The sequence below is a fragment of the Sphingobium sp. B12D2B genome, assembly GCF_025961775.1.
Taxonomy (GTDB): domain Bacteria; phylum Pseudomonadota; class Alphaproteobacteria; order Sphingomonadales; family Sphingomonadaceae; genus Sphingobium.
This window is the reverse complement of sequence record NZ_JAOQOH010000001.1, coordinates 1482903-1713588: the sequence shown is the minus strand read 5'-3', so window position 1 is coordinate 1713588 and position 230686 is coordinate 1482903. Positions and strand designations below refer to the sequence as shown.

The following is a 230686-nucleotide window of genomic DNA, read 5'->3' as shown; positions in this document are numbered from 1 at the left end:
CCGACGGCGTGATACAGCGTGCCGCCGGCGACCTGCGCATAGAAGAACATCTGATCGTCCGTCTCGCCGAACGGATCGGGGCCGGCCAGATATTTGGCGATTGCCGGCTGCTGCCAGATTTCGCGAATGATCTTGAGCTGCGTGACGGCCATCTGCTGGTCGATCGGGTCCTGCAGATAATTTGGCGTGATCTTGGGAGCCTGCGTGCCATCGGGCGAGCGGGCGTGGATGTGCCCGCGCGATTCCGGGCGCAGCTGGCAGGGGTTGGAGGCCATGCCTGGCTCCTTCTCCAGCGCCAGCTGCTGCTTGGCGTTCAGCACTTCCAGATCCATGGACGCCGCCATGGTGTGAATCTGGATGTCCGGCGTCTCCAGCCCTTCGCGCGACCGCAGGAAGGTACAGCCATGCGCCACCGCGTAGGAAAGCAGGCCCTTGCGGGTCATGCCATATTTGAGCACCTGGCCGATCAGCGGCAGGCCGCTGGCCATGGAATTGACCGACGGCGTGCCCGGCTTCAGCCGCGCCTGGCAGCCGATCATATAGTGGTCCTGCAGGTTCTCGCCGACGCCGGGCAGCTCGTGCACCAGCTTCACGCCCAGCTCCCGGACGATCCCGCCCTGCCCGATGCCGGAGATTTCCAGCAGCTTGGGACTCTCGACCGCGCCGGCGGCAAGGATCACTTCCTTGCGCACCTTCACGCGGCGCAGGCGACCATGCTGGACGAACTCAACCCCCACCGCGCGCTTGCCTTCGAAGAGGATGCGCGTCGTCATGGCGCGCAGTTCGACCGTGAGATTGACCCGGTCCATGACCGGATGGAGGAAACCCACGGCCGTCGAGCAACGCTTGCCGTTGCGCGCGGTCATCTGGAACCAGCTGGTCCCCTCCTGATCGCCGTCGTTCAGATCATCCTTATAGGCATAGCCAGCCTCGACACAGGCATCGATGACGGCCTTGCTGATCGGGTGATGCTCGGGGAAGTCGGAGACAGCCAGCTCACCGCCCTGCGCATGACCTTCCATGGCGCCACGGGTCTGGTCCTCGCTCTTCTTGAAATAGGGCAGCACGTCGTCCCATGCCCAGCCCTCATTGCCCATCTGACGCCAGCCATCATAGTCGGCCGACTGGCCGCGCACATAGAGCATGCCGTTAAGCGACGACGAGCCGCCGAGCACCTTGCCCTTGGGCCATTTGTGGGGGCGGCCACCCGAGCCCTCATCGACCTCGGTCTCGTACAGCCAGTTGACCTTGGGATCGTTCAGCGTCTTGCCGAAACCGATCGGGATATGGATCATCATGTTGGAGCGGAACTGGCTCAATTCCCGCGTCGGGCGATCATCGCCGCCAGCCTCGAGCAGGACGACTTCCGTGCCCCGATCCGCCGAGAGCCGGTTGGCGAGAACGCATCCCGCGCTGCCCGCTCCGACGATCACGTAATCGACAGTTCTCTCGTCCGTCATGCTCTTGTCATCCTCTCATTGCACCGCGCACGTCCCCCGCGCGGCTCGACTCAGTTCTTATGACACAAAGCGCCATTTCGAACAAAGTCAACAATGAGAGGATGCTGAGCAGGTCAAAGCATCAGACAGGTTCCCCTGCATCCCGGGCGCGGACCAGAATGAGGCTCTCGTCCTTGCGGATGCGGGTGAGGAGAATGACCAGCAGGACGATGATGGGAATCGCCATCCAGTTGACGCTGAGGATCGCGGTGCGCAGATCACCCGTGGCATCCGAGATCATCCCGACCAGATAGGGCCCCATGCCGAGGCCGAAAATGGTGGAGATGATGAGATAGGTGCTTGCGGTGATGCCGCGCATGCGGGGCAGCACAAGTCCATAGATCAGCGAGTAGAGCGGCGGCATCCAGCAGGTCAGGATGACGCTGTAGAGCACGAAGCGGCTGTAGAAGCCGAACGCATCCGGCGCATGATAGGTCCAGACCCCGATGAGTGGCGAGACGCCGAGCGCGAACAGGGTGAGATACACGCGGCCGGTCGCCGGCATGGACTTGTCGAACCAGTCAGCCAGAGGCCCCGAAATCATCGGGCCGATCACGCCGATCACTAGCGAGAGCAGGCCGAAGGTGACGCCAGTCTCGGCAGGCGAAGTGCCATAGGTCTGCATGATGAAGGCGGGCGTGAAGCCCATGATGCCGTAATTGATCACCGTCTGCAGCGCGCCGACCGCAATCGCGATCATCAGCGCGGGCGAGCGCACCGTCACCTGATAGGTCGGCGGATCGGCAAGCGCCAGCCGCTGCAACAGGTTGAAGATCACGATGATGCCAAAGCCCATCACGCCCCATTGCAGGATGTGGGGATTGAGCGGCACGCCACCGAAACTGAGCGCCGGGCGCGGCGAGAAGGCCGAAGCCAGATGCACGAACAGCGTCATCAGGCCGACCACCAGCACCATGACGCCGATATTGGCGGTCCAGTGGCGGGCACTGGCCTTGCTGGCGGCGAGGCTCAGCAAATTGGTGCCGGGCGTCACCGCACCGAGCAGCGCGAGGCTGGAGCGGAACGGCGCCGGATCCGGCCGGGATGCGATGCCATCCATCGCGCCGCGCTGAGGCTCCTTGAGGTGCCACAGCAGCAATGCGAGCACAAATCCGGGCACCGAGGCGACCAGGAACGCGAACTGCCAGCCGGCAAGGCCCAGCGGCGCTGACTGAGCGGAAGGATAAAGCCCTTCCCACCAGCCCGCCGCGACCCCGCCGACCACGTTGGACATGCCAAGGCCGACGGCAATGGAGGCAGCAATCGTGCCCATCACGAGACCGCGCCGATGCTTAGGGAAATAATCGAACAGCAGCGATGTCCCCGCCGGCGACGTCGCTCCCTCGCCGATCCCGACCCCGAGGCGGGAAATGGCAAGCATCGCAAAGCCGCTGGCGAAGGCAGCGAGACCGGCGGAAAAGGACCAGAAGCCGATGGCGAGAGCCAGAATGCGCGTGCGAATCCAGCCATCCGACAGGCGACCGAGCGGCAGGGAAAACAACGCATAGAACAGCGCGAACACCGTTCCGTACAGCAGCCCCAGCTCGGCATCGCCAATCTGCAGGTCCGCCTTGATGCGCGGCGCGAGAATGGCGAGGATGTTGCGATCCAGCAGCGACATGGCGTTGGTGAGAGCCACCAACGCCAGCGCATACCAGGCGGTGCCGGTCACCCGGCCCGACACCGGCGGGGTCGTCACAGGTTGAAGACCCGCTCGGCATTGGTCTGCATCAGCTTCTTCTTGGCTTCTGCAGAAATGTCGAGATTGTCGTGCGTGCGCACCTCATCGGCGACATATTCATAGGGATAATCCATCGCGTACATCACCCGGTCCTCACCGAGCTGATCGATGCACAGCTTGATCGCCAGCGGACAGGCCATGCCGCTCGTCGTCACGCAGACATTGTTGCGCATGTAGTGGAACAGGTCGTGGTTGAGCGGCTTGAGGCGCTCATAGCGCTTCGAGCGGACGCCAGCCTGATGCATGTAGTTCATGCGGAACAGCCAGTAGGGGATCGCCTCGCCGCCATGGCCGACGCACACGGTCAGGTTGGGATAGCGGTCAAACACACCCGTCGTCAGGATACGCAGCAGATGGTAGCCGGTCTCGACACCGAAGCCGAAGATCGCGCCATCGAGGCCAGCCTCGACCATGCCGGCGATCATCGCATCCGGCGGTGACTGCGGGTGGATGTACAGCGGCAGATTATTGTCGGCGCAGGCCTTCAAGATCGGGTCGAACTGCTCTTCATCGAGATAGTGACCCTTGGTGTGGCTGTTGACCATCACGCCCTTGAAGCCCAGCTCGTTCTTGCCGCGTGCGATTTCCTCGACGGACCACTGCACGTCCTGCGGGACGATGGAGACCATACCGACATAGCGCGACGGGTGGCGCTCGCAGGCGGCCTTCAGAACGTCGTTGGCATTGCGGACCAGCGTCTTGGCTTCATCGGTCTCGAATGCCTGTCCACCGGGCGATGTCAGCGAGAGAATGGCGACGTCGATTCCGGTCTCGTCCATCGCCTGAATGCGCAGATCGTCCAGATCGAGCAGCCGATCGCGAATGAACTGGGTCCGCTCGGAAGGCGACGTGCCGTAGAAACCCCAGAGCGACGTGGTCGCCTTGTCGGCCCGCCCCTCTTTGACCAGCTTCAGAAAGGCGTCGAGCTGTTCGGCCGTCGCAAAAGCCTCTTCGGTCGCGATGCGAAGATAGCCGCGATCGCCGCCGGTGTTGAGCGCGTGAGTCATGTTACTCTCCTGGGAAAAGGGGGAAAGAAAGCCCCGGCACCTGCACGGGCACCGGGGCTTGTATTCTGGATCAGCCTTCGTGGACGACCTTGGTCACGAGGCAGGCGTGGAGGCCCTCGGGACCGTCCTCATGGCCGTGGCCCGACCACTTGACGCCGCCGAACGGCGAGTCCGCACCGCCGATGGCAACGCTGTTCACGCCGAGCATGCCGGTCTCGACTTCCCGCGCCACGCGGCGCTGCAGCTTGACGTCGTCCGTCCAGCTGTAAGCGGCGAGACCATAAGGCAGGCGATTAGCTTCCGCGATCATATCGTCGACCTTGCCGAACGGATTGATGAGCGCGACCGGGCCGAACGGCTCCTCGTTCATGATCTCGGCATCGAGCGGAATCTCGCTGAGCACGGACGGGGCATAGAAGAAGCCCTGATTGCCGATGCGCTCGCCACCCGCGCTGAGCTTGGCGCCGCTGCTGACAGCACCGCCGATGAGCCGCTCCATGGCGTCCGGGCGACGCTCATTGGCCATCGGCCCCATCTGGATGCCATCCTCAAGGCCATTGCCGACCTTGAGCGCCTTGGCACGGCTCGCGAACCCGTCGCGGAACCGCTCGTAGACATTTTCCTGCACGATGAAGCGCGTCGGCGAGACGCAGACCTGGCCGGCGTTGCGATATTTGTGGCCGACCATAACATCCAGCACGCGGTCGACGTCGACATCGTCGAACACCAGTACCGGGCCGTGACCACCGAGTTCCATGGTCGTGCGTTTCAGGTCTTCGGCCGCCAGCTTGGCGAGATGCTTGCCGATCACCGTCGAGCCGGTGAAGCTGAGCTTGCGGATGATCGGCGAGGCCAGCAGGTGGCGCGACACCTCATCGGGCACGCCGAACACGGCCTGCGCGACGTCCTTGGGCAGGCCGGCATCGAGCAGGCACTGCAGCACGCCGAGCGCGGACGCCGGGGTCTCTTCGGCAGACTTCATGATCACCGAGCAGCCCGCCGCAATCGGCGCGCCCAGCTTGCGGCCAGGATTGCCGAGCGGGAAGTTCCAGGGCGAGAAGGCCGCAACCGGGCCGACCGGCTCATAAGTCACCGTCGAGCGCATGCCGGCCGGGCGCACCAGCGCGCGGCCATAAAGGCGCGAGACCTCGCCCGCGTAGAAATTGAACAGGCCGGCGACCATCATCACTTCGATGCGGGATTCAGGCAGGGTCTTGCCCTGCTCCATCGTGGCGATGCGGGCCAGCGTCTCCTGCCGCTCCATGAGCAGACGCGCTGCGCCGGAGAGCACGGCAGCACGCTCCTGCGCCGTGGAGTTGCGCCAGCGGTTGAACCCGCGCTGCGCGGTTTCCAGCGCGCGGTCGAGATCCGCCGTGGTGGCCAGTGGCAGCTCGCCCAGGGTCTCGCCTGTCGCAGGATTGACGATGGTCTGCGTTCGGCGATCACCGCCGGTCACGGCCTCGCCATCGATGATCATGTGCAGGGCAGGATAATTGGTCATAGCCATCCTCTCGGGACTCTCAGCAAAACAGAGTGACGCCGGACCAAAGCCCGGCGTCGCGCAATATCCCCTGTGAGAACTCAATGATGAGTCGTCAACTCCCCGCAGGCATTGCTTTGCTCACAGCCGCAGCTTCTGCTGCCTCCAGGCGCTCGATTTCCTCACGATAGGGCTTGCAGGCGCGCCACATGCTGATCGTGGCGAGCGGAAGCAGTACGAGCGCGGTGATGAAGATCGCCTGCCACAGCCGTGCCTCATCCCGCACGACATATTGCGCCACCACACCGATCACGAGGCTGCCCATCGCGCCGAAGAAGGTGAACATAAACAGGTACAGCGCCGTCACCTGCCCGCGCATGGCTTGCGGCGCGACGCGCTGCACGGCGGCATTCTGCGCCGGCGCGCCCGCAAGGCCGAAGAGCGTCGCCACAGCCATCGCGCCCATGGCGAGGTGCCCGGTCGGCATCAGCGGCGCGGCCAGCGTGCAGATGGTGACCGCGGTGAAGCAGATCGCCGCCGTGCGAACGTTCGCATCCTTATACTTGCGGCCGAACCACGAGACCATCAGGCCACCGAGCACGAGGCCGGCAAGCTGCGCGACCAGAAGCATGGGCGCGAGCACCGCGCCAATCTGCGCCTCGTCCATGCCATAGGTCCGCACGAGGAAAGGCACGCGCCAGAAGCCGATGCCCTGGCTTTCCGTCGCGCTGAGCGCCAGCGCGATGAACAGCGGGTAATAGACCATGCCTTTCGCCTGAATGCCGCGAATGGCGTCGAAGCCCATGAACGTGGCGATCTTGCGGCCGAAGCTGGCTTTCTGAGGCACTGCGATCGGGTCGGCCACAGCCGCCCGCCGCGCCGGCTCCTTCACCAGTAGGAACAGCAGCGCCGCCGGGAAGGACAGCAGGCCGAGGCCGATCAAGATCCACTGCCAGTTGAAGATGCGCAGGCCCCACACATAGCTGGTATCCCAATGCGATACCGCGCCGATCATCATACCACCGAACAGCACGCCAAGCGTGGTGCCGCCGATGAAGCCGAACTGCAGCAGCGCGAAGGCAATCGGGATTTTCTTGGGCCGGAACATGTCCACAATGAGCGAATAAGAGCCGGGGCCATGCGCCGATCCACCAGCGCCCAACAGCATCCGCGCCGCGATGAACTGGCCGAAGCCCTGCGCCAGACCGCTGAGCATGGTGACGCCGCCCGTCACCGCCGCGCTGATCGCGAGGATCATCTTGCGTGGATAGATATCCACGAGCCGGGCCAGCGGAATGCCGACGAAGACGTAGAAGATGATGCTTGCCGGACCACCCAATATGCCAAGCTGCGTATCGGACAGGCCGAAATCGACCTTGATCCGCTCCGCCAGCATCCCAAACACGGTGGCATCGAAAAAGCTCAGGAAGGTGGCGATGATGATGACAGTCAGCGCAAAATAGGCACGCGGGCTGGAGGGCCATTGCTGCGACGCGGCCCCAGCATCGTCGCCCGGCACGGAGTGTGCCGCCTGAGGTGCCATTGCCATGTCGTGAATTCCTCTCTGCTCGCCCTGGCGCCGCACCGGTTCCATTTCCTGCGGCTCGTTATCCTGCCAGTTTCAACCGCTGAGATTGATTCTGTCCAGCTTTAATTGCACAGGCGAAGCCCCTCGTCTAACCTCTTGCGAGCCTGCGCCATGGCACAGGCAGAGGAGAGGACATCATTATGCCGAACGAAACCGGGCGCCCTACAGCGGCGCAGGAGGATTATGCCGCCGATCGCGCCGCGATCATGCAGCTTGAAGCCGAGTATCTCATGGCGCTCGATTGGGGCGATGCCGAAAGCTACGCCGCCCTGTTCGCGCCCGAAGGCGTGCTGGAATGGGCAGGCGGCACCGCCGTCGGGCCGGAGGAAATCTACAAGGAAATCGGCGTCTACAAGGAAGCCATCAAGCAATATTATGGCGACGATGGCTCAGGCCAGCCTGTCACCCTGCGCCACTTCATCACCAATCAGGCCATCTATGTGCATGGCGATACGGCCAAGGGCGTGATCTACTGGTTCGAGGTAGCCAATAACGGCACGGGACATACCCCGCATATCGGCAGCTACGGCCATTATGAGGATAAGATGCGCAAGGTGGATGGCGCCTGGAAGTTCGTTAGCCGCAAGATCTTCAACGAGCAATTGCCGGGCCGTCGCGCCGGTGCCGAAAATCCGGGACGCGCCGCGCGCCTTCCCTGAGTTAAGACAGAGAATGGAGGGACAAAGGCTGGTGCTCCTGCGAAGGCAGGAGCCCAGGGCAGCCAAGACCTCTCGCGCCATCAAAGGTCGCGGGGCGCCCATATGAGCGCCCCACCCTATCTCAATCCCGATAGCAGACCTTGCGGGCAGCCTTCACGACCCGCGCCGCATCGATCAGCGCCGCCTTTTCGAGATTGGCCGCATAAGGCAGCGGCACATCCTCATTGGTCACGCGCAGCACCGGCGCATCGAGATCGTCGAAGCCCTGCTCCATGCAGACCGCCGCAATCTCGCTGGCGATGGAGCAGACCGGCCAGCCCTCTTCGACCACCACGAGGCGGTTGGTCTTCTTGAGGCTTTCCAGCACCGTCGCGGTATCGAGCGGGCGTAACGTACGCAGATCGATCACCTCGGCATCGATGCCATCGGCGGCGAGCGTTTCGGCTGCCTCGAGCGCCACGCCGACGCCGATGGAATAGCTCACCAGCGTCACATCCTTGCCGGGGCGGACGATGCGTGCCTTGCCGATCGGCAGGACATGATCGTCAAGCTGCGGCACCTCGAAACTGCGCCCGTAGACCAGTTCGTTCTCAAGGAACACCACCGGATCTTCGCTGCGGATCGCGGCCTTCAGCAGGCCCTTGGCATCCGAGCTGTCATAGGGCGCGATCACGATCAGGCCCGGCACGGCCGCATACCACGGGCCGTAATTCTGGCTGTGCTGCGCGCCAACCCGGCTCGCCGCCCCATTGGGGCCACGGAACACGATTGGGCAGCGCATCTGCCCCCCGGACATGTAGTTGGTCTTGGCGGCCGAGTTGATGATCTGGTCCATCGCCTGCATGGCGAAGTTGAAGGTCATGAACTCGACAATCGGCTTGAGGCCGCCCATGGCAGCGCCCGCGCCGATGCCGGCAAAGCCATGCTCGGTGATCGGCGTGTCGATCACGCGCTTGGGGCCGAACTCTTCGAGCAGGCCTTGGGTGACCTTGTAGGCGCCCTGATATTCGGCGACTTCCTCGCCCATCAGGAACACGCGCGGATCGCGCCGCATTTCCTCGGCCATGGCATCGCGCAGCGCTTCGCGGACGGTCGTCTTGACCATCTGCGTGCCTTCCGGGATCGCCGGGTCCGTCACCGCGCTCGCCTTGCTGCCGGAGAGATTGGCGGTGCCGCTCTCGGCCTTCTTGGGCGCCTCAGCCTCGTCCGCAGCCTTGGGCGCGGCCTGCGCTTCGGCCTTGGGAGCTTGCGCGGCCGGTGCGGGCGCTTCTTCGCCTTCGCCGGAGAGCATGGCGATCACCGTGCCGACCTTCACATTGTCGGTGCCCTCGGCAATTAGGATCTTCTCGATGGTGCCTTCATCGACAGCCTCGAACTCCATCGTCGCCTTGTCGGTCTCGATCTCGGCCATGATGTCGCCGGCCTTGACCTCATCGCCTTCCTTGACGAGCCACTTGGCCAGCGTCCCCTCTTCCATCGTCGGCGAGAGGGCCGGCATCTTGATCTCGAGACCCATCAATACTGCTCCACCAGCACATCGGTATAAAGTTCGGCCATGTCAGGCTCGGGCGAGGTTTCCGCGAAGTCGGCCGCCTCGCTCACATCCTTGCGGATCTTCGTATCGATGGCCTTCAAATCCTCTTCCTTCACGCCGGCATCGGCGAGAATCTTCTTGAGGCCCTCGATCGGATCGGACGTGTCGCGCATGTGCTGCACTTCGTCGCGCGAGCGATACTTCGCCGGATCGGACATCGAGTGACCGCGATAGCGATAGGTCTTCATTTCCAGCAGGATCGGCCCCTTGCCGGAGCGGACATACTCCAGCGCCGCCTCGGTGGCGCCGCGCACGGCCAGCACGTCCATGCCATCGACCTGGATGCCCGGAATGCGGAAACTCTCGCCGCGACGATAGAGCTGATCCTCGGCGGAGGAACGCGCCACGGAGGTGCCCATGGCATATTGGTTGTTCTCGATCACATAGATGATCGGGAGCTTCCACAGCTCGGCCATGTTGAAGCTCTCATAGACCTGGCCCTGATTGGCCGCGCCGTCGCCGAAGTACGCGACGCACACGCCGCCATCCTCGTTATATTTGTGACCGAACGCCAGACCGGTGCCGAGGCTGACCTGCGCGCCGACGATGCCATGGCCGCCGAAGAACTTATGCTCGACGCTGAACATGTGCATCGAGCCGCCCTTGCCGCGCGAAATGCCGGCCTCCCGGCCCGTCAGCTCGGCCATGATGATCTTGGGATCGATGCCATAAGCAAGCATGTGGCCATGATCGCGATAACCGGTGATCACGCTGTCCTTGCCGGGCGTCAACGCCGACTGGATGCCGACCGCAACCGCTTCCTGACCGATATAGAGGTGGCAGAAGCCGCCAATCAGGCCGAGACCGTAAAGCTGCCCGGCCCGCTCCTCGAAGCGGCGGATGAGCAGCATCTGACGGTAGAATTCGAGCAGCTCTTCCTGGCTCGCGTCATAGGGATTGGGCTCACCGGGGCGCTCCCGGTTATGGTCCGCAGACGGCGCCGTGGCAGTGGATGCAGGGGCATTTTGCGCGCGTCTGGAAGCTGGCTTCGCCAATGTTTCAGGTCCTTCTCGCGTGGCTGTTACAGCCAGCTATAGGCACGGCACCGGCAGGAGCGCAATGTCCAGATAGGTTAAATGGGTGGCGAAATCTGGTTAGTCGACCGCACCCTTAGTCATTTCATTGGAACGACGACTTCATCGGGGTGCGTGACGCCGAGCTGCTTGCGGACCAGCTCGTCGACCATATCCGGATCGGCATGGCGCGGATCGAGCAGCTTCACCCGATTCTCCAGCGCGGCCTTCTGCTTGTGCAGCGCCGACAACTCGGCCTGCCGCTGCTTGAGCTGCCGGCTGTAATCGGACCAGGCGAGAATGCCGTTCGGGCCAATGATGGCATAGCCGATGAAGAGCAGGAGCAGGAAAATGGCAATGGCCGGCGTGAACGCCGAACCAAGAAGAAACCTCAATTTTGCCAGATGCGCCATGGGCCCTTGGAATCACGCCGACCGTTGCAATGCAAGCCCAAAATGAACGAATGCGACAAATTGCATTAACTTTGTAGACAAGCCGTCGGCCCGGGGGATGCGCAACGGATCGTTCGCCTCCACCCGGACCGTTAAAAACGCCTCAGCGGAAAATCGACGTTCCCGCATAATAAGCGCGGTCGCCCAGTTCTTCCTCGATACGGATGAGCTGGTTGTACTTGGCGAGCCGGTCGGAGCGCGCCAGCGAGCCGGTCTTGATCTGGCCGCAGTTCGTGGCGACCGCCAGGTCGGCAATGGTCGCGTCCTCAGTCTCACCCGAGCGGTGCGACATCACATTGGTGTAGCGCGCACGGTGGGCCATATCGACGGCGGCGAGCGTTTCGGTCAGCGAGCCGATCTGGTTGACCTTGACCAGCATGGAGTTGGCGAGTCCCTTCTCGATGCCCATGGCGAGGCGCTTGGGGTTGGTGACGAACAGATCATCGCCCACCAGCTGGCACTTGTCGCCGATCTTGTCGGTCAGGATTTTCCAGCCCTCGAAATCATCCTCGCTCATGCCGTCCTCGATCGACTTGATCGGGTAGCGCGCGACGAGGTCCGCGAGATAGTCGGCCATTTCGGCCGGGGAGAGCGTCTTGCCCTCGCCGGAGATCACATAGCTGCCATTCTTGAAAAACTCGGTCGCTGCGCAATCGAGCGCCAGCACGACATTCTCACCCGGCTTGTAACCGGCCTTCTCGATGCTCTGCATGATGAAGTCGAGCGCTTCGACCGTTGAAGCGATGTTGGGCGCAAACCCACCCTCGTCGCCCACGCCGGTCGCGAGACCCTTGTCGTGCAGGCCCTTCTTGAGCGTGTGGAAGATTTCCGAGCCGATCTGCACGGCGTGGGCGATGCTCTCCGCCCCCACCGGCATGATCATGAACTCCTGGAAGTCGATCGGATTGTCGGCATGTTCGCCGCCATTGATGATGTTCATCATCGGCACCGGCAGCACATGGGCGGAGACGCCACCGACATAGCGGTACAGCGGCAGGCCGCGCGCATCGGCAGCCGCCTTGGCCGTCGCGAGGCTTACGCCGAGAATGGCGTTGGCGCCGAGCCGCGCCTTGTTCTCCGTGCCGTCCAGCTCGATCATTGCGGCGTCGACATCGCCCTGATCCTCGGCATCCATGCCGGTGATCGCTTCGGCAATCTCGCCGTTCACTGCATCGACGGCCTGGAGAACGCCCTTGCCGAGATAGACGGACTTGTCGCCATCTCGCTTCTCGACCGCTTCATAAGCGCCGGTGGATGCGCCCGAGGGAACGGCGGCGCGACCGAAGCTGCCGTCTTCCAGCAACACGTCGACTTCCACCGTCGGGTTGCCGCGGCTGTCCAGGATCTGGCGGGCGTGAATGTCGAGAATTGCGGTCATGGCTGTGCCTTCCCCTTCCGTCTGGCAAATTATCGGCGCGGATTAGCGAGCGCACTCCCTCATGGCAATGGCGGGCGGCTCGGCTTATCTTGCTGTTTCTGTGCAATGGCGGGAACATTTGCCGCCGCAGGTCTGTTAAAGAGGGCGAGCCTTGCTATAACAGGCAAGCCTGTTCTGTATCAAAAGAGGAACCCGCCATGGCCGAGACCAATAGCACCGGAACGACCCGCAAGAGCACGTCGAAGGCGACGTCGGCGCGCAAGGCTGCATCTGATGCGACGAGCGCGAAGTCGGCTGCGCTGTCCACGGCAGCAGAGGCGCGGGGCGCGGAGACCGGATCGAGCACCGACTGGCGCGAGCAGGCCGGCGAATTTGCCGAGCAGGCTAAGGCCACCGCACGCGGTGCCGCCACGACGGCTAAGAACACGACGGGCGATGCCCTCCATGGCCTCTCGAAGCTGATCGCCGAGACCGCCGAAACCGTCGATTCCAAGCTCGGCCCGCAATATGGCGATTATGCCCGCAAGGCTGCGGAAACCGTCGCCGGCGCGGCGGACTCGCTGGACGCCAAGGATATCGACCAGCTCACCGAGGAAGCGCGCAACTTCGTGCGCAAAAGCCCTGCGGTGGCGATTGGTGCGGCGGCGGTGGTTGGCTTTGTGCTCATGCGCATGATGCGGGGCTCATCGAGTGACAGCTAAGGCTGGAAAGGCCGGCCGGCATTGATCGATGAGTGATCCCGACACCATGCACACTGCGGCGAGCACCCCGCCGGACCCTGAAGACGCGCTTGAAAAGGAGACCATTGGCGAGAGCTTTTCGCGGCTGATTGCATCGGGCCGCGAACTCGCCGAGGCGGAACTGACGTGGGCGAAGCTCAAAGCGGGACTGATTGCCGCGGCGGCCCGCCGCGCGGCGCTGTTAGGCGTCCTCGCCTTTCTGTTCGTCAGTCTGGCGCTTGTTGCGCTGGTCGCGGCGGCGGTGATTGCGCTCGCGCCCTCCGTGGGTTGGCTCGGCGCAGCTCTGATCGTGGCCGGCGTTCTCTTGCTGCTCGCTTTACTCTGCGGCCTAATGGTCAAGCGTGCCCTCTCTCCCCTCAGCAAGGCAGACCGGCCATGAGTAGTGCGCCCTCCCCTCTCGAACTGGCCGAGGCACGCCAGCGCGCGGATGGTGCGAGAGAGCGCTTCCGCTCTGCACTGGACGGGGTTCGCGAACGGTTGAGCCCGGCGCATCTGAAGGACGACGCCGTCGAAGCGGTTCAGCAGAAGGTGTCGCAGGCCAAACAGGCCGCGCGCGGAACGCTGCGTCGCCATCCCGTCCTGACGACGCTGGGCGCGACCGGTGCGGTCGGCCTTCTCTTCTGGCGCCCCGTGCGATTCATCTTGCTCTACGTGATGCGTGGTGCTTGGCTCGTCTGGTTGAATCGCGCTCTGTGGAGCCAGAAAGAGGACAGTTGATCAGACGATGACCGCCCCGAAGACGAAGAAAGGCCGCCCAACGGCTTCTACGCTTGACCAGGTGAAGGACAAGGTCGGGAGCACGCTTGCCACGGTGCGCGAGCGGGGCGAGGACGTGGTCGCTGACACGCGGGAAAAGGCCTATCGCGCGGCCAATGAAACCAACCGGATGTTTCAGGAACATCCCATCGCGGCAGTGGCCGCGGCGGCCGCAGCCGGGGCCGTCATCGCCATTTTCCTGCCCAAGCTGGCCATCGGATCAGCTGCGGGCAAGGCCGGGCGCGCCGCGCAGCGCGCTGTGCGCAACTCCGGGGCGCGTCAGGCCGCGCAGACCATGTTCGCCAATCTTGCAAAGACGGAAAAGGCCGCGCTTCAAACGGCGGCGGTCGAAGCCGCCCGCCTGATCGGCAAGCGCATCAAGAAGCCGCGTTCGGACAAGAAATCGGACGCCTAGGATCGCAAGGCCAGTGTCGCCATTCTTGGCAGAACCGGCCGAGGCTGCTAGCAATCGACAACGCCCAGGCGCCTCTTGCCGGGCATAAATCCGGAGCACTTTCTTGAGCCTCATGCACCTCGTGATGGGCGGTCGCGTCAAAGACCCGCAGAAACTCGAATTCGAAGATCTGAATGCCATCGACATCGTCGGCATCTTCCCGAACTATGCGAGTGCCGAAGCGGCCTGGCGCGGCGCGGCTCAGCGGACCGTGGACGATGCGGAAATGCGCTATGTGATCGTCCATCTGCATCGCTTGCTCGATCCGAGCGCGGATGATGCCGAGGATCACGCCCACTGACGGACTGGCTCGGCTGGCGGTGCTATACCAGCTTTAGCACGCTTCCGTCAGGACGCCCGGAACCGTCGGGCCAGCAGGGGGCGCGCGAGCATCAGACCGGCGATGAAACCGCCGATATGGGCGCCCACGGCGATCCCGCCGAAGAAACTGTCGAACCCGCCGGCCAGCGCGATCAGCAATTGCAGGATGGTCCACGCCGCGCCAAGCCAGACCATGCGGACGATATAGGCCGGCACGGGCCCGATCGCCTTCACGCCGCGCTGGCTGTAAATGAACGCATAGGTTCCGAGCACGGCGGAAATCGCGCCGCTTGCGCCGATCATCGGCACCCAGCCCTCCCCTTGCGCATAAAAGAAGCTCGAAAGCCACTGCCCGAGCGCTGCGGCATAGGCGCCGACGACATAGATCACCACGAGCCGGCCTGGACCGAGCAGATTTTCAACGAAGCGGCCGCAGAAGATCAGCATCAGCACATTGAAGGCCAGATGCATCCATCCTCCATGCAGCAGCGTGGCGGTGAGCGGCGTGATCCACAGCGGCAGCCATGGCACGTTGAAGGTCAGCGCTTCGGACGACGAGAGCAACGTGACGCGCTCGGAAATGAACCCGGCAATCAGCGCCGCTCGCCCCATCTCCCCGGTGAGATACAACGGCAGAAAGACGATAACGATGATCGCCGCCAGAATGTTGGTCGCCGGACCTTTGGGAAGCTGCATCGCGATGTCAGCCGGCTGCGGCGCGAACCGACAGCGTGAACGCTGCCGGTGCGGCAACCAGAAAAGACATAATCATGGCGCGACTGCGGATCAGATGAATTCGATCTTGTTGACCAGATAGAACTTGTCGCCGGACGGCACCGTCACCTCGACATCCTCGCCGACCTGACGGCCGATGAGGGCGCGGCCAAGCGGGCTGTTATAGCTGATCATGCCCAGCTTCGCGTCAGCCTCGGCCTGGCCGACGATCTGATAGCGCACCGGCTTGTCATCCTCGTCCAGCAAGGTGACCGTGGCGCCGAAGATGATCTTGTCGCCAGACAGCGTCGTGGGATCGATAACCTGCGCGCGGGAAAGCTTGTCTTCCAGATCGGCGATGGTCGCCTCGACCTGGCCCTGACGCTCTTTGGCGGCGTGATATTCGGCGTTTTCCGAAAGATCGCCATGGGCGCGTGCCTCCTCGATCGCATCCACGATCTTGGGACGCTCGGCCTTGAGCGCGCGGAGCTGGTCGGTCAGCTTGTCATAACCGACTTGCAGCATCGGCATCTTCTCAACGGTCGCCATCTCGACTCCCTATTTCCAGCGCAACAATGCGCGAACTCCCTAGTCCGCCGGGGATCCGGTCGGCCCGCAACTGATTTCTTGTGTTCTGGAAGATCAGTCGTGCGACGCCTGATAATAGGATTGCAGCGACTTCACTTCAAGAGGACGCGCACGCAAAGCCTCAATTGCGTCCACAGCAGCCAGACTTGCCGCCGCGGTCGTGAAGCTCGGCACCTTGCCGCGCAACGCGCTCGTGCGGATCGCCTTGCTGTCCTTGAGCGACTGCCAGCCTTCCGTGGTGTTGAAGATCAGGTCCACTTCGCCATCTGCAATGCGATCCACAATATGCGGACGGCCCTGCGCGACCTTGTTCACCTTCTCCACCGGCAGGCCGTTCTCCGCGAGGAAATCGGCCGTTCCACCGGTTGCGACGATCTTGAAACCGAGATCGGCAATCTTGCGGGCCCCGGGCAGGATCACGCTCTTGTCGCTATCCTTAACGGAGATGAAGACCGTCCCCTGCTTGGGCAGCACCGTGCCCGCGCCGATCTGCGCCTTGGCGAAAGCAGTCGCGAAATCGCTGTCGATGCCCATGACCTCGCCGGTCGACTTCATCTCCGGGGAAAGGACCGGATCGACGCCGGGGAAGCGATTGAACGGGAACACGGCTTCCTTGACCGCAATATGGCGGATCGCATTGCGGTCGATCTTCGGCAGGCTCGCGAGCTTCTCGCCGGCCATCACCCGCGCGGCGATCTTGGCGATCGGCGTGCCGATGGCCTTCGCCACGAACGGCACCGTGCGCGAGGCGCGCGGATTGACCTCGATGAGGTAGACCAGCCCATCCTTGACCGCGAACTGGATGTTCATGAGGCCCCGCACGGAGAGCGCGCGGGCCAGCACATCGGCCTGCCGCTCGATCTCGGCGATGAGATAATCGGGCAGGCTGTAAGGCGGCAGCGAGCAAGCGCTATCACCGGAGTGAACGCCGGCTTCCTCGATATGCTGGAGCACGCCGGCGACGACGACATCCTCACCATCGCACAGCGCATCGACGTCAACCTCAACGGCATCGCGCAGATACTGGTCGATCAGCACCGGCGAGTCGCCCGAGACCTGCACCGCCGTGGCGATATATTCCTCGAGCTGCGCCTGGCCATCGACGATCTCCATCGCCCGGCCACCCAGCACGTAGCTCGGGCGCATCAGCACCGGGTAGCCGATGCGATTGGCCACCGCGATGGCTTCTTCCCGGCTGCGGGCGATGCCATTGGCCGGCTGTAGCAGGCCCAGTTTCTCGATCAGCGCCGCGAACCGCTCGCGATCTTCGGCAAGGTCGATGGCATCCGGCGAGGTGCCGAGGATGGGAATGCCGGCCTCTTCCAGTGCCTGCGCCAGCTTGAGCGGGGTCTGCCCGCCGAACTGCACGATCACTCCAACAAGCTCGCCCTTCGACTTCTCGACATGCAGGATCTCCAGCACGTCTTCCGCCGTCAGCGGCTCGAAATATAGCCGGTCGGACGTATCATAATCGGTGCTCACCGTCTCCGGATTGCAGTTGATCATGATCGTCTCATAGCCCGCATCTTCCAGCGCGAAGCAGGCGTGGCAGCAGCAGTAATCGAACTCGATGCCCTGGCCGATGCGGTTGGGTCCGCCGCCCAGGATCACGACCTTGCGCCGGTCGCTCGGCTGGCTCTCGTCCTCCGGCTCGCCGAAGCTCGGCGCCTCATAGGTCGAGTACATATAAGGCGTCTTGGCCTCGAACTCGGCCGCGCAGGTGTCGATCCGCTTGAACACCGGACGCACGCCGAGCTTGTGGCGCAGCGCGCGCACCTCCTTCTCGGTGACGCCGCCAGTCATCGCCACCACCGCATCGCGGACGAGACCCGAGCCGCGCTTTATCGCGTTGTCCATGCCACCGGGGATGTTGGCCGACTGCAGCGCCAGCCAGGCAAGGCGCTTGTCCGAGAAGCCCATGGACTTGAGCTTGCGCATGGCCTCCGCATCGCGCGGCAGGCCATTGGCGAGCACGCCCTTCTCGGCCTCGACGATCTCGGCAAGGCGCTGCAGGAACCAGGGGTCGAACTTGGCGACGGCATGGATTTCATCCACGCTCAGCCCCTCACGCAGCGCCTGTGCTGCGATCAGCAGCCGGTCCGGGGTCGGCTGACCCAGCGCCGCAACGATCTGCTCCTTGGGCGCCCCGACCAGATGATCGACCTGATTGAAACCGGCGAGGCCTGTCTCGAGTCCGCGCAGAGCCTTCTGCATGGATTCGTGAATATTGCGGCCAATTGCCATCACTTCGCCGACGGACTTCATGGCGGTTCCGAGCAGCGGCTCGGCGCCCTTGAACTTCTCGAAGGCAAAGCGCGGGATCTTCGTCACCACATAATCGATGGTCGGTTCGAAGCTCGCCGGCGTCACGCCGGTGATGTCATTGGTGATCTCGTCCAGCGTGTAGCCCACCGCCAGCTTGGCCGCGACCTTGGCGATCGGGAAGCCGGTGGCCTTGGAAGCCAGCGCCGATGAGCGCGACACGCGCGGGTTCATCTCGATGACGATCAGCCGCCCATCCTTGGGATTGACTGCGAACTGTACGTTGGAACCACCTGTTTCCACGCCGATTTCGCGCAGCACCGCAATGCTGGCGTTGCGCATGATCTGATATTCCTTGTCGGTCAGCGTCAGCGCCGGCGCGACGGTGATGGAGTCGCCCGTGTGGACGCCCATCGGATCGACATTCTCGATCGAGCAGATGATGATGCAGTTGTCCGCGCGGTCGCGAACCACTTCCATCTCATATTCCTTCCAACCGAGCAGCGATTCCTCGATCAGCACTTCGGTGGTCGGCGACGCATCGAGACCGGTGGTCACGATGCGCACGAACTCTTCCTTGTTGTAGGCGACGCCGCCGCCGGTGCCGCCCATGGTGAAGCTGGGGCGGATGATCGCCGGCAGGCCGGTGAATTCCAGCGCGGCCATGGCTTCGTCCATGGTGTGCGCGATGCGCGACCGGGCGCTCTCAAGGCCGATCTTGTCCATCGCGTCGCGGAATTTGAGCCGGTCTTCGGCCTTGTCGATCGCCTCGGCATCGGCGCCGATCATCTGCACGCCGTATTTCTCCAGCGTGCCATCGTTGAACAGCGCCAGAGCCGTGTTCAGCGCAGTCTGCCCGCCCATCGTCGGCAGGATCGCGTCAGGGCGCTCCTTCTCGATGATCTTGGCGACGATCTCCGGCGTGATCGGCTCGATATAGGTCGCATCGGCCATTTCCGGATCGGTCATGATCGTCGCGGGATTGGAGTTGACCAGAATGATCCGGTAGCCCTCTTCCTTCAGCGCCTTGCAGGCCTGCGTGCCCGAATAATCGAACTCGCACGCCTGGCCGATGATGATCGGGCCAGCGCCGACGATGAGGATCGAGGAGATGTCTGTTCTTTTTGGCATTATTTGTTCCGAGCCTCGTTCCCGGTGGAACCGATTTGAAGATCCTTGCGCGATCGCACCTTGTCGAGCGCGCATTGAAGGGCATTGGTCTCGCTGACCGATGGCAGGGCCTCGCGTCGCAGCATGTCAAAGCTCACCCTATCCGTGCCATGAGCCACCAGCCGGACGACCTGATCGGCGCGGCAGGTGGCGACCATATGATCGAGCTGACGCTGCAACTGGCCCTGATCGCCCGCCGCGCCCGCCGCAAGGAGCGCGAGCGCAATCACGCCAGCCCCTCCACGAACCGCTGGAACAGGTAGAAGCTGTCCTGCGGTCCCGGCGAGGCTTCGGGGTGATACTGCACGGCGAAAGCCGGCTTGTCCGTAAAGGCGATGCCGCAGTTGGAGCCGTCGAACAGGCTCACATGGGTCTCGACGACATTGCCCGGCAGCGTGGCGGTATCGACCGCAAAGCCGTGGTTCATCGAGGTGATTTCCACCACGCCGTCTTCCAGCCGCTTGACCGGGTGATTGGCGCCGCGGTGGCCCTGATGCATCTTGGTGGTCTTCGCACCGGCGGCCAGCGCGAGCAGCTGATGACCAAGGCAGATGCCGAAGATCGGCACATTCTCGTCGAGCAGCTTGCGGATCACCGGCACGGCATAGTCCGCTGTCGCCGCCGGATCGCCGGGACCATTGGAGAGGAACACACCGGCGGGGTTGAGCGCCTTGATCTGATCGTAGGAAGCCGTGGCCGGAAGCACCGTGACCTTCGCACCGGCCTTAACGAGGTTGCGGAAAATATTGTCTTTCGCGCCGAAATCCATGGCGACGACATGGGGCCGCTCGCCCGCTTCCATCGCCTCATAGCCAAAGCCGAGGCGCCAGGCGCCGCCGGTCCACTCCCGCTGCGCGCCCGTCACCTCGATGGCGAGATCCATGCCTTCCAGGCCCGGCCAGGCCTTTGCCTTCTCATGAAGCGCTGCGAGATCGAACTGGCCCTGCGGATTATGGGCGATCACCGCATTGGGCGCGCCCTTCTCGCGGATCAGGCGGGTCAGGGCACGCGTATCAACACCGGCAAGACCGATCCGGCCATTCGCCTTCAGCCAGGCACCGAAGGGCTGGACGTTGCGGAAGTTGGATGGCGCAGTCACATCCTCACGCACAATGCACCCAAGCGCCCAGGGCTGCTGGCATTCGACGTCCTCAGCATTGGTACCGACATTGCCGATATGCGGGAAGGTGAAGGTGATGATCTGCCCGGCAAAGCTCGGGTCGGTCATGATTTCCTGATAGCCGGTCATCGCTGTGTGGAAGCACAGCTCGCCGACCGCTTCGCCCTCGGCACCGAATCCGCGCGCGAAGACGACGGTGCCATCGGCTAGAACCAATACCCCCGTCGCTCCTTTGGGCACGGTCGGGTATTTGGCATTCGCCATGGCTGTCTGGTCCTTCGCTTTTTGCTTTCTGGCAGGCGCCCCAAGCGCCCGGCTAAACGGCCGGCTCACTATGGGTTCGCATCTGCACGGTCAATCTATTAAAAAAACGGGAGCGCCGCTATATCTGTTCCTTTCCCGCAAGGTGACTCGGAGATTACGTGATGATTCGCGACGGCATCAAGGCTGCCCAGATCGAGGCGATGAAGGCCGGCGACAAGGCGCGGCTGGCCGCTGTGCGCCTGATCCTGGCCAAGCTGAAGGACCGCGACATCGAACTGCGCACCGCCGCCAGCACGCCCGATGACGACGTGATTGTGGTCGATGTGCTCCAGAAGATGGTCAAGCAGCGCCGCGAATCGATCACCATGTTCGAGCAAGGCGGTCGCACCGAACTGGCCGCGCAGGAGCAGGCCGAGCTGGAGGTGATCGAAGGCTTCCTGCCCAATCAGATGAGCGTGGACGAAACCCGCGCCGCGATCGAGGCGATCAAGGTTGAAGTGGGTGCGTCGTCGGTGAAGGACATGGGCAAGGTGATGGCCGTGCTCAAGGAGCGCCACGGGACGGTACTGGACATGAGCAAGGCCAGCGGCCTGGTAAAGGCAGCGCTGGGGTGATTGGGGGAGAATTCCCTCCTCCCTCTCTTTCATCGCTCGCCCTTCCTCCGTTCGTGTCGAGCGAAGTCGAGACACGGCCAGCCAAGCGCAAGGTGTCTCGACTTCGCTCGACACGAACGGGGAGTATTCGGCACGAACGGTTAGGGGATACGGATGGCCTTTTGGACATATATCCTGCGCTGCCGTGATGGCCGATATTACACGGGGCACACGGATGACCTTGAACGCCGCATGGGCGAGCATCAGACGGGCGGTTTCTGCGCGTTTACGACCGCACGCCGCCCTGTGACATTGATCTGGTCGGAGAGCTTCGGATCGCGTGGCGAAGCGTTGCAGGCGGAACTGATCGTGAAAAAATGGTCGCGCGCCAAGAAGGAGGCTTTGGCTAGCGGGGACTGGGAACGGCTCTCCCATTTTGCGCGTCCGCCTTCGGAACGTGTCTCGACTTCGCTCGACACGAACGGAGGTTTAGGGGCACGTGGAGGGGAGCAGCTCGGTACTCATGGGCCTATGCCATGAGCCTCACCCCGCAATGGCTGGACGAACTCCGCGCCCGCACCACCCTCTCCACGCTCATCGGCAAGACGATCAAGGTCCAGAAGGCCGGGCGCGAATACAAGGCGTGCTGTCCCTTCCACAATGAGAAGACGCCCAGCTTCACGATCAACGACGAGAAGGGCTTCTACCATTGCTTTGGCTGCGGGGCGCATGGCGATGCGATCCGCTGGATGACGGATCAGCGCGGCCTGCCCTTCCTGGATGCGGTCAAGGAGCTTGCTGCTGCAGCCGGCATGGAGGTACCCGCGCCCGATCCGCGTGCCGCCAAGCGGGCCGAGCAGGCGAAATCGCTGCATGACGTGACCGCCGCGGCGCAGAACTGGTTTGAGGATCAGCTTGGCGGCCTCGATGGCGCCGAGGCGCGCGCCTATCTGCATAAGCGCGCGCTGACGGACGCGACCCGCCGGGCCTTTGGGCTGGGTTTCGCGCCGGATAGTCGCGGCAAGCTCAAGACCGCGCTGCGAGACTTCCCCGAAGACATGCTGGTCGAGGCCGGCATGCTCATCCGGCCGGAAGACAGCGAACGAGACAGTTACGATCGTTTTCGCGGGCGGCTGATGATCCCGATCCGCGACCAGCGCGGGCGGGTGATCGCCTTTGGCGGGCGGATTCTGGGCCAGGGCGAGCCCAAATATCTCAACTCCCCCGAGACGCCGCTGTTCGACAAGGGTCGCACGCTCTTCAACCTCGACAAGGCGGCGCCTGCCGCGCGCAACGCGGGCCGGATCATCGTCGTCGAGGGCTATATGGACGTGATCGCCATTGCCCAGGCCGGCATTGCCGAGGCTGTGGCGCCGCTCGGCACGGCGCTGACGGAGGCGCAGATAGAGAAATTGTGGAGCATGGTCGACACGCCGATCCTCTGCTTCGATGGCGATAGTGCCGGGCAGCGTGCGGCGATCCGTGCCGCCCACCGCGCTTTGCCGCTGCTGCGCCCCGGTCACAGCCTTGCTTTTGCGACGCTGCCGGCCGGGCAGGATCCTGATGATCTGTTGCGGGCCGAGGGGCTTCAAGCCTTCGAGGCTGTGCTCGCAAGCTCGATCCCGCTGGCGGACCTCATGTGGAGCAGCGAGCATGATGCCGCGCCGCTGGCCACGCCGGAAGAACGCGCTGGCCTCAAGCAGCGTCTCAATGCGCTCGCCGCCACAATCGCCGATAGCGACATCCGGGCGCTCTATTCTCGCCTGTTCAAGGAGCGTTACGACGCGCTGTTCTTCGCGCCGCGCGCCGCGTCCAACGCCCGCTTCGAGGGGCGATCGGCCAGTCGCGGGGGCGGCACGATGAAGGGTGGCCGCTGGATCGCCCCGCCCCCACCGGCCACGCAGGACGCGAAGGCGATCCGCGAAACCGGCGGAGACATGCTGCTTTTACGCGCCGTTCTGGCCGGCCTCCTGCGCTTTCCGGGCGAGATCCTCGTCCACCGTGAGGCACTGGACAGCCTGTCGCCGCCCGACTCCGGGCTGGCAAAGTTGCTCGATGCTCTGCTCAAAGCGGCCGATCGCCAAGAAACTGTTGAAACCGAGGCGCTCCTTACCATATTGGGCAGCACTGAGCTGTATAATATGGCGAAGGGGTTGCTCCGCGCCGACGCGCTGCATTTCACCTTCACCCAGGCCGAAGCCGACGGATGGCGTGCACAGCGCGATCTGGCGGAAGCCATCGGGGTGCTGGTGGCGATGCCGCGAATCGAAGCGGAGCTGGCGGCGGCGACGAGAGCGATGGCGGAGAATCTGGACGAGGCGAGTTTCGCCCGCCAGCAAGCCCTGCGCAAGCTCAAGGAAGATCTGGCGGCACGAGCCGCCGAGCTGGCCCAACCCCTCGAAGAGTGAATAACTGGCCCGCGCGGCACCGCGCTTGGCCCGGAGCAAGGCAACGCATGGCGACGAAGATCAATGGAAACGCTGGAAACCCGGAGAGTGGCGAAGAAGGCGGCGATGCCCCCCTTCTCGATCTCAACGAAGCGTCCATCAAAAAGCTGATCGCCCGTGCCAAGAAGCGTGGCTACATCACCTATGACGAGCTGAACAGCGCCCTCCCGCAAGGCGAGATGTCCTCCGACCAGATCGAGGACATCACCTCGGCGCTTAGCGACATGGGCATCAACATCGTCGAGAACGAAGAACAGGGCGATGACGGCGAAGAGCAGCCCGAATCCGAAGTCGAGTCCATCGACAATAATTCGGACGAGGAAGATGGCTCCGGCAATGTCGCCGAGAAGAAGCAGACGACGACCGACCGCACCGACGACCCCGTGCGCATGTACCTGCGCGAAATGGGCGCGGTGGAACTGCTCAGCCGCGAGGGCGAGATTGCCATCGCCAAGCGCATCGAGGCCGGTCGCGACACCATGATCCTCGGCCTCTGCGAGAGCCCGACGACGTTCAACGCGATCATCGGCTGGTCGACCGCGCTCAACAATGGCGAGATGCAGTTGCGCGAGATCCTCGATCTCGACGCGATGCTTTCCAAAGACCCGGCGCCGGAAAGCCTGTCGGAAGACGGCGAAGACGACGATGGCGAGATTTCCGAAAAGACCGCCGGTCCCTCGTTCAAGGACGAGGACGAGGTGAAGGACGAGCCGGAAGCCGACGGCGACGACGATGATTCCATGGTCGAACGCCGCACGGCGCGCCAGGAAGAGGACGACGAGGAGGATAACACCCTCTCGCTCGCCGCGATGGAAGAGCTGCTCAAGCCCGCTGCGCTCGAAAAGTTCGCCAACATCACCGAGCTGTATGGCAAATTCGGCAAGATTCAGCAGGCCCGGCTGGTCGCGCTCGGCAATGGCATGGAATTCCCGGCCAAGGACGAAGCGACCTATCACAAGCTGCGCGAAGACCTGACGGCAGAAGTCGAGAGCGTCCAGTTCCACCAGCAAAAGATCGAATATCTCGTCGATCAGCTTTACGCCTTCAACCGGCGCCTGACGACGCTGGGCGGCCAGATGCTGCGCCTCGCCGAGCGCCACAAGGTGCCGCGCAAGGACTTCCTCGACCAGTATGTCGGCCAGGAGCTGGACGATGGCTGGCTGGAGAAGGTCAGCAAGCTCGACAAGAAGTGGGCGGCCTTTGCGGCCAATGAGGTTGATGCTGTCGAGCGCATTCGGGCGGAAGTCTCCGAGATCGCGCAGTCGACCGGCACGTCCCTGCCCGAGTTCCGTCGCATCGTGAACATGGTGCAAAAGGGCGAGCGCGAGGCGCGCATTGCGAAGAAGGAGATGGTCGAGGCCAATCTCCGCCTCGTGATTTCCATCGCCAAGAAGTACACCAATCGCGGCCTGCAGTTCCTGGATCTCATCCAGGAGGGCAATATCGGCCTGATGAAGGCGGTGGATAAGTTCGAATATCGCCGCGGCTACAAGTTCAGCACCTATGCGACTTGGTGGATCCGCCAGGCGATCACCCGTTCAATCGCCGATCAGGCGCGCACCATCCGTATTCCGGTGCACATGATCGAGACGATCAACAAGCTGGTCCGCACCAGCCGCCAGTTCCTCCACGAGCAGGGCCGCGAGCCCACGCCGGAGGAAATGGCCGAGCGCCTGAGCATGCCGCTCGAGAAGGTGCGCAAGGTGATGAAGATCGCCAAGGAGCCGATCTCGCTCGAAACGCCGATTGGCGACGAGGAAGATTCGCACCTCGGCGACTTCATCGAGGACAAGAACGCGATCATCCCGGTCGACGCCGCGATCCAGGCCAACCTCAAGGAAACGGTCACCCGCGTGCTGGCAAGCCTCACCCCGCGTGAGGAGCGCGTGCTGCGCATGCGCTTCGGCATCGGCATGAACACCGATCACACGCTGGAAGAAGTCGGCCAGCAATTCTCGGTGACGCGCGAACGTATCCGCCAGATCGAGGCCAAGGCGCTGCGCAAGCTCAAGCACCCGAGCCGCAGCCGCAAGATGCGCAGCTTCCTGGACCAGTAAGGTCCGAAATCAGATCAGGCGGCGGAGGCGTTGCGCGCTTCCGCCGCCTTTTTCGTGCGCGCATTACCTGCCAGCGCCAAGAACCTTAGCACGTCTGCGCGACCGAGCTAATACTCTGAAATAAAACAGGCTCGCGTTGCTTGGTTGGAGCGTTTTCAACATCTTGTTAACTTCCTGCGCGTTACATCGCGGCGGGGAAAATTGCCGGCCTGTCGGTTCGGCATTCTGAGGCTTGATATGGACCCGCGCCCGCTTGATTTCGTTGAGACCGGCCTTTCCGCCCGAGTGCTTGCGCTTGTGGAGAGCGAAGGGTCCGCGACACATTCTTACTGCGCGCCCGTGCTGGCCGGCGAGCGGATATCCTTTGCGCGGCACTCGGCGGACTTTGCGGACTTCATCCACCTTCTCGTCCTGCTCCACGGCCAGATCCCGGGCGTTGTCGATCACGCTGCCGTTCACACAGCAGAGCCGGTCGCCCGCGATTGGCTGATCCGCTCGACCAGCGCCTTCGCCGAAGAGCGCGACTATATGCATCGCCTCTGCGCCGCCGCAGGGCCAGTGCCGAGCACGCCGCGCCATAGTGAGGCGACTGCGGCCATCGCCCAGCAAAGCCACGCGATTGAGATGCTTGCCCAGTCGGAACGGCGCGGTTGCGCGCTCGGCACGGCGATTACGCTGGTGCTGGAATGGCAGGCCATCCGCAAGATTCTCGACGTCGGCGCGCTCAGCCTCGGCATTGAGCCGGCCGAAACCACCCTCCCCAGCCAGTCTGACACGGTGGCTCTGCTGGACGACCTTCCCCAGGTCGAGCGCTTCTCGCGTGCCGTGCAATTCGGCGCCGATCAGTTGCTCGTGCAGCATCGCGGCATGTGGAACCTGCTCAAGGCCAGGGCCGGCGCGCGACAGAGCAGCCAGTAAGATCGAGTGAACGCCGGGCTTATGCTGGCGTGGTCTTTCTCCTGCTCATCACCGAGCCCATGCTGGCGGCCACCACCATTGCGATCCCGGCGAGTTGGATGGCGCTGAGGCGTTCGCCCAGCATGAACAGCCCAGCCAGAACGGCGAAGGCCGGTTCGAGACTGGTCAGCACCGCAAAGTTACGGGCGGGCAACCTGGGCAACGCATAAAGCTCCAGCGACAAGGGAATGGCTGCGGACAGGATCGCCACCAGCAGCGCGAGCGGAAGCAAGGCGGGCGCGAAGAGCCCCACCCCGTTCTGCATCATGCCCACCGGTACGACGAGAAGCGCGGCCACGCAGAGCGACAAGGCCGCACCTCCAGCGCCGAATGATGTGGCCACCCTGCGGCCGCACAGGATGTAGCCTGCCCAGCAGGCAGCAGCGATGAGCGCGAACAACAGTCCCACCGGTTCCAGCGCGCCTTTTGCGCCATCGGCACCCACCAGGCACCAGATGCCGAGGCCCGCCAGCGCGACCCAGAACAAGTGGAGGGCACGCTTCGCCATGCAGGCGGCGAGCGTCAATGGCCCTAGAGACTGGATGGAGATTGCGATGCCCAGCGGCAGGTGCGCGATGGCGAGGTAGAAAAAGAGAATAGCCCCCGCAACGCAGGTACCTAGGCCAAGCAGCGCCAGCCAGTCCGGCCGCGCAGGCCACGCCCGCCACGGCCGGACCAACACCAGCAGAATCAGCGCCGCGAACAAGATGCGCAGGGCTGACGCGCCGATCGGCCCGACCGAGGGATACAGCCCCTTGGCGAAAGCCGCCCCGAATTGGAAACAAGCCGTCGAACCCACCACAGCCAGCACCGGCAACAGCGCCAGCCCCGCCGCCGGTTCTGGGCCACCCTTCATCCTCCCACCGCTCAGTAAAGCAGATGGGCCGCGCGGGTCTCCGCCCAGGCACGTTCGTCAGCCCCGGCAATATCATCCAAGTCCGCCGCCGTCGCGGCGCCGTCATCCACCCACTCGCGCAGCAAGGGCGATCCATTGATGACGTCTATGGGCAGCTTGCCAAGCTCATACTCATAGGGAAAATCGCGCCAGAGCGGATAGTCCGGGTACAGTGCCCGGATCGCCTTGAAGGCCAGTGCCTGCACCCGCCATGGGCGGAAGGCGTGGTGCACGTAAGCCGGCCCTTCGGCGTGGATATGGACGCCGGCGCACAAGGCGCCGACATGCTTGTGAAAGGTCGGCTCGAACCAGCAGTCGCGCAGGATGCATCCTGCCAGCCAGTGCGACGCCAGCGCCTGCATCTTGCCGATCACCTTGCGCGCGTCGATATCGGGCGCGCCGAACAGCTCCAGCGGGCGGGTGGTGCCGCGCCCTTCCGATAGCGTCGCGCCTTCCAGCATCACCGTCCCGGCATAACAGCGGGCCATGTTGAGATTGGGCGCGTTGGGACTGGGATTGACCCAGATGCGCTCAGTGGGCCAGCCGAAGCCCGGCGCCGCCTCGGGCGCGTAGCCCTGCATCGCGATTACGCGATAATCCACGTTCAGCCCGAAATGTGCGATGAACCAGTGCCCCAGCTCGCCCATGGTGAGGCCATGGCGCATGGGCATCGGCCCGGCACCGACAAAGCTCTCCCAGCCTGACCTCAGCGTCAGACCCTCGATGGGCCGCCCGGCGGGATTGGGCCGGTCCAGCACCCACACGCTCTTGCCGGCCTTTTCCGCCGCTTCGAGCAGATAGAGCAAAGTCGTCACGAAGGTGTAGATGCGACACCCCAGATCCTGCAGGTCGACGAGGAATATGTCGGCCGAGTCCATCATCTGCGCCGTCGGCCGGCGGACCTCGCCATAAAGGCTGAACACCGGGATGCCGTGAGCAGGATCGATGAAATCCGGCGATTCCATCATATTGTCCTGCTTGTCGCCCCGCAGGCCATGCTGCGGCCCCATGGCGGCGGTCAGCCGGATGTCGCCACAGGCCGCCAGTGCATCGAGCGCGTGGGTGAGGTCCGCGGTGACGGAAGCTGGATGCGCCAGCAGACAGATGCGCTGGCCGGCAAGCGGTGCACGCAGCGCGGGGTCGGCCAGCAAGCGATCGAGACCGGTGAGAAAGCTCATGCCCGGTCCACTGGCGGAAGCCGCAGCGCGAAGCAATCCCGGTGGTGAAAGTCTGGCCGTCCGGGTGGATGCGCCAGCGCCCAATAGCTCAGAGAGCCGTTCGCCTCCTCAATGACCGCGCTGGCGCCGATCGGCCCTGATCGATCCCACACCAGCGCGTCTTCGGGAAGGCGGATGGACAGCGACAGCCGCTCGGCATCTGCCGCCTGCAGGATACGCGGCGCGGGTATCTCGAAAGGCCTCATACCGGTGCGATAATGGTCGAAATGATAGGCCGCGAAGGCGCCGGAGGGCGAGAAATTATACTCGGCATAGGCATCATCGTCCTGCGCCACGAACAGCTCGAAGCAGGTGGTGCGCCATAGCTCATCGGTATGAATGCCTGGTGCGGCCTCGGGCAGACGCAGATCGGCAATCCGGCCCATGGCCACGAAGCCGATCTCCCAACCATGATCGTCGGTCAGCTCAATCTGCATGCCCAGCGCCGCCAGCGCATCGCAGGGCGTATCCGGATGGCAGACCAGAGCGGCGCGGGCCAAAATACTACTCATCCTTCCCATCCCATGCTAAGCGCCCCCGCGTTTCAATAACCCCGCGCTTCCCAAAGGGCGATCATGACAAGCTACAAGTCCGACCTGCTGAACCTGCTCGAAGAGCGGGGCTATATCCACCAGATTACTGACGCAAGCGCGCTGGATGCGCTCGCCGCCAGGCAGGTCGTTCCGGGTTATATCGGCTTTGATCCCACCGCGCCCTCGCTCCATGTCGGCTCGATGGTGCAGATCATGCTGCTGCGTCGCATGCAACAGACCGGCCACAAGCCCATCGTGCTGATGGGTGGTGGGACCGGCAAGGTTGGCGACCCCAGCTTCAAGGATGAAGCGCGCAAGCTGATGACCGTCGAGACGATCAACAGCAACATCGCTTCCATCAAGACGGTGTTCGAGAACTTCCTGACCTTCGGCGATGGTCCCACGGACGCGATCATGGCCGACAATGCCGAGTGGCTAGACGCGCTCGAATATCTGCCGTTCCTGCGGGATTACGGCCAGCACTTCTCGGTCAACCGGATGCTCAGCTTCGATTCGGTCAAGCTGCGGCTGGATCGCGAGCAGTCGCTGAGCTTCCTGGAGTTCAATTACATGATCCTCCAGGCCTATGACTTCCTCGAGCTTTCCCGTCGGGCAGGTTGCCGGCTGCAAATGGGCGGATCGGACCAGTGGGGCAATATCGTCAACGGCATCGAGCTTTCGCGCCGGGTGGATGGCACGGAAGTCTACGGCGTCACCACGCCGCTCATCACCACAGCCGACGGCGGCAAGATGGGCAAGACGATGGCGGGCGCCGTCTGGCTGAACGAGGCGATGCTGCCGCATTTCGACTATTGGCAGTTCTGGCGGAACACCGACGATCGCGATGTCGGGCGGTTCCTGCGCCTGTTCACCGATGTGCCGATGGACGAAATCCGGCGGCTCGAAGCGCTGCAAGGCGCGGAGATCAACGAAGCGAAGAAGATCCTCGCCAATGAGGCTACGGCGCTTTGCCGTGGCCGGGCCGCTGCGGATGGCGCTGCCGAAACCGCCCGCCTCACCTTCGAGCAAGGCGCGGCGGCGGCTGCGGATTTGCCGACCGTCCACGTCTCGGAAGGCAGCATCGCCCTGGTCACGGCCCTCACCCAGGCCGGGCTGGCCGCCTCCAATGGCGAGGCGCGCCGCAAGATTGCCGAAGGCGCCGTCCGCGTCGACGACGAGCCGGTACGCGACGAAAAGCATCTGATCGAGATTGGCGGGACGCCGGTGAAGCTCAGCCTCGGCAAGAAGCGGCACGCTCTGCTCAGCCGCTAAGCTGCCGGAGCGGGGCGTTCGCGCCTCGATTACGCCGAGTTTATCAGATGTTTACCGGTGACTGACAGGATCAGACTCCGACTGGGAGTCTGATCCATGACGTTTGCCTTCTCGATGGACGAGCCGCGCCGCTACGAACGGGACGCCGTGGAAAGCCCCGTGCAGATCTGGGGGGGCACCCTCCCGCCATCGCCGGCCGTGCTCATCAACATTTCGCCGAGCGGCTGCATGATCCGCTGCGATCAACTGGTGTCGATCGGCGAAAGCCTCACCATCGATGTGCCGCAGATCGGCATGTTGCGGGGGCGCGCGATCTGGGCGAACAGTGCGCGCCTCGGTGTCGAATTCGAGTCAGCGATCGCGGACAAGGAGTATGACATCATGCTCCTGCGGCTGAAGGGCCCCGATCATCCCGGCCGCTGACCCTCGCGCCAGCCGCGCTGGAGCCTGAACGATGGGCGACGAAGCATGGAGCCGGGCTGTCCGATCCGAGCTGAGTCACAGCCGGCGCCGCGTCGTTTCACGCGACGCCATCTCCTTCCAGACCCATGTATCCCGGCCGCGCGGCACGGACCCCATCGAGGTCGAGCTGATCGACTTTTCGGTCTGGGGATTTCAAGCCCGCTGCGGTTTCGCACGCTTCGAGCGCGGCGAACCGGTCGCCCTTCGCTTGCCGCTCATCACCACGCAGGATGCGCAAATCCGCTGGAGCCTGCGGGGATGCTTTGGCGCGCAATTCCTCCAGCCTATCGATGCGCGGGCCTATCTCGATATTCTGGCACGCATCACCCGGCCACAGACCGACGGCTGACGCTCAGCCGCTGGCGAGCAGACTGATCGCCGCATCGCGCTCGAACAGATAAAGGCACAGCCGCGCGGCCTGTCCGCGCGGGGAGGCCAGCCCGCCATCGCGGTCCATGAGCAGACGGGCATCGTCATGCGCGGCATCCAGCAGCGATTGGATCTGTTCCGGGCTGGCCAGCCGAAAGCGCTGCTCGCCCGATTGGCGCGTACCGAGGATTTCGCCAGCCCCGCGCAATTTCAGATCTTCCTCTGCGATGCGGAAGCCATCATTGGTCTCCCGCATCAGGGCGAGACGCGAGCGCGCTGTCTCGGAGAGGTTGCTCCCGTGCAGCAACATGCAGAAACTGCGCTGATCGCCGCGCCCCACGCGCCCGCGCAACTGGTGCAGCTGCGCAAGGCCGAAGCGCTCCGCCGCTTCCACGATCATCAGCGTGGCATTGGGCACGTCCACGCCGACCTCAATCACCGTCGTCGCCACCAGCAGCTTGAGCTGCCCGCGCGAGAAGGCCTCCATGACCGCATCCTTCTCCGGGCCGGGCATTTGCCCGTGGACCATGCCGACGACATCCGCGCCGAACCGCGCCTTGAGCATCGCAGTGCGCGCTTCCGCTGCCGCCTCGTCGCCATCCTCGCTCTGCTCCACCAGCGGGCACACCCAATAGGCCTGACGCCCCGCCGCAATATGGCGGCCGAGTGCGGAGACGATATCCTCCAGCCGATCGTCCCCGATGACCCGCGTGTCGATGCTCTGGCGGCCGGGCGGCATCTCATCGAGCCTTGAGACGTCCATATCGCCATATTGCGCGAGGCAGAGCGTGCGGGGAATGGGCGTGGCGGTCATCACCAGCAGATGCGGCGTCCGTTCCGCCTTGGCCGTCAGCATCAGCCGCTGCGAGACGCCGAAGCGATGCTGCTCGTCAATGACCGCAAGGCCGAGGTTGCGATAGGTGACGGCCTCCTGAAAGATCGCATGGGTGCCCACGAGGATGTGGATGCTGCCATCGGCCAGCCCCATCAGCGTCGATTCGCGCGCCTTACCCTTGTCCCGCCCGGTCAGGATCGCGACGTTCACCGGCAGGCCGGCCAGCATCGTCTGAAGGCTGGCGAAATGCTGGCGGGCGAGAATTTCCGTCGGCGCCAGAAAGGTCGCCTGCGCACCGGCTTCCACCGCATTGAGCAGTGCCATCAGCGCCACCAGCGTCTTACCCGAGCCCACATCGCCCTGCAGCAGCCGGAGCATCGGCACAGCCTGCGCCATGTCCCCCTCGATCTCGGCAAACGCACGGCGCTGGGCGCCGGTGGGGGCGAATGGCAGGCGCAAGGCGTCGCGCAAATGTCCGTCTCCGGCCAGCGGAAGCCCGCGCCGGCGGCGTGTCGAGGCCCGCAGCAGCATCAGCGCAAGCTGGCTTGCGAACACCTCGTCATAGGCCAGGCGCTCGCGCGCGGGCTTTGCGCCGGGCGTCTCGTGCGTGGCCTTGAGCGCTTCCTGCCAGCTCGGCCAGCCCTTGTGGGCGCGCAGCCCCGGTTCGATCCACTCATCCAGAGCCGGCCCGCGCTCGACCGATTGCGCGACAAGATCGCGCAGCCGGCCATTGGTGATGCCGTCCGAAAGACCGTAGACGGGCTCGCAATCGGCAATCTGACCCGCCTCTTCCACCGGCACGACATGATCGGGGTGGACGATCTGCAAGTCGTCCCCGAACTGATCGAGCCGACCGGAAACAAAGCGCGGCTCGCCGAGCGGGAAGAGCTTGCGCGGCCATCCGCTGTTCTTACCGAAATAGACGATGCTCACCGGGTCGCCGGCCATATCCACGGCGCGGATGCGAAACGGCGCCCGTGCCGTGCCCGAGGCGCGATAGTCCTGCGCCGTCAGCACAAGCGCAACCATCCGCCCCGTCTCGGCTTCCGCAAGCCGCCGCACGCGTTGCCGCTCGATCCAGCTCACCGGCAGATGGAAGGCAAGGTCGACCACACGCGTCAGCCCGAGGCGCTCCAGCGGCTTGGCCGAAGCTCTTCCCACGCCCTTAAGCGCCGTGCTTTCCGTGAACAGCGGATTGAGAATATCGGGCCGCATCGCTATCTGCCCTAGTCGAAGCTGGAGGGACGGAAAAGTGCCCGCCGGCCAATCATGATAAAACGCGCATCCGAGCGCCGCGCGAAAAGGACCGGACATGATCGACAAGACCCGCCTGCGCCGCCTCAAATTCCGCGCCTGGCACCGCGGCACGAAGGAAGCGGATCTGATGATCGGCGGTTTCTTCGATGCCCACGCCGCCAGCTTCACGCAGGCGCAGGCCGATCTGTTCGAGGCGCTGCTCGAGGAAGAGGATGTCGACATCATGGCCTGGGCCATCGGCACCCTTCCCTGCCCCGCGCGTTACGAAGGCCCGATGATGGAGGCGATGCGCAGGCTTGATTATGTTCCGATTGCGAAGTGAGCCCTCCCCTTTCTTGACCCTCCCAACCTCCGTTCGGTTCGAGCGTAGTCGAGAACCAGCGGGCCAACGCCAATCCCAAAGCGCTACCCGTGTCTCGACTTCAGCCTCTGGCTGAAGTTTATCCTGAGCGCCCGCCCTGCGGGCAGTCGAAGGGCTCGACACGAACGGAAGGCAGAGTCGAACACACTAATGACTGACATATCCCGCATCCTCTCGGCCAAGGCGCCGCTCACCCTATCCGGCGTGCCTGCGGGGTTCCTGCCGGTTCTGCTGGCGGACCTCGCCCGCGCGGCGAAGGAGCGCGCCTGCTTCATCGCCGCCGATGGCCAGATGGCCGATGCGATTGCCCAGACCGTTCGCTATTTCGCGCCGGAGCTGGAAGTGGTGAGCATTCCGGCCTGGGATTGCCTGCCTTACGACCGCGCTTCCCCTTCACTGCGCGCCGCGTCCGAGCGGCTGGCGGGCCTGCACGCCCTGCAGGGCACGCCCAAAGGGCCGCAGTTGGTCATCACAACCGTCAACGCGGTCACGCAGAAGACGCTGACGCCCTTCCGCATCCGCCAGATGGTCGCGCGCCTGGCTCCGAACGAGCGGATCGCCATCGACCGGTTGGTCAGCCTGCTCCAGTCCAACGGCTATGTCCGCACGGACACGGTGCATGATGCCGGCGAATATGCCGTGCGCGGCGGCATCGTCGACCTCTATCCCTCGGGCGAACCCGGCCCGCTGCGGCTCGATTTCTTCGGCGACGAGATCGAGACGCTGCGCCGGTTCGATCCCGCGACGCAGCGCACCACCGGTGCGGTCGATGGCTTCATGCTCCTGCCCGCCTCCGAAGCGCTGCTCGATGAGGAGAGCATCAAGCGCTTCCGCAGTCGCTATCGCGAGATGTTTGGCGCGACCGCCACGGGTGACCCGCTGTATCAGGCGGTGAGCGATGGCCGACGTCTGGCCGGCATGGAGCATTGGCTGCCGCTGTTCGAGGACCGGCTCGTCCCGCTCGCCGAACATCTGCCGGAGGGGACGCTGTGGATCCGCGAGGGCGGCACCGCTGGCGCGGCCGAAGCCCGCTTCGAGGCGATCCGTGACTATCACGCCAACCGCACGACCGCCGCAGCCGCCTCGCCGGGCAGCTATCGCCCGCTGGCGCCGGATCAGCTCTATCTGACTGCCGATCAATGGGCGCAAAGTATCGAGGCGCTGCCGATCCACCTCACCTCCAGCTTCCACGAGCCCGAGAGCGCCCATGTGCTCGATTTCGGCGTGGACAGCGCCCGCGACTTCGCGCCGGAGCGGGCGCAGGGCGGCAATGTCTATGAGGCAGTGGCCAAGCATCTGGAACAAAGCCAGCGCAAGGGCCGCAAGCGCATCATCGCCAGCTATTCCATCGGCGCGCGCGAGCGGCTGAAGGGCTTGCTGGAAGATCATAAAGTGCGCGGCGTCATGCTGGTGGATAGCTGGCAAGAGGCGCTTGGCGCGCCCGCAGGCCGCGTCGCGCTGGCCGTGCTGCCGCTCGACCACGGCTTCGCCAATGCCGAGCTGGAGGTGCTGACCGAGCAGGACATGCTCGGCGATCGTCTGGTGCGGCGCCAGAAGCGGCGCAAGAGCGCGGACGCTTTCCTTGCCGAACTTGCTACCCTCACGCCGGGCGATCTCGTCGTCCATGTCGATCATGGCATCGGGCGCTATGAGGGCCTGACCTCGATCCCGGTCGGCAAATCGCCGCATGATTGCGTGGCGCTGGCTTATGCCGGCGGCGACAAGCTCTACGTGCCGGTCGAGAATCTCGACGTGCTCTCGCGCTACGGTTCGGGTGAGGATGCGGTCGCGCTGGACAAGCTCGGCGGCGAGGCCTGGCAACGCCGCAAGGCGCGGATGAAGGAGCGCATCCGGGAGATCGCCGGAGAGCTGCTTGCCACTGCTGCGCAACGGGCCCTGCGGGCTGCGCCTGCCTATGAGGCGGAGAGCGCCGGCTATCCCGCCTTCGTCGACCGCTTCCCCTATGAGGAAACGGAAGATCAGGATCGCGCGATCAGCGATGTGCTTGACGATCTGGCCGCCGGCAAGCCGATGGACCGGCTGGTTTGCGGCGATGTCGGCTTCGGCAAGACGGAGGTCGCGCTGCGCGCCGCCTTCGTTGCGGCGATGGCCGGCGCGCAGGTTGCGTTGATCTGCCCCACGACCCTGCTCGCGCGCCAGCATCACCTCAATTTCGAGGAGCGGTTCCGCGGCTTCCCGCTCAAGGTCGGGCGCCTCTCCCGCCTTGTCGGCACCACCGAGACCAAGGCGACCAAGGACGGCCTGGCCGACGGCACCATCGACATCGTCATCGGCACCCATGCCCTGCTGACCAAGGGGCTGGAGTTCAAGCGGCTCGGGCTGGTGATCGTGGATGAAGAGCAGCGCTTTGGCGTGGTCCACAAGGAGCGCCTCAAGCAGCTCAAGGCGGACGTCCACGTCCTCACCCTCACCGCAACGCCGATTCCGCGCACCCTGCAAATGGCGATGAGCGGCCTGCGCGAGCTGTCCGTCATCCAGACGCCGCCCATGGATCGCCTCGCCGTGCGCACCTATGTCATGCCGTGGGACGATGTGGTGCTGCGCGAGGCGCTGCTGCGCGAGCATTATCGCGGCGGGCAGACCTATTTCGTCGTGCCGCGCATCTCGGACATGCCGGACATGGAGGATTTCCTCCGCGAGAAGGTGCCCGAAGTGCGCGCCATTTCCGCGCATGGCCAGATGTCGGCCAGCGAGGTGGAGGAGCGCATGTCGGCCTTCTACGAGCGCAAATATGATGTGCTGCTCTCGACGACCATCGTCGAATCCGGTCTCGATATCCCGAGCGCCAACACCATCATCATCCATCGCGCCGATCGCTTCGGCCTCGCGCAGCTCTACCAGCTGCGCGGCCGCGTGGGCCGATCCAAGACGCGCGCCTATGCCTATATGACGACCCCGGTCGACCGACTGACGACGGAGACGGCCGAAAAACGGCTGAAAGTCCTGTCCGATCTCGATACGCTGGGTGCCGGCTTCCAGCTCGCCAGCCATGATCTCGACATTCGCGGCGCGGGCAATCTCGTCGGCGACGAGCAGAGCGGCCACATCAAGGAGGTCGGCTTCGAGCTTTACCAGTCGATGCTGGAAGAGGCGATCATGGAAGCCAAGGCCGGCGGTGCCGCGCTCGCCCCGGCACCGGACAAGTCCTCGCCGCAGATCAATGTCGAGGCGCCGATCATGATCCCGGAGGATTATGTGCCGGATCTCGACCTGCGCATGGGCCTCTACCGCCGCATCAACGAGCTGGAAGACAAGGGTGCCATCGAGGCCTTCGCCGCCGAGCTGATCGACCGCTTCGGCCCGCTGCCCGACCCGACCCAGAATCTGCTGACGCTGATCGACGTGAAGCTCAATTGCCGCAAGGCGGGCATCGCCAAGATCGACATCGGCCCACGTGGCGCGCTGGTGAGCTTCCAGAACGACCAGTGCCGCAATCTTCCGGGCCTGATCGGCTACGTCCAGAAGCTCGGCGCCATCGCCAAGCTGCGGCCCGACAGCAAGCTGGTGATCCAGCGCGCCTGGGGTGATCCCAGGGCACGGTTGAATGGGGCGCTCAAGCTGAGCCAGGGGTTGGCGAAGAGTATTGGTTGAGGGGTGGATTACCGCGACAGCGCGCGATGTGGGTATGTGTTGGCACGACGCCGTAGGGTCGGAAGCAGAGAATCCGGATTGTCAGCTTTCCATCGCCCTGAAGAGCCATCATGGCTCATATCGATAGAAACTGCCCGCCTCCGAAAAGCTGTGGCAACCGGCCTTCTTCAACCTTCACCGTTCCTGCTGAGTAGGATCTGAGGTGCGCAGCAGGCGCGTATCGAAGGGCCGTCTCGAAGCATCCCAGTGCACGGGCCGGCCCTTCGATACGCCGCTTCGACAAGCTCAGCAGCGACTGAGGACGAACGGAGGGAGCGCCCACAATGGCGTCGCGCCTCATCAGTCCGCATTCAACACCATGGTCGGACCACAGCCGTAGCCGCTTTGAAGCGGTGACGAAGGATAGACGAGCGGCCAGTTTGGGCGTGGGAAGCAGACATTGACCATTTCAATCGATGCGTGGAAAATCGGTGTAAGATGAAGCGCTGGTCAGACCTATCACCAACCGCACGAACTGGCATGGGTATAGTAGCGCTGGTGGCGATACGCTTTGGATCGGGCAAGCATGGTTGATGGGCCTTTTTAGCTTGTCAACTGAGCGATCACTAGAAGGGGCACCGCCGGCTTTTGAGCAAACGACCAGCAGCGATGTCGAAAGCCTGAGCTTCTGTTTGGGAAAGAACTACAGTGGTCGATTGGCACTGGCCCATGTCCGTTCACCCTCCTCACCGGCTAAAGCTTTGCGGTACAGGAACAGGTCGCAGCATATCGTAGTGGATGTTTTTCCTTCGGGGGATCGAACGAGCGTTAGGTTATACAAGCTGAATGGTCGGGCGTTGGCTGCAATCCATCGCAAGGCTGTGCAGAGTTGCATTCCAGAAAACAATTTCCCTGCTGCGGGCGACCCTCGGAACCGGAATTTCTACGCAAAGTGAATGTCCGCAACGGCGCCGTATCCGGACAGGCAGGTATTTTTAAGCCGCACCGGATAGCTGACGTTCTCACCGTCAACCCAGCCTGATGACCGCCCCTGGAAGCGTCCCGCCCGAACCGTCCTACTCAATCCATAGCCCATGCGCCCGGTGCCAGTCTTCCAGCCCCTCGTCTGGATAGCCGTCGAAGCACTGGTCATCCGACCCGATCTGCGGCTCGACCCAATTCGCCTTTGATCCGAGCATCATGTGCACCAGCGACGGCGGCTTGGGCAAATCGCTGTCGATCGCGGAAGCGAAAGGGTGGAGCAGGTCGGGATACTCCGGGCTGAACACCCAGAGCGCGCTCGCACAGGCGGGGCAGAAGTGTCGCTCGCCGGTGCTGACGCGGCATCCGCCTTCGCCATCGTCCAGCGTAGCGTGATAGACGGCGGTCTCGCCTTCCACCTTGAGCGTGCGCTTGTCGGCGTGGAGATTGATGGCATAGCCGCCACCGCCGGCGGTCTTGCGGCAGATCGAGCAATAGCAACGCAGAAATGGCACCGGCGCGTGGCTGTCGACGGAAAAGCGCACGGCGCCGCATCGACAGGAACCTTCGAGCTTGAGGGGCATGGCACAGTCCTCCCTTGTGATCGTCTCTCAAGCTGAACCGCTGCCCTCCCCGCCGGTTCCCTCAGCGTCCATCGCGCGCTTCCCCTTGCGGCCACTTAATCCTTGATCTGCGCGCGCATCCTCCGCATGGCGAGCGCGCCCGGTGCCCGGCCCATGTCCGGTGGCCGCGTGCCCTGGCAGGAGATGTCCGCCCGTGATCGTTCGCAACCGCCTTGGCTTGCTCGAAGTGCTGTTCGCCTACCGCGGCACGATCATGCCGCATATCCAGCATCGGCTGGCGGGCATCGCCGTGGCCAGTGTCGCGGCCATTCTCGCGGCCCGCGCCTGGCCCGGGCTGTTCGCGCAGATCAGCGGCATTCCATTCGCGCTGATCGGCCTGTCGCTCTCTATCTTCATGAGCTTCCGCAACAGTGCCTGCTATGATCGCTGGTGGGAGGGCCGCAAACAGTGGGGTGCGCTGATCATCGCGAGCCGCTCCTTCGCACGGCTCACGTCCTCGCTGCCTGAGGAGGAGCGCGCCCCGCTGCTCCGCGGCGTCTGCGGCTTCACCAACGGTCTTGCAGCCCGCCTGCGTCAGCACGACGAGGCTGCCGCCATCGGCCGGTGGGTGAACGATGGACCATGGCGCACCTCCCCGAACCCGACCGACACGGTGCTTTATGAGATGGGCGCACATTGCCTACGCCTCGCAGCCGACGGGCAGATCAACCCCATCCACCACTCGCTCATCGAGGGCCAACTCAAGGCGCTCAGCGATGTGCAGGCGGCCTGTGAACGGATCGCCAGCACGCCGGTTCCGTTCACCTATTCGCTCATCCTCCACCGGACGACCTATGTCTTCTGCCTGTTGCTGCCCTTCGCCCTGGCTGGTTCGCTGGGCTGGTGGGCCCTCATTCCGGTGCTGGTGGCGAGCTACACCTTCTTCGGGCTGGATGCTTTGGGCGATCAGCTGGAAGACCCGTTCGGCTATGATCCCAACGATTTGCCGCTCGATGCGATGACGCGGACGGTGGAACGCGAAATGCTCGCCCGCCTCGGCGCGACCGACCTCCCCGCACCCATCGCGCCCGATCAGCACATCCTGACCTGATCGCTCGCTAGCGCAAGGCTAGAGCGCACCGAAACCTGAGATATTTGGCCGATCCGTGTTGACGCGGCTCGATTCGTTTCCTAAACGTTCTCCGTCCGTTCCATATTGGGGAACCACTCATGTTGACCGCCAAGCAACAGCAACTGCTCAGCTACATCAAGCAGCATCTCGATCAGGGTGGCGTCTCGCCCAGTTTCGAGGAGATGAAGGAGGCGCTGGACCTCAAATCGAAGTCCGGCATCCATCGGCTGATCAGCGCGCTGGAAGAGCGCGGCTTCATCCGCAGGCTGCCCAATCGTGCGCGGGCGCTTGAAATCCTCAAACTGCCCGATGGTATGCCCGTGGCGGAGCGGACGGAAGAGCCGGCGGCGGCCACCAACGTGACCCCGCTGCGCAAGGCGGCCACCGCGCCGGCGCGGACGATCTCCATCGCCGCCAATGACGTGATCGAAATTCCGCTGCATGGGCGCATCGCTGCCGGTCTTCCCATCGAGGCGATGGAGAGCGACACCATGTTGCCGGTCCCGGCCGCGTTGCTGGGCGCCGGCGATCATTACGCGCTAGAAGTCTCCGGTGACTCGATGATCGAAGCAGGGATTTTTGACGGTGACTTCGCGCTGATCCAGCGGACCGAAACGGCGCGCGATGGCCAGATCGTCGTGGCCCTCATCGACGAGAATGAAGCGACGCTCAAATATTTCCATCATGACGGCCGCAAGGTGCGGCTCGATCCTGCCAATCGCGACCATGAGCCCCAAACCTATGAGGCGCGGCAGGTGCGCATTCAGGGCCGGCTCGCAGGGCTCTTGCGGCGCTATAACTGAGGCGGGCGATATGGGACGCCGGCTCTAGCGCGAACTAGTGCTCACGATCCAGGGATGGCGGCTGCGCGGGTCGTGGCCCGGCACGATCTCCCGACTGTCGAGCAGGATCAGTGCACCGCCCATGGCATTCAGCGCAGGCCGATCCAGCTTTGCCCAGCGCGGCACACATCCCGGCGGCAGGCGCCGGTCAGCGATCACAAGATCGGCCTGCGCGCAGGCGGCCACCAACTCGGGATAGGGAACGAGCAGGCGCGAGCGACTGATCAGCAGGTGAACCGGCGGCTGGCCGGTACGGCCCGGCAATGTCATCGCGCACATGTCCCGCGTGCATCGCGTGTCCGGCGCCTGCGTCAGGGACGCAAACTCACCGTCATAGGCGCTGGCCTCGGCCAAAGTGGTACGAACATAATCCCCGCTTCGGTTCCGCAACAACGCCATGCGCCCATCGCCCAGGCGCACCGCCACATGATGACCATCGGCGGTGACCAGCACATCGGCGGACGGCGCTAGAAATGTCAGGAAAAAGCCGAGCGCCGCCAGAGGCAGGCCCCACCATCGCAGCGCCGTGTGCCAAAGCATCAGCCACAAGAGGCCGATCATGGCGAGCGCAAAGGCCAGTCCGCTGGAGACGGGCAGCGACAGCGTGGCAAAGGGCTGACTGGCGACAGTATGCGCAATCCAGAGCAGGAACTTGAGCGCCACGCCGACAACCCACCAGACCGGCGCCCCCAGCCCCACAGCGTCGAGTAGCAGCGCGAGCACTTCGGCCGGCATCACCACGAAACTGGTCAGCGGAATGGCAATCATATTGGCCGCAGCGCCCAGCAGGCCGGAGCGATGAAAATGAGCGAAGGCAATCGGCGTCAGCACCAGTTCCACCAGCAAACCTGTCGCCAGCAAGGCGCCGAGGCTGCGGGTCCAGCGCTTTATCCGCCCCTCGTCGCGTCGCTCGAACAGCCGCCGTGCAGGCGGATATTCGTAAAGCGCCACGATGGCGGTCACGGCCATGAAGCTCATCTGAAAGCTGGGGCCGATGACAGCCTCCGGCCAGAAGATCATCACGATCAGCGCGCCGGTCGCGATCAGTCGCAGCCCGATTGCCTCGCGGCCCAGAACCATGCCCGCGATCACCAGCAGAGCGGCAATGCAGGAGCGGATCGTCGGCACCTGCGCCCCGGTGAACACAGTGTATCCGATGCCCGCCGCGCCGCCCACGCAGGCGGCGATCATCAGCACCGGCCAGCGCAGCGCAAGGGTCGGCGACAGCGCAAGCAGACTGACCATGATGAGAATCACGCCGCCGATCAGCGCGGAAACGTGCAAGCCACTGATCGAGAGCAGATGGGCAAGCCCGCTGCGCCGCATCGCGTCCGCATCCGCCTCGCTGATCCAGTTCTGATTGCCCGTGGCGAGCGTGATCGCAATCGTCCCTTCCGGCCCCGGCAACCGCGCGGCGATGTGGTGGGCGAGTGTCGCGCGCGCATCCCCGCCAGCGGTTGCCGCATCGATGCGCTGCACTTTGCCGAGTGCCCGCCCGGTAGCGCCGAGGCCGGAAAAATAGGCCGCCCGCGCAAAATCATAAGCGCCCGGCAGGGCAGCCGGTGCAGGCGGCATCAGCCGCGCGCGTAGGGCAATGCGGTCGCCAGCGGCAATCTCTTCGCCCATCTGATCGGGCGCCGCGTTGATGCGGACCCGCGCCGGCAGGTCAGGGCGGGACAGCGGCGCGACCTCCAGCCGCACCAGTCCCCGGGCAGCCAAGGGCGTTGCCGAGAGGACTCGAGCCTCCATCTCCACCACCGCGGCGCGCGAAAGTGGCGGCTGCGCCACGAGCAGCGCTTTGGCCCAGATCAGCAGACAGCCCGCCGCCAACAGCACCGCCCCGATGGCCAGCGCAGCAGGCAATCGCCCTCCGCGCCCCACGGCGCCAAAGGCAGCGGCGGCGCCCAGCCAGAAGGCGATCCACGCCATCCACTGCGGTGGCGCAGGCAGCGTGAACCAGGCGATAATCCCGGCGCCCAGCAGGATCGGCACCCACAATGGCAGTTGCGCCCGCTCAGCCTCCAGCACCGATTCCGCTCGCGCATGAAGCCGTCCCAACCAGACACTGCTGCGGCGCAACAACGGTATTTGTCGAGCCGGAAAAGGCGTGCTAGGGGCATTCTCGTTCACTAGGAAACCCACCCGCGACATAAGGGAAAAGCAGGCATAGCGTGGCAGAAGGACGGAAACAAACAGGCACGGTCGTCACCCGCTTTGCCCCCTCGCCTACGGGATATCTCCACATTGGCGGCGCACGCACGGCGCTGTTCAACTATCTTTTCGCCCGTCACCATGGCGGCAAGTTCCTGCTGCGCGTCGAGGATACCGACCGCGCCCGCTCGACCGAATCCGCGATCGAGGCGATCTTCGACGGCTTGAGCTGGCTGGGCCTTGCAGGCGATAATGAACCGGTCTTCCAGTTCGCGCGTGCGGCACGCCATGCCGAAGTCGCCAACGCCCTGCTCGATGCCGGCCATGCCTATAAATGCTTCGCGAAGCCCGAGGAGCTGGCGGCCCTGCGCGAGCAGCAACGCGCCGAACGTCAGCCGATGCGCTACGACGGGCGCTGGCGCGACCGCGATCCAGCCGAGGGCGGCGATGCCCCCTATGTCATTCGCCTGAAGGCGGCCCGCGAGGGCGAAACCGTCATCGAGGATGCCGTGCAGGGCCGTGTGGTCGTGCAGAATGCCGAGTTGGACGACATGATCCTGCTCCGCTCGGACGGCACGCCCACCTATATGCTCGCCGTCGTTGTGGACGATCACGACATGGGGGTCACTCATGTGATCCGTGGCGATGACCATCTCAACAACGCCTTCCGCCAGCTCGGCATCATTCGCGCGATGGGCTGGCCCGAGCCGGTCTATGCGCACATCCCGCTGATTCACGGGCAGGATGGCGCCAAGCTCTCCAAGCGACATGGCGCCATGGGCGTCGATGCCTATCGTGACGAGCTGGGCATGCTGCCCGAGGCGGTGAACAACTATCTGCTGCGACTCGGCTGGGGCCATGGCGATGATGAGATCATCAGCCGCGAACAAGCCGTCGAATGGTTCGATCTGCCCGGCGTGGGTCGCTCGCCGTCTCGATTCGACCTCAAGAAGCTCGAAAATCTGAACGGCCATTACATTCGCGAGGCCGATGAGGGTCGCCTCGCTCTGCTCGTCGCCGAGCGGATGGATCCGCTGGACGACGATGCCGCGGCCCAGGCCCGGCTGCACCAACTTGCGGCGATCATGCCCGCGCTCAAGCCCCGCGCCAAGACGCTGCTGGAGCTGACCGACGGCGCCGCTTTCCTGTTCGCCAAACGGCCGCTCGCGGTCGAGGAGGCTGCCGCCAAGCTGCTCGACGAAAATGCCCGAGCTCTGCTCGGCACGGTGGTCGAGCAACTGCGGGCGCTGCCCGACTGGTCACTTGAGTCGCTTGAGGCGGCCATCCGCGCGATCGCGGAAGAGGCAGGCCTTGGCCTTGGAAAGATTGCACAGCCACTGCGCGTTGCTTTAACGGGACGGACAACGTCGCCCGGTATCTTCGACGTGCTACTCCATCTTGGTCGGGACGAAACCTTGGGCCGCCTGCAGGATCAGGCCGGACTCCTTCAGGCTTCCGGGTCCGGACCACAAATTTGAGCAATAAGGGGTGAAGGAATGAGCGACAGCACAGTCAAAATGACCGTCGAGGGCAAGGATCTCGAATGTAAGGTCGTCGAAGGTTCCGTCGGCCCCAAGGTCATCGACATTCGCAAGCTCTATGCCCAGACGGGCATGTTCACATATGATCCCGGCTTCACCTCAACGGCGAGCTGCGATTCGGCACTGACCTATATCGATGGCGATGAGGGCGTGCTCCTTCACCGCGGCTATCCCATCGATCAGCTCGCGGAGCAGTCGAGCTTCATGGAAGTGGCCTATCTGCTGCTGCGCGGCTCGCTCCCCTCCAAGGACGAGTTCGAGCTGTTCGAGCGGACGATCACGCGCCACACGATGGTGCACGAGCAGCTATCCACCTTCTTCCGCGGCTTCCGTCGCGATGCGCACCCCATGGCGATCATGTGCGGCGTGGTCGGCGCGCTGTCCGCCTTCTACCACGACTCCACGGACATCACCGATCCGCACCAGCGGATGATCGCGAGCCATCGCCTGATCGCCAAGATGCCGACGCTCGCGGCCATGGCCTACAAATATTCGGTCGGCCAGCCCTTCGTCTATCCGAGCAACGACCTGAGCTACACCGGCAACTTCCTGCGCATGACCTTTTCGGTCCCGGCTGAGGAGTATGTGGTCGACCCCGTCGTCGAAGCGGCGATGGACAAGATCTTCATCCTGCATGCCGATCACGAGCAGAACGCCTCCACCTCGACCGTGCGCCTCGCCGGTTCCTCGGGCGCCAATCCGTTTGCGTGCATCGCGGCGGGCATCGCCTGCCTATGGGGCCCGGCGCATGGCGGCGCCAACGAAGCGGCGCTCAACATGCTCCGCGAGATCGGCACCGTGGATCGCATCCCGTCCTACATCGCCCGCGCCAAGAACAAGGACGATCCGTTCCGCCTGATGGGCTTCGGCCACCGGGTGTACAAGAATTACGACCCCCGCGCTAAGGTGATGCAGGCGACCGCCAAGGAAGTGCTGGACAAGCTGGGCGTCAGCGACCCCATCTTCGACGTCGCCCGCGAGCTGGAGCAGATCGCGCTGCACGACGAATATTTCATCGAGAAGAAGCTCTACCCGAATGTGGACTTCTACTCGGGCGTGATCCTGTCGGCGATCGGCTTCCCGACGGACATGTTCACGGTGCTCTTCGCCCTCGCCCGCACCGTCGGCTGGGTCGCGCAGTGGAACGAGATGATCTCGGACCCAGAGCAGAAAATCGGCCGTCCCCGTCAGCTCTACACCGGCCCGACGCAGCGCGATTATGTCCCGATGGACAAACGCTGAGCCTCAGCTGGCTTATTCATGGATTAGAAAAAGGGGCGCCCGAAGCGCCCCTTTTTTCTTGCCGATCAAATTAGAAAACCAAGCCGCGCAGCAATGGGCGCGGAAGCTCAGGCCGCTTTGCGGGTCTTGGCGAGCTTCTTGAGCAGCATGTCCCGCTTGAGCCGCGACAAATGGTCGATAAAGAGAATGCCTTCGAGATGGTCCATCTCGTGCTGCAGGCAGGTCGCGAGCAGACCTTCCAGCTCTTCCTCATGAATCCGGCCCTGCCGATCCATCCAGCTGGCGCGGATGCGCGCGGGCCGCTCGACCTCGGCATATTGGTCCGGCACGGAGAGGCAGCCCTCATTGTAGACCGAGCTTTCCGGGGAACCGTCGAGAATCTGCGGATTGATGAACACCAGTGGATTCTTGACCGGCGGTGCGCCTTCCTCCTCAGACTCGGGCTCCTGCAGATCGATGACCAGCACCCGCTTGGGCACGCCGACCTGAATGGCCGCCAGCCCAATGCCCGGCGCATCGTACATGGTGTCGAACATGTCATCGATCAGCGTCTGCAAATCATCGTCGATCGCCTCGACGGGCGTCGAAATCGTCCGCAGAATCGGGTCCGGGGTCTCAAGGATCGGTCTAATGGCCATGGTGTCCAGATATGAAAGCCAAGGCGTGAGATCAAGCCGTTGTTAACGCTTTGTTCCGATCAGGCTGATCGAACGCGGCAGGATCTGCCCGCGTATCCGCCCCTCAACCGATCGGCCGCCGCGCCCGCAGCGCCTGCGCCAGCGTGCCCTCATCGAGATAATCGAGTTCGCCCCCGACGGGCACACCATGGGCCAATTGTGTCAGCCGTACCGGGTAGGACTCCAGCCGCTCGGCGATGTAATGGGCGGTCGTCTGCCCCTCCAGCGTGGCGTTCATCGCCAGCACCACTTCATCAATGCCGCCATCGGCGACGCGTTGGACAAGGCTGGCGATCGAAAGGTCTTCGGGCCGCACGCCATCCAGCGCGGAGAGCCGCCCGCCCAGCACATGGAACCGTCCCGGGAACAGGCGCGACTTTTCCAGCGCCCAGAGATCCGCCACATCCTCCACCACGCACAAAGCGCGGGCATCGCGGCGAGGATCGGCGCAGATGGCGCAGGGATCGATGGTATCGACATTGCCGCAGACCGAACAATGCACCATCCGCTCACTCACGCTTTCCAGCGCCCGCAGCAGCGGGACCATCGCCGCGTCGCGCCGCTGCAGCAGGTGCAGCACCGCCCGCCGCGCCGAACGGGGGCCAAGGCCGGGCAGCCGGGCAAGCGCCTGCGTGAGCGCGTCGATCTCTGGCGAGGACATGACTGCCAAATAAGGGCTTGCGCTGCGATGATACAAGCGTTTCAGAGGGCCACATGAAAGAGCCTTTGCGGATCGTCTTCATGGGAACGCCGGATTTCGCGGTGCCGACGCTCGATGCGCTGACCGCGGCCGGCCATTCCGTCGTGGCGGTGTATACGCAGCCACCCCGGCCGGCAGGTCGCGGCAAGGCGCCTCGCCCGAGCCCGGTGCAAGCCAGAGCGGAGGCGCTGGGCCTGCCGGTGCGAACGCCCCTCTCCCTGAATGACCCGGCGGAACAGGAGGTCTTCGACGCTTTCGAGGCGGACGTCGCCGTGGTCGCCGCCTACGGGCTGATCCTGCCGATCCCGGTCCTCCACGCCCCACGGCTCGGCAGCCTCAACGTCCACGCCTCTTTGCTCCCGCGCTGGCGCGGCGCGGCACCGATCCAGCGTGCCATCCTCGCAGGCGACGAGCGCACCGGCGTCACCATCATGGCGATGGCCAAGGGTCTCGATACCGGGCCGATGCTGGCAAAGGTCAGCACGCCCGTGGACGAGAAGACCGCTGGCGCGCTGACCGATGAACTGGCGCATGTCGGGGCCGCGTTGATGGTCCAGGTGCTCGATCAGATCGGAGCCTATCCGCCGATCGTCCAACCCGAGGATGGGGTGACCTATGCGGCCAAGATCGACAAGGCGGAGAGCCACCTCGATTTCACCGCCGGGCCGGTCGCGGCCGAACGGCAGGTTCGCGCCTTCAACCCCGCCCCGGGCGCATGGTTCGCGCACAAGGGCGAGCGCTACAAGGTTCTGGCTGCCTCAGTCGATGCTCGGCCCGGCCCCGCAGGAACCGTGCTCGACGCGGGCCTGCTGATCGGATGCGGCGAACAAGGCTCGCTGCGCCCCACCCTCATCCAGCGCGCCGGCAAGGGCGCCATGGCCACCGCCGATCTGTTGCGTGGCACTGCCATTCCGGCTGGCACCCTCTTGGAATGACCCGCTTCGCTTTCACGGTCGAATATGACGGGCGACCCTATATGGGCTGGCAGCGCCAGGCCCATGGCCCGAGCGTGCAGCAATGCATCGAGGAGGCGTTGGGCCGCATCGCCGGCGGCGCGCCGATCGTCCATTGCGCCGGGCGCACCGACGCGGGTGTTCATGCCCTCGGCATGCGAGCGCATGTCGATCTGGACAAGGCGATCACGCCTTTTCGCCTGATGGAAGCGCTCAATGCCCATCTGCGGCCCGAGCCGATCGCCATTCTGACCTGCGAAATCGTGCCGGAGGATTGGCACGCCCGCTTCTCCTGCGTCGCGCGCGCCTATGAGTATCGCATCCTTAACCGCCGCGCGCCGCTCACCTTCGAGAGCGGCCTTGTCTGGCGTGTGCCGCAGGTGCTGGACGCCGAGCGGATGCACGAGGCCGCGCAGGCACTGGTCGGCCGACATGATTTTACTACCTTCCGCTCCGCGCAATGTCAGGCGGACAGCCCCCACCGCACCCTCGCCCGCCTTGATGTCGTGCGCATCGGCGAGCGCATCACCGTTCACGCCAAGGCCCGCAGCTTCCTTCATCATCAGGTCCGCTCGATGGTGGGCTGCCTTGCCTTGGTCGGCACGGGCACATGGTCACCCGACGACCTCAAGGCGGCGCTGGACGCGCGCAATCGCGCCGCGCTGGGGCACAACGCCCCGCCGGACGGCCTTTATTTCATCTCGGCGGACTATCCCCTAACCGCCTGACAACACATTGTTAAAGCTCCCGGGCGCAGATTGGATGCTCAGATGGACATGCGAGCGGTGTCGCGAGGCAGGCTAAGACATGGAATTGGGGTATCTTCAGGCTGAACATATGGCGCTGCTCGATCTGTGCCAGCAAGTCACGAGCCCGGCGGCGCAGCGATCCGGCGCGGAGGTGGGCGAACTGATCGCGGTGCGCAGCAAGTTGAACCGCATCTTGATCCGCCATCTGGCCAAGGAGGATAAGCACGTCTATCCAGCCCTGCGCGCCAGCGGCAACGGCAGGATCGCCACGCTCGCCTCGCAATATCATGCGGAGACCGGCCATCTGGGGGATCTATGGGCCGATCTGATGAAGGCCTGGCCGGACTGTCGGATTTTCCAGGAACCCGAGGCGTTTCGCGCCGCCCTCCGGCCCGCGCTGGAGGCTTTGGTCGACCGCATCCAGAGGGAAGAGCAGATGCTTTATCCGGCCTATCTGGAGTCGCAGGGCCTGAGTGGGATCGGGATTGCGCCCGATCAGGCATCAGCCGCCTGACGGGCATCAATCCTCTTCGACCAGCAACTCGCGGGCCGGGGCATGGCCCAGGAAGGCCGCCGGACTGGCGCTCGCGCCATAGGCGCCGGCCATGAACAGCGCGACGAAATCGCCGACCGCGACAGGCGGGAGCACCACGGCATCGCCGAGCCGATCCAGCGGCGTGCAAAGGCAACCGACCACATGGACTGGCTCACTCACTGGCGACTCATCGAAGCGGTTGGCCAGGGCAATCGGGTAATTGCGGCGGACCACGGTGCCGAAATTGCCGCTGGCCGCGAGCTGATGGTGTAGGCCGCCATCCACCACGGCGAAAGTCTCTCCTCGGCTTTGCTTCACGTCGATCACGCGGCTGAGGTAAATGCCGGCTTCCGCCACCAGAAAGCGCCCCAGTTCAAGCGCGAACCGGCTCTCGCGCAGCATCGCGGGGCGGTCGGCCAGCAGACGATTCAGCCCGTCGCCGATGATGGAGAGGTCGAGTGGCACGTCACCGGGGAAATAGGGCACCCCGAAGCCACCGCCGAGATTGACCAGCGGCGGGCTTGCCCCCACCTCATCGGAAAGGCGCGCGACAAGCTCCATGGTGGCCGACTGGGCCGCAACGATGGCCTGCGCATCCAGCGACTGCGAGCCGGCAAAGACATGCCAGCCGCGCCATTCCGCTCCTGCGGCGATCAGGTGGCGGGTCATTGCGGCCGCACGATCGGCATCCAGGCCGAAGGGCCGCGCGCCGCCGCCCATCCGCATGCCCGAGCCTTTCAGCTCGAAATCGGGATTGACGCGCACCGCGAGCCGGGGCCGGACATTGGCGCGTGCAGCCAGCGCGAGTGCGCGCTCGGCCTCGCCTTCCGACTCCAGGTTGATCGTAACGCCCGCCGCAAGGGCGTCGTCCAGTTCCCGGTCGGTCTTGCCCGGTCCGGCAAAGCTGATCCGGCTGCCGTCCACCCCGGCTGCCCGCGCCATTTCCAGTTCTCCGGCGGAGGCAATGTCGAACCCGTCCACCAGCTCCCCCATGAGTGCGAGAAGCGGCGCGAAGGGATTGGCCTTCATCGCATAATGGAGATCGACCCCAGCCGGCATGGCCGCCCGCAGGGCCGCTACGCGCTGGCGGAGCTTGCCGGCGTCATAGAGAAAGGCCGGCGTTTCCCCGATCTGATCGATCAGCGCGGCCACGCCCTGTCCGCCGACCAGCAGCATGCCGCCCTCGCTCTCATAACCGGGCGGGATCGGCCCCATCGGCTTGGGCTTGAGGGGCGTCATGCGCCGCCCTCCCCGGCCAGCGCGGCGAGCGCCACGCGATCGATCTTGCCATTGGGGTTACGCGGCATCTGCGCCAAAATCCTGATCTCCGCCGGTTGCATGAAATTGGGCAGCGTCTGCCGCAACTGCGCGGATAGACGCTCGCCGAGCGAGCCGCGATCGGTCTCGCATAATGCCGCTTCCGCCCGCACGAACAGCACGATGACTTGGCCGAGGCGCTCATCCGCGCGACCAAGCGCACAGGCTTCGCCCACGCCAGCGACGGCCACCGCCGCCTCCTCCACCTCGCTGGGGCTGATGCGATTGCCGGCGCTCTTGATCATCGCGTCGTCCCGGCCGACGAAGCGCAGCAAGCCCTCGCCATCGCGCACCACGGTGTCGCCGGACCACACCGCCATGCCACCATAGGTAGACGCTGCCGGCGCCGGCCTGAATCGCTCCGACGTCCGTGCTGCATCCTGCCAATAGCCTTGCGCCACCAGCGGGCCGCTATGAACCAGTTCGCCTGGCTCATCATCGTCCGTCAAAGTGCCATCAGCCCGCACGACGAGCACTTCCGCGTCCGGTATCGCCTGGCCGATACTGTCCGGGTGGCGATCCAGCAGGTCGGGAGGGAGATAGGTGGAGCGAAACGCCTCGGTCAGCCCATACATGGCGAACACGTCCACACCGGGGAATGTCTCGCGCAAGCGGGCGATCAGCGGACGGGTGAGCGTCCCGCCGCTGTTGGTGAGGCGGCGCAAGGCAGCGCGCGCCTCTGGTGGCCAGTCGATCTCGGTCAATTGCACCCAGAGCGGCGGGACGCCGGCCAGCGTCGTGATGGCGTGCCGCGCTGCGACTTTCGCGACCTCCCGCGGCAGCAGATAATCGAGCGGCACCGCGCATCCGCCGGCCCACCATGTCGAGAGCAGCTGGTTTTGCCCATAGTCAAAGCTGAGCGGCAGGAGCGCGAGGGTACGGTCCGTCGCGTCGAGACCGAGGTAGCGGGCCACTGACCGCGCGCCAATCATCAGATTGGCGTGGCTGAGCATCACGCCCTTGGGTCGCCCGGTCGATCCCGATGTGTAGAGAATCTCGGCGAGATCGTCAGGGCGTCCCGTGCCGGGCGGCAACGTCGCGGCGTCCGCATCTTCAATCACACCGAGCAGCGCGGCCTCTTCCACGCGCGCCACAGCCTCAGCCAGATCGCCTGGCTCCAGCGTCCCCAGCCGCGCGGGCTGTGAGATCAGTATCGCCGCGCCACTATCCCGCACGATATGGGCAACCTGCGCCCGCTTGAGCAGCGGATTGATCGGCACATAGATATGCCCGGCCCGCACCACCGCCAGAGGCAGCAGCGCCGCGAGAAGGCCCTTGGGCAGCCACGCCGCCACCCGACTGCCGCCGGACGCGCCTGCCCCCTCGAGACGCGCGGCAAGATGGTGCGCGAGCCGCCCCACCAAATGCTCCATCGTCGCATAATCGATCGCGCCGAACTTGCCCGCCAGAGCAATGGCGGTCGGATCGCCCTGCTGCGTCAGATGGTCGAGGGGCGGTAGCATCCCCCGCCCATATCATGTTCTTTCAAGGCATGAATAGGCGCGCGCATTGAGAACGTGGATCGGCCGCAACAGTCGGACAAGATCGGCCCGGCCCCGCATCGCCATGCTTTCCAAAATGATATCGACCCGTTAGGGGCCCGATGATGCAGACCAGCCAGGATCGAGAGGGCAATGGCGCCTCCAACAGCGCGGCCAGCGATGCGTTGCGCGCATCGCTCGTGGATGTGCTCGGGCTCTCCCCGCAGCGTGTCGATCTGTTCGACGCCGACACGGGTCTGTTCGGGTCGCTGCCGGAACTGGATTCCATGGCTGTCGCCACCTTGCTGACCGATCTTGAGGATCGGCTCGATATCGTCATCGATGATGATGATGTGGATATGGACAGCTTCGAGACATTCGGCAGTCTGGCCGCCATGCTGAGCCGCAAACTGGACAGCCGCGCCGCCTGACAGGCGTACTCCGTATCCGCTTTTCGCACGTAGCGCTGCACCGAGTCATCGGTTTGCATCAAATGCAATCGCTCCGCCGCTTTTTGCGTTTGTGAGCCATGGTGCAGCGCAGCACTATGACCACGGAAGAACATGGGATGCCGAGCAAGGCTCTTTTGCAACTGACAAAGGAGACTGTTCGTGAAAAATGCTTTTTTTGCCGCCGCACTGCTTTCGTTTGCCGTCGTCACACCCGGCCACGCGAAAGAGGCTGAGAAGACCTTCACGCATGAAGGCGTCAGCTACACCTACACCGTCACCGAACTCGGCGACAGCCGCCGGGTGATCGAGGGCCGCGCAACGCCCGGCTCGACCTTCCGTCTCACCGTCGCCAAGGGCCGCGTGGTCGGCAGCGCCAACGGCATGCCGGTATCCTTCCGCGTGAAGGATGCGGTCCTGCTGAACGAGACGCCGCTGACCAAGGTTGCCTCGCGCTAATCGCGACACGTGACCCGTCTGGGCTCGCGCTCAGGCTCAAGACAAAGGAAAGCCGGGCAGACCTTCGCGGTCGCCCGGCTTTTCACATTCTAGTTCACCGTGATGCCGCGATCAGGCCGGCACATGCTCGCGCTGCGATTCAAAGTCGGCTTCCGCGAGGAACCGCTCGGCATCCAGCGCCGCCATGCAGCCCATGCCCGCAGCCGTCACGGCCTGACGATAGATTTTGTCCGTCACGTCGCCCGCCGCGAAAACGCCGGGAATGCTGGTGCGGCTCGTACCCTTCTCAACAACCAGATAGCCTTCATCGAGCGGCAGCTTGCCCTCGAACAGCTCGGTTGCCGGCTTGTGACCGATGGCGACGAATGCGCCATCCGTCTCGATATGGCTCTTCTCGCCCGTCTCGGTATCGACCAGATCGACGCCGACCAGACCTTCCGGATCCCCACCGCCGACAAAACGCTCGACGGCCTTGTTCCAAACCACCTTGATGTTGGGATGGGCAAACAGGCGATCCTGCAGGATCTTCTCCGCGCGCAGACTGTCGCGGCGGTGGATCAGCGTCACGTCATGGCTGTGATTGGTGAGGTACAGCGCCTCTTCGACTGCGGTGTTGCCGCCGCCGATCACCACCACCTTCTTGCCGCGATAGAAAAAGCCATCGCACGTGGCGCAGGCCGAGACGCCCTTGCCCTGCAGCAGATGCTCGCTCTCCAGCCCCAGCCACTTGGCCTGCGCGCCGGTCGCGATGACCAACGTGTCGCCATAATATTCGGTGCCGCCGTCGCCAGTCAGCTTGAACGGGCGCTTGCTGAGGTCGACGTCGACGATCTGGTCGTACATCATCTGCGTACCGACATGCTCGGCCTGCGCCTGCATCTCTTCCATCAGCCACGGGCCCTGAATGACCTCGCGGAAACCGGGATAATTCTCGACATCGGTGGTGATGGTCAACTGGCCGCCCGGCTGCATCCCCTGCACCACGATCGGCGCCATGCCGGCGCGCGCGGCGTAGATGGCGGCCGAAAGACCGGCCGGCCCGGAACCGAGAATGATCATGCGCGAGCTGTGCGTGGCGGTCATGGGTCGATGTCTTCCTTCGCGGACGGATAGGTCAAATCGTCGCCAGCGCTGCCTGGCGAACGTCATTCGCATTTAGGGTTTGTGGCGCGGAACTCAATGCTCGGCGGACGAGGTTGCCCTTCAAATCGCCCCTCCTCTGAAGATGAGGGGCTAAGATTAGGCACTATGATCCCGCGCCGATCATCGAGGGCAGCGAATCGAAGCCGGACTTCAGCACCTCGCCCCATTGCCGGGAAATGGTCGAGAATTCCGGGTCGTCTGCTTCGATTCGGCGACGGACGCTAAACTCATATTGATCGCGGGGGATGATGCTCAAATCGAGCGGCATCCCGACCGACAGGTTGGAGCGCAGCGTCGAATCCATGGAGACGCACACCGCCTTGGCGGCATCCGAGAGCGACGTGGTCGGCTTGATCATCCGGTCAAGGATCGGCTTGCCATATTTGTGTTCGCCGATCTGGAAGAAGGGCGTGTCCGCCGTCGCTTCGATGAAATTGCCCTGCGAGTAAACCAGGTACAGGCGAGGCTTGCCGCCCTTGCGCTGCCCGCACAGCAGGATGCTGGCGCTCAGCGATGGGCTGGTGCCGCTCATCCCCTCGCGCATTTCCTTCTGAACGGCCTTCATCGCCTCGCCGACCAGATGCGCGGCGCGGTGCATGGTGGCGCAGTTCAGCAGGGTCTCGACCTCGGGATTGTCGACCGCGTCCTTCATGGCGCGGGAGAGCTTGGTGCGCACTTCCTGCGTGACTGAGAGGCTTCCAGAACACAGCAGCGCAATCGCCCGCTCGCCGGGGCGCTCATAAGTGAAGGTCTTGCGGAACATGCCGATGTTATCGAGCCCGGCATTGGTCCGCGTGTCAGAGAGCATCACCAGGCCGGCCTCGACCCGCAATGCCACGCAATACGTCATTTTATGCCCCTTTTTCATGCCCGCATTGAGCCGCCCGCCCGACTCACTGTTGCGTCTGGGATTGTGCGGTATCCTCAGATGGCAGACTGGCAATCTGCACGTCGTGCGACAATGCGGTTTCGCCCCCTGCGATCATCACGCCCCGAATCGGCGCGGCATCTGCGGCATCAAGGCCACAGCACAGGCGCACATGCCCCTCCACCGGGCAGAGGCCCAGGGTAATATCGAACCCGATCCAGCCCAGCCCCTCTACCCAGGCTTCCGCCCAGGCATGGGGTTCATGATCGCTATCCGGGCGCTCATCATCTCGCAGATAGCCCACAACATAGCGGGCCGGAATCAACAGGCTGCGCGCTGCCGCAATGAAGACATGCGCCTGATCCTGGCACACCCCCGATTTCTGAGCAAAGGCCTGCGCGGCCGTGGTTTCCATGCTGGTGCTGCCGGATCGATATTCGATCTCCTCGTGCACCAGATCGGAGAGGGCGTGCAGGCTAGCGAGCACGCCCTCCTCCCGTCGCGCACGCTGGGCCAGATCGGCAATCGCCGCGTCGATCTCGGTCAGCAGCGTTGCGCGCAGGAACAGCTGGGGCCGTACCGCGCCGTCCGCGGGCTTGAGCACACCGGCGCAATCGACTGTCCGTACCGTCCCTTCTGAAAGGATCGTGACGCTGTCGACCCGTCCGGGCGCACGCCACACGGCCTCCGCATCGCCGTAACCGTTGATGATCCAGCGTTCGATGGGCTGGCCGTTCGCTGTCACCGTCCATTGCTCGACGGTTTGCGCGTTGCTGGTCGCGGGCAACAGGCGCAGGCGCATGACCACGCCGCCAGCCTCCTCCTCATACCGATAGACAGTCTCGTGACGGATCGTGATCCGCATGGCCCGGTCGCCTCCCGCTCAGCCGAAATGATAGGCTTGTGCGATTTCGTGCCCAAGCATGTTGCACTGGACAATCTTGCTCTGGACGGTTTCGTGCAAGCCCCGGCGGAAAATATCTCCGCTATTGGCCTGCGCGAGCGTCTCCACCATCTCCTCGCTGCGCAAATTGGCCGGCGTGCGCTGGCCATGCCAGCTGGCCAGCCGCTGCAGCCGATAGGCGATTTGGTCGAAGCAATAGAGCGTGCTGCGCGGAAACTGCCGATTGAGCATTAAGAAGTCCGTGATCTGCGCCGGCGTGTAGGAGCCGCCATAGACATGATGATAGGCGCGGCTGCCCGACAGCGCGTGCAGCACCGAAGTCCACTGATAATGGTCGCGGTGGCCGCCGACCACTTCGGTCTCCGGCAGCAGGACGTAATATTTGACGTCCAGCAACCGCAACGTCATCTGCGCCCGCTCCAGCGCGCCACCGACGCGCAGGAAATCGTGCCCCTCGTTGCGCAACTGGCCGCTCTCGGTGGCGCCCCGGAAGATCATCGCGCGGGTCTTCACCCAGTCGATGATCTCGGCGAACTCTCGGCGCGCATCGTTGACGCCATAGGTTTCCAGTTTGCGCCAGCCCTCGTTGAGCGCTTCCCACATCTCCTGGGTAAGCGCGGTGCGCACCGACTTGCCGTTCTGCCGTGCCCGCGCGAGACAGGCGCGGATGGAGGCCGGGTTATCGGCATTCAGGATGAGATGTTCGACGATGTCGCTCTCGCGGATAATGGCATCCTTGCCGAACACATCCTCGCACTCGGTGACCTGCACGACCGAGCGCCACTCGTCACGCATCGTCGCGCCGGGGAGGATGGTCATCCGCTGCCCCATGGTGAGCAGCCGCGCGGTCGCTTCGGCGCGCTCCATGTAGCGGGCCATCCAGAACAGATTTTCGGCGGTCCGGCTCAGCATGGGCGGCCTCCCTTTGGTTGGACCTGCATGTCGCAAACGGCCTCGCGCATCATGGCCGCCTCTCTCATCGCAGCCCCCCTCACCGGAGCACCCACGTGTCTTTGACGCCGCCGCCCTGGCTTGAATTCACCACCAGCGACCCTTCCGCCAGCGCAACCCGCGTCAAGCCTCCAGGCACCAGCCTGATCTCCTTGCCGACAAGGCAGAAGGGCCGGAAATCGACATGGCGCTGTACCAGCCCGACCGGCCCGAGTGTGGGCGCGGCCGAAAGGTCGAGCGTCGGCTGCGCAATGAACTCGGAGGGATTGGCGCGGATGCGCCCAGCATAAGCCTCGATCTCGCTCGCGCTGGCCTTGGGGCCGATCAGCATCCCATAACCGCCCGAGCCGTGAACTTCCTTCACAACCAACTCGGGGAGATGGTCCATCACATAAGCGAAATCGTCCGGCTTGGAACATTGCCAAGTCGGCACATTCTGCAGGATCGCCGTCTCGCCCAGATAGAAGCGGATCATCTCGGGCACATAGACGTAGATCGCCTTGTCGTCCGCGATGCCCGCACCGGGCGCGGAGCAGAGCGTTACGCCGCCCCCGCGATAGGCATTGAACAGCCCCGGCACGCCCAGCAGGCTATCGGGCCGGAAAGCGAGTGGATCGATGAAATCATCGTCGATGCGCCGGTAGATCACATCCACCCGGCGGGGGCCGCGCGTGGTCTGCATGAAGACCAGCCCGTCTTCCACGAAGAGATCGGCCGGCTCGACCAACTCGACGCCCATCAGGTCGGCCAGATAGCTGTGCTCATAATAAGCGCTGTTGAACGAACCGGGGGTAAGCACCACGACCTGCGGCACGCCCTTGCAGGCGGGCGGCGCAACCTCCTGCAGCGAGCGCAGAAGCTGGCTCGGATAATCGTCCACCGGCGCAACCCGCTGCCGGGCAAACAGCTCCGGGAACATCCGCGTCATAATCTCGCGATTTTCCAGCATGTAGGAGACGCCCGAGGGCGTGCGACAATTATCCTCCAGCACCATGAAATCATCGAGACCGGTGCGAACGATGTCGATGCCGACGATATGGCTGTAGACCCTGCCCGGCGGGGTGAAGCCGGCCATCTCCGGCTTGTACGCCTTGTTCTGATAGACGATGTCGCCCGGTACGATCCCGGCCCGGATGATTTCGCCGCGATTATAGACGTCGAGCAGGAAGGCATTGAGCGCCGCCGCGCGCTGGCGAATGCCGGCTTCCAGGCGCGCCCATTCCGCAGCGGTGAAGATGCGCGGCAGCAGATCGAAGGGAATAAGCCGCTCTGGGTCGCCGCCCTCCCCGTACACAGCAAAGGTGATGCCGATGCGCCGGAAGATCGCTTCCGCCTCGCTCAATCGTCGGTGCAACCCCTCGATGCCGGTCTCATCCACCCATTGCTGAACCACCGCGTAACAATCGCGAACGTCTCCAGCCTCACCCAGCATCTCGGAACATGTCATCAGCGTATGCGTTTCTCTATCTTATTGTGCATTGCAGCATAGTGAGCCGGGGAAATTCAAAATCAAGAGTAAAAATCGCGGGAGGGACGATCACGTTCCGCGCGGTTAAAAATATCTCGGCAAGGCGTCATAGCGGATTGACGCACCGCGAAAAATATGGCCGATTACCGCCGTTTTTCTACTTCATGCTGGACGGATGGTGATTTTCCGTGCATGGGAGCGCGCATGGACTTTTGGCTGGCCCTTCGCCTTACGCGACTTACGCGCCCTTAGGCGCGATACCCAAGCGGTTGCCGCAGGCGGCCCGCTGCGCCTAAGGGCCTTTTAGCCACAGAATCAGATCCTCATCAGTGCAAATGGATAGCGCCTGCGTGCATTTGGCTGTGAACAATGAAATGTCCGAACCATGATGCTGAGCGACCCGTCACAGAAATACCGTCCCTTCCCGCAAGTGGATCTGCCGGACCGGCAGTGGCCCTCGCGCACGATCACGCAGCCGCCCCGCTGGCTTTCGACCGATCTGCGCGATGGCAATCAGGCGCTGATCGACCCGATGGATACCGAGAAGAAGACCCGCTTCTTCGAGTTGCTGACCCGCGTGGGCCTCAAGGAGATTGAGGTCGGCTTCCCCTCGGCGGGCGCAACCGAGTTTGATTTCATTTCCGGCCTCGTCAAATCGGGCCGCATCCCGGATGATGTGATCATCCAGGTGCTCACGCAAGCCCGCCGCGACCTCATCGAGCGCACCTTCGAGAGCCTGCAGGGCGCGCGCCAGGCCATCGTCCACGTCTACAACGCCGTCTCTCCGGCGTGGCGGCGGATCGTGTTCAACATGGAGCGGCCGCAGATCAAGCAGATCGCTGTCGATGCCGCCAAGATCATTCGCGACGAGGCCGCCAAGCAGCCGAACACGGACTGGCATTTCGAGTATAGCCCCGAAACCTTCTCCACCGCTGAACTGGATTTCAGCCTGGAGTGCTGCGAGGCGGTGATGGACATTCTCCAGCCCACGCCGGAGAAGCCGCTGATCCTCAACCTGCCCGCCACGGTCGAGGCCGCGACGCCCAATATCTATGCCGACCAGATCGAATGGTTCTGCCGCCATATCCGGAACCGCGACAGCGTGGTCATCTCGCTGCACCCGCATAATGACCGGGGCACCGGCGTGGCCGCGGCGGAGCTGGGTCTGATGGCCGGCGCCGATCGCGTCGAGGGCTGTCTGTTCGGCAATGGCGAGCGCACCGGCAATTGCGATCTGGTGACCGTGGCACTCAATCTTTACACGCAGGGCGTCTCGCCGGGCCTCGACTTCTCCAACATGGAAGAGGTCGTGCAGACGGTGACCTACTGCAACCAGCTCCCCGTCCATCCCCGCCACCCTTATGCCGGCGATCTGGTTTTCACCGCCTTCTCCGGCAGCCATCAGGACGCGATCAAGAAGGGTTTCGCCGCGCAGGAACAGCGCAATGACGAGATCTGGGACGTGCCTTATCTGCCCATCGATCCGGCGGATATCGGCTGCTCCTATGAAGCGGTGATCCGCGTCAACTCGCAGTCCGGCAAGGGCGGCGTCGCCTGGGTGCTGCAGCAGGACAAGGGCCTCAAGCTGCCCAAGCGGATGCAGGGCGATTTTTCCAAGGTGGTGCAGGACTTGGCGGACAAGTCCAGCCGTGAGCTGCATGCCGCCGATATCTGGGAGGCGTTCGAGCAGCATTACTGCCTCGCCGGCGCGCAGCCCTATGCGCTGGTCGATTATGTCGAGAGCGGGCCCGCCGGGAACCGCGTGTTCACCGGCAAGATCGTCCATGATGGCACGGAGCGCAGCATTTCGGGCCGGGGCAATGGCCTGATTTCGTCGGTCCTCTCGGCCCTGCGCGATGAACTCGGCATCGGGCTGGACGTGGTCGACTATAATGAGCACGCCATCGGTACCGGCGGCAACGTCCGCGCGGCCGCTTATGTCGAATGCCGCACCGATGATGGCACCACATTCTTCGGGGTCGGCACGGATGAAGACGTGGCGACGGCATCGGTGAAGGCCGTGCTGTCGGTCGTGAACGCCTATCACCGCCGCCAGAATGCTGCAGCAAAGGCTGCCTGACCGGCCCAATCCTTCAGAGCATCGATAAACCCGGCCGGAGCAGCCCTCCGGCCGGGTTTTTCATATCCCGCACAGGTTAGGCCCGCAGCGTCACACCATCCGGATAATCAGACCATCCCGCCGGATGAACTGGTGCCATAGCGCCGCGCCGATATGGCCGATTACCAGTGCCCCGAAGATGAGCCCAAGCACCTCATGCGAACCGGCCACGGTCACGATGGCATCGCCCCGCGCCACCGCGAATTTGGGCACGTCGAAGACATTGAACCAGTTGAGCGGCCGCGGACCGGCGGAGGACATGATCCAGCCGGTGAGCGGCATGAGGATCATCAGCGCATAGAGCAAACGATGCATCAACGCCGCCGCGCGCTTGGTGCGTCTGGATATCGTCGTCGGCAGCGGCGGCGGGCTGTTCATCAGGCGCCAGAGCAGGGCGAGCACGGACAGGACCAGCACAGTCAGCCCGATCGACTTATGGATATTCATGACGCCGGGGATCACCGCACCCAGCGGATCGTGCCCGATGCCGATCGCGATATTGGCGATAATCAACAGCGCAATGACCCAGTGCAGCCAGATCGCCACCATCGAATAGCGCACCCCCGCGTAAGTCCCCATCACGTCCTCCAACATGCCCAACAATGGGCAGAATGCGGACAAGGGCCCCGCTGCGCAAGAGGCCGCTCAAATATGCGAGCGCGACGGAGGCGCTATCCCGCGATCTGGACGCCGATCCAGAAGGTCTGCGGCGTGCCCAGGTCTGTGCTCACGGCGCCGTTGGTCGAGGTGACCTGTCGGGTCACCACGCGCTCGTCGAACAGGTTCTCGACCCGGCCGACCAGCGCCATCCGGCCGGTCAGTGGCACGCGGGCATAGCCGTCGAGTGTCGTCGCGGGGGCCATCCGGTCGGCCTGCAGATCGTCCTCATATTGCGGGCCGACATGGCGGACGGTGAGCGCGAGCCGGGCATTGCCGGGCGCATGCCAGCCCAGCGTGGCGCTGGCGCCGTGGCGCGGGCTTTGTGCCGGTTGCAGGCCATCGAGCTGGGCCGCCGCGCCGCTCGCTTCCACGCGGCTGTCATTATAGGCATAGGATGCCGCGAGATCGAAATCCCCGAACGTCATCGTCCCGCTCACTTCGATGCCCTTCGCCACAATCGCATCGACATTGCGGCGCTGGCGCAGATTGGTGCCGATCGTCACGTTCGCGACGGCATCGGCCAGATGATTGTAGAAGGCGGTGGCGGAAAGCGTCACACCGGGAGCCGGCGCCAGATCGAACCCGGCCTCGACACCGCGCAGCCGCTCGGGGGCGAGATCGGCATTGGCCTGCGTCGTCACCGGGAATACCGTGAAGCCGCGATACAGCTCGTTGATCGTCGGCAGGCGGAAGCTGGTATAGCCTGCGCCGCGCAAGGCGACCCCCGGTGTGGCCTGCCAGATCAATCCGGCGCGGAAGCTGCCTTCCCAATCCTCACGGTCGGCATAGGTCACCGTCCTGACCGCGCCGGAGGCCGGCGTTCGCTCGGTGAAGAGGCCCCCACTGATCCGCCAATAGTCGAGGCGCGCACCGCCGGTCAGGACAAGGCGCCCGAGCGACCAGTCATCCTCCACATAAATGCCGCTCGTGACCTGCCGGCCGCTGGCTTCACGCCGCGCGGTCGCGGCGCCGGTCGTGGCGTTGAGCGCCTCCTCATACATGTCCGCGCTCGCGAACCGGCTATCGGCGCCGATCCGCAGCAGATGATCCTCACCCACCGGCGGGCGCACTTCCAGCTTGCCGCCGAGCCCTGTCGACGGGGTATTGCGCTGGTTGAGCGTCGGGCGAAAGCTCGTTGCGCTGACCACGATGTTGCTGAAGTTGCGCAGTTGCACATAACCCAGCGCCTCGACCTGCCAGTCGCCGCGCCCGACATAACGGAGGCTGGCGTCCTGCCCTTCCTGCGCGCTATCTGCCCCGGCGAAGCGCAAGGTCCGGTCATCGCGAAACAGGCCGATGCGTGCCTGAATCTCGCTCGACTCGCCCACGGCGGCGACACCGCGCGCGCTCACCGCCCATGTCTCGTAGCCCGCCGGCACGCTGGCCGCGACGCGCTGGTCCGCAGGCGTCGTCCAGAAGCCATCACCCCGGGCATAGCTGCCGGAGATGGAGACGAAGCCATTGCCGAGATCGGGACTAAGGCTCGCCTCGATCTGCTGCGCATTACGCGAGCCATAGAGCGCCCGCGCGCTATAGCGCGGCAATTGCGTGCGATCGGCGCTGAACAGCTCGATGCTGCCGGCGACCGTGCCGGCCCCGAAGCTTCCCGCACCACCGCCCCGGGTGATCCGCGCCGCGCCGATTCCGTCGAGCGGCAGGGCATTGAACGGAATGGAACCGAAGAAGGGATCGGCCAGCGGCACGCCATCCAGCAGCACGACCGCCCGGCTGGTCGCATTGCCGCCCAGCGCGCGCAGCGTGACGCCCTGCGCCGAAGGATTGGCCGAGCGGCTATCCGACCGGCGGAACTGCTGGAAGCCGGCGACATCGCCGAGCGCATGCTCGATCGTGCCGGAGGCGTCCTCCGCCAGCCGCATCTTCTCGAGCGTGACCGATCCATAAGCCGGCGTGCCTGGCGGCAGCGCAAGCCCCTGCCCCAGCACCACCACATCCGGGCCGGTTTCCTGCGCGTGAAGGGGCATGGAGAGGAGCAGACTGGTGCCGCTGAGCAGCGCGACGAAACGGAAATGGGTCATCATGGGGCCGGGCCATGCCGGATCGGCCCGGCCTTGGCAACGCCGCGATAAATAAGCGGGGATGTCTGACCATTTGCTTTGACAAGGCCCGGCACCTGTCTCAATACAGGATTGGAGTTGAGGAGATGGAAGCAGTCAATCTCGAGGGTCTATCCTCGGTTGTCGACCTGAGCGGCTTTGATCGGGCCAAGCGCGCGGACATATGGGCTGGCGCGGCGCCGAATGTTTTTCCCGGCCTATGCGTACAGGCGATCGAGGCCAATCCCACAATCGGGGCAATCCTGCATCGCCGTGTTGGCCCGGGCGCGCTGTTCGCCGTGTCCTCCGCCCCGGCCGAGGTGACATACACGCCCACCGGCAGCCCGGAATCCCACCAGTTTCTCACCATGATGCTGCAGGCTGAAGGCAGCTCTCTTGCCACCCAGCGGCAACGCCAGTGCGAGATGGCGCCGGGCGACATCTGCTTTATCGACGAGCGCTACCCGTTCCGCCTGTGCGGTCTGGATTACAGCCAGCTGTTGCTGCTGCGGATGCCGCGCGCGCTGGTCATGAGCCGCTTCCCCGACATGGAGCATCTCGTCGCGACGCTCATTCCCGGGCGCGATGCCGGCACCTCCCTGCTCGCTCACACCGTGCTGCACCTGCTGCGCGTGGCGGGCGACCTGCGAGAGGCGCAGCAGCACGCGGCGATGAATGCCGTCATCCAGCTCCTTGGCGCCACCTCCGGCCTTGCGGTGGAGCTGGAGAATGTCCACTGGCGCGTGCAGAAGGCGCTCGACTATATCGAGCTCAATCTCTCCATCCCCGGCCTGACCGCCGAACAGATCGCGCAGGCGCAGCATATCAGCCGCCGCCGGCTCGATCAGCTGATGCGCGATGCGCTCGGCGTCTCGATCACCGGGCAAATCTGGAACCGCCGCCTGCAGCGCGCTGCCGACGATCTGCGCGATGCACGCTGGGCGGGCGCCTCGATCTCGCAGATCGCTTTTGCCAACGGCTTCGAAGACCCGGCCCATTTCGCCCGCGCCTTCAAGCGCCGGTTCGAGACGACGCCCGGGCAATGGCGCGCCCTCGCCCGGCCTTTGACTCACTGACCAGTCAGGATTCGCCCGGTGCCGCCGCAATCGCGCGGCGCTCATAGGCGCGCGCCAGGAACGCGCCGGTCACCAACTGGACGATATGGAACATCATCACCGGCAGGACGACGGCGCCGGCCATGGCTGCGGGGAAAAGCACATTCGCCATCGGCACGCCCGTCGCCAGCGATTTTACCGATCCGCAGAACACCAGAGATGCCTCGTCAGGACGCGCCAGGCCGGTCAGCCGCGCCGCCAGTCGCAGCACGATGACGACCACGGCCAGAATGAGCAGGCAGAAGCCAAGCAGAATGGCGATGTCGATGCCGGAGATCGCCTGCCAAAGGCCGCCGGTCACCGCCTTGCCGAACGCCCCATAGACCATCACCAATATGGCGCTGCGGTCCACGAATGAGGTGAGCATCTTGTGGCGCAGCAGCCAGGTGCCGATCCAGCCGTGCAGCGCCTGACCGATGGCGAAGGGGATCAGGATCAGACCCACGATTGCCCAGACGGCATCCATGTTGATCGCCGCGCTGCTCGCCAGCAGCAGGCCCGTCAGCAGCGGTGTAAAGACCACGCCAGCCAGATTGGAAGCCGCCGCTGCGCATACTGCCGCCGGCACGTTCCCCCGCGCAATCGACGTCAGCGCGATGGACGACTGCACCGTCGAGGGCAGGCAGCACAGGAAGAGAATGCCGGTAAACAGCATCGGCTCAATGACCGGTCCGGAGAGCGGCTTGAGGGCGATACCGATCAGCGGAAACAATGCGAAGGTCGCCGCGAGGATGAGCAGTTGCAGCTTCCATTGGCCGATGGCGCCGACCACCGCCTCGCGCGGCAGACGCGCGCCGTGGATGAAGAACAGCGCAATCACCAGCACCTTGCCGAGCAGATCCACCGCCGGAACCAGACTCCCGCGCGCGGGCAAAAAGCTCGCCAGCAACAGCGTGCCCAGCAGCATCAGCGTGAAGCGGTCGATCTTCAGCCAGGCAAGGCGACCGGTCTTTTTCAATTGCTATCCCCCAATCGGATGAATGTCTGGCAGGCACCTTTAGGCCCATCCCGGCAAAGCCCATAGGCTCATGGCGCACAAATTCTAGTCGGCAAAACCCTCGGACGTCTGCCGCACGCCTTGGCCCGCCATCCATAAAGCCTCAGCCGGCTAGCCCGTCGCGGAACCATTCGATATGCTCGCGCTATTCCGAAACAGCCGGCTCCCCCTTCCCAACGGACGACCGGCCCATCGAGAGACATGCTTTATGAAGAGGCCGACCTGCGTGACGACATTTGCCCTTGGTTTCATGCTGGCTGCCGGCGGCGTGCCCGCGACGGCGAGCTTCGCGCAGGATGCGCCGATCATCGAGCGCGACCGCCTGTTCGGCAACCCGGACCGCGCTCAGCTGCGGGTGAGCCCGGATGGCAAATATCTCTCCTGGCTCGCCCCGCGCGATGGCGTGATGAACATCTGGGTCGCCCCGGCCGACCATCCCGATCAGGCCAAGCCGATGACGGCGGAGAAGGACCGGCCCATCGGCGTGCATTATTGGACCGCCGATTCCGCCATGCTGCTCTATGTGCAGGACAAGGGCGGGGACGAGAATTACCTGCTCTACGGGGTCGATGTCGCCACCGGCGCCGAGAAGCTGCTCACGCCCTTCGAGAAAACGCGCGTGATGATCGTCGGCACCTCCACCACGATCAGCGACCGCATTCTCGTCGGCATCAACAACCGCGACGAGCGCTGGCACGATGTCTATAGCCTCAACCTGAAGACCGGGGCGCTGACCGAGGTCATCCGGGGCGATGGCTATGCCGGCTTCCTCGCCGACAATAATCTCGTGCTGCGCATGGCACTGCGGCCCAATGCCGAGGGTGGCTATGATTTCTTCCGGGTCACGAACAACGTCGTGGAAGACAAGCCCCTCTCCCGCACGACGCTGGAAGATGCCCTGACCACCCAGCCCGCCGGCTTCACCACGGATGGCAAGACGCTCTACTGGCTGGATAGCCGGGGCCGCGACACCGCAGCTTTGATTGCGCAGGACGTCACCACGGGGAAGAGCAAGGTGCTCGCCGCCAATGACAAGGCCGATGTCGGTGGCGCCATGGCCGATCCCGTGACCGGTGAGATCGAGGCTTATTCGGTGGAGTATCTGACCACAGAGTGGACGGCGATCGACCCGGATGTCGGCCAGTCGCTGGCATGGCTGCGCGAGCGGCTGAAGGGCGATTTCCAGGTCACCTCCCGCACCCGCGACGATAGCGTCTGGACGATCTACAACGATCCGGTCACCGCGCCGGCCGCCGCCTGGCTGTACGACCGCAAGAAAGGCGCGCTCACCAAGCTCTATGTCAGCCGCCCCGATCTGGAAGGCGCGCCGCTGGTGCCCATGCATGCGCGGGAGATTCCCGCACGCGACGGTCTCACTCTGGTCTCCTACCTCACCCTGCCGCCGGGCAGCGATGCAGATGGCGACGGCGTGCCGGACAAGCCGGCGCCGATGGTCCTGCTCGTCCATGGTGGGCCGTGGGCGCGGGACAGCTTTGGCTATAACAGCTATCATCAGTGGCTGGCCAATCGCGGCTATGCCGTGCTGTCGGTCAATTTCCGCGGTTCGACAGGCTTTGGCAAAAGCTTCATCACGGCCGGCGATCTGCAATGGGGCCTCAAGATGCATGACGACCTGATCGACGCGGTCGATTGGGCGGTCAGCAAGGGCATCACCGCCAGGGACAAGGTTGCCATCATGGGCGGCAGCTATGGCGGCTATGCGACGCTCGCCGGCCTCGCCTTCACGCCGGATGCCTTCGCGTGCGGCGTCGATATCGTCGGCCCCTCCAATCTGGAGACGCTGCTGAACACCATCCCGCCCTATTGGACCGCCGGCATCGAGCAATTCCACCAGCGCATGGGCAATCCCAATACACCCGATGGGCTGGCGCTGCTCAAGGCGGCCTCCCCGCTGCACAAGGCGGGCCAGATCAGCAAGCCGCTGCTCATCGGCCAGGGCGCGAACGACCCGCGCGTGAAGCAGGCGGAGAGCGACCAGATCGTCGAGGCGATGAAAGCCAACGCCATTCCGGTGACTTACGTGCTCTACCCGGACGAAGGTCATGGCTTCGCCAAGCCGCAGAACAATATCGCCTTCAATGCGATCACCGAGAGCTTCCTCTCGGCCTGCCTCGGCGGGCGGGCAGAGCCAATCGGCGCCACGGTCAAGGAGTCGAGCGCCAAGGTGCTGGCCGGCGCAGACATGCTGCCGGGCCTGCGCGATGCGCTGAAATAACTCGAAACAAAGGCAGGCCGGTGCCGCCCGGCCTGCCGCGATCTAGGCGAATGTTCGAAAATGAGACAGTCTGGCGCATCCTTTAGGGAGGCGTTCCATGTTGAAGCCCATGCTCGCGGCCGCTCTGGCCGCCCTGTCTCTCCCCGCTCATGCCATCACCCCATTCGAGATCAGCGGCACCGCCGATGTATACCGTATCGATCAGATCGCGCAGACCACGACCTATCTGGGCAAGACGACGTTTTTCGCGAGTGGCGATCTCGCGGTGGGCGGCAATGGCGGCGGCACCATGCCCGGCGATTTCACCTATTCCGCCCTGTTCGGCCATGTGACGCGCTGGGACATCGGCTTTTCATTCGGGCCGGAGACGGCCGATCCCTTTGACGGGCTGTTTCACGCCACGCAGGGCGGCGGCCTCTTCATGTCCGGCTACGAGGTGTTTGACCGCGCCGACCTGACGATCACCAGCGCGCGCATGTGGCAGGATGAGAGCTGGCCGGCCGAACCCTTCCCCGATATCCGCTTCGGCTCCTTCGTCCCCGAACCCGCAAGCTGGGCGATGATGATGGGAGGCCTGGCGCTGGTTGGTGCGATGATCCGGCGGCGGGAGATGTCGTTGAGCTTGGCGCGGGCCTGAGGACCAAACCTCCCGACCGGTACCACCCGTGCTCCTGCGAAGGCAGGAGCCCAGGGCCCAACCGCAGCACACTATCGCCCTGGGCTCCTGCCTTCGCAGGAGCACGCGCTTTTCTTGCTTGGTAAGTCCCTGATGCCAACGCCCGCCCGCAACAATCGCGGGCGGGCGCCGGACCAGATCAGGCGAAGTAAACCGCCTTCGTCTCCGTGTAGTTCTCGAGACCTTCGATGCCACCATCCCGACCGAGGCCGGACTGCTTGAAGCCGCCGAAGGGCATGTGAATGTCCACCATCATGCCGTTGATCGTCACCGAACCGGCGCGATATTCGCGCGAGACGGCGAAGCCGCGCTCGGCATCCTGCGTGTAGATTGCGCCGTGCAGACCGTAGACGGTGTCATTGGCCTTGGCGATCATGTCCGCCTCATTGTCATAATCGACGAACGAGACGACCGGGCCGAAAATCTCCTCCTGGAAGATCGTCATGCTCGGGTCGACGTCGGTGAACACCGTCGGCTCGATGAAGAAGCCACGGTTGAGGTCGGCCGGGCGACCGCCGCCGAGCGTAAGCTTGGCGCCCTCGGCCTTGCCCTTGGCGATATAGCCCTGCACGCGCTCAAGCTGGCGCTGCATGGTGAGCGGACCCATGCCGGTATCGGCCTCGAACGGATCGCCGACCTTCACCTTGGAGACGGCGCTCGTATAGGCGTCGATGATCTCGCTCTTGCGACTCTTGGGCACCAGTACGCGGGTCAGCGAGAAACAGACCTGCCCGGTGATCGGCATGGAATAGGGCACGAGGCTCTTGAGCACATGGTCCATATCGGCATCGTCGAGGATCATCGCCGCCGACTTGCCGCCCAGTTCCAGGCTGACGCGGGCGAGACGCTCAGACGCGACGCCGGCAATGTGCTTGCCCGCCGCGGTCGAGCCGGTGAAGCTGATCTTGTCGATGCCCGGATGACGGATGAGGTGATCGCCCACCTCGCGCCCGGCCGGCAGCATGTTGAACACGCCGGCGGGGATGCCCGCTTCCTTGATCGCTTCAGCAAGGATGTGCGCGTCGATGGGCGTTTCCGGCGAAGGCTTGCAGACCATGGTGCAGCCTGCGGCCAGCGCGGCTGCGACCTTGTAGACCAGCAGCACCAGCGGCGCGTTCCACGGGGTGACCGCCGCGACGACGCCAACCGGCTCCTTCACAACGCGCACCTTGTTGCCGCCCATCGAGCCAATGCGCTCATCGACGAACTTGTAGCTGTCGCACAGCTCGCCATAGAATTTGAACAGGCCGGGCACCTGATAGCTGGCCTTGCTGGAGAAGCCGATCACGGCGCCGACCTGGCCCGTCCAAGCCTCGGCCAGCTCGGGCATGCGCGCCATCAGAATGTCGGAGACCTTCTTGAGGTACACGCCGCGCTCGGCGGGCGCCATACGCGGCCACGGGCCGGTGTCGAAAGCCTTGCGCGCGGCGGCGACAGCGATGTCCACGTCCGCCGTGGTCGGCTCGAAATAGGTTAGGACGGTTTCCTCGTCATGCGGGGTCACCACCGACAACTCGTTGGTGCCGCTGCTCTTGCGCCATTCACCATCGATGAACAGCTGCGCTGCGCCGCGATCCTTTATGCCTTTGATCGTCTTGTTGAAATTTTCCATGCCGAATCTCCTAAGATCGAACGTCCTCTTCGTGGCGCCTTAATTGGCGATTGGTACGCGAAGGCGCAAGCATGCGATGGCCACTTTCCGGATCGATCCCTGCCTCATGCTGCATTGACAGGGCGCCCGGCCGTGCCGAAGAAGGAGCGGAAAGGCATCGCGAACCGATGGGAAGGCGAACGCCTGCCGGCAAAGAGAGATCAGCCATCATGACCAGCGAAATGATCACCGTCGAAGCGCTTGTGGAGGCGCCCATCGATCATGTCTGGCGGTGCTACACGACGCCGCAGGACATCATGCAGTGGAATGCCGCATCCGATGACTGGCATACGACGGCAGCAAGCGTCGACCTTCGCGAAGGCGGCGCATTCTCTTCACGCATGGAAGCCAAGGATAGCGGCGTGGGCTTCGATTTTGCGGGCACCTACACCCGCATCGAGCCGGAGCGCCTGATTGAATATGCGTTCGGGGAGCGCACCGCCCGCGTGACGTTCGCGTCCGAAGCAAATGGCACCCATGTTCAGGTGCAGTTCGAGCCGGAGGACGAACATAGCCGCGACTTGCAGCGGGACGGCTGGCAAGCGATCCTCGACAATTTCGCGCGCCACGCCAAACAGGCGCATCAGGCGGGCTGACCCGCCCAATGGGCGGCGGTCAGTCGATCACGTCCATCGCCATGAGCCGCGCGACCGTCTCGTGCCGGAAGCGCTCGAAACTGCTGCGTGCGTCGGGCACCGGCAGACCGGTCACGAAGGCGGTTTCCAGATCCTGATGCATCGCGCGCATTTCCGGCAGGAATTCGCTGTGCGTAAGGATGTGGGGGCGGTTCTCGCGGATCGCCTCGACCACCAGTCGTCCCATTTCCAAAGGGTCCATGGCGGCGCGCATCGCGGCCCAGAAGCGCTTGACGAACACGCCCTCCTCGCCCGGCGGGGCACTGCTGTCATCTTCCGGCACCGGCATCAGCGCGCTCTGCACCGCGCCCGGATAGAGGCAGGACACGCCAATGCCATGCGGCGCCAGATCGAGCCGGAGTGTCTGGGTATAGCCGCGCACGGCATATTTGCTCGCGGCATAGGCGCCGGCACCGGGCAGCGGCACCATGCCGGCCATGGAGGCTGTGTTGATGACATGACCGCCCTCGCCCTGCGCCTTGATGATCGGCACGATGATCTTGCAGCCGTTGACCACCCCGCCCAGATTAATCCCGATGGTCCGGTCCCAATCCTCAAAGTCGGGATCATCCGCCGCACCGCCGCCGCCGACGCCGACATTGTTGGCCAGCAGATGGATCCTGCCGAACATGTCCAGCGCCTCCTGCGCCGCTGCGCGCAGGGCGGCCCGGTCGGTCACGTCCACCTTGATGAAGTGCGTGGCATTGTTGCCCGTCATGAGCTCGCGGGCGGCATCGAGATGGTCCTGATTGTAATCGGCGATAACGAGCTTCATGCCCTCGGCCAGAAACGTGCGCGCCATGCCGAGGCCAATGCCACTCGCTCCGCCCGTCACGAAGGCCACCTTGCCCGCAAAATTCTTCATGCCCGCCTCTCCTCATGGTCCGTGCGCCTTTGAACGTCACGCATTGCAAACAGGGTAACCCGCCGGAGGATCGGCGCCAAGCGGCTTGACCCATGCCGGACCGGACGCCATCAGGGCGGCGCGTGAAGGCTGCCGGGCAGCGATGGAATAAGGAGACGCAGGTGCAGTCCATTTTGGTGATCGGCGCGGGTTCGATGGGCTGCCTGTTCGCGGCACGTATTGCCGAGAGCGGCGCGGACGTCCTGCTCATCGATGTCGACAAGACCCGCATCGAAGCGATCGACCGCGACGGCATCCACCTCACCGACGACAATGGCACGCGCACCATCTCGCTGCGTGCCGGGCTTGCGGCCGATGCCCAGCCGCCCATCGACCTCGCTCTGCTCTTCACCAAGGGGATGCACAGCCGCTCGGCGATCCAGTCGATCGCGCATCTCGCGGCCAGCGGCACCTATGTGCTCACGCTCCAGAATGGTCTTGGCAATCCGGAGATTGTGGCGGAAAGTTTTCCTCAGGACCAGATCCTCAAGGGGATTGCCGCACTTCCGGCCGACCTCCATGGCCTCAATGGTGTGGAATCCCACGGCACCGGCCATGTCGAGTTGGGCGCGATGACGCCGGCCGGCGCGCAAGCGGCGCAGGCCGCGACCGCCCTGCTCGCCCGCGCCGGTTTCGACGCGCGCTACAGCACGGACATTGATGTCGCGATCTGGGAAAAGGTCGCCTTCAACGCCGCGCTCAACCCGCTCGGCGCCGTCACCGGCCAGCCCAATGCCGGCGTGGACAACGCACCCGGCCGCCGCATCATTGCAGCGATCGTCAACGAGGTGGTGGCCACGGCCAAGGCCCATGGGGTGACGGTCGACCATGCTCGCATCACCGCCAGCATCGACCATGCCCTGGCCGAACATCGCGGTCACAAGGCTTCCATGCTGCAGGACATGATTGCCGGCCGTGCCAGCGAGATCGACTTCATCAACGGCGCCATCTGCGACCGCGCCCAAGCGGTCGGCGTCCCCGCGCCCAGCAATCAGACGATGGCCGATCTCGTTCGGTTGATGGAGATGGCCCGGCGATAATCCGAGCTATAACATCTTTTATTGCAGCGCCTTGCACGCCGCATTGAAGACCATCTCTCGCAGCGCCGGAAAATCGTCGATCCCGTAGTCGGCAGCGTCATCGCTGCAGGCGATCTCGACGCGGCCTTTCCACAGGCGCAGGTCGATATCCTCCGGCTTGATCACCCGGCGCGCGGCGATGTCGTAGAAGCTCCAGACGCGCGGCGTGGTATATTCGCCGACATTCTGCTCCACCACCAGCGCCAAGCGTCCGTTGCTCAGGCGCACGACCGAGCCGATGGGGTAGACGCCCACGCTCTCGATAAAGTGATCGAGAATCTCGTCATCCAGCTCGCCTTCCATGCCCCGCATCAGGCCGAGCGCGGCATTGGGGTCGATCCGTGGCCGATGCGGCCGGTCGGACGTCATCGAGTCATAGACGTCGCATACCGCCGCCATGCGGCCGAACAGGCTGATATTCTCGCCAGTCAGTTGGTTGGGATAACCGGAGCCATCGCAGCGCTCATGATGCTCAAGGCAGACCAGTGCGACATCCTCGGCGATTTCGCCACCCATCTGGAGGAACTCATAGCCAAGCGTGGTATGCGTCTCGACGATCTTGCGCTCGCCCTCGCTCAAATCGTCGCTGATCGTCGCCACGTCGATGGGCAGATGGCCCATGCCCACGTCCATCAGCAGCCCGGCCAGCCCGGCTTCCTTCACCCGAGCATCATCGAGGCCCATCTGGCGGCCCAACGCGATCATCAGCGCGCTCACCGCCAGGCCGTGCGCATAGAGCGAACTATTCTCGCGGCGGATGCGCATCAGGCCGTTGAAGGCGTGCGGATTGCGCTGCACGGAGGCGAACAAATCCTCGATCACCGGCTCCACCTGCCCTCGCGAGATGGCTTTGCCCAGCCGCGCCTGCTCGAAGACGGCGCTCATCACGCGGTTGGACCGCGCCACCACCGCCTTCGCATGGCCCACCTCTGCACCGACGCTCAAGGCCGTCGTGGAGCGGGGATTGAACGGAACGACGTTCGATCCGCTCGCGTGCTCCGGCACTAGCTTGCGCAGCCGCTCCATGCGCACCCGCTCGGCAAGACCGACACCGCCCGAGGGGGCGGAGGAGCCCGCAGCCACGAGCGGTCGACGCAGCGTCGCCGCCGGCGGACGCGGACCGCCCGCACCCGCGACATCATCGCCCTTGTCGACGTCGATCATCACGCCCTCGACCTCGCTAGCGCGCAGGTCGGCAAGGATTTGGGGGTCGGTCAGCAGGAATTTCGTCCGCCAGAACGGGTGCTTGAGCCACGGCCCTTCAAGTTTGTGAATGAACATGCCGAGTTTCACGTCAGCAACATCGATTCTCTTGAGCATCTGGACTCCGCCGGTCAGGTACGAGCGACGACGATGGCGCCCGCACGATACTGAACGGCTAAGAGCCATGGTTATTTAATGGTTCGCCTTGTCCATGCACCATGATTGTCCGCCTTTTTGCGGCCAGGGAGGAAACGGCGTTGCATTGACATCGTGAACAGGACGCAGCACGCACCGCGCATGGCAAAGGAAACCCGCGCCACCCGGGCGCTGAGCAAGGCCGGCATCGCCTTCACCATCCATCTCTACGATTATGATCCGGCTGCCGCCCATATCGGCCTGCAGGCCGCCGAGGCATTGGGTGAGCCACCAGAGCGCGTCTTCAAGACACTCATGACGCTGGTGGATGGCAAGCCGGCCTGCGCCATCGTTCCGGCGAGCAGCGAAGTGGCGATGAAGAAGTTTGCAGCCGCCCTCTCCGCCAAGAGCGCTGCCATGATGAAGCCGGCCGATGCCGAGCGCCTGAGCGGCTACAAGGTGGGCGGCATCAGCCCTTTTGGACAGATGAAGCCGATCCGCGCGGTGATCGACGAGAGCGCTTTGGCCCAGCCGCACATCTATCTGAATGGCGGCCAGCGCGGCCTGCAACTGTGCATGGCGCCAGATCAGGCGATCGCCGCACTTGGCGCGACGGTTGCGGCCATCACCGCCTAACGCGCAGGATCAGGCGAGATCGCCTTGCGTGGGCACTGATGGGCCACGCGGCTTCCATCGCGACATGGTGAGGGTGAAGCAGGAGCCCCCATTGACCGTGCGGTAGGTCGCCGCGCCGCCATGCGCCTCGGCAATGCCCCGCACCACGGAGAGGCCAAGACCGCTGCCTTTCGCCGCTCCGCCCTGCTCCATATAGCGACGGAACGGATCGAAGGCATGGCGGGCGAACTCCTCCGTCATCCCGGGGCCCTCGTCGGTCACGCTCAGGAGCACGCTGGACGAGGAGATGCGCAGCGTCACGGCCAATTGACCGGGATCGGCATGGCGATGGGCATTCTCGAGCAGCGCCATCAGGGCCTGTCGAATACGTGCGGTATCGACATAGCATAGGCCGCGATCGAAGACGGTGACGATGCGGAAGCCCGCGGTCTCCAGCTCGGGCTGCATCAGCCGGACGACCGTCTCCATTTCTTCGGCGAGATCGACCTGCTGGAAGCGCATGTCCAGCCGGCCGCCTTCCATGAGACTCACCGTGCGTAGATCCTCGATCAAGCGGGTCAGGGCATTCACTTGCGTGACGAGCGAGCGCAGCAACGGGGGATCGGGCGCGAACACCCCGTCGGCGAGGCCCTGGAGACGCCCGGAGAGGATCGTCACCGGGGTGCGCAGTTCATGCGCGATGGTCGCGTTCCAACGGCGGACGGCCTCCCCCGCCTGCTCCAGCCGGTCGGCCAGCAGATTGAAGTCCTCCACCAGCATCGTTGCCTCGGTGGGCGCACGATCATCGCTGCGCGCACGGACCTTGATATTGCCATCCGCAATGATCCGGGCGGTCTGCGCAACCGAAACCAGTGGCTGAACGATCCGCCGGGCCAACCGGGTCGCCACCAGCACGGCGATGCCGGTGGAGACCACGCAAAACAGCCCGATGAGCAGCCATTCAATGCCGTGCGGGCGCCAGTCGTCCGTCAGCGGAAACAGCATATGCGGCGCCACCCGGATGATGACGCCATAAAAGATGTAGAGGCCGATGATCGTGATCAGCACCGATGCGACGGTAGAGATCACCGTGGACAACACGATCTGCCGCCCCAGACCGCCTGCCGGCTTCTTCATGAAATATCTGCCAGGCGAAAGCCGACGCCGCGTACATTGTTGATGAAGCCGTGGGCGCCGGCCTCCTCGAGCTTGCGCCGCAGCTTGCTCAAATGCGTATCCACCGTCCGGTCGAGAGCGTCGCCGCCCGGCAGGCAGGCATCGACCAGCTCGCCACGCGAGAACGCCCGCCGGGGCGCGCGGGCCATGTGCGCAAGAATGCGGAACTCGGTGAGGGTGAGGGACAGGCTCACGCGCTGCGGATCGTACCCGACGATCACGCTGGCCAGATGGCTGTCCATATCGATTTCGATTGGCCCGACCCGCAGGATGGAGCCCCGGCTGCCGCCGGACCGGCGCAGCACGGCGCGCGCCCTTGCGGCCACCTCCAGCGCGTTGAACGGTTTGACGACATAATCGTCCGCTCCGATGCGCAGCGCCTGCAGCTTGTCGATATCCTGATCGAGCGCAGTCAGCATGATAACCGGGGTCGAGCCACGACGCCGCAACTCGGCCAGCACGTCCCAACCATTGAGCCGCGGCATTTGCACATCGAGCATCACGAGGTCCGGCTTGAGGGCAAGGTGCAGCTCCAGCGCGGTCCGCCCATCTGCGGCACGGACCGTCCGGAAGCCTTCCCGCTCCAGATAGGCGGCGATGACATCGGCGATTTCCGGTTCGTCTTCCGCGACCAGCACGAGCGCGTTTTCGGCATCCATAGCATATCCTTCTGCCTGCAAGCCGTTACCGCAGTTCCAAACGGGGGACCACCGGCCTCCACAATTTCTCTACACTTGACCAACACTGCCTCGACAAGCCAGTCCCAAAGGGCCAGCGCGGACAAGCAAAAATCAAGAGTCGGACATGATGACAAAATGCCCCCCCAGGCGCTCCGGCGCCTATATCGTTATCGCGTCGATGGCGCTTGTATTGTCCGCCTGCTCAGGAGGTGAGACCCCATCCTCGCCTCCGCCGCCAGAGGTATCGGTCGTGAAGGTCTCCCCCTCGCGCGTCGACGTGGCGGACGAACTGCCGGGCCGGGTGATGGCCTTCCGTGTGGCGGAAATCCGCCCGCAGGTGAATGGCGTCATCCAGCGCCGGCTGTTCGAGCAGGGCTCCGAAGTGCGGGCCGGCCAGCCCCTGTTCCAGATCGATGCGACCCCGTTCCGCGCGGATACACAGAGCGCCGCAGCCGCCGTGCAGCGCGCGCAGGCCGCCCTCAACCGCGCCCGCATCCAGGCCGAGCGCCTGGCGCCGCTGGTGAAGGTCGATGCGATCAGCGGACAGGCCTATGACGATGCCGTGGCCGCGCGCGACCAGGCCGCTGCCGATCTTGCCCAGAGCCGCGCCACGCTGGCACGCCAGCAGGTCGATCTCGGCTTCGCCACGATCCGCTCGCCGATCAGTGGCCGGATCGACCAGTCCATGGTGACCGAGGGCGCCCTTGCCGCCGTCGGCGGCGCAGAACCGCTCGCCACCGTCCAACAGATTGACCGCGTCTATGTGGACGTGCGTCAGCCGGCCGCCCGCCTCGAAACGCTGCGCGAGGCGGCGCGTGCCGGCAATTCCGCCCAGGGCGCGCCCGTGGAGATCCTCTCATCCGAGGGCAAGCCCTATGCGGCGACCGGGCGCCTGCTCTTCTCCGGCATCAGCGTCGATCCAGGCACGGGCGAGGTGATCGCCCGGGTCGAGGTGCCCAATCCCACGCGGGCGCTGCTGCCCGGCATGTTCGTGCGTGCGCGCCTGCCCCGCATGGTTCTGCCCAGTGCGCTGACTCTGCCGCAGCAAGCCGTGCTGCGCGATCCCGCCGGTCAGGCCAGCGTCCGGATTGTTGGGAAAGACGGCAAGGTCGAGCTGCGGCCGGTGCAGACCGGGGATGTGCGCGACGGAAACGTCCTGATTACGCAAGGCATCAAGGCTGGTGAAGCCGTGATTGTCGAAGGGCAGGATCGGGTCCAGCCCGGCGCCACCGTTTCGGCCAAGCCATGGCGCCCTGCAGCCGCCGCCAAGCCCGCCGCGGCCGCGCGCTGAAGACGAAAGCGAACCCATGCCCCGTTTCTTCATCGATCGGCCCGTTTTCGCCTGGGTGGTCGCCATCGCGATCATCCTAGCGGGCGTCATCGCCATCCCGCGCCTGTCGCTGGAGCGCTATCCGAGCATCGCGCCGCCAAGCGTCGAGATCACCGCGACCTATCCCGGTGCCACGCCGCAGACGCTGAATGACAGCGTCGTCAGCCTGATCGAGCGCGAACTCTCAAGCGTGCGCAACCTGCTGTACTTCGAAAGCTCGACGGATACGTCCGGTCAGGCCACGATCACCGCCACCTTCCAGCCGGGGACCAACCCGGAACTGGCGCAGGTGGACGTGCAGAACCGGCTCAAGGCCGCCGAGCCGCGCTTGCCGCAGATCGTCCGCCAACTCGGCATCCAGGTCGATTCCGCCAATCGCAACTTCCTCAATCTGGTGAGCCTGGAATCGTCCAACGGCCAGCAGAACCTCGAGGAACTGTCGGATTATGCGGCGCGCTATGTTGTCGAGGAGCTCAAGCGTCTCCCCGGCGTCGGCCGTGTCCAGCTGTTCGGCGCCGAGCGCGCGATGCGCATCTGGGTCGATCCGGCAAAACTGGCGTCCTACGACATTGCGATGAGCGATATCACGGCGGCGATTGCTGCACAGAACACGCCGGTTTCGCCCGGCGTGCTGGGCGGCGAGCCGATTGCCGAAGGCCAGCGCGTCAAGGTTCCGATCACCGTCGAGGGCCAGCTGAAGACCCCCGAGCAATTCCGGGAGATCGTGCTGCGCGCCGGAACGGATGGCTCCGCCCTGAAGCTGGGCGATGTCGCCCGGGTCGATCTTGGTTCCGCGTCCTACTGGTTCCAGACGCGCCTCAACGGCAAGCCCGTGGCGTTGATGGCCGTCCAGCTCGCGCCCGGCGCCAATGCGGTCTCCACCTCCGCCCGCGTGCATGAGCGCATGGTCGAGTTGGCGCGGGCCATGCCCAGCGGCATGTCATACCGCATTCCGTTCGACACCGCGCCTTATGTGAAGATCTCGATCGAGAAGGTCATCGAGACCCTGGTCGAGGCGATGGTGCTCGTCTTCCTGGTGATGTTCGTCTTCCTCCAGAAATTCCGCTACACCATCATTCCCGCCGTCGTCGCGCCGATCGCCCTGCTCGGGACCTGCGCGGTGATGATGCTGGCCGGCTATTCCGTAAACGTGCTGACTATGTTCGGCATGGTCCTCGCCATCGGCATCATCGTCGACGACGCCATCGTGGTGGTCGAGAATGTCGAGCGCATCATGGCCGAGGAAGGGCTGCCGCCCAAGGAAGCCACACGCAAGGCCATGGGCGAGATTACGGGCGCGATCATCGGCATCAGCCTCGTCCTCACCGCCGTGTTCGTGCCAATGGCATTCTACAGCGGCTCGGTCGGCGCGATCTACCGGCAGTTCACCATCTCCATGGCGGTCTCCATCCTGTTCTCGGCCTTCCTTGCCCTGAGCCTGACGCCGGCGCTCTGTGCGACATTGCTCAAGCCGGTCACGGGCCATGAGACCAAGAAGGGCTTCTTCGGCTGGTTCGACCGCAAGTTCGACACGATGACGCACGGCTACCACAATTGGGTGACGCGCGCCCTGAAGCGCAGCGCGCGGATGATGGCGAGCTTCGCGGTCATCGTGGTGCTGATGATCGTCGGCTATACAAACCTGCCTTCCTCGTTCCTGCCCGATGAAGATCAGGGCTATTTCATGACCGTCTTCCAGCTCCCGTCGGACGCGACGTCCGGCCGAACGCTGGAAGCGCTGGAAGTCTTCGAAAAGCACACCGCGCAGCGCGCCGGCATTGCCGACACCATCTCGGTGCTGGGCTGGGGCTTCTCCGGCGCGGGCGCCAATGTCGGCCTCGGCTTCACGATGCTCAAGGACTGGAGCGAGCGTGACGGCGCGACCGCATTTGGCGAGGCCGGCGCGGCAAATCAGGCCACCGGCGCCGGCGTGCGCGAAGGGCTCGTGATGAGCCTCATCCCGCCATCCATCGATGGCCTTGGCACCACCGGCGGCTTCTCCGCGCGCCTTGAGGACCGCTCGGGCCGTGGGTTCGATGCCCTGATGGCCGCGCAGTTCCAACTGCTCGGCATGGCCGCGAAAAACCCGGCCCTTGCCGGCGTCTATCCGGAAGGCTTGATGCCCGGCACCAGCGTCGAGATGGTGATCGACCGCCAGAAGGCGCAGGCCATGGGCGTGCCCTTCGAGTCCATCACCTCCACGCTGAGCGGGGCCATGGGCTCGGCCTATGTCAACGACTTCCCCAATAATGGCCGTATGCAGCAGGTCATCGTGCAGGCTGATGCCCCCTTCCGCATGAACCTTGAGGACGTGCTCAAGCTGTATGTCCGCAACGCGGCCGGAAACACGGTCCCGCTCTCGGAGCTGGTCACGCCGCGCTGGGAGACAATGCCGCTGCAGCTGGTGCGCTATAATGGCTATCCCGCCATGCGCATTGCCGGCCAGCCCGCGCCCGGCCACTCCAGCGGCGAGGCCATGGCGGAGATGGAGCGGCTTGCGAGCCAGCTGCCGCCCGGCTTCGCCATCGAATGGACCGGTCAGTCGCTTCAGGAAAGGCTCGCTGGCAATCAGGCGATCCTTCTGCTGGGCCTCTCGATGCTGGTCGTCTTCCTGGTGCTGGCCGCGCTGTACGAAAGCTGGGCAATCCCGGCGGCGGTGATGCTGGTCGTGCCGCTCGGCGTGCTCGGCGCCGTGCTGGCGGTCACGCTGCGCAGCATGCCCAACGACGTGTTCTTCAACGTGGGCCTCATCACGATCATCGGCCTCAGCGCCAAGAACGCGATCCTGATCGTGGAATTTGCCAAGCATGCTTATGATAACGGCATGTCTGCGGTCGACGCCGCTTTGCACGCAGCGCGCCTGCGCTTGCGGCCGATCCTGATGACCAGCTTCGCCTTCACGCTCGGCGTCGTTCCGCTGATGCTCGCGGGCGGTGCGAGCAAGGAGACCCAGCGGGCCATCGGCACGGGCGTCTTCGGCGGCATGATCAGTGCCACCATTCTCGCGATCTTCTTCGTCCCGGTCTTCTTCGTGGTGGTGATGAAGCTGGTCGAGCGACAGAAGCGCAAGAAGCATGTCGATGGTTCATCGCAGACGCCCGCCGCCTACCCCGCATCGGAGAATTGAGATGCGTAAATTTGCCCTCGCGGCGCTGCTGCTGACCAGCGCCTGCTCGATGAACCCACGGCTGGAAACGCCGCCTGCCCCGGTTGCGCCGGTCTACCCGCTCGCCTCTCCCGAAGAGGCAGCCAGTGCCGCGGCGCTGGACTGGCACGAGATGTTTGGCGACCCGCGCCTGCAGCGGCTCATCGAGCTGGCGCTGGAGAATAATCGCGATCTGCGCGTCGCTACGCTCAAGGTCGAGGCTGCCCGCGCGCAGTTCCGCGTCGCAAGAGGTGCGCAACTGCCGACGCTGGATGCCAGCGCCGCTTATTCCCGGCAGCGCGTCTCGGCGGCCGCCTCACAAACCGGCGCTGGGGCGGAGTTCAGCCAGTTCTCCGCCAATGCTGCGCTGACCAGCTTTGAGATCGATCTGTTTGGTCGCCTCCGCTCGCAGAGCGAGGCCGCCTTCGAGCGCTATCTCGCCACTGACGAAGGCCGCCGTGCCGCGCGCATCGCGCTGATCGGGTCGATCGTCGATGCCTATCTGGCCGAACGGCTCGCCGAGGAGCAGCTTGCCCTCACCGACCGCACGCTGGGCGACTGGCAGGATTCGCTCGCGATCACTCGCCGTCTCCAGCAGGCGCGGCAGGTCAGCGGGCTCGATGTTGCGCAGGCAGAGGGACAGGTGAGTCAGGCCCAGGCCGATCAGGCGATGCGCACGCGGATGCTGGCCGAGGCGCGCAACGCGCTGCAATTGCTGGTCGGGGCGCCCCTGCCCGCCGACCTGCCCGCCCCCATCGCGCTCATGGACCAGCCGATCCGCACCCAGCTGCCGGTCGGCCTGCCCTCCGCCCTGCTCGCCAGCCGGCCGGACATCCGTCAGGCCGAGCATGAGCTGGTCGCCTCCAATGCCGATGTCGGCGCCGCCCGCGCCGCCTTCTTCCCGCGCATTTCGCTCACAGGTCTGTTCGGCTTCACCAGCATGGCGCTGGACAGCCTGTTCGATAGCGCAAACCGCAACTGGTCGTTCACGCCGCAGATCACCCAATCGATCTTCAACGGCGGCAGTTTGCAGGGCCAGCTCGATCTGGCGAAGGTTCGCAAGTCGATCGCCATCGCAAACTACGAAAAGGCCATTCAGTCTGCGTTCCGCGAGGTCGCAGACGGGTTGGCCGGGCGGGAGACCTATACCCGCCAGATCGAAGCCCAGCGGGGCGTGGCCCAGTCGGCCGCGCGGCGCGCCGAGCTTTCCCGCCTGCGCTATCAGGCCGGGGTCGATGCCCGGCTGGAACTGCTCGATGCGCAGCGCAGCGATTATGCTGCGCGGCTCGCGCTGCTGGAGTTGCGGCGTCAGGAGCTCTCCAGTGCCGCCGGGCTCTACCGGGCCCTGGGCGGGGGCGATGAGCCGACCGCGCCGACTGCTGGTCAGCCGACGCCGCCGAACTCCCAGTGACCATAGGCTTTCCCTCGCAGCAGTGAGGGCACCTGTGACGCCGGAACCGGCTTACTGAACAAGAAGCCCTGCCCCAGCGTGCAGCCCCGCGCGCGGAGATAGCGGGCCTGCGCGATGGTTTCGACGCCTTCCGCGACCGTCTGCATCCCCAGGCGCCGGGCCATCTGCAACACGGCGTCGATAACGGCCGTCGCGCCGGGGGTGCTGTCCTCGATACGGTCGATGAACGACTTGTCAATCTTGATCACGTCGACCGGAAATTGCTGGAGATGGCTGAGCGAAGCATAGCCCGTGCCGAAATCATCCAGTGCGACCATCACTCCAAGGCCGCGCAGCTCCTCGAGCATCCGCGCGACTTCTGGCCCCAATTGCCCGATGAGCACAGTCTCCGTCACTTCGATGTCGATCTGGGCCAGACCCTGCCGATGGGCCCGGGCGGCATCTTCCAGACGGGCCGGCAAACTCGGCGCGCGAAAGTCGCCCGCGGACACGTTGACCGCGATCCGCCCCGGCTCCAGCCCATCGGCCCGCCAGCGCGCAATGTCCGCAAAGATGCCGCAGATCATCCGGTCGGTCAGCCGCACCGACATTTCGGCATCCGAGAACGCCGCCTCGATGGCCGCAGGCGGCAGAACCTGGCTGTTCTCGGCCACCCGCAACAGCGCTTCCCAGCCGTCGATCTGCCCGGTCTGGAGGTTCACCTTGGGTTGGTAGAACGGCACGATGCGGTCCTCGTCCAACCCTGCGCGCGCCATGACCAGCATGCGGGTTCGCCTCTCGGATGCTACCTTGAGGGACGGGGAGAACTCCCGGACGGAGCCGGGCATGTCGGCCTTGGCTGCATAGAGAGCAAGGTCAGCCGCGATCAGGAGGTCCCCGGGCTCAAAGCCATCGCGCGGCCAGACAGCGACACCGACGGAAAAGCTGACCGGAATGCGCAGTTCTTCGATCTGCACCGGCACTTCAAAGCAGCGCTTCAAGGCGTCCGCTACCGGGCGATATTCGTCCGCCGCAGACAGGCCAGGCAAGATGATTGCAAACTCGTCGCCGCCCAGCCGAGCCGCTGTCGCCCCCTCGGGGATACAGGAGGACAGGCGCCGAGCGACCTCCACCAACACCCGGTCGCCTGCGGCATGGCCGAGCGAATCGTTCATTTCCTTGAATCCATTGAGATCCAGGATCATGAGCGCCACCGGATCACCGGAATCACATGCCGCGTCGATCGCGGCCTGAATACGAACGCCGAAGAGCGCCCGGTTCGGAAGCCTAGTGAGATGGTCGTGATACGCGGCCCAATTCAGTTCGGCCTGGGCCTGCTTCTGCTTGGTGATATCCAGTATCGATCCGACAAGCCGGACTGCTACGCCCTTGTCGCCGCGCACGATGACACTTCGCGCCTTGGTATCGATGAACGTCCCTTTGGCCGTGCGAAACCGAAACTCCTCGAGCCAGAACTTCTGGCCACTCTCCAGGGCCCGCCTCTGGTTGGCGAGGACCCGCTCCCGGTCATCGGGGTGAATACGCTCGATCCACCAATCGAAATGCGTGGCTTGATCCAGTTCCGGATAGCCCAGGACTTTTTTGTACGCCCCGCTCCAGGTCGTAATGCCGGTTGGCAGGGAGCAGTCCCATATGACGTCGTTCCCAGCTTCCGCCGCCAGGCGGTAACGCTCCTCGCTCTGCCTGAGCGCGGTTTCGGCGATCACATGGTCGTGGATGTCTTCCAGCGTGCCATACCAGGCGAGGACTTTGCCATCTTCACCCCGGTGAGGCCGCGCCCGCGCCCGGTACCAGCGGTACATCCCGTTCGCCATGCGGATGCGATAGCGGACATCGGCGGCATCCGACTGATTTTTGACAACGTCCGCCCATAAGGCCTGAACGGTCGGAAGGTCATCAGGATGAACGGCCTGCGTCCATCCATATCCTAGCCCGGCCTCTAGATCGAGGCCCACCTGTTCAGCCCAAAGCGGGCCAATTTCGGTGATGCGTCCCTCCGCATCGGCCATCCAGGCGATCTGGGGATTGAGCTCGACATAGGCGCGATGATGCGCTTGCACATGGGCAAGTTCATCGAGCGCCTCGGCAAGCTGGCCGTCATCCGCCGATGCCGCACTGCCACCCATCAATCCACGCCAGGCCAGAACAAGGGCGGTCATGAAGAGCAGACTCGCCACGCCTTCGACGATGATACGATCCATGTCAGGCCCAGTAGTCGTGCCGGCACGCGCACCCAAGGCCGCAACCCCTGTCAGCAGGATCGCTGAAAACGAAACGCCTGTCACCAGCCCGGCCATCACAAGCCAGGCCCGACGTACGCTCTGCGATTTCATGTTGAACGTATGACCGAGAATGGCCGTGGCTGTTAAAATGCCAGACCCGCAAATCGCCACAATGATCAGCATGCCCCGAATCTGCTGATCAACCACGACCAGATGGTAAAAGCTCTCCACGCCGTCCAATCGTCTCTGAGTTTAGGAGAGTGCTAAGCGTTCAAAGGTTAGTAAAACGTTGCCATAGGACGAAACGAACGGGCTAATCGTCAGATCGATCAAATGGTGCTCACAAACCAGGAAAGATGACGCAAAGAAAAATCGCAGTTTTCGGCTCGACCGACGAGCCGAATTCCGTAGCGTTTCTCGCTCAATCCCCCTGGAAGCGCGGCACCCGCTTCTCCAGAAAGGCCGCGACGCCCTCCTGAAAATCCGCGCTGTGGCCGGCCGCTGCCTGATTGGCGGCTTCGATGCCCATCGTCTCCGACAGGCTGTGATTGAGTGCGGCAGCGACCTGCTTACGGATCATGCCGATGGCGCGGGTCGGCCCCTGCGCGAGTTTGAGGGCAAGACCGCGTGCGGTTTCGCCGAGCCTCTCGTCGTCGGTCACGCGGGCGACCAGTCCGGCGTCCTGCGCCTCCTGAGCGCTCATCGGCTCACCAAGAAGCGCCAATTCCAGCGCCTTGGCGCGCCCGGCGCTCTTCGCGACCAGCCATGTCGCGCCAGCATCGGGCACGAGCCCGATATTCACGAAGCCAAGCTGCAGATAGGCAGAGCGCGCCATCACCACGATGTCGGCGGCCAGCGCCAAGGCGACGCCAGCGCCGACAGCCGGTCCGTTGATCGCGCTCACCACCGGGATATCGAGGCCGGCCAACCGGAGGAACAGAGGATGGTAATAGGTCGCCAGGGTCTCCCCGAGATCGGCGCCGATGCCTTCGCTATCGGCCAGATCCGCGCCGGAGCAGAACGCCCTGCCCGTCCCGGTGATCAACACGGCCCGCACACCTGCACGCACGCCCTCATCGAGCTTGCGGGTCAGGTCTGCCAGCAGGCCGGTGGAAAGGGCATTGAGCCGCTCGGGGCGGTTAAGGGCAAGGGTCAGCACCCCATCGTCCAGCGTGGACAGCACGATCTCGCTCAATCGATCCTCCCTTGCGGCGCGGTTGCCGACCGCTGTTCTGACTGGGCGCAGGCTAGCATCGTACCCGCGCGCGGCAAGCGTCGCGCCAGAGCGAGTATGGATCGGCAAACACGAGCAGCAATTTGCGGAATTGCGAAATGAGCTGGTTCCGCTACGGTGCGGGCGTCTTGAAGGACGTCCTGGTTTATCGGCACAGGCGCTAACCCGCGGATGAAAAATTTGCGGATCGTGCCCACTGTCCCGGCCAGTGCGGCGATCCCTCACCCCGACTCGTACCCCGGAGACAGTCCTTGCCACGCGGAAACAGATTGTTCGTTGGCCAGAAAGTGCGCGACCTGCGTCTGCAGAGCCGGCTCGATCAGGCGGACATGGCGCGGCTGCTGGGCATCTCCGTCTCCTATCTCTCGCAACTGGAGAATAACGACCGTCCCCTGACCGCACGGGTAAAGGCCGCGCTGGCGGCGGCCTTTCCGCTCGACTGGTCCGATTTCGATGCCCGGCCTGAGGAGCAGTTGCTCGGCGCCTTCAACTGGGCGCTCGCCAATCCCGGCCATCGCTCACCGCCTCCCGATCCCGAGCGGACCGAGCGGCTGCATGTTCAATACCCCGAATTTGCAGCGCGCTATGTCGAGTTGCATTACGCGCTCCGACAGACCGAAGGTCGGCTGGCCATGGCGGAACAGGCGCTTGGTAACGGCCTGCTGCCGGGCGCACGCGCGACTTTCGATCAGGTGAGCGATCGGCTGCGGCTGTTCGACAATTATTTCCACGATCTCGACACCGCCGCCGAGGATCTCGCCACCCAGCTCAGCATCGGCGCGCGCGCCAATCCCGAAGCCACCATTGCGACGCTCAGCGCGGCACTGCGTGACGAGCATGATTGCGCTGTCAGTCGCGAACCACTCAAGACCACGCTGTTGCGCGCGCCCTCCCCCGATGGCCGGACGTTGCACGTTAACGATCGCCTGCCCGCCGCGAGCATCGCCTTCCAGCTCGCCAGTCATATCGTGCATTTGCGCGGGCTGGCCGATTCCACGATGCGCGCCATCATTGCCCAGCACCCGGTCGGCGCGCCTGCCGATGCGCTGCTGCATCATGCGCTCGTCAATTATGGCGCTGCCGCCTTGCTCATGCCTTATGGCCTGTTCCGCGAGACGGCCCGGACGCTCCGCCATGATGTCGATGCGCTGGCGGCGCGGTTTGGCGTAAGCATCGAGCAGGTCGCGCATCGGCTTGCCACGCTGCAGCGAGCGGGGCAGCGCGGCATTCCCTTCTTCTTCTGTCGCATTGATCCCGCCGGCAACATCACCAAACGACACAGCGCCACGCGGCTGGACTTTGGCAGCTATGGCCCGCTCTGCCCCCGCCTGAGGCTGCACGAGGCGCCGACGCGGCCCGAGTACAGCGGAGCAGAGCGCGCGGAAATGCCCGATGGCGTGCACTATATCCTGCTCGCCCGCGCCATCGCGCGACCGGACCGCCGCCATGCCATCGTGCTCGCCTGCGAACGCGATTATGCCGCCCATCTCACTTGGGCGGACGGGCTGGACCTCGCCGATGATACCGCAGTCACCCCCATCGGGCCCGGGTGTCGCCTGTGCCCGCGCGAGGGCTGCCCGCAGCGCGCCTTCCCGCCCATCGACCGCCCCATCCATGTCGAGCGGGATGGCCGGCACGTCATTCCCTACAGCATCGGCTGAAGGGCGTGCCGGCCTGAACCTTCAGCGCATCAGCACCAGCTCTTCCGCCATGCTCGGATGCAGCGCGACGGTGGCGTCGAAATCGTCCTTGGTCAGCCCCGCCTTGACCGCGATGGCCGCCGCCTGCAAAATCTCGGGCGCATCCGGGCCGATCATATGGATGCCGACCACCCGCCCGGTCGTTTCCTCGCAAATCAGCTTGTAGAGGCTGCGCTCGTTGCGATTGGCCAGCGTGTTCTTCATCGGCCGGAAATCGGACGTGTAGACCTTGACCGCGCCCAGCGTGTTGCGTGCCTCGCCCTCGGTCATGCCGACCGCGCCGATCGGGGGGTGGCTGAACACGGCGGAAGGAATGCAGCCATAATCCACCGTCCGCGGATTGCCGCCGAACACGGTGTCGGCGAAGGCATGGCCTTCACGGATCGCCACCGGGGTGAGTTGCACGCGGTCGGTCACGTCGCCGACTGCGTAGATGCTCTCGACGTTGGTGCGACTATATTCGTCGACCTTGATCGCGCCCTTCGCCGTTTCCACGCCAACCTTGTCCAGGCCCAGCCCGTCGATCTTGGGATTGCGGCCGGTGGCGAACAGCACCAGATCGGTCTCGATCGGGTCGCCACCCTCGATAAACACCTTAAGGGAGCCATCCTCCTGCTTCTCGATCTTTTCGAGCGGCGCGTTGAAGCGGAAGTTGATGCCCTTGGCCATGCTGATCTGCAGCAGCCGGTCGCGAATCTGCTCGTCATAGCCGCGCAGGATCTGGTCGCCGCGCAGCACCACCGTCACCTGACAGGCGAACTCGTGGAAAATGCCGGCGAACTCGTTGGCGATATAGCCACCGCCGAAGATCGCGACGCGCTTGGGCATCTTTTCCAGATGGAAGACCTCGTTGGAGGTGATCCCCAGTTCCGCGCCGGGCACGTCAGGCACATTCGGCCAGGCGCCGACCGCGATGAGGATGACCTTGGCGGTCACCAGCTTGCCGCTGGCCAAGCGAACTTCATGAGGCCCCTCCACCGTCGCGCGCTCATGGAAGGTCGTCACCTTGTTATTGTCGAGCGTCTGCTGATAGAGCCCTTCGAGCCGGGAGACCTCCCCGATCACATTGTCGCGCAGGGTGGGCCAGTCGAAGCTGCAGTCCGAAATATCCCAGCCGAAACGGCGGGCATCCTTGATGTCCTCGGCGAAATGCGCGCCGTAAACGAGCAGCTTCTTGGGCACGCAGCCCCGGATCACGCATGTCCCGCCGACCTTGTGCTCCTCCGCCACGGCGACCTTGGCACCATGCGCCGCCGCAATGCGCGAAGCCCGCACGCCGCCTGATCCGGCGCCGATTACGAACAGGTCGAAGTCATAGTCGCTCATCAGGGGAGATCCTCGGAATGTCTTGATCATGTCCGCGCATATGGGCGTGAGTGCATCGCGCGCAAAGCAATTTTGCGAGGGGCGCCACCAGATTCGCTACGTCTTCCGGCGCCGCCCCACGCTGTGAGCGGGCCGAAAGCCGCCGCGCACGGGGCAATTGCGCCCGCTATCGCTAGCCTCTTGTCACGCCCCGCCCTAGGCTCTAGGGCATCTCCAGATTGAAGACCAAAGTAAAGCAAAGGACCTCTCATGAGTGAGACCGCGGATCGCGTGAAGAAGATCGTCGTCGAGCACCTCGGCGTCGAGGCGGACAAGGTGACCGAAGACGCGAGCTTCATCGACGATCTGGGCGCTGATAGCCTCGACATCGTCGAGCTCGTCATGGCTTTTGAGGAAGAGTTCGGCGTCGAAATCCCCGACGATGCTGCCGAGAAGATCGCCACCGTCAAGGACGCGATCGATTTCATCGACGGCAAGCAGTAAGATAGCGGGAGCCCGGTTCGCGGCCTCGTCGCGGACATGCACCGGCCAGTGAATACACATGGATACGGCTCTCCGGTTGCGGGTTTGACTCGCTATGGGAGGGCCGTTCGTGTTTGATCAGCGCCTGGCGTTCCGGGCAACTGGCCGGGTGACTGGATCAGGAGAGTGAAATGCGTCGTGTCGTCGTAACAGGTCTCGGCATGGTTTCGCCCCTTGGCGGCGACGTGGAGACAAGCTGGAAGAACATCATTGCCGGCCGGTCGGGCGCGGAAACGATCACCCGTTTCAACGCGACCGATTTCCACACCAATTACGCCTGCGAAGTGAAGGCCCCGGATCATGAATTCGGCTTCGACCCGAACAAGCGCGTGGATCACAAGGTCCAGCGTCAGGTCGATCCGTTCATCGTCTATGGCATCGACGCGGCCGGCCAGGCCATCGAGGATGCCGGCCTGACCGAGATGAGCGAGGCCGAGCGGCTGCGCACCGGCTGTTCGATCGGATCGGGTATTGGCGGTCTGCCGGGCATCGAGAGCGAATCGCTGGTGCTGGAGCATAAGGGGCCCAAGCGGGTCTCGCCGCACTTCGTCCACGGTCGCCTGATCAACCTGATCTCCGGTCAGGTCTCCATCAAATACGGCCTGATGGGGCCTAATCACGCCGTCGTCACGGCCTGCGCGACGGGCGTTCATTCGATTGGCGACGCGGCGCGGATGATCGCGCTCGACGATGCCGATGTGATGCTCGCCGGCGGCGCGGAAAGCGCCATCTGCCCGATCGGCATTGCCGGTTTCGGTCAGGCGCGCGCGCTGTCGACCGAATTTCGCGACGAACCCTGGCGCGCCAGCCGTCCGTGGGATCAGGCTCGCGATGGCTTCGTCATGGGCGAAGGGGCCGGCGTGGTTGTGCTGGAAGAATATGAGCACGCCAAGGCGCGCGGTGCGAAGATCTACGCAGAGATCCTCGGCTACGGTCTCTCGGGCGATGCCTATCATGTCACGGCACCCCATCCGGAAGGCTCGGGCGCCTATCGGGCGATGGAAATGGCCATGCGCAGGTCCGGGCTTTCGCTTGCCGATATCGACTATGTGAACGCCCACGGCACCTCCACCCCGCTCGGCGACGAGCTGGAGCTGGGTGCAGTGCGGCGGCTGTTCGGCCCGGCGCTGGAGACCATGTCGATGTCGTCCACCAAGTCGGCCATCGGGCATCTGCTCGGCGGTGCCGGTGCAGTCGAGACGATCTTCTGCATCCTTGCGATGCGTGACCAGATCGTGCCGCCCACGCTCAACCTGGATGATCCCAGCGACAGCTGCCAGGGTGTCGACCTCGTTCCGCACACGGCGAAGCAGCGGAAGGTCAAGGCCGTGCTCAACAACAGCTTCGGCTTTGGCGGCACCAACGCCAGCCTTGTGCTCAAGGCTCTCTGACGGCCGCAATGCGCCGCATCGTCCTCACGGTCGCTGCTCTGCTGCTGGCCGGACTGGCCGTTGCGGCGCTTCTCTTCGTCCATGGCTGGTCGAGGCCCGGCCCGCTTGAGGCCGATGCAACGATCATCGTTCCCGAGGGCGCGACGCTGCGCAAGGCGGCCGACGAGCTGGAAGCGCAAGGCGCCATCGGCTCCGCCACCGCCTTCCTTGCCCGCGCGCGGGTGCTGGGGCCGGATGGGTCGATCAAGGCGGGCGAATATCGCATCCCCCGACGAGCGAGCAGCGCCGACATTCTGGGCATCCTGCAGAGCGGCAAGACCCTCGTCCATCTCGTCACCATCCCAGAAGGCATGCCTTCCATCCTCGTGCATGAGCGGCTGATGGCCAATGCCGAGCTGACCGGAGACATTCCCGTGCCCGAGGAAGGCTCGGTGATGCCCGACAGCTATGGCTACCAGAAGGGCGAGACCCGCGCGGCGGTGCTTGGGCGGATGCAGGCCGCAATGACGAGCTTCATTGCCGCGCAGTGGCCCAAGCGCTCGGCTGCAACGCCAGTCAAGACGCCTGAGCAGGCCGTCACCCTCGCCAGCATCGTGGAGAAGGAAACCTCCATCCCCGCCGAGCGACCGACGGTGGCCGGTGTCTACGCCAATCGGCTGCGCGAGGGCATGATGCTGCAGGCCGACCCCACGATCATCTACCCGATCACCAGGGGCAAGCCGCTCGGACGCCGCATCCTCCAGTCGGAGATCCGCGCGGTGAACGACTACAACACCTATGCGATGACTGGCCTACCCAAGGGACCAATCGCCAACCCCGGACGCAGTTCTATCGAGGCCGTCCTGCGGCCGGCGGCAACGAAAGCGCGCTACTTCGTCGCGGATGGCAAGGGCGGGCATATCTTCGCGGAGACGCTGGCCGAGCATAATGCGAATGTGCGCAAATGGTATGACATCCGCCGTCAACGCGGCGAAATGTGAGCTTTGCTCAGCGGAGCAAACCCCTGCTCCGCAACCGCAGCGCATAGCCCAGTTGCAGCAGCGCAATCAGCACGATGAAGGCCGGGAACAGCGCCGCACTGGTGCCCTTGACCGCCAGCAGATCGGTGCCGATGAAGGAGTAGCTGAACTGGACCAATATGGCGATCAGCGCGATGACCGAGAACCAGACGGCGGCGGCACGCCGTGCCAGAAGGGCAACGGCGCCGGCAAACGCGGCGGCAACGGCCACGCCGTAGCTCAGCCAGGCCCAGCGCGGCATGTTGGCCCAGATTTCCGCCTGATAGGGATCGGCCATGGCCAGCTCTTCGAGATTGGCGGTCGATTGGACAAGGAAGGCGGCGATGCCGATCAGGGTCCATATCAGAAACAGAATAGCCGGAATCCGCGACATGCTCCGGCTGCGATGGTCCCCCACACCCGTCATCACACACCCCCTCCCCATGGCTTGTTGCACGGCCATTTTAGCCCGGTTCTGACATGACGCAAACTGTCCTCGAACTGCCCCGCGGCCCCCTCATCGTCACCGCTCAGTTGAGGAGCGCGGACCAAGCATGGGCCGACGGGCTGCGTCAGACCCATTATCCCGCCGCTCGCAATCAGGTGCCCGCCCACATCACCTTGTTCCACCACCTCCCGCCGTCCCTGCATGCCGAACTAAGGACGATGCTGAAGGGACTGGTCGATCGTCCCCCACCTCCGGCCAGTCTAGGCGAGCCGTTCGGGTCAGGCAGCCTTGTCGCGCTGGCGGTGGAGAGTGACGGGCTTCTCGATATTCGCGCCACGATCGCCGAGCGGTTTGAGCGGCACCTCATCCCGCAGGACCACGCACTCAAGCGCCTGCACATCACGGTCCAGAACAAGGTCGCTCCCTCCGTCGCGAAGGAGACGCTGGCGCTGTTGCGGACACAGATCCGCCCTGCCCCTCTCGTCATCGCCGGCCTTGCGGTATGGGTTTATGAAGGCGGCCCCTGGTCTGCCCTGAGCCAGCACCGCTTTCGTCGCTGATCGTCATCACAAACGAAACGGCCCGCTTCATCACGAAGCGGGCCGCTGCATCAGCCGGGCCTTGCCCGCCGTTTCGTCACAATCAGAACGAGATCGACGCCTGCACATACCAGCTGCGCGGACGTGCGTAGATCTTCTCGGCATAGCCGAGCGTGCCGAGCGACGCATTGCCCTGCACCAGATACAGCTCGTCGAACAGGTTCTGCACGCCACCGGTCAGCTTCCAACCGGTCGCCTTGTTAGCCAGCGTGACGGAGGCATTGCCGACGAAATAGCCGTCCTGCTCGATCTCCGGCACGCTGCCGGTGATGAACTTGAGGCTGGCGCTGTAATTGCCGTCGAAGCGAGGCGTCAGCGTCACGTCGTCGTTGAGCGGGATCTCATAGCCGATGCCGAAATTGCCCTGGAAGGAGGGCGTGAACGGCAGGTCATCGCCCGGCTGAACCGTCGCCGTCGCGCCCGGAACAGGCGTGATGCTCAGGATCTCATCGTTGAGCGTGCTCGCCGCGATGTCGATCCGCAGGCCGTAAGCGCGCGGATGATAGCTCAGCTCGCCTTCAAGCCCGCGAATACGCGCCTTGCCGCCGTTGAACAGCAGCGGCACGACACCCTGACGGAAGATCAGCTGGATATTGCTGTAATCCGCCTGGAAAGCCGCCGCGTTGAAGCGGAAATCGCCGAAATCGAACTTGGCGCCGATCTCGTAGCTATCCACCTTCTCCTCGTCGAATGGCGTCGGCACATTGCCCGGAGGCGCCGCATTGTAGCGGGTGTTGAAGCCGCCCGACTTGAAGCTGCGCGAGTAGGAAATGTAGGTGCTGACATTGCGCGTCCACGAATAGCGCACGCTCGCCGAGCCGGTCAGCGCAGAGAAGCTCTGCGAATAGGGGCCCGGATAGATGAACAGCGGGCCACCCTGCGGGATCGCCAGCGTCGGCAGCGGATCCGGGTCCGGCAGCGTGGCTGGGAACAGGTTGAACACGATACCGTGATATTTCTTCTTGTCCCGCGTGTAGCGCAAACCGCCAGAAATCTCGAGATTCTGGATCGGCTTGACCGAAAGCTCGCCGAATACCGCGATGGAATCCGTTTCCAGATCAGAAACCTGCAGGTCGCGTGAGCCGGGGCCGCCTGCCAGCAGGGACCCGATGACCGGCGGCGACGGCGGGAAGGCCAGCGGCACGGTCGCCCGCTCGTTGGTCTTCTCATTGAAGTAATAGCCACCGATGATGCCGTTGAGCACCGGCGATTCATACTGCAGCTGGAGTTCCTGGCTATACTGGTCGGACTGCGAGCCCACATCCGTGGTGATCAGCAGCAGCGGGGTATTGTCCGCATCGCGCACGCCGCGCGACTGGGTGGAGCGATAGGCGCTGATCGACTTCAGCAGGACATTAGAGGTCACATTCGCGGTGACCGTGCCCGAGACGCCCCAGACTTCCGAAGTACTCAGCACCGGCGCCGTGCCGCCATTGACGAACGGGCCCTTATCCTGGAAATTGTTGGCGCAGCGAGCATCGTTGATCTGCGGCACGTTCGGCGCACCGAAGCGCGGATCGCCCGGCGTGAGCGGCGCGAACGGGATGGTCGCGCCGGGGCAGCCGGCCGCCACGCTTGCGATCGCCGCGACCGGTGCGTTCCGGTTCACGCCGGCGAAGACGAACGGCGCACCGTTCTCGTCCCGCTTGGTGTAGTCACCGCGGATGTTTACCTTGATGTCCGGGCTGGCTTCCCAATAGAGCGCGCCATTCAGCGTCGCGCTATCGTCATTGCCGAGATCAATGCCATCATATTCGCGGATCACATAGCCATCGCGCTTGCGGAAACCGCCCGAGACGCGCGCCGCCAACGTGTCGCCCAGCGGAATGTTGAGGGCGGCAAAGCCTTCCATCAGACTGTCCGAGCCAAGGCGCAGACGCACATCCGCGCCGAACCGGCCCAGCTCCGGCTGCTTGGTGCGCACGAGAATGGCGCCGCCAATCGTGTTGCGACCAAAGAGCGTGCCCTGCGGGCCGCGCAGCACTTCAACGCCGGCGATATCGCCGAAGTCGATGGCGCCACCGACAGCGCGGCCGACATAGACTTCATCCAGATAGATGCCCACGCCCGGATCGACCGCCGCTGTGGGATCCAGCTGGCCGATGCCGCGGATGAACACCACCGTCGCGGCGGAGTTGCCGGAGAGCTGGCCGGCTGTCTTGAACTGGAGGTTGGGTGTGATCGTCTCGAGATCGGACGTCTGGTTGATCTGGCGATCTTCGAGCACCTGCGCATCGAAGGCGGAGATCGCGACAGGCGTATCCTGCAGGGATTCGGCCCGGCGACGCGCGGTCACGATGATCGTGCCGGCTTCCGATTCCGTATCCATCGCCTGGGGCGTCTGGATCGCAGCCGTATCCTGCGCCAAGAGCGGCGTCGAGATCAGCGCGCCGAGCGCTGCGCCAATGAGAAATGGGGCTTTCATGATATCCTCCCTGTGGTTTCTTGGCCGGCGCAGCGAGGCCGCGCGTGCCCCGCAGGGCATTGACCTGGCCGGGAAAATAAGCCCACCATGCGCAACTAGCAATGCGACATAACAATCAGTGCGGGGCTGTGATATACGCGCAACACACCGTTAGCTGGGAAATGATTTTCGGGCGGCAACCCTCAGCCATGAGGGGACCGCAAGCATGAGGAGGGGAGCCATAGACCAGTCTGCCGAACCATCCGATGCTCTCTCGCTCGGTCTTCTGGGCGATCTGGCCGGCTATCATCTTCGCCGCGCCTTCGCGGTAATGTCTGCCGACTTCTCCCGCACCTTTGCCGATAGCGACATGCGGCAAGTGCTCTTTGCTGTGTTGTCGGTCGTCTCCGCCAATCCCGGCATCAGCCAGGGCCGGGTGGGCACAGCGCTCGGCATCAAGCGCACCAATATGGTGACGCTGGTCAATCAGCTCGTCGCGCTCGATTTCGTGACGCGCCGGCCTTCGACCTCGGACCGCAGGGCGTTTTCCCTCACGCTGACGGACAAGGGCGCCGCCGCCTTCACCGAGGCCGCCGCACGCATCCACCGCCACGAAACCCAGCTTCTGGCGCATCTCGATACACAGGAGCAACAGCTGCTGATCGATCTGCTGCGCAAGATCAGGCCGGTGGGCACCGAGGGCTTGTCCCCCTCCGACGCGCCCGACCTCAGCCGCTAGGCGACGCCGACCTCTTTCAACGGAATTTCGCCATCTGCCAGTTGCGCCCGGTCCAGGCGGCTCCCCGCGACGACATGGGCGCGGCCCTGCACATAATCCTTGGTGCGGTTGACGCAGTCGAGCGCGATGACATGCCCCTGCCGCAGATAGACAACCGAGAAGCTGCGCGAAGCCGGATCGCCGCGCACGATGCACTCGTCGAAATCCAGCGACAGACCGATGGTCTGCAAGCGCAGATCATATTGGTTCGACCAGAACCACGGCACCGCCTCATAAGGAGCGGGGTTGCCCATGATATGCTGCACGGCCGTGCGCGCCTGATCATTGGCGTTCTGCACCGATTCGAGCCGCATCCGGCGCCCCGCCGCAAAGCGGTTCTCATGCGCGGCGCAATCGCCGATCGCGTAGACGTCGGGCAGCGAGGTCTCGCAATATTGATCGACATCCACGCCGTTGCCGCCGCTCGCCCCCGCGAGAATCAGCGGCCCGGTCTCCGGCACGATGCCGATCCCGACGATCACCGCATCTGCCGGGATCACCTCGCCATCGGCCAGCCGAACGCCGGTGGCCTGGCCCTGATCGCCGGTCTCGATGGCATCCACCGAGGCCGAGAGGCGCACGTCCACGCCATGGGCGCGATGCTCCTGCGCGAAGAAGTCGGACAGTTCCGGCCCGGCGACGCGCGCCAGCAGCCGCTCCTGCGCCTCCAGAAGCGTGACCTGCTTGCCGAGCTTGCTCAGCACTGCCGCCGCTTCAAGGCCGATATAGCCGCCGCCGACGATGGCGAACCGCTCCGCCGTGGGCAGAATGGCCATCAACCCATCGACATCGGCGCGCGACCGCACGGTGAACAGGCCGCTCGCCGTCGAGCCCGGACAGGACAGCCGCCGGGCCGAGCCACCACCCGCCCAGATCAGCTTGCCATAGGAAAATTCCGTACCCTTGGCCGTGACCACCTGATGCGCGACCGGATCGATCGTCTTGACCCGCTCCCCGAGGAACAGCGAAATCGCCTGATCCGTCCAGAAGTTGGCCGGGCGCAGCAGGATACGCTCGAAGGTCTTTTCGCCGGCCAGATAGTCCTTGGACAGCGGCGGGCGCTCATAAGGAAATTCCGGCTCATCGCCAATCAGGCCCACGGACCCCTCATATTTGAGCTGGCGAAGCAGGATCGCCGCCTGCGCACCGGCATGGCCTCCCCCCACGATCAAGCAGTCGAAATGCTGCACGTCATCTCCCCAATGCAAATTACCCCGCGGCCTTGCCAGAGAAACGAAGGTGCCGCAATCGAACGGTCAACCATTGACCATCCGATTTCGCCTGCGTATAGCGCGCCGGCCTGACGCCGCAAGGCGGCAGCAAGCCCTTGGGGCGGAGTAGCTCAGCCGGTTAGAGCAGCGGAATCATAATCCGCGTGTCGGGGGTTCGAGTCCCTCCTCCGCTACCATCCTTTCAGCAACGTAGATCGAAAAGCCGGGGCTGGAAGAGCGCGCCGTAAACCTGGCGCGCCCTCCCCTTGCTCAGACGAGTTCCTGCAGGTCTGCCGGGGTGAAGCCCTTGAGATCGCTCCACGCCTGCTGCTGCACCTTGCGGGGCCATTGCGGATCGCTGATCAGCGCGCGGCCGACGGCAATGAGGTCGAACTCGTCGCGCTCCATCCGCTCGATGAGGCGATTGAGCTCCACGCTTGTCGAGCTTTCACCGCCGAAAGCCGCCAGAAACTCGCCCGAGAGGCCGACGGACCCGACGCTGATCGTCGGCGCGCCGGTTAGCTTCTTGGCCCAGCCAGCAAAATTGAGGCCGGCCTCGCCGTCGATCTCCGGGAATTCAGGCTCCCAGAAGCGGCGCTGCGAGCAGTGGAGGATATCGACGCCGGCATCCACCAGCGGCTGCAGCCAGTCCTCCATCTCGGCAGGCGTCGCGGCCAGCCGGGCGGAATAATCCTGCTGCTTCCACTGGCTGACGCGCAGGATCACCGGGAAATCTGGCCCGACGGCCGCGCGAATGGCGGCGACAACCTCACCGGCGAAGCGCGCCCGCTCGCGGATGGTAGACCCACCATAGCGATCCTCGCGAACATTGGTGCCGGACCAGAAGAACTGATCGATCAGATAGCCATGGGCGCCGTGGATCTCGATGGTATCGAAGCCCAGGCGCTTGGCGTCTGCGGCTGCCTTGGCGAAGGCCGCCACGGTATCAGCGATATCCTCTTCGGTCATCGCGACGCCGCGCGGTTCGCCGGGTGCGAGCAGGCCGGAGGGGCTTTCCACCGGCGCGTCCGGCTCCCAGCCGCTACCGGTGCGAGTCGAGCCGGTGTGCCAGAGCTGCGGCCCCATTCGCCCGCCGGCGGCATGGACTGCCTCGATCACTCCCGCCCAGCCGGCCAGCGCCGCCTCGCCATGGAAGAAAGGAATGCCCGGATCGTTGCGCGAGGCTGGCCGGTCGATCACCGTGCCTTCGGAGAGAATGAGCCCTGCCCCGCCCTCGGCCCGCCGCCGGTAATAGTCCGCATTAGGCTGGCCAGGGATGCCGCCGGGGGCCTTCGCCCGCGTCATCGGCGCCATCACGATACGATTGGGGAGGGAAAGCGATTTGAACTGAAAAGGCCGAAAAAGTGCGTCGCCAATGCCAGGCATAGCCGGTAACTCCAGGGTTCAGAGTGGGTCGTCGGCTTGGTAGATAGGCGCGCGACGCCAAATGCCAAATGTCGGAGAGGATTTGCGGGCAGCGATCTATCCGGCTGGTCGCCGCAAGCGCGGTCATCTGGCGTTCAGGCTGGGATGCGATACCTGCGGCGTGCCGACCGACCGCCTGTACGCGCAACCAACCCGCGCGCTCATCCTCCCCGAAGGCCGGCATTTCCGCCCGACCATCATTGCCCTGAGTTTCAGGGTGACCCCGCACGCAATGGGCAATAGACTGGCATCATGACCTTTTCCGATATCTTCCGGCCCATCGTTTCCGCGACCGTTGTCCTTGGCCTGATCGCTTCGGCGCCACTGGCCGCACAGGGCGAGATGCCCGGCCTTCTCCAGCCGCAATCCAAGGCGGGCCAACAGCCGCTCAAGCCGACGGTTCCGGCCGAGCGCCCGTGGCTCTACGAGAAGAGCGACGTGCCCATCGACCCGGCATGGCAGTTCGGCGTGCTGGACAACGGCCTGCGCTATGCGGTGCGCCGCAACGATGTGCCGGCCGGACAGGTATCGATCCGCGTGCGGGTGGATGTCGGCTCGCTGATGGAGGAGCCTGCCGAAGCCGGCTTTGCGCATTTCATCGAGCATCTCTCCTTCCGCGGATCGCGGGATGTACCCGATGGCGAATCGAAGCGGATCTGGCAGCGGCTGGGCGCCGAGTTCGGCAGCGACAGCAATGCGCAGACCACGCCCACCGGCACCACCTACGCGCTCGATCTGCCGCGCGCGACCAACGAAGGCATTGACGAGAGCCTGCGCATTCTCGCCGGCATGATGCAGCAGCCCAACATCAGCAAGGCGCCGGTAGAGGCCGAGCGCGCCGTCATTCTCGCCGAGCGGCGCGAGAGCCTTGGCCCCAGCGCCCGGCTGGGAGACGAGATCCGCGCCTTTTATTTCGCCGGCCAGCGCCTCGCCAGCCACAGCCCCATCGGCACCGAGCAGACGCTGCTCAAGGCGACGCCGCAAGCCCTACGCGCCTTCCACGACCGCTGGTATCGCCCCGATCGCACCGTCATCGCCATTTCCGGGTCCATGGAGCCGGCCGCGCTCGAAGCGATGGTCCGCGCGCATTTCTCCGGTTGGAAGGCCAAGGGCCGCGCGACGCCGCTGCCGGACTTCGGCAAGCCCGATCCCTCCGCCCCGGCCACCAAGGTGATCGTCGAGCCGAGCGTGCCCTATAGCGTGGGCCTCGCTTATCTGCGGCCATGGGTGTTCAACGAGGACACGATCGTCTTCAACCAGATGCGACTGGCCGACATGGTCGCGCTGGAGCTGATCAATCGGCGCCTCGAAGCCGTGGCCAGCGACGGTGCCTCATTCGTGCAGGCCAATGTGTCGCTGGATAACAGCATGCGCTCGGCCAATGCGACCTATGTGACCATCGTGCCCAATGGCAGCGACTGGGAGAAGGCGCTGCAGGAAGTGCGCGCGATCATCGAGGATGCCCGCCGGGTCGCCCCCAGCCAGGTCGATATCGACCGCGAGTTTCAGGGCATGGAAGCAGGCTTCGCTGCGCTGGTAGCCAGTGCAGCCATTGAGGGCAGCCCCCAACAGGTGGAGAGCATCGTGCAGGCGGTGGATATTCGCGAGACGGTCGTCTCCCCGCAGGACCAGCTCGCCATCTACCAGTCCTCCAAAAAATATATGACGCCCGAGCAACTGCTCGCGGCGACCAACCGGCTGTTCTCCGCTACGGTGGAACGCGCGCTGCTGAGCCTGCGCGCGCCGCAGGACAATGCCGAACAGCGCCTGCAGACTGCCTTCAGCGCGCAGGTCGAGCCCAATTCCCGCGCGCGCCTGAGCGATTCGCGGGTGACCATGGCCGCGCTGCCCAAGCTGCCCGCGCCGGGCAAGGTGGCCTCGCGCACTGACCTGGGCGTACTGGGCATCCAGAACGTCACGTTCGAGAATGGCGTTCGCTTACTGGTCGCCGGCAATCAGGCCGAACCGGGCAAAGTGCATATCAATGTGCGCTGGGGCCATGGCCGCCAGAGCTTCGCGCCGGACGAGCGCGCCGCCTTGTGGGCGGTTCCCTATGCGCTCACCGCCAGCGGCATCGGCGACCTCGGCCAGCGAGAGCTGAACGATCTAATGAGCGGCCGCCGCCTGTCGCTGAACTTCGGCATTGATGACGATGCGTTCACGCTCAGCGGCACGAGCAGCCCGCAGGATTATCCCGATCAACTGCGCCTGTTCGCCTCCAAGCTGGCTTTCCCCCGCTGGGACGAGGCACCGCTGCGCCGCTCCATGGCGATGCTAGAGGCCAGCTATGATCCGGTGCCGGCCTCCGCTGCGGAAGCCATTGGTCGCGATCTTGAATGGATGCTGCGGGACAAGGATGCCCGCTTCAGCCCGGCCTCTCCGGATGATCGCACGACGTTGACGCTGGATGCCTTCCGCAAGGTCTGGGCGCCCCGCCTCGCCAACGGCCCCATTGAAATCCAGGTGTTCGGCGATCTCGATGTCGAGCAGGCGATTGCCGCTGTGGCCGCCAGCTTCGGCGCTTTGCCCAAACGCGCGGATGCGCCGCCACCGGCCCGTAACCTCGCGCTCAACTTCCCCGCTCATGTGGCGACCCCGGTTCGCATCGTCCATGACGGGCCGGACGAACAGGCCGCCGCGATCATCGCCTGGCCGACCGGCAGTGGCGTCGCCGACATTCGCGAGAGCCGCCAGCTTGAGATGTTGGCCCGCATCATCACCGACCGGCTGTTCGAGCGGCTGCGCTCCATCGACGGTGCGGCCTACACGCCCAGCGCATCCAGCAACTGGCCCGAACGGATGAACGGTGGTGGCTTCCTGATCGTGCAGACCCAGCTGAAGCCCGAGCGCATCCCTTATTTCTATCAGCTCGTGGATGAACTGGTGCGCGATCTGACCACCAATCCGGTGACGGAGGATGAACTCAACCGGCAGATCGCGCCGGTGCGTCAATTGTTGACGCGCGCGGCCTACAGCAATGCCTTCTGGATGGACCAGTTGCAGGGCTTCTCCCGCGACGAGAACCAGCTCGGCTATGCGCGCGCCCTTGGACGTGACCTCACCAGCATCACGCCGGCCGACCTGCAGGCGCTCGCTGCCCGCTATCTCGTGCCGGAGAAAAGCTGGTCCGCGGTGGTTCTGCCCGAGAGCGCGCCGGCTCCGGCGCTCGGCACATCGGCCGGATCGGCATCCGCTCCGACGCGCTAGGCGCCAACTCGCCCCTTGCACGAGCGCCGGTGACGGCCCAAATGGGAGCCAGTCGCATCCTTGGCCGGCGCGCGTTCAAGCCGGCCTCCGTCCTTCGCGCGAGAGCCAGCATGTTCATCGAAACCGAGCAGACCCCCAATCCCGCAACCCTGAAGTTTCTGCCGGGGCGCCCGGTCATGACCTCCAGCACGCGCGATTTCGCAAGCGCAGACGAGGCGACGGCCTCGCCGCTCGCCGAAGCGCTGTTCAACCTCGGGGATGTGACCGGGGTGTTCTTCGGCCGGGATTTCATCTCGGTCACGGCAGCGCCGGGCGTTGCGTGGAGTTCGCTGCGCACCGACGTAATCGCGATCCTGCTCGACCATTTCTCTGCGGACATGCCGCTGTTCGCGCCGGGCACGGCGCACGATATCCGCGTTCCGGCGGAGAATGAGGACGATGGCGCCATGCCCGGCGACGACCCGGCCGATGCCGACATCGTCGCGCAGATTCGCGAATTGATCGACACCCGCGTGCGCCCCGCCGTCGCCAATGATGGCGGCGATATCGTCTATCGCGGCTTTGAGCGCGGCACCGTCTTCCTGCGGATGCAGGGCGCCTGCGCCGGCTGCCCCTCCTCAACCGCGACACTCAAGAACGGCATCGAGCAGCTGCTCAAGCATTATGTGCCGGAAGTGACCGAAGTCCGGGCCGTCTGAGCCGATCGATGCGCCGGATCGTTCCCCCACGCGCACGATGAGCCAGCCCTTGGCGCAGCGCACGCTCATTATCGATTGCGCCACGCCGGCGCTCTCCATCGCCCTTTTCGATGGCGACCGGTTGATTGAGGCAACGCATCGCGAGTTGGGGCGCGGTCATGCCGAAGCGCTGCTGCCCGCTATCGCCGCGCTGCCCGAGGGCGGCCGCGCTGACGCCATTCTCGTGAACATTGGCCCCGGCAGCTTCACCGGCGTGCGCGTGGGGCTGGCCGCTGCGCGCGCACTAGGCTTCGCATGGCAGGTGCCCGTTTCTGGCTATGGCTGTCTCGATCTGGTTGCCGCCATCGCGCGCACCGAGTTGGCACCGACAGAGCCGTTCGCGGTGACGATGGTCGGTGGACATGGCGAAATCTTCTGGGCGGATGCGGCATCGCCTGTCACGCCCGACAGCCCGCCCCTCACCGTCCGATCCACGCCAATCGACGAACTGGCGGCGTCTCTCAACGTCGGCCTGCTCGTCGGCTCGGGTGCCCAGACGCTGGTCGATGCCGGCGCGCGGGGTCAGGCCGTTCCGCTGCTTCCCGATGCCCGCGCGGTGGTCCGCCTGCCCGTCACGCAGCGCACCCGCCCGCCCGTGCCCGATTACGGGCGCGGGGCAGACGCGAAGCCCATGGCTGCCTTAAGCAAGCCCAGACCAGCGCCGGTTCGCTGATGCAGGACAAGGAGGCGCTCCGCATCGTGGCCAGTCTCGATCCTTGTGTGGACGAGATCGGCGCCGCCATGCAGGTGATGTCGGCCGCCTTCCCACCGGAATTTGGCGAAGCATGGTCCTCTGCGCAATTGATGGGCATGATGCAGTTGCCCGGCTCCATTCTGGTGACTGGCTACACCCATGCCGGACCGGTCGGCTTCGGCCTGATCCGCAGTATTGCCGGCGAAGCTGAGCTTCTTTTGCTTGCCGTCCATCCGGATCATCGTGGGCGGACACATGGCCGCCGATTACTTGATCGCTGTATGACAGAGGCCGAGGGAACCGGCGCAGAAACAATTTTTCTGGAAGTGCGATCAGGGAATCCAGCTCTTCATCTTTATATCAAAGCCGGCTTTCATCAGTATAATGTTCGACTTAACTACTATTGTGGATCGAACGGTTCCCGCTTTGATGCTTTGAGTTTGAAACTCGTTTTGGGACAGGGTGCGTCCTGAGTCCGAAACTTCTCTTGCGCTCATCGTTCAATCCCCATAGTGTTTAATGGTAGAATATAGCCTAAGAATAGTGATTCTACGGGTCGCAAGTTGATAATGGGAACTTCATATGTCCGATACTAACGCTCAAGACGAAGTGCTGATCACGCTCACCTCGGATATCGTGGCTGCCCACGTATCCAATAACAGTGTGGCCGTGTCGGACGTGCCGACGCTCATCCAGAATGTTTACAGTGCGCTGGCCGGTCTTCAGCAGGACGTCGCGCCGCCGCAGCCCAAGCAGGAGCCGGCCGTATCTGTCCGTTCTTCGATCAAGCCCGATTACATCGTGTGCCTGGAAGACGGGAAGAAGCTGAAGATGCTCAAGCGACATCTCATGACCCATTATCAGATGACGCCGGAAGACTATCGCGCCAAGTGGGGCCTCCCCGCTGACTATCCGATGGTCGCGCCCAACTATGCCGAACAGCGCCGCACGCTGGCCAAGAAGATCGGTCTCGGCACCACGCGCAAGCGCGGCCGCAAATAATCCCGCGCCCCGCGCGCGAATACAAAAATCGAACGATGCCGCCTTTGCACAAGGGCGGCATTTTTCTTGTCAGCCAATCGTCAAAAAGCCGAAATTGCGGGTTCCAGAACGGCTAAATTAAGCTACACAGTCCCCATGTCCCGGACGATTGACATAGAAGCGCTGTGCGCAGAGCGCGGCCTGCGCATCACCGAGCAGCGGCGCGTGATCGCCCGCGTGCTTTCCGAAAGCGAAGACCATCCCGATGTGGAAAAGCTGCACGAGCGCGCCTCCGCGATCGACAGCAACATCTCCATCGCCACGGTGTATCGCACTGTGCGCCTGTTCGAAGAGGCAGGCATATTGGAGCGTCATGATTTCGGCGATGGGCGCGCGCGCTATGAGCCCGCGCCCGAAGCCCATCACGATCACCTGATCGACGTGGAATCCGGCAAGGTCGTGGAGTTCGTGGACCCGGAGCTGGAGCAGCTCCAGCGCCAGATTGCCGAGAAACTGGGCTATCGGCTCGTGGATCACCGCATGGAGCTTTACGGCGTCTCGCTCGATCGCGATCGCAGCAAGGACTAAGTGAGCCGCCTGCGCGCGCTCGCGAGGCTTGCGCGCCTGATCGGCGTCGTCATTGCCTGCGTCATCCCGCATCTTCTCGCCCGTCGCGGCGTTTCGCCCTGGCCCCAGCGCTTTCTCGCACGCGCCGCGCATGCGACGGGCTTTGACGTCCGCATCGAGGGGACCCCCTTGCTGCACGATGTGTTCTTCATCGCCAATCATGTGAGCTGGATCGACATATTGGCGCTGGGCGGCGCCACGGGGACCGCGTTCATCTCCAAGGACGATGTCGCGCGCGCGCCCATCGTTGGCTGGCTCGCCGCGCAGAACAATACCGTGTTCATCACCCGCGAGCGGCGCGGTGCCGTCGCCGGGCAGATCGACGCCGTGCGCGCCGCACTGGCCGCGCATCAGCCCATCGCGCTGTTCCCGGAAGGGACGACGGGGGATGGCCAGTCTCTGCTGCCCTTCAAGCCCGCGCTCTTTTCGGTTCTTCTCCCGCCGCCCCGCTCGATCCTCATCCAGCCGGTCGTCATCGATTACGGCGCGGGAACCGATCTCGTCGCATGGAAGGAGGGCGAGAGCGGCGCCGCCAATGCGCTGCGCATCCTCGGCGCGCGTGGCCGGCGCACCCTGACGCTGCGATTCCTCGATCTATTCGATCCCGGCGATCATCCCGATCGCAAGGCACTCGCCGCCAGCGCACGCGCGAGGCTTGCCGCGGCCATGGGCCTGCCCGGCTGAACGGCAGGCCCCGCAGCGGCCTGCCCTTCCCCCCTCGTCCTAACGGCTGTATAGGCGCGGGCATGACCCAGACCCCACCCAAGACCTACCATGTCAAATCCTTCGGCTGCCAGATGAACGTCTATGATGGCGAGCGCATGGGTGAGCTGCTGGCGGCGCGCGGCATGACGGCGGCGGGCGACGGTGCAGAGGCGGATCTGGTGGTGCTGAACACTTGCCACATCCGCGAGCGAGCGGCCGAGAAGGTCTATTCGGACATTGGTCGGCTGCGGCGGGAGGATGGCACGCGCCCGATGATCGCCGTCGCGGGCTGCGTGGCGCAGGCGGAAGGGTCGGAAATCACCCGGCGCACCAAGGCCGTCGATATCGTCGTCGGCCCGCAGGCCTATCACCGCCTGCCCGGCCTCATCGACGATGTGGTGGCGGGTCGCGAGGCCGTCGATACGGACATGCCCGCCGATTCCAAATTCGACGTGCTGCCGGGTCGCGCGCGCCGGTCGGCGCCGTCCGCCTTCCTGACGGTCCAGGAGGGCTGCGACAAGTTCTGCACCTATTGCGTCGTGCCCTATACGCGCGGCGCGGAAGTCAGCCGCCCTTGGAACGCCATCATGGATGAGGCGCGCGCGCTGGTCGATGCTGGCGCCTGCGAGATCACCCTGCTCGGCCAGAATGTGAATGCCTGGTCCGGCGAAGACGACGCCGGTCGCCCGCAGGGGCTGGACGGCCTCATCCGCGCGCTGGACAGGTTGCCCGGCCTTGCACGCATCCGCTACACCACCAGCCACCCCAACGACATGACGCAGGCGCTGATCGACGCCCATGCCGAGGTGCCGGCGCTGATGCCGTTCCTCCACCTGCCGGTGCAGGCCGGCTCGGACCGCATCCTCAAGGCCATGAACCGCAGCCACAGCCGCGACTCCTATCTGCGCATCATCGAGCGTGTTCGCGCCGCGCGGCCGGACATCGCCCTGTCGGGCGATTTCATCGTCGGCTTTCCCGGGGAGACCGATGCCGAGTTCGAGGAGACGCTGAGCATCGTCAACGAGGCGCGCTATGCGCAGTGCTTCAGCTTCAAATACAGTCCGCGCCCGGGCACACCCGCTGCCGATATGGAAGGCCAGATCGCGCCAGAGGTGATGGACGAGCGCCTCAAGCGCCTGCAGGCCGCGCTGAACGTTCATCAACTGGCGTTCAACCAGGCCAGCGTCGGCAAGCGCACGACCATTTTGCTGGAGCGCAAGGGGCGGCACCCCGGCCAACTCATCGGCAAGACGCCCTGGCTCCAGTCGGTCCATATCGATGGCACGAGCGCGGCCATCGGTGATCTGATCGCGGTGGATATTCTCTCGGCCGGCCCCAACAGCCTGGCCGGCACGCTCGCCAGTCCGCTTGCCGCCTGAGGTGGGCGGGCGCGGGCAACGGTCCCCTGAAAACACCGCTTCACCTCTTTGCAGAATACGCCACCGTGCCCGCGCGGCATGTCAACGGCTTCACTCAGTGACGATCTCGAGGGTATGAAGTTTTCCCGCTTTTTCAGCTTTTCCGGCCATGATCTCGCCATCGATCTGGGCACCGTCAACACATTGGTTCACGTCGCCGGCAAGGGCGTCGTCCTGAACGAGCCGTCCGTCATCGCGATCGAGACGATCGCGGGCGTCGGCCATATCAAGGCCGTCGGCAATGAGGCGAAACTGATGCTGGGCAAGACGCCGGAAGGCGTCCGCGCCCTGCGTCCGCTGCGCGATGGCGTGATCGCCGACATCGAAATCGCCGAGCAGATGATTAAGCATTTCATCGACAAGGCGCTGGGCAGCGCGCGCATGGGCCGCAACCGCGTCGTCGTCGCGGTGCCCTCCGGCGCCACGATGGTGGAGCGCCGCGCGATCCGCGACGCCACCTCGCGCGCTGGCGCGGCCGATGTGCAACTCATCGAGGAGCCAATGGCTGCCGCAATCGGCGCGGGCTTACCGGTGGTAGACCCGATTGGCGCCATGGTCGTCGACATTGGCGGCGGCACCACCGAGGTGGCCGTGCTGTCGCTGAGCGGCATCGCCTATAGCGGCTCGGTGCGTGTCGGCGGCGACAAGATGGACGAAGCCATCTCCTCTTACGTCCGGCGCCATCATAATCTGATGATCGGCGAGATAACGGCCGAACGCGTCAAGCAGCAGATCGGCAATGCGATGACGCCCGACGGCGCCGGCATAGCCCTGGGCGTGCGCGGGCGCGATCTGGTCAATGGCCGCCCGGTCGAGATCGAGATCAGTGAAGCCCAGATCGCCGAGGCCCTGCGCGAATCGATCAACCAGATCGTCGGATCGGTGATGACCGCGCTGGAGGAAACCCCGCCAGAGCTGTCCGCCGACATTATCGACGAGGGCATCACCCTCACCGGCGGCGGCGCGCTGCTGCGGGGCATGGACGAGGCCATTGCGGTCGCGACCGGCTTGCCCGTGAAGATCGCCGAAAACCCGCTGATGTGCGTGGCGATGGGCGCCGGTCGGGCGCTGGAAGATTCGATCTACGACGGCGTGCTGGCCCCGGCCTGAGGCTCAGCGCCCGAGCATGTGCCCGGGCGCACCTTCCAATCGCCATTTTCCCTGTCGGTGGAACCCGCTAGTCCTGGGCGACACTGCTGGGGAGAGGATATGGCGCAATCGCCGGAAGCTGCCGCGCTCACGGCCAACAAGCAACTTGTGTTGGCGATGTGGCACGACGTCATCGACGGCCGCAACATCGAGGCTGCGGGCAAATATATCGCGCCCGATTACATCCAGCATTCGCCCGGCATCGGCCAGGGACTGGCCGCACTCATCGTCTTCCTGCGCACCGAATTTCCAGACATGCAGCCGTTGGAGCCCGGCACCTATCCGCTGACCCGGTTCGAGTTCGTCCTCGCCGAGGGCGACCTCGTCCAGCTCATGTTCCAGCGGCATTTGCCGGACCCGCACGATCCCAAGCGGCTCACGCCGGTCTGGTGGTACGATACTTACCGCGTTCGCGATGGCTTGATCGTGGAGCATTGGGATTCGGCGCAAAGTTAGCGGATCGGACGACGAATTGCGTCCAGCCATGCCCCCTTCTCCCCTTGCGGGAGAAGGATACGCAGCCTTGCCGCCGTCAGGCGGGTAGACGCAGTTGGATGAGGGGCGGCGGATCTCCGATCAGCGCGATCCGGCGGATCGCATAACCCTCTCCCAGCTTCGGCTAGGCAGCCCGCTGCCAAGCCTGCGCATCCCTCTCCCTCAAGGGGAGAGGGACGAGCCAACGACATCGCCACCATTTGTGCGGCGCAAATCCGCCCCCCTCTTTTCTCCTCAACGCCGAGACTTCGCGCTTGTCGCTCCCCCCGCCCTTCTGGCATGAAGCTTGGCAATGACAGACACTCTCATCGCGCCCCGCGCCCTGAGTCGACCGCTTGGTCGCCCGCTTGCCTAAGCGCCCCGTGCCCGCCCAGGCCGGAGAACGGGCCCGCCTCGAACTGGTCTTCGACAAGCCGTTTCTGCTCGGCGCCTTATTCGGGGAATATGACCAGAACCTTGTAGCCATCGAGAACCGCCTCGGCGTGTACATCTCCGCACGGGGTAACAAGCTGCAGATCGAGGGGAATGCGGAAGGCGCCGCCCGCGCGCGCGATGTCCTGCAGGGGCTCTATAATCGCCTCGCCGCCGGCCAGACGGTCGACAGCGGCGCGGTGGAGGCGGTGATCGCCATGTCCGCCGAGCCGACGCTCGATGGCATCATCCGGCATGATGTGTCGGAGCCGCCCAAGGTGATGATCCGCACCCGGAAGAAGACCATCGTGCCACGTTCGGCCAATCAGGGCGTCTATATGGACGCGCTGGCCCGCAACGAGTTGATCTTCGCCCTCGGGCCGGCCGGCACCGGCAAGACCTATCTTGCTGTGGCGCAGGCAGTGAGCCAGCTTATCACCGGCTCTGTGGACCGCCTGATTCTTTCGCGCCCCGCCGTCGAGGCCGGCGAGCGCCTGGGCTTCCTGCCGGGCGACATGAAGGAGAAGGTCGACCCCTATCTCCGCCCGCTTTACGATGCCCTCTACGACACGCTCCCCGCCGAGCAGGTCGAGCGGCGCATCGCCTCGGGCGAGATCGAGGTCGCGCCGCTCGCCTTCATGCGCGGCCGCACGCTCGCCAATGCCTTCATCATCCTCGATGAAGCGCAGAACACTACCATTGCGCAGATGAAGATGTTCCTCACCCGCTTTGGCGAAGGCAGCCGCATGGTGATCTGCGGCGACCCCAAGCAGGTCGATCTGCCGCAGCCCGGCGCATCGGGCCTCGCCGATGCGGTCGAGCGGCTGGAGGGCATTGAAGGCATCGCCGTTACCCGCTTCACCACGGCCGATGTGGTGCGCCACCCCATCGTCGGACGGATCGTCGCGGCTTATGAGGGCCCGAATGCTTGAAGTGCTGACCGAGGCCAGCCCGGAATGGGCCGAGAAGACCGACTGGAACGCGCTCGCTGATCGGGCGGTGCGCGCCGCGCTCGCGCAAACCTCGCAATCGGTGATCATCGACAGCGATGCTTGCGTCGAACTCTCCATCCGGCTGGCAGACGATGCCGAAGTCCAGCAGCTCAACGCCTCCTTCCGGGGAAAGGACAAGCCGACCAACGTCCTCTCCTTTCCGATGATCCAGAGCGATCTCATAGAATCCATCGAAAATAGCGACGATGGTGAGGTGCTGCTCGGCGACATCATCCTCGCCTACCAAACCTGCGCCCGCGAGGCGCTGGAACGCGCGGTTTCGCTGGAAAATCACGCGACACATCTCATCGTTCACGGCACGCTCCACCTGCTCGGCCACGATCATGAAAATGATGCCGAGGCCGAGGCGATGGAGCGCCTTGAAATACGAGCCCTTGAAACGCTGGGCATTGATGATCCATATGGGGATCGCGAGCCCGGCATGACCGGGCCGATTGACGAAACAGGGAATTGATCCAGAAGATGTCGGAGACATCCGCACCGTCCCCCTCCAAAGAGGGCGACAGTAGTAGTAGCAGCGAAGGCGGACGAATATGGCAGGGCCTCAAAGCCCTGCTTTTCGGCGATAATGGATCGACCAGCCTCAGGCACGAGCTTGAGAGCGTCATCGAGCAATATGACGATCAGGAAGATGAGACGTCCCGTAAGGGCGACCTCACCCCGATCGAGCGTCAGATGCTCCGCAACATGCTGCATTTCAGCGAGCATACGGTGGACGATGTCGCTGTGCCCCGCGCGGACATCATCGCCATTTCGCAGGATGCCAGCTTTACGGAGCTTATGGCGCTTTTCGCTCAGGCCGGCCACAGCCGCATCCCCGTCTACAAGGACACGCTCGATCATGTCACCGGCATGATCCACATTCGCGATGCCTTCGCCATTCTGGCGCGCGGAGAAGCGCACCCGGAGTCGCTGGAGACGCTGATCCGTCAGCCGCTCTATGTGCCGCAGAGCATGGGCGTGCTGGACCTGCTCGCCGAAATGCGCGCCAAGCGCACGCACCTCGCCATCGTGCTCGATGAATATTCCGGTACGGACGGTCTGCTGACCATCGAGGATCTCGTCGAGGAAATCGTCGGCGATATCGAGGACGAGCATGACGAGGAACCGGAGGCACTGCTGGTGCCGCTGGAAGATGGCATGTGGGATGCCGACGCCCGCGCCGAGCTGGAAGATATCGCCCGGACCATCGATCCGCGCCTTGCCGAGGTCGACTCCGACGTCGACACCATTGGCGGTCTGGCTTTTGTGATCGCGGGGCGCGTGCCGGAGACCGGCGAAATCATCGAGCATGAGCCGAGTGGCTGGCGCATCGAAATCGTCGAGGCCAATCCGCGCCATGTCGCGCGGGTGCGCCTGCATCCGCCCGAGGCACTGGCCGACGATCTGGAGCAGTAGGCCGAGGCTGCCGGACGATCCCTGGCGGCCAGTTCGGCGCAGTCTTTTAAGCGGCGCGCACCGCTGGTCTGGCCATTTCGCTCTCGGCAATCAGACCCGCCATGAGCTGGGCCAGCCAGCGCGCATCATCCTCGGCGCGGTGGCGCCGCGCGCGCTGACGATCGGCTGCATCGAGCAGCCGCGTCAGGACCGTGCGGTCCGTATCGTGAAAGAGGCGAAGCTCGGCGAGACAGCGGATCGGCAGATATGTGGGTTCGCCCGCTGCAGCAAAGAGCGTGCGCGACCACGCATCATCGAAATAGCTGTCGGCAATCACCTCATGCCCAGCCACGGCCGCGCGCAATTGCCGTGCGACGCAGCGGGCATCTAGCCCATCGCGCTCCAGCTGCGCACGCGAAATGCCGTGCAGGCTCTCGGCTTCCTCGCTCCACTGCCAGTCGGCCCAGTCCGCATGAGGACGGATCAGCCAGGATCGGCTCCGGCCTTCGGTGCTGGCAATGCCGACTTCAATGGGGAAAGACCGGCCATATTGCGGCAGGCAGGACGCTTCAAAATCAACGGCGATGACGGCCATGCGACATACTCACATAAGGAGCTGCCCCATCACGCTCCATCCTCACCCGTACAGGACGCCCGTTGCCGGATTTTGTTCCTGCCTTTTCTGATCCTGGAAACAGGTCTAGCGGACTGAGGTTAAGAATTCGCGTCCTGCCCGGCGCTTCGGGCGCAGGCTGGTCGCTTGCTCATCGATGCGGGAGCAGCGCTCCGACGATCTGCCGGTCTTCCTGTCGCAGCACACCCCACGCGCGAGCCGCCGCGCGGCTGTCCATGGCTTCGACGCCGATCCCCATGGCTTCGATGGCGCGGACGAACGCTGCCGAGGGCCTGACCAGCCTGGGTCCAGTGCCGAGCAGGAGAAATTCCGCCGGCGGGTCGAGATCCAGGATCGGGCGCAGCATCTCGACCGTCAGTTGGTCGATGATCGCCGGCGCGTCCCACGGGACCACGCCAGACGGATCGATCAGGATGCCGCTGTCGAACACATGATCGCGCACGCGAAAGCCGCGCCCGGCAAAGCCGGTGATGACCGGGCCCGCGGGCTTCTCGTCGCGGAGCAGTTCCATGCTCTTTCCTCCCCGCCCGACGGATGCCGCGAGATCAGCGCGGCATCGTCTCGTTCTTGAGGGTCCGCTCGGCGCCGGCCACCTGACCGCCCGCCTTAGCAACGAAGCTGTCCGAGCCGACCTTGGTCCACACCAGCAGCGGCGCGGACATGTACATCGACGAATAGGTGCCGACGAAAATGCCGAACAACATGGCGGCGGTGAAGCCGAAGATCACTTCCGGCCCGAGGAGCAGCAGCACCACCAGTGTGATGATGATCGTCAGCGAGGTCATCACCGTGCGTGCGAGCGTCTCGTTGATCGAGAGGTCAAGCAGCGGAACCAGCTCCATCTTGCGATATTTGCGCAGATTTTCGCGGATACGGTCATAGATGACGATGGTGTCGTTGAGCGAATAGCCGATGATCGTCAGCAGGGCCGCGACGATGTTCAGGTTGAACTCCATCTGGGTGAGCGCGAACAGCCCGAAGGTGAGCGCCACGTCATGGAACAGCGCAAACAGCGCGCCGAGACCGAACTGCCACTCGAAGCGGAACCAGATGTAGATGGAGATCGCCAGCATCGCGAAGAACATCGACCAAGCGCCAGTCTCGAACAGTTCGCCCGAGACCTTGCCGGACACGGTATCGACACTGCCGAACACCGCATCGGGATGGGCCTTGAGGATCGCCGCCTTAAGCCGCTCGGCAGCCTGGTTCGCGGCATCCTCGCCACCCTCGGGCAAGGAGGTACGGATCGAGACGTCCTTCGCCGAGCCGAACTGCTGGATATTCGCCTCCCCCTTCACCGCCGCATCCACGGTGCCGCGCAGCGCATCGAGATTGACGGGTTGCGAGAAAGTGACCCGCATCATCTGGCCGCCGACGAAATCGACGCCCAGATTGAGGCCGCGCGTGGCCACCAGGGCAATCGACGCGATGATCGAGATCATGCTGATCGCCATGGCGACATGGCGCCATTTGAGGAAGCCGATGTTGGTGTTGTCCGGGACAAGCTTGAGCAAGCGCATTGGTCTTGTCCCTCAGATCGTCAGTGTCGTCGGCCGCTTGCGCAGCCAGAAGGAAGCGAACAGGCGCGTCACCGTCACGGCCGTGAAGACCGAGGTGAAGATGCCGATGGTGAGCACGACTGCGAAGCCCTTGATCGGCCCGGAGCCGAAGTAGAACATCAAAGCGGCAGCGATCACGTTGGTCGTGTTGGCGTCAAAGATCGCGCGCTGCGCTTCCTTATAGCCTGTCTCGACGGTCTGCATGATGCTCCGCCCCCGTCGCTGCTCCTCGCGGATGCGCTCGTTGATCAGCACGTTGGCGTCCACCGCCGCGCCGACCGTGAGCACGAACCCGGCTATGCCCGGCAGGGTTAGCGTCGCATTGAACAGCGCCATGATGCCGACGATCATCAGCACGTTGAAGATCAGTGCCAGGTTCGCGTAGATGCCGAAGCGGCCATAAGCCATGACCATGATCAGCAGCACCGCAGCCGTTGCCACGCCGCCGGCGATGATACCCTTGCGGATGGAATCAGCGCCAAGATCCGGCCCGACCGTACGTTCTTCCACCACCGTCAGTTTCACCGGAAGCTGGCCGGAGCGCAGCGCGATCGCCAGCTGGTTGGCGCTTTCCACGGTGAAGTTGCCGCTGATCTGCGCCGATCCGCCGAGGATGGGCTCGTTGATGTTGGGCGCCGAAAGCACCGTGCCATCGAGGATCATTGCGAACGGCTTGTTCACGTTCTGCTGCGTGGTGCGCGCGAACTTGTTGGCACCCGAGCTATTGAAGCGGATGCTCACCACCGGCGCATTGGTCTTGGGATCATAGGATTGCTGGGCGTCGATCAGCTCATCGCCCGCCACCATGGTCTGCCGCTTCACCGCGATGACCGGCTGGCCGAGTGGATTGTCTGGATACGGCACAAGCACGCTGCCCACCGGCGCGATGCCACGCGCCAAGTCGGCCGGATTGGCCGTCGTGTCGACCAGCTTGAACTCAAGCTGCGCGGTCTGGCCGAGCAGATCCTTGAGCTGAGCGGGGTCCTGAAGGCCCGGCACCTGCACGACGATGCGATTGCTGCCCTGGCGGATGATGGTCGGCTCGCGCGTGCCCATCTCGTCGATGCGCTTGCGGATGACTTCCGTCGCCACTTCCATGGCGCTCTCGACGGCTGCGTTGATGCCGGCCTCGGTCGGCGTCACGACGATGGTGCTGCCATCGCGCACCTGCACATCGAAGTCGCGCTGGCCCGTGAGGCCGGCGCCGCGCGTCAGCGGACGGATGCGCTCGACGGCGGCATCCACCTGCGAGGCATCGCGCACCATGAAGCGCAGCGCATTGCCCTGCGTCGACATCTCGCCAATGGCGATGCGGCTATCAGCCCGCCGTAGATCGACGCGGATCGCTTCCTCGATATTCTGAATGCGCTGGCGCGCCACGTCCTTCGTGTCCGCCTCGAGCAGAATGTGACTTCCGCCGGAGAGGTCGAGGCCCAGATTGACGCGCGCCTGCATGAAGCGCGGCAATTGCGAATAAGTCCGGTCGGGCAGGAAGCTGGGCACGGCATACAGGCTGCCGACGACCAGCGCCACAAGGACGAGCCAGATCTTCCAGCGGGGAAAGTCGAGCATGGCCCGTCAGTCGTTCGCGGGCTTGGCGGTCATCGGATCGACGACATCGCTCAGGGTCGCCTTGACCGCCTTCACCTTGATGCCCTGGCCGAGCTCGACGTCCACATAGGTGTCGTCCACCCGGGCCACCTTGCCGACAAGACCGCCGCCGGTGACGACCTGATCGCCCTTCTTGACCGCGCCGATCTTGGCACGATGCTTCTTCATCTGCTGCTGCTGCGGACGAATGAGCAGGAAGTAGAACACCGCAAAGATCAGGATCAGCGGAACGAAGCTCATGAAGCTGGCCATTCCCGAAGAGCCTGGTGCAGCGGCGGCGAGTGCAAAAGTTGTGAACATTGCGATCCTTGAGCAGGGCAATCAGCAGATGGATGACAGCGCGCCCCGCAGATGCGGCCTCACGCACACTGTTTCAAGGGCGCGCGGCTAGCATATCGCCCCGGTGCAGGCAACCGAGATCGCCGGGCGCCCTTCCCCCGCGCCACCGCCGCGCCGCGCGCCGGCCGAGCAAAGCGCGCCGAACAATCGCCCCGTCACCCCGCCCCGCCTGCCGGCCACCAGCAAAATGAAAAATCATGCGCAAGGAGGCGCCAACGGACCTTGCAACTTCCGCGCGATACGCCTAGGAGCGCACCTCCGGTCGGGACGTAGCGCAGCCTGGTAGCGCATCACACTGGGGGTGTGGGGGTCGGAGGTTCGAATCCTCTCGTCCCGACCAAATCAATTACAAACATGGCTGGACTGACCGCGTGACACCTCGCGCGGCAGCGTTTGGGCGAGCCTTGAACGCCGCCTTCAAGAGGGCGTTACAGGTCGTTCGCTGACCGCCAGACTTCAAAACCCCTGAGCTTCAAAGCCGTTTTTCAGGTGCTGAGCGACCGCTATGGGCGGATAGAGCGGCACTTCCCCATCAGCGAGGCAGGAAGGCAGGCACGCGATTTCCTGCTGCGGCGCACCGGTCAGGAAGAATGGCGCAGAATATCGATCCACACCTGCCGTGTTCACCACTCTGTGAACCGAAGATCTGTACCGGCCATTGGTCCAGCGCTCGAACAGATCGCCAACGTTGACGACGAGGCTCCCCGGCAAGGGGGTAGCGTCGATCCAGCCTGCGGCATCGCGATCAAACACCTGCAGGCCGCCGACATCATCCTGAACGAGCAAAGTCAGGCTTCCAAAGTCGGAATGCGCCCCTGCCCCGCAGGCGGCAGCGGAATAATGGACGAGCCGCACAGCAGCGATTGGGTCCTTACAGAAAGCCGAAAAATAATCGCGCGGCAGATCGAGCGAGACAGCGAAGCCCGCCATGAGCCGCCGGGCGATATCGTGCATGGCAGTAACATGCACGAGCATGAAAGCTTTGAAAGCAGGAAGCCCGGCCGGCCACAGATTGGCAGGCTCGTGCACGTCCTCACGCCCAAGATAATATTCTTCCTTCAGCGGTTGCTGGAGCGCGCCTTCGCTGGTGCGACCGCCCATCAGCGCATACCCGCGCCCACCCGGCGTTCCCTCGTTTGCAATGGCGCGTTTTTCGGTCTCCGACAGGGCGAACAGGGATTCGGCGTGTTTCAGCACCAAGCCCAGACGCTCCTGGCTGAGGCCGTGACCGACCAAATAGAAGAAGCCGTGCTGCAGGCTCGCTTGTTTCAGGCGCTCAACTGCGGTCCTTCTTATGCTGGTATCGTCGCTTTCCAGTGCCGACAGATCGATGATCGGAAGCGCAAAGTCACTCATCTAAGGATGCCCATCTTCATAGATACCAGCGCAGCCAAGTTAGCCTCATCTCGAAGAGGCCGGTTGTGCAATTTGGGCATGGTGACCGTACCGCTTTTGAAACAGCGGGTTGATCAGCAATATGCGAACTGGGACGGAAGGAGTCCCTTATGCCGTTTATCCGTTCGTTCGATCAGGCCCGGCTGAATGTCATGGTCGAGGGTCCGCAAGATGCACCAGCGATCCTCTTTGCGCACTCCGTCGGTTGCGATCTGACCTTATGGGACCGGCAAGCAGCAGACCTCAACGACCGATACCGCATCATTCGCTACGACACACGCGGACATGGCGCGAGCGATGCTCCCGAAGGGCCTTACAGCGTCCAGCAGCTTGCGGGTGACGCGTGCGCCATATTGGACACGCTTGGGGTCGAACGGGCGCATCTGTGTGGACTGTCACTTGGCGGAACGATGGGCCAGTTCATGGCCCTTAATATGCCGAAACGACTGGCCAGCTTGACGCTATGCGACACAGCGGCCCGGCTGGGAACGGTGGAAGGCTGGCAGCAACGGATCGACACTGCGCTTTCGGGCGGGATGGAAGCTCTGGTCGACATGTCGCTTCTGCGATTCTTCTCCGACGAGTTCCGCAGCAGCGATCCGGCGACAATCGCTGAGTTTCGCGATACATTCCTCGCCACCCCGGCGCATGGTTTCGCCGGATGCTGCGCGGTCTTGCGCGATTGCGACTTCACACGGGATCTCGCATCGATCGCCGTCCCGACCTTGGTGATGACCGGCCGGAACGATGTGCCCACGCCGCCTTCCGACAGTGAAGCCCTGGCATCCGGCATTCCCGGCGCGCAGCTTGTTCTGCTCGATGCAGGACATATCTCTGCTAGGGAGGACCCTGAAGCCTTCACCGAGGCGCTCCTCACCCATATCGAGCGCAATCAAGCCGTCGATCCAGCTGCGCGATGAGGTCGCCGGCCCAGCGAAGCCTAGCCGTGGCGCAACCTGACGCGTTGCAATTCGCGCAAGCAAACCGGACGGGAATAGCATTACCTGCTTCCGACTTGGCCTGTCACCTTATGCACCGGAATTCCAGGTGCAAAAAAATGGGTGAGCGAGAATGGACGCTATGATTCAGGATGAAGACCGCCTGATCGCACAGGCTGTAGAACTTTCCCAAGTTCCGCTGATCGACTTTTCGCCTTTCCTCAACGGCGACGCCAACGCGCGGCGTGAGGTGGCCCGACAGATCGCCGAGGCCTGCGCCACCATGGGGTTCTTCTACCTCACGGGCCACGGCGTGCCGACCGAGATGCGACAGGCCGTCTTCGACCGAGCGACGGATTTCTTCCATTTGCCGATGGAGGATAAGGAGGAAGTGCGCGTCAACGACGAACTCAACCGGGGCTGGATCTATGCGGGGGATCGGGAGAAGCTGAACGCGAATAGCCGGGTCTTTGAGCAGTATCGCATCCAGCGAGAGTTCGACCCTGACGACCCGCTGCTCAAAACCGGGAACCCCTTCTACCAGCAGAACAGATGGTCATCCAAGGTCGACAACTTCGACAAGGATTGCATGACCTATTATGACATAATGTCGCATCTCGCGAAGGAATTGATCCACGCCTTCGCCCTTGGGCTGGACCTGCCGGAAGACCGTTTCGACCGCTACTTCCAGAACTCAACCTCGCAGATCAGCCTGATGTACTACCCTTCTCTCCCCGAAGGCGCAGGCAACGAAATAAAGAATTTGAGCGCCCATGTCGACGAAGGTCCGCTCGTGATCCTCGCCCAGGGTGAGATTGGCGGGCTTGAACTCAAGACGCTGGACGGGCGCTGGATTTCCGCCCCGCCGGTGCCTGGGGCCTTCACGGTCAACATCGGTAACATGATGATGTGGTGGTCGAACGGGCGCTATCGTTCGACGCTTCACCGCGTGCGCAATACCTCGCGCGTCGAGCGCTTGTCGGTGCCGTTCTTCTGGAACGCCGATCACGACGTGGTTGTCGAGCCGCTGGAGGAACTGGTGGCGCGTGACGGTGAAGCGAAGTTTCCGCCGGTCCATGTCGGCGCCTTGCTTGGGCGGTTCTACAAATCTTCGGTCTACATACCGTTCGACGACAAGAAATAGGCGCCGCGAGTCACGTCACGCGCGGACGGTCGCGGTGTGGCTGATGCCAGAACGCAATCGCGCCCGGCAAGCCTGAGCCTGCCGGGCGCAATGTTGATCGGTTCAACCGGTCACGCGGCGACCTCAGCCGCCGCGTGAATCCTCAGAACTTGTAGCCGACCGTCAGACCATAGGTGCGCGGCGGGAGCCAGGTCACGCCGAGAAGGCGGCCTGTCGCCAGAGCGAAGGTGCTGCTCGGGCGGAACACGTCGAACAGGTTCTTGGCCCAGAGCTGCGCGCGGATGCGGCCGTCGTTGGTCTCGTAGGCCAGCGAGGCATCGACCATGGTGTAGGCCGCGCTGCTTTCGATCTCGCGCATATACTCGCTGAAGTAAGTGCGGCTCTTATAGGAGACGTCCACGCTCGGCGTGAAGGTGCCGATGGGCGCGATCACATCATATTCGCCGTGCAGGTTCCACGACCAGCGCGGGCTGTTCCGCGTGTCGTTGCCGGCGAGCTGGATGTTGCCGCCGCTCGGGGCGCCAAAGGCCGTCGGATCGGGGTTGGTCACGGCGTTATACGGCGTGCCACCGGCGATGTTGGCCGGGTTGAGCGGATCGAGCGTCAGATAATCGACGAAATGCGCATCCGTGTAGGAGAGCGCACCACTCAGCCGCAGGCCGGGCATCGGGCGCAGCATTGCGTCGAGCTCGATGCCCTTTGCGCGTGTCTTGGCCGCGTTCTGGAAGATCGTGGTGTAGCCCGTCGGTCCACCGGCGATCGTCTTGTTCAGTTGCAGGCCGTTCAGCGTGTAAGCATAGCCAGCGAGGTTCACGGTCAACATGCGGCCGAAGCTCGCCTTGATGCCCGCCTCATGGTTGAACATCTTCTCGGGGTTCACGATGGTGGTGCTGCCTGCGGCATTCTCACCCGAGCCGGCCTTGAAGCCTTCCGAATAGGTGTAATAGAGCAGGATGTCCTGATTGGCCTTCCAGACCAGCCCGGCTTCCGGCGTGAAGTCGCGGAAGGTCTTCTCCACATGCGTGCCCGCGGCGGTGTAGCGGAGCACCGGCCCCACGCCGTTGCGGGTGATGATGATGGAGGGGTTCTCCGACTCCACATGCTCACTGCTCCAGCGGCCGCCGAGCTTCACGCTGAGGCCCGAGAGCGCCTCGCTGAACATGCCAAGCCCGATCTCATACTGGCCGAAGATCGAGAAGGCCTCGGTCAGCAGGTTCGAGCGCGTGCAGACGCGCTTGGGCGCGATGATGTTGCTGCCGCCGGTCACGCCGTTGGGCGAGTAACCGCACAGGCCATAGGCCTCGTTCAGATCGATGCCGGCAGCCTGCAGCACGCCGATATTCTGCGCCATGCCGGTCCGGTTCGCGAGGCCCACATTGTCGATCGGCCGCTGGCGTTCATGGAAGAAGAACACGCCGATGGTGCCGTTCACCCATTCGGACTGCAGGCCGAGGCGCAACTCGTTGCTCCACTGCTTGCTGTCGATCCGGCGCTCCTGCACCGTGGTCGCCTGACCGTTGGTCAGCAGGCTGTCGATCACCGCCGAAAGGTCGAGGTCCTGGAACAGCGAACTCTTGAAGGAGCGGTAGTTGGCGATGTTGGTGACCGTCAGCGCATCGTTGAGCGGCACATTGAGCGTGCCGGTGAAGGCATAGGTCTCGGTCTCAGTGCCCGGGCTGGATTCCGTCGCGAGATCACGCGGGTTGGTCGCATAGCCGCCTACGCCGAGCGGCGCGAGACGGGCCACGCCGGGGAAGGATGCGCGCAGATAATGGATCGCGCCGGAAGCATCGCTCTGGCGGAAATATTCACCCGAAACCAGCAGCGTCGCCTCGCGGCCAAGATCGAACTCGAGCGAAGCGCGGCCCATGCGGCGGTTGAGATCGTCGACATCCTTGCCGGAGACCGGGTTGACGCCATAGCCGTCGCGGTTCTCGGTCTTGATCGCCAGACGGGCGCGAATGCCCTCGGTGATCGGGCCGCTGATCGCGGCTTCGGTCGTCAACGCATTATAGCTGCCATAGCCGATGCGGCCATAGCCCGAGAAGATGTCCGTCGGGCGGGCGGTGATGACGTTGATCGACCCACCCACCGCGTTGCGGCCATAGAGCGTGCCTTGCGGGCCGCGCAGCACCTCAATGCGCTCCAGATCGAAGAGCGAGGTGAGCTGGGCCTCGGCGCGGGCCACGTAAGCACCGTCGACGTGGAAGGCCACGCCGGTGGAACTGCCCGTGGTCGAGGTGTTGGCACCCACGCCACGAATGAAGATCTTCGCCTGATTGAAATCGCTGCCGAAGTTCACCGACGGCACGATCGTCTGCAGGTCAGAGATGCTGTTGACGCCAGCGCTGGCGATCCGGTCGGCGCCCAAGGCACTGACGGCGGCGCCCACATCTTGCAGCGATTGCTCGCGCTTCTGGGCGGTGACGATGATCTCCATGCCGTCATCGGCGGCGGTCGCTGTCTGGGCGGCCTGCGGGGTTTGGGCGAGGGCGCTCGTCGAGGCGAGGAGCAGCGCGGGGATGGACGCTTGGATGGACAGGGAAATCCGTTTCATTCTCTCTCTTCCGTTTCTGTTATGCTGGCCCTGCGGGATGGGCATGCATGTTCAATGCGCCCGCACTCACTGAATGCAAGACCCGACTGCCCCAAAGGGCAGCGATATCGTTCATTCGAGACACAGGTGTAGCCTTTGCGCCACGGCTCGCTTTGACCCACGTCAAACCGCCCCGCGCCTTGTCGACACGCGTTGCAAATGCGCATCTGTGCTCGCGAAGGAGGGGCGCCATGCTGGCATGAAGAGCAGCGATGCGCAGTCCGGACGCTACGGAAACGGGAAGCGCCCGAGCCGGCGGTGGCCGGCTCGGGCGCTCGATGATCGGGCGGATCGTCCGCGACGATCCTCAAGAGAGGGAAACGGTGTCGGCGCTATTCCGGTATGGAGCCGTCCTCGTCGTCCATATTCTCCTCGCCTTCATAGGCGCCCATGTCGATGAGGCCGCTGCGATCCATCTGGTTCATCGTGTCCACCAGGTCCGGCGCATCGATGGGCATCACTTGAGCGGGATTCGGCTTGCCGCCATGCTCGGTTTCGGGCTCGCCGCGATAGGGATTGGCCTGCGCATCGGCGGCGACATCCTGCGCCTGCGTGCCGCTTTCATCCTGCTCGGCATTGTCCTTGTCGGGATCGTTGAAGTCCAGCGGCGGGGTTTTCTGACTCTGCGTCATGGATAGGCCTCCTATAATGCCGGGGACCAAGCCCTCAGCCTTCGGAGGAAGAACGCGCCCCTGCCCCATCGGTTGCCGCGCCCTGCCCCGGCCGCAAGGCGTCCAGTCCAGCCTCGCCCTCCTGGCCGAACAGGCCGCGCACCCGGATTTCCTGCTGCGGCAGCGGGATTTCGATGGCATTCTGGCGCAGGGCATCGTCGATCGCCCAGCAATAGGTCGCCAGCGTGCGCCCCGGTCGTTTGACGGCGGACAGGGTGGGCCAGACGACCAGTTCGAACTTGAGCGCGTTCTCGCCATAGCCGACGAGCCAGACCTGCGTGCGCTTGCGCCCGGCATCCGGCAAGGTCAGCGGCACGGCCTTGGCCGCCTCGATCACGGCGTCGCGCACCTTCTCCTTGTCGGCATTAAGAGCCGTGCGGAAGGGAATGTGGACGCGGCGGGTCATGCGGTTGCGCGTCCAGTTGGTCACCTTGCCGTCGATGAGGTTGGCATTGGGCACGAGCATGTCGACATCGTCATTGGTCAGCACCGCCGTGGCGCGCGGGCCAATGGAGCGGACCTCGCCCATGGTGCCGTCTTCCAGTTCGACGAAATCGCCCACTTCGATGCTCCGGTCGAACAGTAGCACCAGACCGCCCACGAAGTTGCGCACGATATCGCGCAGCCCCAGGCCGATGCCGACACCCAGCGCACCGGCGAACAGGGAGAGCGCGGACAGGTCGACTCCCAGCGCCGACACCGCCGCTGCAAGCCCGAAGGCGACGATGACATAGCGTGCGATCTGCCCGCCGATATGAATGGCGTGGGAGCGTTCCTCCCCCATGGTCTGCTGCGCGCGGCGCACGAACTTCTTGAGCAGCCACACCGCCAGCAGCGCCGTCGAGAAGACGACGATGGCCGAGATGATCGCGCCGATGGTGAGCCCGGACGCCCCGATATAGGCGATGGGTTGGGTCAGCAGTGCATCGGCGCCGTTCAAAGCCACATGGCCTCCTGTGGAGTGACCGCACCGTGAGGGCCGGCTATCGGGATGTCAAATCGGTGGCTTGGTCGAAAAGTTCCGGGCCTCCTCAAGTGCCTCACTTGTCCCGTTGCAAGACAAGCTGTCGCAAAACGGCTTCGCGCGGAGCCATGTCGTGCTATTCCGCAGGACATGGAAACCCGGCGTGATGCCATTTACTATCAGCAACTCGCCCGGGTGGCGCGCTTGAAGGCCGACAACTGTGGCGATGCAGACGTCGCCCGCCGCCTGCGCGAGGCCGCTATATTGCATGAGCGCACTGCCCGCCGCCTCCAGCGGGAAGGATCGCCGAGCCAGCCCGAAGAATAATGCGCAGCATCGATAGGGTCGATTGAGCCATTCGTCGCGATCAGCTAACGCCTCATGGCCTGCGCGATGAGGAGAGACGATTGAAACGGCGTATTTTTGCTTCAGCCCTGCTCTGTGGCCTCGCCCTCTCTGCGGTGGCGCGCGCGGGAGAGACACCGTTATATCAGCGCTCACCGGACTGGGTCATCGCCGCACAGCTTCCCGCGCCGTCCGCGCTTGCCGCGAGCGGCCCCGCCATCCTCATCTTCGACCGCCAGCAGCGCATCGCAGACGGCAGCCTGTGGACCTACTCGGACACCGCGCAGCGCATCACCTCGGCCGAACAGCTCAACCAGCTCGCCAACCTCACCCTGCCCTGGCTGCCGGACAAGGGCGATCTCATCATCCACGAGCTAGCGATCGTGCGCGATGGTCAGAACATCGATCTGCTGGCCGGTGGCCGCACCTTCACAGTCATCCGGCGCGAGCAGGCGCTGGAGCGGCGCGAACTCACTGGGCTGCTGACCGCGACCATGGCCGTCGAAGGCCTGCGCGTGGGCGACATCCTGCGCCTGCGCGCCTCCACCACCGGCAAGGACGCCGCGCTTGCCGGCCATGTCCAGGCGCTGACGCCGTTGATCACCGCGCCGGTCACGCTCGGTCAGGGTCGCCTCCGGACCCTGTGGGACAATGACAGCCCGGTCAAATGGAAGGTCGGCATCACCGGCATCGAGGCCAAGCCAGTCCGCGGCCCACGCTTCACTGAGCTTAGCTTTGCCCTGCCCGGCCCGCGCCAGACGGAGATTCCCTCCGATGCGCCCATCCGCTTTCAGCCGCTGCCACTGCTCGAGGTCTCTACGTTCAAGGATTGGGCCGACGTCTCCAGGACGATGTCCCCGCTGTTCGCGACGCAGGGCCTGCTCAAGCCCGGCAGCGCCCTGCTGCAGGAGGTCCAGGCGATCATGGCTGCCGAGCGTACGCCGCTCGGCCGTGCCCAGCGCGCCCTGCGGCTCGTTCAGGACCAGATCCGCTATCTGGCGGTCTCCATGGATGGCGGCAATTATGTGCCGCAAACGCCGGAGCAGAGCTGGGCTTTGCGCTATGGAGACTGCAAGGCCAAGACACTGATGCTCCTCGCGATGCTGCGCGGAATGGGCATTACGGCAGAGCCCGTGCTGGCCCATGCCCAGCTCGGCGACGCCGTCGTGAAGCGCCTCGCCAGCCCGGCCGCCTTCAACCACATTCTCGTGCGCGCGCAGATCGATGGCGAATCCCTTTGGCTGGACGGCACCGGCATTGGCTCGCGGATCAAGGATATCCACGATACGCCGCCCTTCCGCTATGTGCTGCCGCTACGCCCGGACGGCGCCGATCTCCTGCTGATCGAGCCGCGCAATGCCGGCCGCCCCGCCTTCGACCTGACGATGACCATGGATGAGACCGCCAGCATCGATCTGCCAAGCGTGTTCGATCTCACGCTGGTGTTGCGCGGCCTCGCCGCCATGCAGCTCAACGTCGTGCGCACGCAGCTGGACAGCGAGAAGCAGCAGGAGGTGCTTGGCGAGTTCCTCTCCAGCGTGGTCGGCGAATCCCAGTTTGCGGACATCAGCCTCACCGGAGACGATCAGGCGGGGATCGTGACGATCAAGGCACGCGGCGTCACCGATTCAGAGTGGGCGTGGACGGACAAGACCATGCGCCGCGCGGTCGACAAAAGCATCTCGTCGATCAGCTTCGCGCCGGATCGCGCACGTGCGGCCTGGTCCGCCATCCCGGTCGCGACGCCGGCGCCCGAGGGACGCCATGTTCGCACGACCATCCGCCTGCCCCAGCAGGGCGCGGGCTTCCGCGTTGAGGGCGAGCCTGCGCTGGCCGCCCGCATCGCCGGCTATGATTTCAAGCGCGCGCTCAGTCTTGAGAAAGGCGTGCTCACCATCGATGAAAATGTCGATTCCACCGGCATCGAGATCCCGGCCAGCGAGATCGGCCCCGAGAAGGACCGCCTTGCCACCGCGCAATCGCAGGCGCCGCGCCTGATCGCCCCGGCCAATGCCCTGCGCTCGTGGGACATCACCGGCAAGGATCCCGCCGGCGCGACGCAGATCGCCGCCGCGCAGGCCGTCTACGCCAAGGCCATTGCCGCCAATGCCGACAAGGCCGCGCCCTATCGCGACCGGGCGACATTTCTCCGCGCCATCAATGATCGCGAGGGCGCTCTGGCCGATCTCGGCAAGGCCATCACGATCGAGCCGGACATCGACCTCTATCTGATGCGCAGCCAGATCCACAAGGAAATGGGCGACCTCAAGGCATCGCTGGCGGATGCCGAAGCCGGCCGTGCGCTCGACCCCGCGTCCGTGGGCGCGGTGTTCAGGGTCGCCAACCTGCGCGCCGAAAGCGGCGATCTGGATGGGGCCGTCGCACTGCTGGATCAACGCATTGCGCTGGGCGGCGAATCTCGCCGGACCTTCCAGGAAGGCAAGGCTGACATCATCGGCACTTATGGCGACCCGGCCACGGCGCTCGCGCTGGTCGACACGCTGCTGGAAGACCGGCCGGGCACGCCGTCGCTGCTCAATATGCGCTGCTGGATCAAGGGGACGCGGCAGGTCGAGATCGAAACCGCCGCGAAGGATTGCACATCGGCGCTGGAGCTGAGCAACAGTCCCTATGGCATTCTGGATAGCCGTGCGGTCGTCTCCTACCGTCTCGGCCGGTATGAGGATGCGCTCCGCGATCTGAATGCCGTGCTGAATGCCGTCCCCAATCTCGCCGAAAGCCGCTTCATGCGCGGCGTCGTCCTCGCCCGCATGGACCGCGGCGCGGAGGGCCAGACCGATCTCGCCATCGCCCGCCGCATCAAGCCCCGCATCGACGCGGACTATGCGCGCTTTGGCATTGCCCCGTAAGGCAAGGAAGCGAGCATCGAGCACCAGCCTATCCCACCTTCGACACCCCGGACTTGATCCGGGGTCCAGCTTTCTTGGTGGGCTGCTTGAACCTTCGGCTGCATTGAAGCAGCGGGACCCCGGATCAAGTCCGGGGTGACGAGGGAGGAGGTCGCGACCGACGGATGTCCCAACTGGCGCCCGCAAACCCTCAAGCGCGTGCGAGCAGGCCCTCTGTCAGTCCCTCGAACATCCGGCGCCCATCGGTGCTGCCATGGGTCTTCTCGATCGCGCGTTCGGGGTGCGGCATCATGCCGAGCACATTGCCGCCCTCATTGAGGATCCCCGCGATGTTCCGCGCCGATCCATTGACGGCCTCGGCATAGCGGAACGCAACGCGGCCCTCTCCTTCCAGTCGATCCAGCGTCTGCGCATCGGCAAAATAATTGCCGTCATGATGCGCGACGGGGATGTTGATCGTCTGGCCGGCCTCATAGCCGCTGGTGAATGCGCTCTGGCTGTTCTCCACGGTCAGCGCCACGCTGCGGCAAACGAAGTGGATGCCGGCATTGCGCATCAGTGCGCCCGGGAGAAGCCCCGCTTCGGTCAGCACCTGAAAACCGTTGCAGATGCCGAGCACATAGGTACCACGCGATGCCGCCTGAGCGACGGCCTGCATGATCGGCGAGCGCGCCGCCATGGCGCCGGAGCGCAGATAGTCGCCATAAGAAAAGCCGCCGGGCACGCCGATGAGGTCCAGACCCTCCGGCAATTCCGTCTCGCGATGCCAGACCATCTCAGGCTTGGCGCCGCTCACGGCCTCGAAAGCCACGGCCAGATCGCGGTCGCAATTGGAGCCCGGGAAGACGATGACAGCGCTTTTCATCGGAAACGTCCTTCCTGTCGCCGGCTCAGCCGATCGCCTCGATGCGGTAATTCTCGATCACCGTATTGGCGAGCAGCTTGCGGCACATGGCGTCGATCTCGTCCTCGCTGGTGCCGTCGGCCAGATCGAGCTCGATGAGCTTGCCGGCGCGGACATCATTGACGCCGCCAAAGCCCAGCCCTTCCAGCGCGTGCTGGATCGCCTTGCCCTGCGGATCGAGCACGCCGGATTTCAAGGTGACGAACACGCGGGCTTTCATCGGGACTGTCCTTGTCATGTTGATCGGTGATGGTGATCGGATGCGCCGGCCCTAGACCCGGTCTTTCGTCGCCGCAAGGGGTGAGCGCGCGTCGATGCGTTGCGCAGCCAGGGCATCGCGCCGAAAACGGTCGAAGCAGCGCCCGCCGACGCGGGCCAGCTCCGCCTCGCCCAGCTGCAGCACAGCGTCAGCTCGCCCGGCGCCGAACAGATCAGCAAAGGCGGTCTCGTAGCGGCTCGAGAGGCCGGGTTGCGCAGCCTCCAGCTGGCGGGGCAGCCATTTGCCGGCGCCATTCCAGCAGTCGCGGGTGCGCAGGCTCAGTTCCGCCAGCAGCGGGTGGAGTCGCGCGCCGATGGCCAGCTTCTCGGAGCGGCTGCGCTCGCCGCGCAGATCGTCCAGGGCGTCCGTGATCTGGTAACGGAGGTCTTCGAGCGCCTCGGCACTCAGCGGCCTCGGCCCCGCCGCGAGCCGCGCCGCGACCTTCGCCTGCAGAACCTTGCCGAGCGCGATCCGCCGCCCGATCACTTCGCCCTCGGCCACCATCGAGAGCAAAGAGGGGCGCCCCTTCGCAATATCCTGCTCCATGAACCAGGCGAGCGTGGAGGGATCGTGCACGAACATTTCAACCGGCACGCCGTCGACCGTCTCCGATTCCCGGTGCGCCAGGGGCAGCGCGCGATAGACCACCACCAGATCGATATCCGACCAGGCGCGCCCTTCACCGCGCATGATGGAACCGGCCACAAAGGCGTAATCGGCTCCGGGAAAGCGTTCGAGGAAAATGGACTTGGCAATGGCCAGCGCGCGCGCGGGATCGGTGATCATGATGGCCGCGCCTTATCAGCCCGGCGCGCGGAAGAAAATGCGCCTGAGCCAGAGCGGATCGGGTTTGAGGTGGTGGCGGGCTGGGGCGGATCGGAACGACCCGGGCGCGGACAAGGTGGGCACCCCACCGAAGGAACGCGTCCCTCTCCCTTCCTCCGTCATTCCCGCGAACGCGGAAATCCAGGTCAGCGCCGGCGCGTTAAGGCAACGTCGAAGCTGGATTCCCGCGTTCGCGGGAATGACGAGGGTGAGGGGCGCTATGCAAGCAACCGTGAAGCGGTGGCTGGCTTATCGAATCCGGTAAAAATCCCCTACCCGATCCAGCGCGAAGCCCAGCACCAGCTTGCCGGCCCGCGCCGGCCAGCCGAGCGCGCGTTCGGCCGCGACGAGGCTTTCGCACGCGCATACGACCCGCCACAGGATATCCACCAAACCGGGGCCGGCCGCCGCCAGCGCGCCATTCAGCCGGTCGCGCGCGCTCATTCTTGCGAGCGTCGGCGCTTGCCCCGGCGCCCCGCCCCGCCCGGCGCGAACAGGTACGGCCGCCAGATCCCAGTTCATCGTCACGCGCGCGCCCATGCCAGCCTGCTCCCAATCGCGGCGCAGCGCCTCAGCGGCATCGAACTGGCGCTGGCTCAGCATCCCACGCGCATGGAGCCAGCTCGTCGGCGATTCTGCGATGTTGACCATCACGCGCTCGCGCCGCCCATCGGGCCCTTCGATCACCCGTTCCACTGTCCTGTTGCTTCGCCGTTCGGTCATGCCCTGCGTCTCCTGTTTCGAGTCGCAAAAACCATTGCCATGTGGCGACAAATGTAGGACATAGCGAACCGATGAGGTTAACAAATCAGGTGAGCCGATGATTACGAGGATCAGGGAAGTCCGCAAGGCGCGGGGCCTCACGCTGGAGGGAGTGGCAGCTCGCTGCGAACCCCCGACCACAGCCCAGACCATCGGTCGCCTCGAAACAGGCACGCGAACCGTATCGGTAAAATGGCTCAACCGTATCGCCGCTGCGTTGGACGTGCAGGCCAGCGACCTCGTCGATCTGCCCGCCAGCGAGAAAGTGCCCGTCGCCGCGCTGGTCGGCCCGGATGGCGCTGGCGCTCCCAGCCGCCCGCTCACGTTGGTGCCGCCCGGCGTGCCCAAGGGCGCGCTCGGCATCCGCATGACCGCCGCGCTGGGCGATTACCGCGCCGGAGACGAATTGTGGTGCGAACCCCTGCCGCCGGAGCGGTTCGCTGACGCACTCAACCGCGACGTGCTGGTGCCCCGCCCCGCCGGCCGCTTCCTTTTCGGCCGCCTCATCGGCCGCGACGGCGCCATGCTCCACCTCCTCCCGCTCGGCATCGGCATGCGCCAGCAAGTGGTGAACGACCCCGCCTGGATCGGCTTGCCGGTGCGGCTGATCCGGGATTTGTGAGGCGTTCCGTTTTCCGCTAAGCGCCTTGCAGAAATTAGTGTTATCCACTAATTTGGCCGGATGGACAAAGCGATCACCGCCAGCGAGGCCAACCAACATTTCTCAGAACTTCTTCGCGAAGTTTCGGAGGGCGAGAGCTTTACCGTGATGTCACGCGGACGACCCGTTGCCCGTGTCCTCCCCATCGATCGGCATCAGGAAGCACAGTCGGTCCGCAATTTGCTCGCATTTGTGGCCGATCTACCGGTCCGCCGCGCCGGGGCGTGGTCGCGTGAGGATCTCTACGAATGAGCCGCATTGCGCTGGACAGTAACATCCTCGCCTATCTCGCAGGGGTGAGCCGCGCCCCGGAGGATGACCCCAAGATCGCAAAGATCCGCGCATTGGTGGCGCAGCTTGCCGAGGTGGCAAGCCTCATCGCACCGGCACAGACCCTCGGCGAACTGTTCGTCGTCCTGCACCGCGCCGGCGCCAGTGCCGACGAGGCCCGGGCCATCCTGCTTGAATTCGCGAGCGCATTCGGCACCTCGGCTTCCGAGGCACGAATTGCTCTGGCGGCGGCCGATCTCGTGGTCGATCACAGGCTGCAGTTCTGGGATGCGCTGATTGTCACGGCAGCGGCGGAAGCGGGCTGCAGCCTGCTCCTGTCCGAGGATATGCAACATGGCTTCGTCACGCGCGGTCTGACCGTTATCAACCCGCTGGCACCCACATGGCACCCGAAGCTCAAGGTCCTGCTGAAAACCGCGACCGGTTAAGGCTGCAGCGCTTACTCCCCGGCGTTCGCCACGCCCGCCGCACCCGGCTCCGCCACCGGGATCGTCCAGATCGTCACATTCATGAACATTACCATCGCCGCGACGATCATCAGCCAGCCGCGCTTGGCATCGTGCCGCCAGCCGATCATGTAAATGCCGCCCACGCCCAGCGCGATGCCGGCGAGCATGAGGATGGAGAGAATGGTCCCGCTCATGGCTGCGCGATAGCCCGAGCGGGCAAGTCACGCAATCCACGGTGGCATTCTGGGCCGGTGGATACTAGATAGCGGCGCGAAGCCGACTCGTTCAAATTCAGAGTTGGGCCGGGGACCTTCTGCCATGCGTATCGCCATCGCTTCCGACCATGCCGCAACCGACCTCAAGGCCGCGTTGGCCAATTGGTTGCGCGAGCAGGGTCATGATGTGAATGACCTTGGCCCGGCCGCGGGCGAGAGCGTCGACTATCCCGATTATGGCTACAAGCTGGCCGCCGAGATCGCGGCCGGTCGCGCCGAGCGCGGCGTGGCGCTGTGTGGCTCGGGCATCGGCATTTCCATTGCCGTCAATCGCGATCCGGCCTGCCGCTGCGCGCTGGTGAGCGAGCCGCTCTCCGCCCAGCTCTCGCGCGAGCATAATGATGCGAATGTGATCGCGATGGGCGCCCGCCTGATTGGCCCGGAAATGGCCAAGGCCTGCCTCACCGCTTTCCTCACCACCGAATTCGGCGGCGATCGCCACGCTCGTCGCGTCGGCAAGCTCGGCAATCCGCCGGCGCTCGCCACGACGGCGTGATGCCGCGCCCGATCCGTTGAACACAGACGTCTGATAACAAGGAACATCCGCTCATGACTGCCTCGCCAGCCGCTGCCGATCTCGACAACCAGCCCGCCATCCGCGCTCAGGGCTTTTTCTCGACCGGCCTTGCGGACGCCGACCCCGAGGTGTTCGCCGCCATTCAGGGCGAGCTCAAGCGCCAGCAGGACAAGATCGAGCTGATCGCCTCCGAGAACATCGTCAGCAAGGCGGTGCTGGAAGCGACCGGCAGCGTGTTCACCAACAAATATGCCGAGGGCTATCCCGGCAAGCGCTATTATGGTGGCTGCGAATGGGCCGACGTGGTGGAGAACCTTGCCATCGAGCGCGCCAAGAAGCTCTTCGGTTGCGACTTTGCCAATGTGCAGCCCAATAGCGGCAGCCAGATGAACCAGGCGGTGTTCCTGGCGCTGCTGCAGCCGGGCGACACCTTCATGGGCCTCGACCTTTCGGCAGGCGGCCACCTCACCCATGGCTCGCCCGTCAACATGTCCGGCAAGTGGTTTAACTGCGTGTCCTATGGCGTGCGCAAGGAAGACCAGTTGCTCGATATGGACGAGGTGATCGCCAAGGCGCGCGAGCACAAGCCCAAGCTCATCATCGCGGGCGCCACCGCCTATCCGCGCGTGTGGGACTTCGCGGCCTTCCGCGCGATTGCCGATGAAGTGGGCGCCTATTTGCTGGTCGACATGTCGCACTTCTCCGGCCTCGTCGCTGGTGGCGCGCATCCCTCGCCCTTCCCGCACGCCCATGTCGTGACGACGACCACGCACAAGTCGCTGCGCGGCCCGCGCTCGGGCATCATCCTCACCAATGACGAGGCGCTCGCCAAGAAGTTCAACTCGGCCGTCTTCCCCGGTCTGCAGGGTGGCCCGCTGGTGCATGTCATCGCCGCCAAGGCCGTCGCCTTTGCCGAGGCGCTGCAGCCGGAATTCAAAGCCTACGCCCACCAGATCGTTGCCAATGCCAAGGCGCTGGCAGCCAGTCTCGCTGATGCCGGCGTTGCCGTCGTCTCCGGCGGCACCGACAATCACCTGATGCTGATTGACCTGCGCTCGCGCAACACGACCGGCAAGGCAGCCGAAAAGGCGCTCGATCGCGCCTACATCACCTGCAACAAGAACAGCGTCCCGTTCGATACGGCCAGCCCGTTCGTCACCTCCGGCCTGCGCCTCGGCACCCCGGCGGGCACGACGCGCGGCTTCCGCGAGGCCGAGTTCCGCCAGATCGGCGGCTGGATCGCCGAAGTGGTCGAGGGCCTGCGCCGCAATGGCGACGAGGGCGACGGCCAGATCGAGGCGCATGTACGTGAGAAGGTAAAGGCCCTCACCGCCGCCTTCCCGATCTACTGAGCAAGGACCGCGACCGATGCGCAAGCCCGACGATCTCGCCCAGCGCGCCAAGGCGGAAGCCACCGGCATGGCCAAGCAGGGGCTTGCCCATCCCTCGACCAAGCCGGTGCTGACCGGTGCGGCCATTGGCGCCGTGGCCGGGCTGGTCCTGCCGGTCGTCTCGCTGCCGCTTGGCCTTGTGGCCGGCGCCGGTATCGCCTTCTGGCAGAGGATTCGCCGCTAAATGCGTTGCCCTTATTGCGCCCATGAAGACAGCCAGGTGAAGGACAGCCGCCCTACGGAGGACGGCGCCGCGATCCGTCGCCGTCGCCAGTGCGAAGGCTGCGGCGCGCGCTTCACCACCTTCGAGCGCATACAGTTGCGCGACATTGCCGTCGCCAAATCGAACGGCACCAGCGAACCCTTCGACCGGGACAAGCTCGCGCGCTCCATCGAAATCGCCTGCCGCAAGCGAGCGATCGACACGGTGCGCATCGAGCGGCTGGTCTCGGGCATCCAGCGCCAGCTCGAAACCAGCGGCGAGACGGAAGTCCCGGCCGCCCGCATCGGCGAACTGGCCATGGAAGGTCTCAAGGGGCTGGACAGCGTTGCCTACATCCGCTTCGCCAGCGTCTATCGCGATTTCACCGAGGCGAAGGATTTTGAGTCGTTCGCAGGGTCGATCCGTGAGGTTGGTGGGGAGTGAGACTGAGACCTGCCTCACTCCCGTTCGCCCTGAGTAGCCACTGAGCCTGTCGAAGTGGCGTATCGAAGGGCCTTGCCATGAGCTTCTACACCTATCTGCTAAAGTGCGCGGATGGCAGCTATTATGTCGGCCATACGGACAATCTTGACCTGCGCATTGCCCAGCATGAGTCTGGATCAATTCCCGGCTACACAGCAACGCGCTTGCCGGTCGCTCTTTCGTGGTCGGAATCGTTCGGAACGCGCGAGGAAGCATTGAGTGCGGAGCAACAGATCAAGGGCTGGTCACGCAAGAAGAAGGAAGCGCTGATCGCGGGAGATTTTGCGGCCCTCAAGGAAGCGGCGCGCAAGTCCTTCGATACGCCGCTTCGACAGGCTCAGCAGCAACTCAGGACGAACGGGGAAGAAACAGCCGCATTTCCTTCCGTCAGCGCTACCGCCTCGCCTGCGCTCAGCTCGGCCCTTCGACTTCGCCCAGGGCGAACGGAGGAAAGTGAGCAAGTGCAAGGGCATGACACTCCACGCCCCGTCATCGTCCTCGTCCGCCCTCAACTCGGCGAGAACATCGGCAAGGCGGCGCGGGCGATGCTCAATTTTGGGCTGACCGAGATGCGGCTGGTCACGCCGCGCGATGGTTGGCCCAATCCGGCGGCCGGCCCCGCAGCCGCGGGCGCGGACGGGGTTCTGGCCAACGCGCAGGTGTTCGAGACGCTGGCCGATGCCGTGGCGGACTGTCCGCATGTCTATGCCACCACCGTGCGCAAGCGCGGCGTGACCAAGCCTGTCGTGACGCCGGAAGAAGCCGCGCGGGATATCCACCTTGCGCAGGGGCGCAGTGCCATCGTCTTTGGCCCGGAGCGTTCCGGGCTGGAAACCGACGATGTGGCGCTTGCCCGGGCTATCCTCACGGTTCCGATCAACCCGGAGTTCGGCTCGCTCAACCTCGCGCAGGCCGTCATCCTGTGCGCTTATGAATGGTCCAAGCAGGCGGCGCTCAGCCAGCCGACCCACACCGACCTGCTGCCCCCCGCCCCGCAGGAAGAGCTGGAGGGCATGATCGCCCAGCTCGATGGCATGCTCGAGCAAGCCGGCTATTTCTACCCGCCCGATCGCGCCCCGGCGACACGGCGTACCCTGCGCGGCGTGCTCACCAAGCCCGGCTGGAACAGCCTCGAAGTGCGCACCCTGCGCGGCGTTCTCTCCGCGCTGGCCAATCCGCGTCCCCGCTGACAATCAGGGAAGCCGACACCGAGCGACCGGCCCATTGCCGCCATCTTGCGGGTCAAAACCGACGAACCTCCCTGCCATCGCGGCCAGCCGTGCCACCGCTCTGGTGCCCGAGCGCTTTCTTGTTCAAGGCTGGTGCGCGTCAGGAAGAAGAATGAGAACAGACGTTTCGGGTCGTGAACATCATTGGGACGCCATGCGCGCCCTGCTCATGCTGCTCGGCATTCCCTATCATGTCGCCATGGCCTATCGCGCCAATGACGTGTGGATCGTCAATGCGGGCGAAGGTGATCTCATCTTCACATGGATCGCCGGCATCATCCACCTGTTCAGAATGCCCGCTTTCTTCGTGATCGCTGGCTATTTCACCGCGCTGCTGCTGATGCGCCGCGCGCCCGGCGCGTGGATGAAGAACCGCCTGATCCGCCTCGGCCTGCCCTTCGTTGCCGCGTTGCTCACCCTCAATCCGCTGCTCAATCTATTCTGCGAACTCTCCAATTTCAGCCTCTGGGGCGCCTTGGGCTCGCTGGAGAAGAACAGCCTGCAATCCGGCGGATATTGGGTGCGGCATTTGTGGTTCATCATCGTGCTGCTTTATCTGTGCGGCGCGGCCGCTCTGCTCTGCCATCTCGCGCCGCGCGCGGCGCAGGCTATGCTTCCCGCCCGTATCGATGACTGGCTTGGCCGGCATATGGCAGCGGCCGTGATCGGCCTCGGCGTCGTGATCGGCGCTTGGCAGGCCGGGGCGATCGAGCTCTTCTATGCCTGGGGTTTTGCCACCAACCTGCCCCAGCAAATCCTGCGGATCGACCAGTTGATCCAGTTCGCGCCGTGGTTCGCGCTTGGCTGGCTGGTCTGCCGCGCCCCGCAGTTCCGCGCAGCACTGCACAAGCCTTCCGCGTTGCTTGCGCTGATCGCCCTCGCCGCCACCCTGCTCTACCTCCAGATCGGACGAGACGTGCACCCGATGACGGAGCGGTTCATCGGCGCCATTGCGGCGATCACCATGACGCGGGCCCTCATTGCTGCCATGAAGCGGCTGGCCGACGGGCCAAGCCCGGCAGTGCAGGCGCTGGTGAGCGGGGCCTTCGTGATTTATCTTGTCCATCTGCCGATTACGGCCGGTCTCGTGGTCGTCGGCCAGCACATCCCCATGCCGGTGGTGGTAAAGGCGGGCGTGATCACCGCGCTCACAATGGCGCTCAGTTGGGGCTGCTGGCGCATCGTCCAGGCCTCCCCTACCCTGCGCCTGCTGTATGACGGCGTGGGGCCGGAGCTTCCGCGCCTGACCACACCCCCCGCGCGAAAGACCGCCACCGCGACGGCACCTTGACTTTCCGCCCCTCGCCCGCCATAGGCGCGCCTGCGCAATCGGCCCCGCACCCCGGTGCAGCGGCGGCCCTGCCTCTGAAAATGAGTGTCAGGCGAAAGACCGGGATCGACGCCAAACCCTTTGAGGGCGCGGCAGACGTTGTTCGCAATTGAAGGAAAGTCATCATGACGAAGCGCACAAGCGCCAAGTACAAGCTCGACCGTCGCATGGGCGAGAACATCTGGGGTCGCCCCAAGAGCCCGGTCAACAAGCGTGAATATGGCCCCGGTCAGCACGGCCAGCGCCGCAAGGGCAAGATGTCCGACTACGGCATCCAGCTGCGCGCCAAGCAGAAGCTCAAGGGCTATTATGGCGACGTGACAGAGAAGCAGTTCAAGAAGAGCTACATCGAAGCCAGCCGCATGAAGGGCGACACCAGCCAGAACCTCATCGGCCTGCTCGAGCGTCGTCTGGACGCGGTTGTCTACCGCGCCAAGTTCGCGCCGACGATCTTCTCGGCTCGCCAGATCGTCTCGCACGGCCACATTTATGTGAACGGCGTGAAGTGCAACATCGCGTCGCGTCTGGTGAAGCCGGGCGACGAGATCACGCTCGGCAAGAAGGCGCAGGAAATGGCGCTCGTTCTCGAGGCTCAGAGCCTGCCCGAGCGCGACATCCCCGACTATCTCGCCCCCGATGGCGCCACCAAGATCACCTACACCCGCGTCCCCACGCTGGACGAGGTGCCCTATCCGGTGAAGATGGAGCCGAACCTGGTCGTCGAGTTCTACTCGCGCTGATCGATCGGCCTCTCAGGCAGATTTCAAAAAAGGCGGTCCGGCAACGGGCCGCCTTTTTTCATGATCGCGCGCCTGCTCTGCGACGCAGCCTTTCGGCTGAGGCTGAACGCCGCGCTCAAGGCGCGGCGTTCAGCGCTTTCTGCAGGAAGTTGGCGGACTGGACCAACATGTCTTTCCGCGCTTCGCTGTCATCCAGATAATGGTCCAGCTGCTCGTAGACGACCAGCGTCCCGTCCTTCCCCGCCTGCCGCAGCCGATCAGACATCAGCCGTGACTGGCCAACGTTCACATTGCGGTCGAACGTGCCGTGGAACATGAGGACCGGCGCCTTGATGCGACCCGCCTGCCGGGCTGGCGAGCCCTGCTCGATATGAGGGCCCGAGCCGATGAAGTCCTTCTGCAGATAATAGTTGCTCCAGCCGGACCACTCATTCTTCAGCCTTTCCAGATCGGTCACAGGGGCAATGGCAATCACGGCGCGGAACAAATCCGGTTCCACAGCAGCCGACTGGAGCGCGGCATAGCCGCCGTAAGACCAGCCAGAGACGACGAGCTTGCGCGGGTCGGCAATCCCTTCGCGGATCAGCCAGCGCCCGGCATCGACAACGTCGCCGATGGCCACGTTCCAACTCTTGAACCCATTGGTCTGGAACCACGTATCGCCATAGCCGGACGAGCCCCGGAAGTTCGGCTGCAGCACAGCGTAGCCCTGATTGGCCCAGAACTGCACCATCCAGTCAAAGCCCCAGCTATCCCGTGCGCTCGGGCCGCCATGCGGCATCACGATGGCGGGAAGCCCTTTTCCGTCGCTCCCCGGCGGCAGGGTCAGATAGGCAGGAATCTTGGTGCCGTCCGCAGCATCGAACGTGATGTGCCGGACGGTCGCGAGCGACAGGTTCTGCGTCCCCGCGCGGCTAAAGGCCAACTCCGTCAGGCCGCGCATCTCACGGTCCAGAAGATAATAGCGGCCGGGGTCGACATCGCTCCCAGCCCAAAGCAGCAGCTTGCGCTCATCCTGACTGGAATCCTGAAAATGGATGAGAGGCAAGTTTGGCAAGCCGCGCGAAAGCGCCTTGCTCAACCGCTTGAGCTCGGGGTCGATATATTCAACCTCCGTCTTATCGGTGGTGTAGGAAATGCCGATGACGCGTGAATTGCGCCCGATCGTCACGAACCCCTCGACGTCGACATCCGGGCGGGCCAGCAGCAGCTTCTCCGACGCTTGGCCGTCAAGCGACACCGAATAGGCGGCATAGCGACCGTCCAGCTTCCGCAAGCCGTAAGCAAGGTTCAAGGCAGGATCGACATAATAGGGATTGAACCCCTCACCCGTCCTTGAATCGAAATCGCCCAGGAGCCGCCAGTTGCTACCGTCTGCACCGCTATACTGGTAGCGCGTGATGCCGGACGCATAGCCCTCCGAGGTTCTGTTGGGATCTATGCCACGAATGCGAATGTGGCCCTGGCCGTCGCTGATGAACTCAGTATTAGCTGGGCGTGGCCGCTCGATCGCAGAGACCGTCCGCATGGAAATCGTATCGACCTGATCCACGCCAAGGCCATCGGCAACCTGCGCGAGCCGCGTGCCGGTCGTGGATTCCGGCACAAACTCGCGGAGCAAGAGCACATGGCCGTCCTGCCCAGGGTTCCAATCCAGCACAGATCCGCCGAACAGCCGGTAGCCCAGCGCATTCCCCTTGGTACCCGGCAATCGAAGTGACTGCATCCGCTTGCCGTCCGCATCGATCGCAATCAGCCGGCTGGCGTAGCTGAGTTGGCCGTCGTTGAGTGGGAACACCCCATAAATACTGCAAAGGAGACGGCGGGTCCCGCTCCAACGGCACCAGCTCAGCCGTTCGGGTGATCCCGATGCCTGCAGGATGCCGACAGGACGGGAGTCCTCCCGAGTGAGATCGAGAATGCGGACCTGCGTGCCGCGTGCACCAATGGGCTCGATGGTTGCGAGCAAAGCCCCGTCGGGGGAGAGACTGGCGTGCTGCACGCTCGGGCGCGCTCCAAAGGTCGCGGCCGCCTGCTCGACGCTCGACGGGGCACCCGCCGCCGCGCCGGCCGCCCCCGCGCCGACCGCGATACTAAACAAGCTCGCGCCCATAACCCGCGCGACGACGCCGGTCGAAATCATAGAAATCCCCCCTCGTAAATGGCCCCACCAAAGCATGACGGCACAGCCATGCCTCTGATTAAGCGGCTTCATGTTGAACACGCAAGCAGACCCTGACATGAGCGACTATCACCTTGCCTGTTGCTGGAAGAAGTACCCATGCGCCTCCCTCGTCTCGCGATCGCTCTCCCTCTCGCGCTTCTCGCTGCGTGCCAACCCACAGCCACGCCACTGAAAAGCACGGCCGATGCCGCGCCCGTGTCAGCGGACCCGGCATTTGTTTTGCCTGCCGCCGTGATGGCAAAACCCATCGACATCAATCTGCTCAAAAGCGTCACGCGCACCCTGTCCTCGGACGCTTTCGAAGGGCGCGCGCCCGGGACTGTCGGCGAGGAAAAGACCGTCTCCTATCTCATCGCCCAGATGCGCAAGGCTGGCCTGAAACCGGGCAACAAGGGAAGCTGGACACAGGACGTGCCGCTGGTCGAACTGACACCCTCGCCGGACATGACCTTGCGGATCGCCGGGGCCAAAACCGCCATCAACCTCGCCTACAAAACGGATATGGTCGCGGGCACCTATCGGGTGGTGCCGACCAGCACGGTGGCGGCCAGCGACATGGTGTTCGTCGGCTACGGCATCAACGCGCCCGAACGGGGCTGGAACGATTATGCCGGCGTTGATGTGCGCGGCAAGACGGTGGTCATCCTCGTCAACGATCCCGATTACGAGATGGAAGGTCTCGACGGTCCCTTCGAGGGTCGCGCCATGACCTATTATGGCCGCTGGACCTACAAATATGAGGAAGCCGCGCGGCAAGGCGCGGTTGCCGCGCTGATCGTTCACGAGACATTTCCGGCCGCTTATCCATGGGACGTGGTCGTCTCCTCCTGGACCGGGCCGCAGCTCAACATCGATGTGCCGGGCGATCATATGGATCAGTCCGCCGCGGCTGGCTGGGTGACGCTCGATGCTGCCAAACGCGTCTTCGCTGCGGCCGGCAAGGATTTCGTCGCGCTCAGCGCGGCGGCCAAGCGCCCGGGCTTCCGGGCGGTGCCCTTGGGTGACCTCAAGGCCAGCATCACCATCAACAACACGGTCCGCCGCCAACGCTCCCGCAACGTGATCGGCATTCTCCCCGGCACCAGCCGGCCTGACGATTATGTGCTCTACACCGCGCACTGGGATCATCTGGGCCGGTGCGAACCAATCGATGGCGACGACATCTGCAATGGCGCGGTCGATAACGCGACGGGCACGGCCGCGCTGATTGCGCTGGCCAAGGCTCACCGTGACGCCGGACCCACTGCGCGCACCCTGGTGTTCCTCGCCGTGACGGCGGAGGAAGCCGGCCTGCTCGGTTCGGCTTATTATGCCGAGAACCCCGTCTTCCCGCTCGCGCGGACGGTGGGTGGCATCAACATGGATGCGCTGAACATGGCGGGCCCGACCCGCGACGTGGTGGTCATCGGCGGCGGCAAATCCGAGCTGGAGCTGTTCCTCGAACGCGCCGTCAAGGATGCGGGCCGCGTCATCAAGCCCGAGCCAGCGCCGGAGAAAGGCAGCTTCTACCGCTCCGACCATTTCAGCTTCGCAAAGCAGGGCGTGCCCATGCTGTATGCCGAGAGCGGCGAGGACCTGGTGGATGGCGGCGTGACGGCCGGCCAGGCCGCGGCCGAAGATTACACGGTCCACCGCTATCACAAGCCGCAGGACGAATATGATCCCCGCTGGAACTGGGCCGGCGCGGCAAGCGATCTCCAGCTTCACTATCGCATCGGCCGCGAACTGGCGCAGAGCGACGTGTGGCCCAACTGGTTCCCAACCGCAGAATTCCGGACGATTCGCGACGAGAGCCGGAGTGGAGCGAATGCGCCAAAGTAGACGGAACAGGTTATTAAGAGCCTTGGCGTTAAAACCTTAAATCATCGATTTGTTAAGGCCAGTTGTTCTGAGCAAGCGATGAGTTGTTGCGGTGCAAAAATGAGTTGCGCGAAAGCGCAGCCAAAGCTAGCCCAAGGCGCAAATCAGGGAAATTCCGTCGACATGGCTACTGTTCACCCGCGTTCCTTTCACCCTTCCCGGGTAGACCATGAAAGAACGCTCGAGGCGGGCCTGTCCGTTATCACGCAAGAGGCCGCTGGTCTCGCAGCCTTGGCTGCGTCGCTCGATCAGTCCTTTTCGGATGCCGTCAACGTCATCTTGAACACGCCCGGCCGTGTCGTCGTCGCCGGCGTCGGAAAGTCCGGCCATATTGCCCGCAAGATCGCTGCAACCTTTGCTGCGACCGGCACGTCCTCCTTCTTTCTTCACGCCGGGGAAGCAGCCCATGGCGACCTGGGGATGCTGAGTCAGGGCGATGTGCTGATCATTCTCTCCAACAGCGGCTTTTCGCCGGAATTGCGCCCGCTGCTCACTTATGCCGGGCGGCGGGGCGTACAGGTGATCGGCATCGTCTCGCGGCGTCATTCGCCGCTGGGCGTCGCAGCCGATATCGTCCTGCAACTGCCCGACGCACCAGAGGCCTGTCCCGTGCGGATTGCGCCGACGACCTCCACCACGATGATGTTGGCGCTTGGCGACGCGCTGGCCATGGCTGCCATGGAACGTCGCGGCCTCACGCGCACCGATATTGCCCAATGGCATCCCGGCGGAGACATCGGCTCGCGCCTCGCGCCGATCGAAGAAGTGATCAACGTCAACGACCCGCTTCCCCTGGTCCGCTGGGACGCGCCGATGCGCGACGTGGTTTTCGAGATGACAAGCGGCGGCAAGGGCGTGGCGGGCGTCGTGTCCGATGATGGCTCCCTGGTCGGCATCATCACCGATGGCGATTTGCGCCGCGCCTTCGACCATGTGCTTACCGCCCGCGCGGCCGATATCATGACCAGCGCCCCCATCACTGTGCCCGTGGGCACGCTGGTGGAAGAAGTTCTCACCCTCATGAACGATGCCAAGATCACGGTGCTGTTCGTCACGGCGCAGGATGACCGCGCAAAGCCCGTGGGCATCGCGCATATTCACGATCTCGCGCCCTGAGCGGGTGCGCCATGATCGCCGGTCAACGTCACGCCCAGATTGACCGCGAGGCTGATGGAACCCGGCTTGCATTCGGCCCGAGATTCGACGACGGGAAGCCGCATGAGTGAGCGCCCTGCCCTGGCTGACGCTGGGACCGTCATCATTATCCCGACACGCTATGGATCGAGCCGTTATCCCGGCAAACCGCTGGCGCCCATCATGGGCCCTGATGGCATCACGAATACGCTCATCGGGTGGAGCCATGATGGCGCACTCGCAGTCTGCGAAGACGCGGCCGTCGTCGTCGCGACGGACGACAAGCGGATCACCGACGAAGTCGATGGCTTTGGCGGCCAGTGGCTGATGACACCGGAAAGCTGCGGCAATGGCACCGAGCGGGTGGCGGCCTGCCTCGACGCGCTGCCCAATGCGCAGCTGCTCGTCAACTTCCAGGGCGATGCGCTGCTCACCCCGCCGGCTTTCGTCGCTGCCCTGATCGACCATATGCACGCCAATCCGGAGGTGCAGGTCGCGACCGTGGCGGTGCGGTGTTCACACGAAACCTATCGCCACCTTGCCGAGGATGCCGCGCAGGGCCGCGTGGGTGGCACCACCGTCGTGGTCAACGGTCGTTCGGAAGCGCTGTATTTCTCCAAGCGCATCCTCCCCTATCTCCCTGAAGGCCGCATGCCGAACGAGGACATGCCTGTGCTGCTCCATCTTGGCCTCTATGCCTATCGCCGCGCCGCGCTAGAGCGCTATGTCGCGCTGGGGCCGACGATGCTGGAGGCAGTCGAGGGCCTCGAACAGTTGCGCTTCCTCGTCGCGGGCATACCGGTCTCGGTCGTCACGCTTGAGGAACAAGGCTATCCCATCGTAGAGGTGAACAACCCCAGCGACGTTCCGCTGGTCGAAGGGATTCTCAGCGCGCGCGTCTCGCCCTAGGTGAGGATCGTGCGCGAGACACAGGATCGTCCGGGCAAGCCGCGCCATAGCAGGCGGGGGCGTGCGCGGCAGACCATGGTGCTGTTGGCGTTGCTGGGGATGACGCCGGGCTGTGCGTCTCTATCACGTGACGTTCTCTATTCTCCCCATAACAAAGCCGCCGTGACCCGATGGGTCGGCGCGCCACCCCAGACCATCAGCGTCACCACGAAGGATCATCTCGCACTCACCGGCTATTACTGGCCGGGCGCGCCGGGCGACCCCGACATCTTCGTGATGTTCCACGGCCGCAACTGGAATGCCGAAATGAATGCGAATGCTGCCCAGCATCTGGCCGGGACAGGCAATGCGGTTCTGGCTGCGTCTTACCGCGGCTTCGGCGCCAATCCGGGCCGACCGAGCGAAGACGGCCTGATGACCGATGCGAGCGCGTTCATCGCAAAGGCGGGGGATCTGGCCGGGCCCGGCGCGCGTATTTGGTTGATCGGCCATTCGCTGGGCTCTTCCGTGGCGCTTCATGCCGCAGCAAGAGAACCGGATATCGCTGGCGTGATCGCGATGAGCGTTTTCGTTCGCATTGCTGCCGCCGCGCCAAAGATCAGCCGCGCCTTCATCCCGGATCGATGGGACAATCGGGAGGCGTTGAAGGCGATCAAGGTCCCTGTGTTGTTCGTCCAAGGCGATCTCGACCGCCTCGTTCCGAAGACCAGCGCCGATACGCTGTTTGCGGCTTATTCCGGCCCCTCCAGTCTGGTCACAGGGGTGGCCTCCCGTCATAATCCCGACATGGCCCTCCTGTCGCCCTGGCTGAACCGCGTGATCGAAGCGATGCGTGCCGATCCCCACGCCGCCGTGCCCAAGCCGCCGACGGGCTGGCTGGAGAAAGTGCATCGCCCATGACGCTCGCCGCACAGACGATCCTCGCCGTTCCTCCTTTTCCCGGCGGCAAACCCTATCCGGTGGTCAGCGCTGCGGGGGGCGAGAGCCATGTCCGCTCCGCAACCGCGGAGCAAATCCTCGCGGCCCTGCGACAACATCGCGTCGGTGGTCCGTTCTGGGCGCCGGACGATCCTTGGACAATCGCAGAAGAATGCGTGTCCGGGTCCGCCGACGATCCGCTGATGCTGCTCAGCGCCATCGCGGGCAGGCGCGTTCTTTTTAACGGTGAAGGCGCATTCGCTGCGCTGTCCGACCGCGCGCCCGGCGCCCCCGAGACTGAGGCCATCATCGCCGCTTTGGTTGAGCGGCATCTGGTGCAGAACGTCGCCTACGCAGACCCGTTCACCGGCCAGCTCGCCAGCGCACTCGATGTGATCGAAACGCTGGCGAGCTGGCGGCGCTTGATCGACGCCAACCGCCCGATCGCGGCGGCATTCGGTTTCGCGCACTGGAAGCGCGATACGGTGGACCCCTTGCTCTGGGCCGGCAGCGCCGTCCCGTTCCGTCCCGCCAATCCCGCGGCCCTGCGCGATCTCAAGTCCAGCGATGCCATTGCTGTGTGGAAGGCGCGCGTTCCCCCTGCCCTGCTGGCGGAGATCGAGGCGGGTCCCTGGCCAGTGATGGAAGTGGAGGATGGCTTCATCCGCTCGGCCGGACTCGGCGCGGACTGCGTGCCACCGCTTTCCATCATCGTCGACGATCTGGGCGTCCACTACGACCCCACCCGCCCCAACCGGCTGGAGGAGATGCTGGCGCAACGCACCCCCTCCCCCGACATGCTGGCCCGCGCGCGCCGTCTGCGCGAATGGCTGGTGCGCGAGGGCGTCAGCAAATATGGCATCGGCCGGGCGGCCACTTTGCCGCGCCGGGGCGGCCAGAAGCGCCATCTTGTCGCGGTCGGCCAGGTCGAGGACGACCGGTCCGTCCAGTTCGGTGGCGGGGCGGTCCAGTCCAACCTTGAACTGCTCCGCCGGGTTCGCGCAGGCGCACCGGATGCGTGGATCGTCTATCGACCGCATCCCGATGTTGAAGCGGGCCATCGGCGCGGCGCCATCCCGACGAATATCGCGCTGGATCTGGCGAACGAGATCGACCCCGGCAGCCCGATCAGCGCTTTGATCGCCATGGCGGACGAGGTGCACGTCATCACCTCCCTCGCCGGGTTCGAAGCGCTGTTGCACGGGACACCGGTGACGACGCACGGCATGCCCTTCTTTGCGGGCTGGGGGCTCACCAATGATCTCGGCCCATCCCTGCCGCGTCGAAACAGGGCCTTAACGCTAGATGCGTTAACGGCCCATGTGCTTATTCAATATCCGCGCTATCTGGACCCCGTAACCAATTTGCCATGCACGGCAGAAATACTTGTCATGCGTCTCATTTCTGGTGTTCAGCGTCAAAATGTTGCGCTAGTCCCGCTCAGAAAGTTGGTTGGTTTGGCTAGACGGGCCATCGCGCACATGTTGGGAAACAGATGAAATTCCAGCCCATAGCGCATCGGAACTTCCTGTTCCTGCAGGGGCCGCCGGGGCCCTTCTTCTGGCAATTGGCCGAACGACTTCGCACTCTCGAATGCGGTATTTTTCGCATCAATCTGAATGGCGGCGATCTCGCCGATTGGCCCGGCGAGGCCACCAATTATCGCGGAAGCCGGAAGCGGTGGACCCTGTTCATTGATCGCTTCCTGAGCGACAATGCCATCACCGACATCATTCTGTTCGGCGATTGCCGCCCTCTGCACATGGCGGCCCATCGCATGGCACAGCTTCGCAAGATCGACGTGCATGTCTTTGAAGAAGGCTATATTCGTCCGGACTGGCTAACCCTGGAGCCGAGCGGCGTGAACGGCAACAGCTCGCTGCCGCGAGACCCGGAATGGTATCTGCAAGCGGCGCGCAACCTGCCCCCGTTGCCGCAGCGCCCGGTCATCACCGCCAGCTTCAACCGCCGCGCGCGCGATGCCTGGCGCTATTACTCACGCACCTGGTTTGGGCGGCCGCTCTATCCTTTCTATCAGTCGCACCGAACCGGGTCCCTGATGATGGAGGGCTTTGGCTGGCTCTATAAATTCGCGCGGGAAAAGGCAGATGCTCGCCGCGCCGAGGAGACCCTCGCGCGGCTGCCTGAGGCGCCCTATTTCCTCTTCCCGTTGCAACTCTCCACCGATTTCCAAATTCGCGAGCATTCGCCGTTCGCGGACATGAAGGAAGCGCTGGATTACGTGCTTTACAGCTTCGCTCGCCGCGCGCCCAAGCATGTCCGCCTGCTCATCAAGGAGCATCCGCTCGATTGCAGCTTCATGAGCTGGCGCAATCATATCATGAGCCAGGCCCGCAAGGCCGGCATCGAAGATCGTATCTTGCACATTGCTGGGGGCGTCCTTGAGGAACTGACGGCGGACACCCTCGGCATGGTAACGATCAACAGCACCTCAGCCACGCTGGCCCTCGCCGCTGGCGTCCCCACCATGGCGCTGGGCAAGGCGATCTACAACATACCGCAAATCACCCACCAGGGTCGGCTCGACGACTTCTGGATGCGCCCGCAGGCGCCTGATGCGAACGTCTACGAGTCCTTCCGCCGCGTGTTGCACGATCGCTGCCTCGTCTATGGCGGGCTGGCGAGCGAGACGGCGACGAGTATATTGGTGGAGTCTTCCGTAGAGCGGCTGGTTAGCAATCGAACCGGCCAGTGGCAGCTCGCGAGCGTTGCCACTTACGGCTGAGCAGCTAACTCCTCCAACCAGGGATCGAGCTTGGCAAAATGATCCGCCCAAGTTGGCGGCTGCCAGCTAGCAAGACGCTTTAGCTGATCTGCGCGCCGAATGCTGTCGGGCTGCGCAAAATCCTCAATCAACTCAGACCATCCCAGACCATCAATCGGACTGAGATACTCTGGAATGTCGCCCGCAAGCTCACGAAAGACCCCAAGATTGCTGGCTATGACCGGCGTCCCGCTGGCCAGCGCTTCCACGAGCGGAAGACCATATCCTTCGACGAAAGATGGAAAGAGCAGCGCTCGCGCCCCGCACATATAGGCTTGGAGCTCCGCATCGTCACAGCGTGACAGCTCGATAACGTGCCCACGCAGCGCCGCGCTGCGCTCCAACATATCGACCGCCTGCTCACTTTCCCAGCCGCGCTGGCCAATGATAACGAGTTGCGGACACGCTGCCCCCAAACGCCGAGCCATCTCTGCCCAGATCGTAAGAATAAAGAGGTGATTCTTCCGTCCTTCAATCGTGCCGAGCATGACAAAATAGGGCCGCACCGGCAAAGTCGTATCGGGTCTCGGGGCTTGCTGTCTATCAGAGAAATCGGCCCCTAAAGGTGCCAGAAGCGTCGGCGGCATTTCCAACGATCCTTGGTAACTGGCAAAAATTTTCAACTCATCAAGCGTATCGCGGCTGTTTCCGATGATGCCAGTTCCATTGCGCAATAACGCAGTGATGCGGTGACGATGCTTCTCTAATTCTCTCGGACGACAATATTCGGGGTGAGTTATCGGAATGAGATCATGCACAAAATAGATTGGTCTCACGCCCGATTTCTGAACCCAAGCCTCATGGCTCACCTTATCGAGGCCCGTGTGACCGACATTCAGATAAATGGCTCCGGTGAGGTCACGCCGCCGCACCCGACCTCTCAAAAGCTCCCGCACGCCCCGCCAAACGAGGGAGGGCAATCGGTGGCCACCACCACCTTTATGGGATGAAAGTAAGACCTCGAACAATTCTCGGGAACATTCAAGGGGATAAACCGCTGTCACCTTCCCGAACTGAATGACTGCATGGGCGCGACCGCGATAATGAGAAATATACGCAAGACATGTTCGATCAATACCTGTCGGCAACAAACCTCTTTTCATGCGCCAAATCAAACGAGATACATCTATAAGCATAGATTTTAACTTCATAGAATTAATATAAATATTCAATGCCACTATATTTAAGGATAATATATTAGGATCATCGTCTATTTTATTTTCCCTGCATCTTTCAAATAAAGAAGGTTGGGGGCGACCCAATCGCCGTTAGTCCATTATCGCTTCTGATGCCATTGCCGAGCGCAACCAATTTGAACAGAAACTGAGTTTCACTTTGACGGGAAACCATGCGGGACACCCTCTTCGTGTGCTGGTGCAGCAGAGTTGGCAGCGCCGCGCGACGGCCTGACACCGCCGATGTTCCTAGCGAGAATGACCGTCGAAAGCATTGCTATTCGGTTATTGCTGGATTGCCTTCCGCCAGACCCATCAGTTTGCACCACGTCAGCCCGGCGAAAAAGCACAGACTCGACACATCATAGGCGCAGCCCCCTCCGAAAAAAACAAGCACCGACCGCGACGAAAGCGCACCTTGTCATTGCAAGCTATGTCGGCCAAGACGCTCGCGAAACGAGAGAGAACGCCGAATGTCTTACATCCTACCGGCAGAGTGGACCGCGCAGGAACTGCTTTGGATTGGCTGTCCCGGCGACCCGTCGGAATGGCCCTCAGCGCGTTCGGATGCCCAGTTCCAGGCAGCAGAATTTGCAAATGCGGTCTCCAGCCAGGGCCAGCGCGTTGCACTTCTCGCGCGTACTGAGCCAGATGCCCTCTACGCCCGCACCCTTGTCTCCCCCGCCGTAGAGGTCCGCCACGAACCCTTCGGCGACATCTGGCTGCGCGACACCGGCCCTCTCGGCATCCTCGGCGCCGATGGCTCACGCGCCCTCGTCGATTTCGATTTCAACGGCTGGGGCGGCAAGTTTCAAATGGCAGGCGATGAGGACATCGGCGCGCGCCTTGCCGCCACGACCGGCCTGCCCTGCCGTCACGTCCCCATCTTCCTGGAAGGCGGCGCGCTTGATACGGATGGCACCGGGCTCTTCGTGACGACCGACCAATGTCTGCTCAACCCCAATCGCAACCCCACGCTGGATCGCAAGCAGATCGAGACGATCCTCTCCGGCACCCTTGGCCTGTCGTCCATGCTCTGGCTGGGTGATGGCTTGCTGAACGATCACACCGATGGACATGTCGACAATCTCGCCCGCTTCGTGGCGCCCGGCATTCTTGCCGTGCCGCAGGCCAGCACCGGGGATGACCCCAACACCGCCATCTATGCCGATGCCACAGCGCGCGCCCGCGCCTATGGGTTGGAGGTCGCCGCAATGCCGTCGGTCGGTCGATACGAGATTGACGGGCACATCGTGCCAGCGAGCTACATGAACTTCTGCATCACCAACGGCGCCGTCATCGTGCCGCAATATGGCGCGGCCAATGATCAGGCCGCGCTGGATGCGCTCGCGCCATTCTTTCCGGGCCGGGCTATTGTCGGCCTGCCGTCCGATGCCATATTGCGCGGCGGCGGCAGCTTCCATTGCATGAGCATGCATCTGCCGGCCGCCGTCTGACCCCTTCCGCCGCAGGATCACGCCATGTCTCATCTCACGGTCGCCGCGCTTCAGCTCGCCTTTTCGGACGATGAGGCCGCCAATATCGCGCTGGTGGAGGATCATGTCGCCAAGGCCGCAGCGCGCGGTGCCAAGATCATTCTACCGCCCGAACTGTTCGAGGGCCTGTATTTCTGCACGGTCGAGGACGAGGCTCTGTTTGCCCGCGCGCGCCCGCTCACCGAGCATCCTGCCGTGCTGGCGATGCAGAAGCTGGCCAAGACGCAGGGCGTCTACATCCCCACCAGCTTCTTCGAGCGGGATGGCCAGCACCATTATAACAGCCTCGCCATGATCGACGATCAGGGCGAGATCATGGGCGTCTACCGCAAGAGCCATATCCCGGACGGGCCGGGCTATGAGGAGAAATATTATTTTCGGCCCGGCAACACCGGCTTCAAGGTGTGGGAGACGAAATATGGCACGATCGGCGTCGGCATCTGCTGGGACCAATGGTATCCGGAAACAGCCCGCGCCATGGCGCTGATGGGCGCAGAGGTGCTGCTCTACCCCACAGCGATCGGCTCGGAGCCTTATGATGGGGATCTGAATACAAGCCGCATGTGGCGGCGGGCGATGCAGGGCCATGCCGTCTCCAACTGCATGCCGGTCATCGCCGCCAATCGCATCGGCCGCGAGCAGATGGCCGGCGCCACCGGCGAACAAAGCTTCTACGGCCACAGCTTCATCGCAGACGAATGGGGCGATCTGGTGGCCGAGGCGGAAGACTGGCAGACCGGCGCGCTCATCGCCACGCTCGATCTTGACCGCGCACGCAAGCACCGTGCCGGCATGGGCTTTTTTCGCGATCGCAGGCCCGAGCTTTATGGACGGCTGGCGCAGGATGTGTAACCATCGCTGCATAAGGAGATGTGTATGACCGTGGCTCGCCTCTACATCATTCCCGCCGCAGACGGCAAAAGCGCCGAGATGGAAGCGGCCCTCATCGCCCTCTCAGGCACGGTGAAGGCTGCCGATGGCTGTGAAGGCGTCGAACTGATGCGGGACCTGGGCAACGAGCACCGCTTCATCTTCATCGAGAAATGGGCCAGCGAAGAGCATCATGCCAAGTCGCTCGCCTCGCTACCGGAAGGCGCCCTGGATGGCGTGCAGGCTGCCGCCGGTGGCCCGCCGGATGGCGCTTATTACGACTATCTGCTGCGATAAACCCGGCGAGCGCGGCGGTGGCTTTCAGTCCCTCGCGTTCACCAGCCTCTTGAGCCGGGCCTTCAGCTTGGCGAGATAAGGCCGGTCAGCAATGTCTGCACCCTGGAACCTGTTTGGCATGCGCGTTCTCTCACGACCATTGCTGCGTCGTGAAGGAACAGCCGCGCGCAAGGTTGCCGCCCGAACTTCATCCAACGGGCGCAATGCCCGACGGATAAAACCTGCCTATCACCGCGTCGCTTAAAGGCTATCCCGCAAAGCCAGCGCCCGATCGAAAACCGCCTCGAACATCTCCGCCGTCAGCCGCCCGGTGTTCGTATTGTAGCGCGAGCAGTGGTAGCTATCGATCAGCATGCGCCCATCGGGCATCCGGTGCTCGGCGAGATGCGCGAAGCGGGCCTTGGGCAGCCGCCCACCCAGCACTTTCACCGCGGATTGATGCGCGATCTGCCCGAGCGCGATGAAGATGCGCGCCTTGGGCAGCAACGTGACCTCCGCATCCAGAAACGGACGGCACGTGCGGATTTCCTCGGGGGTCGGCTTGTTCTGTGGCGGCAGGCATTTCACGCTCGCGAGGATCGCGCAATCCACCAGCTCAAGACTATCATCCACACGCGCGTCATATGTGCCACGCGAAAGACCGAATTTGTCGAGCGTGGCGAACAGGAGGTCGCCCGCATAATCGCCGGTGAACGGCCTCCCGGTGCGGTTAGAGCCATGTTTGCCGGGCGCCAGTCCCACCAGAACAATGCGTGCATCCGGATCGCCAAAGGCGGGGATTGGACTGTTCCACCAGTCCGGATACTCGATCCGACAGGCCTGGCGAAAGGCGACCAGACGCGGACATAGGGGACAATCGCGCGCCGGTTCGGCGCCGGGCACGGGGCTTATAACAGGTCTGGTCATGGACATGCCCTGCGGATAGGCCCTGGCGGATGAACAAGGCAAGCATCCACCCTCTGGCGCGCGACCATCGGTCGCCGGGAACCGGCGAGCAGATCTACGCTGTCGGCATCGGCGCCAATCGTCCGATGGCGGGGATGCGCCCGCGCGACATCCTGCGCGCCGCCTTCGATGCCCTCGACTTCGCGCCCCTCAGCCTTGTTCGAGCCTCCCCCATCATCGACTCGCGCCCCCTGGGCCCGTCCGCGCGCACTTATGCCAATGCGGCAGCCATTGTGAGCACGAGGCTGCTACCGCTGGCGATGCTCGACCAGCTTCAGGCCATCGAGCGCACCTTCCATCGCCGCCGCTACCGCCGCTGGGGCGCGCGCACGCTGGATCTCGACCTGCTGCTCTGGTCTGGCGGCGCCGTGCGCAGCAAACGTCTGACCGTACCGCATCCGGCCATCGCAGACCGTGCCTTCGTCCTCGAGCCGCTGCGCGCGATCGCTCCGGATGCACAAGATCCTGTGTCCGGCCTCACCATCCGCCATCTAACCTCCCGCCTGCGCAAACCCACCCCAGCCAGATGATCGCGGCTGTAAAAGCCGCCAAGCCGGTTGACCGCCAGAGCCCGCACCTTTAGGGGATCGCGACACCCGCTTGGGGGCCCTTAGCTCAGTCGGTAGAGCAACTGACTTTTAATCAGTAGGTCGCTGGTTCGAACCCAGCAGGGCTCACCATTTTCCACCGGTATCCCGCGTTTTATCGGTATGGGGCGGACAATCGACTGGCGGGACCAGCCGCCACGGGTTCGTGGGTTCAGAACTAGACAGCGTCAGCGTCAACTGAGACCACCTCAGCACGGCCAGCCCACCAACCCTCGCCACAAAAAAACGGCGACCTCTGGAAGGTCGCCGTTAAGGGGGTCCGCTGACCGGCGGGAGCCAGTCAGTGAGGGAATGATCGGCGCGGCATCGGGTTCCGCCTGCCGATAAAAAATCTCGCTCTGCCGTAATGACGAGCTCCAGATGAGCCGATCTCACCAGAGACCGGCCAAAACTCAGATCATCGCCATGCCGCCATTCACATGCAGGGTCTGGCCGGTGACATAGCCCGCCTCGCGGCTGGCGAGATAGACCATCGCCGCGCCGATATCCTCGCCTGTGCCGAGCGCGCCGGCTGGAATGCGCGAGAGGATGGCGTCCTTCTGGGCGTCGTTGAGCGCGTCGGTCATGGCCGAGCGGATGAAGCCGGGCGCGACGCAGTTCACGGTGATGCCCCGGCTGGCCAGTTCCTGCGCCAGGCTCTTGCTCATGCCGATCAGCCCGGCCTTGGAGGCGGCGTAGTTGGCCTGGCCCGGATTACCGGTCACGCCGACGACGCTGGTGATCGAGATGATCCGCCCCGTGCGCGCCTTCATCATCGGCTTGGCGGCCGCGCGGATCAGGCGGAAGGCCGCCTCCAGATTGATCTTCTGGACGGTGTCCCACTCCTCATCCTTCATGCGCAGGATGAGGTTGTCGCGCGTGACGCCGGCATTGTTGATGAGGATATCCAGCTTGCCGCCCAGCGCCTCAACCGCCGCCGGCACCAGCGCGTCCACCGAAGCCGCATCGCTCAGGTCACACGGCACGCAGACGTGGTCGCCGCCCAACTCGGCGGCAAAAGCCTCCAGCTTGGCGACATTGCTGCCGGAGAGCGCCAGTCGCGCACCCTGCGCGGCCAGCGCCCGGGCCACGGCAGAGCCGATGCCACCGCTCGCGCCAGTGACCAGCGCGGTCATTCCATTGAGATCGAACATGATGCAGTCCCTCCTGTCTCTCACACGCGGCCGAGCAGCGCCTCGATGTCGTCCATCGAGATGACGCTGGTCACGGTCGCATCCGGCGCGATGCGCTTGACCATCGGGCCGAGCACCTTGCCGCCCAGCTCGACGAAATCGGTAATGCCGGCCTCCCACATCGCCGCGATGCTTTCGCGCCAGCGCACCCGGCCGGTCACCTGCTGTACCAGCAGGTCACGGATGGTCGCAGCATCGCTCACCGGCGCGGCCGTGACATTGGCATAGACGGGAATGAAGGCGCCGGGCGACTGCGTGTCCGCCAGGGCAGCCGCCATCGCATCGGCAGCGGGCTGCATCAGCGGGCAGTGGAACGGCGCGGAGACCGGCAGCAGCACGCCACGCTTGATGCCATGATTCTTCACCAGCCCGATCGCGCGCTCGATGGCGCCGACATGGCCGGAAATGACGACCTGGCTCGGATCATTGTCGTTGGCGACGGCGCAGACTTCGCCCTCGGCCGCAGCAGCCGCGAGCGCCTCGGCCTTCTCGATGTCGGCGCCGAGCAGCGCGGCCATGGCACCCTCGCCTACCGGCACGGCGGCCTGCATCGCCCGACCGCGCGTCTTGAGCAGACGGGCGGTGGTCGCGAGATCGAAGGCACCGGCCGCGCAAAGGGCGCTATATTCGCCGAGGCTGTGGCCGGCCAGCGCATCCGCCTTGTCGCGCAGCACCACGCCGCCTTCCTTCTCGAGCACGCGCAAAGTGGCGAGCGCGTTGGCCATGATCGCCGGCTGGGCATTTTCGGTCAGGGTCAGGTCCGCTTCCGGCCCTTCGGTCATGATGCGGAAGAGATGCTGGCCCAGCGCCTCGTCGACTTCCTGGAAAATCTCGCGCGCCACGGGCGATGCTGCGGCCAGCGCCGACCCCATGCCCACGGCCTGACTGCCCTGCCCCGGAAAGATGAATGCACGCACGGCCCTGATCCCTGCTTGGTCTGTGAAGGCCTGCGCCCTAGTCCGGGGGGGCGCCCCGGGCAAGTCCTGTTGGCTTGACCGGCACGACGGCGCGCCAGGAGGGACATTCACCATTGTGCGCCCTGCTCATGGGGCATAGGGGAAGCCAGGATGTTAAAGCCCCGGTTCTCCAACGCGATTGGTCGCGTGGACGCCCGCGTGATGCGGGGCCGCATCGGCGCGATCGGCGGCGCCTTGCTGCTCAGCCTGGTCGCGGTGTTGTTCGCCAAGCTGGGTGAGGCCGCGCAAGGCGTGTTTACCGGCGTGGCCGATGCCTTTCCTTATGCGCCGCTGGTCATCACGCCCGGCCTGTTCATCGCGGTGACCTATGTCACGCGGCACTGGTGCCCGGAGGCGCGCGGATCGGGCATTCCGCAGACCATGGCGGCGGCGCGCATGCCGGATCACCCGCAATCCCGCCGCCTACTCTCGCTGCGGACCGCGCTGTTCAAGCTGTTCGGCACGCTGGGGATGCTGCTCGCGGGTGGCTCAGTGGGTCGCGAAGGACCGACCGTGCAGATCAGCGCCGCCATCATGGCCGCGGTGCAGCGCTGGCTGCGCGTGCCGGTTTCGGCCGGGATCATCATCGCCGGCGGTGCGGCAGGCGTTGCCGCTGCGTTCAATACCCCGCTCGCGGGGGTCGCCTTCGCCATCGAGGAACTGGCCGCTGCCTTCGAGCAAAAGATTGCGATCGTGGTGATGGCCGCCGTGATGATGGCGGGCATTACGAGCCTGTGGCTCTCGGGCGATTACATCTACTTTGGCGCCATGCATCAATCGATGCCGATCTCGTCCATGCTGCTGCTGACACCGGTCGCTGGCCTCGTCGGCGGCGTGGCGGGCGGCCTGTTCTCCCGCGCGCTGATCGCTCTTGCCTGGTCCCGCAGCCCGCTCACCCGCGCGATGCGGGCCAAGCCGCTGCTCGTCGCGGGCATCTGCGGGCTCGTCGTCGCCATCACGGGCATTCTCACCGCCGGAATCAGCTGGGGCACCGGCTATGAGACGACCCGCGCGCTGCTCGCCGGTGAAGAGGTGTCCTGGAGCTTCGGCCCCGCCAAGCTCGTCGCCACACTGGCCACGGCGCTGAGCGGAGCCCCCGGCGGCATCTTTGCGCCATCGCTCTCCGTCGGCGCCGGCCTTGGTCAGCTGCTGGGGCTGCTGATGCCGGACCAGCCGCACGGCGCCATCGTGCTGCTCGGCATGATCGGCTATTTCGCGGGTGTGGTGCGGGCGCCGCTCACCGCCGCCATCATCATGATGGAAATGACCGCAGACCGCACCATGATCCTGCCGCTGTTCGCCACGGCGATCTTCGCCAACTGGGTCAGCGGGCAGATCTGCAAGCCCAAACTCTATCACGCGCTGGCCCGGCAGTTCCGGCCCTGATCGCTTATCGGCGAGAGCGGGCATTGCGCACTTGCCTTGCGGGCACTTTTCAGCCATAGGCCGCCCCTTCGCCGGGCAGGCTCTCGCTGCGCCCGCCGCGAAGCTTTGTTTGAGACGACAGCCGGAGGGGCATGCGCATGGGGCGTGTGTCAGCAATCGGCCAAAAGACAGGACGCATGAACCATGCCCTATTATGAGCATGTCTTCCTTGCGCGTCAGGATCTGGCACAGGCCCAGGTCGATGCGCTCGCGGAAAATGCCACCAAGATCATCGAGGCCAATGAAGGCAAGGTGACGAAGGTGGAAAGCTGGGGTCTCCGCAACCTCGCCTACAAGATCGCCAAGAACCGCAAGGCTCACTACGTGATGCTCAACATCGACGCGCCGGCTGGCGTGGTCGCCGAGCTGGAGCGTCAGACGCAGATCAACGAAGACGTGATCCGCTTCATGACCGTTCGCGTCGAAGAGCTGGAGGGTGGCCCTTCGGTGATGATGCGCAAGAACGAGCGTGACCGTGAGCGTCGTGGTGAGCGCGGCGACCGTGGTGACCGTCCGGATCGCGGCGATCGCGCGCCCCGCCGGGACCGCGAAGAAGCCTCGGACGGCGAATAAGGAGACCTGACACATGGCACGCCCATTTTTCCGCCGTCGCAAGACCTGCCCGTTCTCCGCAAAGGACGCACCGCGCATCGATTACAAAGATGTGCGCCTGCTGCAGGGCTTCGTCTCTGAGCGCGGCAAGATCGTTCCCTCGCGCATCACGGCCGTCTCGGCCAAGAAGCAGCGCGAGCTTTCCCAGGCAATCAAGCGCGCCCGCCATCTGGGCCTGCTGCCCTACATCGTGAAGTAAGGAGGGCGGACCCATGGAAATCATTCTGCTCGAGCGTATCGAGAAGCTGGGTGCAATCGGCGACGTCGTAACCGTCAAGGACGGCTATGCGCGCAACTACCTGCTGCCCAACAAGAAGGCGCTTCGCTCCAACAACGCCAACAAGAAGGTGTTCGAGGCCAACCGCGCCAAGATCGAGGCCGACAACGCAGCCCGTCGTGACGACGCTGCCAAGGCGGCCGAGAAGGTCGATGGCGTTCAGGTCGTCCTGATCCGTCAGTCGTCGAACAGCGGCCAGCTCTACGGATCGGTCTCGGTTCGTGACATTGTGGAAGCACTCCACGAAGCCGGCCACACCAATGTGAGCAAGTCGATGGTCGTGCTGGAACGCCCGATCAAGACGCTCGGCCTGTTCGACGTGCGCGTCTCTCTGCACCCGGAAGTCTCCGTCACCGTTCAGGCCAACGTCGCACGTTCGCCTGAGGAAGCCGACCTGCAGAAGGACGGCGTGGACGTCATGGCCTCCATGTTCGAGAAGGACGAAGCCGGCTTCACCGAGGATTACGATCCCAATGCCGAGCCGGGCGAAATCGCGACCGAGGCTGCCGAGCCGGCTGCCAACGAGGATACGGAAGAGGCCTGAGCCCCTTCCCTCCGCAAGCTTTAGAAACCCCGCCGGACAGATCGTCCGGCGGGGTTTTGCTTTGTGGGAGATCGGATCGGCCGTCACCGGGCGCTGCCGGGCGGTTCAGGTCTCCAGATGCAGAAAATCGCGCGCGTAACTGCGCATATGGGCACCGCCATCGACGATGATTGTCTGGCCGGTCACCGACTCCGCCCGCGCCAGGTACAGCACCGCCTCGCCCACCGCCTCCGGCGTCGGCAACACGCCGAGCGGCGCGTGGCTGGCCAGCCGCTCCAGTTGCTCGGGCGTATAATCATAGGTCGCGAGCGTCAGCCCCGGCGAGACCGCATTGACGCGAATGGCAGGCGCCAGCGTGCGCGCCGCGATCCGCGTGAACGCCTCCAGCCCCGCCTTGCCCAGCGTATAGGCAAGCTGGTCGCCATGCGGCTGGGCCAGGCGCTGGTCGAGAATATTGACGATCGAGGCGCCAGCCCCATCGGGCCGGGCCGCCGCAGCAAAGGCCTGGGTCAGCAACACCGGCGCAACCGTATTGACCTGATGATAGTCGGCCAGCTGGCCGGCGCTGACATTGGCCAGCTCGCTCTCGCCGAACAGCGAGGCGCTGTTCACCAGCAGATCCGGTGCACGGCCGAAATGATCGATCACCGCCGGCATCAGCCCTTCGGCGGCCCCCGGCGTCAGGAAATCCGCGACGAAGCCATGCCAATTCACGCCCGTTTCGGCGAGGCAATCGGACAGGAAACGATGCGGCTCCGCATCATGCCGGCCATGGATCGCCAGCGCATAGCCGGCACGCGCCAGATGCATGGCGATGCGCGCGCCGAGGCGGCGGTGCCCCCCGGTGACGAGCGCGAGCGGGGCCTGCGCCGTCATTTTACGCCCATGAGGCGCAGCACTTCCTCTCGGCTCTTTTCGTCGCGCTTGAATACGCCCATCATCCGGCTGGTGCGCATGATCGTGCCATGGGTGCGGACGCCCCGCCCGGTCATGCAGCCATGGGTCGCCTCGATCACCACGGCCACGCCGAGCGGCTTGAGATTCTCCCAGATGCAGTCGGCGACCTGCGCCGTCAGCCGTTCCTGCACCTGCAGGCGGCGGGCGAACGCTTCCAGCACGCGGGCCAGCTTGGAGATGCCGACGACATAATCCTGCGGCAGATAGGCGATGTGCGCCTTGCCGACGATCGGCGCCATGTGATGCTCGCAATGCGACTGGAACGGGATGTCAGTCAGCAGCACGATCTCGTCATAGCCGCCGACCTCATGGAAGATGCGCGAGAGGTGATAGGCCGGGTCTTCGGCATAGCCCTCGCAATATTCCCGCCAGGCGCGCGCGACGCGCTTGGGCGTTTCAATGAGGCCTTCCCGCTCTGGATCGTCGCCGGCCCAGCGGATGAGGGTGCGGATCGCCTCCTCGACATCCTTGGGAACGTCCGGCTTTGCCGGCTTGGGACTGAGTTCGTTCTGGCTGGCCATGCCTACCCCCGGGAAAAGGACAAGAAGACACGCGGGTGTGCATGTCGATATGCTGATGCGGCGCAGATAGGCCGTTGGAACTTTCTATTCAACCGCAGACGCCCGAGTCGGGCCGCTTGCGCCCAAAAGGGCAGCGCGGACTCGGCATGCACGGCTCGCCCTGGCGCTAAAGATAGGGAAATTATGCCCCGCCCGCGCACCTTCCGTTGACGTTAGGGTAGGGCCGAGGATTGGCGGATTTCTTGGGCTTGCATGGACCACGCAAGTGGCGAAGCCGGCAGCGAGCCCTTGCGCGAAGGCGATGGCATGGCCCATATTGGCCGCACCAAAGGCCCCGCCAGACCTATAGGAGAGCGACCATGGAAGCCTTCATCTATGATGCCGTGCGCACACCGCGGGGACGCGGCAAGCCGGACGGGTCGCTCCATGAGGTGACGCCGGTACAGCTAGCGGTCCAGGTTCTCCAGGCGGTGCGCGATCGCAACGCCATCGACACGGCGGACGTGGACGACGTGATCCTCGGCTGCGTCGCCCCGGTCGGCGAGCAAGGGACGGACATCGCCCGCATGGCGGTGCTGACCGCCGGCTATGCCGAGACCGTGCCGGGCGTGCAGATCAATCGCTTCTGCGCCTCCGGCCTGGAAGCGGTGAACATGGCCCTCGCCAAGGTGATCAGTGGCGAGGCGGAGCTGGCCATTGGCGGTGGCGTGGAGAGCATGAGCCGCGTGCCGATGGGCGCGGACGGCGGCGCCTGGGCTTCCGATCCCAATGTTGCCTATGCCAGCTATTTCGCGCCGCAGGGCATCGGCGCGGACGTGATCGCGACCAAGTTCGGCTTCTCCCGCGACGATGTGGATGCCTATGCGGTCGAGAGCCAGAAGCGCGCCAAGGCTGCCTGGGACGACAAGCGCTTCGGCAAGTCGATCATTCCGGTGAAGGATGTGATCGGCCAGGTGCTGCTCGACCATGACGAGCATATGCGCCCGGAAACGACGATGCAGAGCCTTGCCAGCCTCAAGCCCAGCTTTCTCGCCATGGGCGAAGAGATGCCGGGCTTCGACACCATCGCCCTGCTCCGATACCCGGAGCTGGAACGCGTCAACCATGTCCACCATGCCGGCAACAGCTCCGGCATTGTCGATGGCGCTGCGGCCGTGCTGGTCGGCAGCAAGGCCATGGGCGAGAAATATGGGCTCAAGCCGCGCGCCCGGATGAAGGCCATGGCTTCGGTCGGCTCCGAGCCGATGATCATGCTCACGGGCCCGGAAAACATTGCCGACAAGCTCCTGAAAAAGTCTGGAATGTCGGTCGGCGATATCGACCTGTGGGAGCTGAACGAAGCCTTCGCCAGCGTCGTGCTGCGCTACATGCAGGCGATGGGGCTCGATCACAGCCAGATCAACGTGAACGGCGGCGCCATCGCCATGGGCCATCCGCTCGGCGCGACCGGGGCGATGGTGCTGGGCACTGCGCTCGATGAGCTGGAACGCTCCGGCAAGGGCACGGCGCTGGTCAATCTGTGCGTCGGCGCGGGAATGGGCACGGGCATCATTATCGAGCGGGTTTGAATCCAGAAGTCCGTTCGCCCTGAGTAGGGGCTGAGCCTGCCGAAGACCCGTATCGAAGGGTCTTTCCGTGGCTCGATCCTTCGATACGCCACTTCGACAAGCTCAGTGGCTACTCAGGATGAACGGAGGGAAAAAATTGAACGAGTCAGGAGGCACACATGGCTACGACCATCACGACCGAGATCGACGGCGACGGCATCGCCCTTCTCACCATCGACGTGCCGGGGCAGTCGATGAATGTCATCACGCCCGACTTCCTGACCGATTTCGCTGCCGCCATCGCGCGGATCGGCAGCGAGGAGGCCATCAAGGGCGCCGTCATCTGCTCCGGCAAGGACAGTGGCTTCATGGCGGGCATGGACCTCAAATATCTCTCGGCCATGCTGCGCGAGGCAACGAGCGGCGGCGCGGACATGAGCCAGTTGTTCGACAATGTCTTCACCCTCAACGACTTGCTGCGCAAACTTGAGACCTGCGGAAAGCCGGTCGCCATTGCCATCGAAGGCACGGCCATGGGCGGTGGTCTGGAGCTGGCGCTCGCCTGCCATCACCGCGTGCTCAGCAACAATCCCAAGGTGCAGATCGGCCTTCCGGAAATCCTCGTCGGCCTGTTCCCCGGGGGTGGCGGCTCACAGCGCCTGCCCCGCCTGATCGGCATCCAGGGCGCACTCATGTACATGCTGCAGGGCAAGAGCTGGCGCCCGGCTGAGGCGGCAGCGATGAAGGTGGTCGATGAACTGGCCGACCCCGGCCAGACTGTCGCTGTCGCCAAGGCCTGGGTGAAGGCCAATCCCGATGCCCACACCCAGCCATGGGACATCAAGGGCTTCAAGGTGCCCGGCGGATCGGGGCAGTTCAACCCCGGCTTCATCCAGACGATGATGGCCGCAACGGTGATGACCACCAAGCAGACCCAGCGGAACATCCATGCGCCACATGCGCTGCTCAGCGCGGTCTATGAAGGCATCCAGTTGCCGATGGATCGGGCGATCCGCGTCGAGAGCAAATATTTCGCCAAGGTGGTGGCCGATCCGCAGGCGGGCAACATGGTCCGCACGCTGTTCGTATCCAAGCAGGCCGCCGAACGCGGCGCGCGGCGCCCCGCTGGCGTCGAGAAGGCCCCCACAAAAAAGCTGGCCGTGCTCGGCGCCGGGATGATGGGCGCGGGCATCGCCAATGTCGCGGCGCAGGCCGGTATCGACGTGGTGCTGCTCGACCGCGATCTCGCCTCAGCGGACAAGGGCAAGGCCCATGCGCAAGCGCAAATGCAAAAGCGCATCGGCCGGGGCATGACGCCAGATAAGATGGAACAAGCCCTCGCCCGCATCACCCCGGCGGACAGCGTGGATGCGCTGCAGGGCTGCGATTTCGTGATCGAGGCCGTGTTCGAAGACCCGGCGATCAAGGCGGAGATCACCCAGCGGGTCGAATCCGTGCTGGGGCCGGACGTGATCTTCGGCTCCAATACCTCCACCCTGCCGATCTCCGGCCTCGCCAAGGCGTGGTCGAAGCCCGAGAACTTCATTGGCGTGCATTTCTTCTCGCCGGTGGAAAAGATGCCGCTGGTCGAGATCATCCTTGGCAGGGAGACCGGCGATGCCGCCGTCGCCAAGGCGCTCGATTTCGTCGCGCAGATCCGCAAGACACCCATCGTCGTCAATGACTCGCGCGGTTTCTACACCTCGCGCTGCTTTGGCACTTATGTGCAGGAAGGCGCGCAGATGCTGGCCGAGGGCATCAACCCCGCGCTGATCGAGAATGTCGGGCGCCAGCTGGGCATGCCGGTCGGCCCGCTCGCCGTCTCGGATGAGGTCTCCATCGAGCTGGCCCATAAGGTGACGCTCGCCGCGAAGGCCGCGCTGGGCGATGCCTATGTGCCCGCGAAGGCCGATGATGTCGTCGCGCATATGGTCGAGATCGGCCGCCTCGGCCGCAAGAACGGCAAGGGCTATTATGATTACCCGGCGGACGGCGGGAAAAAGGCGCTCTGGCCCGGCCTTGCGGCGGAGTTCCCCCGCGCTCTCAACCAGCCGACGCCGGCCGAGGTGCGTGAGCGGCTGCTTTATCGCCAGTTGGTCGAATGTGCCCGCTGCTTCGCCGAGGGCGTGCTGGTCACGCCGCAGGATGGCGACATCGGGGCGATCTTCGGCTGGGGCTTCGCGCCCTATACCGGCGGCCCGTTCAGCGCGATCGACACGATCGGCCCCGCGAAGGTGGTCGAGGTGCTGGATCGGCTGACGGCCGCGCATGGCGAACGCTTCGCGCCGCCTGAGCAGTTGCGGGAGATGGCAGCGAGCGGCCATGGCTATTATGACGGCGCGCAGGTGAAGGCGGCCTGAGATAGTAGCTGGCTGCCGATCGCCCTGTACCTCTCCCCTTGAGGGAGAGGGATGCGCAGGCTTGGCAGCGTGCTGCCTAGCCGAAGCTAGGAGAGGGGTCAGCGATCGACAGGATCGCGCGAATCAGAGATCCGCACCCCTCATCCAACTCCGCGTAGCCGCTCATAGCGGCAAGGCTCCGTATCCTTCTCCCTCAAGGGGAGAAGGATTAAGCTTGTCACAGCCTTTGCCGGCATCAGGGAGGACAACCCATGCTCACGCTCTACATCGCTCCGGGCGCCAGCTCGATGGCCCCGCACATCGCGCTCCTGCACATCGGGGCGCCGTTCGAGCTACGTTCGCTCTCCTTCGCCAAACGCGAACAGGCCGAGCCGGCCTATCTGGCGATCAACCCCGAAGGCAAGGTGCCGACCTTGGTGACCGATGAGGGCACGCTGACCGAAGTAGCGGCCATCCTCTTCTATCTCGCGCGGCGTTTTCCCGAGGCCGCGCTGCTGCCGGATGATCCCATGGGCACCGCGCAAGCTCTCTCCTGGATGTCGTTCGCCGCGTCGACGCTGCATCCCTCCTTCATTGCCGGGCAAGGGCGCGCAGAGGCCGCGCTCGAACAGGCGGAGCATCGGCTTGCGGGTCAGGAATGGGCGGTAGGCGGCAGGCTTTCGGTGGCCGACATCCACCTCTTCCGCCTGTTCTGGCGGATGCGGCACACGCTCGCCCTGCCGGTGGAGAACTGGCCGGGCCTCACCGCTCATTATGACCGGATGATGGCGCTGCCAGCCGTTCGCAAGACCTGTGAGATCGAACAGTCGATCGGCTATGAGTTGCGAGGTCTGCGGGTGCCCTGAACGCTACGCCTCAGGTCAGGCGTCCGCCCACACCGGCAGATCGAGCGTGAAGCGGGCGCCCTGCCCCAGCGCGCTCTCGACGGTCAGATCGCCGCTCATCGCGCGGGCAAGGCGGCGGGAGATATAGAGCCCCAGCCCGCTACCATCCCCGCCGGAGAGACCCAGCCGCTCGAACCGCTCGAAAATGCGCTGGTGATCGGCGGGGTCAATGCCGCCGCCCTGATCCGCAACGACGACGCGGGCGCGCCCGCTCTCGCTATCGACGCGGACCCAGATGGTGCTGTCGCGCGGGGTATGCCGCACCGCATTGCCGATGAGATTGACGAGAATCTGCAGCACGCGGCGATACTCACCGCAAGCCATGGCGCTCTCACCCAGCGGCGGTGTCTGGATACGGATGCCGCGCTCGCCGGCACGAACATGCAGCAGGCCGGCGGCTCGGCGCGCCAGATCGGCCAGATCGACGCGCTCCTTCGCCACCCGGAAATCGGGGCGCTCAATGGCGTGAAGATCTGACAAGTCATCGACCAGATCTAGCAGATGGCGGCTGGCCTGGGCGATGTCCGCGCCATAGCCTGCATATTCCTCTCGTAGTTCACCATGCGCCTGCGCAGCGATGCTGCCGGCATTGGCGATGATCCGCCCGATCGGTTGGCGAAGGGCGCGGTCCAGCCGGGGGGCGAAGCCGGCATCGAACATGCCATCGCCAAAGAGATCGTGGATCTCCGCCGACGGCGCCTCTGCCTCGACGCGGGGTCCCTGTGCGGGCTGGCTCTCCTGCGGCACCGCGCGGCCGCGATAGCCCATCAGCGCGCCATGCTCATCGAACAGCGGCTCGCCGGAAATGCGATAGAAGACGGCATCGTCGGCCCGCAGGCGCGCATGCTGGTCCGTAAACGGCATGCGCAGCGCCAACGCCTCAACCAGCGGCATCGGCGACACATCGTCCGCAATGATCGCATCGAGGCGGAAATAGGCCGTCAGCGGCTCGCCATCGCGGGGCGGCTCATGCCCGATGGCGGCGGCGTCTGCCGCAACCTGCCGGAAGCGCAGTTGCGTATCCACCTGCCATGGCCAGCCCGGCTCAACGGGCGCCAGACGGCGCGCCATCAGCACGCCCAGTTCGCCGGGCCATTGACGCGGAGCGCGCACCTGCCAGTCGACGATAGACATGGCATAGCCGTCCGCCTCCTGGCGGATCTGCACCCACATGCTCAGATCAGCCTCGCCCTGAGCCGCCTGCACCGCGCGGGAAATCGGGATGCGCAGGCGCGCGGCGAGGCGGACGAGCGCGGCCAGCGCGGGAATGGCGAGCGGCCCGTGCGGATCGCCGCCGGCATCGGCCTGCAACCGCGCAAGCGGCGCGTCGGCCGCGATGATGCGGCCGTCGCCGTCCAGCCGCGCCAGGATTGGCTCCGTGCCGGGGCGCGCGACTGTCATCGGCCGTCCAGCAGAGCGAGCTTGTCCGCCAGCGCGCGCGGGTTCATCCGGTCGAGCAGCCATTGCATGGCCTGCTCCGCATCGAACGCGCGATAGCCCTCGACGAAAGCGACCAGCGCGGCATCACCCCCTTCGGCGAGACCGGTGACCGGGCCGAGCATCTCTGCGACCTGAAAGGCGCCGGGATCGTCCACGCCCATGACCCGCAACAGGGCGAAGCGATCGCGATCCTGCGGGCCGATCAGCGCCTCCAGCACCTCGTCCAGCGCAATGCCGCCCTCGCACTCCACGATGGCGGCGAAGAGCAGCAGCCGCGCTTCCGCCAGCGCGTGCGGGGCGATGGCGAAGCGTTGATCCGAATTAAGCGCACGCGCGCAGCGGCGGGCCTGTGCGATGGCGCCCTGCCCTTCATCATGCCGGGCAATCAGCCCCTCGGCGGCGCGCGCGATGGCTGCCGTAAGCATGGGATCAGCGCCGGCGGCTTGTGCGCTGCTGCCGTTTACCAGCAGGGCCGCGACGGTCCACACGAGATCGTGATAGAGATCGGCCGGCAGGTCCGGCAGCATCGTTGCGTCGAGCAACATCGGCCCGCACCAGTTGCGCTCCGCCAGCGCGAGGCCAGCCAGTGCATCGAGATACCGACCATTGTCGCTGGCCTCGCTCTCCAGCCGCGAGCGATCGCCATGGCGACCCTCGAGCCGATATTGCCGCATCAGCAGCGACACGCAGGCGCGATGACGCAGATGGCGCAGCAGGTCCGGCGAAAGCACGGCGATGTCCCGCTCGATCGCCTGCCGCGCATAACCGGCATCGGGCATGGCGGAGGCCGAGGCCACGGGCTCGCGGGCCAGTCCGGCGACCAGCGCCTGCTCGACGGCGTTCATCAGCCCGGCAAGATGGATGCGCGTTTCGGCCAGCAAGGCATCGGTCCAGCGGCCCGGCGCATCGTCGGCCAGTCGCGCGAGATCGGCCCCATGGCGAACCTCCAGCGCCAGCCCGCGAGCAAAGCGCGCGGCAAACACCGCGCCTTCCCGCTCGCCGCCATGGCGTTGCTGAACCGGTTCACCCACGCCCGTCATGCCCCATCCCTAGCCAAACAGGCTTAACAGGCCCTAAAATTCGGACCTTCCCAAATGGAACAGTCGCGCGGCCAGAAGACCGGCCAGAACCCAGCCGAGCAGCGCAAAGGCTATTCCCACATAGCCGACGATAACGCCGCCAAGCACCATCAGCAATGCCGCCGGGACGCCGGGACGAAGCTGCACTTCCCAAAGCGCAGTGGGCGGCGTTCGTTCCGACCCGAAGGTGAAAAGAGTGAGGAACAGCAGCACGAACAGCACCGTCGTGAGCGCCAGCGGGTCCGCTCCCGCCGCGCGCAAACCGGTCATGCCCAACAGCAGCAGCGCGCCGCCCTGCACCAGCGCCAACGGCCACCGCCGACCGGTCGCGCGCAGGGTCAGTTGCGCATAACGGTCCGCCAGCGCCGCGATGCCGAGCGCCGGCAGCATGAGGAGCAGCGCCGGGAAAGCCCATCCGCTGAGTCCCACTGCCACGCTGCCCGCGCACAGCAGCACGGCGAGCAGCGCGATATGTCCCGGTTCCGCCTGCCGGTGCATCAACTCGCGCAGCAACGTACGCGAGAGCGGCGCCAGCAAGGCCGCAACGCCGCCGCCATCGCGCCAGCTTGCGTCGGGGGCGTAATCGCTGAGGGCATTCAGCGCCAGATCGGCGCTGGACTGATCGGTGAGGAAGGCCAACCGGCCCTGCAGCACCGGCTCGGGCGGCAGCATGATCCGCTCCACGCCATCCTGAACGGCGCGACGGAGCAAGGTGAGCACCAGATCCCACTCGCCCAGCATATCCAGCGTTGCGAGCAGCCGTTCCCCGGAAACACAGAACGCCCCGCCCCACATGCTGCTGGCATCCAGCCGCTCGAAGCTGGCCGTGCTCGCGCCAGAGGGCAGCACCAGCACCGCCTCGCCACCGCTGATCGTCAGGGCGTCGAGCGCTTCTGAGGGGATCACCGCCCCTTCCGCCATCAGCAGAACGAGGTCTTCCGGTGCAATCGTGCGGGCCAGTTCCGGCATGTCGCGCACCACGCTCACCGGGCAATCGGTCTCTCGCGCGATGTGATCGGCCATGCGGGTGAGGCCGGGCAAGTCCGCCTCGGCCGCCGCCGCATCGGCATGGATGATGAGCTTTTCCGCGCCCGCGCCAAGCGCCAGCCGCGCCTGATACTCGATGAGGCTCTGGCCGCCAAAGTCCAGCAGCGCCGATGACACGGGCGACTGCAGACCGTCCCGTGCGGCATTGCGCGCACTGAGCAGAGCGACCAGCACCATGGATGCTACCTAGAGACCGACATTCGACACAGACAATCTGTCTGGCAATGCGGTGGCCCGATTGCAAGGCCCCCATTTCGACACAGGGGGATGCCGTGAGAGTGATCAGCCGACACATGCGGTCGGGCTGTCAGTCTTCGTTTTCCGCCCCGACCGTCGCGAGCGCCTGGGTGATGCGCCGCAGGATGACCGGATCGCCCGGCGCGCCCACCAGCGCTTCATCAGCGAGGTTCATCAGGCGATTAACGCCAAAGCTGGCGCACAGCCCCTTGAGTCGCAGCGCCGCCATTGTCCAGTTCGCATCGCAGCGAGAACGGGCGAGAAGATCAACCTGCCGGCCTGCGCTTTCGAGGAATGCGCGACGCAAATCCGCGATGAGCGCACGGTCGGAACCGACTGCCGCAGCAAGGGCTGCTTCGAGCGTGCCAGGATCATATGCCATGGCCATCTGATAACCTTCGAAAGGTGAACAGAGTGTAAAACCGGGTTCCCCCTCAGAGGGAACATGTTAAGGAAATGTCATGTCCGACGCCCGAAAAGTCGAAAATCCGTCCCAAAACGGTACGGATGGGCGGGATATCGACCAGATTAGCGGCATCAATAAGGGGCCAGAACACGTGAAACAGGACGGCGTCTCGCGCCGCAACGAGTCGGATGCAGGCTGGGACGCGCCCGCCTTTCCCGATCGTTCTTCTGGGGGAGATCAAGGCATGGCCATATCCTTCGCAAACGGCGCCGAAGAGAGCGAACCGCTCAGCCCGGCGCGGAAAGCCGCTCTGGGGGGCTTGGGCGTCATTGCCGTCGGCTGGGTCGCGCTTGTGGTCGCCAGTGGGACCGATCCGGACATCGGCGCGCGCTCCGCATGGCTGATCAACCTGATCGCAGTCGCGACGGCACCCTTGTTGATCCTCGGCGGCCTCGCGGTGATCCTGATGCGACGCCCGGCTGCGGCGGCCGCCTCGATCAGCGCCGACGACGCCGCGCAGATCACCAGCGAAGCGCGCCAGGCCCTGACCATGCTTACTGACGTGAACGGCCAGCTTGCCGGCCAGACCCGCGAAACCGCCCGGGCAGCCGAGGCGGCGAGCGAGTCCCTGCGCCGATCCATGACGGACATCGCCGCGCAGACCGATCTGCTCGGCCAGAACAGCACGACCTCGCTCTCTCGCGTGAGTGCTGTCGGCGACCGGCTCGCCGCGATGGTTGATACGCTGCCCAAGCTGGAGGACCGGCTGGCGACACTGGGCGAAACGCTCGCACGGGTCGGTGGCGATCTGGGCCAGCGCCACGACGCGCTCGATCATCAATTGCAGGCGACAGCTTTGGTGGCGGAGGAAGTCCGCCTGCAGCTCACCGATGCCGGCAAGGCGCTCTCGGCGCAGATCTCCGGTCTGCGTGACGGCGCCCATGACGCAGGAGAAGAGCTGACCAATCTCTCCGAACTCTCCTCTGCCCGCCTCGACCTCATCATCGACCGCGTGAAAGCCGTGCTCGATGCGACCGAGCAGCGCCTTGATGCGCAGAATGCCGCGCTGGCCGCGCTCGTCGAACAGAGCGCCGCGGCGATCGACCGTGCATCCAGCGGCGGTCTGGATCGCTTCGCGTCCACCTGCCGCGAGATGGAAGCCCTGCTGGACGGTCTCGATGCCCGGCTGGAAGGGCAGACCGGCAGGAGCACGCAGTGGCTGACCCAGACGAGCGAGCAAGCAGCCGCGCTTGCAAATTCGTTCGATGCGCTGGAGCAGGCCTCGCTGGCGCGCACCCAGCAGCTTTCCGGCACGCTCAGCCGGCTGTCAGGGGAAACCAAGGCCCTGATCGAGACGCTGGGGCGCGGCGATGGCCATGCCGGCCAGCTTATCCAGCGCACTGAAGCGTTGCTGCTCGCCCTCGACAGCAGCGTGCGCGAGCTGGACGAGAGCCTGCCGGCCGCGATTGGCCGGGTGGAAAGCCAGCTTGGCACGATGCACGAGCGCATTCGCACGGCGGGGCCTGCGCTTGAGGCCGTGGAAGCGGTGGCGACCGGCGTCGTCAGCCAGTTGCGCGAGTCCGACAAGGCGACCAACACTCAGCTCAGCGTGCTCACCGAGGCTTTGTGCAAGTCGCAGGACGCTCTTGCCGCGCAGCGCCAGCAGATCGCGGCTCTGGCCGAGGCGGTCGAGCAGGCAGGTCGTGGCATGGAAACGCTCGGCGAAACCGTCGGCCCGCGCCTGGCGGAAGCGCTGGGCGAAGTCCGCAATGCCGCCGACGCCGCCGCTCTGCGCGCGCGCGAAGCGATGGACAGCGTGATCCCGACAGCCGCCCAGGGCCTCGCCGTGGCCAGCGACAAGGCCATCCGGCAGGTGGTCGAGGCGACCGTTTCGAGCGAACTGGCCCGGCTGGCCCAAGCGGCCGACGAGGCTGCGCAGACCGCCCAGAAGGCAACGCACAAGCTGAGCGGCGACATGCTGACCCTTGCCGAAGCCGGCAAGACGCTCGACCTCGCCATCAGCGCACATCGCGAGAAGCTGGAGACGCAGGACCGCGACCTGATCTCCGAACGCTCGGCCATGCTCATCGGCGCCTTGGGCGAGCACGCCATCGATGTCGGCAAATGGTTCGACAAGGATGTCTCGGACAGCGACTGGAACGCCTATCTCAAGGGGGATCAGGGTCTGTTCGCTCGGCGGGCGACCAAGCTGGTCAACAATGCCGAGGCGAAGCAGATCCACGCCCTCTATCAGGACGATGCCACCTTCCGCGAGCATGTGAACCGCTACATCCGCGACTTCGAAATGCTGCTGCGCACGGTGATGGCCGCCAAGGATGGCAGCACGCTGGCGCTGACAATGATCTCGTCGGATATCGGCAAGCTCTACGTGGCGCTTGCACAGGGTATCGACCGGCTTCGGCCAAATTGAGGCCGAACTGAGCGGGGCGCGCGGCTGAAACCGCGCGCCCGCCTCCCCGCTTATTGCCGGAGGCTCTCCGGCGCATTTAAAAACCCGTCGAAGCTGCGGATGGTCACCCAGCCATATTGCCAGTTCGCGTAGAACAGCGCAAAGAACAGGGCGGAAAGCACCGTCGTGCGCAGGATCATGCGGAAGAAGCGAAACTCATGGGGTGCGCTGTCCGCCTGCCCCGGCACCTTCTCCTTCCCAAGCTCGTCGCTGGTGCGCACGCCGAACGGCAACACCAGAAACAGGCTGAGAAACCAGATCAGAAAATAGATCGCCAGCGCGGAGCCGATTTGCATCCTCGCCTCCCTCAGCCGGCCTGCACGATCGTCACATCGACGATCGGCTTCTTGCCGGTCCACTCGAACGCCACGCGGCGCGCGCCGATGCGCACTGCTTCCCGCAAGGATTCGACGTCCCCACTCGCCTTGCCCTTGGCAACCACTGCGCCCACAGCCTTGGCCGCATCGGCCAGGAACTGCTCGCGATCATCCTCCACCGGCACGCCCTTGGTGCGGATATCCGGCACGCCCAGCATCTTGCCCTTGGAAGAAATGGCAAGCCCCACGCTCATATGGCCGTGGATCATGATCTTGCGGCGCTCGTTCATGGTGTTGCCATCGGCCGGCAGGATGACGTCGCCATCCAGCACGAGGCGTCCGGCGCGCGTCTCGCCGATCTTGTGCGGCCCATCGGGCGCGAGGCGGATGATGTCGCCATTGGTTTGCACAATGCCGCGCTCGATGCCCTGCTCGGCGGCAAAGCGCGCCTGTTCGGCCATATGGCGTAATTCGCCATGCACCGGAACGATCATCTCGGGCCGTATCCAGCCATACATTGCCGCAAGCTCCGGCCGCCCGGGGTGGCCGGAAACGTGGATATGCGCATCATTCTCGGTGATCATCACCACATTCTTGGCGGCCAGCGCATTCTGGATGCGGCCGATGGCCAGCTCGTTGCCAGGAATCTTGCGCGACGAGAAGATCACCGTGTCGCCGGTATCCAGCTTGATCGGGTGTTGATCGGTCGCGATGCGGGCGAGCGCGGCGCGGGATTCGCCCTGGCCTCCGGTCGCGATGATCATCGCCTCGCGCGGCGGCACCGCCATGATCGCGTCGAAGTCCAGCATCGGCGGCAGATTCTGCAGATAGCCGCAGCTCTTGGCGATGGTGATGATGCGATCGAGCGAGCGCCCCGCCACGCAGAGTTTACGCCCGGTGAGCCGCGCCACATTGGCCAGCGTCTGCAGGCGCGCGGCATTGCTGGCGAAGGTGGTCACCACCACCCTGCCCCTGGCGCCGGCGATGGTGCTCAGCAGATCGGCCTGCACAGAGCCTTCCGAGCCGCTGGCCTCGGGATTGAAGACATTGGTGCTGTCGCACACGAGCGCCAGTACGCCCTCGTCACCGACGGCTTTGAGTTCTTCCGCCGTGGAGGGCACGCCGATCTGCGGCTCGTCGTCGAGCTTCCAGTCGCCGGTGTGGAAGATGCGGCCAAAGGGCGTCTCGATCAGCAGCGCATTCCCTTCAGGAATCGAGTGCGCCAGCGGCAGATAGCGCATCCGGAAGTCGCCGAGTTGGAAGCTCTCGTCCTCCTGGATGACATGCAGCGTCACGCTGTCCGTCAGACCTTCCTCGGCAAGCTTGCCCCGCACCAGACCGGCGGTGAACGGCGTTGCATAGATCGGCACGTCGAGATCGGCCGCGAGATAAGGCACCGCGCCGATATGATCCTCATGCCCATGGGTAAGCACGATGCCGAGCAGATCCTTCTGCCGCTCCTCGATGAAGGCGGTGTCCGGCATGATGAGATCGATCCCGGGGAAGGACGGATCGGAGAAGGTCACCCCCAGATCCACCATCAACCATTTGCCACGACAGCCATAGAGATTGAGATTCATGCCGATTTCGCCTGACCCACCAAGGGCCAGGAAGAGAAGTTCATCGCCTGGCGTCATGCACTTTTTCCGCTGCGTTCATAAAGGAGTGCCAGGCCGGTCAATGTGAGATCCGGCACGATGGCATCGAAGAGATCGGTCTTCTGGTCGAACAAGATGGCGAGGCCGCCGGTGGCAAGAACAGTCGCCGGGCGGCCGATCTCCTTGCGCATCCGCATGACCAGCCCCTCCATCATTGCCACATATCCCCAGAAAACACCAATCAGCATCTGGTCCTCCGTGGTGCGGCCGATCACGGAATCATTGTTACGGGGGGATTCGATGGCGATGCGGGGCAGTTTCGCGGCATTGTTCACGAGCGCATCGAGCGACAGGTTGATGCCCGGCGCAATGATCCCGCCCTTATAGGCGCCGGTATAATCGATATAGTCGAAGGTGGTTGCCGTGCCGAAATCGATGACGATGAGATCGCCTTCATAGGCGTCATGGGCGGCGATGGCATTGAGCGCGCGATCCGCACCGAGCGTCTGCGGCATCGGCACGTCCACATTGATGTGCCACTCCACCGGCGGCTTGCCGGCAATCAGCGGCTCGACGCCGAAATATTTGCGGGCGAGCGTATCGAGATTATGCATCGCGCGCGGCACGACGGTAGAGACGATCACCGCCGTCACATCCTTCATGCCCAGCCCTTCGAGCTGGAGCAGCTGGTTGATCCACACGGCATATTCATCGCCGGTGCGGCGCGGATCGGTGGCGATCCGCCAGCGGGCGCGGATCGTGCGATTGGACGCGATCAGCGCGAAGACGACATTGGTATTTCCGGCATCGATGGCTAGCAACATGGGCTGATCCTCTCAGGCGGCGTTGCGCGTTTCCAGCGCCGAATTCAAGGCAATATGCCGACATCGCCGCTGTGGATGACGGCCTGTGTGCCATCCTCACGGGCCAGCATCAGCGCACCATCGTCGCGCAGGCCAGCAAAGCGCCCGTGTAAGGGGGCGCTGCCCGTGCCTGTCACCACCAGCGGCGTACCGACGGGATGCGCACGCGCGAGCCAGGCCGGGACGAGCGCGGCCATTCCCTCGGCGCGCCAAAGCAGCAGCCAGCGGTCGACCGCGAGAACCAACGCATCGAGGACTGTCTCCGCAGTGAGGCCGGCCCCGCCCGGCAGTGAGCTCAGCGCTACGGTCGGGCGGTCGGCGAGCGACGGCGCGGTGGCGATGTTGACCCCGATCCCGGCGATGATCGCCTGCCCCTCCCGCTCCAGCAACATGCCCGCGAGCTTGGCGCCATCCGCCAGCACATCATTGGGCCATTTCAGCAGGATCGACGCACTCTCAGCGAGGCGGGACAGCGCGTCATGGACCGCGATCCCCATCATCAGACTGATGCCGGTGACTGGCGGATCGCCCGGTTGCAACGCGATCAGCGTGGAGGCGTAGAGATTGCCCGTCGGGCTTTGCCATGCACGCCCAAGCCGCCCTCGCCCCGCCGTCTGAAGCTCGGCGCGCAGCCAGTGCCCATTCGGCCAGCGATCCGCCTGCGCGCGCAGATCGGCATTGGTGGAGCCAGTCTCCGGCACGACATGGATGCGCGCGTGCGCCATTTAGCCGCGCCCCTGTGACGCCATGCAGTGATCGAGGGTCATCGATGCGCCCACTGCGCACCGCCGCGTCGCCCCGCTCGTGAGGCGACACGCGGCGGTCTCAGAACAGCGAGGCTGCAGCAGCCGCGCTCGCCCGGTCGAGCCAGGGGTTGAGCAGATAGCCCACCACAATGATCGCCGCGCAGGCGGTCATAAGCCCATATTCCAGCGGGCTGCGCGCGGTGCCATAAGGCTCGGCCGGCTGGTCGAAGTACATCGTCTTGACCACCTTGAGATAATAGAAGGCACCAATCACCGAAGCCGCGATACCGATGGCGGCGAGCGGCGTGAGGCCCGCACCGACGGCGGCATCAAACACCAGGAACTTGGCCCAGAAGCCGAACAGCGGCGGAATGCCTGCAAGGCTGAACATGAAGATGGCCAGCGCAGCCGCCAGACCCGGCCGCGAGCGCGACAGGCCTGCAAGGCTCGCGATCGTCTCGACCGGGTTGCCGTTCTCGTCGCGCATCTGCAGCACACAGGCGAAGCTGCCGACCGTCATGATGATGTAGATGAACAGATAACTCATCACCGCCGCAACACCTTCGGCCGTGCCGGCTGCCAGACCGATCAGTGCGAAACCGATGTTGTTGATCGAGGAATAAGCCAACAGTCGCTTGATGTTGGGCTGGTTGATCGCCGCGACGGCACCCAGCACGATGGAGGCCAAGGCCATGAAGATGATGATCTGCTGCCAGGCGACGCCGCTCGGTCCCATCGCGCTGATCGCCACGCGCACTGTCAGAGCGAGCGCAGCGACCTTGGGTGCGCTAGCGAAGAAGGCGGTAACCGGCGTCGGCGCACCTTCATACACGTCGGGCGTCCACATGTGGAACGGCACCGCACTGATCTTGAAGGCAAGACCAGCCAGCACGAACACCATGCCGAACATTTCGCCGGTGCTCAGTCCATCGGCCATCGCTGCAGCGACACCAGTGAAGCTCGTCGTACCGGAGAAGCCATAGAGCAGCGACATGCCATAAAGCAGGATGCCGCTCGCGAGGCCGCCGAGTACGAAATATTTGAGGCCCGCTTCTGCCGACCGCGAATCCTTGCGGGCAAAGCTCGCCAGCACATAGGCCGCCAGACTCTGCAGCTCGAGGCCGATATAGAGCGTCAGCAGATCGGCCGCCGACACCATCATCGACATGCCGATGGACGAGAAGAGGATCAGCACCGGATATTCGGCGCGCAGGCCACCGTCGCCATCGAAGAAGCGCGGCGCCACGACGATGCAGGCCGCAGCCGCGAAGAAGATCAGCGCCTTGGCGAAACTCGCAAAGGCATCGGCGCGGTAGAGACCCTCGAAGATCAGGCCGCCGGCATTCACGGCCGGCGTGGCGATCAGCAGCCCGGCCACGGCCAGCGCCAGCACCGAGAGCCAGCTCACCGTGCGACCGGCGCTATCGCCTGCAAAGGCACTGACCATCAGCAGGACCAGGCCCGAGATCGTCAGCGTGATTTCCGGCAGGACCGAAGCAAATACGCCCAGGCTATCCATCAGTGCGCCCCCTCGGCGTGTTCTTCATGATGTGTTGTAACGGCCTTGCCCGTGCCCTTGGTGAGATGGGCGTCACCGGCGGGCTTCACCGCTTCCGTGCGGGCAACGATGCTGGCGACATTGCCGCGCATCGGCGCCAGGAAGCTTTCGGGATAGACGCCCATCCACAGGACTGCGGCGGCAATCGGCACCAGCAGCGCCAGTTCGCGCGCCGAGAGGTCCGGCATGGCGCGGACGTCGTCCTTGACCAGATCGCCGAACACCACGCGGCGGTAGAGCCACAGCATATAGGCGGCGCCCAGGATGATGCCGGTGGTGCAGACCAAAGCGACCCAGCTCGATGCCTGATAGATGCCCATCAGCGACAAGAGTTCGCCAACGAAGTTGCTCGTGCCCGGCAGGCCGACGGAGGCCATGGTGAAGAGCATGAACAGCAGCGCATATTTGGGCATGTTGACGGCAAGGCCGCCATAGCGACTGATCTCGCGGGTGTGCAGGCGATCATAAATGATGCCCACGCACAGGAAGAGTGCGCCGGAAACCAGGCCGTGGCCCAGCATCACCATCATGGCGCCCTCGACGCCCTGCTGGTTGAAGGCGAACAGACCGACCGTCACGATCGCCATGTGCGCGACCGAGGAATAAGCGATCAGCTTCTTCATATCGCTCTGCACCAGCGCGACGAGACTGGTGTAAACCACCGCGACCATCGACAGGCCCCAGACCAGCCAGGCCAGTTCGGCCGAGGCGACCGGGAACATCGGCAGCGAGAAGCGGATGAAGCCATAGCCACCCATCTTCAGCAGCACGCCGGCGAGGATGACCGACCCTGCGGTCGGCGCCTGCACGTGCGCATCCGGCAGCCAGGTGTGGACCGGCCACATCGGCATCTTCACCGCGAAGCTGGCAAAGAAGGCGAGGAACAGCCAGGTCTGCGCGTGCGGCGGGAAGTCATAGGCCATCAGCTCCGGAATGGCGGTGGAGCCGGCCGTGCGGACCATCCACAGCATCGCAATGAGCATCAGCACCGAGCCGAGCAGCGTATAGAGGAAGAATTTGTAGCTGGCGTAGATCCGGTCCGCGCCGCCCCAGATGCCGATGATGAGATACATCGGGATGAGACCGGCCTCGAAGAAGATGTAGAAGAGGAAGATGTCCTGCGCCGCGAAGACGCCGATCATCAGCGTCTCCATGAACAGGAACGCCGCCATATATTCGCCGACGCGGTCCTTCACGGATTCCCAGCTCGCGCCGATGCAGATCGGCATCAGGAACACCGTGAGTGCGATCAGCATCAGGGCGATGCCGTCGATGCCCAGCGCCCAGGCGAACCGCCCGAAGATCGGCGCATATTCGGTGAACTGCCATTCCGGCGCGCCGGGCGTCATGTCGAAGCTCAGCCAGAGGATAGCGCCCAGCACCAGGTCGATCAGGGTCGCGGCGAGCGCGATCCAGCGCGCCGACTGCGCCGAGACGAACAGGCAGGCGATGGCGCCGATCATCGGAACGGCGAGCATCAGCGAAAGGATGGGGAAGCTCTGGCTCATTTCGGCATGATCGCCCAGGTGACTGCCGCGGCGAGGCCAATCAGCATCACCAGCGCATAGGAATAGAGATAGCCCGACTGCATGGCCCGCGTGACCCGGCTGCCGGCGACGACGACTGCCGCCGCGCCATTAGGCCCGAACCGATCGATGACCCCCTGGTCGCCGCCCTTCCAGAAGACGCGGCCAAGCCACATGGCCGGACGAACGAAGATGAGATCGTACAGCTCATCGAAATACCACTTATGCAGCAGGAAGTCGTAGAGCAGGTAGAACTGGGCCGTGAATTTCGCCGGCCAGTCGGTATGGCGGATATAGGCCAGCCAGGCGATGGCGAGGCCGGTGAGCATGACGACGGCCGGCGTCGCCTTCACCCAGAACGGCACTTCATGCGCGGCATGGACGAGATGCTCGTTGAAATAGAGCGTGCTGGCCGCCCAGAAGCGGGCGCCCTCCTCGACCCCGAAGAAGCTGTAGTAGAACACATAGCCACCCAGCACCGCACCAAGGCTCAGCACGATCAGCGGGATGAGCATGACCAGCGGGCTCTCATGGGGGTGATAGCCTGCCGTGCCGGTCGCCTGCGCATCGACGCCATGGCCGTGCGGATCATGACCCGCATCTTCCTGCGCCGGCGGATTGTCCGCACCATGCTCGGCATGGCCGTATGCTTCGGCATGGGCATGGTCGTCATGACCGTGGCCGTGGGCATCATGGACAGCGTGCTGAATGTGCTCGCTGCCCGCCCAGCGGGGCTTGCCCCAGAAGGTCAGGAACATCAGGCGCCAGCTGTAGAAGCTGGTGAGCAGCGCCGCGAAGGCGCCGACGAAGAACGCGCCCGTGCCATGGCCGCCCGCCGCGAAGGCGCTCTCCAGGATCGCATCCTTGGAGAAGAAGCCGGCAAAGCCGAAATAGGTGCCGGGAACGCCGACGCCGGTGATGGCCAGCGTGCCGAGCAGCATCGTCCAGAAGGTGATCGGGATCGATTTCCGGAGGCCGCCATAATAGCGCATGTCCTGCTCGTGGTGCATGGCATGGATCACCGAGCCGGCGCCGAGGAACAGCAGTGCCTTGAAGAAGGCGTGCGTCAGCAGGTGGAACATGGCGGCGCCATAAGCGCCGACACCAGCAGCGAAGAACATGTAGCCGAGCTGCGAGCAGGTCGAATAGGCGATCACGCGCTTGATGTCGGTCTGCACCGTGCCGATTGTGGCGGCGAAGATGCAGGTTGCCGCGCCAACGATGGTGACCACCGCCATGGCCGTCGCGCTCGTCTCGAACAGCGGCGAAAGGCGGCAGACCATGAACACGCCTGCCGTGACCATGGTCGCGGCGTGGATGAGCGCGGAGACCGGCGTCGGGCCTTCCATCGCGTCCGGCAACCAGGTGTGGAGGCCGAGCTGCGCGGACTTGCCCATCGCGCCGATGAACAGCAGCAGGCACAGGACCGTCATGGTGTCGAGGCGCATGCCAAGGAAGCCGATGGTCGAACCGGCCATGGTCGGGGCCGCCGCCAGGATCGCCGGAATGTCGATCGTGCCGAACACCAGATAGATGCCGAAGATGCCGAGCATGAAGCCCAAGTCGCCGACGCGGTTGACCACGAACGCCTTGATGGCCGCAGCGCCCGCCGAGGGTTTCTTGTACCAGAAACCGATCAGCAGATAGGAGGCCAGGCCCACGCCTTCCCAGCCGAAGAACATCTGCAGCAGGTTGTTGGCGGTCACCAGCATCAGCATCGCGAAGGTGAACAGCGATAGATAGGCGAAGAAGCGCGGCTGATCCGGGTCCTCGTCCATATAGCCCCAGCTATACAGGTGGACGAGCGCGGAGACGCTGGTGATGACCACGAGCATCGTCGCCGTGAGCGAATCCACCCGCAGCGCCCAGCTGACGTCCAGCGTGCCCGAGCGCATCCAGGTGAACAGCTCGACAATCTGCGGCTGGGCATTGCCGGTGAGGTAGGAGATGAAGATGGGCCAGGAGAGCGCGCAGGAGAGGAACAGCGCGCCCGTCGTGATGATCTTGGACGGCACATTGCCGATGGCGCGCTGGCCCAGCCCCGCGATGATCGCGGCCAGCAGCGGACCGAAGACGATGATTGAGATCACGCGATCAGCCCTTCATCTGGTTGACATCGTCGACGGCAATGGTGCCGCGCTGACGGAAATAGATGACGAGGATCGCCAGACCGATCGCCGCTTCACCGGCGGCCACCGTCAGAACGAACATGGCGAAGACCTGCCCGACCAGATCGCCCAGATAGGCGCTGAACGCGACGAGATTGATGTTCACCGCCAGCAGGATCAGCTCGATCGCCATCAGGATGACGATGATGTTCTTGCGGTTGATGAAGATGCCGAGCACGCCGAGCACGAACAGGATCGCGCTGACGACGACATAATGACCCAGGCCGATCATGCGGAAAGACCTCCCTTTCCGTTCGCTTCGAGCCCTTCGACTGCCTGCATAGGCAGGCGCTCAGGACAGGCCAAGGCCGAGAAGCGGGGTGCGCGACGTGTCTCGACGACGCTCGACACGAACGGAGCGTTGATGCGGAAGAGGCTCACAGCTCTACCCCCTTGCCTACCGGCTGATCGATGTTGCGCACGGCATCCTCGGGCCGGCGGCGGACCTGCTTGCCGATGTCCTGCGAGCGCACGCCGCCACGGGCGCGATGCGTCAGCACGATGGCGCCGATCATCGCGACGAGCAGGATGAGCCCGGCCGCCTCGAACAGGAAGATATAGCGCGAGTAAAGCAGCGCGCCGATCGCCTGGATGTTCGGCATGTCCGTCGGTGTCGGCGCAGCCCGCTGCGCGAGCGTGACCTCACCGGCCTGCCAGATGGCGATGCCGAGCACCAGCTCGACCAGCAGGATCAGCGCTATCGCGCCGCCCAGCGGGAAATAACTGACGAACCCGGCTCGCAACTCCGCGAAATCGATGTCGAGCATCATCACCACGAAGAGGAAGAGCACGGCGACCGCACCCACATAGACGATGACGAGCAGCATCGCGACGAACTCGGCGCCGAGCAGCACCATGAGTCCCGCCGCGTTGAAGAACGCCAGGATGAGCCAGAGCACGCTGTGCACCGGATTGCGCGCGAGAATGACCATCGTGGCGGATGCCACGACGATGCTCGCGAACAGGTAGAAGGCGAAAACTTGAACGGTCAAAACGTCCCCCTCTGGTCCCTTCGCGGCGCCTTAACGGTAGGGGGCATCGGCGGCAAGGTTCGCCGCGATTGCCCGCTCCCATTTGTCACCATTGGCGAGCAGTTTCGCCTTGTCGTAATAGAGTTCTTCACGGGTTTCCGTGGCGAACTCGAAGTTCGGGCCTTCCACGATCGCGTCGACCGGGCAGGCTTCCTGGCAGAAACCGCAATAGATGCACTTCACCATGTCGATATCGTAGCGCGTCGTGCGGCGCGAGCCATCGTCGCGCGGCTGCGCCTCGATGGTGATCGCCTGCGCCGGGCAGATTGCCTCGCAAAGCTTGCATGCGATGCAGCGCTCTTCGCCATTGGGATAACGGCGCAGCGCATGCTCGCCGCGGAAGCGGGGCGAGATCGGGTTCTTCTCATAGGGGTAGTTGATGGTCGCCTTTGGCTTGAAGAAATACTTCAAGGTCAAAGCGTGCGCCTTCAAAAACTCCCAGAGGGTGAAGGATTTGACGAGATGCGCAATCATGCGCCGCCTCCATAGCGGGTCAACATCAGGAACCCGGACACGAGGAATACGAAGAAGAGCGAGAGCGGCAGGAAGACCTTCCAGCCCAGCCGCATCAGCTGGTCATAGCGGAAGCGGGGCACCGTCGCCTTCACCCATGAGAAGATGAAGAAGAACACGAAGGTCTTGCCCAGCAGCCAGATGATGCCCGGCACAACGTAGAGCGGCGCCCAGTCGATCGGCGGCAGATAGCCACCCCAGAAGAGCAGCGCGTTGAGCAGGCACATCAGGATGACGTTGGCATATTCACCGAGCCAGAAGAGCGCGAAGCTCATCGACGAATATTCGGTCTGATAGCCGGCGACGAGCTCGGATTCAGCCTCGGTCAGGTCGAAGGGCGCCCGCGCCGTCTCCGCCATGGACGAGATGAGGAACACCACCGCCATCGGGAAGAGCAGCGGGTTGAAGCCGTGGCCATTCAAAAAGCCATAATAGCTGCGCTGCGTCTCGACGATGGTCGAGAGATTGAAGCTGCCCGACCAGAGCACGACGCTGATCAGCACGAAGCCGATCGAGACCTCATAGGAGATCATCTGCGCACTGGCGCGCATCGCAGAGAAGAAGGGATATTTGGAATTGGACGCCCAGCCCGAGATCACCACGCCGTAAACGCCGAGCGAGCTGATCGCGAGAATATAGAGCAGGCCGACATTGATGTCCGCCAGCACCATTCCGGCATCGAATGGGATCACCGCCCAGGCTAGCAGCGCCACCGTGAAGGTGATGATTGGCGCGAGGATGAACAGGCCCTTGTTGGCCGCACTCGGGATGATCGTTTCCTGCAGGAAGACCTTGAGGCCGTCCGCGAACGACTGGAGCAGGCCGAAGGGACCGACGACGTTCGGGCCGCGACGCAGCGCCATCGCCGCCCAGATCTTGCGGTCGGCATAGATGATCATCGCGACGGCCAGCATGAGGGGCAGCGCGATGAGCAGGATGAGGATCAGGTTGGCGACGAACCAGCCGAAGCCCGTGCCCAGATAGGTCTGGAAAAACTCGGTCATTCCGCGGCCTCCGCGAACTCTTCACCCATGACCAGTTCTGCCGAGCAGCGCTTCATCGTCGGGCTGGCCCTGCAGATGGCGTTGGTCAGATAGAAGTCCTTGATCGGCAGGCTAATCGGGCCGGTCGCATTGCTCGCCAGCGACGGGGCCGACCAGCCGAATTCGACCAGGCCTTCCTGCGCCAGCGCCGGGACGGCGGCATACATGGCCGCGCGCAGTGCCTCGAAGCTGTCGAACGGCAGCGTCTTGCCCAGCACATCGGAGAGCGCGCGCAGGATCGTCCAGTCCTCGCGGGCATCGCCCGGCGCGAACACGGCCTTGTCACCGCGCTGCACGCGGCCTTCCGTGTTCACATAGGTGCCGGCCTTCTCGGTATAGGCTGCGCCGGGCAGGATCACGTCCGCCGCGTGGGCGCCCTTGTCGCCATGATGGCCGACATAGACTTTGAAGCTCTTGCCGAAGAGATCGAACGGCACATCGTCCGCGCCCATCAGGAACAGCAGCTTGGGCTCGCTCTGGGCTATCGCCTTCACCCCGCCCTGCGCCGCATAGCCAAGCATCAGCCCGCCCATGCGTGCGGCGGCCATGTGGACGACGTTGAAGCCGTTCCAGTCAGGCTTGATGAGACCCAGCGTGTTCACCGCCGCCAGTGCGGCGCCATGCACGCCCGCGGCCGCCAGCGCACCGCCGCCCATGATGAGCGCCGGGCGGTTGGCCGCAGCGAAGGCATCAAGCACATCCTTGGGCAGATTCGCGAGCAGCGCGGCATCGTTGCCGAGCGAGGTCACCTTGTAGGTCAGGTCCACATCAGGCCCGATGGTCCAGACCTTGGCGCCCTTCTTGATGGCCTTGCGGATGCGCGTGTTGATCAGCGGCGCTTCCCAACGCAGATTAGTGCCGACCAGCAGGATCGCGTCCGCCGTCTCGATGCCGGCGAGCGTCGAATTGAAGTTCACCGCCGAGAGGCTGGAAACCTCATAGTCGAGGCCGCCCTGGCGGCCTTCGAGCAGCGAACCGCCAAGACCATGGACAAGCTCACGCGCGGCGAACATCGTCTCGCAATCGAGCTGATCGCCGGCGATCGCCGCGACCGAACCGTTGGCGCTTTTCGCCGCGGCAGCGATGGCCGCAAAGGCCTCGTCCCACGTCGCGGGGACGAGCTGACCGTCCTTGCGAACATAGGGCTTGTCCAGCCGCTTGCGCATCAGCCCGTCAACGGCGTGGCGGGTCTTGTCGCTCGCCCACTCCTCGTTCACGTCATCATTGACGCGCGGCAGCACGCGCAACACGGCGCGGCCACGGCTGTCGATGCGGATATTGGTGCCCACCGCATCCATCACGTCGATGGCGAGCGTCTTCTTGAGCTCCCAGGGCCGTGCTTCGAAGGCATAGGGCTTGGACGTCAGCGCGCCGACCGGGCAAAGATCGACCACATTGCCGGATAGCTCGCTCTTGGCGGCATGCTCCAGATAGGTGGTAATCTGCATGTTCTCGCCGCGATAGATCGCGCCGATCTCCGGCACGCCGGCCACTTCCTCGGCAAAGCGCACGCAGCGCGTGCACTGGATGCAGCGGGTCATCACCGTCTTGACGATGGGGCCCATATATTTCTCGGTGACCGCGCGCTTGTTCTCGTCGTAGCGCGATTGGCCACGCCCATAAGCGACGGACTGGTCCTGCAGATCGCACTCGCCGCCCTGATCGCAGATCGGGCAATCGAGCGGGTGATTGATGAGCAGGAACTCCATCACGCCCTCGCGGGCCTTCTTCACCATCTCGCTGTCGGTGCGGATTTCCTGCCCGTCAGCGGCCGGCAGCGCGCAGCTCGCCTGCGGCTTGGGCGGCCCGGGCTTCACCTCGACAAGGCACATGCGGCAATTGCCCGCGATGGAAAGGCGCTCATGATAGCAGAAGCGCGGAATTTCCTTGCCGGCCAGCTCGCACGCCTGAAGCACGGTGGCTCCGGCGGGCACTTCGATGTCGATGCCGTCTACTTTGACTGTGGGCATGATTACTCCGCTGCCTCCAGCACAGGGGCGCCGCCGCGCTTGGCCGCGATGCGGCGCTCGATCTCGGGGCGGAAATGGCGAATGAGGCCCTGGATCGGCCAGGCGGCTGCGTCGCCGAGCGCGCAGATAGTGTGGCCTTCGACCTGCTTGGTGACCTGGAAGAGCATGTCGATTTCTTCCACCTCGGCATCGCCGCGCACAAGCCGCTCCATCACGCGCCACATCCAGCCCGTACCTTCGCGACAGGGCGTGCACTGGCCGCAGCTCTCATGCTTGTAGAAGTAGCTGAGCCGCGCGATCGCCCGGACGATGTCGGTCGACTTGTCCATGACGATGACCGCTGCCGTGCCGAGGCCTGAGCCGAGCGCGCGCAGGCCGTCGAAGTCCATCGGCGCGTCCATGATCTCGGCGGCCGGCACCAGCGGCACTGAGGAGCCGCCGGGGATGACCGCGAGGAGATTGTCCCAGCCGCCGCGAATGCCGCCGCAATGGCGATCGATCAGCTCGCGGAACGGGATGCTCATGCTCTCCTCGATCACGCACGGCTTATTCACATGGCCGCTGATCTGGAAGAGCTTTGTGCCGCGGTTGTTCTCGCGCCCGAAGCTGGAGAACCAGCCGGCGCCGCGCCGCAGAATGGTCGGCGCAACCGCGATGCTCTCGACATTGTTGACCGTGGTCGGGCAGCCATAGAGGCCCGCGCCCGCCGGGAATGGCGGCTTGAGGCGGGGCTGGCCCTTCTTGCCCTCGAGGCTCTCGATCTGCGCGGTTTCCTCGCCGCAGATATAGGCCCCTGCCCCGCGATGCACGAACACGTCGAAATCATAGCCCGAGCCGCAGGCATTCTTGCCGAGGAAACCCTTGGCATAAGCCTCTTCCACCGCCGCGAAGAGCACCTTCGCCTCGTAGATGAACTCGCCACGGATGTAGATATAGGCCGCCCGCGCGCGCATCGCGAAGCCGGCGACGAGCGCGCCCTCGATCAGCTTGTGCGGGTCGTGGCGGATGATCTCGCGGTCCTTGCACGAGCCCGGCTCGGACTCGTCGGCGTTGATGACCAAGAAGCTCGGACGCCCGTCCTTGCTTTCCTTGGGCATGAAGCTCCACTTCATGCCGGTCGGGAAGCCGGCGCCACCGCGACCCCGCAGGCCCGAGGCCTTCATGATGTCGATGATGCCATCCTGCCCAATTTCGAGCAGCTTCTTGGTATTGTCCCAATCGCCCCGCTTCATGGCGGCGTCGATGCGCCAGTCCTGATAGCCATGGACGTTGGTGAAGATGCGGTCCTTGTCTTCCAGCGGGCCGACAAAGGGCGGCGGCGCGGCGGGCGTTTCGTCAGCCATTACCATTCCCCCCGATAATCATGATTCTCGGTGACCATCGCCTTCGTCGCCGTCGGCCCGCCCTCGGGCGCGCTGGTCTGCCGGTCGATCTGCGGGCCGATCTTGGGCTGCTTGCCGGCTGCGAGATCGTCGAGGATCGCCGTCATGCTGTCGAAGGTCAGGTCTTCGTAATTGTCGTCGTTGATCTGGACCATCGGCGCATTGGCGCAGGCGCCGAGGCACTCGACCTCGGTGAGCGTGAACAGGCCATCGGCCGTCGTGCCGCCCTTGTGAAGGCCCTTCGCCTTGCAGGCGGCCAGCACATCGTCGCTGCCGCGCAGCATGCACGGCGTCGTGCCGCAGACCTGCACATGAAACCGGCCGACCGGCGCCAGATTGTACATGGTGTAGAAGGTCGCGACCTCGTAGGCGCGCATGAACGGCATTTCGAGCTGGGCGGCGACATATTCGATCACCGGGATCGGCAGCCAGCCCTGCGTGTTCGTCTCCGCACCGACCTGCCGCTGGGCGAGATCGAGCAGCGGCATCACTGCCGACTGCTGGCGTCCCTCGGGATAGCGCGCGATGACCTTCTTGGCCTGCTCGGCATTTTCCGGCGTCCAGGCAAAGCCGCCCCAGCGGGCGCGGACTTCGGCTTCATCGGGGATCTGGGGCGCGTCAGCCATTCTCGCGGATCCGCTTGCTGTAGGCCGGCGCGCCGAAGGTCAGCCAGAAATAGACCGTGGCGCATGCCAGCCCGGCGACCACGCCATCAGGAACATCGGCCATGCGGTCCAGCACGATCAGCACCATGCCGGCAAGGCTCAGCACCAGGATATGCAACCAGACGGGTGTTGCGTCGCCCCTCATCGAATGAACTCCACGCGCGACACCTTGTCGCCCTCGAATGAATAGACTGCGATCACATCGAACGGCTCGACCAGCTCCGAGCCATCGCTGGCCGGGCCGCGCGTGACATGCTCGCGCATCAGCACATAGCTGCCGATGGCCTGTGCCTCGACGATCTCCGCATGGTTCTGCGGCCATTTGGCGAAAGCGGCGGCGAGGCCCGAGCGGGTCCCTTCCTTGCCTTCGCGCACGACGGCGCCGCGATAATTCGCCTCGCAGGCCTCATCCGTCATCAGCTCGACATAGGCGTCGGCATCCTGACGATTGTAGCGGGCGATCATCTCGCGGGTGATGGCGATGCGCTCGTCAGCGGACAGCATGGTTGCAACACTCACCGGTCGCACTCCCCGAACACGATGTCCATCGCGCCGAGAACGGCCGTGGTGTCGGCGAGCATGTGGCCCTTCATCAGGAAGTCCATGGCCTGCAGATGGCTGAACGCCGTCGGGCGGATCTTGCAGCGATAGGGCTTGTTGGTCCCGTCGCTCACCAGATAGACGCCGAACTCGCCCTTGGGGCTTTCGGTCGCCACGTAGACTTCGCCCTCGGGCACGTGGAAGCCCTCGGTATAGAGCTTGAAGTGGTGGATGAGTGCTTCCATCGACTGCTTCATCTCGCCGCGCTTGGGCGGCACGACCTTGCGATCGAGTGAAGCGACCGGGCCGTCCGGCATCTCGTTCAAGCACTGCTTCATGATCCGCGCCGACTGGCGAACCTCTTCCACGCGCACCATGAACCGGTCGTAGCAGTCGAAGTTGGTGCCGACGGGCACGTCGAACTCCATGCGATCATAGACATCGTAAGGCTGGGCCTTGCGGATGTCCCACGGAATGCCGGAGCCACGGAGCATTGGGCCGGAGAAGCCCCAGCGCAGCGCGTCTTCCTTGGAGCAAACCGCGATGTCGACATTGCGCTGCTTGAAGATGCGGTTGTCCGCCACCAGGCTGATCGCATCCTCGAAGAGGCGCGGCAGGCGCGTGTCGAGCCAGTCGCCAATATCGGTGAGCAGCTTGAGCGGCACGTCCTGATGAACGCCGCCCGGACGGAAGTAAGCCGAGTGCATGCGGGCACCGGATGCGCGCTCGAAGAAGTTGAGGCAGTCCTCGCGGATCTCGAACATCCACAGGTTCGGCGTCATCGCGCCGACGTCCATGACGTGAGAGCCGAGGTTCAGCATGTGGTTGCTGATCCGCGTCAACTCCGCAAAGAACACGCGCAGATACTGCGCGCGCAGCGGGACTTCGAGGTTCAGCAGCTTCTCGATGGCCAGCACATAGCTGTGCTCCATGCCGAGCGGCGAGCAATAGTCCAGCCGGTCGAAATAGGGCAGCGCCTGCAGATAGGTCTTATACTCGATCAGCTTCTCGGTGCCGCGGTGCAGCAGGCCGACATGCGGATCGCAGCGCTCCACGATCTCACCCTCAAGCTCCATAACCAGACGCAGCACGCCGTGGGCAGCGGGGTGCTGCGGGCCGAAGTTGATCGTATAGTTCTGGATCGCGGTGTCGCCGAGCGCCGGATCGGCGTCGTCAACAAGATGCTCCAGCTTGTCGAGATATTCGGACATCAGGCGTCACCCTCGGGCGTCTTGGGCTTGCGCGTACGCTTCGGCTTGTTTTCCACCGGGGGCGTGTCTTCCACCGGCGCAGACGCAACCTCAGCCTTCTTGGCACGCGGCGCACTGGCCTGCTTGGTCGCAGCCTTGTCGGCCGGCGCACCGGCACCGGTATCCGCAGGCTTGTCCGTCGTCTTGGCCGTCTTTGCGTCCGGGGAAGCCGATGCGGGCGGGGGTGGCGGCGGAGGTGGCGGCGGCGTGGGCGCACCCGGCGCCTCGCCCTTGGCCTTCTCGTCGCCCGGCAGCACATATTGCGCGCCTTCCCACGGGCTCATGAAGTCGAAGCTGCGGAAGTCCTGGGCCAGCTTCACCGGCTCATAGACCACCCGCTTCTGCTCTTCCGAGTAGCGCAGCTCGACATAGCCGGTGAGCGGGAAGTCCTTGCGGAACGGATAGCCCTTGAAACCATAATCGGTGAGGATGCGACGCAGGTCCGTGTTGCCCTCGAACAGCACGCCATACATGTCGAACACTTCACGCTCGAGCCAGCCGGCAACCGGCCAGAGATGCGTGACGGTCGGCACCGCATGATCCTCATCGGTGCGCACCTTGACGCGCAGGCGATGATTCTTGGTCACCGAAAGCAGATGATAGCAGACCTCGAAGCGCTCGGCGCGGTCGGGGTAGTCGACCCCGGCGATCTCCATGAGCTGCTGATAGTCGAAGCGATCGCGCAGAAGCTGCAACGCATCGGCCAGCGCCTCGCGCTGCACGCCCACGCTCAGCTCGAAATGCGCATCCTTGATCGCCAGCACGACATCGCCCAGCGCGGCGCGAATGGCATCGGCCAGACCCTCGATCGGCTCGACCCGCGGTGCGGAATGAACGGCTGTCACCATATCCGCCCCCTCAACGCTCTATCGTGCCGACCCGGCGGATTTTCCGCTGGAGCTGCATGATGCCATAAAGCAGCGCTTCGGCGGTCGGGGGGCAACCGGGGACATAGATGTCCACGGGCACGATCCGGTCGCAACCGCGCACGACGCTGTAGCTGTAATGATAATAGCCGCCGCCATTGGCGCACGAGCCCATCGAGATGACGTATTTCGGCTCGCTCATCTGGTCGTAGACCTTACGCAGCGCCGGAGCCATTTTGTTGCACAGCGTGCCGGCGACGATCATCACGTCGCTCTGGCGCGGAGACGCGCGCGGGGCCGCGCCGAAGCGCTCCATGTCGTAGCGCGGCATGTTCACATGGATCATCTCGACCGCGCAGCAGGCGAGGCCGAAGGTCATCCACCACAGCGAGCCGGTGCGCGCCCAGTTGAACAGGTCTTCCGTCGACGTGACGAGAAAGCCCTTGTCGCTCACCTCGGTGGAGAGCGCCTTGAAGAATTCGGGATCTGGCTGCGTGGCCGGCGGAACCCCGATCAGCGGAGCGCCCAGCGTGCCCGGCCGTTCAAGTTCTACTCCCAATCGAGTGCTCCCTTCTTCCAGGCATAGACGAGGCCGAGCACCAGCTCGAAAATGAAGATCATCATCGCGCCCCAGCCGGCCCAGCCGATTTCAGCCAGACTCACCGACCAGGGGAAGAGAAACGCCGCTTCCAGATCGAAGATGATGAACAGGATGGCGACGAGATAGAAGCGCACGTCGAACTGACTGCGCGGATCCTCGAATGCGGGAAAGCCGCACTCATATTCGCTCAGCTTTTCCGGGTCCGGCTTGTGCGATCCCGTCAGCCGGCCGACGGCCATGGGCAGGAACACGAACGCGCACGACAAGCCCAATGCGACAACCAGAAACAGCAGGATCGGCAGATATTGCGACAGATCGACCACTTGAATCCCCTAGGCTTAATAGCCTTTGATGGGGGCGCTTTAGGACTGCTGCACCTGCGAGGCAACCCTTGGACGGGCTGAGAATGATTCGCAACAAATCAGCCGAGCCTGAGCCCCTCCCCTTGGCGCACAGACCGGCAGGATGCCCAACCATTCGTCGCATTCGATCACGTCGGAGATTGCAAATGCCTCGCAACAACACTATCAACGAATCATGCTTGTCTGTATCTGTAATGCGATCACGGAACAGGAACTGCGCAGCGTTGCTCGCCAGGGTGTGACGTGTCCCGAAAGCGCCTACCGGGCGCTCGGCAAAACGCCGCAATGTCGCATCTGCCTCGATCATGCGGAAGATGTGATGGTGGAAGAGCAATCCTCCTGCCGGGGGCGCTGCAGCCGCAGCCTCAATGCGCCGAGCCAGACCGGCACCTGGGCAACGGCCTGAGCCGACCAGCCAAGCCCCATTCCTGACTATCATTGGCATTAGCGAAGAAGTGCACCGCTATTAAGAACCTATCGCACCCACGGTTGCGAGACGTTCTCGCGTGAATTATTGCCGCTTTGCTGCTAGTTCCGCTCCATCGACTGACGACATGGAGACAGAACATGAAGGGTGACGAAAAGGTCATCGAATTTCTCAATGGCGCGCTCAAGAACGAGCTGACAGCCATCAACCAGTATTTCCTCCACTACCGTCTTCTCGATCATTGGGGCATCTCGAAACTCGCCAAGTTTGAGTATGAGGAATCGATCGACGAGATGAAGCACGCCGACAAGCTGGCGGAGCGCATCCTGTTTCTCGATGGCCTGCCCAACTTCCAGCTGCTCGGGCGCCTGCGCATCGGCAGCACGGTCGAGGAAGTGCTCAAGGCCGACCTCGATACCGAATTGGAGGCGATCCCGCTGCTGCGCGATGCCATCCAGCATTGTGAGAGCGTGCGCGACTATGTCAGCCGCGACCTGTTCCAGCACATCCTCGACAGCGAGGAAGACCATGTCGACAAGCTGGAGACGCAGTTCGAGATGATCGAGCGGATGGGCCTGGCCAATTATATCCAGCTCAACAGCGAGGCTGTTGAAGGCTGACGCGCCGTCCAGAAGCAAAAAGGGCGCCCCTGCTGGCCGAATGGCGAGTAGCGGGCGCCCTTTTTGTTGGCCGGTAAACGGCGGCAGCGATAGTCGCCGGCGCCGGACCGTTCCGCCTCACATATTGCGCAGCGCGCCTGCGAGCAGCTTGTGGAGCTTGCTGTGGAGCACGTCATTGGCGGCCAGCACCTGGCGACGCTCCACCGGCTCGGCGCCACCCCGGAAGTCGGTGACGAAACCACCGGCCTCGCGCACCAAAAGAATGCCGGCCTGCACGTCCCATGCCGAGAGGCCGCTCTCCCAGAAGCCATCATAGCGCCCGGAAGCCACCCAGGCGAGGTCGAGCGCAGCGGAGCCATAGCGGCGGATGCCCGCGACCGACGGCGCGATGGCACCGAAGATGCGGCTCCATTCAGTGAAATCGCCATGGCCGATGAACGGAATTCCGGTGGCGATCAAAGCCTCGGTCAGATCGCGGCGTGCCGAGACGCGCAGGCGCTGGTCATGCCGCCAGGCGCCACGGGACTTCTCGGCCCAATAGCTCTCGTCCGTGATCGGCTGGTAGATCATGCCGGTCGTCACCTCGCCCCAACCCTGCCCGGAGCGATGCGGCTCCTGCACGGCGATGGAAATGGCGAAATGGGGGATGCCATGCAGGAAGTTGGTGGTGCCATCGAGCGGATCGATCACCCAGCGCGGCTTCATGGGATCGCCGGCGATCTCGCCGCCTTCCTCGAGCAGGAAGCCCCAGTCCGGCCGCGCCTTGCTCAGCTCGGCGACCAGCGTGTCTTCCGCCTTCTTGTCGGCGACGGTCACGAAGTCGGCAGGCCCCTTACGGCTGACCTGAAGATGCTGAACCTCGCCGAAGTCGCGCCGCAGTTGCGGAGCCACCTTGCGGGCCGCGCGCTCGATGACCGTCAGCAGGCCGGAATGGGATACCATATCAATCTGTCTCCTCCGGCGCGGAAGAGCGGCCGGTCAGGGAATGAAATCACTTCTTGGGCGGTGCGACCATCTCGGGCCGCAAACCGCAAACGGCCGCCATGGCGCTGAGCACCTGGGTCGGATTCTTGCGGTCCAGCTTCTTCTCGGTCATCAGCTTGTCGGTATTCTCGCTGATCTTGCTGAACGGATTCCCGTAGGCGCAGGTGAAGAGAATGCTCTTCACCGGCTGCGGAATCTTGTCGGACTGCAGACCGCTGACCATGATGCGGAAATTCTCCGCCGCGTGCTGAAGCTGGGCTTCGCTGGGCTGCCCCGCAGGCCTGGCCGGCTTGGCCTGCGCCAGCAGCGGCGCGGACCAGGCAAGGGACAGGGCCAGCGCGGACCCGGCGACGAGGCGGAGAGCGCGCATCAGTCGGCCCGCTTCACATATTCGCGCTCATACACGTCGACGATGATCCGGGTGCCGGTGGTGATGTGCGGCGGCACCATCACGCGCACGCCATTGTCGAGAATCGCCGGCTTGTAGCTCGCCGATGCGGTCTGCCCTTTCACGACGGCGTCCGCCTCGACCACGGTCGCCTCGACCGTCTCGGGCAGCTGCACGCTGATCGGGCGCTCTTCATACATTTCGAGCATGACCATCATGCCGTCCTGCAGGAAGGCGGCGGCGTCGCCGACGAGATCGTTGGGCAGGTTGATCTGCTCATAGGTCTCCGTGTCCATGAAGACGAGCATGTCGCCCTCGGCATAGAGATACTGGAAATCCTTGGTATCGAGGCGGATGCGCTCGACCGTCTCGGCAGAGCGGAAGCGCACATTGTTCTTGCGCCCGTCGATCAGGTTCTTCAGCTCAACCTGCATATAGGCGCCGCCCTTGCCGGGCTGGGTGTGCTGGATCTTCACGGCGCGCCACAGGCCGCCTTCATATTCGATATTGTTGCCGGGACGAATATCCACGCCGCTGATCTTCATGGGTCGCGCCTGTCTATTTCAAGGATGGAAAGAGCCGGTGCGCCCTCTAGCCGTGTTGACGCGCAACGGCAAGGGGCGCGGGCAATCCCGCCGCCCATGCGCTGGCGGTGGGCGACGAATTGATCTTGCGCAAGGCGCGCTATCGTTCCGTCCGGCACGATCGGATCATTGCAAGCCGGACAAGACCCAGGAGAGCAACATGACCCTTGATACCCGCGAGACGCTCGACGACCTGTTCCCGCATGACCATGAGGTGCTTCACGCCCTGAAGCTGCACAACGCGCATTTCCGCACCCTTGCCGAGCGCCACCACCTGCTCACGCGCCAGATCTACCGGATCGAAACCGACATCGAGCCGGCCTGCGACGAGCATCTGGAGGACCTTAAAAAGGAGAGGCTAGCGATCCTGGACGACATCTCGACCCTGATCGCCCAACAGCGGAGCTGAGGCACGCCGCGCCCGGCCTTAGGGCTGGGCGGGCTCGGCCGCTGGCTTTAAGACAGGATCGCTCTTGCTGCCCTTCAGGCGCGGGAACAGCAGCCCGAAGAGATGATCGATCGCGAATATGGTGATCAGCGCGGTCATGAACATGGTCAGTCCCGCAAAATCATGCAGGAAGCCCTGCGCCGCTGCCTCGCCGCCATGATAGGTCAGCAGCACAAGCAGTACGATCCGCACGAAATTGGCGAACACGGCGACCGGCACGATCGCCACGATCATCAGCAGCGCGTAGCGCACATTGGCGTGGTGGCGCAGATACACATAAAATAGCGAGATGGCCGAGAGCGAGATGAGCGAGTTGAGGCCCGCGCAGGCCTCCGCGACAAGCAGCTGATACTGGCCGACCTGAATGGTGACGCCCGACGAGGCGACTGGATAACCGACCAGATAGAGGAAGCCGACGGCGGATTCGGAGAGCATGATCTTGAGCGGATTGGTGACCATGGCCACCAGCGTCTCGGGCGGCGGCAGCACGAACAGCAGGTAGATAAGCGGGAACCAGAGCCGCTTGAGCGCCTCCCAGCCGATGGCGCTGAACAGCGCCGCAACGACCAGGCCATACATGAGAAAGCCCTCTGTCTCGACGATGTTGCTGACCCGCGAGACGAAGTAGAGCGGGAGCAGAATCGCAAAGGCGATGGCAATCGGAAGTCCCGGCGCAGGCCGCGCGACGGCCGCGGCATTCTGCCATTCCCGCCACAGCAGCCACAGGCCGGTGGCCAGCACGATGGGACCATGCGCGCCCTGCTCCGTCGACCAGCTTTCCCGCGCGACGAGCAGCAGCGTCGGAACGAGCACCGCGAGGATACCCGCCCCCAGAACAGGGTTGGCCATCAACCAGTTCAGCAGCTCGAAACGGGTTTTCTTTTCGGTAATCACAGGTGCATTCGTCGCCATTGGAACTCTCAGCTCTTTGACCTGCGCCTAACCCGAGCAAGGTTAAGAGCTGATGATGATACGGTCAGCCATCGGGATAATTTTGGTTTACGGTAATTTACCTTTACCGCGATCCCCGGCCTCTCGCCAATAGGCAATGGCGCGCGCCTCGACGCTGACGCGCGGCGGCGCCTCGTCGTCGCACAGCGGATCATCGAACGCGACGTGCGGCACGCAGCGGGCGACGCCTGCGCGGCTGTCATGCGTCTTGAAGATGATCGCCTCGTCCGTCGTCATATCGGGAAACCACAGCCAGCGATGCGCCGGATCGTGCGCGACGACATAGCCCTCGAAGCTCCAGTTGCCCGAGGGACTGTCGAAAATCGCATCGGCCAGCAGCAGTTCCTGGCCGGTGACCGACCGCGCATCGCAGATCGCCAGCGGCACATCCTGCGGGGCGGGCGAAAGAACGCGCCAGACATTGTAATGCGCGGCCCGAACAATGTCCCCCTCTGCGGGCTGACGCTGCGCCGAAAAACCGCGCGCCGTCGCGTCGCTGACATCGACATGGGCAAAGCGCGCGGGATGGCTGTTATCGCTGCTGCCGGCCTTGCCGGAGCGTTCCGAAAAGCGCAGGATCGGCGGACCGGTGACGATCACCACATCCGCCCCCGTCTCGCGCAGCAGCAGCGCTTCGATCTCCTTGGCATAAGCCGGGAAATTGGCCTTGTCGGCAAAGTCGGTGACCGCCGTGGGCGCCTCAACCAGCGCTACGCCGGCCGTGTCGAGACCGAGCACCTCATGCCGTCCGTCGCTGGCGGCCATGCCGTGCTCCTCGATCACCACCGTGTCCCGGCTGTGATCGTTCGCATAATAACGCGGCCGTTCGTCGGTGCGTGCGACATAGTTGATCGTCACAGAGGGCCGATCAGCCCGAATTCTGGTCATCCACTCCTCCGTTCCGCCCGGGGTGTGCCTTTGTCAGGCCCGGATCAATAGTGCTTTCGGCGATGAACTTTGCCGTCAGCGCGGCTCCAACGCAACGGATGTCCTGATGACATGGAATATTGGGGGCCGACAGTCCAAAGGCGCGCGCATCACTCGGCCTCGCGGAAGCGGATCAGCCCTTCCTGCGCCACGCTGGCCACGAGGCGACCGTCCCGCGCATAAAAATGCCCGCGCGCGAAGCCCCGACCATGCCCCGCCCAGGGACTGTCCGTGACGTAAAGCAGCCAGTCGCCGCACTCCACATCGTCGTGGAACCAGACGCTGTGATCGATGCTGGCACTGGCCACCCCGGGGCTGCCGATGTGCAGGCCGTGCGGCCGGTAGGCCGTTGCCAGCAGCAGCATGTCGCTGATGAACCCCAGCATCGCCCGCTGCATGGGCTGCTCAAGGCTGAGCGGCCCCTCCCCTACGCGCATCCAGCACAGCTGCGGCGCGGGATCGTGCGTCTTGATGATGCCGGATTGGATATCGCCCACCGGACGGAAGCGGACCGGGCTGTTGCGCCCGGCGATCCAGCGCAGCACCGGGCCGGCCGGGAGTTCATGCTGCTCGATGAGATCGCCGAGATCCTTGAGATCATCGGGGTCCGGCACCGGCGGCATGTCGCTCTGGTGCGCCGGGCCGCGTTCGGCCTTATGGAAGGACGCGATCATGTTGAAGATCGGCTTCTCCTGCTGCCAGGCCACGATCCGCCGGTTCGAGAAGGCGCGGCCATCCATGTCCGCGTCCACCTGATAGTCGATAGGATAGTCCTCACTGCCCGGGCGCATGAAATAGCAGTGCAGCGAATGCACGGGCCGGTCCGCCGCCACCGTCTTGGCCGCGGCCGCCAGCGCCTGGCCGACCACCTGCCCGCCATAGACGCGCCCTGCCCCGCCGGGCTTGCGATGGCCGAGGAAATGCCCGGGCTCTCCCGCCGGCTCGACATCGAGCAGGCGGATAAGCCCTGCGGTGAGCATGGACATGGGCGTGGCGTCGCTCGACATGAAGAGCATATCCCGTTCTGTTTCAATCGATTCACCGGTTGGAATGCCCGTGTTTCCCGCCTCAAGGCAAGCGCTGGACGGCGCCCCGCCCATGCCGTAGCGTCGTTTCATGACAGAACTCTTCGCCTTCAAGCTGTTGCGCCCCGAGGAATGGTCGGCATGGCGCGACTCAGGTGTTTTTACCGGCGCGCCGGTCGATCTGGCCGATGGCTACATCCACCTTTCCGCCCGCGAACAGGTGCGGGAAACGGCAGCCAAATGGTTTGCCGATATCGATCCGGCCATCCTCGTCATGGTCGATCTGCCGCCGCTGGGCGACACCCTGCGCTGGGAAGTTTCGCGCGGCGGCGCTCTGTTCCCGCACGTCTATGGGCCGATCCCGATGAGCGCGGTTGCCGGTCACAGCAAGCTGCGGCTAGGGGCGGACGGGAAACATGCATTCCCGGCAGGATTTGAAGGACCATGACCCATCAGGTGCACATCATCGGCGGCGGCCTTGCCGGCAGCGAGGCGGCGTGGCAGCTCGCCCAGGCCGGCGTGCGCGTACGCCTCTCCGAGATGCGGGGCAGCGGAGAGCAGACCCCTGCGCATGAGACCGATGCACTGGCCGAGATGGTCTGCTCCAACAGCTTCCGTTCGGACGATGCCAACAGCAATGCCGTCGGCCTGCTCCATCAGGAAATGCGCGCGCTCGGCTCGCTCATCATGGCGCAGGCGGACAAGTGCAAGCTGCCAGCGGGCTCCGCGCTGGCGGTGGACCGGGACATTTTCGCGCAGGGCGTGACCGCTGCTATCGAAGCGCATCCGCTGATCGAGCTGGTGCGCGAGCGCGTTGATGGCATTCCGGCGGAGGGCCCGACGATCATTGCCACCGGCCCGCTCACCGCCGCGCCCTTGGCCGAGGCGATCGCGCGGACGACCGGCAAGGACCAACTCGCCTTCTTCGACGCGATCGCGCCCATCGTCCATGGCGACAGCATCGACATGTCGATCGCGTGGAAAGCGAGCCGCTGGGACAAGGGCTCGCCCGACGGCGACGGCAAGGATTATATCAACTGCCCCATGGACAAGGATCAGTACGACGCCTTCGTCCAGGGTCTGCTCGATGGTCCCAAGACCGAGTTCAAGCAGTGGGAGAAGGACACGCCTTACTTCGATGGCTGTATGCCGATTGAGGTGATGGCCGAGCGCGGGCGGGAGACGCTGCGCCACGGGCCGATGAAGCCGGTCGGTCTCGATAATCCCCGCACGGGCCGCTGGCCCTATGCCGTCGTGCAGCTGCGGCAGGACAATGCGCTAGGCACACTGTGGAACATGGTCGGCTTCCAGACGAAACTCAAATATGAGGCGCAAGTCGCTCTGTTCAGGACGATTCCCGCGCTTGAGAACGCACAGTTCGCGCGGCTGGGCGGGCTGCATCGCAACACCTTCATCAAGAGCCCGGACCTGCTGGACGATCGCCTGCGCCTGCGTGCCATGCCGCATGTCCGCTTCGCCGGGCAGATCACCGGCTGCGAAGGCTATGTGGAAAGCGCCGCTGTCGGCCTGCTCGCTGGCCTGTTCTGCGCGGCGGACTTGGGCGGACGCGACATGCCTCTCCCCCCGCCCCAGACGGCGCTGGGCGCCCTGCTCGGCCACATCACCGGCGGCGCCGATGCGGAGAGCTACCAGCCGATGAACGTCAACTTCGGCCTCTTCCCGCCCATCGAGGACGAGAGCGTGCGCAAGAAGCAGCGCAAACAGGCCTATACCGACCGGGCGCGCGAGGCGCTGGCGGGGTGGAAGGCGAGCGCGATCCCCGCTCTCGCAATCTCGGCCTGACGTCACGAAGCCGCATTTGACGGTTGCCCGTCGCACCACGATTACTTAGCTGGACCTTGGGGGCCAACGATGGCTCGTGGTTCGTGGGGGACATCATGGGGAGCACATCCGGCTCGGGGTTCCGCGCCGCAGCATATGCGATCATCGCAGCAGCATTGTTACCGATCCTGTCACCGCAAATAGCGGCGGGGTCCACCGAAAATGCGCCTGCTGCCGCTCGTGCGCCACTACCAACCGAAGCATTCGCCGCCCTGCCGTTCGTGGAGAAGGCGACGCTTTCCCCCGATGGAACGCATATCGCCGGACTGTTCGCGGTGAACGGCGGCCAGATGATCACGATCCTGCCGGTCGCTGGCGATCGCGCCAACATGCTGCGCTTCGCTGTGCCGGATCTGACGGAAGTGGCGTGGATACGCTGGGTCGGCAACGACCACATCCTGGTCGGCGTTTACGCGCTCGCGCCGGTCGAAGGCAGTGATTGGTATGTCTCACGTCTGCTTTCCGTCAACCGGACAACAGGAAAGATCACCCATCTCATGTGGGATTCCGGCGGCCAGGATGCCGCCAGCGTCATCTGGGCTCCGACCGACGGCAGAACCGAGATCCTGGTAGCGGCCCAGGACAGCATCTACACCAATTATCCCGGCTTTTGGCCGTCCGTCTATCGGCTGAACGTGGCGAACGGCCGCAGGGTGGTCGTCGAAAAAGGCCGGACCAATGTGTTCGACTGGGGAGCGGATTCTCAGGGCCGCGTGCGTATGGCCATCAGTTATAATGATCTGACAGTCCATTCGCGCCTCCTCTATCGCGCGGAGAAGAACGACGTGCTTCGCACGATCGACACGGCCAATCTGGGCGCGGACGAAGACCTCACCGTGCCTTTCTATTTTGTGCCCGGCAGCGACAATGGCTATGTGCTGAAAGCCGGCGACGCCGGTCATCGCGGTGTCTTCGAGGTGGACCTGAGCACCGGCAAGACCCTGCGCACCATCTTCGATGCGAAAGCCGTGGACGATGTAATCCTCGCTCCAGACGATTCCAGCCTGCTCGGCGTGCGGACGACCAGCGACGACGCCCCCTTTCATTGGTTCGATGCTCAACTGAAGGCCTATCAGGAGAAGCTGCAGCAGGCCGCGCCGGGCACGGATGTCGAAATCCTCAGCATGAGCGCCGACCGCAAAAAGATGCTTGTGCGCTTCGGCACGCCTGACAATCCCGGGCTGCTATATTATTTCGACCCGGACAACGGCAATCTGGCGAAGCTCGCGGAGATGAACAGCCGCATCGGGACCAAAAGGCTCGCGCGCTCCCGCTACGTCCAATACAAGGCGCACGACGGGCTGGAAATCGAAGGCGTGCTCACCATGCCGCGGGGAAAAGCGGGCACGAACCTGCCGTTCATCGTGATGCCCCACGGCGGCCCCTGGGCGCACGACACGCTGACCTATGACTATTGGGTCCAGTTTCTGGCCGAGCGGGGCTATGCCGTCCTGCAACCGAATTTTCGCGGATCGACCGGCTATGGCGATGCGTTTGAGAAAGCCGGCGAGGGCCAGATGGGCCTCGCGATGCAGGATGATGTGACCGACGGCGTGCTCTGGGCCGTCAAGGAGGGCATTGCCGACCCCAAGCGTGTGTGCATCGTAGGCGCCTCTTATGGCGGCTATGCGGCCATGTGGGGCATCGCAAAAGATCCGGACTTTTATCGCTGCGCTATTTCCATCAACGGGGTCTCGAACGTCCGAAAGGAGGTCAACGACTTCGGCGGCAAGTTGCGTACCAGACTTTATCGGGGTCAGTGGCAGAGGATGTCTGCGGACTTCAGGGGCATCTCACCGGTTTACGCCGTCGATAAGATCAAAACGCCCTTATTGCTGATCCACGGGAAGAAGGACGTGACGGTGGATCACGCCCAGTCAGCACGAATGCATTCTGCCATGACCAGCGCGGGCAAACAGGTCGAATTCGTCTCCGTCCCGCTTGCAGACCACTATTTCACGCGCGAAGCGGATCGATTGACGCTCCTGCGCGCGATGGAGGATTTCCTCGCCAAGCATAATCCTGCGGACTGAGCCGCTACGAACGCTTATGAAGCGCCGATGACCTCCCGCCCGCGCTCGACAGGACCAGACACGACACGCTCCTCACAGAGCCTTGCGCACCTTCGTGCGGAGAGTGAGGCGCATCGGCTGGATGCGGCAGTGGATGCGCTTATCGGGGAGTGGCAGGCCGTCATTCCGGCGCTGGATTCCGATGTGCGGGCGATTGCGGCGCGGGTCGCGCGGATCGATGATCGGTTGCGCGCGGAGACGGCCGCGGTGCTCAAGGCGTCGGGGCTATCCGATAATGAGTTTCGTCTGCTGGCGGGCCTGATGCGCATCGGGGCGCCGTATCGCGCGGCGCCGACCGACCTCGCCGGGCGCTATGTGCCGGTAACCTCGGGCGGGCTGACCGGGCTGGCGCGGCGGCTGGAACAGCGCGGCCTGATCCGCCGCGTCTCACATGCCAGCGATCAGCGCTCGTTGCTCATCGAACTCACGCCCGACGGCATCGCGCTGGCCGGGCAGACGATGGCTGCCTTTACCGCGACGGAGCAGCGCCTGATGGGCAGCCTTTCGCAGGCAGACCGGCAGCGCTGCAATGCCATCCTGCGCAAGCTGCTCCATTCGATCGAGGCCGCGCTGCCCTGAACGCAGGCGACCCGGCGCCAGTCAGGCGTCGGCGAGTTCGACCACCGGGATGGTATCGACGGCCACCGCGCCATCGCCTGCGTTCGCGAGGCGGACGTGGCGCACCCAGGCAGGGTCTTCCTGCGGGAAATCGGTGCGCCCATGGCCGCTGCGCGTCTCCTCGCGGGCGAGCTTGGCAGTCGCCACCAGTTCGGCGGTGAGCGCGAGATTGCGCAGTTCCTCGGCGGCGACCAGATCGGACTGATCGATATCGGTCGCGGCGATGCGCTGGATCTCCTGAAATTTGGCGATGGCATCGGTCAACTGGGTGCGGTTGGAGACCACGCCGACCTGCGCCCACATGATCTCGCGCACCCTCTCGAACAGGGCGACAGGATCCTGCCAGCCCGCGCTCCGCGCCAGCCGCGCTGCCTCGGTCGCCACCGCAGCGGCATCGAGCGCGGGCAAGTCAGTCGTCTTCGCCAGCTGCGCCGCACTCTGTCCGGCGATGCGGCCGAAGGTCTGCGTCTCCAAGAAGCCGCAGCCCTGCATCCGGTCGCCGCCATGAATGCCCCCGGACGCCTCGCCTGCGGCATACAGGCCCGGCACCGCCGTCGCAGCGGTCACATCGATGCGCGCGCCGCCCATCAGGCGCTGGAACATGAGGGTGATCTCCACGATCTGCCCGCCTTCATAATTGCCAACCGGCGCGCGCGAGCGGGCGACCTGCCCGTCCTCGACATGCCAGACGACCGGCCCGCGCCCTTCGAAATTCTCGGTATAGACGGCGCGCGCCATCATGTAGCGCGGGGCGCATTCCATATTCTCGGGATCATATTTCTCCATGATCCGCTCGCCGAGCGCATTCACATAGGCGGCGCCGTAGATCGGCCCGGCGGGCGGCGAATCGCGGAACTGAACGAATTCCATGTCGATCAGCGGCGCGCCGGCATGGAAGGCGAGGCTGTAGGAATCGCCCGTGGTGCGGCTGCCATGCTCGACCACTTCGTCGCAAAGCTTGGTGTAGAGACGGTTCACTCCGCCCGAGGCGAGCACGACAGCCTTGGCGCGGATGATGAAATGCTCGCCATCTGGCCCGACCGCATATGCCCCCACGACCGCCCCATCACTGAGCAGAAGGCGGGTGATCATCGTCCCTTCCTGCAGCGTCACACCGGCATCGATCAGGCCGGTGCGCATGGGCGCGATGACGTTGGCGTGCTTGCCCTTGCCCAGGCCCTGCGCCTGCAAGGTCCGGCGCACCGAATGGCCGGCGCGGCGGGAGATGAACCAGCTTCCATCCGCATTGCGGATGAAGGGCACGCCCCGCTTTTCCATATCTTCGGCCAGAAAGCGCCCATGCTCTGCGCATTGCGCCACCAGATCGCGATCGCAAATGCCGCCGCTGGCCTTGGCCCAATCTTCCACGAACAGCGCGGAGCTATCCGCCTCATCCAGCAGCGGCACGCTGAAGCCGACCAGCGCGTGCGGGCTCGAGCCGCTATCGCCGACCGTGCCCTTGTCCACCAGCATGACGGCCACGCCCGCCGCCGCGGCCTCCAGCGCCGCGCGCGTCGCCGCGGAGCCGCCGCCGATCACCAGAACATCCGTCACCATTTCGCGGGCCACTGCGCATCTCCTAAAACCATCATGGGGGCACCGAGCGCAGCAATGGCGCGTCCGGTGAGTTGCCCTGAGGGTATTTTCGCCCTTGCTGCCTGTCAATATATCTTAGCACTAAGATATTTCTGGCGTATGACGGACGGGTGGAAAGCATGATAGAGACTGCCGGTCGTGACTGAAAAACAACCCCTCCCCGATGGCACCATCGTCGTCGAACTGGCCCGTTCTGGCCTGGAACTCACCGTGGCGCCGGGCCAGTCGATCCTTGAGGCGGTGCGCGAGGCCGGGGTTCCGGCCAGTTCAAGCTGCGAACAGGGCACTTGCGGCGCCTGCGCAACGGAAGTGCTCGCCGGGACGCCCGAGCATTTCGACGCGGTGCTGACACCGCAGGAGAAGCGCGAGGGGAAGATGATGATGATCTGCTGCTCGGGCGCGCTGACCGAGCGGCTGGTGCTGGACCTTTGAGCGGCCAACCGGGCGACTTGCCGGATGACAGCGGATATCTCGTATGATATACATAATCGTCTACCAATGATTCAGGAGAGGTTTGCTGCGCCCGTCTCCTGGTTCTGTTGCGGGAGCCCCGGCTGCCGCGATCAAAATATTGATGGAGTGGTGAGTGCTCTCGATCCTGAAAAACACCTGGTACGCCGCAGCCTATTCCCATGAACTCGGCGAAGGCACGCTAGCCCGCACGCTGATCGACCAGAAGGCCGTGCTGTTCCGCGACAGCCATGGCGAGGCGGCTATGATCCTCAATCGCTGTCCGCACCGCTTTGCGCCGCTCTCCGCCGGCCGGATCATCGATGACACGCTGGAATGCCCCTATCACGGGCTGCGCTTCAACCGGGATGGCGAATGCGTGCTCAATCCGCACAGCAAGACCAAGGCCGGCCTGCCCGCTGCGAACATTCGCGCCTGGCCCCTGCTGGAGCGCTACGGCATCATCTGGTTCTGGCCCGGCGACCCCGCAAAGGCCGACCCGGCGCTGCTGCCGGTCATCGATTTCCTCGAACAGCCCGATGACTATGCCGTGGTGCGCGGGCTGTTGCATGTAAAGGGCCATTACGAGCTGGTGGTGGATAATCTGCTCGACCTCAGTCACGCCGCCTTCATCCACCCGCAGTTCAGCGGGGGCAATTACACGCCAGAGCAATTGCTCGCCGCCACCACGCAGCGGCTGGAGCGTGGCGATCGCTGGATCACCAATCATCGCATCCGCAGCGGCCTTGGCCCCTCCTCGGCGCATGTCGGCCTGTTCGGCATGGACCCCAAGGTTGTCGTGGAGACCGACACCACCATGACCTGGCATCCGCCGGCGATGCTGGACTTCAAGCTCGGCAGTTGGGAGGTCGGACAGCCGCGCGAGAGCGGCGCGCATATCCCGCAACTCCACATCATCACGCCGGAGACCGAGTTCACCTCCCATTATTTCTTCGTCAACGGCCGCAATCGCCGTCGCGATGAGCCGGAGGTCGACCAAGCCCTGCTCGATTTCTTCGATATGGCTTTCCGCCAGCAGGACGAGCCGATGATCGAGATGGTTCAGGAGAATATGGGCGCGGTCAGCGACATCAACGAGTTGAACCCGATCCTGCTTGCGACGGATACGGCGCCGGTTTCCGCGCGCCGCATGTTGGCCGATCTCATCGCCCGCGAACGCGCCGAGGAGGCCTCCGCTTCCCTGAATGCTCCGCGCGCACCCGCAGAGATGGCGCACTGAGGCCCTCGCGCACCCGCAGGTCAAATATTAGAAAGCGCGCGACCACATGGCATTGACGGCGTCAGATTAGTATACTATTTTTTATATTGTTTGCTGCCTGGCCGAAGCTTTCCAGAGAAGAAAGCGGGGTTGGACCAGCCGCTGCCTGTCCCGCACGTCTCGCGACGCATCGGATCGGGCGCCTGAAGGGAGACGGTCTTCAATGCGCATGCTGCTATCTGCAATCGCCCTGGCCCTGGCCGGCCTCACGCTGGCCATGCCGGCCCGCGCGGCAGAGCCGGAAAAGATCGTCGACTCAAGCTGGACCGATGTCGGCAAGACCGGTTACGCCACAAAGCGCCTCGTCCTCGCCTCCGCCTGCCCGGAAGCCTGCCCCTGGGGCGAACTGGGCGAGTTCGTCCGCGATGCGATGGCGCCGGAAGGCTATGAGATCATCCTCTGCCGCAATTGCAACCGCACCGAAGGGCCGCGTCTAGTCGGCAAGGCAGCCCTGCCCCCGCCGCTTAAGGAGGGCGATGTGCGCCACGGCACCACCCAGCGGATCAATGCCTCCATCGACTTTGGCATCACCGAGGCATCGATGATGACCTGGGCTTACCGCGGCCAATATATCTACGCCAAGGACGGTCCCTACCCCGCCCTACGCCTGATCGCGCGGATCGAGGACCCAACCTATCTGCTGGTCGCGGTCAAGCCGGAACTTGGCATCAAAAGCCTTGCTGAAATTCGCGAACGCAAGCTGCCGGTGCGCATTCTCACCGATGGCCAGCCGAGCGAGGCGCCCGTGCTCGCTTATTACGGCCTCGACAAGGCCAGCGTGGAGAGCTGGGGCGGCTCGATCCAGAGCCCGCACGACGTGACGGCCGAGACGCCGTTCGATGTGGTTATCTCCAGTCTTGCCAGCCCGGCGAACAATCCTGAATCCTCCTTCTGGACGACGCTGACCGTCGCGCACAAACTCCGCTTCCTCGATCTGCCGGACGACCTGCTCGACAAGATGGTCAAGGAGGCGGACATGGTCCGCACCACCGCCCGCTGGGGCGTGCTGCGCGGCGTGGATCGCGCGATCAAGACGGTCGGACGGTCCGGCGAAGTCGTGTTCGGTCGCGCCGATATGCCAGACGACATCGCCTATGCCGCCGCACGCGGCATCGATCGGGCACGCGGCGAGCTAAAATGGTTTGTGCGGCCCTATTCCATCGATCCGCGCACGGTCGGCGACGGCAAGGGTGTCCCGCTGCATCCCGGCGCGGCGCGCTATTATCGGGAGATGGGCTACATCGACTGATCGGGCGGCTCGCAAGCGCCGGACATGACATAACATGCGTATGACACCACCAACGACACAGGGCGAACGACCCCAAGGCGCTCGCCAGCAGAAAGAAGCACGATGCCCTCGTCACCCAAGCCGCTGACCACTGGCTTCATCGTTCCGGCCGCGCTGAGCGGCGCCATCGGCCTCTATCTGGCGGTCGGCAAGTTCGACACGTTCATGTTCTTCGGCTTCCCGATCCTTGCCGGCATCGTAGGCGCGCTGATCCTGCGGCGGCTGGACCCGAAGCGCACGACGGCGGACCATGTGACCGATGCGATGCGCATCTATTTCGGCCTGCATCTCATCTGGTCGTCCTCGCGCTACTGGCTGACGGACATGCAGCCGGTCGTGCCCCACCCCATCGGCGGACCGTTCATCCAGTCGCTGCTCGATATGGGCCTCTTCCCGGGCATCAAGGCCATGGAGGGCCTTGTCGGCATCGTGTTGCTGACCAACCGGTTCGTGCCGCTAATGCTGGTGCTGCAGGTGCCGACCAGCTTCACGATCTTCTACCTCAACGCCATCGTCGTCGGCCTGCCGCGCCAGCTCATCACAGGACCGCTGGAGATCGGCGTGAACTGCGCGCTGCTGCTGGCCTATTTCCGCTATTACCAGCCTTTCCTGACCGCGCGCGCCTACGCCGCGCCACCGCGCTTCATGGGCGAGAGCGCCCTCGACACGCAGGAGCCGCCCCGCCCCCTTTGAAACCGTCCGCCGTGAGCGCGCGACACCAGAATCGCCCCCGGCCACAGACCAACGCCTGACACGGAGAGAGAGCAGCATGGCATCCTTCACCCCAGCAGCCGGCACGGCACTGCCAGCCGAGCCCAGCGGCGCGGCGTCAGCTGTGGTATCGCATGATCTGGGCACGGCCATTGACAATGCGGCGTGGAGCCCGTTCCAGAAGCTGCTGCTCGGCTGTTTCGCGCTGGTCTTCGCGGTCGACGGGCTGGCCAACCAGTCTCTCGGCATCGTGCTGCCGGCCCTGATCGCGGATTGGGGCATTCCCCGTGGGGCGTTCGCGCCGGTGACGGCCGCCAATCTGGCCGGCGTCGCATTGGGCTCGATCATCGGCGGGATCATGGGCGACCGGATCGGCCGCCGCTGGGCCTTGATCGTTGCCATCCTCCTGTTCGGCCTGATGACGGTGGCAGGTGGCTTCACGCATGACGCCACGCAGTTGCTGCTCGTGCGCTTCCTCGATGGCCTTGGCATCGGCGCGGCGATCCCCAATGGCGCCGCGCTCATCTCTGAATTCACGCCGGAAAAGCGCCGGGGCCGCGCCATTGCCATCGGCATGGTGTTCATTCCCATTGGCGGCATCATCGCCGGCGGGCTCGGCGCCTCGGTGCTGGAGATGTTCGGATGGCGGACCCTGTTCTTCGTCGCAGGCGCCCTGCCAATCCTGCTGGCCCTCGCCTTCATCGTCTTCCTGCCGGAATCGCCGAGCTTCCTGCTGCGCGCCGGCCGGCATGAAGATCTGGCGCGACTGCTCATGCGTTGCCGCATCTCGCATGACCCGGCCCATCGCTTCGATGCACCGCCGCCAGCCAGCACGGTCATCGCGCCGCTGCGGCTGCTGCTCTCGCCGGCGCTGCGCCACCAGACCCTGCTGCTCTGGGGCGGGTTCTTCACCTGCCTGATGGCCTCCTACACCATCTTCAGCTGGGTCCCGACGATGCTGAGCACGCTGGGGTTCGATCTCACCATGACCAGCCTCGGCATCACCACCTTCCATATGGGCGGCGTGGTCGGCGCGTTGTTCAGCGGCATTTTGCTCGATCGCACCGGATTCAGCCGCGCGCATATGGCCCTGGCCGGCGCCGCTGCCCTCCTCGCAGGCGTACTCGCCGTGCTGCTCGGCAGTGATGTGGTCTCGGCGCTCATCATCCTGCCGGTGATGGTCGCGCTCGGCTTCTGCATGGCAGGGCTGCACAACACACTCTACACGCTGGCTGCCACGGCCTACCCAACGGCCGCGCGGGCGACCGGCGTAGGCGTCGCCTCCGCCACCGGGCGGCTGGGCGCGGTGCTCAGCTCGTTCACCGGCGTCATTTCGCTCGATCTGGGCGGCTCCTTTGCCTTCTTCGCCGTCGTCGCCGTGCTGCTCGCTCTATGCGGCCTGGCCGGATTTGCCGCCCGCGCCCGCCCCTTGGCCAGTGCGGCCTGAACGGAGATTCCCATGAAGACGATCCCTCTGCTGCGCCGTCGCGCGCTTGCCGCACTCCTCCTCGCCGGAACTGCCGCCCCGCTGGCCGCCGACACCGGCGCCGCGCCGCAGGTGACGATCCGTCAGGGCGCACTGAAAGGTGCCGAAGCGGACGGCGTGCGCAAGTTCCTCAACATCCCGTTCGGCGCATCGACCGCCGGCGAGCGGCGCTGGAAAGTCCCGCTCGCGGCCTCCGGTTGGAGCGGCCTGCGCGATGCAACCCAGTTCGGCCCGATCTGCCCGCAATGGCGCCCGCCGGTCGACCAGCGGCCGATGAGCGAGGACTGCCTTTCGGTAAATGTCTGGGCGCCGGCCGATCACAAAGGCCCGCTGCCGGTGATGGTGTGGATCTACGGCGGCGGCTTCCTGGGCGGATCCAACCGCGAGCCGGCGTATGACGGCACTGCGCTCGCGAAAATGGGTGTGGTGCTGGTTACTCTCAATTACCGCGTCGGCCCGCTCGGCTTCATGGCACATCCTGGCCTTACCGCCGAAGCGCCCTACAAGGCCTCGGGCAATTACGGCATTCTCGACCAGATCGAGGGGCTGAAATGGGTGCGCGATAACATCGCGGCCTTTGGCGGCGATCCGGGCAACGTCACCGTGTTCGGCGAGTCCGCCGGCAGCACCGCGATCAGCATCCTGCAGGCTTCGCCCCTGGCCAAGGGATTGTTCCACCGCGCGATTGGCGAGAGCACGTCCCAGTTCGATCCCGATGGCGGGCTCGTCGGTCGCAAGGACATGCGCGAGGCGGAGGCTTATGGCGCGGACTTTGGCCGCAAGCTTGGCGGCGAAACAGTCGCGCAGCTCCGCGCGCTGCCAATGGACGCCTTCACCAAGGAACTGGCCTTCTTCTGGCCCACCGAGCGTGACGGCTATGTGCTGCCGGACATCGTCTACAACATTTTCGCGGCGGGCAAGCAGAACGACGTGCCCACGCTGGTCGGCTCCAACTCCATGGAGGGATCAAACATCCGCAAGGATTGGGTGCAGCGGTCGGACACGAATGGCGCGGCTTACGACCGGATTTACGGAGCATCCAAGGACCAATTGGGCCAATCTTCGACCGATGCCGTCCAATGGCAGATGCGCAGCTGGGCCAAGCTTCAAGCCAAGACCGGTAAGTCCGGCGCGTGGCTCTACTGGTTCGATCAGCCTTGGCCCGGCAAGCCGGAAATGGGCGCCTTCCATTCAGCGGAGATCGTCTATGTCTTCCGCAACCTGCAGGTCGAGGATCAGCCGTGGACGCCTGAGGATCACAAGCTCTCGGACCTTGTCTCGCATTATTGGGTGAACTTCGCGCGCACAGGCAATCCCAACGGCCCCGGACTGCCGGAATGGCCTCAATACGACGACGCGACACCCCAATTGATGCGCCTCTCCCCGCAGCCGGCCGTCATCGGCACCCCGCGCGCAGAGGCGCAGGCCTTCCTCGACAGCTATTTCGATGCGCGACGCTAGCGATCCGCGTCCGGCGGCTGCGCCGGATCGGGTCAGAGGACCGCAAAAGATGTGGCTGTGATCGACTGCGGCTTGCTGAGCAGGATCGCGAAATCGATCAGCTCGTTTGCTTCGTCACGGTAACTGAGCGTTCCGCTGCCGGTATCGTAAATGACGAACAGGTCGGGATCCGCAGACTGGGTTGAATAACCGAAGTGACCGCTCAGATCGCTGAGGTTGCTGAGCCGGTCAAAAATGCTCTTGTCGAGCGCGATGACGTCACCCGCGCTGACAGAAAAGTCGCTAATTCGGTCGACATTGCTCGGCCCCAGCGCGGTGTTGAAGACGAACTGATCGGCTGCGCCGCCCCCGGTCAGCAGGTTGGAGACATGGTTGCCGATGATCGTGTCGCGGCCTCCCCCGCCGACCGCATTTTCGATCACCGCACCCGCCGCGATCGTATATCCTCCGGATATGGCAAGATTCCGCGATACATAAAGTGTGGGGTCGACGCCGGCCGTGAGCGGATAGGCATTGAGGTTGATGACGCAGTTGAGCGAACTGCCCGCATTGCTGATCGTGTCCACGCCCCCCGCATCCCAGATGCATGCCCAGCCCGTACCCGACTTGCTGGCGGTGGGCAGCGTGTAGACGTCGTTACCGGTGCGGTATGAGAGATTGGCGCCATAGATCGCCTGTATCGCAGCAACATCGAAGACCATCGGCGTCTTCGACAAGCCCCATGCGTAACTGTTTGGCGGCGCCTTCACATCCCAGCCGAAATTGTAGGACATGATAGTCCAGATGCCCTGATTCAGGTCCAGCGTCCCGAGCGCATAGGCATCATTGGCCGCTACGCCCGGAAATTGGGTCTGCGTGACGCCGTTGATGGTATCCGTGAAGGGGTGGCCTAGGCCAAGGGCATGGCCAAGCTCATGCACCAGCGTGTCGAACGCGAGGCCGCCTTCGCTCAGATTCTGCCAATAGGATATTTCATAGTTGAAGCGGCCGACCTGCGTGGCATTGTATCCGCCGAAGGGAATGGTGAAGTCGGCCAGAATTCCAGGCTCGGTCCAGGTCGAAGCGGGCGATTTTTCGAGAGCGATATTCGCGCCGCCCGCCGCTTCGCCATAGTCGTCCGTCTCCTGAAAGTCCAAATTCGCGATATTCTCATAGAGAGCCAGTGCCGATCGCACGGCGCTCTTCTCACTTTCCGACCAGACCGAAGCGCCCGAGCCGGCGGAGAAAGAATAAGTGATGATGCCACCGGACCAGCCGGCCTCGCCGATAATCAGAGCGTCGACATACTCACTGCCATAGCCGGAGGCCGCCACATCGTTGGTCGTGTAGGCTTGTGCATTGATCTGCAGCGGAACGGTGGTGCTTGAAAGATTACCCGCGTCATCGCTGACGGTGGCCGTAAATGCCTCCGCCCCGATGCCGAATGACACGATGTCCGCGTGCGTGAGATTGACGGCCCATGCCCCGGCGGCATCCACCGTCACAACCCGCTGTTCAGAGGCCCCGAAGGTGATGGCGACCTTGCTGCCGGCTGTGCCTGTTCCGTGCAGACTGGTCGCGCCCTGCTGAAGGACAGAAGCGCCAGCCACCGGACTCGTCACGAGGTTGATGATCGCCCCCGTCGACGGGTTGATCGAACTCGCGATCGGATCGAGAAAGCCCGATATCACAGGCGCCACCGGCGGCGTGGAATCGATGGTCAGGACAGTCTCACTGTGCCCGGCTTCGGACAGGTTCCCTGCCGCATCGCGCTGCCGGACCTGAACCTGCTCGGCCGCATAGGTTCCCGCAGCAAGGCTGAAGGTCTCCCCCTCGCCCTTGAGCCAGGTCTGTCCGCCGTCGATACTGTATGTCCAGGATGCTCCCGCCTCCAGAAGCGTGACCAGAATATGGCCGTCATTGGTCAGGCCGTCGGTCTGGGATGTCCCGTTATCGTTGGCCAGCGATAGCCGGGGCGCCACGGGTGCGACCAGATCGACGAACACGCTCGGATCAAAGCCGGCGAGATCCGCTAGAGCGACGTTGGCATCCGCCTTCACCCCCTGGCCGGCCACCTGCGAGCGCACAGCCCCATCGGCGAACACCAGCAGATCGTTGAGCGCGCCGCCGCTGGATGCCACGACGATCGTCTCGACGTGCCCGTTCACAGTGCGGGTGAGCGTCAGGCGCGCGCCGGTGAGGGTCTTGGTGTAGTCGGCCCATTGTCCCCGGAAGTAAACCACATCCACGCCGCCGCCGAGCGAGGCAGCGTCGATCGTGGTTCCCTCGGCGATGTACACCCTATCGACACCGGCACTGCCGAGGATCTGGAACGCGACGCCCGGCTTCGAAGCGGCGACAGTCTCACCAGCAGGGTTGAAGCATCCGATCTTCACTATGGCGTCCAGAACGGCACCGGGCGCGGCCGCGCCTTGAGGGGCTAGTGAGGTTTCGCCCGTCGGCACTGGAACGGCCGTTCCTTCTGCAACATGCGTGTAGAGGGCGTTCACGCTCACGCTGCCATCTGAAAACACCAGCACATCGGGTGCGGTCGTCGCGTTGGCGCCTGCCACATGGACGGTCTCCACTTTACCGTCCACCGTCCGCGTCAGGATCAGCGTCGCGTTATTGCGACTCAGCGTGTAATCGGAGAGCTGACCTTCGACATAAATGCGGTCCGCTCCGCCTCCCGTATTCAGAACATAGCTCGCCCCGGGGCGGACAAAAACGGCATCGATCAATGAGGAGCCGAGAAACTGGATGTCCTGACCATCCAACGCCAATCCACCATATGTCACAATGAAATCGATAAACGCGAGGCCATCACCTCCGTTCTTCATCATGATGTATTTAGAGGTCGTCATTGAAATCCAGGTCGGTTAAGATCGTTATATTAAATTAACAATCGTTAAATAAAATATTTGATTTATACTTCGACTTCAGCTCTCTCGGACGCACCGAATTCCGCAAAATTGTAGAGACAGTCATTTACATACATTGACTTTACATTTCAGGAAATAGACCATTATTTCCGTCGCGCTTGTCAATAAGCGCAATCACCGCCACGCTAAGGGTGGGTTGCGGCGCTTTCGGAAAGCGGCAGGAAGCTGATTAGCGGGGGTGTCATCGTCAGATCGGCGAACCAAGCTGCCGCGATGGGCTCCAGCACCGGCGACCCAGCTTGTTCTACAGGTCGCGCTCCGCCAGCCAGCGGGCAATGAAATCGGCGATCAGATGATTGTTGGTCTCAGTCGGGAAACCATGGGTGTTGCCGACGAAGCCATGCGCATCGAGGGGGACGAGATCGACCGAGACGCCCGCTTTCTCCAGAAACTGCGCGGTGCAGTGGTCATAGCCGGCATGATAGGACGCCCCGCCGACCAGCACGATCACCGGCACCTGCGCCAGATTGACCAGTCGGGGCATTTTGCCTGCCACCGTCCAGCAGCCCACCTTGTGGCCATCCTCCGGCGGCAGTTGGGTGAGCGGCCCGAAGTCGCGCAGGTGCGTGACCGGCGGATCGAAGCGCAGGCCAGCATAGGTGATGCCGAAGGGCCGCGCGACCGGATCGCCCGGCGCGCCCATGGGCGGGGCGTTGTAAAAAGGCGGGCCATTCGGTTCGGCGGCGACGATGGCTTTGACGAGGCCGGGCCGGGCATCGGCGATCTGCCAGCCTGTCGTCCCCGCCCGCGAGTGGGTGACGAGAATGGCGGGGCCGATCCGGTCCAGCAGCGCTGCGCCCGCATCCCGGTCCAGCCGGTCGACATAGAGGCTGACCGCCAGGGCATCGCCGGGCGCGCCGAAGGGTACCTCGATGGTCGATTGCCGCGCGCTTCGCATATAAGCGGCGGCAGGGTCGTCAGGGGCGTTCGTGCCGGGCAGATGCGCCGGCTTGCTGGTCGGCGGAGGCGGTGCCGCCTGCCCTTCCCGCGCGGGAAGTCCGGCGGGAGGCATCAGCTTGCGCCCGTCGACCGCCTCATAATGCGGTGAGCGGCCGAGCGTCGGGCGATCGACCACATAGACGGCATAGCCCTTGCGCAGAAACAGCGTCGCCCAGCCCTCGCGGCCGTCGGGCGTACTCCAGAAGCTCGCCCCACTGGACGCCCCACCATGAAAGAACACCAAGGGATAGGGATGCGTCTGCTGCGCCGGGATCTGATATTCGACATACATGGCGCCGGCGATCACCGGCCCGTCCCGCGTCTGCGCCTCATGCCCGCCGACGAAAAAATTGCCTTGCCGCGCAATGACGAGCGGCTGCGTTGCAGCGGCGCTCTCCTGCGCGGGCGCAGCAGAAAGCGGCAGCGCCGCCAGCAGACAGGCGAGCAGTGGCAGGCGGACGGACGGCATACTCGCTCAGCGCCGAAGATAGACAGTGAGGTAGGTGATGCCGATAGCTGCGGCTATGCCGACAAGCGCGGCGAGGCCGTGCCGCGCGGGCACCATGCGCGAACCCTGCGCGGCGGTTGAACCGCCGGGCGGACCTGCGCTCCACGCCAGCATCGGACGATAGCGATGGAGATAGCCGAATGACATGACCGCGTTCAGCCCGATAATGACCGCCGCCACACCCATGCCGAACGGACGGCCATGCGATGCCGTGACAAAGGCAATCATCAACGTAATCGGCCAGGCGGCGACAACTGCCAGCGCCGCGAACAGATCGAGCAGCAGGGCCAGGCCAATGGTGACTTCCAGCGCCTTGACCAGCGCCATCACCCCGGACTCTGCCAGCGCGGGCACGAGACCCGGCCCCGGCTGGATCGACCGGTCCAGATAGAATTCCAGCCAGTAGTTCAGCCCGTGGAACAGGAACCAGCCGCCATAGAGAAACTGGCAGGCATAGACGACGCTGCCGAAGGTCGTGCGTTCGCCGGTCGGCGAAGCGACTGTGCTGGGTGCCATGGCGGATCGCCTCCGGTGCAACTGACGGACCGGACGAAGCCCTTGGGCTTCGTCCGGGCGCCCCCCTCAGCCGTTAGAACTTCTTCGAGAGCTGGAACGAGATGTACCGGCCCATCGAGCTGGAATAGCTGGAGTCGAACCGGATCGGCGTGGCGCCGCCCGCATTCACCACCAGCGGCGGATCGGCATCGAACACGTTGAGCACGTTCAGCGATGCCGCCAGACCATTGGTGATCATCGATCCGGTTTCGCCGAAATTGTAGCGCAGGCTGAGGTCCACCGTCGTGATCGGATCGATGTTCTGATACTGATCGGGCACGGCTGCCGGCAGGAAGTCGCGCGTGATCGTGCGCGAATTCACATAGTTGAGGAACACGGTGCCGGAGAAGCCGCCGATGTCCACGCCCGCTTCCACCTTGCCGGTGAAGCGCGCCGGATAGCCGAAGTGGTTCACCTCATCCTTGAGCGCAACGCCGGGCACCGGCGAGGTCTTGTAGTGGAGGACATAGTTAGCCCGCGCGCCGAAGCGGAAATCGATGCCATTGCCATAGAGTGTATAATCGAGCGAGACGTCGAAGCCGTCCGTCTCCACCACGCCGCTATTATTGCGGCGCGCGTCGACAATGGCGATGACGGTGGTCGGGTCGACCAGGCCCAGCACCGGCAATTGCGGATCGGCCGTGATCTGGTTCCAGTAAGCGACATATTGGGCCAGCGTCTGGTTGGTCTTGTTCGGGAAGTAGACCGGGTTGAACACGATGAAATCGTCATAGGCGCCTGAGTTCAGCACGGCGCCGATGGGGGCGTTGTAGGCGGCCGTGTCGACCTTATCCTTGTAGACGATATTGTAGTAGGTCAGGCTGAAGTTGAAGCCCTTGGCCAGCTCCGGCGTCAGGTCCATGCCCAGCGACCAGGTGGTGGCTGTCTCCGGCTTCAGGTCCGGATTGCCGCCAATCGGATAGACATATTGGAACGAGCCCGCAGCGGGCGATAGGCCCACAGCCGAGCCGCTGCCGGTGCGCGGCAGGAAGCCGGCGGTGGCATATTTGTTGACGTCCACGAGCGAAGGCGCACGGAACGACGTGCCATAGCTGCCGCGGAACTGGATGCCGGACGCCGGGGCGTAAGTCACACCGAAGCGCGGATTGGTCGTCGAGCCGACGTCGCTATACCGATCGTAGCGGACGGCGGCATTGAACTCGAGCTTCTCCAGACCCGGCCGGGCATTATCCGGACCGAACAGCGGCACATAGGCTTCTGCATAGACGGAACGCACGTCGCGCTCGTTAGAGGTCGGCACGCCGGCGAAGGTATCGACATTCGCAGTGCGCGTGTTGGAGAGCTGGCCGTTGCCGAACAGATAGTCGAAACGGATCTCGCCACCGACCGAGACGCGCACGTCACCGCCCGGCAGGCGGAAGAGTGAGCCGCCGATATTGGCCGAGCCGCCATAGCTGCGATTAAACACTTCAAGTTCGGTCTGCGCGCGGAAGAGCGCCAGAGTCGCCTCGGAGTTACAATCGAACTGCTGCCCATCGCAGAACGGGTTGAAGAACGGCACGCTCGCCGGCTTGGTGGTGCCCGCCACAGTGGCGCCCAGCGCCCGATTGAGGCCGTTGGTATTGAGCTGGTTGGTCGCCAGGCTGTAGCCCTTGTTCTCGCTGTAATAAGCGGTGACGTTGGCGTTCCAGCTGTTGCTCAGCTTCATTTCCAGCCCGCCCGAAAGCGACCATATCTGCTCATAGCCTGTGATCGTTTGCGGCCCCAGGTCCTCAAGGAAGCTGTAGGGCACGCTCAGCGTCCCGTTGGCCGGGCAATTGAGCGTGGCACTATCGTCCACCTTGCCCGCCGCGCACGGGCTGAACGGGTTGGTGCTCGGCACCGAGAGCGTCGCTGTCGAGGCGATGCCGCGGTTGGTAAGTTCACGCCGCGAGAACAGGCCGTCGGCCACGAACGTCACGTTATCGTCGAAATCCTGGCGGAAGGTGCCGACCACCGTATGCCGCTTGCCGGAAGGAATGGCATCGGCGCCGATCCATGCATTCTCGCGATTGGGCGTCGCCGTCAGCTTGCCCAGCGTCACGTTCGTGCCATTCTGCCCGGCGGGAATACCATAGAAGCTCGACCCGAACTGAACGTTGCCGGGATTGGTGAGCACCGGGTTGGGCGCGCCGCCATAAGGCGAGAGGTCGCTGTTATACAGGTTCGGCCGGTCGGCGGCTTCCAGCGCGGTGCGGTTCTGATACTCGTAGGCGAGGAAGAAGCCGCCGCTGGACCAGCGCCGCCCGAAGGCGATCGAGCCGATATACTCCTCGACGGAGTCGGCAAAACCGGCGCGGGCCTGCACCTCGAACACATTGTCAGGCCGGCGCATGATGAAGTTGACGACACCGCCGACCGCATCCGACCCGTAAATGGCCGAGCCGCCGTCCGCGACCACTTCGATGCGCTCCAGCGCGATGGCGGGGATGTTATCGGCATCGAAGAGCTGGCCATTGGCGCCCTGCGGGGCGACACGGTGGCCGTTCACCAGGCTGAGCGTCGAGGCCGTGCCCAGACCGCGCAAGTTAATCGACTTCGCGGCGAAGGAATTGAGCGAGGTGTTCTGGATGATCGATCCGCCCTGCTGCTCGTTATTGCCGCCGAAGTTGACGATCTGGGGGAGCTTGCGCAGGGCATCGTTGGTGGTGCTGACGCCGAGCTTCTCGATCTCCTCGCGACCGACCGGGATGACCGGCGAACCGACCGGCGCGACACCCTTGATGCGCGTGCCGGTCACGATAATCGCGGCATCCGCGGCATCCGTAGAGCTGCCCTGCTGCGGCGATGCATCCTGCTGCGCCATGGCGGGCGCTGCGCCGAGCGCCGCCAACACCAGAGCCGAAGCGGAGACCGCCAGTTTCAGACCCGTCCGTTCGCGGACAGAAAAATTCCGTGCCTTCATCTCATCTCCCTCCCCTTGCTCCCGATCATGGCCGGGATGCCTGAGCGACTGGCACCTCGCCAGACCGCCGAATTCATCGGTATATTAAATGTTATTTGATTTTGTATAACTATATTGAGCCTTGTCGTCAAGGCGATCGTCGCGCGCCCAAGGCGGCGCAGCGCGCGGCTTTGCGCGCAGCATCGGGCGGTAATGCTGGAAATAGGCGAGCATCAGCAGCACGTTTACGCCCAATTCGGTCGGCCCGGTGAGCAGGCCACTAAGCCGCGCAGTGATGAAGGTGTTGAGATAGAACACCGTCATGCTCGTCGGCACTTCCAGCACGAGGGCCAGCGGAACGAAACGGTTGCTCAGCAGCATTACGCCGACAATGCCCTCCAGCACCTTGACCGCCGGGAAAATGCCGGTCGCAAAGAGCGAGGCAAGGAACGGCCCCGCAATCGGATGCATGGGCGCCCCGGAGGGTTGCATGTCCGTGAACCAGAAGCGCAGGCACGACCAGAGCAGATGCCCACCAAAGTAGATGCGCATCACATCGGTCGCCTGATCAATCGTCCGCCAGTCCGCATGGCGGCGCGTGTTCGCCCAGGCCACCGCAACACCGGCCACCATCGGCAGGCCGAAGAAGATGAAGGAATCAAAGCTCAGCAGATTGAACGAGAAGCCTGCGATACAGATCAGTATCGCCGCGACGATCTTTGCCTGGTGCCCCATCGATGCATCCCCTCCAGCGCAGGATCAGGCAGGGGGCACTTCGTACCCCTCACGCCTTCAGCGCTGATGGTCATGCTAGGGCCATCCCCCGCATCGTGTCAACATTTTGAATTTAGTTTTGACTAACGATCTTATTTGTTCGGCGGCGGTAGGTCGCCCAGCAGCGGTGCCAGCGGAACGCGCGCATACATCACCTGCCCTGCCCCGCCCGCCGGCCAGCCTGTCCAGGCGGCGTGAAACGCGTCTCTCCCCGCGCCCAGACTGCTGATGAAGTCCCCGCCCGCCGAATAATCCTTTGCCAGCGCGTCCGGCACGCGCGAGGAGGCGGGCGAGACGCGCCGCACCGGCCCGAAGCGCTCACCATCGGTAGACGCCGCGATATAGAGGTCATAGCTGCCGTCGGCATGATAGCCCCGCCAGAGCAGCCCCAGCACGCCTCCGGGCGTATAGGCCAGCGCCGGCCGCGATGACCGCACCACACCTTCAGGCGCGGCCGGGCCATCCAATGTCTGCCAGTGGGCGCCGCCATCCCGCGTGATGCGCACCGCTGGCGTCCCCGCCTTGTCGGACGCCAGCGCGAGCGCATATTGCCCAGCATGGGCCGGATGCGCGGCGATCGGCGGATAATGGACCAGCCGGTCGAAATACTCGACCTGTGTGACGAGGTGCCGCTGCACCGTCGCTCCGCCATCCGCGCTGGTGGCGAAGACCACGCACAAGCACTTGACGCCATCGACCGGCACGGCTTCCGCCAGATAGCTGTAGGCAAGCGTACCGTGGGCGACGACATAATGCCCGTCCCAGCGCTGCGGCCAGCCGGGCGCACCAAAGGCGCGGATCGGCCCCCAGCTTTTGCCGCGATCCTTCGAGACGGTGTAGAAGCGCTGCGAGCGCAGCGCCTCGCCCGGCGGGGCCGGATAGCCGCCGGAGAGGATGATTTCCCCGCTCACCGCGTCGATCACGCCGCGCCCCCCGTCCCATGGCACATGCGTCGCTTCGGCCGGGACCGTGGCATTGGCCTCGAACCGCGCCTCTTCCCCCGTCGCGATGCCGCTGGAGATCGGGGACCAATTATGGCCCCAGTCGGTCGAAAGGCGCATGACTACCCGCCCTGACGCATGCTCGCCCTCCGGCGCGTTCTGCGGCAGCACGCCCGCCAGCGTCGCGCCGATCAGCAGCTCGCCCTGCGGACCAATGTCCACATAAGGCGAGTTGCACACGGGCGTGTCGGCCATCGTCCAGACCAGCGGCTGGGTATCGAAGCTGCGCCCACCGTCCTTGGACAGCGAAAGGTGGCACTGCATGCCCCGCTCGCCGGCGGGTTCGCCAGGCCTTGTCATGGCCAGATCCCGCCAGATGACCGCGACGCGCTGCGGGTTCGCGGGGTCGACTGCGATTTCCGGCACTGAGGCGGAAAAGGCCGCGCCGCCGGTGCTGAGTTGCTGGACCATCGGCATCTCCGCCTCCGGTCGTGCCCCCGCAGGATGACAGCCCGCCACCAGTGCCACTGCTCCTAAGCCAGCAAGCGCCCGCACCCCGCCCTTACCCTGCGCCAGACCGACCATATCCACTCTCCCTCGACCAGCAAAAAGACCGATTTGGACGGCCCCTTTACAATCGATTGTATTCATGTGAGTCTAACAATTCCAGATGCCAATTTGCGATGCGGCACAAAAATCAGACTAAATGAGAGGTTTATATGGGAGAATCATTCGCCAAACGCCCGGCGTACAGCCTGTGGTCGCGACTAGTGGCGCTTACGGGCGCATCGGTGGTCGCGCTGGCCTTCCCCGCCGCCGCACCGGCCCAAACGGCTGACAAGGCGGACAGCAATCCAGTGAAGATCGATGCCGACGGCACAGTGCATGTGCCCGCGATGAGCGTACCGGTGTCCAGTTTCCTGACCGATGAAGCCAAGGCCTATCTGGCCGAGCATCTGCACGACATGCAGGACCGTGAATCGAAGACGCTGCCGGAAAATGGCGTCCCCTTCTTCATGAAGCCCTATATGGCCTCGGCCAAGGCGATGTTCCCGCTGGTCCGGCAGGAAACGACCATCGCAGGCGTGCCCGCCATCACCTACACGCCTACGCAAGGGGTCAAGCCGCAGAACCAGAAGCGCATTCTGCTCAACCTGCATGGCGGCGGCTTCGGCGGCTGCTACCCCGGTTGCGCCGAACTGGAATCGATGCCGATCGCCTCGCTCGGTGGCTATAAGGTCATCACCATCGATTATCGCCAGGCGCCGCAATATCGTTTCCCAGCCGCGAGCGAAGATGTCGCCAGCGTCTATCGCGAACTGCTCAAGACCTACAAACCGGCCGATATCGGCATCTATGGCTGCTCGGCGGGCGGCATGCTGGTCGGCATGGCCATGGCCTGGTTCGACAAGGAGAAACTCCCCATGCCCGGCGCCATCGGCATTTTCTGTGCCGGCATGACGCTGGAGAAAGGCCCCGGCTTCGGCGGCGACGCGCATTATACCACCGCCGCCATCGGCGAGGCGAACCCGCCGGCGGAACCGCCGCCGCCGCTCGGCAAAGGTCTTCCCCCGCTGCAGTATCTCGAGAAGGTCGACATCAAGGACCCGCTGGCCGCACCGGCCAACTCGCTCGAACTGCTGGCCAAATTCCCGCCGACGCTGTTCATCACCGGCACGCGGGCCTTTGAACTGAGCTCCGCAGTCTACTCACATGGCCAGATGGTGAAGGCCGGCGCCGATGCCGATCTGCATGTGTGGGACGGCCTGTTCCACGGCTTCTTCTACAATCCGGTCATCCCGGAATCGCAGGATGCTTACGAGGTTATCGTCAACTTCTTCGACAAGAAGCTCGGCAAGTAGCGGGTGGAATGCGGCGCAGCGGTCTCCCATCTGCGCCGCATGTCAGTAAGGAGCCGGCGGCGGGCCAGCCTCCATGCCGGCGCCCACCCAGTCGAACCGGTCGTCATGATCCTTGGCGATGGGCACCGGCGCAAAGCTGCTGGCAGAGTTGATGTCCCCCCGGCCCGTATAGCGTATCTGCACCGGGAACGGATAGGTTGGGCGGCGGCGGACTGTGCCATCCTCCAGAATGGCAGCGCCTTCCACAGCACCGGGCGCCGCGCCCCGCTCTACCCAATCGACCATCGGCCCGAGCAGGTCGTGCTGGTAGGCGACATAGCCGCCCGCGCAGTGATAGACGCCGGGGAACATGTAGACCCGCATGAACGGATCGGTCCCGGCAAAGCCGCCCATCGCGTCCCGGACGCGCTGATAGTAGTCCGGCAGCAGCCATGATCCTGCGGCATTGTCCGCCTCGCCCTGCCACATGATCAGCTTGCCACCGCGCGCCTTGAATGCCGCGAGATCGGGATTGCTGGCGTTATAATAGCCGCCCTTGTCGATCAGATCGGCCAGGGCGGCCGCATCGGGCTTCCATGTGCGCCAGTCGAAATCCTGATGGGTTTCGCCATTGTAGATCATGAACTTGATCTGGTTCGCCGCCAATTGATAGCCGTCGGCCACGAAACTGCCCGGCCCGGTCCACAGCAATTCGGACCCGTAAGGCTCGCCGCCAAAGAACAACGGCCGGCCCTGTGCATCCCTCGGCCCTTCGTAAAGCCGATGCATCGTCTCGGCCTGCTGCGCCGTCACGCAATCGGCCCGCTGCCCCGGCTTGCAGACGAGCGTGCGCGGATCGAACCGACAGCGACGGGGATTGTCGATCTGGCCATCCTTGAGGCCATCAAGGCCATCGCACGCCGCCATCACTGCCCGATGAAGCAATTGGGTGGATTGCGGCGTGAGAATGGGTTGGCCATCCGCGCTCCTGGCCACCTGAGACTCATGGATGATGCGGACGACGCCCGGCGTGATCCACAGAGCGGGCGCGCCTGCGATGATGCCGTCGAAATCATCAGGATAGCGCTGCGCTTCCATCATGGCTTCGCGCCCGCCATTGGAGCAGCCCATGAAGTAGGAGTAAGCCGGCTTGCGTCCATAGAAGCGGGCGATGATCTCCTTGGCGACACGCGCCGTCACATGCGCCGCGCGATAAGCAAAATCGGCCCGCAATTGCGGGGCATGAGCCGCCCAGAGCGTATCGCGCGCGTCCGGCCCGACATGGCCGCTATTGTTGAAGCTCACGGCAAATGCGCCGCTGAAGGCCGTCTGATTATCGCAGGACGGCGACACCGTCTGGTAGATCACGCCACAGGCCCCGCCACAGCCACCCTGCAGGTAGCGACCGGTGTAGGTTTCCGTCGGTAGATGCAGCTCAAACTGGATCTGCGGCGCGATCATGCCCCTGATCCGGCAGAATGCCACGCCATTGTCACGCGTCTCCAGCGTTGCGCTGCTGATCCGCGCCGGCGCGTCCTTAATGGCCAGCAGATCCTCGGTGGGCAAGGCGTCGCAGGCCATGACCGGCATCACGACCGGCCGCTCGGGCAGCGGTGTGAAATGGACCGGCGGCATCGGGGATTTCGCGGGCTGAGACTGAAGCGACGCGCTGCTGACACAAGCGAGCATGACGCCCACCGCGAGTCGTGCCAGCCTCTTGATCCAACTTGTCCGCATAAGCTTTCCCCCTCTCCGCTACCTTCGCGTTCAACGCGGTTTTATGGTCTGATCCGCTTCGTCGGCCTCGCCGTGATAATGTCGGTCGATGAGGTCGAGCAACACGGGTTCGGGCTCGCCGATCGGCGCCGCGCCTTCCGCACCGAAGCGCAGCGCGACATGGGCCGGCACGCCATGAGCCGGCCATTGCGGCAGACCGGCTCCGTTGGGATTGCCGGTGCGCGCGAAGTTCAGCCAGTATCCGCTCAGCAGCCGATGGATCATCTGCTCCTCGGCATCGAGCGTCCGCCCTGCGGGCTGATAATTGCCGAAGATATAGGCCAGCTCCGCGCCATGATGGGCCGTGCGCGGGCGGCCGGCCGGTTGGGGCGGCGCATAATCGAAGACATAGCGATAGACTGGCGCCCGGCCGGTCTTCGTCTGCAGGCCAGACCACATCGCGGCGGTGAAATTCCCCCACTCGACATTGGTCAGACGCCAGCGGGCATCGGTGGGATCGGCCTCCCCATCTGCACCGATGGCGGTAGCGATGGCCGGTGCCAGCGGACCATATTCGGCCTGCAGGCCCGCATTCAGCGCCTCCCGGCTGATCTCGGGCGGGCGCCCGAATTCCTGCGTGGTGCCACCGATAATCATCGGCACATCATTCTGCGCCCCGGCCAGATAAATCTCGCGCACGCTGCGCGGCAGCAGCCAGCCGTCGACATTTGGCTCATATTTCTGATCGTCCGGGATCAGCAGCTTGTCCGTGGGCAGCTTGCGCAAGGCCGCAAGGCTGGTCACGCCGCGTTCCGCCATGAACGCTTCGCCCAGGCTCTCGGCCTTGCGCAGCGGCAGGGCCGCGCGCACGCCGAAGGACGAACCGGATTCGCCGATGGCCTTGGCAAACAGCCCCTTGGCAAGCGGCGAGGCGGTGAGGATGTTCACTGTCTCGGAGCCGGAGGACTGGCCTAACACCGTCACATTCTGCGGATCGCCCCCGAAGGCGGCGATATTCTCCTGCACCCAGCGCAGCGCGGCAACGGCATCGAGAACCCCGTAATTGCCCGAGGCCCCATGGGGCGATTCAGCGCTCAACTCCGACGTCGCGAGGAAGCCGAGCGCGCCGACCCGATAGCCAAAGCTCACCAGCACCACACCCTGCTGCGCCAGCGCGCGTCCATTGAAGATCGGCAGCGCAGTCGATCCACCGCGAAAGCCGCCGCCATAGATCCACACCATCACGGGGCGCTTGGCCTGCGCGCCCATCTGCGGCGTCCAGACATTGAGATAAAGGCAATCCTCGGACGTATCCTTGCGCGCCGGCAGCCCACCGGGGCAGGCTGGCGCAAAGGTCGTCGCCTGCCGGGGTCGGGTCCAGCCCGCCGGCTCTGCAGGCGGCCGCCAACGCAGCTCGCCGGTCGGCGCAGCTGCATAGGGCACGCCCTTGAACACCAGCACGTCATCATCGCGCGTACCGACGACGGGACCATAGGTCGTCGCGGCGCGCGGGGCCTCCGCCGAGCCCCCCTGCGCCTGAGCTGAAGTGGGCGCTGCCACGAGCGTAGCTGCCATCGTCAGGGCTGCCAGCAAGCGGCCTCTCCCGGCGGTCTTCCTCATGCGATCAACCATTGGCACGGCCCCCGCTCGCGCAATCATGGGTCGCGAAGAAGTCGAGCGTCTGCGGCAGATAGCGCACCCAGGCATCGCCATGCGTGCCCTCGGGAATCAGTTCCATCCGCGCATCGATGCCGGCAGCTTTCAGGCGCTCCGTCAGCGTCTGCGTGTCGGATGCGTTCGCGCGATCATCCTTGCCGCCATGCACCAGCAGCACGCTGGAGATGGGCTTCAGCTGCTCGACCGGATAGTCCGGCCAGGGCGGCCCGCCGCTCGCGGAGATGGCGCACCAACGCTGCGGATCGGTCTGCGCGAAATGCAGGACCCCGGTCATGCCCATGGAATTGCCCATCAGATACACGCGGCGCGGATCGATATTATAATCCGCCATCGCCTTGGCCACCACGTTGCGCACATCCGCCTCGGCCAGCGCGGATTGCTGCTCCGGCGTCATCGTCGCTTTCTTCCCCATGTCGGGCAGCGCCGAGGGGAGCGGAAGATTGGCGCCATAATCGGCCATGCCATTATAGCCATTGGGCGAGACCACCACGAAGCCATGCTTTTCCGCCTCCCGCTGAAGCGCCCCCCCGGCATCGTCAAAGGGGCCATCAGCCGTGTTGCCGTAGCCATGCAGGATGAGCACCATCGGCCAGTGCCGGTCTGCGCGCCAGTTTGATGGCAGAAAGACCCGGTACGCGATCTCCTCACCCTTGGCCTGCGGCATGGCATAAGTGAGCTTGAGATCGCCGGTCTGTACCGTGCTCGCATTCGCCGCGGCCGAATTGTTCTGCGCATCCGGCGCGGCCCCGTTGCACCCGGCCAGCAGCAAGCCCAGAGCACCGAGCGCGAAAAGCGCCTTGCCCCCGGAAAACCGCGCAGCTAGCTTGGCGTCAGGCCTTTGAAATGGGGGCATCATCGCTCTCCTCAATCCTCATCTTGCAATCCATTGCGAATCATCTTTATTCATGATCGTATAACAAAGCGAGATCGGCACCAGCGTTCTTCTGGATAAATTGACCGACCGCTAACCGGACAGGAGACGCGCCATGCCCAATCGCTCTATTTCGCTCTGGGCTTTCACGGCGGCGCTGGCCGGCCTGCTGTTCGGTTTCGACACCGCAGTGATTTCAGGCGCGGAAATGGCCATTCAGCGGACCTGGTCGATGGGCAGCGCGATGCACGGGCTCGCCATATCCTCTGCCCTGTGGGGCACGGTGGTCGGCGCCCTGTTCGGCGCGATCCCCAGCGATCGCTATGGCCGCAAGCCGACGCTGATCTGGATCGGCATCCTCTATCTGGTCTCCGCCATCGGATCGGCACTGGCGTGGGACCCGTGGTCGTTCATGGCCTTCCGCATTATCGGCGGCCTCGCCATCGGCGCTTCCTCGATCGCCGCGCCCGCCTATATTTCGGAGATTGCCCCGCCGGCCTGGCGCGGCCGGCTGGGTATCCTATTCCAGACGATGATCGTGCTGGGCATTCTCATCGCCTATGTCTCCAACGCGCTGATCAGCGGCGCACACCCGGCGGACTGGCGGATCATGCTCGCCATCCCGGCCATCCCCGCTGCGCTCTTCCTCCTCGCCACCGTCGTGCTGCCGGAGAGCCCGCGCTGGCTGCTGCTGCACAAGGGCAATGAAGCCGAGGCGCGGCGCGTGCTGACCATGGCCGGCGGCGATATCGAGGCGATCCGCGCCACAGCCGACCCCGCTGGCGAAAGCCGGATGACGCTGCGCCGCTTCTTCGACGGGCATCTGCGCCGCCCGATCATGCTCGCCTTCCTGGTCGCCTTCTTCAACCAGCTCTCCGGCATCAACGCGATCATCTATTATGCACCCCGCATCTTCGGCCTGACCGGCGCGGAGGCGAGCGCCACGCTATACGCCACGGTGGGCGTCGGCGTAGTAAATCTGGTCTTCACGCTCGTCGGCATGGCGTTGATCGACAGTGCCGGGCGCCGGAAGCTGATGCTGATCGGCTCGGTCGGCTACATCGTCTCGCTGGCCATGGTCGCTTATGGCTTTGCGAGCGCGCATTATACGCTGGTGCCGGTCTTCATCTTCCTGTTCATCGCCGCCCATGCCATCGGCCAGGGCGCGATCATCTGGGTCTACATCTCGGAAATCTTCCCGAACAATGCCCGCGCCACGGGTCAGGCGCTCGGCACCGGCACGCATTGGGTGCTCGCCGCCGCCCTCACACTGATCATGCCTGCCGTGCTCGCCAGCGTCGCGCCGGTATGGATCTTCGGCTTCTTCGCCTTCATGATGGTGCTGCAGCTGCTCTTCACCCTGTTCATGATGGTCGAGACGCGCGGCCGCTCGCTGGAGGAGCTGTCGTCGGATCTGGCGAGCGAGCCCGCCCAGCCCTGACCGCCGGGCTACTTGCCGATCAGCCCGACGAACAGATAGAAATTATAGGCCTGCAGCGCGATGGCGAACCAGCCGAACGCATAGAAGGCGATCCGCAGCCAGCGCCGGCTCTTGGACCGGGCGTCGCGGGGCGATGTGGTCTGCACGGTCATAGCCCGGCCTCCTTCGGCGTCGCTTTCCAGGCAAGCATGGGACGATAATAGTCAAGGTAGCACCAGATCAGCCACAGATGGATCAGCAGCACGCACAGGCCGCCGATGATCATGTCGCCAATGGCGGCGAGCACCTGCGCATTGGTCACCGTGCCCTGTATCCAGCCCCAGATATCATCGAGGATCAGCGCATCGAGCATGAAGGTGCCGAAAATCACCGGGAAGGCGACCACCAGCATCAGCGGGACGCCCCGGTTGAAAACCAGCGACAGGCCCAGCAGGATTTCGACCACCTTGGCCATCTGGAACATCCAGCCGGTCCGGATCATCTCGGTGATGACCACATGTTTCATCGGTGCATCGAGCGGCATGTAGATGCTCGGCAGCGGCATGAAGCCGAAGAACCAGTTGAGGCCGCTCAGCAGGCTGAAGATGCCGAGCAGCATCCGCGCAGAAACCACCATTGGCTTGAACATACCATCTTCTCCCGCTCCGCGACCCCACCCGAATTGCGCCGATTCGAGTTGACAGCGCCTTTGTAACGCGCATGAATTGCTAGGCAATCATGTATTAGGATTTCGCATGACGCCGCAGACTCTGGGCCGGATGACGATCAGTCGTGTCATGGAAATGGAGTCGGCCATGCCGCTCGCGATGATCTTTCCGCAGGTGACGGCGGACGATCTCGCCGGCCTTGCCCAATGGTATCGCGATGACAGCCTGACCGGCGACCCGGCGACCTCCCTCGTCACGCTCAGCATGCACAGCTTCGTCGTCCAGCTCGATGGCCAGAACATCCTGATCGACAGCTGCAACGGCAATTGCAAGACGCGCAGTGTGCCCGACATCCACATGCTCGACACGCCCTATCTCGAGAATCTGGCGAAGCTCGGCCTGCGCCCGCAGGATATTCACATGGTGCTCTGCACGCATCTCCACATGGACCATGTCGGCTGGAACACCCGGCTGGAGAATGGCCGCTGGGTGCCGACCTTCCCCAATGCGCGCTACATCTTCGGCAAGCGCGATTATGATCATTGGTCCACCCAGCAGGATATTCCGCCCCATCGCGAAGCCTATGAGGATTCGGTGCTGCCGGTGGTGGAAGCCGGGCTGGCCGACATCGTCGATACCGACGATCCACGCGCGGCGTTCAAGGAGATTGGCGATGGCGTGTGGCTGGAGCCCGCCTATGGCCACTCGCCGGGCAGTTGCCTCGTCCACGCGCAGGGCGGCGGCGCGGCGGCGACATTCTGGGGCGATGTGATCCACCACCCTGTCCAGCTCCTGCGGCCCGACCTGCCGCTGATGTTCGATGACGATGGCGATGCCGCCGCGCAGGTGCGCCAGTCGCTGCTCGCACGGCTGGCGGATACCGATACATTATGCTGCCCCGCGCATTTCAGGGGCAACTCCGTCGGTCATGTTCGCAGTGATGGCGACGCCTATCGCTACGATTTCGTCGGCTGATCCGCCTGCTCCGCCTAGGCAGCCGGCGGTTTCATCGCGGCAATCCGGAACCGCCGGACCGAGACCAGGTCCAGCACGCCCGCCGCGACATAGGGATCAGCCTGCGCCGCCGCCTGCGCCGCGTCGAGATCGGCAGCCTCAATGATGACGACGCTGCCGATGGGGCGGTCATCCTCGTCCAGCAAGGGGCCGGTCAGCGGCATGGCTGGCCCGAACCCCTTGCGATAGGCGATATGCTCGGGCCGCTTGGCCTCGCGAAGCTCGGCAGCGCCAAGCTCGCGATACTCGACCAGAAAATGCGCCATCAAGCTGCTGCGCCCACCGGCTGGAGATCATCGCCGAGCGGCTGGATATCCTGCCACTTCTGCGTCGGCTCGAAGTTGAACGTCTCGGCCGTGATCTGGCCCCAGTCGAACTGCCCCTGATCAGCCTCGGGCATCTCGCCGGTCTCCGCCAGCCGCCGCGCCGCCTTCAGCATCATGCGCCGGAACGCCACGACAGCCATGTCCGAGCGCCCGAGATGCTCTTTCGAGCGGTCGGCGATCTTGCCCATCGTCTCGCTCACGGCATGATCCTGCAGCGCCACGCCGATGATGCCGGACATGTTCTGCGTCCGCATCATCTCGCGGTCCTGATTGTACCAGACCGACATGCCGTTGGTCTTGAAGAACTGTTCGTCATGCGGCGTGTTCGCCTCGCCCATGCGGTGCTCGCGGTCGATGGTCTGGCCGGGATCGTAGAAGAACTGGATGTGCCAGGTCGTGTAGTCGTCACGCGGCACGAAGGCATTGACCAGCCGGCGATTGCGGCGGAATTCCGGCGCCTTGGGGCCATCGGGCGGAATGAAGGTGTAGAAGGGCAGCGGCACTTGCGTCATGCGGCCCTGCTTCTGCTCGCCATCGTTGCGGACGGCGCAATAGCGCATGCCGTAGCGGGTATATTCGATCTCGAGCTTTGGCCGCAGATCCTTCTCGTGCGGCCATTTCGCCGGCTGATCCCAGGCGCTGTCGCGGTGCAGGATGCCCGCATGCGAGCTGTCGACCGCGCCTTCCAGCGCTTGCGCGTAGTTGCACTCGTAGATGACCTTGAAGGCCTCGCAGCTGCCCGGCGGCATATCGAACCAGGGGAAGTGCGGGAACACCGGCTCCTTCTCCTTCGGCCCCATATAGGTCCACACCATTCCGCCCGCGACGCGTGTGGGATAGGCCTTGACCCGCATTGCCTTGGCCAGCTTGGAATTTTCCGGCTCGGCCGGCGTGTCCACGCACTGACCGGTCACATCGAACTTCCAGCCATGGAACAGGCAGCGCAGGCCGCACTCGCCGTTCACGCCCAGCGCCAGCGAGCTGCCGCGATGCGGGCAATGCTCATCCAGCAGGCCGATCCGCCCCTCGCTGTCCATGAAGGCGACCAGCTCTTCGCCAAGCAGCTTGATGCGCACCGGCTTGCCGTCTGCCTGCAACTCCTGAGTCAGCAGGGCCGGCATCCAGAAGCGGCGCATCAACTCGCCCATCGGCGTGCCGGGACCGATCCTGCAAAGCAGCTCGTTATCTTCGTGAGAGAGCATTTGACGCACCTGACATTGTTAGACAATAAGATATAAATATCGTGGCTCGCCCGAAAAGTCACTACCCAAAAGTTGCCGGCATGCGCGCCGGCCCGATAAGGCGGGGCAGCCGCCGCACTGAACTGGAGATACTGCGTGGACCTGGACGATATTCTGCCGGTGGAGAACTTCTCGGACCTGACGATCCAGACGCTGGCCGACCGGCTACAGCGCAGCAGTGGCGCCGAACAATGCATCTACCGCGAGAGCGAGCTGGACGAACTCTGGCGGCTGATCGACATTGCCCTCAAGGCCGGCGGCGACACGCATTATGATTCCGAGCAGCTTCATCATCTGCGCGATCTGGTCCACCGCGCCCATGATCTGGTCGGCATGGAAGACCGCCCCCGGGAGGCGGCCGAAGTGCTGCGGGAAGCGTTGCTGCGGTAGAACGCCGCACCCTTAGGCCGGGAACGGCCGGCTGGCCTTGCGGGTTCTTTGGCCATGAACAGCGCCAAACTCATTCTGCTGATTCCCGCCTTCTCGCTCGCTGCCTGCGGCGGTGCGCCGACGGGAGAAAATCAGACCATCGATCCGTCCAACGCGGCCAGTCCGGCAGCGATCAACGCGGAAGGTCCAACCGAGCCTCCGGCCGCCGGCGAAGCAGGTGCGGCCAGCAATCGTGCCGCCGTGCCCGATTTCACCCCGCCGGTGCTGACACCGGAAGCGGAACGCACCGTAAAAGGCGCGCGCAACGTACTGATCTCCTTCGCGCGCGCGATCGAGCAGCGGGCTTTCGATCAGGCTTGGGCGTTGCTCGCGCCAGCGGACAAGGAAAAGTGGAGTGAGAGCGCGTTCGCGGCGCTCTTCGCCGACCTCTCCAATATCATGGTCGCAATGCCGGACGGCACGATGGAGGGGGCGGCGGGCTCCAGCTACTACACGGCGCCCGTCACGATCACCGGCAAGGATCGCGATGGGCGACCGGTGCGCATGGAAGGCGAAGCCGTGCTGCGGCGGGTCAATGATGTGGATGGCGCGACGCCAGCGCAATTGCGCTGGCATTTCCAGAACTTGACGCTCGACTGGACCCACTGAGGTAGGCGGGCGGCGCCAACCGCCCTCGCCCCGCCCTCACTTCCAGTAAACGAACCCCATCGCATTGCCCGTCCCGGCCTCGCTGCGATAGCAGGGCACATAATCGAGCACATGGCCCTCCAGCCCAAGCTGCGCCATCGCGCCGGCCACCGGCACCCAGTTCTTCATCTCGGACGTGCCGTCACGGAACGTCTCTTCGCCCATGTTGAAGACCGGATCGAAATCCTTGCTTTCCAGTGCGTTGAGAAACGTCTTGTCCACTGTTTCGTCAATGACGAAATGAGTCAGCCCGCCACTGGCGAACAGCGCGACGCGCTTGTCGCTGTCCCAACCGCGGATCGCTTCCAGCAGGGACTGGCCGAACTTGTAGCAGCGCCGCACGCTCGGCTGGTTGGGTGGGAAGAAGGTGTTCACCGTCACCATCACGCTCGGGCAGGGCCGGTCGCGCATGATGCGGCGATAGACGAAGCCCCAGGCGTGGGGCGCCTCCGGTCGCGGCAGGGCAGACATCGCCGCGACATCGAACTCGTCCGCCATTGCCTGCTCGATGATCTTGAGCGCCAGGTCCGGGCAGCCCGGATAATCCGCGCCGCCAGCGGGAATATAACCCTTGAGCGATGGCGCAATGCCCGGCGGCAGTTCGCTCAGCCGCTCCGGCGTGAACTCGTAATTGGTGATCGTGTCGCCATAATGCACCGCGAAGGCGGGGTTGAGCGTCTTGCGAAAGATCTCGTCCTGATCGTTGCCGACGATCACGGCCACGTCCACCCGTGCCTCCTCGAACAGGTCGGCCAGCGCCTCGATATTCTGCTGGCAACGCGCCTGCCGCTCGTCCCACACGGATTTAACGGTCTGCTCGCCGAGCCGCTCCCCGGCCCGTGCTTCCACTAGCTCATCGAAGGTCCAGGTGCCGCCCTTCCACGCATGCTTGTTGGCCTTGTCGGCGGGAACGCGCAGGCCCCAGCTCTCGGTTTCGGTGACCAGCATCGGGCCATGGCTCGTGCCGATACCAAGAACGATCTCTGCCATGCTCTGCTCTCCTGCCGATGCT

General features: G+C 64.3%; 213 protein-coding genes and 3 tRNA genes (1 of these 216 running past the window's edge). 106 read left to right on the top strand and 110 right to left on the bottom strand.

The window, feature by feature from the left end; all coding sequences use genetic code 11:
* From M2335_RS08120 to M2335_RS08100, 5 genes are all read right to left on the bottom strand, one after another.
* Positions 1 to 1460, bottom strand: partial view of a GMC family oxidoreductase gene (locus M2335_RS08120; protein ID WP_264594352.1) — the 5' portion only. The gene continues 199 nt to the left of window position 1, outside the view; the window shows 1460 of its 1659 coding nt (coding positions 1-1460); the start codon lies at positions 1458 to 1460; its stop codon lies beyond the left edge, outside the window.
* A gap of 121 nt (positions 1461 to 1581) precedes the next feature.
* Entirely contained in the window at positions 1582 to 3198 is a 1617-nt protein-coding gene (locus M2335_RS08115; RefSeq protein ID WP_264594351.1) for an MFS transporter, read from the bottom strand.
* Positions 3195 to 4247 (bottom strand): amidohydrolase family protein, encoded by a 1053-nt coding sequence (locus M2335_RS08110; RefSeq protein ID WP_264570604.1) that lies wholly within the window; start codon positions 4245 to 4247, stop codon positions 3195 to 3197. The genes M2335_RS08115 and M2335_RS08110 overlap by 4 nt, the downstream gene beginning before the upstream one ends.
* Before the next feature lie 70 nt (positions 4248 to 4317).
* Complete coding sequence (locus M2335_RS08105; RefSeq protein WP_264594350.1) at positions 4318 to 5748, bottom strand: NAD-dependent succinate-semialdehyde dehydrogenase; 1431 nt, start codon at positions 5746 to 5748, stop codon at positions 4318 to 4320.
* Positions 5749 to 5842: 94 nt separating this feature from the next.
* Positions 5843 to 7276, bottom strand: coding sequence for an MFS transporter (locus tag M2335_RS08100; protein WP_264573039.1), 1434 nt, complete (start codon positions 7274 to 7276; stop codon positions 5843 to 5845).
* Positions 7277 to 7455: 179 nt separating this feature from the next.
* On the opposite strand from M2335_RS08100, the gene M2335_RS08095 reads away from it, so the two are divergent.
* Positions 7456 to 7974, top strand: coding sequence for a nuclear transport factor 2 family protein (locus M2335_RS08095; protein WP_264579084.1), 519 nt, complete (start codon positions 7456 to 7458; stop codon positions 7972 to 7974).
* Positions 7975 to 8095: 121 nt separating this feature from the next.
* Here M2335_RS08095 and M2335_RS08090 read toward each other — a convergent pair whose 3' ends face one another.
* The 4 genes from M2335_RS08090 to eno form a co-directional block, all read right to left on the bottom strand.
* On the bottom strand, positions 8096 to 9490 hold the full coding sequence (locus M2335_RS08090) for a pyruvate dehydrogenase complex E1 component subunit beta (RefSeq protein ID WP_264594349.1): 1395 nt from the start codon (positions 9488 to 9490) through the stop codon (positions 8096 to 8098).
* Positions 9490 to 10563, bottom strand: coding sequence for a pyruvate dehydrogenase (acetyl-transferring) E1 component subunit alpha (gene pdhA, locus M2335_RS08085; protein ID WP_181559911.1), 1074 nt, complete (start codon positions 10561 to 10563; stop codon positions 9490 to 9492). Before pdhA ends, M2335_RS08090 begins: the two co-directional genes overlap by 1 nt.
* Positions 10564 to 10682: 119 nt before the next feature.
* Positions 10683 to 10994, bottom strand: coding sequence for an FtsB family cell division protein (locus M2335_RS08080; RefSeq protein ID WP_181559912.1), 312 nt, complete (start codon positions 10992 to 10994; stop codon positions 10683 to 10685).
* Between the two features lie 142 nt (positions 10995 to 11136).
* Positions 11137 to 12411, bottom strand: a complete 1275-nt coding sequence (eno, locus tag M2335_RS08075) for a phosphopyruvate hydratase (protein ID WP_264570610.1) — start codon at positions 12409 to 12411, stop codon at positions 11137 to 11139.
* A gap of 197 nt (positions 12412 to 12608) precedes the next feature.
* Between eno and M2335_RS08070 the strand changes: the two genes are divergently transcribed.
* The 5 genes from M2335_RS08070 (at position 12609) to M2335_RS08050 (ending at position 14662) form a co-directional block, all read left to right on the top strand.
* Positions 12609 to 13112, top strand: a complete 504-nt coding sequence (locus M2335_RS08070) for a hypothetical protein (protein WP_181559914.1) — start codon at positions 12609 to 12611, stop codon at positions 13110 to 13112.
* Positions 13113 to 13140: 28 nt separating this feature from the next.
* Positions 13141 to 13530 (top strand): phage holin family protein, encoded by a 390-nt coding sequence (locus M2335_RS08065; RefSeq protein WP_264594348.1) that lies wholly within the window; start codon positions 13141 to 13143, stop codon positions 13528 to 13530.
* Positions 13527 to 13868 carry a hypothetical protein gene (locus M2335_RS08060; protein WP_264570613.1) on the top strand — a complete coding sequence of 114 codons (342 nt, stop codon included), beginning with the start codon at positions 13527 to 13529 and terminating at the stop codon, positions 13866 to 13868. The genes M2335_RS08065 and M2335_RS08060 overlap by 4 nt, the downstream gene beginning before the upstream one ends.
* Positions 13869 to 13875: 7 nt before the next feature.
* A complete protein-coding gene (locus M2335_RS08055; RefSeq protein WP_264579087.1) occupies positions 13876 to 14322 on the top strand; it encodes a hypothetical protein in 447 nt (148 codons plus the stop codon).
* A 103-nt stretch (positions 14323 to 14425) separates the two neighbouring features.
* Positions 14426 to 14662: a DUF4170 domain-containing protein gene (locus M2335_RS08050; RefSeq protein ID WP_181559918.1), complete on the top strand. Its 237-nt coding sequence runs from the start codon at positions 14426 to 14428 to the stop codon at positions 14660 to 14662.
* A 47-nt stretch (positions 14663 to 14709) separates the two neighbouring features.
* On the opposite strand, the gene M2335_RS08045 is transcribed toward M2335_RS08050, so the two are convergent.
* From M2335_RS08045 to carA, 5 genes are all read right to left on the bottom strand, one after another.
* Positions 14710 to 15378, bottom strand: coding sequence for a rhomboid family intramembrane serine protease (locus M2335_RS08045; RefSeq protein ID WP_264594347.1), 669 nt, complete (start codon positions 15376 to 15378; stop codon positions 14710 to 14712).
* A gap of 90 nt (positions 15379 to 15468) precedes the next feature.
* The gene (gene greA, locus M2335_RS08040; protein WP_181559920.1) at positions 15469 to 15945 is read right to left on the bottom strand and encodes a transcription elongation factor GreA; all 477 of its coding nucleotides are present in this window, start codon (positions 15943 to 15945) and stop codon (positions 15469 to 15471) included.
* Between the two features lie 93 nt (positions 15946 to 16038).
* Positions 16039 to 19377, bottom strand: a complete 3339-nt coding sequence (carB, locus tag M2335_RS08035) for a carbamoyl-phosphate synthase large subunit (protein WP_181559921.1) — start codon at positions 19375 to 19377, stop codon at positions 16039 to 16041.
* A complete protein-coding gene (locus M2335_RS08030) occupies positions 19377 to 19646 on the bottom strand; it encodes a hypothetical protein (protein ID WP_181559922.1) in 270 nt (89 codons plus the stop codon). The genes carB and M2335_RS08030 overlap by 1 nt, the downstream gene beginning before the upstream one ends.
* Positions 19643 to 20800: a glutamine-hydrolyzing carbamoyl-phosphate synthase small subunit gene (gene carA / locus M2335_RS08025; RefSeq protein ID WP_264594346.1), complete on the bottom strand. Its 1158-nt coding sequence runs from the start codon at positions 20798 to 20800 to the stop codon at positions 19643 to 19645. The genes M2335_RS08030 and carA overlap by 4 nt, the downstream gene beginning before the upstream one ends.
* Positions 20801 to 20961: 161 nt before the next feature.
* On the opposite strand from carA, the gene M2335_RS08020 reads away from it, so the two are divergent.
* From M2335_RS08020 to M2335_RS08000, 5 genes are all read left to right on the top strand, one after another.
* A complete protein-coding gene (locus tag M2335_RS08020; RefSeq protein ID WP_264595383.1) occupies positions 20962 to 21414 on the top strand; it encodes a GatB/YqeY domain-containing protein in 453 nt (150 codons plus the stop codon).
* 153 nt (positions 21415 to 21567) lie between these two features.
* A complete protein-coding gene (locus M2335_RS08015; RefSeq protein WP_264594345.1) occupies positions 21568 to 21933 on the top strand; it encodes a GIY-YIG nuclease family protein in 366 nt (121 codons plus the stop codon).
* The gene (gene dnaG / locus M2335_RS08010) at positions 21930 to 23801 is read left to right on the top strand and encodes a DNA primase (protein ID WP_264594344.1); all 1872 of its coding nucleotides are present in this window, start codon (positions 21930 to 21932) and stop codon (positions 23799 to 23801) included. The genes M2335_RS08015 and dnaG overlap by 4 nt, the downstream gene beginning before the upstream one ends.
* Before the next feature lie 47 nt (positions 23802 to 23848).
* Positions 23849 to 25897, top strand: a complete 2049-nt coding sequence (gene rpoD / locus M2335_RS08005; protein ID WP_264587362.1) for an RNA polymerase sigma factor RpoD — start codon at positions 23849 to 23851, stop codon at positions 25895 to 25897.
* 237 nt (positions 25898 to 26134) lie between these two features.
* On the top strand, positions 26135 to 26815 hold the full coding sequence (locus M2335_RS08000; RefSeq protein WP_181559927.1) for a DUF6975 family protein: 681 nt from the start codon (positions 26135 to 26137) through the stop codon (positions 26813 to 26815).
* Positions 26816 to 26834: 19 nt separating this feature from the next.
* Here M2335_RS08000 and M2335_RS07995 read toward each other — a convergent pair whose 3' ends face one another.
* From M2335_RS07995 to M2335_RS07985, 3 genes are read right to left on the bottom strand one after another with little or no spacing between them, the layout of a single operon-like run.
* The gene (locus M2335_RS07995) at positions 26835 to 27710 is read right to left on the bottom strand and encodes an EamA family transporter (protein ID WP_264594343.1); all 876 of its coding nucleotides are present in this window, start codon (positions 27708 to 27710) and stop codon (positions 26835 to 26837) included.
* An 11-nt stretch (positions 27711 to 27721) separates the two neighbouring features.
* On the bottom strand, positions 27722 to 28927 hold the full coding sequence (locus tag M2335_RS07990; RefSeq protein WP_264594342.1) for a DUF1343 domain-containing protein: 1206 nt from the start codon (positions 28925 to 28927) through the stop codon (positions 27722 to 27724).
* Positions 28924 to 29478, bottom strand: a complete 555-nt coding sequence (locus M2335_RS07985; protein WP_264594341.1) for a DOMON-like domain-containing protein — start codon at positions 29476 to 29478, stop codon at positions 28924 to 28926. The genes M2335_RS07990 and M2335_RS07985 overlap by 4 nt, the downstream gene beginning before the upstream one ends.
* A 63-nt stretch (positions 29479 to 29541) precedes the next feature.
* Here M2335_RS07985 and tyrS point away from each other — a divergent pair, with 63 nt between their 5' ends.
* From tyrS to M2335_RS07970, 3 genes are all read left to right on the top strand, one after another.
* Complete coding sequence (tyrS, locus tag M2335_RS07980; protein ID WP_264579100.1) at positions 29542 to 30771, top strand: tyrosine--tRNA ligase; 1230 nt, start codon at positions 29542 to 29544, stop codon at positions 30769 to 30771.
* 96 nt (positions 30772 to 30867) lie between these two features.
* Entirely contained in the window at positions 30868 to 31194 is a 327-nt protein-coding gene (locus M2335_RS07975) for a PilZ domain-containing protein (RefSeq protein WP_181559932.1), read from the top strand.
* A gap of 31 nt (positions 31195 to 31225) precedes the next feature.
* Positions 31226 to 31582, top strand: a complete 357-nt coding sequence (locus tag M2335_RS07970) for a hypothetical protein (protein ID WP_181559933.1) — start codon at positions 31226 to 31228, stop codon at positions 31580 to 31582.
* Between the two features lie 3 nt (positions 31583 to 31585).
* On the opposite strand, the gene recG is transcribed toward M2335_RS07970, so the two are convergent.
* Entirely contained in the window at positions 31586 to 33652 is a 2067-nt protein-coding gene (gene recG / locus M2335_RS07965; RefSeq protein WP_264594340.1) for an ATP-dependent DNA helicase RecG, read from the bottom strand.
* A 97-nt stretch (positions 33653 to 33749) separates the two neighbouring features.
* Here recG and M2335_RS07960 point away from each other — a divergent pair, with 97 nt between their 5' ends.
* Positions 33750 to 34016 carry a succinate dehydrogenase assembly factor 2 gene (locus M2335_RS07960; RefSeq protein WP_264594339.1) on the top strand — a complete coding sequence of 89 codons (267 nt, stop codon included), beginning with the start codon at positions 33750 to 33752 and terminating at the stop codon, positions 34014 to 34016.
* A gap of 189 nt (positions 34017 to 34205) precedes the next feature.
* Complete coding sequence (gene mfd / locus M2335_RS07955; protein WP_264594338.1) at positions 34206 to 37667, top strand: transcription-repair coupling factor; 3462 nt, start codon at positions 34206 to 34208, stop codon at positions 37665 to 37667.
* 1055 nt (positions 37668 to 38722) lie between these two features.
* Here mfd and M2335_RS07950 read toward each other — a convergent pair.
* Positions 38723 to 39211 (bottom strand): GFA family protein, encoded by a 489-nt coding sequence (locus M2335_RS07950; protein WP_264587369.1) that lies wholly within the window; start codon positions 39209 to 39211, stop codon positions 38723 to 38725.
* Between the two features lie 193 nt (positions 39212 to 39404).
* On the opposite strand from M2335_RS07950, the gene M2335_RS07945 reads away from it, so the two are divergent.
* Entirely contained in the window at positions 39405 to 40301 is an 897-nt protein-coding gene (locus M2335_RS07945; RefSeq protein WP_264587370.1) for a bestrophin family protein, read from the top strand.
* A gap of 119 nt (positions 40302 to 40420) precedes the next feature.
* Positions 40421 to 41125: a transcriptional repressor LexA gene (lexA, locus tag M2335_RS07940; RefSeq protein WP_264573061.1), complete on the top strand. Its 705-nt coding sequence runs from the start codon at positions 40421 to 40423 to the stop codon at positions 41123 to 41125.
* 24 nt (positions 41126 to 41149) lie between these two features.
* On the opposite strand, the gene M2335_RS07935 is transcribed toward lexA, so the two are convergent.
* Positions 41150 to 43222 carry a ComEC/Rec2 family competence protein gene (locus M2335_RS07935; RefSeq protein ID WP_264594337.1) on the bottom strand — a complete coding sequence of 691 codons (2073 nt, stop codon included), beginning with the start codon at positions 43220 to 43222 and terminating at the stop codon, positions 41150 to 41152.
* Positions 43223 to 43335: 113 nt separating this feature from the next.
* Between M2335_RS07935 and gltX the strand changes: the two genes are divergently transcribed.
* Both gltX and M2335_RS07925 read left to right on the top strand, forming a co-directional pair.
* Positions 43336 to 44793 carry a glutamate--tRNA ligase gene (gltX, locus tag M2335_RS07930; protein WP_264594336.1) on the top strand — a complete coding sequence of 486 codons (1458 nt, stop codon included), beginning with the start codon at positions 43336 to 43338 and terminating at the stop codon, positions 44791 to 44793.
* A gap of 18 nt (positions 44794 to 44811) precedes the next feature.
* The gene (locus M2335_RS07925; RefSeq protein WP_264570636.1) at positions 44812 to 46098 is read left to right on the top strand and encodes a citrate synthase; all 1287 of its coding nucleotides are present in this window, start codon (positions 44812 to 44814) and stop codon (positions 46096 to 46098) included.
* A gap of 107 nt (positions 46099 to 46205) precedes the next feature.
* On the opposite strand, the gene def is transcribed toward M2335_RS07925, so the two are convergent.
* Positions 46206 to 46736, bottom strand: a complete 531-nt coding sequence (def, locus tag M2335_RS07920) for a peptide deformylase (RefSeq protein ID WP_264594335.1) — start codon at positions 46734 to 46736, stop codon at positions 46206 to 46208.
* A 103-nt stretch (positions 46737 to 46839) separates the two neighbouring features.
* Entirely contained in the window at positions 46840 to 47436 is a 597-nt protein-coding gene (gene recR, locus M2335_RS07915) for a recombination mediator RecR (protein ID WP_264595382.1), read from the bottom strand.
* 65 nt (positions 47437 to 47501) lie between these two features.
* On the opposite strand from recR, the gene fmt reads away from it, so the two are divergent.
* The 3 genes from fmt (at position 47502) to M2335_RS07900 (ending at position 49691) form a co-directional block, all read left to right on the top strand.
* The gene (gene fmt / locus M2335_RS07910; protein ID WP_264588364.1) at positions 47502 to 48410 is read left to right on the top strand and encodes a methionyl-tRNA formyltransferase; all 909 of its coding nucleotides are present in this window, start codon (positions 47502 to 47504) and stop codon (positions 48408 to 48410) included.
* Complete coding sequence (gene truA, locus M2335_RS07905) at positions 48407 to 49156, top strand: tRNA pseudouridine(38-40) synthase TruA (RefSeq protein ID WP_264587375.1); 750 nt, start codon at positions 48407 to 48409, stop codon at positions 49154 to 49156. The genes fmt and truA overlap by 4 nt, the downstream gene beginning before the upstream one ends.
* Before the next feature lie 79 nt (positions 49157 to 49235).
* Positions 49236 to 49691, top strand: a complete 456-nt coding sequence (locus tag M2335_RS07900) for a hemerythrin domain-containing protein (RefSeq protein WP_264587376.1) — start codon at positions 49236 to 49238, stop codon at positions 49689 to 49691.
* 6 nt (positions 49692 to 49697) lie between these two features.
* Here the strand turns inward: M2335_RS07900 and M2335_RS07895 are convergent, their stop codons facing one another.
* Together M2335_RS07895 and M2335_RS07890 are read right to left on the bottom strand one after the other, a co-directional pair.
* Positions 49698 to 50951 (bottom strand): pyridoxal-dependent decarboxylase, exosortase A system-associated, encoded by a 1254-nt coding sequence (locus M2335_RS07895; RefSeq protein WP_264587377.1) that lies wholly within the window; start codon positions 50949 to 50951, stop codon positions 49698 to 49700.
* Positions 50948 to 52492 carry an AMP-binding protein gene (locus M2335_RS07890; RefSeq protein ID WP_264594334.1) on the bottom strand — a complete coding sequence of 515 codons (1545 nt, stop codon included), beginning with the start codon at positions 52490 to 52492 and terminating at the stop codon, positions 50948 to 50950. Before M2335_RS07890 ends, M2335_RS07895 begins: the two co-directional genes overlap by 4 nt.
* 143 nt (positions 52493 to 52635) lie before the next feature.
* On the opposite strand from M2335_RS07890, the gene M2335_RS07885 reads away from it, so the two are divergent.
* Together M2335_RS07885 and M2335_RS07880 are read left to right on the top strand one after the other, a co-directional pair.
* Entirely contained in the window at positions 52636 to 52941 is a 306-nt protein-coding gene (locus M2335_RS07885) for a phosphopantetheine-binding protein (protein ID WP_264572267.1), read from the top strand.
* Positions 52942 to 53121: 180 nt separating this feature from the next.
* Positions 53122 to 53418, top strand: coding sequence for a hypothetical protein (locus M2335_RS07880; RefSeq protein WP_264594333.1), 297 nt, complete (start codon positions 53122 to 53124; stop codon positions 53416 to 53418).
* A gap of 111 nt (positions 53419 to 53529) precedes the next feature.
* Here M2335_RS07880 and trxB read toward each other — a convergent pair whose 3' ends face one another.
* From trxB to M2335_RS07855, 5 genes are all read right to left on the bottom strand, one after another.
* Entirely contained in the window at positions 53530 to 54501 is a 972-nt protein-coding gene (gene trxB, locus M2335_RS07875; RefSeq protein WP_264575604.1) for a thioredoxin-disulfide reductase, read from the bottom strand.
* A 163-nt stretch (positions 54502 to 54664) separates the two neighbouring features.
* On the bottom strand, positions 54665 to 55399 hold the full coding sequence (locus M2335_RS07870; protein ID WP_264573071.1) for a peptidase: 735 nt from the start codon (positions 55397 to 55399) through the stop codon (positions 54665 to 54667).
* A gap of 55 nt (positions 55400 to 55454) precedes the next feature.
* Positions 55455 to 56294 (bottom strand): transglutaminase family protein, encoded by an 840-nt coding sequence (locus tag M2335_RS07865; RefSeq protein WP_264594332.1) that lies wholly within the window; start codon positions 56292 to 56294, stop codon positions 55455 to 55457.
* A gap of 18 nt (positions 56295 to 56312) precedes the next feature.
* A complete protein-coding gene (locus M2335_RS07860) occupies positions 56313 to 57245 on the bottom strand; it encodes an alpha-E domain-containing protein (RefSeq protein ID WP_181559953.1) in 933 nt (310 codons plus the stop codon).
* Positions 57246 to 57324: 79 nt separating this feature from the next.
* Positions 57325 to 58731 (bottom strand): circularly permuted type 2 ATP-grasp protein, encoded by a 1407-nt coding sequence (locus M2335_RS07855; protein ID WP_181559954.1) that lies wholly within the window; start codon positions 58729 to 58731, stop codon positions 57325 to 57327.
* A 406-nt stretch (positions 58732 to 59137) separates the two neighbouring features.
* On the opposite strand from M2335_RS07855, the gene leuA reads away from it, so the two are divergent.
* Positions 59138 to 60832, top strand: coding sequence for a 2-isopropylmalate synthase (gene leuA, locus M2335_RS07850; RefSeq protein ID WP_264594331.1), 1695 nt, complete (start codon positions 59138 to 59140; stop codon positions 60830 to 60832).
* A 90-nt stretch (positions 60833 to 60922) separates the two neighbouring features.
* Here the strand turns inward: leuA and M2335_RS07845 are convergent, their stop codons facing one another.
* Together M2335_RS07845 and M2335_RS07840 are read right to left on the bottom strand one after the other, a co-directional pair.
* Positions 60923 to 61450: a cytochrome b gene (locus tag M2335_RS07845; RefSeq protein WP_264594330.1), complete on the bottom strand. Its 528-nt coding sequence runs from the start codon at positions 61448 to 61450 to the stop codon at positions 60923 to 60925.
* A gap of 92 nt (positions 61451 to 61542) precedes the next feature.
* A complete protein-coding gene (locus tag M2335_RS07840; RefSeq protein ID WP_413716108.1) occupies positions 61543 to 63570 on the bottom strand; it encodes a TonB-dependent receptor in 2028 nt (675 codons plus the stop codon).
* Between the two features lie 122 nt (positions 63571 to 63692).
* Between M2335_RS07840 and M2335_RS07835 the strand changes: the two genes are divergently transcribed.
* Positions 63693 to 64661 (top strand): helix-turn-helix domain-containing protein, encoded by a 969-nt coding sequence (locus M2335_RS07835; protein ID WP_264594329.1) that lies wholly within the window; start codon positions 63693 to 63695, stop codon positions 64659 to 64661.
* A gap of 4 nt (positions 64662 to 64665) precedes the next feature.
* Here M2335_RS07835 and M2335_RS07830 read toward each other — a convergent pair whose 3' ends face one another.
* Positions 64666 to 65658 (bottom strand): bile acid:sodium symporter family protein, encoded by a 993-nt coding sequence (locus M2335_RS07830; protein WP_264594328.1) that lies wholly within the window; start codon positions 65656 to 65658, stop codon positions 64666 to 64668.
* Between the two features lie 265 nt (positions 65659 to 65923).
* Between M2335_RS07830 and M2335_RS07825 the strand changes: the two genes are divergently transcribed.
* Together M2335_RS07825 and M2335_RS07820 are read left to right on the top strand one after the other, a co-directional pair.
* Entirely contained in the window at positions 65924 to 67933 is a 2010-nt protein-coding gene (locus M2335_RS07825; RefSeq protein ID WP_319801192.1) for a S9 family peptidase, read from the top strand.
* A 97-nt stretch (positions 67934 to 68030) separates the two neighbouring features.
* Positions 68031 to 68570 (top strand): PEPxxWA-CTERM sorting domain-containing protein, encoded by a 540-nt coding sequence (locus M2335_RS07820; protein WP_264594327.1) that lies wholly within the window; start codon positions 68031 to 68033, stop codon positions 68568 to 68570.
* A 178-nt stretch (positions 68571 to 68748) separates the two neighbouring features.
* On the opposite strand, the gene M2335_RS07815 is transcribed toward M2335_RS07820, so the two are convergent.
* Positions 68749 to 70221, bottom strand: coding sequence for an aldehyde dehydrogenase (locus tag M2335_RS07815; protein WP_264594326.1), 1473 nt, complete (start codon positions 70219 to 70221; stop codon positions 68749 to 68751).
* A gap of 209 nt (positions 70222 to 70430) precedes the next feature.
* Between M2335_RS07815 and M2335_RS07810 the strand changes: the two genes are divergently transcribed.
* Positions 70431 to 70856: an SRPBCC domain-containing protein gene (locus M2335_RS07810; protein ID WP_264594325.1), complete on the top strand. Its 426-nt coding sequence runs from the start codon at positions 70431 to 70433 to the stop codon at positions 70854 to 70856.
* A gap of 19 nt (positions 70857 to 70875) precedes the next feature.
* On the opposite strand, the gene M2335_RS07805 is transcribed toward M2335_RS07810, so the two are convergent.
* Positions 70876 to 71760 carry an SDR family oxidoreductase gene (locus M2335_RS07805; protein WP_264594324.1) on the bottom strand — a complete coding sequence of 295 codons (885 nt, stop codon included), beginning with the start codon at positions 71758 to 71760 and terminating at the stop codon, positions 70876 to 70878.
* 161 nt (positions 71761 to 71921) lie between these two features.
* Between M2335_RS07805 and M2335_RS07800 the strand changes: the two genes are divergently transcribed.
* Positions 71922 to 72839, top strand: a complete 918-nt coding sequence (locus tag M2335_RS07800; protein WP_264594323.1) for a ketopantoate reductase family protein — start codon at positions 71922 to 71924, stop codon at positions 72837 to 72839.
* An 18-nt stretch (positions 72840 to 72857) separates the two neighbouring features.
* Here the strand turns inward: M2335_RS07800 and M2335_RS07795 are convergent, their stop codons facing one another.
* On the bottom strand, positions 72858 to 74198 hold the full coding sequence (locus M2335_RS07795) for an HD-GYP domain-containing protein (RefSeq protein WP_264594322.1): 1341 nt from the start codon (positions 74196 to 74198) through the stop codon (positions 72858 to 72860).
* A gap of 180 nt (positions 74199 to 74378) precedes the next feature.
* Here M2335_RS07795 and ybaK point away from each other — a divergent pair, with 180 nt between their 5' ends.
* Positions 74379 to 74852, top strand: coding sequence for a Cys-tRNA(Pro) deacylase (ybaK, locus tag M2335_RS07790; protein ID WP_264594321.1), 474 nt, complete (start codon positions 74379 to 74381; stop codon positions 74850 to 74852).
* A gap of 9 nt (positions 74853 to 74861) precedes the next feature.
* On the opposite strand, the gene M2335_RS07785 is transcribed toward ybaK, so the two are convergent.
* Complete coding sequence (locus tag M2335_RS07785; RefSeq protein WP_264575594.1) at positions 74862 to 75968, bottom strand: ATP-binding protein; 1107 nt, start codon at positions 75966 to 75968, stop codon at positions 74862 to 74864.
* A complete protein-coding gene (locus tag M2335_RS07780; protein ID WP_264594320.1) occupies positions 75965 to 76666 on the bottom strand; it encodes a response regulator transcription factor in 702 nt (233 codons plus the stop codon). The genes M2335_RS07785 and M2335_RS07780 overlap by 4 nt, the downstream gene beginning before the upstream one ends.
* 271 nt (positions 76667 to 76937) lie before the next feature.
* Between M2335_RS07780 and M2335_RS07775 the strand changes: the two genes are divergently transcribed.
* Genes M2335_RS07775 through M2335_RS07765 form a run of 3 tightly spaced genes read left to right on the top strand, consistent with a single transcriptional unit; the run spans position 76938 to position 82573 of the window.
* Entirely contained in the window at positions 76938 to 77978 is a 1041-nt protein-coding gene (locus M2335_RS07775) for an efflux RND transporter periplasmic adaptor subunit (protein ID WP_264594319.1), read from the top strand.
* 16 nt (positions 77979 to 77994) lie between these two features.
* A complete protein-coding gene (locus tag M2335_RS07770; protein ID WP_264570657.1) occupies positions 77995 to 81144 on the top strand; it encodes an efflux RND transporter permease subunit in 3150 nt (1049 codons plus the stop codon).
* Position 81145: 1 nt separating this feature from the next.
* Complete coding sequence (locus M2335_RS07765; protein ID WP_264594318.1) at positions 81146 to 82573, top strand: efflux transporter outer membrane subunit; 1428 nt, start codon at positions 81146 to 81148, stop codon at positions 82571 to 82573.
* Here the strand turns inward: M2335_RS07765 and M2335_RS07760 are convergent.
* Together M2335_RS07760 and M2335_RS07755 are read right to left on the bottom strand one after the other, a co-directional pair.
* The gene (locus tag M2335_RS07760; protein WP_264594317.1) at positions 82546 to 84978 is read right to left on the bottom strand and encodes a putative bifunctional diguanylate cyclase/phosphodiesterase; all 2433 of its coding nucleotides are present in this window, start codon (positions 84976 to 84978) and stop codon (positions 82546 to 82548) included. The two genes, M2335_RS07765 and M2335_RS07760, sit on opposite strands and share 28 nt — an antisense overlap.
* 238 nt (positions 84979 to 85216) lie before the next feature.
* Positions 85217 to 85990, bottom strand: coding sequence for an enoyl-CoA hydratase-related protein (locus M2335_RS07755; protein WP_264594316.1), 774 nt, complete (start codon positions 85988 to 85990; stop codon positions 85217 to 85219).
* Positions 85991 to 86298: 308 nt separating this feature from the next.
* Here M2335_RS07755 and M2335_RS07750 point away from each other — a divergent pair, with 308 nt between their 5' ends.
* Positions 86299 to 87690 carry a helix-turn-helix domain-containing protein gene (locus tag M2335_RS07750; RefSeq protein ID WP_264594315.1) on the top strand — a complete coding sequence of 464 codons (1392 nt, stop codon included), beginning with the start codon at positions 86299 to 86301 and terminating at the stop codon, positions 87688 to 87690.
* Positions 87691 to 87711: 21 nt separating this feature from the next.
* On the opposite strand, the gene gor is transcribed toward M2335_RS07750, so the two are convergent.
* A complete protein-coding gene (gene gor, locus M2335_RS07745) occupies positions 87712 to 89055 on the bottom strand; it encodes a glutathione-disulfide reductase (protein WP_264594314.1) in 1344 nt (447 codons plus the stop codon).
* 249 nt (positions 89056 to 89304) lie between these two features.
* Here gor and M2335_RS07740 point away from each other — a divergent pair, with 249 nt between their 5' ends.
* The 3 genes from M2335_RS07740 to mltG all read left to right on the top strand — a co-directional run bounded on the left by M2335_RS07740 (position 89305) and on the right by mltG (position 91948).
* Positions 89305 to 89538, top strand: coding sequence for an acyl carrier protein (locus M2335_RS07740; RefSeq protein WP_181559973.1), 234 nt, complete (start codon positions 89305 to 89307; stop codon positions 89536 to 89538).
* Positions 89539 to 89708: 170 nt separating this feature from the next.
* Positions 89709 to 90968 carry a beta-ketoacyl-ACP synthase II gene (gene fabF, locus M2335_RS07735; RefSeq protein WP_264594313.1) on the top strand — a complete coding sequence of 420 codons (1260 nt, stop codon included), beginning with the start codon at positions 89709 to 89711 and terminating at the stop codon, positions 90966 to 90968.
* A gap of 8 nt (positions 90969 to 90976) precedes the next feature.
* The gene (gene mltG, locus M2335_RS07730) at positions 90977 to 91948 is read left to right on the top strand and encodes an endolytic transglycosylase MltG (RefSeq protein WP_264594312.1); all 972 of its coding nucleotides are present in this window, start codon (positions 90977 to 90979) and stop codon (positions 91946 to 91948) included.
* Between the two features lie 7 nt (positions 91949 to 91955).
* Here mltG and M2335_RS07725 read toward each other — a convergent pair whose 3' ends face one another.
* Positions 91956 to 92393, bottom strand: a complete 438-nt coding sequence (locus M2335_RS07725) for a sugar transporter (protein ID WP_264594311.1) — start codon at positions 92391 to 92393, stop codon at positions 91956 to 91958.
* Positions 92394 to 92446: 53 nt separating this feature from the next.
* Here M2335_RS07725 and M2335_RS07720 point away from each other — a divergent pair, with 53 nt between their 5' ends.
* Entirely contained in the window at positions 92447 to 92974 is a 528-nt protein-coding gene (locus tag M2335_RS07720; protein WP_264594310.1) for a 2'-5' RNA ligase family protein, read from the top strand.
* 82 nt (positions 92975 to 93056) lie between these two features.
* Here the strand turns inward: M2335_RS07720 and M2335_RS07715 are convergent, their stop codons facing one another.
* Positions 93057 to 95438, bottom strand: a complete 2382-nt coding sequence (locus tag M2335_RS07715) for a TonB-dependent receptor (protein ID WP_264594309.1) — start codon at positions 95436 to 95438, stop codon at positions 93057 to 93059.
* 205 nt (positions 95439 to 95643) lie between these two features.
* On the opposite strand from M2335_RS07715, the gene M2335_RS07710 reads away from it, so the two are divergent.
* The gene (locus tag M2335_RS07710; RefSeq protein WP_264594308.1) at positions 95644 to 96156 is read left to right on the top strand and encodes a MarR family winged helix-turn-helix transcriptional regulator; all 513 of its coding nucleotides are present in this window, start codon (positions 95644 to 95646) and stop codon (positions 96154 to 96156) included.
* Here M2335_RS07710 and M2335_RS07705 read toward each other — a convergent pair.
* Positions 96153 to 97385, bottom strand: a complete 1233-nt coding sequence (locus tag M2335_RS07705; RefSeq protein WP_181559980.1) for an NAD(P)/FAD-dependent oxidoreductase — start codon at positions 97383 to 97385, stop codon at positions 96153 to 96155. The genes M2335_RS07710 and M2335_RS07705 overlap by 4 nt on opposite strands.
* Positions 97386 to 97526: 141 nt before the next feature.
* On the opposite strand from M2335_RS07705, the gene M2335_RS07700 reads away from it, so the two are divergent.
* Positions 97527 to 97603: transfer RNA gene (locus M2335_RS07700), tRNA-Met, on the top strand.
* 73 nt (positions 97604 to 97676) lie between these two features.
* Here M2335_RS07700 and M2335_RS07695 read toward each other — a convergent pair.
* Positions 97677 to 98792 carry an NADH:flavin oxidoreductase gene (locus M2335_RS07695; RefSeq protein WP_264594307.1) on the bottom strand — a complete coding sequence of 372 codons (1116 nt, stop codon included), beginning with the start codon at positions 98790 to 98792 and terminating at the stop codon, positions 97677 to 97679.
* Positions 98793 to 99083: 291 nt separating this feature from the next.
* Here M2335_RS07695 and M2335_RS07690 point away from each other — a divergent pair, with 291 nt between their 5' ends.
* From M2335_RS07690 to M2335_RS07630, 13 genes are all read left to right on the top strand, one after another.
* Positions 99084 to 102038, top strand: coding sequence for a M16 family metallopeptidase (locus tag M2335_RS07690; protein WP_264594306.1), 2955 nt, complete (start codon positions 99084 to 99086; stop codon positions 102036 to 102038).
* Between the two features lie 110 nt (positions 102039 to 102148).
* Positions 102149 to 102736: a NifU family protein gene (locus M2335_RS07685; RefSeq protein ID WP_264594305.1), complete on the top strand. Its 588-nt coding sequence runs from the start codon at positions 102149 to 102151 to the stop codon at positions 102734 to 102736.
* Positions 102737 to 102785: 49 nt separating this feature from the next.
* Positions 102786 to 103448 (top strand): tRNA (adenosine(37)-N6)-threonylcarbamoyltransferase complex dimerization subunit type 1 TsaB, encoded by a 663-nt coding sequence (gene tsaB, locus M2335_RS07680; protein ID WP_264594304.1) that lies wholly within the window; start codon positions 102786 to 102788, stop codon positions 103446 to 103448.
* Positions 103448 to 103942 (top strand): GNAT family N-acetyltransferase, encoded by a 495-nt coding sequence (locus M2335_RS07675; protein ID WP_264573100.1) that lies wholly within the window; start codon positions 103448 to 103450, stop codon positions 103940 to 103942. The genes tsaB and M2335_RS07675 overlap by 1 nt, the downstream gene beginning before the upstream one ends.
* A gap of 109 nt (positions 103943 to 104051) precedes the next feature.
* Positions 104052 to 104471, top strand: a complete 420-nt coding sequence (locus M2335_RS07670) for a MucR family transcriptional regulator (RefSeq protein WP_264570670.1) — start codon at positions 104052 to 104054, stop codon at positions 104469 to 104471.
* 135 nt (positions 104472 to 104606) lie between these two features.
* The gene (locus M2335_RS07665) at positions 104607 to 105038 is read left to right on the top strand and encodes a Fur family transcriptional regulator (RefSeq protein WP_181559986.1); all 432 of its coding nucleotides are present in this window, start codon (positions 104607 to 104609) and stop codon (positions 105036 to 105038) included.
* Entirely contained in the window at positions 105039 to 105761 is a 723-nt protein-coding gene (locus M2335_RS07660; protein ID WP_264594303.1) for a lysophospholipid acyltransferase family protein, read from the top strand. It abuts the gene before it with no gap.
* Positions 105762 to 105811: 50 nt separating this feature from the next.
* The gene (gene miaB / locus M2335_RS07655) at positions 105812 to 107161 is read left to right on the top strand and encodes a tRNA (N6-isopentenyl adenosine(37)-C2)-methylthiotransferase MiaB (protein ID WP_264595379.1); all 1350 of its coding nucleotides are present in this window, start codon (positions 105812 to 105814) and stop codon (positions 107159 to 107161) included.
* Between the two features lie 114 nt (positions 107162 to 107275).
* Positions 107276 to 108310 (top strand): rod shape-determining protein, encoded by a 1035-nt coding sequence (locus M2335_RS07650; RefSeq protein WP_264585283.1) that lies wholly within the window; start codon positions 107276 to 107278, stop codon positions 108308 to 108310.
* A 99-nt stretch (positions 108311 to 108409) separates the two neighbouring features.
* Positions 108410 to 108805 carry a nuclear transport factor 2 family protein gene (locus M2335_RS07645; RefSeq protein WP_264594302.1) on the top strand — a complete coding sequence of 132 codons (396 nt, stop codon included), beginning with the start codon at positions 108410 to 108412 and terminating at the stop codon, positions 108803 to 108805.
* A 386-nt stretch (positions 108806 to 109191) separates the two neighbouring features.
* Entirely contained in the window at positions 109192 to 110187 is a 996-nt protein-coding gene (locus M2335_RS07640) for a PhoH family protein (protein WP_264575570.1), read from the top strand.
* Complete coding sequence (gene ybeY, locus M2335_RS07635; protein WP_264570673.1) at positions 110180 to 110722, top strand: rRNA maturation RNase YbeY; 543 nt, start codon at positions 110180 to 110182, stop codon at positions 110720 to 110722. The genes M2335_RS07640 and ybeY overlap by 8 nt, the downstream gene beginning before the upstream one ends.
* Positions 110723 to 110730: 8 nt before the next feature.
* Complete coding sequence (locus tag M2335_RS07630; RefSeq protein ID WP_264570674.1) at positions 110731 to 111666, top strand: hemolysin family protein; 936 nt, start codon at positions 110731 to 110733, stop codon at positions 111664 to 111666.
* A 46-nt stretch (positions 111667 to 111712) separates the two neighbouring features.
* Here the strand turns inward: M2335_RS07630 and M2335_RS07625 are convergent, their stop codons facing one another.
* From M2335_RS07625 to yajC, 5 genes are all read right to left on the bottom strand, one after another.
* Entirely contained in the window at positions 111713 to 112240 is a 528-nt protein-coding gene (locus tag M2335_RS07625; protein WP_264594301.1) for an exonuclease domain-containing protein, read from the bottom strand.
* A gap of 169 nt (positions 112241 to 112409) precedes the next feature.
* The gene (locus M2335_RS07620; protein ID WP_264587421.1) at positions 112410 to 112790 is read right to left on the bottom strand and encodes an Mth938-like domain-containing protein; all 381 of its coding nucleotides are present in this window, start codon (positions 112788 to 112790) and stop codon (positions 112410 to 112412) included.
* 34 nt (positions 112791 to 112824) lie between these two features.
* Positions 112825 to 113799: a protein translocase subunit SecF gene (gene secF / locus M2335_RS07615; protein ID WP_264594300.1), complete on the bottom strand. Its 975-nt coding sequence runs from the start codon at positions 113797 to 113799 to the stop codon at positions 112825 to 112827.
* Positions 113800 to 113811: 12 nt separating this feature from the next.
* Positions 113812 to 115410, bottom strand: coding sequence for a protein translocase subunit SecD (gene secD / locus M2335_RS07610; RefSeq protein ID WP_264594299.1), 1599 nt, complete (start codon positions 115408 to 115410; stop codon positions 113812 to 113814).
* Between the two features lie 6 nt (positions 115411 to 115416).
* Positions 115417 to 115749 (bottom strand): preprotein translocase subunit YajC, encoded by a 333-nt coding sequence (yajC, locus tag M2335_RS07605; RefSeq protein ID WP_264594298.1) that lies wholly within the window; start codon positions 115747 to 115749, stop codon positions 115417 to 115419.
* A 302-nt stretch (positions 115750 to 116051) separates the two neighbouring features.
* Here yajC and M2335_RS07600 point away from each other — a divergent pair.
* Positions 116052 to 116128 (top strand) — tRNA-Pro (locus M2335_RS07600).
* A gap of 116 nt (positions 116129 to 116244) precedes the next feature.
* Here M2335_RS07600 and M2335_RS07595 read toward each other — a convergent pair.
* Positions 116245 to 117144 (bottom strand): isopenicillin N synthase family dioxygenase, encoded by a 900-nt coding sequence (locus M2335_RS07595; protein ID WP_264594297.1) that lies wholly within the window; start codon positions 117142 to 117144, stop codon positions 116245 to 116247.
* 191 nt (positions 117145 to 117335) lie between these two features.
* Here M2335_RS07595 and pcaD point away from each other — a divergent pair, with 191 nt between their 5' ends.
* Together pcaD and M2335_RS07585 are read left to right on the top strand one after the other, a co-directional pair.
* Positions 117336 to 118103, top strand: coding sequence for a 3-oxoadipate enol-lactonase (pcaD, locus tag M2335_RS07590; RefSeq protein ID WP_264594296.1), 768 nt, complete (start codon positions 117336 to 117338; stop codon positions 118101 to 118103).
* Positions 118104 to 118263: 160 nt separating this feature from the next.
* Complete coding sequence (locus M2335_RS07585) at positions 118264 to 119265, top strand: isopenicillin N synthase family dioxygenase (RefSeq protein WP_264594295.1); 1002 nt, start codon at positions 118264 to 118266, stop codon at positions 119263 to 119265.
* Positions 119266 to 119407: 142 nt separating this feature from the next.
* On the opposite strand, the gene M2335_RS07580 is transcribed toward M2335_RS07585, so the two are convergent.
* The 3 genes from M2335_RS07580 to M2335_RS07570 form a co-directional block, all read right to left on the bottom strand.
* On the bottom strand, positions 119408 to 121822 hold the full coding sequence (locus M2335_RS07580; RefSeq protein WP_264594294.1) for a TonB-dependent receptor: 2415 nt from the start codon (positions 121820 to 121822) through the stop codon (positions 119408 to 119410).
* Positions 121823 to 122193: 371 nt separating this feature from the next.
* Positions 122194 to 122493 (bottom strand): hypothetical protein, encoded by a 300-nt coding sequence (locus M2335_RS07575; protein WP_181560002.1) that lies wholly within the window; start codon positions 122491 to 122493, stop codon positions 122194 to 122196.
* Positions 122494 to 122527: 34 nt separating this feature from the next.
* Positions 122528 to 123478: a mechanosensitive ion channel family protein gene (locus M2335_RS07570; protein ID WP_181560003.1), complete on the bottom strand. Its 951-nt coding sequence runs from the start codon at positions 123476 to 123478 to the stop codon at positions 122528 to 122530.
* A gap of 425 nt (positions 123479 to 123903) precedes the next feature.
* Here M2335_RS07570 and M2335_RS07565 point away from each other — a divergent pair, with 425 nt between their 5' ends.
* The gene (locus tag M2335_RS07565; protein WP_264594293.1) at positions 123904 to 126711 is read left to right on the top strand and encodes a DUF3857 domain-containing protein; all 2808 of its coding nucleotides are present in this window, start codon (positions 123904 to 123906) and stop codon (positions 126709 to 126711) included.
* 190 nt (positions 126712 to 126901) lie between these two features.
* Here M2335_RS07565 and purQ read toward each other — a convergent pair whose 3' ends face one another.
* The 4 genes from purQ to M2335_RS07545 all read right to left on the bottom strand — a co-directional run bounded on the left by purQ (position 126902) and on the right by M2335_RS07545 (position 129422).
* Positions 126902 to 127576 carry a phosphoribosylformylglycinamidine synthase subunit PurQ gene (gene purQ, locus M2335_RS07560; protein ID WP_181560005.1) on the bottom strand — a complete coding sequence of 225 codons (675 nt, stop codon included), beginning with the start codon at positions 127574 to 127576 and terminating at the stop codon, positions 126902 to 126904.
* A 25-nt stretch (positions 127577 to 127601) separates the two neighbouring features.
* Positions 127602 to 127835, bottom strand: coding sequence for a phosphoribosylformylglycinamidine synthase subunit PurS (gene purS / locus M2335_RS07555; RefSeq protein WP_264570683.1), 234 nt, complete (start codon positions 127833 to 127835; stop codon positions 127602 to 127604).
* A 51-nt stretch (positions 127836 to 127886) separates the two neighbouring features.
* Positions 127887 to 128660 (bottom strand): nucleotidyltransferase domain-containing protein, encoded by a 774-nt coding sequence (locus M2335_RS07550; RefSeq protein WP_264594292.1) that lies wholly within the window; start codon positions 128658 to 128660, stop codon positions 127887 to 127889.
* Positions 128661 to 128948: 288 nt separating this feature from the next.
* Complete coding sequence (locus M2335_RS07545) at positions 128949 to 129422, bottom strand: DUF6456 domain-containing protein (RefSeq protein ID WP_264594291.1); 474 nt, start codon at positions 129420 to 129422, stop codon at positions 128949 to 128951.
* A 97-nt stretch (positions 129423 to 129519) separates the two neighbouring features.
* Between M2335_RS07545 and M2335_RS07540 the strand changes: the two genes are divergently transcribed.
* Genes M2335_RS07540 through M2335_RS07530 form a run of 3 tightly spaced genes read left to right on the top strand, consistent with a single transcriptional unit; the run spans position 129520 to position 130841 of the window.
* Positions 129520 to 130083, top strand: coding sequence for a helix-turn-helix domain-containing protein (locus tag M2335_RS07540; protein WP_264594290.1), 564 nt, complete (start codon positions 129520 to 129522; stop codon positions 130081 to 130083).
* Between the two features lie 60 nt (positions 130084 to 130143).
* On the top strand, positions 130144 to 130374 hold the full coding sequence (locus M2335_RS07535) for a type II toxin-antitoxin system Phd/YefM family antitoxin (protein WP_264594289.1): 231 nt from the start codon (positions 130144 to 130146) through the stop codon (positions 130372 to 130374).
* On the top strand, positions 130371 to 130841 hold the full coding sequence (locus M2335_RS07530; protein WP_264594288.1) for a PIN domain-containing protein: 471 nt from the start codon (positions 130371 to 130373) through the stop codon (positions 130839 to 130841). The genes M2335_RS07535 and M2335_RS07530 overlap by 4 nt, the downstream gene beginning before the upstream one ends.
* A gap of 11 nt (positions 130842 to 130852) precedes the next feature.
* On the opposite strand, the gene M2335_RS07525 is transcribed toward M2335_RS07530, so the two are convergent.
* On the bottom strand, positions 130853 to 131056 hold the full coding sequence (locus tag M2335_RS07525; protein WP_264594287.1) for a hypothetical protein: 204 nt from the start codon (positions 131054 to 131056) through the stop codon (positions 130853 to 130855).
* A 124-nt stretch (positions 131057 to 131180) separates the two neighbouring features.
* Between M2335_RS07525 and rpiB the strand changes: the two genes are divergently transcribed.
* From rpiB to rpsD, 7 genes are all read left to right on the top strand, one after another.
* A complete protein-coding gene (rpiB, locus tag M2335_RS07520; protein ID WP_181560012.1) occupies positions 131181 to 131633 on the top strand; it encodes a ribose 5-phosphate isomerase B in 453 nt (150 codons plus the stop codon).
* A gap of 53 nt (positions 131634 to 131686) precedes the next feature.
* Positions 131687 to 133006 (top strand): serine hydroxymethyltransferase, encoded by a 1320-nt coding sequence (gene glyA / locus M2335_RS07515; RefSeq protein WP_264570689.1) that lies wholly within the window; start codon positions 131687 to 131689, stop codon positions 133004 to 133006.
* A gap of 16 nt (positions 133007 to 133022) precedes the next feature.
* Positions 133023 to 133229 carry a hypothetical protein gene (locus M2335_RS07510; RefSeq protein WP_264594286.1) on the top strand — a complete coding sequence of 69 codons (207 nt, stop codon included), beginning with the start codon at positions 133023 to 133025 and terminating at the stop codon, positions 133227 to 133229.
* Positions 133230 to 133691: a transcriptional regulator NrdR gene (gene nrdR, locus M2335_RS07505; RefSeq protein ID WP_264594285.1), complete on the top strand. Its 462-nt coding sequence runs from the start codon at positions 133230 to 133232 to the stop codon at positions 133689 to 133691.
* Positions 133692 to 133768: 77 nt separating this feature from the next.
* Entirely contained in the window at positions 133769 to 134920 is a 1152-nt protein-coding gene (locus tag M2335_RS07500; protein WP_264594284.1) for a TrmJ/YjtD family RNA methyltransferase, read from the top strand.
* Between the two features lie 151 nt (positions 134921 to 135071).
* Positions 135072 to 136250 carry an acyltransferase family protein gene (locus tag M2335_RS07495; RefSeq protein WP_264594283.1) on the top strand — a complete coding sequence of 393 codons (1179 nt, stop codon included), beginning with the start codon at positions 135072 to 135074 and terminating at the stop codon, positions 136248 to 136250.
* 164 nt (positions 136251 to 136414) lie between these two features.
* Positions 136415 to 137029 carry a 30S ribosomal protein S4 gene (rpsD, locus tag M2335_RS07490; protein WP_181560017.1) on the top strand — a complete coding sequence of 205 codons (615 nt, stop codon included), beginning with the start codon at positions 136415 to 136417 and terminating at the stop codon, positions 137027 to 137029.
* A 115-nt stretch (positions 137030 to 137144) separates the two neighbouring features.
* Here the strand turns inward: rpsD and M2335_RS07485 are convergent, their stop codons facing one another.
* Entirely contained in the window at positions 137145 to 139172 is a 2028-nt protein-coding gene (locus tag M2335_RS07485; protein WP_264594282.1) for an alpha/beta hydrolase family protein, read from the bottom strand.
* A gap of 138 nt (positions 139173 to 139310) precedes the next feature.
* On the opposite strand from M2335_RS07485, the gene M2335_RS07480 reads away from it, so the two are divergent.
* From M2335_RS07480 to M2335_RS07455, 6 genes are all read left to right on the top strand, one after another.
* Positions 139311 to 141035 (top strand): M28 family metallopeptidase, encoded by a 1725-nt coding sequence (locus tag M2335_RS07480; protein ID WP_413716107.1) that lies wholly within the window; start codon positions 139311 to 139313, stop codon positions 141033 to 141035.
* A 270-nt stretch (positions 141036 to 141305) separates the two neighbouring features.
* Complete coding sequence (locus M2335_RS07475; RefSeq protein ID WP_319799386.1) at positions 141306 to 142190, top strand: KpsF/GutQ family sugar-phosphate isomerase; 885 nt, start codon at positions 141306 to 141308, stop codon at positions 142188 to 142190.
* 102 nt (positions 142191 to 142292) lie between these two features.
* Complete coding sequence (locus M2335_RS07470) at positions 142293 to 143117, top strand: 3-deoxy-manno-octulosonate cytidylyltransferase (protein WP_264594280.1); 825 nt, start codon at positions 142293 to 142295, stop codon at positions 143115 to 143117.
* A gap of 9 nt (positions 143118 to 143126) precedes the next feature.
* Positions 143127 to 144017 (top strand): alpha/beta hydrolase, encoded by an 891-nt coding sequence (locus M2335_RS07465; RefSeq protein WP_264594279.1) that lies wholly within the window; start codon positions 143127 to 143129, stop codon positions 144015 to 144017.
* Positions 144014 to 145534: a hypothetical protein gene (locus M2335_RS07460; protein ID WP_264594278.1), complete on the top strand. Its 1521-nt coding sequence runs from the start codon at positions 144014 to 144016 to the stop codon at positions 145532 to 145534. The genes M2335_RS07465 and M2335_RS07460 overlap by 4 nt, the downstream gene beginning before the upstream one ends.
* Entirely contained in the window at positions 145531 to 146781 is a 1251-nt protein-coding gene (locus M2335_RS07455) for a capsule biosynthesis protein (protein ID WP_264594277.1), read from the top strand. Before M2335_RS07460 ends, M2335_RS07455 begins: the two co-directional genes overlap by 4 nt.
* On the opposite strand, the gene M2335_RS07450 is transcribed toward M2335_RS07455, so the two are convergent.
* Positions 146772 to 147992 carry a glycosyltransferase family 4 protein gene (locus tag M2335_RS07450; RefSeq protein ID WP_264594276.1) on the bottom strand — a complete coding sequence of 407 codons (1221 nt, stop codon included), beginning with the start codon at positions 147990 to 147992 and terminating at the stop codon, positions 146772 to 146774. The genes M2335_RS07455 and M2335_RS07450 overlap by 10 nt on opposite strands.
* A gap of 476 nt (positions 147993 to 148468) precedes the next feature.
* On the opposite strand from M2335_RS07450, the gene M2335_RS07445 reads away from it, so the two are divergent.
* Genes M2335_RS07445 through M2335_RS07435 form a run of 3 tightly spaced genes read left to right on the top strand, consistent with a single transcriptional unit; the run spans position 148469 to position 150658 of the window.
* Complete coding sequence (locus tag M2335_RS07445; RefSeq protein ID WP_264594275.1) at positions 148469 to 149452, top strand: agmatine deiminase family protein; 984 nt, start codon at positions 148469 to 148471, stop codon at positions 149450 to 149452.
* 24 nt (positions 149453 to 149476) lie between these two features.
* A complete protein-coding gene (gene aguB / locus M2335_RS07440; protein WP_264594274.1) occupies positions 149477 to 150343 on the top strand; it encodes an N-carbamoylputrescine amidase in 867 nt (288 codons plus the stop codon).
* A gap of 24 nt (positions 150344 to 150367) precedes the next feature.
* Positions 150368 to 150658: a putative quinol monooxygenase gene (locus M2335_RS07435; protein WP_264573133.1), complete on the top strand. Its 291-nt coding sequence runs from the start codon at positions 150368 to 150370 to the stop codon at positions 150656 to 150658.
* A gap of 240 nt (positions 150659 to 150898) precedes the next feature.
* On the opposite strand, the gene M2335_RS07430 is transcribed toward M2335_RS07435, so the two are convergent.
* On the bottom strand, positions 150899 to 151570 hold the full coding sequence (locus M2335_RS07430) for a uracil-DNA glycosylase (protein ID WP_264594273.1): 672 nt from the start codon (positions 151568 to 151570) through the stop codon (positions 150899 to 150901).
* A 23-nt stretch (positions 151571 to 151593) separates the two neighbouring features.
* Here M2335_RS07430 and folK point away from each other — a divergent pair, with 23 nt between their 5' ends.
* Both folK and M2335_RS07420 read left to right on the top strand, forming a co-directional pair.
* Positions 151594 to 152133 (top strand): 2-amino-4-hydroxy-6-hydroxymethyldihydropteridine diphosphokinase, encoded by a 540-nt coding sequence (gene folK / locus M2335_RS07425; protein WP_264594272.1) that lies wholly within the window; start codon positions 151594 to 151596, stop codon positions 152131 to 152133.
* A 74-nt stretch (positions 152134 to 152207) separates the two neighbouring features.
* A tRNA-Lys gene (locus M2335_RS07420) sits at positions 152208 to 152283 on the top strand.
* Between the two features lie 320 nt (positions 152284 to 152603).
* Here M2335_RS07420 and fabG read toward each other — a convergent pair.
* On the bottom strand, positions 152604 to 153344 hold the full coding sequence (fabG, locus tag M2335_RS07415; RefSeq protein WP_264594271.1) for a 3-oxoacyl-[acyl-carrier-protein] reductase: 741 nt from the start codon (positions 153342 to 153344) through the stop codon (positions 152604 to 152606).
* 20 nt (positions 153345 to 153364) lie between these two features.
* Positions 153365 to 154300, bottom strand: a complete 936-nt coding sequence (gene fabD, locus M2335_RS07410) for an ACP S-malonyltransferase (protein ID WP_264573137.1) — start codon at positions 154298 to 154300, stop codon at positions 153365 to 153367.
* Between the two features lie 150 nt (positions 154301 to 154450).
* Here fabD and M2335_RS07405 point away from each other — a divergent pair, with 150 nt between their 5' ends.
* The 4 genes from M2335_RS07405 to rplI all read left to right on the top strand — a co-directional run bounded on the left by M2335_RS07405 (position 154451) and on the right by rplI (position 157197).
* A complete protein-coding gene (locus tag M2335_RS07405; protein WP_264587451.1) occupies positions 154451 to 155725 on the top strand; it encodes a chloride channel protein in 1275 nt (424 codons plus the stop codon).
* Positions 155726 to 155908: 183 nt separating this feature from the next.
* On the top strand, positions 155909 to 156337 hold the full coding sequence (gene rpsF / locus M2335_RS07400; RefSeq protein ID WP_181560055.1) for a 30S ribosomal protein S6: 429 nt from the start codon (positions 155909 to 155911) through the stop codon (positions 156335 to 156337).
* A gap of 13 nt (positions 156338 to 156350) precedes the next feature.
* Positions 156351 to 156575, top strand: coding sequence for a 30S ribosomal protein S18 (rpsR, locus tag M2335_RS07395; RefSeq protein WP_181560056.1), 225 nt, complete (start codon positions 156351 to 156353; stop codon positions 156573 to 156575).
* Positions 156576 to 156588: 13 nt separating this feature from the next.
* Positions 156589 to 157197, top strand: a complete 609-nt coding sequence (gene rplI, locus M2335_RS07390) for a 50S ribosomal protein L9 (protein ID WP_181560057.1) — start codon at positions 156589 to 156591, stop codon at positions 157195 to 157197.
* A gap of 105 nt (positions 157198 to 157302) precedes the next feature.
* On the opposite strand, the gene M2335_RS07385 is transcribed toward rplI, so the two are convergent.
* Entirely contained in the window at positions 157303 to 158073 is a 771-nt protein-coding gene (locus M2335_RS07385) for an SDR family oxidoreductase (RefSeq protein ID WP_264594270.1), read from the bottom strand.
* Positions 158070 to 158675 carry a GTP cyclohydrolase I FolE gene (gene folE / locus M2335_RS07380; protein ID WP_264578597.1) on the bottom strand — a complete coding sequence of 202 codons (606 nt, stop codon included), beginning with the start codon at positions 158673 to 158675 and terminating at the stop codon, positions 158070 to 158072. The genes M2335_RS07385 and folE overlap by 4 nt, the downstream gene beginning before the upstream one ends.
* A gap of 359 nt (positions 158676 to 159034) precedes the next feature.
* On the opposite strand from folE, the gene M2335_RS07375 reads away from it, so the two are divergent.
* The 3 genes from M2335_RS07375 (at position 159035) to M2335_RS07365 (ending at position 163427) form a co-directional block, all read left to right on the top strand.
* Positions 159035 to 160243, top strand: a complete 1209-nt coding sequence (locus M2335_RS07375) for an acetyl-CoA C-acetyltransferase (protein ID WP_264594269.1) — start codon at positions 159035 to 159037, stop codon at positions 160241 to 160243.
* Positions 160244 to 160401: 158 nt separating this feature from the next.
* Complete coding sequence (locus tag M2335_RS07370; protein ID WP_264594268.1) at positions 160402 to 162582, top strand: 3-hydroxyacyl-CoA dehydrogenase NAD-binding domain-containing protein; 2181 nt, start codon at positions 160402 to 160404, stop codon at positions 162580 to 162582.
* Positions 162583 to 162833: 251 nt separating this feature from the next.
* On the top strand, positions 162834 to 163427 hold the full coding sequence (locus M2335_RS07365) for a glutathione S-transferase family protein (RefSeq protein ID WP_264594267.1): 594 nt from the start codon (positions 162834 to 162836) through the stop codon (positions 163425 to 163427).
* 15 nt (positions 163428 to 163442) lie between these two features.
* Here the strand turns inward: M2335_RS07365 and M2335_RS07360 are convergent, their stop codons facing one another.
* From M2335_RS07360 to M2335_RS07345, 4 genes are all read right to left on the bottom strand, one after another.
* Positions 163443 to 164867 carry an ATP-binding protein gene (locus M2335_RS07360; RefSeq protein WP_264594266.1) on the bottom strand — a complete coding sequence of 475 codons (1425 nt, stop codon included), beginning with the start codon at positions 164865 to 164867 and terminating at the stop codon, positions 163443 to 163445.
* Positions 164864 to 165946 (bottom strand): hypothetical protein, encoded by a 1083-nt coding sequence (locus tag M2335_RS07355; protein WP_181560064.1) that lies wholly within the window; start codon positions 165944 to 165946, stop codon positions 164864 to 164866. Before M2335_RS07355 ends, M2335_RS07360 begins: the two co-directional genes overlap by 4 nt.
* A 33-nt stretch (positions 165947 to 165979) precedes the next feature.
* Complete coding sequence (locus tag M2335_RS07350) at positions 165980 to 167209, bottom strand: hypothetical protein (RefSeq protein ID WP_181560065.1); 1230 nt, start codon at positions 167207 to 167209, stop codon at positions 165980 to 165982.
* 130 nt (positions 167210 to 167339) lie between these two features.
* Positions 167340 to 167651, bottom strand: coding sequence for an Hpt domain-containing protein (locus M2335_RS07345; RefSeq protein ID WP_264570741.1), 312 nt, complete (start codon positions 167649 to 167651; stop codon positions 167340 to 167342).
* Between the two features lie 268 nt (positions 167652 to 167919).
* On the opposite strand from M2335_RS07345, the gene M2335_RS07340 reads away from it, so the two are divergent.
* Positions 167920 to 170106: a hypothetical protein gene (locus tag M2335_RS07340; RefSeq protein ID WP_264594265.1), complete on the top strand. Its 2187-nt coding sequence runs from the start codon at positions 167920 to 167922 to the stop codon at positions 170104 to 170106.
* A 50-nt stretch (positions 170107 to 170156) separates the two neighbouring features.
* Here the strand turns inward: M2335_RS07340 and M2335_RS07335 are convergent, their stop codons facing one another.
* The 20 genes from M2335_RS07335 to M2335_RS07240 form a co-directional block, all read right to left on the bottom strand.
* On the bottom strand, positions 170157 to 170441 hold the full coding sequence (locus tag M2335_RS07335; protein ID WP_264578589.1) for a DUF1467 family protein: 285 nt from the start codon (positions 170439 to 170441) through the stop codon (positions 170157 to 170159).
* An 11-nt stretch (positions 170442 to 170452) separates the two neighbouring features.
* Complete coding sequence (locus tag M2335_RS07330; protein WP_264594264.1) at positions 170453 to 172099, bottom strand: ribonuclease J; 1647 nt, start codon at positions 172097 to 172099, stop codon at positions 170453 to 170455.
* On the bottom strand, positions 172096 to 172884 hold the full coding sequence (locus M2335_RS07325; protein WP_264594263.1) for a type III pantothenate kinase: 789 nt from the start codon (positions 172882 to 172884) through the stop codon (positions 172096 to 172098). The genes M2335_RS07330 and M2335_RS07325 overlap by 4 nt, the downstream gene beginning before the upstream one ends.
* 44 nt (positions 172885 to 172928) lie before the next feature.
* Positions 172929 to 173648, bottom strand: coding sequence for a biotin--[acetyl-CoA-carboxylase] ligase (locus M2335_RS07320; RefSeq protein WP_264594262.1), 720 nt, complete (start codon positions 173646 to 173648; stop codon positions 172929 to 172931).
* A gap of 100 nt (positions 173649 to 173748) precedes the next feature.
* Positions 173749 to 175188: an NADH-quinone oxidoreductase subunit NuoN gene (nuoN, locus tag M2335_RS07315; RefSeq protein WP_264594261.1), complete on the bottom strand. Its 1440-nt coding sequence runs from the start codon at positions 175186 to 175188 to the stop codon at positions 173749 to 173751.
* Positions 175188 to 176735, bottom strand: coding sequence for an NADH-quinone oxidoreductase subunit M (locus M2335_RS07310; RefSeq protein WP_264594260.1), 1548 nt, complete (start codon positions 176733 to 176735; stop codon positions 175188 to 175190). The genes nuoN and M2335_RS07310 overlap by 1 nt, the downstream gene beginning before the upstream one ends.
* Positions 176732 to 178843: an NADH-quinone oxidoreductase subunit L gene (gene nuoL / locus M2335_RS07305; RefSeq protein WP_264594259.1), complete on the bottom strand. Its 2112-nt coding sequence runs from the start codon at positions 178841 to 178843 to the stop codon at positions 176732 to 176734. The genes M2335_RS07310 and nuoL overlap by 4 nt, the downstream gene beginning before the upstream one ends.
* Positions 178844 to 178847: 4 nt before the next feature.
* Positions 178848 to 179153, bottom strand: a complete 306-nt coding sequence (nuoK, locus tag M2335_RS07300) for an NADH-quinone oxidoreductase subunit NuoK (protein ID WP_181560075.1) — start codon at positions 179151 to 179153, stop codon at positions 178848 to 178850.
* 145 nt (positions 179154 to 179298) lie between these two features.
* Complete coding sequence (locus tag M2335_RS07295; RefSeq protein ID WP_181560076.1) at positions 179299 to 179913, bottom strand: NADH-quinone oxidoreductase subunit J; 615 nt, start codon at positions 179911 to 179913, stop codon at positions 179299 to 179301.
* A 30-nt stretch (positions 179914 to 179943) separates the two neighbouring features.
* Positions 179944 to 180426 carry an NADH-quinone oxidoreductase subunit NuoI gene (gene nuoI / locus M2335_RS07290; RefSeq protein ID WP_264570750.1) on the bottom strand — a complete coding sequence of 161 codons (483 nt, stop codon included), beginning with the start codon at positions 180424 to 180426 and terminating at the stop codon, positions 179944 to 179946.
* Positions 180423 to 181469, bottom strand: a complete 1047-nt coding sequence (gene nuoH, locus M2335_RS07285) for an NADH-quinone oxidoreductase subunit NuoH (RefSeq protein ID WP_264585340.1) — start codon at positions 181467 to 181469, stop codon at positions 180423 to 180425. Before nuoH ends, nuoI begins: the two co-directional genes overlap by 4 nt.
* Complete coding sequence (nuoG, locus tag M2335_RS07280) at positions 181466 to 183478, bottom strand: NADH-quinone oxidoreductase subunit NuoG (RefSeq protein WP_264594258.1); 2013 nt, start codon at positions 183476 to 183478, stop codon at positions 181466 to 181468. The genes nuoH and nuoG overlap by 4 nt, the downstream gene beginning before the upstream one ends.
* A 2-nt stretch (positions 183479 to 183480) precedes the next feature.
* Positions 183481 to 184821, bottom strand: coding sequence for an NADH-quinone oxidoreductase subunit NuoF (gene nuoF, locus M2335_RS07275; protein ID WP_264570753.1), 1341 nt, complete (start codon positions 184819 to 184821; stop codon positions 183481 to 183483).
* On the bottom strand, positions 184821 to 185486 hold the full coding sequence (locus tag M2335_RS07270; protein WP_264594257.1) for a complex I 24 kDa subunit family protein: 666 nt from the start codon (positions 185484 to 185486) through the stop codon (positions 184821 to 184823). Before M2335_RS07270 ends, nuoF begins: the two co-directional genes overlap by 1 nt.
* Complete coding sequence (locus M2335_RS07265; RefSeq protein WP_181560082.1) at positions 185479 to 185670, bottom strand: hypothetical protein; 192 nt, start codon at positions 185668 to 185670, stop codon at positions 185479 to 185481. The genes M2335_RS07270 and M2335_RS07265 overlap by 8 nt, the downstream gene beginning before the upstream one ends.
* The gene (locus M2335_RS07260; RefSeq protein WP_264595378.1) at positions 185667 to 186029 is read right to left on the bottom strand and encodes a nuclear transport factor 2 family protein; all 363 of its coding nucleotides are present in this window, start codon (positions 186027 to 186029) and stop codon (positions 185667 to 185669) included. The genes M2335_RS07265 and M2335_RS07260 overlap by 4 nt, the downstream gene beginning before the upstream one ends.
* 11 nt (positions 186030 to 186040) lie before the next feature.
* Complete coding sequence (locus M2335_RS07255; protein ID WP_264573157.1) at positions 186041 to 187276, bottom strand: NADH-quinone oxidoreductase subunit D; 1236 nt, start codon at positions 187274 to 187276, stop codon at positions 186041 to 186043.
* Positions 187276 to 188163, bottom strand: coding sequence for an NADH-quinone oxidoreductase subunit C (locus tag M2335_RS07250; RefSeq protein WP_264594256.1), 888 nt, complete (start codon positions 188161 to 188163; stop codon positions 187276 to 187278). Before M2335_RS07250 ends, M2335_RS07255 begins: the two co-directional genes overlap by 1 nt.
* A gap of 10 nt (positions 188164 to 188173) precedes the next feature.
* Positions 188174 to 188740 (bottom strand): NuoB/complex I 20 kDa subunit family protein, encoded by a 567-nt coding sequence (locus tag M2335_RS07245; RefSeq protein ID WP_181560084.1) that lies wholly within the window; start codon positions 188738 to 188740, stop codon positions 188174 to 188176.
* Positions 188731 to 189105 carry an NADH-quinone oxidoreductase subunit A gene (locus tag M2335_RS07240; RefSeq protein WP_181560085.1) on the bottom strand — a complete coding sequence of 125 codons (375 nt, stop codon included), beginning with the start codon at positions 189103 to 189105 and terminating at the stop codon, positions 188731 to 188733. Before M2335_RS07240 ends, M2335_RS07245 begins: the two co-directional genes overlap by 10 nt.
* A gap of 142 nt (positions 189106 to 189247) precedes the next feature.
* Between M2335_RS07240 and M2335_RS07235 the strand changes: the two genes are divergently transcribed.
* Both M2335_RS07235 and bfr read left to right on the top strand, forming a co-directional pair.
* Positions 189248 to 189550, top strand: a complete 303-nt coding sequence (locus M2335_RS07235; protein WP_319801191.1) for a (2Fe-2S)-binding protein — start codon at positions 189248 to 189250, stop codon at positions 189548 to 189550.
* A 161-nt stretch (positions 189551 to 189711) separates the two neighbouring features.
* Entirely contained in the window at positions 189712 to 190191 is a 480-nt protein-coding gene (gene bfr, locus M2335_RS07230) for a bacterioferritin (protein WP_181560086.1), read from the top strand.
* A gap of 117 nt (positions 190192 to 190308) precedes the next feature.
* On the opposite strand, the gene M2335_RS07225 is transcribed toward bfr, so the two are convergent.
* The 3 genes from M2335_RS07225 to efp are packed head-to-tail and all read right to left on the bottom strand — an operon-like array spanning position 190309 to position 192108.
* Positions 190309 to 191133 (bottom strand): inositol monophosphatase family protein, encoded by an 825-nt coding sequence (locus M2335_RS07225; protein ID WP_181560087.1) that lies wholly within the window; start codon positions 191131 to 191133, stop codon positions 190309 to 190311.
* 49 nt (positions 191134 to 191182) lie between these two features.
* The gene (locus M2335_RS07220; RefSeq protein WP_181560088.1) at positions 191183 to 191545 is read right to left on the bottom strand and encodes a hypothetical protein; all 363 of its coding nucleotides are present in this window, start codon (positions 191543 to 191545) and stop codon (positions 191183 to 191185) included.
* Positions 191545 to 192108: an elongation factor P gene (gene efp, locus M2335_RS07215; RefSeq protein WP_181560089.1), complete on the bottom strand. Its 564-nt coding sequence runs from the start codon at positions 192106 to 192108 to the stop codon at positions 191545 to 191547. Before efp ends, M2335_RS07220 begins: the two co-directional genes overlap by 1 nt.
* A 199-nt stretch (positions 192109 to 192307) precedes the next feature.
* On the opposite strand from efp, the gene M2335_RS07210 reads away from it, so the two are divergent.
* Positions 192308 to 192556 (top strand): YdcH family protein, encoded by a 249-nt coding sequence (locus tag M2335_RS07210; protein WP_264573161.1) that lies wholly within the window; start codon positions 192308 to 192310, stop codon positions 192554 to 192556.
* Positions 192557 to 192574: 18 nt separating this feature from the next.
* Here the strand turns inward: M2335_RS07210 and xrtV are convergent, their stop codons facing one another.
* From xrtV to M2335_RS07195, 3 genes are all read right to left on the bottom strand, one after another.
* Complete coding sequence (gene xrtV, locus M2335_RS07205; RefSeq protein ID WP_264594255.1) at positions 192575 to 193507, bottom strand: exosortase V; 933 nt, start codon at positions 193505 to 193507, stop codon at positions 192575 to 192577.
* A gap of 87 nt (positions 193508 to 193594) precedes the next feature.
* On the bottom strand, positions 193595 to 194434 hold the full coding sequence (locus M2335_RS07200; RefSeq protein WP_264594254.1) for a CmcJ/NvfI family oxidoreductase: 840 nt from the start codon (positions 194432 to 194434) through the stop codon (positions 193595 to 193597).
* Positions 194435 to 194583: 149 nt separating this feature from the next.
* On the bottom strand, positions 194584 to 195591 hold the full coding sequence (locus M2335_RS07195; protein WP_264594253.1) for an acyl-CoA thioesterase: 1008 nt from the start codon (positions 195589 to 195591) through the stop codon (positions 194584 to 194586).
* Between M2335_RS07195 and M2335_RS07190 the strand changes: the two genes are divergently transcribed.
* The 4 genes from M2335_RS07190 (at position 195590) to M2335_RS07175 (ending at position 199991) form a co-directional block, all read left to right on the top strand.
* Positions 195590 to 195946 carry a DUF952 domain-containing protein gene (locus tag M2335_RS07190; protein WP_264578573.1) on the top strand — a complete coding sequence of 119 codons (357 nt, stop codon included), beginning with the start codon at positions 195590 to 195592 and terminating at the stop codon, positions 195944 to 195946. The two genes, M2335_RS07195 and M2335_RS07190, sit on opposite strands and share 2 nt — an antisense overlap.
* Complete coding sequence (gene trmFO, locus M2335_RS07185) at positions 195943 to 197301, top strand: methylenetetrahydrofolate--tRNA-(uracil(54)-C(5))-methyltransferase (FADH(2)-oxidizing) TrmFO (protein ID WP_264594252.1); 1359 nt, start codon at positions 195943 to 195945, stop codon at positions 197299 to 197301. The genes M2335_RS07190 and trmFO overlap by 4 nt, the downstream gene beginning before the upstream one ends.
* Before the next feature lie 95 nt (positions 197302 to 197396).
* Positions 197397 to 199373 (top strand): alpha/beta hydrolase family protein, encoded by a 1977-nt coding sequence (locus M2335_RS07180; RefSeq protein ID WP_264594251.1) that lies wholly within the window; start codon positions 197397 to 197399, stop codon positions 199371 to 199373.
* Positions 199374 to 199400: 27 nt separating this feature from the next.
* Positions 199401 to 199991, top strand: a complete 591-nt coding sequence (locus M2335_RS07175; protein WP_264594250.1) for a MarR family winged helix-turn-helix transcriptional regulator — start codon at positions 199401 to 199403, stop codon at positions 199989 to 199991.
* A gap of 21 nt (positions 199992 to 200012) precedes the next feature.
* Here M2335_RS07175 and M2335_RS07170 read toward each other — a convergent pair whose 3' ends face one another.
* Positions 200013 to 201599 (bottom strand): FAD-binding protein, encoded by a 1587-nt coding sequence (locus M2335_RS07170; RefSeq protein WP_264594249.1) that lies wholly within the window; start codon positions 201597 to 201599, stop codon positions 200013 to 200015.
* Between the two features lie 165 nt (positions 201600 to 201764).
* Here M2335_RS07170 and M2335_RS07165 point away from each other — a divergent pair, with 165 nt between their 5' ends.
* From M2335_RS07165 to M2335_RS07140, 6 genes are all read left to right on the top strand, one after another.
* On the top strand, positions 201765 to 202058 hold the full coding sequence (locus M2335_RS07165; RefSeq protein WP_264594248.1) for a 2Fe-2S iron-sulfur cluster binding domain-containing protein: 294 nt from the start codon (positions 201765 to 201767) through the stop codon (positions 202056 to 202058).
* 154 nt (positions 202059 to 202212) lie between these two features.
* Entirely contained in the window at positions 202213 to 203316 is a 1104-nt protein-coding gene (locus tag M2335_RS07160) for an aromatic ring-hydroxylating dioxygenase subunit alpha (protein ID WP_264594247.1), read from the top strand.
* Positions 203317 to 203518: 202 nt separating this feature from the next.
* Positions 203519 to 204604 carry a TAXI family TRAP transporter solute-binding subunit gene (locus M2335_RS07155; RefSeq protein ID WP_264594246.1) on the top strand — a complete coding sequence of 362 codons (1086 nt, stop codon included), beginning with the start codon at positions 203519 to 203521 and terminating at the stop codon, positions 204602 to 204604.
* A 102-nt stretch (positions 204605 to 204706) separates the two neighbouring features.
* Positions 204707 to 205336: a dipeptidyl peptidase 3 gene (locus M2335_RS07150; RefSeq protein ID WP_264594245.1), complete on the top strand. Its 630-nt coding sequence runs from the start codon at positions 204707 to 204709 to the stop codon at positions 205334 to 205336.
* A 76-nt stretch (positions 205337 to 205412) separates the two neighbouring features.
* A complete protein-coding gene (locus tag M2335_RS07145; RefSeq protein ID WP_264594244.1) occupies positions 205413 to 206801 on the top strand; it encodes an MFS transporter in 1389 nt (462 codons plus the stop codon).
* Between the two features lie 12 nt (positions 206802 to 206813).
* Positions 206814 to 208301 carry a carboxylesterase/lipase family protein gene (locus tag M2335_RS07140; RefSeq protein ID WP_264594243.1) on the top strand — a complete coding sequence of 496 codons (1488 nt, stop codon included), beginning with the start codon at positions 206814 to 206816 and terminating at the stop codon, positions 208299 to 208301.
* Positions 208302 to 208333: 32 nt separating this feature from the next.
* On the opposite strand, the gene M2335_RS07135 is transcribed toward M2335_RS07140, so the two are convergent.
* The 6 genes from M2335_RS07135 to M2335_RS07110 form a co-directional block, all read right to left on the bottom strand.
* Positions 208334 to 211123: a M10 family metallopeptidase C-terminal domain-containing protein gene (locus tag M2335_RS07135; protein ID WP_264594242.1), complete on the bottom strand. Its 2790-nt coding sequence runs from the start codon at positions 211121 to 211123 to the stop codon at positions 208334 to 208336.
* A gap of 343 nt (positions 211124 to 211466) precedes the next feature.
* Complete coding sequence (locus tag M2335_RS07130) at positions 211467 to 212630, bottom strand: alpha/beta fold hydrolase (RefSeq protein WP_264594241.1); 1164 nt, start codon at positions 212628 to 212630, stop codon at positions 211467 to 211469.
* 6 nt (positions 212631 to 212636) lie between these two features.
* On the bottom strand, positions 212637 to 213185 hold the full coding sequence (locus M2335_RS07125; protein ID WP_264594240.1) for a hypothetical protein: 549 nt from the start codon (positions 213183 to 213185) through the stop codon (positions 212637 to 212639).
* 73 nt (positions 213186 to 213258) lie between these two features.
* Positions 213259 to 216129, bottom strand: coding sequence for a TonB-dependent receptor domain-containing protein (locus M2335_RS07120; protein ID WP_264594239.1), 2871 nt, complete (start codon positions 216127 to 216129; stop codon positions 213259 to 213261).
* A gap of 84 nt (positions 216130 to 216213) precedes the next feature.
* Positions 216214 to 216843: a hypothetical protein gene (locus tag M2335_RS07115; protein ID WP_264594238.1), complete on the bottom strand. Its 630-nt coding sequence runs from the start codon at positions 216841 to 216843 to the stop codon at positions 216214 to 216216.
* Positions 216844 to 216974: 131 nt separating this feature from the next.
* On the bottom strand, positions 216975 to 218408 hold the full coding sequence (locus M2335_RS07110; protein WP_264594237.1) for a sialidase family protein: 1434 nt from the start codon (positions 218406 to 218408) through the stop codon (positions 216975 to 216977).
* Between the two features lie 134 nt (positions 218409 to 218542).
* Between M2335_RS07110 and M2335_RS07105 the strand changes: the two genes are divergently transcribed.
* On the top strand, positions 218543 to 219685 hold the full coding sequence (locus M2335_RS07105) for an alpha/beta hydrolase (protein WP_264594236.1): 1143 nt from the start codon (positions 218543 to 218545) through the stop codon (positions 219683 to 219685).
* A gap of 42 nt (positions 219686 to 219727) precedes the next feature.
* On the opposite strand, the gene M2335_RS07100 is transcribed toward M2335_RS07105, so the two are convergent.
* From M2335_RS07100 to M2335_RS07090, 3 genes are all read right to left on the bottom strand, one after another.
* Entirely contained in the window at positions 219728 to 221299 is a 1572-nt protein-coding gene (locus M2335_RS07100; protein WP_264594235.1) for a tannase/feruloyl esterase family alpha/beta hydrolase, read from the bottom strand.
* Positions 221300 to 221431: 132 nt separating this feature from the next.
* Positions 221432 to 222973: a carboxylesterase/lipase family protein gene (locus tag M2335_RS07095; protein WP_264594234.1), complete on the bottom strand. Its 1542-nt coding sequence runs from the start codon at positions 222971 to 222973 to the stop codon at positions 221432 to 221434.
* 31 nt (positions 222974 to 223004) lie between these two features.
* Entirely contained in the window at positions 223005 to 223910 is a 906-nt protein-coding gene (locus M2335_RS07090) for a dienelactone hydrolase family protein (RefSeq protein ID WP_264594233.1), read from the bottom strand.
* A gap of 133 nt (positions 223911 to 224043) precedes the next feature.
* Here M2335_RS07090 and M2335_RS07085 point away from each other — a divergent pair, with 133 nt between their 5' ends.
* Positions 224044 to 225369, top strand: coding sequence for a sugar porter family MFS transporter (locus M2335_RS07085; RefSeq protein WP_264594232.1), 1326 nt, complete (start codon positions 224044 to 224046; stop codon positions 225367 to 225369).
* 8 nt (positions 225370 to 225377) lie between these two features.
* On the opposite strand, the gene M2335_RS07080 is transcribed toward M2335_RS07085, so the two are convergent.
* Both M2335_RS07080 and M2335_RS07075 read right to left on the bottom strand, forming a co-directional pair.
* Positions 225378 to 225521 carry a hypothetical protein gene (locus M2335_RS07080; RefSeq protein ID WP_264594231.1) on the bottom strand — a complete coding sequence of 48 codons (144 nt, stop codon included), beginning with the start codon at positions 225519 to 225521 and terminating at the stop codon, positions 225378 to 225380.
* Positions 225518 to 225997: a hypothetical protein gene (locus M2335_RS07075; protein ID WP_181560115.1), complete on the bottom strand. Its 480-nt coding sequence runs from the start codon at positions 225995 to 225997 to the stop codon at positions 225518 to 225520. Before M2335_RS07075 ends, M2335_RS07080 begins: the two co-directional genes overlap by 4 nt.
* 106 nt (positions 225998 to 226103) lie before the next feature.
* On the opposite strand from M2335_RS07075, the gene M2335_RS07070 reads away from it, so the two are divergent.
* Positions 226104 to 226991 (top strand): MBL fold metallo-hydrolase, encoded by an 888-nt coding sequence (locus M2335_RS07070; protein ID WP_264594230.1) that lies wholly within the window; start codon positions 226104 to 226106, stop codon positions 226989 to 226991.
* A gap of 14 nt (positions 226992 to 227005) precedes the next feature.
* Here M2335_RS07070 and M2335_RS07065 read toward each other — a convergent pair whose 3' ends face one another.
* The gene (locus tag M2335_RS07065; protein ID WP_264594229.1) at positions 227006 to 227296 is read right to left on the bottom strand and encodes a YciI family protein; all 291 of its coding nucleotides are present in this window, start codon (positions 227294 to 227296) and stop codon (positions 227006 to 227008) included.
* Positions 227296 to 228558, bottom strand: coding sequence for a Rieske 2Fe-2S domain-containing protein (locus M2335_RS07060; protein WP_181560118.1), 1263 nt, complete (start codon positions 228556 to 228558; stop codon positions 227296 to 227298). The genes M2335_RS07065 and M2335_RS07060 overlap by 1 nt, the downstream gene beginning before the upstream one ends.
* A 135-nt stretch (positions 228559 to 228693) precedes the next feature.
* Between M2335_RS07060 and M2335_RS07055 the strand changes: the two genes are divergently transcribed.
* Both M2335_RS07055 and M2335_RS07050 read left to right on the top strand, forming a co-directional pair.
* Positions 228694 to 228987, top strand: coding sequence for a hypothetical protein (locus M2335_RS07055; RefSeq protein ID WP_181560119.1), 294 nt, complete (start codon positions 228694 to 228696; stop codon positions 228985 to 228987).
* 54 nt (positions 228988 to 229041) lie between these two features.
* Entirely contained in the window at positions 229042 to 229635 is a 594-nt protein-coding gene (locus M2335_RS07050; RefSeq protein ID WP_264594228.1) for a hypothetical protein, read from the top strand.
* Between the two features lie 36 nt (positions 229636 to 229671).
* On the opposite strand, the gene M2335_RS07045 is transcribed toward M2335_RS07050, so the two are convergent.
* Entirely contained in the window at positions 229672 to 230664 is a 993-nt protein-coding gene (locus M2335_RS07045) for a protocatechuate 3,4-dioxygenase (RefSeq protein ID WP_264594227.1), read from the bottom strand.
* Between the last annotated feature and the right edge of the window lie 22 nt (positions 230665 to 230686).

Coding starts and splice junctions, on each gene's coding strand:
- secD (WP_264594299.1), bottom strand. CDS start 115,410: ATGCTCGACTTTCCCCGCTGGAAGATCTGGCTCGTCCTTGTGGCGCTG.
- rpsF (WP_181560055.1), top strand. CDS start 155,909: ATGCCCTATTATGAGCATGTCTTCCTTGCGCGTCAGGATCTGGCACAG.
- M2335_RS07895 (WP_264587377.1), bottom strand. CDS start 50,951: ATGACGCCCCTCAAGCCCAAGCCGATGGGGCCGATCCCGCCCGGTTAT.
- secF (WP_264594300.1), bottom strand. CDS start 113,799: ATGCGCTTGCTCAAGCTTGTCCCGGACAACACCAACATCGGCTTCCTC.
- M2335_RS08095 (WP_264579084.1), top strand. CDS start 7,456: ATGCCGAACGAAACCGGGCGCCCTACAGCGGCGCAGGAGGATTATGCC.
- M2335_RS07720 (WP_264594310.1), top strand. CDS start 92,447: ATGACGCAAACTGTCCTCGAACTGCCCCGCGGCCCCCTCATCGTCACC.
- M2335_RS07115 (WP_264594238.1), bottom strand. CDS start 216,843: ATGGGGCACCAGGCAAAGATCGTCGCGGCGATACTGATCTGTATCGCA.
- nuoN (WP_264594261.1), bottom strand. CDS start 175,188: ATGGATAGCCTGGGCGTATTTGCTTCGGTCCTGCCGGAAATCACGCTG.
- M2335_RS07675 (WP_264573100.1), top strand. CDS start 103,448: ATGCAGGACAAGGAGGCGCTCCGCATCGTGGCCAGTCTCGATCCTTGT.
- efp (WP_181560089.1), bottom strand. CDS start 192,108: ATGAAGATCAGCGGCGTGGATATTCGTCCCGGCAACAATATCGAATAT.
- M2335_RS07140 (WP_264594243.1), top strand. CDS start 206,814: ATGAAGACGATCCCTCTGCTGCGCCGTCGCGCGCTTGCCGCACTCCTC.
- M2335_RS07860 (WP_181559953.1), bottom strand. CDS start 57,245: ATGCTGAGCCGGACCGCCGAAAATCTGTTCTGGATGGCCCGCTACATG.
- M2335_RS08105 (WP_264594350.1), bottom strand. CDS start 5,748: ATGACCAATTATCCTGCCCTGCACATGATCATCGATGGCGAGGCCGTG.
- M2335_RS08015 (WP_264594345.1), top strand. CDS start 21,568: ATGGCCTTTTGGACATATATCCTGCGCTGCCGTGATGGCCGATATTAC.
- M2335_RS07820 (WP_264594327.1), top strand. CDS start 68,031: ATGTTGAAGCCCATGCTCGCGGCCGCTCTGGCCGCCCTGTCTCTCCCC.
- M2335_RS07090 (WP_264594233.1), bottom strand. CDS start 223,910: ATGCCCCCATTTCAAAGGCCTGACGCCAAGCTAGCTGCGCGGTTTTCC.
- M2335_RS07155 (WP_264594246.1), top strand. CDS start 203,519: ATGCGCATGCTGCTATCTGCAATCGCCCTGGCCCTGGCCGGCCTCACG.
- M2335_RS07050 (WP_264594228.1), top strand. CDS start 229,042: ATGAACAGCGCCAAACTCATTCTGCTGATTCCCGCCTTCTCGCTCGCT.
- nuoG (WP_264594258.1), bottom strand. CDS start 183,478: ATGCCCACAGTCAAAGTAGACGGCATCGACATCGAAGTGCCCGCCGGA.
- M2335_RS07530 (WP_264594288.1), top strand. CDS start 130,371: ATGAGCCGCATTGCGCTGGACAGTAACATCCTCGCCTATCTCGCAGGG.
- M2335_RS07375 (WP_264594269.1), top strand. CDS start 159,035: ATGGAAGCCTTCATCTATGATGCCGTGCGCACACCGCGGGGACGCGGC.
- M2335_RS08070 (WP_181559914.1), top strand. CDS start 12,609: ATGGCCGAGACCAATAGCACCGGAACGACCCGCAAGAGCACGTCGAAG.
- M2335_RS07970 (WP_181559933.1), top strand. CDS start 31,226: ATGGGCGACGAAGCATGGAGCCGGGCTGTCCGATCCGAGCTGAGTCAC.
- M2335_RS08055 (WP_264579087.1), top strand. CDS start 13,876: ATGACCGCCCCGAAGACGAAGAAAGGCCGCCCAACGGCTTCTACGCTT.
- M2335_RS07900 (WP_264587376.1), top strand. CDS start 49,236: ATGGAATTGGGGTATCTTCAGGCTGAACATATGGCGCTGCTCGATCTG.
- rpoD (WP_264587362.1), top strand. CDS start 23,849: ATGGCGACGAAGATCAATGGAAACGCTGGAAACCCGGAGAGTGGCGAA.
- folK (WP_264594272.1), top strand. CDS start 151,594: ATGAACAAGGCAAGCATCCACCCTCTGGCGCGCGACCATCGGTCGCCG.
- M2335_RS07665 (WP_181559986.1), top strand. CDS start 104,607: ATGTCCCGGACGATTGACATAGAAGCGCTGTGCGCAGAGCGCGGCCTG.
- M2335_RS07220 (WP_181560088.1), bottom strand. CDS start 191,545: ATGCGCGCTCTCCGCCTCGTCGCCGGGTCCGCGCTGGCCCTGTCCCTT.
- M2335_RS07250 (WP_264594256.1), bottom strand. CDS start 188,163: ATGGTGACAGCCGTTCATTCCGCACCGCGGGTCGAGCCGATCGAGGGT.
- xrtV (WP_264594255.1), bottom strand. CDS start 193,507: ATGGCGACGAATGCACCTGTGATTACCGAAAAGAAAACCCGTTTCGAG.
- trmFO (WP_264594252.1), top strand. CDS start 195,943: ATGACCCATCAGGTGCACATCATCGGCGGCGGCCTTGCCGGCAGCGAG.
- M2335_RS07995 (WP_264594343.1), bottom strand. CDS start 27,710: ATGAAGGGTGGCCCAGAACCGGCGGCGGGGCTGGCGCTGTTGCCGGTG.
- M2335_RS07265 (WP_181560082.1), bottom strand. CDS start 185,670: ATGAGGGGCGACGCAACACCCGTCTGGTTGCATATCCTGGTGCTGAGC.
- M2335_RS07495 (WP_264594283.1), top strand. CDS start 135,072: ATGAGAACAGACGTTTCGGGTCGTGAACATCATTGGGACGCCATGCGC.
- M2335_RS07525 (WP_264594287.1), bottom strand. CDS start 131,056: ATGAGCGGGACCATTCTCTCCATCCTCATGCTCGCCGGCATCGCGCTG.
- yajC (WP_264594298.1), bottom strand. CDS start 115,749: ATGTTCACAACTTTTGCACTCGCCGCCGCTGCACCAGGCTCTTCGGGA.
- pcaD (WP_264594296.1), top strand. CDS start 117,336: ATGGTCGAGGGTCCGCAAGATGCACCAGCGATCCTCTTTGCGCACTCC.
- M2335_RS07810 (WP_264594325.1), top strand. CDS start 70,431: ATGACCAGCGAAATGATCACCGTCGAAGCGCTTGTGGAGGCGCCCATC.
- M2335_RS07260 (WP_264595378.1), bottom strand. CDS start 186,029: ATGCTGTCCGCTGACGAGCGCATCGCCATCACCCGCGAGATGATCGCC.
- recR (WP_264595382.1), bottom strand. CDS start 47,436: ATGTCCTCGCCAGAGATCGACGCGCTCACGCAGGCGCTTGCCCGGCTG.
- M2335_RS07585 (WP_264594295.1), top strand. CDS start 118,264: ATGATTCAGGATGAAGACCGCCTGATCGCACAGGCTGTAGAACTTTCC.
- M2335_RS07310 (WP_264594260.1), bottom strand. CDS start 176,735: ATGAGCCAGAGCTTCCCCATCCTTTCGCTGATGCTCGCCGTTCCGATG.
- M2335_RS07760 (WP_264594317.1), bottom strand. CDS start 84,978: ATGCTGATCATTGTGGCGATTTGCGGGTCTGGCATTTTAACAGCCACG.
- M2335_RS07540 (WP_264594290.1), top strand. CDS start 129,520: ATGATTACGAGGATCAGGGAAGTCCGCAAGGCGCGGGGCCTCACGCTG.
- carA (WP_264594346.1), bottom strand. CDS start 20,800: ATGGCGAATGCCAAATACCCGACCGTGCCCAAAGGAGCGACGGGGGTA.
- M2335_RS07855 (WP_181559954.1), bottom strand. CDS start 58,731: ATGACATGTTCCGAGATGCTGGGTGAGGCTGGAGACGTTCGCGATTGT.
- M2335_RS07100 (WP_264594235.1), bottom strand. CDS start 221,299: ATGCCGCCGGTCCATTTCACACCGCTGCCCGAGCGGCCGGTCGTGATG.
- nuoF (WP_264570753.1), bottom strand. CDS start 184,821: ATGGCTGACGAAACGCCCGCCGCGCCGCCGCCCTTTGTCGGCCCGCTG.
- M2335_RS07195 (WP_264594253.1), bottom strand. CDS start 195,591: ATGAAACGACGCTACGGCATGGGCGGGGCGCCGTCCAGCGCTTGCCTT.
- truA (WP_264587375.1), top strand. CDS start 48,407: ATGACCCGCTTCGCTTTCACGGTCGAATATGACGGGCGACCCTATATG.
- M2335_RS07695 (WP_264594307.1), bottom strand. CDS start 98,792: ATGCCTGGCATTGGCGACGCACTTTTTCGGCCTTTTCAGTTCAAATCG.
- M2335_RS08020 (WP_264595383.1), top strand. CDS start 20,962: ATGATTCGCGACGGCATCAAGGCTGCCCAGATCGAGGCGATGAAGGCC.
- M2335_RS07175 (WP_264594250.1), top strand. CDS start 199,401: ATGACCTCCCGCCCGCGCTCGACAGGACCAGACACGACACGCTCCTCA.
- M2335_RS07840 (WP_413716108.1), bottom strand. CDS start 63,570: ATGATGACCCATTTCCGTTTCGTCGCGCTGCTCAGCGGCACCAGTCTG.
- aguB (WP_264594274.1), top strand. CDS start 149,477: ATGTCTCATCTCACGGTCGCCGCGCTTCAGCTCGCCTTTTCGGACGAT.
- M2335_RS07200 (WP_264594254.1), bottom strand. CDS start 194,434: ATGACCAGAATTCGGGCTGATCGGCCCTCTGTGACGATCAACTATGTC.
- lexA (WP_264573061.1), top strand. CDS start 40,421: ATGTTGACCGCCAAGCAACAGCAACTGCTCAGCTACATCAAGCAGCAT.
- rpiB (WP_181560012.1), top strand. CDS start 131,181: ATGCGTATCGCCATCGCTTCCGACCATGCCGCAACCGACCTCAAGGCC.
- M2335_RS07925 (WP_264570636.1), top strand. CDS start 44,812: ATGAGCGACAGCACAGTCAAAATGACCGTCGAGGGCAAGGATCTCGAA.
- bfr (WP_181560086.1), top strand. CDS start 189,712: ATGAAGGGTGACGAAAAGGTCATCGAATTTCTCAATGGCGCGCTCAAG.
- M2335_RS07740 (WP_181559973.1), top strand. CDS start 89,305: ATGAGTGAGACCGCGGATCGCGTGAAGAAGATCGTCGTCGAGCACCTC.
- rpsD (WP_181560017.1), top strand. CDS start 136,415: ATGACGAAGCGCACAAGCGCCAAGTACAAGCTCGACCGTCGCATGGGC.
- M2335_RS07340 (WP_264594265.1), top strand. CDS start 167,920: ATGGCCATATCCTTCGCAAACGGCGCCGAAGAGAGCGAACCGCTCAGC.
- M2335_RS07320 (WP_264594262.1), bottom strand. CDS start 173,648: ATGGCGCACGCGCGCATCCATGTCGTGCCGGAGACTGGCTCCACCAAT.
- M2335_RS07325 (WP_264594263.1), bottom strand. CDS start 172,884: ATGTTGCTAGCCATCGATGCCGGAAATACCAATGTCGTCTTCGCGCTG.
- M2335_RS07255 (WP_264573157.1), bottom strand. CDS start 187,276: ATGTCCGAATATCTCGACAAGCTGGAGCATCTTGTTGACGACGCCGAT.
- def (WP_264594335.1), bottom strand. CDS start 46,736: ATGGCCATTAGACCGATCCTTGAGACCCCGGACCCGATTCTGCGGACG.
- M2335_RS07950 (WP_264587369.1), bottom strand. CDS start 39,211: ATGCCCCTCAAGCTCGAAGGTTCCTGTCGATGCGGCGCCGTGCGCTTT.
- M2335_RS07960 (WP_264594339.1), top strand. CDS start 33,750: ATGATCGACAAGACCCGCCTGCGCCGCCTCAAATTCCGCGCCTGGCAC.
- M2335_RS08045 (WP_264594347.1), bottom strand. CDS start 15,378: ATGCAGCTTCCCAAAGGTCCGGCGACCAACATTCTGGCGGCGATCATC.
- nuoI (WP_264570750.1), bottom strand. CDS start 180,426: ATGATTGCGCATCTCGTCAAATCCTTCACCCTCTGGGAGTTTTTGAAG.
- nuoH (WP_264585340.1), bottom strand. CDS start 181,469: ATGACCGAGTTTTTCCAGACCTATCTGGGCACGGGCTTCGGCTGGTTC.
- M2335_RS07405 (WP_264587451.1), top strand. CDS start 154,451: ATGTTAAAGCCCCGGTTCTCCAACGCGATTGGTCGCGTGGACGCCCGC.
- M2335_RS07845 (WP_264594330.1), bottom strand. CDS start 61,450: ATGGGGACTTACGCGGGGGTGCGCTATTCGATGGTGGCGATCTGGCTG.
- M2335_RS07345 (WP_264570741.1), bottom strand. CDS start 167,651: ATGGCATATGATCCTGGCACGCTCGAAGCAGCCCTTGCTGCGGCAGTC.
- M2335_RS07385 (WP_264594270.1), bottom strand. CDS start 158,073: ATGACGGCGCAGGCCCCGCTCGCGCTCGTCACCGGGGGGCACCGCCGC.
- M2335_RS07885 (WP_264572267.1), top strand. CDS start 52,636: ATGCAGACCAGCCAGGATCGAGAGGGCAATGGCGCCTCCAACAGCGCG.
- nrdR (WP_264594285.1), top strand. CDS start 133,230: ATGCGTTGCCCTTATTGCGCCCATGAAGACAGCCAGGTGAAGGACAGC.
- M2335_RS07630 (WP_264570674.1), top strand. CDS start 110,731: ATGTCGGAGACATCCGCACCGTCCCCCTCCAAAGAGGGCGACAGTAGT.
- recG (WP_264594340.1), bottom strand. CDS start 33,652: ATGCGGCCCGATATTCTCAATCCGCTGTTCACGGAAAGCACGGCGCTT.
- M2335_RS07975 (WP_181559932.1), top strand. CDS start 30,868: ATGACGTTTGCCTTCTCGATGGACGAGCCGCGCCGCTACGAACGGGAC.
- rplI (WP_181560057.1), top strand. CDS start 156,589: ATGGAAATCATTCTGCTCGAGCGTATCGAGAAGCTGGGTGCAATCGGC.
- M2335_RS07070 (WP_264594230.1), top strand. CDS start 226,104: ATGACGCCGCAGACTCTGGGCCGGATGACGATCAGTCGTGTCATGGAA.
- M2335_RS07145 (WP_264594244.1), top strand. CDS start 205,413: ATGGCATCCTTCACCCCAGCAGCCGGCACGGCACTGCCAGCCGAGCCC.
- M2335_RS07105 (WP_264594236.1), top strand. CDS start 218,543: ATGGGAGAATCATTCGCCAAACGCCCGGCGTACAGCCTGTGGTCGCGA.
- nuoK (WP_181560075.1), bottom strand. CDS start 179,153: ATGATCGGCCTGGGTCATTATGTCGTCGTCAGCGCGATCCTGTTCGTG.
- M2335_RS07510 (WP_264594286.1), top strand. CDS start 133,023: ATGCGCAAGCCCGACGATCTCGCCCAGCGCGCCAAGGCGGAAGCCACC.
- M2335_RS07445 (WP_264594275.1), top strand. CDS start 148,469: ATGTCTTACATCCTACCGGCAGAGTGGACCGCGCAGGAACTGCTTTGG.
- purS (WP_264570683.1), bottom strand. CDS start 127,835: ATGAAAGCCCGCGTGTTCGTCACCTTGAAATCCGGCGTGCTCGATCCG.
- greA (WP_181559920.1), bottom strand. CDS start 15,945: ATGGCGACCGTTGAGAAGATGCCGATGCTGCAAGTCGGTTATGACAAG.
- M2335_RS07110 (WP_264594237.1), bottom strand. CDS start 218,408: ATGGTCGGTCTGGCGCAGGGTAAGGGCGGGGTGCGGGCGCTTGCTGGC.
- M2335_RS08065 (WP_264594348.1), top strand. CDS start 13,141: ATGAGTGATCCCGACACCATGCACACTGCGGCGAGCACCCCGCCGGAC.
- M2335_RS07785 (WP_264575594.1), bottom strand. CDS start 75,968: ATGAAGAAGCCGGCAGGCGGTCTGGGGCGGCAGATCGTGTTGTCCACG.
- mfd (WP_264594338.1), top strand. CDS start 34,206: ATGACTGACATATCCCGCATCCTCTCGGCCAAGGCGCCGCTCACCCTA.
- rpsR (WP_181560056.1), top strand. CDS start 156,351: ATGGCACGCCCATTTTTCCGCCGTCGCAAGACCTGCCCGTTCTCCGCA.
- dnaG (WP_264594344.1), top strand. CDS start 21,930: ATGAGCCTCACCCCGCAATGGCTGGACGAACTCCGCGCCCGCACCACC.
- M2335_RS07125 (WP_264594240.1), bottom strand. CDS start 213,185: ATGGCACCCAGCACAGTCGCTTCGCCGACCGGCGAACGCACGACCTTC.
- M2335_RS07210 (WP_264573161.1), top strand. CDS start 192,308: ATGACCCTTGATACCCGCGAGACGCTCGACGACCTGTTCCCGCATGAC.
- M2335_RS07865 (WP_264594332.1), bottom strand. CDS start 56,294: ATGCGGATCACGATCCGTCACGAGACTGTCTATCGGTATGAGGAGGAG.
- M2335_RS07685 (WP_264594305.1), top strand. CDS start 102,149: ATGTTCATCGAAACCGAGCAGACCCCCAATCCCGCAACCCTGAAGTTT.
- M2335_RS07150 (WP_264594245.1), top strand. CDS start 204,707: ATGCCCTCGTCACCCAAGCCGCTGACCACTGGCTTCATCGTTCCGGCC.
- M2335_RS07500 (WP_264594284.1), top strand. CDS start 133,769: ATGAGCTTCTACACCTATCTGCTAAAGTGCGCGGATGGCAGCTATTAT.
- M2335_RS07075 (WP_181560115.1), bottom strand. CDS start 225,997: ATGTTCAAGCCAATGGTGGTTTCTGCGCGGATGCTGCTCGGCATCTTC.
- fabF (WP_264594313.1), top strand. CDS start 89,709: ATGCGTCGTGTCGTCGTAACAGGTCTCGGCATGGTTTCGCCCCTTGGC.
- M2335_RS07080 (WP_264594231.1), bottom strand. CDS start 225,521: ATGACCGTGCAGACCACATCGCCCCGCGACGCCCGGTCCAAGAGCCGG.
- M2335_RS07690 (WP_264594306.1), top strand. CDS start 99,084: ATGACCTTTTCCGATATCTTCCGGCCCATCGTTTCCGCGACCGTTGTC.
- M2335_RS07180 (WP_264594251.1), top strand. CDS start 197,397: ATGGGGAGCACATCCGGCTCGGGGTTCCGCGCCGCAGCATATGCGATC.
- M2335_RS07805 (WP_264594324.1), bottom strand. CDS start 71,760: ATGAAGAATTTTGCGGGCAAGGTGGCCTTCGTGACGGGCGGAGCGAGT.
- M2335_RS07085 (WP_264594232.1), top strand. CDS start 224,044: ATGCCCAATCGCTCTATTTCGCTCTGGGCTTTCACGGCGGCGCTGGCC.
- tyrS (WP_264579100.1), top strand. CDS start 29,542: ATGACAAGCTACAAGTCCGACCTGCTGAACCTGCTCGAAGAGCGGGGC.
- M2335_RS07480 (WP_413716107.1), top strand. CDS start 139,311: ATGCGCCTCCCTCGTCTCGCGATCGCTCTCCCTCTCGCGCTTCTCGCT.
- M2335_RS07365 (WP_264594267.1), top strand. CDS start 162,834: ATGCTCACGCTCTACATCGCTCCGGGCGCCAGCTCGATGGCCCCGCAC.
- M2335_RS07370 (WP_264594268.1), top strand. CDS start 160,402: ATGGCTACGACCATCACGACCGAGATCGACGGCGACGGCATCGCCCTT.
- glyA (WP_264570689.1), top strand. CDS start 131,687: ATGACTGCCTCGCCAGCCGCTGCCGATCTCGACAACCAGCCCGCCATC.
- M2335_RS07360 (WP_264594266.1), bottom strand. CDS start 164,867: ATGACAGTCGCGCGCCCCGGCACGGAGCCAATCCTGGCGCGGCTGGAC.
- M2335_RS07120 (WP_264594239.1), bottom strand. CDS start 216,129: ATGAAGGCACGGAATTTTTCTGTCCGCGAACGGACGGGTCTGAAACTG.
- M2335_RS07795 (WP_264594322.1), bottom strand. CDS start 74,198: ATGCTCAAGAGAATCGATGTTGCTGACGTGAAACTCGGCATGTTCATT.
- M2335_RS07350 (WP_181560065.1), bottom strand. CDS start 167,209: ATGGTGCTGGTCGCTCTGCTCAGTGCGCGCAATGCCGCACGGGACGGT.
- purQ (WP_181560005.1), bottom strand. CDS start 127,576: ATGAAAAGCGCTGTCATCGTCTTCCCGGGCTCCAATTGCGACCGCGAT.
- M2335_RS07485 (WP_264594282.1), bottom strand. CDS start 139,172: ATGATTTCGACCGGCGTCGTCGCGCGGGTTATGGGCGCGAGCTTGTTT.
- M2335_RS07625 (WP_264594301.1), bottom strand. CDS start 112,240: ATGGCCGTCATCGCCGTTGATTTTGAAGCGTCCTGCCTGCCGCAATAT.
- trxB (WP_264575604.1), bottom strand. CDS start 54,501: ATGACCGCCACGCACAGCTCGCGCATGATCATTCTCGGTTCCGGGCCG.
- M2335_RS07455 (WP_264594277.1), top strand. CDS start 145,531: ATGAAATTCCAGCCCATAGCGCATCGGAACTTCCTGTTCCTGCAGGGG.
- M2335_RS07670 (WP_264570670.1), top strand. CDS start 104,052: ATGTCCGATACTAACGCTCAAGACGAAGTGCTGATCACGCTCACCTCG.
- M2335_RS07470 (WP_264594280.1), top strand. CDS start 142,293: ATGAGTGAGCGCCCTGCCCTGGCTGACGCTGGGACCGTCATCATTATC.
- M2335_RS07130 (WP_264594241.1), bottom strand. CDS start 212,630: ATGCCGTCCGTCCGCCTGCCACTGCTCGCCTGTCTGCTGGCGGCGCTG.
- M2335_RS07725 (WP_264594311.1), bottom strand. CDS start 92,393: ATGACGGGTGTGGGGGACCATCGCAGCCGGAGCATGTCGCGGATTCCG.
- M2335_RS07580 (WP_264594294.1), bottom strand. CDS start 121,822: ATGAAACGGATTTCCCTGTCCATCCAAGCGTCCATCCCCGCGCTGCTC.
- M2335_RS07890 (WP_264594334.1), bottom strand. CDS start 52,492: ATGCTACCGCCCCTCGACCATCTGACGCAGCAGGGCGATCCGACCGCC.
- M2335_RS07815 (WP_264594326.1), bottom strand. CDS start 70,221: ATGGAAAATTTCAACAAGACGATCAAAGGCATAAAGGATCGCGGCGCA.
- M2335_RS07620 (WP_264587421.1), bottom strand. CDS start 112,790: ATGGAACTGCTCCGCGACGAGAAGCCCGCGGGCCCGGTCATCACCGGC.
- M2335_RS07330 (WP_264594264.1), bottom strand. CDS start 172,099: ATGACGCCAGGCGATGAACTTCTCTTCCTGGCCCTTGGTGGGTCAGGC.
- mltG (WP_264594312.1), top strand. CDS start 90,977: ATGCGCCGCATCGTCCTCACGGTCGCTGCTCTGCTGCTGGCCGGACTG.
- M2335_RS07065 (WP_264594229.1), bottom strand. CDS start 227,296: ATGGCGCATTTTCTGGTCGAGTATCGCGAGCTTGGCGCTGCCGAGCTT.
- M2335_RS07235 (WP_319801191.1), top strand. CDS start 189,248: ATGCCCAACCATTCGTCGCATTCGATCACGTCGGAGATTGCAAATGCC.
- M2335_RS07575 (WP_181560002.1), bottom strand. CDS start 122,493: ATGACGCAGAGTCAGAAAACCCCGCCGCTGGACTTCAACGATCCCGAC.
- M2335_RS07650 (WP_264585283.1), top strand. CDS start 107,276: ATGAAGTTTTCCCGCTTTTTCAGCTTTTCCGGCCATGATCTCGCCATC.
- fabG (WP_264594271.1), bottom strand. CDS start 153,344: ATGTTCGATCTCAATGGAATGACCGCGCTGGTCACTGGCGCGAGCGGT.
- M2335_RS07985 (WP_264594341.1), bottom strand. CDS start 29,478: ATGAGTAGTATTTTGGCCCGCGCCGCTCTGGTCTGCCATCCGGATACG.
- carB (WP_181559921.1), bottom strand. CDS start 19,377: ATGCCAAAAAGAACAGACATCTCCTCGATCCTCATCGTCGGCGCTGGC.
- M2335_RS07545 (WP_264594291.1), bottom strand. CDS start 129,422: ATGACCGAACGGCGAAGCAACAGGACAGTGGAACGGGTGATCGAAGGG.
- M2335_RS07550 (WP_264594292.1), bottom strand. CDS start 128,660: ATGATCACCGATCCCGCGCGCGCGCTGGCCATTGCCAAGTCCATTTTC.
- M2335_RS08100 (WP_264573039.1), bottom strand. CDS start 7,276: ATGGCAATGGCACCTCAGGCGGCACACTCCGTGCCGGGCGACGATGCT.
- M2335_RS07355 (WP_181560064.1), bottom strand. CDS start 165,946: ATGACGGGCGTGGGTGAACCGGTTCAGCAACGCCATGGCGGCGAGCGG.
- M2335_RS07835 (WP_264594329.1), top strand. CDS start 63,693: ATGGAAGCAGTCAATCTCGAGGGTCTATCCTCGGTTGTCGACCTGAGC.
- M2335_RS07430 (WP_264594273.1), bottom strand. CDS start 151,570: ATGTCCATGACCAGACCTGTTATAAGCCCCGTGCCCGGCGCCGAACCG.
- ybeY (WP_264570673.1), top strand. CDS start 110,180: ATGCTTGAAGTGCTGACCGAGGCCAGCCCGGAATGGGCCGAGAAGACC.
- M2335_RS07060 (WP_181560118.1), bottom strand. CDS start 228,558: ATGCTCTCTCACGAAGATAACGAGCTGCTTTGCAGGATCGGTCCCGGC.
- M2335_RS07780 (WP_264594320.1), bottom strand. CDS start 76,666: ATGGATGCCGAAAACGCGCTCGTGCTGGTCGCGGAAGACGAACCGGAA.
- M2335_RS08110 (WP_264570604.1), bottom strand. CDS start 4,247: ATGACTCACGCGCTCAACACCGGCGGCGATCGCGGCTATCTTCGCATC.
- M2335_RS08090 (WP_264594349.1), bottom strand. CDS start 9,490: ATGGGTCTCGAGATCAAGATGCCGGCCCTCTCGCCGACGATGGAAGAG.
- M2335_RS07765 (WP_264594318.1), top strand. CDS start 81,146: ATGCGTAAATTTGCCCTCGCGGCGCTGCTGCTGACCAGCGCCTGCTCG.
- M2335_RS07595 (WP_264594297.1), bottom strand. CDS start 117,144: ATGAGTGACTTTGCGCTTCCGATCATCGATCTGTCGGCACTGGAAAGC.
- M2335_RS07710 (WP_264594308.1), top strand. CDS start 95,644: ATGAGGAGGGGAGCCATAGACCAGTCTGCCGAACCATCCGATGCTCTC.
- M2335_RS07045 (WP_264594227.1), bottom strand. CDS start 230,664: ATGGCAGAGATCGTTCTTGGTATCGGCACGAGCCATGGCCCGATGCTG.
- gor (WP_264594314.1), bottom strand. CDS start 89,055: ATGAGCGACTATGACTTCGACCTGTTCGTAATCGGCGCCGGATCAGGC.
- M2335_RS07190 (WP_264578573.1), top strand. CDS start 195,590: ATGACAGAACTCTTCGCCTTCAAGCTGTTGCGCCCCGAGGAATGGTCG.
- M2335_RS07270 (WP_264594257.1), bottom strand. CDS start 185,486: ATGGCTGACGCGCCCCAGATCCCCGATGAAGCCGAAGTCCGCGCCCGC.
- leuA (WP_264594331.1), top strand. CDS start 59,138: ATGATGCTGAGCGACCCGTCACAGAAATACCGTCCCTTCCCGCAAGTG.
- M2335_RS07535 (WP_264594289.1), top strand. CDS start 130,144: ATGGACAAAGCGATCACCGCCAGCGAGGCCAACCAACATTTCTCAGAA.
- M2335_RS07225 (WP_181560087.1), bottom strand. CDS start 191,133: ATGGTATCCCATTCCGGCCTGCTGACGGTCATCGAGCGCGCGGCCCGC.
- eno (WP_264570610.1), bottom strand. CDS start 12,411: ATGACCGCAATTCTCGACATTCACGCCCGCCAGATCCTGGACAGCCGC.
- M2335_RS07335 (WP_264578589.1), bottom strand. CDS start 170,441: ATGCAAATCGGCTCCGCGCTGGCGATCTATTTTCTGATCTGGTTTCTC.
- M2335_RS07715 (WP_264594309.1), bottom strand. CDS start 95,438: ATGAAAGCCCCATTTCTCATTGGCGCAGCGCTCGGCGCGCTGATCTCG.
- M2335_RS07435 (WP_264573133.1), top strand. CDS start 150,368: ATGACCGTGGCTCGCCTCTACATCATTCCCGCCGCAGACGGCAAAAGC.
- folE (WP_264578597.1), bottom strand. CDS start 158,675: ATGGCCAGCCAGAACGAACTCAGTCCCAAGCCGGCAAAGCCGGACGTT.
- M2335_RS07770 (WP_264570657.1), top strand. CDS start 77,995: ATGCCCCGTTTCTTCATCGATCGGCCCGTTTTCGCCTGGGTGGTCGCC.
- M2335_RS07460 (WP_264594278.1), top strand. CDS start 144,014: ATGACGCTCGCCGCACAGACGATCCTCGCCGTTCCTCCTTTTCCCGGC.
- M2335_RS07645 (WP_264594302.1), top strand. CDS start 108,410: ATGGCGCAATCGCCGGAAGCTGCCGCGCTCACGGCCAACAAGCAACTT.
- ybaK (WP_264594321.1), top strand. CDS start 74,379: ATGGCAAAGGAAACCCGCGCCACCCGGGCGCTGAGCAAGGCCGGCATC.
- M2335_RS08080 (WP_181559912.1), bottom strand. CDS start 10,994: ATGGCGCATCTGGCAAAATTGAGGTTTCTTCTTGGTTCGGCGTTCACG.
- M2335_RS07135 (WP_264594242.1), bottom strand. CDS start 211,123: ATGATGAAGAACGGAGGTGATGGCCTCGCGTTTATCGATTTCATTGTG.
- M2335_RS08060 (WP_264570613.1), top strand. CDS start 13,527: ATGAGTAGTGCGCCCTCCCCTCTCGAACTGGCCGAGGCACGCCAGCGC.
- M2335_RS07990 (WP_264594342.1), bottom strand. CDS start 28,927: ATGAGCTTTCTCACCGGTCTCGATCGCTTGCTGGCCGACCCCGCGCTG.
- M2335_RS08000 (WP_181559927.1), top strand. CDS start 26,135: ATGGACCCGCGCCCGCTTGATTTCGTTGAGACCGGCCTTTCCGCCCGA.